The sequence below is a fragment of the Stenotrophomonas sp. 99219_Sma genome (genome assembly GCF_056480785.1).
Genome location: NZ_CM151117.1, coordinates 1,460,956 through 1,685,741 on the forward strand (window position 1 = coordinate 1,460,956; position 224,786 = coordinate 1,685,741).

The 224,786-nt window shown below is 66.3% G+C and carries 207 protein-coding genes, 10 tRNA genes, 4 pseudogenes and 1 riboswitch (2 of these 222 only partly in view); of the genes and pseudogenes, 132 read left to right on the forward strand and 89 right to left on the reverse strand.

Annotated features, from left to right (window positions below; all coding sequences use genetic code 11):
- The 3 genes from rnr to rlmB form a co-directional block, all read left to right on the forward strand.
- Positions 1-1,692: the 3' portion of a ribonuclease R gene (gene rnr, locus ACZK13_RS06640; RefSeq protein WP_032127913.1), read on the forward strand. The gene continues 774 nt to the left of window position 1, outside the view; only the last 1,692 of its 2,466 coding nucleotides appear in the window; the start codon falls outside the window, past its left edge; it ends in the stop codon at positions 1,690-1,692.
- Positions 1,693-1,834: 142 nt separating this feature from the next.
- Positions 1,835-2,317 carry a GFA family protein gene (locus ACZK13_RS06645; protein WP_253143319.1) on the forward strand — a complete coding sequence of 161 codons (483 nt, stop codon included), beginning with the start codon at positions 1,835-1,837 and terminating at the stop codon, positions 2,315-2,317.
- A 156-nt stretch (positions 2,318-2,473) separates the two neighbouring features.
- Positions 2,474-3,217: a 23S rRNA (guanosine(2251)-2'-O)-methyltransferase RlmB gene (gene rlmB, locus ACZK13_RS06650; RefSeq protein WP_005408775.1), complete on the forward strand. Its 744-nt coding sequence runs from the start codon at positions 2,474-2,476 to the stop codon at positions 3,215-3,217.
- 159 nt (positions 3,218-3,376) lie between these two features.
- Here the strand turns inward: rlmB and ACZK13_RS06655 are convergent, their stop codons facing one another.
- The 3 genes from ACZK13_RS06655 to ACZK13_RS06665 are packed head-to-tail and all read right to left on the reverse strand — an operon-like array spanning position 3,377 to position 8,009.
- Positions 3,377-4,816, reverse strand: a complete 1,440-nt coding sequence (locus ACZK13_RS06655; protein WP_478482381.1) for an efflux transporter outer membrane subunit — start codon at positions 4,814-4,816, stop codon at positions 3,377-3,379.
- The gene (locus tag ACZK13_RS06660; protein ID WP_032127910.1) at positions 4,813-6,771 is read right to left on the reverse strand and encodes a MacB family efflux pump subunit; all 1,959 of its coding nucleotides are present in this window, start codon (positions 6,769-6,771) and stop codon (positions 4,813-4,815) included. The genes ACZK13_RS06655 and ACZK13_RS06660 overlap by 4 nt, the downstream gene beginning before the upstream one ends.
- On the reverse strand, positions 6,768-8,009 hold the full coding sequence (locus ACZK13_RS06665; protein WP_253143317.1) for an efflux RND transporter periplasmic adaptor subunit: 1,242 nt from the start codon (positions 8,007-8,009) through the stop codon (positions 6,768-6,770). The genes ACZK13_RS06660 and ACZK13_RS06665 overlap by 4 nt, the downstream gene beginning before the upstream one ends.
- A gap of 204 nt (positions 8,010-8,213) precedes the next feature.
- On the opposite strand from ACZK13_RS06665, the gene ACZK13_RS06670 reads away from it, so the two are divergent.
- The 3 genes from ACZK13_RS06670 (at position 8,214) to ACZK13_RS06680 (ending at position 13,562) form a co-directional block, all read left to right on the forward strand.
- Positions 8,214-8,942 carry a response regulator gene (locus ACZK13_RS06670; RefSeq protein ID WP_005408779.1) on the forward strand — a complete coding sequence of 243 codons (729 nt, stop codon included), beginning with the start codon at positions 8,214-8,216 and terminating at the stop codon, positions 8,940-8,942.
- 6 nt (positions 8,943-8,948) lie between these two features.
- A complete protein-coding gene (locus tag ACZK13_RS06675) occupies positions 8,949-10,358 on the forward strand; it encodes an ATP-binding protein (protein WP_032127908.1) in 1,410 nt (469 codons plus the stop codon).
- 177 nt (positions 10,359-10,535) lie between these two features.
- Complete coding sequence (locus ACZK13_RS06680; RefSeq protein WP_253143316.1) at positions 10,536-13,562, forward strand: two-component regulator propeller domain-containing protein; 3,027 nt, start codon at positions 10,536-10,538, stop codon at positions 13,560-13,562.
- Positions 13,563-13,657: 95 nt separating this feature from the next.
- Here the strand turns inward: ACZK13_RS06680 and rnt are convergent, their stop codons facing one another.
- The 11 genes from rnt to pstS (ACZK13_RS06735) all read right to left on the reverse strand — a co-directional run bounded on the left by rnt (position 13,658) and on the right by pstS (ACZK13_RS06735) (position 23,387).
- Entirely contained in the window at positions 13,658-14,308 is a 651-nt protein-coding gene (gene rnt, locus ACZK13_RS06685; RefSeq protein ID WP_014036542.1) for a ribonuclease T, read from the reverse strand.
- A 169-nt stretch (positions 14,309-14,477) separates the two neighbouring features.
- Complete coding sequence (locus ACZK13_RS06690) at positions 14,478-14,999, reverse strand: HvfX family Cu-binding RiPP maturation protein (protein WP_253143315.1); 522 nt, start codon at positions 14,997-14,999, stop codon at positions 14,478-14,480.
- A gap of 27 nt (positions 15,000-15,026) precedes the next feature.
- A complete protein-coding gene (locus ACZK13_RS06695; protein WP_125895760.1) occupies positions 15,027-15,782 on the reverse strand; it encodes an HvfC family RiPP maturation protein in 756 nt (251 codons plus the stop codon).
- On the reverse strand, positions 15,775-16,650 hold the full coding sequence (locus tag ACZK13_RS06700) for an HvfB family MNIO-type RiPP peptide maturase (RefSeq protein ID WP_125895761.1): 876 nt from the start codon (positions 16,648-16,650) through the stop codon (positions 15,775-15,777). Before ACZK13_RS06700 ends, ACZK13_RS06695 begins: the two co-directional genes overlap by 8 nt.
- A complete protein-coding gene (locus ACZK13_RS06705) occupies positions 16,637-16,996 on the reverse strand; it encodes an HvfA family oxazolone/thioamide-modified RiPP metallophore (RefSeq protein WP_125895762.1) in 360 nt (119 codons plus the stop codon). The genes ACZK13_RS06700 and ACZK13_RS06705 overlap by 14 nt, the downstream gene beginning before the upstream one ends.
- 205 nt (positions 16,997-17,201) lie before the next feature.
- A complete protein-coding gene (phoU, locus tag ACZK13_RS06710) occupies positions 17,202-17,909 on the reverse strand; it encodes a phosphate signaling complex protein PhoU (protein ID WP_008265615.1) in 708 nt (235 codons plus the stop codon).
- 97 nt (positions 17,910-18,006) lie between these two features.
- Positions 18,007-18,837: a phosphate ABC transporter ATP-binding protein PstB gene (pstB, locus tag ACZK13_RS06715; RefSeq protein ID WP_005408788.1), complete on the reverse strand. Its 831-nt coding sequence runs from the start codon at positions 18,835-18,837 to the stop codon at positions 18,007-18,009.
- Between the two features lie 19 nt (positions 18,838-18,856).
- On the reverse strand, positions 18,857-19,720 hold the full coding sequence (pstA, locus tag ACZK13_RS06720; protein ID WP_032127902.1) for a phosphate ABC transporter permease PstA: 864 nt from the start codon (positions 19,718-19,720) through the stop codon (positions 18,857-18,859).
- Positions 19,720-20,688 (reverse strand): phosphate ABC transporter permease subunit PstC, encoded by a 969-nt coding sequence (pstC, locus tag ACZK13_RS06725; RefSeq protein WP_049421601.1) that lies wholly within the window; start codon positions 20,686-20,688, stop codon positions 19,720-19,722. Before pstC ends, pstA begins: the two co-directional genes overlap by 1 nt.
- A gap of 82 nt (positions 20,689-20,770) precedes the next feature.
- Positions 20,771-21,859: a phosphate ABC transporter substrate-binding protein PstS gene (gene pstS, locus ACZK13_RS06730; protein WP_049399479.1), complete on the reverse strand. Its 1,089-nt coding sequence runs from the start codon at positions 21,857-21,859 to the stop codon at positions 20,771-20,773.
- A gap of 511 nt (positions 21,860-22,370) precedes the next feature.
- Entirely contained in the window at positions 22,371-23,387 is a 1,017-nt protein-coding gene (pstS, locus tag ACZK13_RS06735) for a phosphate ABC transporter substrate-binding protein PstS (protein ID WP_180838441.1), read from the reverse strand.
- A gap of 552 nt (positions 23,388-23,939) precedes the next feature.
- On the opposite strand from pstS (ACZK13_RS06735), the gene ACZK13_RS06740 reads away from it, so the two are divergent.
- Entirely contained in the window at positions 23,940-25,172 is a 1,233-nt protein-coding gene (locus ACZK13_RS06740) for a porin (protein ID WP_032127900.1), read from the forward strand.
- An 81-nt stretch (positions 25,173-25,253) separates the two neighbouring features.
- Here ACZK13_RS06740 and nth read toward each other — a convergent pair whose 3' ends face one another.
- The 3 genes from nth to ACZK13_RS06755 are packed head-to-tail and all read right to left on the reverse strand — an operon-like array spanning position 25,254 to position 27,086.
- Positions 25,254-25,946 carry an endonuclease III gene (gene nth, locus ACZK13_RS06745; protein WP_049463598.1) on the reverse strand — a complete coding sequence of 231 codons (693 nt, stop codon included), beginning with the start codon at positions 25,944-25,946 and terminating at the stop codon, positions 25,254-25,256.
- Positions 25,946-26,299 (reverse strand): hypothetical protein, encoded by a 354-nt coding sequence (locus tag ACZK13_RS06750; RefSeq protein WP_049399879.1) that lies wholly within the window; start codon positions 26,297-26,299, stop codon positions 25,946-25,948. The genes nth and ACZK13_RS06750 overlap by 1 nt, the downstream gene beginning before the upstream one ends.
- Positions 26,300-26,303: 4 nt before the next feature.
- Positions 26,304-27,086, reverse strand: coding sequence for an enoyl-CoA hydratase/isomerase family protein (locus ACZK13_RS06755; RefSeq protein WP_478482382.1), 783 nt, complete (start codon positions 27,084-27,086; stop codon positions 26,304-26,306).
- Between the two features lie 167 nt (positions 27,087-27,253).
- Here ACZK13_RS06755 and ACZK13_RS06760 point away from each other — a divergent pair, with 167 nt between their 5' ends.
- The 3 genes from ACZK13_RS06760 (at position 27,254) to ACZK13_RS06770 (ending at position 29,794) form a co-directional block, all read left to right on the forward strand.
- The gene (locus tag ACZK13_RS06760; RefSeq protein WP_032127896.1) at positions 27,254-27,955 is read left to right on the forward strand and encodes an FKBP-type peptidyl-prolyl cis-trans isomerase N-terminal domain-containing protein; all 702 of its coding nucleotides are present in this window, start codon (positions 27,254-27,256) and stop codon (positions 27,953-27,955) included.
- A 136-nt stretch (positions 27,956-28,091) separates the two neighbouring features.
- Entirely contained in the window at positions 28,092-28,895 is an 804-nt protein-coding gene (locus tag ACZK13_RS06765; RefSeq protein WP_253143312.1) for a CoA pyrophosphatase, read from the forward strand.
- The gene (locus ACZK13_RS06770; RefSeq protein WP_125893471.1) at positions 28,892-29,794 is read left to right on the forward strand and encodes a sulfurtransferase; all 903 of its coding nucleotides are present in this window, start codon (positions 28,892-28,894) and stop codon (positions 29,792-29,794) included. Before ACZK13_RS06765 ends, ACZK13_RS06770 begins: the two co-directional genes overlap by 4 nt.
- A 433-nt stretch (positions 29,795-30,227) precedes the next feature.
- Here the strand turns inward: ACZK13_RS06770 and ACZK13_RS06775 are convergent, their stop codons facing one another.
- Positions 30,228-30,794: an N-acetylmuramoyl-L-alanine amidase gene (locus ACZK13_RS06775; RefSeq protein WP_125893473.1), complete on the reverse strand. Its 567-nt coding sequence runs from the start codon at positions 30,792-30,794 to the stop codon at positions 30,228-30,230.
- 72 nt (positions 30,795-30,866) lie between these two features.
- On the opposite strand from ACZK13_RS06775, the gene ACZK13_RS06780 reads away from it, so the two are divergent.
- Positions 30,867-31,394, forward strand: coding sequence for an alpha/beta hydrolase (locus ACZK13_RS06780; protein ID WP_014036558.1), 528 nt, complete (start codon positions 30,867-30,869; stop codon positions 31,392-31,394).
- Between the two features lie 145 nt (positions 31,395-31,539).
- On the forward strand, positions 31,540-33,678 hold the full coding sequence (rlmKL, locus tag ACZK13_RS06785) for a bifunctional 23S rRNA (guanine(2069)-N(7))-methyltransferase RlmK/23S rRNA (guanine(2445)-N(2))-methyltransferase RlmL (RefSeq protein ID WP_253143311.1): 2,139 nt from the start codon (positions 31,540-31,542) through the stop codon (positions 33,676-33,678).
- 155 nt (positions 33,679-33,833) lie between these two features.
- Here the strand turns inward: rlmKL and ACZK13_RS06790 are convergent, their stop codons facing one another.
- The 7 genes from ACZK13_RS06790 to aptA form a co-directional block, all read right to left on the reverse strand.
- Positions 33,834-34,163: a DUF3325 domain-containing protein gene (locus ACZK13_RS06790; RefSeq protein WP_032127891.1), complete on the reverse strand. Its 330-nt coding sequence runs from the start codon at positions 34,161-34,163 to the stop codon at positions 33,834-33,836.
- Positions 34,160-35,797, reverse strand: a complete 1,638-nt coding sequence (locus ACZK13_RS06795) for a PepSY-associated TM helix domain-containing protein (RefSeq protein WP_071228416.1) — start codon at positions 35,795-35,797, stop codon at positions 34,160-34,162. Before ACZK13_RS06795 ends, ACZK13_RS06790 begins: the two co-directional genes overlap by 4 nt.
- Positions 35,794-36,108, reverse strand: coding sequence for a DUF3649 domain-containing protein (locus ACZK13_RS06800; RefSeq protein ID WP_125893479.1), 315 nt, complete (start codon positions 36,106-36,108; stop codon positions 35,794-35,796). Before ACZK13_RS06800 ends, ACZK13_RS06795 begins: the two co-directional genes overlap by 4 nt.
- A gap of 107 nt (positions 36,109-36,215) precedes the next feature.
- Positions 36,216-38,441, reverse strand: a complete 2,226-nt coding sequence (locus tag ACZK13_RS06805) for a TonB-dependent siderophore receptor (protein ID WP_125893481.1) — start codon at positions 38,439-38,441, stop codon at positions 36,216-36,218.
- 291 nt (positions 38,442-38,732) lie between these two features.
- Positions 38,733-40,019, reverse strand: a complete 1,287-nt coding sequence (locus tag ACZK13_RS06810) for a DUF445 domain-containing protein (RefSeq protein WP_125893483.1) — start codon at positions 40,017-40,019, stop codon at positions 38,733-38,735.
- 118 nt (positions 40,020-40,137) lie between these two features.
- Positions 40,138-41,016 carry a plasmid replication/partition related protein gene (locus ACZK13_RS06815; RefSeq protein ID WP_032127886.1) on the reverse strand — a complete coding sequence of 293 codons (879 nt, stop codon included), beginning with the start codon at positions 41,014-41,016 and terminating at the stop codon, positions 40,138-40,140.
- Between the two features lie 63 nt (positions 41,017-41,079).
- Positions 41,080-42,432: an omega-aminotransferase AptA gene (gene aptA, locus ACZK13_RS06820; protein ID WP_478482383.1), complete on the reverse strand. Its 1,353-nt coding sequence runs from the start codon at positions 42,430-42,432 to the stop codon at positions 41,080-41,082.
- 104 nt (positions 42,433-42,536) lie between these two features.
- Between aptA and ACZK13_RS06825 the strand changes: the two genes are divergently transcribed.
- Complete coding sequence (locus ACZK13_RS06825) at positions 42,537-44,033, forward strand: aldehyde dehydrogenase (RefSeq protein ID WP_478482384.1); 1,497 nt, start codon at positions 42,537-42,539, stop codon at positions 44,031-44,033.
- Between the two features lie 191 nt (positions 44,034-44,224).
- Here ACZK13_RS06825 and ACZK13_RS06830 read toward each other — a convergent pair whose 3' ends face one another.
- Positions 44,225-44,866, reverse strand: a complete 642-nt coding sequence (locus ACZK13_RS06830) for a hypothetical protein (RefSeq protein ID WP_478482385.1) — start codon at positions 44,864-44,866, stop codon at positions 44,225-44,227.
- Positions 44,867-45,013: 147 nt separating this feature from the next.
- Between ACZK13_RS06830 and ACZK13_RS06835 the strand changes: the two genes are divergently transcribed.
- Positions 45,014-46,315, forward strand: coding sequence for an MFS transporter (locus ACZK13_RS06835; RefSeq protein WP_132809734.1), 1,302 nt, complete (start codon positions 45,014-45,016; stop codon positions 46,313-46,315).
- Here the strand turns inward: ACZK13_RS06835 and ACZK13_RS06840 are convergent.
- From ACZK13_RS06840 to ACZK13_RS06855, 4 genes and pseudogenes are all read right to left on the reverse strand, one after another.
- Positions 46,296-46,757, reverse strand: coding sequence for a bacteriohemerythrin (locus ACZK13_RS06840; protein ID WP_004151683.1), 462 nt, complete (start codon positions 46,755-46,757; stop codon positions 46,296-46,298). The two genes, ACZK13_RS06835 and ACZK13_RS06840, sit on opposite strands and share 20 nt — an antisense overlap.
- Before the next feature lie 85 nt (positions 46,758-46,842).
- Positions 46,843-48,186 carry a diguanylate cyclase gene (locus ACZK13_RS06845; protein ID WP_032127881.1) on the reverse strand — a complete coding sequence of 448 codons (1,344 nt, stop codon included), beginning with the start codon at positions 48,184-48,186 and terminating at the stop codon, positions 46,843-46,845.
- A gap of 95 nt (positions 48,187-48,281) precedes the next feature.
- The gene (locus ACZK13_RS06850) at positions 48,282-49,835 is read right to left on the reverse strand and encodes an MASE1 domain-containing protein (RefSeq protein ID WP_253143305.1); all 1,554 of its coding nucleotides are present in this window, start codon (positions 49,833-49,835) and stop codon (positions 48,282-48,284) included.
- Positions 49,836-49,956: 121 nt separating this feature from the next.
- A pseudogene (locus tag ACZK13_RS06855) lies at positions 49,957-50,100 on the reverse strand (diguanylate cyclase response regulator); the annotation flags it as partial.
- A 253-nt stretch (positions 50,101-50,353) separates the two neighbouring features.
- Between ACZK13_RS06855 and ACZK13_RS06860 the strand changes: the two are divergent.
- Positions 50,354-50,809 (forward strand): hypothetical protein, encoded by a 456-nt coding sequence (locus ACZK13_RS06860; protein ID WP_253143304.1) that lies wholly within the window; start codon positions 50,354-50,356, stop codon positions 50,807-50,809.
- A 159-nt stretch (positions 50,810-50,968) separates the two neighbouring features.
- On the opposite strand, the gene ACZK13_RS06865 is transcribed toward ACZK13_RS06860, so the two are convergent.
- Together ACZK13_RS06865 and ACZK13_RS06870 are read right to left on the reverse strand one after the other, a co-directional pair.
- On the reverse strand, positions 50,969-52,597 hold the full coding sequence (locus ACZK13_RS06865; RefSeq protein ID WP_478482386.1) for an MASE1 domain-containing protein: 1,629 nt from the start codon (positions 52,595-52,597) through the stop codon (positions 50,969-50,971).
- A 188-nt stretch (positions 52,598-52,785) separates the two neighbouring features.
- Complete coding sequence (locus tag ACZK13_RS06870) at positions 52,786-54,063, reverse strand: NAD(P)/FAD-dependent oxidoreductase (protein WP_478482387.1); 1,278 nt, start codon at positions 54,061-54,063, stop codon at positions 52,786-52,788.
- Positions 54,064-54,224: 161 nt separating this feature from the next.
- On the opposite strand from ACZK13_RS06870, the gene ACZK13_RS06875 reads away from it, so the two are divergent.
- The 3 genes from ACZK13_RS06875 to ACZK13_RS06885 all read left to right on the forward strand — a co-directional run bounded on the left by ACZK13_RS06875 (position 54,225) and on the right by ACZK13_RS06885 (position 57,581).
- Positions 54,225-54,986, forward strand: a complete 762-nt coding sequence (locus ACZK13_RS06875; RefSeq protein WP_478482388.1) for a gamma-glutamyl-gamma-aminobutyrate hydrolase family protein — start codon at positions 54,225-54,227, stop codon at positions 54,984-54,986.
- Complete coding sequence (locus ACZK13_RS06880) at positions 54,983-56,380, forward strand: glutamine synthetase family protein (protein ID WP_049423285.1); 1,398 nt, start codon at positions 54,983-54,985, stop codon at positions 56,378-56,380. The genes ACZK13_RS06875 and ACZK13_RS06880 overlap by 4 nt, the downstream gene beginning before the upstream one ends.
- Positions 56,381-56,471: 91 nt before the next feature.
- Entirely contained in the window at positions 56,472-57,581 is a 1,110-nt protein-coding gene (locus ACZK13_RS06885) for a polyamine ABC transporter substrate-binding protein (RefSeq protein ID WP_125893501.1), read from the forward strand.
- 39 nt (positions 57,582-57,620) lie between these two features.
- On the opposite strand, the gene ACZK13_RS06890 is transcribed toward ACZK13_RS06885, so the two are convergent.
- Positions 57,621-59,021: a flavin-containing monooxygenase gene (locus tag ACZK13_RS06890; protein ID WP_125893503.1), complete on the reverse strand. Its 1,401-nt coding sequence runs from the start codon at positions 59,019-59,021 to the stop codon at positions 57,621-57,623.
- 273 nt (positions 59,022-59,294) lie between these two features.
- On the opposite strand from ACZK13_RS06890, the gene ACZK13_RS06895 reads away from it, so the two are divergent.
- The 4 genes from ACZK13_RS06895 (at position 59,295) to ACZK13_RS06910 (ending at position 63,647) form a co-directional block, all read left to right on the forward strand.
- Positions 59,295-60,431 (forward strand): ABC transporter ATP-binding protein, encoded by a 1,137-nt coding sequence (locus ACZK13_RS06895; protein WP_180837461.1) that lies wholly within the window; start codon positions 59,295-59,297, stop codon positions 60,429-60,431.
- A complete protein-coding gene (locus tag ACZK13_RS06900) occupies positions 60,428-61,360 on the forward strand; it encodes an ABC transporter permease subunit (RefSeq protein WP_049399899.1) in 933 nt (310 codons plus the stop codon). The genes ACZK13_RS06895 and ACZK13_RS06900 overlap by 4 nt, the downstream gene beginning before the upstream one ends.
- Positions 61,357-62,199 (forward strand): ABC transporter permease subunit, encoded by an 843-nt coding sequence (locus ACZK13_RS06905; protein ID WP_478482389.1) that lies wholly within the window; start codon positions 61,357-61,359, stop codon positions 62,197-62,199. Before ACZK13_RS06900 ends, ACZK13_RS06905 begins: the two co-directional genes overlap by 4 nt.
- Positions 62,200-62,282: 83 nt before the next feature.
- On the forward strand, positions 62,283-63,647 hold the full coding sequence (locus ACZK13_RS06910) for an NAD-dependent succinate-semialdehyde dehydrogenase (RefSeq protein ID WP_478482390.1): 1,365 nt from the start codon (positions 62,283-62,285) through the stop codon (positions 63,645-63,647).
- Positions 63,648-63,819: 172 nt separating this feature from the next.
- Here the strand turns inward: ACZK13_RS06910 and ACZK13_RS06915 are convergent, their stop codons facing one another.
- The 7 genes from ACZK13_RS06915 to ACZK13_RS06945 all read right to left on the reverse strand — a co-directional run bounded on the left by ACZK13_RS06915 (position 63,820) and on the right by ACZK13_RS06945 (position 69,747).
- A complete protein-coding gene (locus tag ACZK13_RS06915; protein ID WP_012510579.1) occupies positions 63,820-64,842 on the reverse strand; it encodes a magnesium and cobalt transport protein CorA in 1,023 nt (340 codons plus the stop codon).
- A 6-nt stretch (positions 64,843-64,848) separates the two neighbouring features.
- On the reverse strand, positions 64,849-66,099 hold the full coding sequence (locus tag ACZK13_RS06920) for a lipoprotein N-acyltransferase Lnb domain-containing protein (protein ID WP_478482391.1): 1,251 nt from the start codon (positions 66,097-66,099) through the stop codon (positions 64,849-64,851).
- On the reverse strand, positions 66,096-66,977 hold the full coding sequence (locus ACZK13_RS06925) for an HlyC/CorC family transporter (RefSeq protein ID WP_005408827.1): 882 nt from the start codon (positions 66,975-66,977) through the stop codon (positions 66,096-66,098). Before ACZK13_RS06925 ends, ACZK13_RS06920 begins: the two co-directional genes overlap by 4 nt.
- 64 nt (positions 66,978-67,041) lie before the next feature.
- Positions 67,042-67,629: a hypothetical protein gene (locus ACZK13_RS06930; RefSeq protein ID WP_180837464.1), complete on the reverse strand. Its 588-nt coding sequence runs from the start codon at positions 67,627-67,629 to the stop codon at positions 67,042-67,044.
- Positions 67,629-68,237: a hypothetical protein gene (locus tag ACZK13_RS06935; RefSeq protein ID WP_253143294.1), complete on the reverse strand. Its 609-nt coding sequence runs from the start codon at positions 68,235-68,237 to the stop codon at positions 67,629-67,631. Before ACZK13_RS06935 ends, ACZK13_RS06930 begins: the two co-directional genes overlap by 1 nt.
- Positions 68,238-68,278: 41 nt before the next feature.
- Positions 68,279-68,764, reverse strand: coding sequence for an rRNA maturation RNase YbeY (gene ybeY, locus ACZK13_RS06940; RefSeq protein ID WP_049399905.1), 486 nt, complete (start codon positions 68,762-68,764; stop codon positions 68,279-68,281).
- A complete protein-coding gene (locus ACZK13_RS06945) occupies positions 68,761-69,747 on the reverse strand; it encodes a PhoH family protein (RefSeq protein WP_019337148.1) in 987 nt (328 codons plus the stop codon). The genes ybeY and ACZK13_RS06945 overlap by 4 nt, the downstream gene beginning before the upstream one ends.
- A gap of 483 nt (positions 69,748-70,230) precedes the next feature.
- Here ACZK13_RS06945 and ACZK13_RS06950 point away from each other — a divergent pair, with 483 nt between their 5' ends.
- The 3 genes from ACZK13_RS06950 to ACZK13_RS06960 are packed head-to-tail and all read left to right on the forward strand — an operon-like array spanning position 70,231 to position 73,240.
- Positions 70,231-71,187, forward strand: coding sequence for an HlyD family secretion protein (locus tag ACZK13_RS06950; protein WP_478482392.1), 957 nt, complete (start codon positions 70,231-70,233; stop codon positions 71,185-71,187).
- A 20-nt stretch (positions 71,188-71,207) separates the two neighbouring features.
- A complete protein-coding gene (locus ACZK13_RS06955; protein ID WP_478482393.1) occupies positions 71,208-72,131 on the forward strand; it encodes an ABC transporter ATP-binding protein in 924 nt (307 codons plus the stop codon).
- Positions 72,128-73,240 (forward strand): ABC transporter permease, encoded by a 1,113-nt coding sequence (locus tag ACZK13_RS06960; RefSeq protein WP_478482394.1) that lies wholly within the window; start codon positions 72,128-72,130, stop codon positions 73,238-73,240. The genes ACZK13_RS06955 and ACZK13_RS06960 overlap by 4 nt, the downstream gene beginning before the upstream one ends.
- A 79-nt stretch (positions 73,241-73,319) precedes the next feature.
- Here ACZK13_RS06960 and miaB read toward each other — a convergent pair whose 3' ends face one another.
- Together miaB and ACZK13_RS06970 are read right to left on the reverse strand one after the other, a co-directional pair.
- Entirely contained in the window at positions 73,320-74,738 is a 1,419-nt protein-coding gene (miaB, locus tag ACZK13_RS06965; RefSeq protein WP_478482395.1) for a tRNA (N6-isopentenyl adenosine(37)-C2)-methylthiotransferase MiaB, read from the reverse strand.
- 202 nt (positions 74,739-74,940) lie between these two features.
- Positions 74,941-75,561 (reverse strand): glutathione S-transferase family protein, encoded by a 621-nt coding sequence (locus ACZK13_RS06970; protein WP_012510589.1) that lies wholly within the window; start codon positions 75,559-75,561, stop codon positions 74,941-74,943.
- Between the two features lie 80 nt (positions 75,562-75,641).
- On the opposite strand from ACZK13_RS06970, the gene ACZK13_RS06975 reads away from it, so the two are divergent.
- From ACZK13_RS06975 to ACZK13_RS07005, 7 genes are all read left to right on the forward strand, one after another.
- The gene (locus tag ACZK13_RS06975) at positions 75,642-76,610 is read left to right on the forward strand and encodes a helix-turn-helix transcriptional regulator (protein ID WP_478476715.1); all 969 of its coding nucleotides are present in this window, start codon (positions 75,642-75,644) and stop codon (positions 76,608-76,610) included.
- Between the two features lie 46 nt (positions 76,611-76,656).
- Complete coding sequence (locus tag ACZK13_RS06980) at positions 76,657-77,583, forward strand: lytic transglycosylase domain-containing protein (RefSeq protein WP_478482396.1); 927 nt, start codon at positions 76,657-76,659, stop codon at positions 77,581-77,583.
- A 200-nt stretch (positions 77,584-77,783) separates the two neighbouring features.
- On the forward strand, positions 77,784-78,404 hold the full coding sequence (gene petA / locus ACZK13_RS06985; protein ID WP_010486121.1) for a ubiquinol-cytochrome c reductase iron-sulfur subunit: 621 nt from the start codon (positions 77,784-77,786) through the stop codon (positions 78,402-78,404).
- Positions 78,404-79,663: a cytochrome b gene (locus tag ACZK13_RS06990; protein ID WP_032128877.1), complete on the forward strand. Its 1,260-nt coding sequence runs from the start codon at positions 78,404-78,406 to the stop codon at positions 79,661-79,663. The genes petA and ACZK13_RS06990 overlap by 1 nt, the downstream gene beginning before the upstream one ends.
- On the forward strand, positions 79,656-80,405 hold the full coding sequence (locus ACZK13_RS06995; RefSeq protein ID WP_032128878.1) for a cytochrome c1: 750 nt from the start codon (positions 79,656-79,658) through the stop codon (positions 80,403-80,405). Before ACZK13_RS06990 ends, ACZK13_RS06995 begins: the two co-directional genes overlap by 8 nt.
- A gap of 134 nt (positions 80,406-80,539) precedes the next feature.
- A complete protein-coding gene (locus ACZK13_RS07000; RefSeq protein WP_032128879.1) occupies positions 80,540-81,175 on the forward strand; it encodes a glutathione S-transferase N-terminal domain-containing protein in 636 nt (211 codons plus the stop codon).
- Positions 81,176-81,259: 84 nt separating this feature from the next.
- Complete coding sequence (locus tag ACZK13_RS07005; RefSeq protein ID WP_019659028.1) at positions 81,260-81,712, forward strand: ClpXP protease specificity-enhancing factor; 453 nt, start codon at positions 81,260-81,262, stop codon at positions 81,710-81,712.
- A gap of 85 nt (positions 81,713-81,797) precedes the next feature.
- Here the strand turns inward: ACZK13_RS07005 and ACZK13_RS07010 are convergent, their stop codons facing one another.
- The 4 genes from ACZK13_RS07010 to ACZK13_RS07025 all read right to left on the reverse strand — a co-directional run bounded on the left by ACZK13_RS07010 (position 81,798) and on the right by ACZK13_RS07025 (position 84,410).
- Positions 81,798-82,148, reverse strand: coding sequence for a DUF3301 domain-containing protein (locus ACZK13_RS07010; RefSeq protein WP_049423257.1), 351 nt, complete (start codon positions 82,146-82,148; stop codon positions 81,798-81,800).
- Positions 82,149-82,215: 67 nt separating this feature from the next.
- The gene (locus ACZK13_RS07015; RefSeq protein ID WP_164079885.1) at positions 82,216-83,217 is read right to left on the reverse strand and encodes a DUF2272 domain-containing protein; all 1,002 of its coding nucleotides are present in this window, start codon (positions 83,215-83,217) and stop codon (positions 82,216-82,218) included.
- A gap of 75 nt (positions 83,218-83,292) precedes the next feature.
- Positions 83,293-84,144 (reverse strand): carboxylating nicotinate-nucleotide diphosphorylase, encoded by an 852-nt coding sequence (gene nadC / locus ACZK13_RS07020; protein WP_049463565.1) that lies wholly within the window; start codon positions 84,142-84,144, stop codon positions 83,293-83,295.
- Complete coding sequence (locus tag ACZK13_RS07025) at positions 84,141-84,410, reverse strand: Trm112 family protein (protein ID WP_049455526.1); 270 nt, start codon at positions 84,408-84,410, stop codon at positions 84,141-84,143. Before ACZK13_RS07025 ends, nadC begins: the two co-directional genes overlap by 4 nt.
- A gap of 58 nt (positions 84,411-84,468) precedes the next feature.
- Here ACZK13_RS07025 and purE point away from each other — a divergent pair, with 58 nt between their 5' ends.
- From purE to ACZK13_RS07040, 3 genes are all read left to right on the forward strand, one after another.
- The gene (purE, locus tag ACZK13_RS07030) at positions 84,469-84,972 is read left to right on the forward strand and encodes a 5-(carboxyamino)imidazole ribonucleotide mutase (protein WP_005412808.1); all 504 of its coding nucleotides are present in this window, start codon (positions 84,469-84,471) and stop codon (positions 84,970-84,972) included.
- Complete coding sequence (locus ACZK13_RS07035) at positions 84,969-86,117, forward strand: 5-(carboxyamino)imidazole ribonucleotide synthase (RefSeq protein ID WP_478482397.1); 1,149 nt, start codon at positions 84,969-84,971, stop codon at positions 86,115-86,117. The genes purE and ACZK13_RS07035 overlap by 4 nt, the downstream gene beginning before the upstream one ends.
- 112 nt (positions 86,118-86,229) lie before the next feature.
- Entirely contained in the window at positions 86,230-86,571 is a 342-nt protein-coding gene (locus ACZK13_RS07040) for a carboxymuconolactone decarboxylase family protein (protein ID WP_478482398.1), read from the forward strand.
- A 114-nt stretch (positions 86,572-86,685) separates the two neighbouring features.
- Here the strand turns inward: ACZK13_RS07040 and ACZK13_RS07045 are convergent, their stop codons facing one another.
- Complete coding sequence (locus ACZK13_RS07045; RefSeq protein ID WP_049423333.1) at positions 86,686-87,264, reverse strand: superoxide dismutase; 579 nt, start codon at positions 87,262-87,264, stop codon at positions 86,686-86,688.
- A gap of 120 nt (positions 87,265-87,384) precedes the next feature.
- On the opposite strand from ACZK13_RS07045, the gene grxD reads away from it, so the two are divergent.
- The 11 genes from grxD (at position 87,385) to ACZK13_RS07100 (ending at position 101,586) form a co-directional block, all read left to right on the forward strand.
- Positions 87,385-87,705: a Grx4 family monothiol glutaredoxin gene (grxD, locus tag ACZK13_RS07050; RefSeq protein ID WP_005408852.1), complete on the forward strand. Its 321-nt coding sequence runs from the start codon at positions 87,385-87,387 to the stop codon at positions 87,703-87,705.
- Positions 87,702-88,478 carry an SDR family NAD(P)-dependent oxidoreductase gene (locus ACZK13_RS07055; RefSeq protein WP_049399918.1) on the forward strand — a complete coding sequence of 259 codons (777 nt, stop codon included), beginning with the start codon at positions 87,702-87,704 and terminating at the stop codon, positions 88,476-88,478. Before grxD ends, ACZK13_RS07055 begins: the two co-directional genes overlap by 4 nt.
- A 232-nt stretch (positions 88,479-88,710) precedes the next feature.
- Positions 88,711-91,959, forward strand: a complete 3,249-nt coding sequence (locus ACZK13_RS07060; protein WP_478482399.1) for a TonB-dependent receptor — start codon at positions 88,711-88,713, stop codon at positions 91,957-91,959.
- A gap of 252 nt (positions 91,960-92,211) precedes the next feature.
- Positions 92,212-93,600, forward strand: a complete 1,389-nt coding sequence (ppnN, locus tag ACZK13_RS07065) for a nucleotide 5'-monophosphate nucleosidase PpnN (protein ID WP_010486098.1) — start codon at positions 92,212-92,214, stop codon at positions 93,598-93,600.
- Between the two features lie 161 nt (positions 93,601-93,761).
- Positions 93,762-94,280, forward strand: a complete 519-nt coding sequence (locus tag ACZK13_RS07070) for a GspH/FimT family pseudopilin (protein WP_197617145.1) — start codon at positions 93,762-93,764, stop codon at positions 94,278-94,280.
- A complete protein-coding gene (gene pilV, locus ACZK13_RS07075) occupies positions 94,277-94,744 on the forward strand; it encodes a type IV pilus modification protein PilV (protein WP_253143288.1) in 468 nt (155 codons plus the stop codon). Before ACZK13_RS07070 ends, pilV begins: the two co-directional genes overlap by 4 nt.
- A gap of 56 nt (positions 94,745-94,800) precedes the next feature.
- Positions 94,801-95,934 carry a PilW family protein gene (locus tag ACZK13_RS07080; RefSeq protein WP_049412604.1) on the forward strand — a complete coding sequence of 378 codons (1,134 nt, stop codon included), beginning with the start codon at positions 94,801-94,803 and terminating at the stop codon, positions 95,932-95,934.
- Between the two features lie 7 nt (positions 95,935-95,941).
- Positions 95,942-96,433: a pilus assembly PilX family protein gene (locus tag ACZK13_RS07085; protein WP_029380064.1), complete on the forward strand. Its 492-nt coding sequence runs from the start codon at positions 95,942-95,944 to the stop codon at positions 96,431-96,433.
- A 140-nt stretch (positions 96,434-96,573) separates the two neighbouring features.
- Entirely contained in the window at positions 96,574-101,004 is a 4,431-nt protein-coding gene (locus ACZK13_RS07090; RefSeq protein ID WP_478482400.1) for a pilus assembly protein, read from the forward strand.
- A 23-nt stretch (positions 101,005-101,027) separates the two neighbouring features.
- Entirely contained in the window at positions 101,028-101,441 is a 414-nt protein-coding gene (locus tag ACZK13_RS07095; RefSeq protein ID WP_125893533.1) for a type IV pilin protein, read from the forward strand.
- Between the two features lie 68 nt (positions 101,442-101,509).
- Positions 101,510-101,586 (forward strand) — tRNA-Asn (locus ACZK13_RS07100).
- Between the two features lie 60 nt (positions 101,587-101,646).
- Here the strand turns inward: ACZK13_RS07100 and ACZK13_RS07105 are convergent.
- Positions 101,647-102,207 carry a GspH/FimT family pseudopilin gene (locus ACZK13_RS07105; protein ID WP_253143284.1) on the reverse strand — a complete coding sequence of 187 codons (561 nt, stop codon included), beginning with the start codon at positions 102,205-102,207 and terminating at the stop codon, positions 101,647-101,649.
- Positions 102,208-102,299: 92 nt separating this feature from the next.
- Here ACZK13_RS07105 and uvrB point away from each other — a divergent pair, with 92 nt between their 5' ends.
- From uvrB to ACZK13_RS07120, 3 genes are all read left to right on the forward strand, one after another.
- Positions 102,300-104,324 carry an excinuclease ABC subunit UvrB gene (gene uvrB, locus ACZK13_RS07110; protein ID WP_032128896.1) on the forward strand — a complete coding sequence of 675 codons (2,025 nt, stop codon included), beginning with the start codon at positions 102,300-102,302 and terminating at the stop codon, positions 104,322-104,324.
- A 107-nt stretch (positions 104,325-104,431) separates the two neighbouring features.
- A tRNA-Val gene (locus tag ACZK13_RS07115) sits at positions 104,432-104,506 on the forward strand.
- Between the two features lie 98 nt (positions 104,507-104,604).
- A tRNA-Val gene (locus ACZK13_RS07120) sits at positions 104,605-104,679 on the forward strand.
- 98 nt (positions 104,680-104,777) lie between these two features.
- On the opposite strand, the gene ACZK13_RS07125 is transcribed toward ACZK13_RS07120, so the two are convergent.
- Entirely contained in the window at positions 104,778-105,110 is a 333-nt protein-coding gene (locus ACZK13_RS07125; protein ID WP_478482401.1) for a hypothetical protein, read from the reverse strand.
- Between the two features lie 182 nt (positions 105,111-105,292).
- Here ACZK13_RS07125 and ACZK13_RS07130 point away from each other — a divergent pair, with 182 nt between their 5' ends.
- Positions 105,293-105,433 carry a hypothetical protein gene (locus ACZK13_RS07130; protein ID WP_165929929.1) on the forward strand — a complete coding sequence of 47 codons (141 nt, stop codon included), beginning with the start codon at positions 105,293-105,295 and terminating at the stop codon, positions 105,431-105,433.
- Between the two features lie 44 nt (positions 105,434-105,477).
- Here the strand turns inward: ACZK13_RS07130 and ACZK13_RS07135 are convergent, their stop codons facing one another.
- Positions 105,478-105,762, reverse strand: a complete 285-nt coding sequence (locus ACZK13_RS07135) for a hypothetical protein (RefSeq protein WP_032128898.1) — start codon at positions 105,760-105,762, stop codon at positions 105,478-105,480.
- A gap of 30 nt (positions 105,763-105,792) precedes the next feature.
- Positions 105,793-106,560, reverse strand: a complete 768-nt coding sequence (locus tag ACZK13_RS07140) for a MipA/OmpV family protein (protein ID WP_125893535.1) — start codon at positions 106,558-106,560, stop codon at positions 105,793-105,795.
- Positions 106,561-106,705: 145 nt separating this feature from the next.
- Between ACZK13_RS07140 and ACZK13_RS07145 the strand changes: the two genes are divergently transcribed.
- The 15 genes from ACZK13_RS07145 to ACZK13_RS07215 all read left to right on the forward strand — a co-directional run bounded on the left by ACZK13_RS07145 (position 106,706) and on the right by ACZK13_RS07215 (position 122,076).
- On the forward strand, positions 106,706-107,377 hold the full coding sequence (locus tag ACZK13_RS07145) for a response regulator transcription factor (protein WP_032128900.1): 672 nt from the start codon (positions 106,706-106,708) through the stop codon (positions 107,375-107,377).
- A gap of 1 nt (position 107,378) precedes the next feature.
- Positions 107,379-108,731: a sensor histidine kinase gene (locus ACZK13_RS07150; protein ID WP_049399928.1), complete on the forward strand. Its 1,353-nt coding sequence runs from the start codon at positions 107,379-107,381 to the stop codon at positions 108,729-108,731.
- A gap of 59 nt (positions 108,732-108,790) precedes the next feature.
- Positions 108,791-111,190 carry a DNA internalization-related competence protein ComEC/Rec2 gene (locus tag ACZK13_RS07155; protein ID WP_253143283.1) on the forward strand — a complete coding sequence of 800 codons (2,400 nt, stop codon included), beginning with the start codon at positions 108,791-108,793 and terminating at the stop codon, positions 111,188-111,190.
- Between the two features lie 3 nt (positions 111,191-111,193).
- The gene (locus tag ACZK13_RS07160; RefSeq protein ID WP_110711794.1) at positions 111,194-111,856 is read left to right on the forward strand and encodes a MotA/TolQ/ExbB proton channel family protein; all 663 of its coding nucleotides are present in this window, start codon (positions 111,194-111,196) and stop codon (positions 111,854-111,856) included.
- Positions 111,857-111,859: 3 nt separating this feature from the next.
- A complete protein-coding gene (locus ACZK13_RS07165) occupies positions 111,860-112,282 on the forward strand; it encodes an ExbD/TolR family protein (RefSeq protein WP_125893537.1) in 423 nt (140 codons plus the stop codon).
- The gene (msbA, locus tag ACZK13_RS07170) at positions 112,279-114,027 is read left to right on the forward strand and encodes a lipid A export permease/ATP-binding protein MsbA (protein ID WP_032128904.1); all 1,749 of its coding nucleotides are present in this window, start codon (positions 112,279-112,281) and stop codon (positions 114,025-114,027) included. The genes ACZK13_RS07165 and msbA overlap by 4 nt, the downstream gene beginning before the upstream one ends.
- Positions 114,027-115,046: a tetraacyldisaccharide 4'-kinase gene (lpxK, locus tag ACZK13_RS07175; RefSeq protein WP_253143282.1), complete on the forward strand. Its 1,020-nt coding sequence runs from the start codon at positions 114,027-114,029 to the stop codon at positions 115,044-115,046. Before msbA ends, lpxK begins: the two co-directional genes overlap by 1 nt.
- A 74-nt stretch (positions 115,047-115,120) precedes the next feature.
- Positions 115,121-115,894: a 3-deoxy-manno-octulosonate cytidylyltransferase gene (gene kdsB, locus ACZK13_RS07180; RefSeq protein ID WP_121503788.1), complete on the forward strand. Its 774-nt coding sequence runs from the start codon at positions 115,121-115,123 to the stop codon at positions 115,892-115,894.
- The gene (locus tag ACZK13_RS07185; protein WP_032128907.1) at positions 115,891-116,379 is read left to right on the forward strand and encodes a low molecular weight protein-tyrosine-phosphatase; all 489 of its coding nucleotides are present in this window, start codon (positions 115,891-115,893) and stop codon (positions 116,377-116,379) included. Before kdsB ends, ACZK13_RS07185 begins: the two co-directional genes overlap by 4 nt.
- Positions 116,376-117,788 carry a hypothetical protein gene (locus ACZK13_RS07190; RefSeq protein WP_125893539.1) on the forward strand — a complete coding sequence of 471 codons (1,413 nt, stop codon included), beginning with the start codon at positions 116,376-116,378 and terminating at the stop codon, positions 117,786-117,788. Before ACZK13_RS07185 ends, ACZK13_RS07190 begins: the two co-directional genes overlap by 4 nt.
- Positions 117,785-119,629 carry an excinuclease ABC subunit UvrC gene (gene uvrC / locus ACZK13_RS07195; protein WP_180837475.1) on the forward strand — a complete coding sequence of 615 codons (1,845 nt, stop codon included), beginning with the start codon at positions 117,785-117,787 and terminating at the stop codon, positions 119,627-119,629. The genes ACZK13_RS07190 and uvrC overlap by 4 nt, the downstream gene beginning before the upstream one ends.
- Before the next feature lie 18 nt (positions 119,630-119,647).
- Positions 119,648-120,274: a CDP-diacylglycerol--glycerol-3-phosphate 3-phosphatidyltransferase gene (gene pgsA / locus ACZK13_RS07200; RefSeq protein WP_012510614.1), complete on the forward strand. Its 627-nt coding sequence runs from the start codon at positions 119,648-119,650 to the stop codon at positions 120,272-120,274.
- Between the two features lie 291 nt (positions 120,275-120,565).
- Positions 120,566-120,641: transfer RNA gene (locus ACZK13_RS07205), tRNA-Gly, on the forward strand.
- Positions 120,642-120,778: 137 nt separating this feature from the next.
- Positions 120,779-121,885 (forward strand): NAD(P)/FAD-dependent oxidoreductase, encoded by a 1,107-nt coding sequence (locus tag ACZK13_RS07210; protein ID WP_478482402.1) that lies wholly within the window; start codon positions 120,779-120,781, stop codon positions 121,883-121,885.
- A 115-nt stretch (positions 121,886-122,000) separates the two neighbouring features.
- Positions 122,001-122,076, forward strand: a tRNA-Gly gene (locus ACZK13_RS07215).
- A gap of 67 nt (positions 122,077-122,143) precedes the next feature.
- On the opposite strand, the gene ACZK13_RS07220 is transcribed toward ACZK13_RS07215, so the two are convergent.
- Positions 122,144-122,491, reverse strand: a complete 348-nt coding sequence (locus ACZK13_RS07220) for a hypothetical protein (protein WP_253143281.1) — start codon at positions 122,489-122,491, stop codon at positions 122,144-122,146.
- 190 nt (positions 122,492-122,681) lie between these two features.
- Here ACZK13_RS07220 and ACZK13_RS07225 point away from each other — a divergent pair, with 190 nt between their 5' ends.
- The 4 genes from ACZK13_RS07225 to ACZK13_RS07240 are packed head-to-tail and all read left to right on the forward strand — an operon-like array spanning position 122,682 to position 126,931.
- Positions 122,682-124,145: an efflux transporter outer membrane subunit gene (locus ACZK13_RS07225; protein WP_253143280.1), complete on the forward strand. Its 1,464-nt coding sequence runs from the start codon at positions 122,682-122,684 to the stop codon at positions 124,143-124,145.
- Positions 124,142-125,281, forward strand: a complete 1,140-nt coding sequence (locus tag ACZK13_RS07230) for an ABC transporter permease (RefSeq protein ID WP_253143279.1) — start codon at positions 124,142-124,144, stop codon at positions 125,279-125,281. Before ACZK13_RS07225 ends, ACZK13_RS07230 begins: the two co-directional genes overlap by 4 nt.
- A gap of 10 nt (positions 125,282-125,291) precedes the next feature.
- Complete coding sequence (locus tag ACZK13_RS07235) at positions 125,292-126,020, forward strand: ABC transporter ATP-binding protein (protein WP_065722325.1); 729 nt, start codon at positions 125,292-125,294, stop codon at positions 126,018-126,020.
- Positions 126,017-126,931, forward strand: a complete 915-nt coding sequence (locus ACZK13_RS07240; protein WP_478482403.1) for an HlyD family secretion protein — start codon at positions 126,017-126,019, stop codon at positions 126,929-126,931. Before ACZK13_RS07235 ends, ACZK13_RS07240 begins: the two co-directional genes overlap by 4 nt.
- Before the next feature lie 9 nt (positions 126,932-126,940).
- On the opposite strand, the gene ACZK13_RS07245 is transcribed toward ACZK13_RS07240, so the two are convergent.
- The 3 genes from ACZK13_RS07245 to ACZK13_RS07255 form a co-directional block, all read right to left on the reverse strand.
- Positions 126,941-127,381 (reverse strand): hypothetical protein, encoded by a 441-nt coding sequence (locus ACZK13_RS07245; protein WP_253143278.1) that lies wholly within the window; start codon positions 127,379-127,381, stop codon positions 126,941-126,943.
- 107 nt (positions 127,382-127,488) lie between these two features.
- Complete coding sequence (locus ACZK13_RS07250; protein WP_253143277.1) at positions 127,489-127,932, reverse strand: hypothetical protein; 444 nt, start codon at positions 127,930-127,932, stop codon at positions 127,489-127,491.
- Positions 127,925-128,326 (reverse strand): hypothetical protein, encoded by a 402-nt coding sequence (locus tag ACZK13_RS07255; RefSeq protein ID WP_180837480.1) that lies wholly within the window; start codon positions 128,324-128,326, stop codon positions 127,925-127,927. Before ACZK13_RS07255 ends, ACZK13_RS07250 begins: the two co-directional genes overlap by 8 nt.
- A 130-nt stretch (positions 128,327-128,456) precedes the next feature.
- On the opposite strand from ACZK13_RS07255, the gene ACZK13_RS07260 reads away from it, so the two are divergent.
- The 3 genes from ACZK13_RS07260 (at position 128,457) to ACZK13_RS07270 (ending at position 128,890) form a co-directional block, all read left to right on the forward strand.
- Positions 128,457-128,532 (forward strand) — tRNA-Gly (locus tag ACZK13_RS07260).
- A 142-nt stretch (positions 128,533-128,674) separates the two neighbouring features.
- A tRNA-Gly gene (locus ACZK13_RS07265) sits at positions 128,675-128,750 on the forward strand.
- A 66-nt stretch (positions 128,751-128,816) separates the two neighbouring features.
- A tRNA-Cys gene (locus ACZK13_RS07270) sits at positions 128,817-128,890 on the forward strand.
- 77 nt (positions 128,891-128,967) lie between these two features.
- Here ACZK13_RS07270 and ACZK13_RS07275 read toward each other — a convergent pair.
- Positions 128,968-129,372: an NUDIX hydrolase gene (locus ACZK13_RS07275; protein ID WP_107432306.1), complete on the reverse strand. Its 405-nt coding sequence runs from the start codon at positions 129,370-129,372 to the stop codon at positions 128,968-128,970.
- A gap of 107 nt (positions 129,373-129,479) precedes the next feature.
- Between ACZK13_RS07275 and ACZK13_RS07280 the strand changes: the two genes are divergently transcribed.
- Entirely contained in the window at positions 129,480-130,001 is a 522-nt protein-coding gene (locus tag ACZK13_RS07280) for a GNAT family N-acetyltransferase (protein ID WP_253143275.1), read from the forward strand.
- 10 nt (positions 130,002-130,011) lie between these two features.
- On the opposite strand, the gene ACZK13_RS07285 is transcribed toward ACZK13_RS07280, so the two are convergent.
- Positions 130,012-130,653, reverse strand: a complete 642-nt coding sequence (locus tag ACZK13_RS07285) for a flavin reductase family protein (RefSeq protein ID WP_107432308.1) — start codon at positions 130,651-130,653, stop codon at positions 130,012-130,014.
- Positions 130,654-130,758: 105 nt separating this feature from the next.
- Here ACZK13_RS07285 and ACZK13_RS07290 point away from each other — a divergent pair, with 105 nt between their 5' ends.
- Positions 130,759-131,463, forward strand: coding sequence for an ArsR/SmtB family transcription factor (locus ACZK13_RS07290; protein WP_049399948.1), 705 nt, complete (start codon positions 130,759-130,761; stop codon positions 131,461-131,463).
- A 123-nt stretch (positions 131,464-131,586) separates the two neighbouring features.
- Entirely contained in the window at positions 131,587-131,856 is a 270-nt protein-coding gene (locus tag ACZK13_RS07295) for a hypothetical protein (RefSeq protein ID WP_032128923.1), read from the forward strand.
- A gap of 15 nt (positions 131,857-131,871) precedes the next feature.
- Here the strand turns inward: ACZK13_RS07295 and ACZK13_RS07300 are convergent, their stop codons facing one another.
- From ACZK13_RS07300 to ACZK13_RS07310, 3 genes are all read right to left on the reverse strand, one after another.
- Entirely contained in the window at positions 131,872-132,636 is a 765-nt protein-coding gene (locus ACZK13_RS07300) for a thioesterase family protein (protein ID WP_180837486.1), read from the reverse strand.
- A 118-nt stretch (positions 132,637-132,754) separates the two neighbouring features.
- Positions 132,755-132,955: a hypothetical protein gene (locus tag ACZK13_RS07305; RefSeq protein ID WP_032128925.1), complete on the reverse strand. Its 201-nt coding sequence runs from the start codon at positions 132,953-132,955 to the stop codon at positions 132,755-132,757.
- An 88-nt stretch (positions 132,956-133,043) separates the two neighbouring features.
- Positions 133,044-134,126: an alpha/beta hydrolase family protein gene (locus tag ACZK13_RS07310; protein WP_293792563.1), complete on the reverse strand. Its 1,083-nt coding sequence runs from the start codon at positions 134,124-134,126 to the stop codon at positions 133,044-133,046.
- 261 nt (positions 134,127-134,387) lie between these two features.
- On the opposite strand from ACZK13_RS07310, the gene ACZK13_RS07315 reads away from it, so the two are divergent.
- The gene (locus tag ACZK13_RS07315) at positions 134,388-134,900 is read left to right on the forward strand and encodes a P-loop nucleotide/nucleoside kinase family protein (protein WP_107432313.1); all 513 of its coding nucleotides are present in this window, start codon (positions 134,388-134,390) and stop codon (positions 134,898-134,900) included.
- Between the two features lie 96 nt (positions 134,901-134,996).
- Complete coding sequence (locus ACZK13_RS07320; protein ID WP_032128928.1) at positions 134,997-135,830, forward strand: AraC family transcriptional regulator; 834 nt, start codon at positions 134,997-134,999, stop codon at positions 135,828-135,830.
- A 3-nt stretch (positions 135,831-135,833) separates the two neighbouring features.
- On the opposite strand, the gene crcB is transcribed toward ACZK13_RS07320, so the two are convergent.
- A complete protein-coding gene (crcB, locus tag ACZK13_RS07325; protein WP_032128929.1) occupies positions 135,834-136,226 on the reverse strand; it encodes a fluoride efflux transporter CrcB in 393 nt (130 codons plus the stop codon).
- 82 nt (positions 136,227-136,308) lie between these two features.
- Positions 136,309-136,372: riboswitch (Fluoride riboswitch) on the reverse strand.
- 22 nt (positions 136,373-136,394) lie between these two features.
- Positions 136,395-136,796 (reverse strand): transcriptional regulator, encoded by a 402-nt coding sequence (locus ACZK13_RS07330; protein ID WP_010486043.1) that lies wholly within the window; start codon positions 136,794-136,796, stop codon positions 136,395-136,397.
- A gap of 111 nt (positions 136,797-136,907) precedes the next feature.
- On the opposite strand from ACZK13_RS07330, the gene ACZK13_RS07335 reads away from it, so the two are divergent.
- Together ACZK13_RS07335 and ACZK13_RS07340 are read left to right on the forward strand one after the other, a co-directional pair.
- Positions 136,908-137,117, forward strand: coding sequence for a helix-turn-helix domain-containing protein (locus tag ACZK13_RS07335; RefSeq protein ID WP_032128930.1), 210 nt, complete (start codon positions 136,908-136,910; stop codon positions 137,115-137,117).
- Positions 137,118-137,470: 353 nt separating this feature from the next.
- Entirely contained in the window at positions 137,471-137,707 is a 237-nt protein-coding gene (locus ACZK13_RS07340) for a hypothetical protein (protein ID WP_032128931.1), read from the forward strand.
- Between the two features lies 1 nt (position 137,708).
- On the opposite strand, the gene ACZK13_RS07345 is transcribed toward ACZK13_RS07340, so the two are convergent.
- Together ACZK13_RS07345 and ACZK13_RS07350 are read right to left on the reverse strand one after the other, a co-directional pair.
- Positions 137,709-138,758 carry a 4Fe-4S dicluster domain-containing protein gene (locus tag ACZK13_RS07345; RefSeq protein ID WP_164080509.1) on the reverse strand — a complete coding sequence of 350 codons (1,050 nt, stop codon included), beginning with the start codon at positions 138,756-138,758 and terminating at the stop codon, positions 137,709-137,711.
- Positions 138,755-139,042: a hypothetical protein gene (locus tag ACZK13_RS07350; RefSeq protein ID WP_253143273.1), complete on the reverse strand. Its 288-nt coding sequence runs from the start codon at positions 139,040-139,042 to the stop codon at positions 138,755-138,757. Before ACZK13_RS07350 ends, ACZK13_RS07345 begins: the two co-directional genes overlap by 4 nt.
- Positions 139,043-139,221: 179 nt before the next feature.
- Here ACZK13_RS07350 and ACZK13_RS07355 point away from each other — a divergent pair, with 179 nt between their 5' ends.
- Positions 139,222-139,662 carry a group III truncated hemoglobin gene (locus tag ACZK13_RS07355; RefSeq protein ID WP_032128934.1) on the forward strand — a complete coding sequence of 147 codons (441 nt, stop codon included), beginning with the start codon at positions 139,222-139,224 and terminating at the stop codon, positions 139,660-139,662.
- 44 nt (positions 139,663-139,706) lie between these two features.
- Positions 139,707-141,116 (forward strand): oxygen-independent coproporphyrinogen III oxidase, encoded by a 1,410-nt coding sequence (gene hemN, locus ACZK13_RS07360; RefSeq protein WP_125894748.1) that lies wholly within the window; start codon positions 139,707-139,709, stop codon positions 141,114-141,116.
- A 23-nt stretch (positions 141,117-141,139) separates the two neighbouring features.
- Here the strand turns inward: hemN and ACZK13_RS07365 are convergent.
- Positions 141,140-141,226, reverse strand: a tRNA-Leu gene (locus tag ACZK13_RS07365).
- Positions 141,227-141,358: 132 nt separating this feature from the next.
- On the opposite strand from ACZK13_RS07365, the gene ACZK13_RS07370 reads away from it, so the two are divergent.
- The 4 genes from ACZK13_RS07370 (at position 141,359) to ACZK13_RS07385 (ending at position 145,437) form a co-directional block, all read left to right on the forward strand.
- A complete protein-coding gene (locus ACZK13_RS07370) occupies positions 141,359-141,793 on the forward strand; it encodes a BLUF domain-containing protein (protein ID WP_032128935.1) in 435 nt (144 codons plus the stop codon).
- 142 nt (positions 141,794-141,935) lie between these two features.
- Positions 141,936-143,222, forward strand: a complete 1,287-nt coding sequence (locus tag ACZK13_RS07375) for a nucleotide sugar dehydrogenase (RefSeq protein ID WP_253143272.1) — start codon at positions 141,936-141,938, stop codon at positions 143,220-143,222.
- Positions 143,223-143,277: 55 nt separating this feature from the next.
- Positions 143,278-144,900, forward strand: coding sequence for an FMN-binding glutamate synthase family protein (locus ACZK13_RS07380; RefSeq protein WP_253143271.1), 1,623 nt, complete (start codon positions 143,278-143,280; stop codon positions 144,898-144,900).
- Between the two features lie 75 nt (positions 144,901-144,975).
- Positions 144,976-145,437, forward strand: coding sequence for a GNAT family N-acetyltransferase (locus ACZK13_RS07385; protein ID WP_132809775.1), 462 nt, complete (start codon positions 144,976-144,978; stop codon positions 145,435-145,437).
- 108 nt (positions 145,438-145,545) lie between these two features.
- Here the strand turns inward: ACZK13_RS07385 and ACZK13_RS07390 are convergent, their stop codons facing one another.
- Positions 145,546-146,793, reverse strand: coding sequence for a TIGR03862 family flavoprotein (locus ACZK13_RS07390; RefSeq protein WP_253143270.1), 1,248 nt, complete (start codon positions 146,791-146,793; stop codon positions 145,546-145,548).
- Positions 146,780-147,214 (reverse strand): FKBP-type peptidyl-prolyl cis-trans isomerase, encoded by a 435-nt coding sequence (locus ACZK13_RS07395; RefSeq protein ID WP_005408986.1) that lies wholly within the window; start codon positions 147,212-147,214, stop codon positions 146,780-146,782. Before ACZK13_RS07395 ends, ACZK13_RS07390 begins: the two co-directional genes overlap by 14 nt.
- Before the next feature lie 70 nt (positions 147,215-147,284).
- Between ACZK13_RS07395 and ACZK13_RS07400 the strand changes: the two genes are divergently transcribed.
- The 4 genes from ACZK13_RS07400 (at position 147,285) to ACZK13_RS07415 (ending at position 150,531) form a co-directional block, all read left to right on the forward strand.
- The gene (locus tag ACZK13_RS07400; protein WP_005408987.1) at positions 147,285-147,650 is read left to right on the forward strand and encodes a DUF6164 family protein; all 366 of its coding nucleotides are present in this window, start codon (positions 147,285-147,287) and stop codon (positions 147,648-147,650) included.
- Between the two features lie 329 nt (positions 147,651-147,979).
- Positions 147,980-148,747, forward strand: coding sequence for a sulfurtransferase (locus ACZK13_RS07405; protein ID WP_049400369.1), 768 nt, complete (start codon positions 147,980-147,982; stop codon positions 148,745-148,747).
- 222 nt (positions 148,748-148,969) lie between these two features.
- Positions 148,970-149,965: an LLM class flavin-dependent oxidoreductase gene (locus tag ACZK13_RS07410; protein WP_049400370.1), complete on the forward strand. Its 996-nt coding sequence runs from the start codon at positions 148,970-148,972 to the stop codon at positions 149,963-149,965.
- A 68-nt stretch (positions 149,966-150,033) separates the two neighbouring features.
- On the forward strand, positions 150,034-150,531 hold the full coding sequence (locus ACZK13_RS07415) for a pyridoxamine 5'-phosphate oxidase family protein (protein WP_478482404.1): 498 nt from the start codon (positions 150,034-150,036) through the stop codon (positions 150,529-150,531).
- 92 nt (positions 150,532-150,623) lie between these two features.
- Here ACZK13_RS07415 and ACZK13_RS07420 read toward each other — a convergent pair whose 3' ends face one another.
- Together ACZK13_RS07420 and ACZK13_RS07425 are read right to left on the reverse strand one after the other, a co-directional pair.
- Positions 150,624-151,283, reverse strand: a complete 660-nt coding sequence (locus ACZK13_RS07420) for an exopolysaccharide biosynthesis protein (protein ID WP_032128944.1) — start codon at positions 151,281-151,283, stop codon at positions 150,624-150,626.
- A pseudogene (locus tag ACZK13_RS07425) lies at positions 151,267-152,572 on the reverse strand (hemolysin family protein). Before ACZK13_RS07425 ends, ACZK13_RS07420 begins: the two are co-directional and overlap by 17 nt.
- 292 nt (positions 152,573-152,864) lie before the next feature.
- Between ACZK13_RS07425 and ACZK13_RS07430 the strand changes: the two are divergent.
- Entirely contained in the window at positions 152,865-153,491 is a 627-nt protein-coding gene (locus ACZK13_RS07430; RefSeq protein ID WP_004152833.1) for a DUF47 domain-containing protein, read from the forward strand.
- 13 nt (positions 153,492-153,504) lie between these two features.
- The gene (locus ACZK13_RS07435; protein ID WP_032128946.1) at positions 153,505-154,626 is read left to right on the forward strand and encodes an inorganic phosphate transporter; all 1,122 of its coding nucleotides are present in this window, start codon (positions 153,505-153,507) and stop codon (positions 154,624-154,626) included.
- A 372-nt stretch (positions 154,627-154,998) separates the two neighbouring features.
- On the opposite strand, the gene ACZK13_RS07440 is transcribed toward ACZK13_RS07435, so the two are convergent.
- From ACZK13_RS07440 to parE, 3 genes and pseudogenes are all read right to left on the reverse strand, one after another.
- A complete protein-coding gene (locus tag ACZK13_RS07440; RefSeq protein ID WP_197614996.1) occupies positions 154,999-156,495 on the reverse strand; it encodes a S10 family peptidase in 1,497 nt (498 codons plus the stop codon).
- Positions 156,496-156,604: 109 nt separating this feature from the next.
- Positions 156,605-157,183 carry a GNAT family N-acetyltransferase gene (locus ACZK13_RS07445; protein WP_049421510.1) on the reverse strand — a complete coding sequence of 193 codons (579 nt, stop codon included), beginning with the start codon at positions 157,181-157,183 and terminating at the stop codon, positions 156,605-156,607.
- A gap of 147 nt (positions 157,184-157,330) precedes the next feature.
- Positions 157,331-159,221, reverse strand: a pseudogene (gene parE / locus ACZK13_RS07450) (DNA topoisomerase IV subunit B).
- Positions 159,222-159,393: 172 nt separating this feature from the next.
- Here parE and ACZK13_RS07455 point away from each other — a divergent pair.
- The 10 genes from ACZK13_RS07455 (at position 159,394) to truD (ending at position 167,287) form a co-directional block, all read left to right on the forward strand.
- Complete coding sequence (locus tag ACZK13_RS07455) at positions 159,394-159,627, forward strand: hypothetical protein (protein WP_005416022.1); 234 nt, start codon at positions 159,394-159,396, stop codon at positions 159,625-159,627.
- A gap of 400 nt (positions 159,628-160,027) precedes the next feature.
- Complete coding sequence (locus ACZK13_RS07460; RefSeq protein WP_032130113.1) at positions 160,028-161,692, forward strand: CTP synthase; 1,665 nt, start codon at positions 160,028-160,030, stop codon at positions 161,690-161,692.
- Between the two features lie 89 nt (positions 161,693-161,781).
- The gene (kdsA, locus tag ACZK13_RS07465; RefSeq protein ID WP_014036736.1) at positions 161,782-162,612 is read left to right on the forward strand and encodes a 3-deoxy-8-phosphooctulonate synthase; all 831 of its coding nucleotides are present in this window, start codon (positions 161,782-161,784) and stop codon (positions 162,610-162,612) included.
- Positions 162,609-162,956, forward strand: coding sequence for a hypothetical protein (locus tag ACZK13_RS07470; protein WP_253144640.1), 348 nt, complete (start codon positions 162,609-162,611; stop codon positions 162,954-162,956). The genes kdsA and ACZK13_RS07470 overlap by 4 nt, the downstream gene beginning before the upstream one ends.
- On the forward strand, positions 162,956-163,285 hold the full coding sequence (locus ACZK13_RS07475) for a hypothetical protein (protein WP_049400376.1): 330 nt from the start codon (positions 162,956-162,958) through the stop codon (positions 163,283-163,285). The genes ACZK13_RS07470 and ACZK13_RS07475 overlap by 1 nt, the downstream gene beginning before the upstream one ends.
- A gap of 96 nt (positions 163,286-163,381) precedes the next feature.
- Positions 163,382-164,674, forward strand: coding sequence for a phosphopyruvate hydratase (gene eno / locus ACZK13_RS07480; RefSeq protein WP_032130116.1), 1,293 nt, complete (start codon positions 163,382-163,384; stop codon positions 164,672-164,674).
- 4 nt (positions 164,675-164,678) lie between these two features.
- Positions 164,679-165,032: a cell division protein FtsB gene (ftsB, locus tag ACZK13_RS07485; protein WP_032130117.1), complete on the forward strand. Its 354-nt coding sequence runs from the start codon at positions 164,679-164,681 to the stop codon at positions 165,030-165,032.
- A complete protein-coding gene (ispD, locus tag ACZK13_RS07490) occupies positions 165,029-165,727 on the forward strand; it encodes a 2-C-methyl-D-erythritol 4-phosphate cytidylyltransferase (protein WP_253144639.1) in 699 nt (232 codons plus the stop codon). Before ftsB ends, ispD begins: the two co-directional genes overlap by 4 nt.
- 34 nt (positions 165,728-165,761) lie before the next feature.
- On the forward strand, positions 165,762-166,259 hold the full coding sequence (gene ispF / locus ACZK13_RS07495) for a 2-C-methyl-D-erythritol 2,4-cyclodiphosphate synthase (RefSeq protein ID WP_253144637.1): 498 nt from the start codon (positions 165,762-165,764) through the stop codon (positions 166,257-166,259).
- Complete coding sequence (truD, locus tag ACZK13_RS07500) at positions 166,256-167,287, forward strand: tRNA pseudouridine(13) synthase TruD (protein WP_253144635.1); 1,032 nt, start codon at positions 166,256-166,258, stop codon at positions 167,285-167,287. The genes ispF and truD overlap by 4 nt, the downstream gene beginning before the upstream one ends.
- A 69-nt stretch (positions 167,288-167,356) precedes the next feature.
- Here the strand turns inward: truD and ACZK13_RS07505 are convergent, their stop codons facing one another.
- The gene (locus ACZK13_RS07505) at positions 167,357-167,896 is read right to left on the reverse strand and encodes a Smr/MutS family protein (RefSeq protein WP_253144632.1); all 540 of its coding nucleotides are present in this window, start codon (positions 167,894-167,896) and stop codon (positions 167,357-167,359) included.
- Between the two features lie 209 nt (positions 167,897-168,105).
- Here ACZK13_RS07505 and surE point away from each other — a divergent pair, with 209 nt between their 5' ends.
- From surE to ACZK13_RS07530, 5 genes are all read left to right on the forward strand, one after another.
- Positions 168,106-168,885 carry a 5'/3'-nucleotidase SurE gene (gene surE / locus ACZK13_RS07510; RefSeq protein ID WP_180837497.1) on the forward strand — a complete coding sequence of 260 codons (780 nt, stop codon included), beginning with the start codon at positions 168,106-168,108 and terminating at the stop codon, positions 168,883-168,885.
- The gene (locus tag ACZK13_RS07515; protein WP_010485977.1) at positions 168,882-169,559 is read left to right on the forward strand and encodes a protein-L-isoaspartate(D-aspartate) O-methyltransferase; all 678 of its coding nucleotides are present in this window, start codon (positions 168,882-168,884) and stop codon (positions 169,557-169,559) included. The genes surE and ACZK13_RS07515 overlap by 4 nt, the downstream gene beginning before the upstream one ends.
- An 18-nt stretch (positions 169,560-169,577) precedes the next feature.
- Positions 169,578-170,192, forward strand: coding sequence for a YqaA family protein (locus ACZK13_RS07520; protein WP_014036746.1), 615 nt, complete (start codon positions 169,578-169,580; stop codon positions 170,190-170,192).
- Entirely contained in the window at positions 170,189-170,974 is a 786-nt protein-coding gene (locus tag ACZK13_RS07525; protein ID WP_253144629.1) for a peptidoglycan DD-metalloendopeptidase family protein, read from the forward strand. Before ACZK13_RS07520 ends, ACZK13_RS07525 begins: the two co-directional genes overlap by 4 nt.
- A gap of 174 nt (positions 170,975-171,148) precedes the next feature.
- A complete protein-coding gene (locus tag ACZK13_RS07530; RefSeq protein ID WP_253144626.1) occupies positions 171,149-171,637 on the forward strand; it encodes a hypothetical protein in 489 nt (162 codons plus the stop codon).
- A gap of 26 nt (positions 171,638-171,663) precedes the next feature.
- Here the strand turns inward: ACZK13_RS07530 and ACZK13_RS07535 are convergent, their stop codons facing one another.
- Both ACZK13_RS07535 and yhbY read right to left on the reverse strand, forming a co-directional pair.
- Complete coding sequence (locus tag ACZK13_RS07535; protein WP_012510659.1) at positions 171,664-172,038, reverse strand: Mth938-like domain-containing protein; 375 nt, start codon at positions 172,036-172,038, stop codon at positions 171,664-171,666.
- A 13-nt stretch (positions 172,039-172,051) separates the two neighbouring features.
- Entirely contained in the window at positions 172,052-172,357 is a 306-nt protein-coding gene (gene yhbY / locus ACZK13_RS07540) for a ribosome assembly RNA-binding protein YhbY (protein ID WP_004152868.1), read from the reverse strand.
- 65 nt (positions 172,358-172,422) lie between these two features.
- Here yhbY and rlmE point away from each other — a divergent pair, with 65 nt between their 5' ends.
- From rlmE to ACZK13_RS07615, 15 genes are all read left to right on the forward strand, one after another.
- Complete coding sequence (gene rlmE / locus ACZK13_RS07545; protein WP_005409014.1) at positions 172,423-173,055, forward strand: 23S rRNA (uridine(2552)-2'-O)-methyltransferase RlmE; 633 nt, start codon at positions 172,423-172,425, stop codon at positions 173,053-173,055.
- A gap of 69 nt (positions 173,056-173,124) precedes the next feature.
- Entirely contained in the window at positions 173,125-175,059 is a 1,935-nt protein-coding gene (gene ftsH, locus ACZK13_RS07550) for an ATP-dependent zinc metalloprotease FtsH (protein ID WP_010485966.1), read from the forward strand.
- 102 nt (positions 175,060-175,161) lie between these two features.
- Positions 175,162-175,347, forward strand: coding sequence for a hypothetical protein (locus tag ACZK13_RS07555; RefSeq protein WP_121503759.1), 186 nt, complete (start codon positions 175,162-175,164; stop codon positions 175,345-175,347).
- 522 nt (positions 175,348-175,869) lie between these two features.
- Positions 175,870-176,766 carry a dihydropteroate synthase gene (gene folP, locus ACZK13_RS07560; RefSeq protein WP_253144623.1) on the forward strand — a complete coding sequence of 299 codons (897 nt, stop codon included), beginning with the start codon at positions 175,870-175,872 and terminating at the stop codon, positions 176,764-176,766.
- Positions 176,766-177,719: a tRNA (adenosine(37)-N6)-dimethylallyltransferase MiaA gene (miaA, locus tag ACZK13_RS07565; RefSeq protein ID WP_180838532.1), complete on the forward strand. Its 954-nt coding sequence runs from the start codon at positions 176,766-176,768 to the stop codon at positions 177,717-177,719. The genes folP and miaA overlap by 1 nt, the downstream gene beginning before the upstream one ends.
- Before the next feature lie 96 nt (positions 177,720-177,815).
- Positions 177,816-178,091 (forward strand): RNA chaperone Hfq, encoded by a 276-nt coding sequence (gene hfq, locus ACZK13_RS07570; protein WP_004152891.1) that lies wholly within the window; start codon positions 177,816-177,818, stop codon positions 178,089-178,091.
- 14 nt (positions 178,092-178,105) lie between these two features.
- Positions 178,106-179,416 (forward strand): ribosome rescue GTPase HflX, encoded by a 1,311-nt coding sequence (gene hflX, locus ACZK13_RS07575; RefSeq protein ID WP_032128411.1) that lies wholly within the window; start codon positions 178,106-178,108, stop codon positions 179,414-179,416.
- A gap of 122 nt (positions 179,417-179,538) precedes the next feature.
- Positions 179,539-180,033 carry a CinA family protein gene (locus ACZK13_RS07580; RefSeq protein WP_005409020.1) on the forward strand — a complete coding sequence of 165 codons (495 nt, stop codon included), beginning with the start codon at positions 179,539-179,541 and terminating at the stop codon, positions 180,031-180,033.
- A 34-nt stretch (positions 180,034-180,067) separates the two neighbouring features.
- On the forward strand, positions 180,068-181,750 hold the full coding sequence (gene ubiB / locus ACZK13_RS07585) for a 2-polyprenylphenol 6-hydroxylase (protein ID WP_253144643.1): 1,683 nt from the start codon (positions 180,068-180,070) through the stop codon (positions 181,748-181,750).
- 213 nt (positions 181,751-181,963) lie between these two features.
- Entirely contained in the window at positions 181,964-182,599 is a 636-nt protein-coding gene (gene lexA, locus ACZK13_RS07590; protein WP_253144621.1) for a transcriptional repressor LexA, read from the forward strand.
- A gap of 204 nt (positions 182,600-182,803) precedes the next feature.
- On the forward strand, positions 182,804-183,841 hold the full coding sequence (recA, locus tag ACZK13_RS07595; protein ID WP_049449560.1) for a recombinase RecA: 1,038 nt from the start codon (positions 182,804-182,806) through the stop codon (positions 183,839-183,841).
- Positions 183,842-183,951: 110 nt separating this feature from the next.
- Positions 183,952-184,443: a recombination regulator RecX gene (gene recX / locus ACZK13_RS07600; RefSeq protein ID WP_014036760.1), complete on the forward strand. Its 492-nt coding sequence runs from the start codon at positions 183,952-183,954 to the stop codon at positions 184,441-184,443.
- A 109-nt stretch (positions 184,444-184,552) separates the two neighbouring features.
- Positions 184,553-187,201, forward strand: a complete 2,649-nt coding sequence (gene alaS, locus ACZK13_RS07605) for an alanine--tRNA ligase (protein ID WP_336686254.1) — start codon at positions 184,553-184,555, stop codon at positions 187,199-187,201.
- 147 nt (positions 187,202-187,348) lie between these two features.
- A complete protein-coding gene (gene csrA / locus ACZK13_RS07610; protein ID WP_004152909.1) occupies positions 187,349-187,552 on the forward strand; it encodes a carbon storage regulator CsrA in 204 nt (67 codons plus the stop codon).
- A gap of 78 nt (positions 187,553-187,630) precedes the next feature.
- Positions 187,631-187,723, forward strand: a tRNA-Ser gene (locus ACZK13_RS07615).
- A gap of 84 nt (positions 187,724-187,807) precedes the next feature.
- On the opposite strand, the gene ACZK13_RS07620 is transcribed toward ACZK13_RS07615, so the two are convergent.
- Both ACZK13_RS07620 and ACZK13_RS07625 read right to left on the reverse strand, forming a co-directional pair.
- Positions 187,808-188,263: a DUF4189 domain-containing protein gene (locus ACZK13_RS07620; protein ID WP_125895288.1), complete on the reverse strand. Its 456-nt coding sequence runs from the start codon at positions 188,261-188,263 to the stop codon at positions 187,808-187,810.
- 120 nt (positions 188,264-188,383) lie between these two features.
- On the reverse strand, positions 188,384-190,714 hold the full coding sequence (locus ACZK13_RS07625; protein WP_478482405.1) for a TonB-dependent receptor: 2,331 nt from the start codon (positions 190,712-190,714) through the stop codon (positions 188,384-188,386).
- 139 nt (positions 190,715-190,853) lie between these two features.
- Between ACZK13_RS07625 and ACZK13_RS07630 the strand changes: the two genes are divergently transcribed.
- Positions 190,854-191,792: a helix-turn-helix transcriptional regulator gene (locus ACZK13_RS07630; RefSeq protein ID WP_049422688.1), complete on the forward strand. Its 939-nt coding sequence runs from the start codon at positions 190,854-190,856 to the stop codon at positions 191,790-191,792.
- A gap of 111 nt (positions 191,793-191,903) precedes the next feature.
- Complete coding sequence (gene fauA / locus ACZK13_RS07635) at positions 191,904-194,075, forward strand: TonB-dependent alcaligin siderophore receptor FauA (protein WP_478482406.1); 2,172 nt, start codon at positions 191,904-191,906, stop codon at positions 194,073-194,075.
- A gap of 17 nt (positions 194,076-194,092) precedes the next feature.
- On the opposite strand, the gene ACZK13_RS07640 is transcribed toward fauA, so the two are convergent.
- The 4 genes from ACZK13_RS07640 to ACZK13_RS07655 all read right to left on the reverse strand — a co-directional run bounded on the left by ACZK13_RS07640 (position 194,093) and on the right by ACZK13_RS07655 (position 200,164).
- The gene (locus tag ACZK13_RS07640) at positions 194,093-195,199 is read right to left on the reverse strand and encodes a YdcF family protein (protein WP_478482407.1); all 1,107 of its coding nucleotides are present in this window, start codon (positions 195,197-195,199) and stop codon (positions 194,093-194,095) included.
- A complete protein-coding gene (locus ACZK13_RS07645) occupies positions 195,199-197,694 on the reverse strand; it encodes a TonB-dependent receptor (protein WP_478482408.1) in 2,496 nt (831 codons plus the stop codon). Before ACZK13_RS07645 ends, ACZK13_RS07640 begins: the two co-directional genes overlap by 1 nt.
- An 86-nt stretch (positions 197,695-197,780) precedes the next feature.
- Positions 197,781-198,938: an ROK family protein gene (locus ACZK13_RS07650; protein WP_125895295.1), complete on the reverse strand. Its 1,158-nt coding sequence runs from the start codon at positions 198,936-198,938 to the stop codon at positions 197,781-197,783.
- Entirely contained in the window at positions 198,935-200,164 is a 1,230-nt protein-coding gene (locus ACZK13_RS07655) for an MFS transporter (RefSeq protein ID WP_478482409.1), read from the reverse strand. The genes ACZK13_RS07650 and ACZK13_RS07655 overlap by 4 nt, the downstream gene beginning before the upstream one ends.
- A gap of 189 nt (positions 200,165-200,353) precedes the next feature.
- Between ACZK13_RS07655 and ACZK13_RS07660 the strand changes: the two genes are divergently transcribed.
- Positions 200,354-200,836 carry a LuxR family transcriptional regulator gene (locus tag ACZK13_RS07660; protein ID WP_125895297.1) on the forward strand — a complete coding sequence of 161 codons (483 nt, stop codon included), beginning with the start codon at positions 200,354-200,356 and terminating at the stop codon, positions 200,834-200,836.
- 51 nt (positions 200,837-200,887) lie between these two features.
- On the opposite strand, the gene aceE is transcribed toward ACZK13_RS07660, so the two are convergent.
- Both aceE and ACZK13_RS07670 read right to left on the reverse strand, forming a co-directional pair.
- On the reverse strand, positions 200,888-203,560 hold the full coding sequence (gene aceE, locus ACZK13_RS07665; protein WP_253144567.1) for a pyruvate dehydrogenase (acetyl-transferring), homodimeric type: 2,673 nt from the start codon (positions 203,558-203,560) through the stop codon (positions 200,888-200,890).
- Positions 203,561-203,805: 245 nt separating this feature from the next.
- On the reverse strand, positions 203,806-204,105 hold the full coding sequence (locus tag ACZK13_RS07670; protein WP_032128423.1) for a hypothetical protein: 300 nt from the start codon (positions 204,103-204,105) through the stop codon (positions 203,806-203,808).
- 138 nt (positions 204,106-204,243) lie between these two features.
- Here ACZK13_RS07670 and ACZK13_RS07675 point away from each other — a divergent pair, with 138 nt between their 5' ends.
- The 4 genes from ACZK13_RS07675 (at position 204,244) to ACZK13_RS07690 (ending at position 210,459) form a co-directional block, all read left to right on the forward strand.
- Complete coding sequence (locus ACZK13_RS07675; RefSeq protein WP_253144565.1) at positions 204,244-204,759, forward strand: RNA polymerase sigma factor; 516 nt, start codon at positions 204,244-204,246, stop codon at positions 204,757-204,759.
- A complete protein-coding gene (locus ACZK13_RS07680) occupies positions 204,756-205,778 on the forward strand; it encodes a FecR family protein (protein WP_253144563.1) in 1,023 nt (340 codons plus the stop codon). The genes ACZK13_RS07675 and ACZK13_RS07680 overlap by 4 nt, the downstream gene beginning before the upstream one ends.
- Positions 205,779-205,919: 141 nt before the next feature.
- On the forward strand, positions 205,920-208,853 hold the full coding sequence (locus ACZK13_RS07685; protein WP_253144562.1) for a TonB-dependent receptor: 2,934 nt from the start codon (positions 205,920-205,922) through the stop codon (positions 208,851-208,853).
- A 10-nt stretch (positions 208,854-208,863) separates the two neighbouring features.
- On the forward strand, positions 208,864-210,459 hold the full coding sequence (locus ACZK13_RS07690; RefSeq protein ID WP_253144559.1) for an alkaline phosphatase D family protein: 1,596 nt from the start codon (positions 208,864-208,866) through the stop codon (positions 210,457-210,459).
- Positions 210,460-210,546: 87 nt separating this feature from the next.
- Here the strand turns inward: ACZK13_RS07690 and ACZK13_RS07695 are convergent, their stop codons facing one another.
- The 3 genes from ACZK13_RS07695 to ACZK13_RS07705 all read right to left on the reverse strand — a co-directional run bounded on the left by ACZK13_RS07695 (position 210,547) and on the right by ACZK13_RS07705 (position 216,318).
- Positions 210,547-211,509, reverse strand: coding sequence for an IS110 family transposase (locus ACZK13_RS07695; RefSeq protein WP_132808894.1), 963 nt, complete (start codon positions 211,507-211,509; stop codon positions 210,547-210,549).
- A gap of 313 nt (positions 211,510-211,822) precedes the next feature.
- Entirely contained in the window at positions 211,823-213,931 is a 2,109-nt protein-coding gene (locus ACZK13_RS07700) for a phosphocholine-specific phospholipase C (protein WP_253146039.1), read from the reverse strand.
- An 8-nt stretch (positions 213,932-213,939) separates the two neighbouring features.
- Positions 213,940-216,318 (reverse strand): TonB-dependent receptor, encoded by a 2,379-nt coding sequence (locus tag ACZK13_RS07705; RefSeq protein WP_253146038.1) that lies wholly within the window; start codon positions 216,316-216,318, stop codon positions 213,940-213,942.
- Positions 216,319-216,468: 150 nt separating this feature from the next.
- Here ACZK13_RS07705 and ACZK13_RS07710 point away from each other — a divergent pair, with 150 nt between their 5' ends.
- Entirely contained in the window at positions 216,469-217,998 is a 1,530-nt protein-coding gene (locus tag ACZK13_RS07710; protein WP_253146037.1) for an OmpA family protein, read from the forward strand.
- Between the two features lie 12 nt (positions 217,999-218,010).
- Here ACZK13_RS07710 and ACZK13_RS07715 read toward each other — a convergent pair whose 3' ends face one another.
- Together ACZK13_RS07715 and ACZK13_RS07720 are read right to left on the reverse strand one after the other, a co-directional pair.
- Positions 218,011-218,937, reverse strand: a complete 927-nt coding sequence (locus ACZK13_RS07715) for a c-type cytochrome (protein ID WP_032128430.1) — start codon at positions 218,935-218,937, stop codon at positions 218,011-218,013.
- Positions 218,934-220,280 carry a c-type cytochrome gene (locus ACZK13_RS07720; RefSeq protein WP_125895304.1) on the reverse strand — a complete coding sequence of 449 codons (1,347 nt, stop codon included), beginning with the start codon at positions 220,278-220,280 and terminating at the stop codon, positions 218,934-218,936. Before ACZK13_RS07720 ends, ACZK13_RS07715 begins: the two co-directional genes overlap by 4 nt.
- Before the next feature lie 183 nt (positions 220,281-220,463).
- Between ACZK13_RS07720 and ACZK13_RS07725 the strand changes: the two genes are divergently transcribed.
- Positions 220,464-221,582, forward strand: a complete 1,119-nt coding sequence (locus ACZK13_RS07725; protein WP_032128432.1) for an alpha/beta fold hydrolase — start codon at positions 220,464-220,466, stop codon at positions 221,580-221,582.
- Positions 221,583-221,664: 82 nt separating this feature from the next.
- Here the strand turns inward: ACZK13_RS07725 and ACZK13_RS07730 are convergent, their stop codons facing one another.
- Positions 221,665-222,804 (reverse strand): MFS transporter, encoded by a 1,140-nt coding sequence (locus ACZK13_RS07730; RefSeq protein WP_253146036.1) that lies wholly within the window; start codon positions 222,802-222,804, stop codon positions 221,665-221,667.
- Positions 222,805-222,988: 184 nt separating this feature from the next.
- On the opposite strand from ACZK13_RS07730, the gene ACZK13_RS07735 reads away from it, so the two are divergent.
- Positions 222,989-223,684, forward strand: coding sequence for an alpha/beta hydrolase (locus ACZK13_RS07735; protein ID WP_253146035.1), 696 nt, complete (start codon positions 222,989-222,991; stop codon positions 223,682-223,684).
- A gap of 147 nt (positions 223,685-223,831) precedes the next feature.
- A pseudogene (locus ACZK13_RS07740) lies at positions 223,832-224,786 on the forward strand (TonB-dependent siderophore receptor) (it continues 1,249 nt past the right edge of the window).

Below are 224,786 nucleotides of genomic sequence, written 5' to 3' on the forward strand. Positions count from 1 at the left end.
ACCGGTGGTGCGCGCGATGGCCAGCTGGTGGTCTGTGAACTGACCCAGGCGCCGGACAGCCGCCGCCCGCCGATCGGCCGCATCATCGCCGTGCTCGGCGACAAGCTGACCGCCTCGCTGGTGGTGGAAACCGCCATCCACGGTCATGAGCTGCCGTTCGAGTTCCCGCAGGAAGTGTTGGACGAAGCCGCCTCGGTACCGCTGGTGGTCGAACCGGCGATGATCGGCGACCGCGTCGACCTGCGCAGCACGCCGCTGGTCACCATCGATGGCGAGGATGCCAAGGACTTCGACGACGCGGTGTACTGCGAACCGAATGCCGAGGGTTTCCGCCTGGTGGTGGCGATTGCCGATGTCTCGAACTACGTGCGCCCCGGCACGCCGCTGGATGAGGAGGCGCAGAAGCGCGCCACCTCGGTGTACTTCCCGGGCTTCGTGGTGCCGATGCTGCCGGAGACGCTGTCCAACGGTATCTGCTCGCTGATGCCGAAGGTCGACCGCATGTGCTTTGTCTGCGACATGCAGATCGACCGCGACGGCCTGGTCACGCATTCGCGCTTCTACGAAGCGGTGATGAACTCGCACGCGCGCCTGACCTACACCCAGGTGTGGAAGGCGGTGGGCGAGGACGATGCCGATACCAAGGCCTGGATGGGCGACCTGCTGCCGCAGGTGCAGCGCCTGCACCAGCTGTACAAGGTGCTGTCCAAGGCACGTGCCAAGCGCGGCGCCATCGAGTTCGAAAGCAGCGAAGTGCGCTTCGTGCTGGACAACCGCGGTGAAGTCACCCAGGCCGGCATGCTGGTGCGCAACGACGCACACAAGCTGATCGAGGAATGCATGATCGCGGCCAACGTCGAGGCGGCCAGGTACCTGCTGTCGCGCCATGTGCCGGCCCCGTACCGCATCCACGAGAAGCCGCCGGAAACCAAGTACGCCGACCTGCTGGAATTCCTCAAGGAGTTCAAGCTGAGCCTGCCGCCGTGGTCCAAGGTGCGTCCGGGCGATTACACCAAGCTGCTGAAGAAGATCCGGGATCGCCCCGATGCCACGCTGCTGGAATCGGTGCTGCTGCGCAGCCAGAGTCTGGCGATCTACAGCCCGGAGAATCACGGTCACTTCGGCCTGGCGCTGGAGGCGTACGCGCACTTCACCTCGCCGATCCGTCGCTACCCTGACCTGCTGGTGCACCGCGCGATCAAGCACGCGTTGTCCGGCAAGCCGCTGGACAAGTTCACCTACAACGCACGCGAAATGGCTGCGCTGGCGCTGCAGTGCTCCGAGCGTGAGCGCCGTGCCGATGAGGCCGAGCGCGAGGTCGACGAGCGCTACCGCGCCGCGTGGATGGAAAAGCACGTAGGCGGGCAGTTCGACGGTGTGATCAGTGGCGTGACCAGCTTCGGCCTGTTCGTGGAGCTGGACGAGTCGAAGGTGCAGGGCCTGGTCCATGTGACCCAGCTGCCGCAGGACTATTACAAGTTCGACGCGACCCGCAAGACGCTGACCGGCGAGCGCCGTGGCAGCAGCTACCGGCTGGGCGACCGCGTGCGCATCCTGGTGCTGAAGGCCAGCATGGAAGAGCGCAAGATCGACTTCCGCCTGGTCGAGCACAAGGGCGAAGACGAGGGCGATGGCCTGCCGCCGCTGCCCGAGCGTGGCAAGCCGGCCAAGCGCACCAAGAAGCAGTATTGAAAGGTGTGCCGACCAATGGTCGGCACCCACCTCACCCGGTCGGCACCCACCTCACCCGGTCGGCACCCACCTCACCCGGTCGGCACCCACCTCACCCGGTAGGTGCCAACCTTGGTTGGCACGACGTTACGGAGGACCGCAGATGCAGGGTCAACCCGAATACAGCGGCGGCTGCCAGTGCGGCGCGATCCGCTTCCAGGCGCGAGGCACGCTGACCGACAGCTCGATCTGCCATTGCCGGATGTGCCAGAAGGCCTTCGGTGCCTATTTCGCGCCGCTGGTGTCGGTGCGCGGCGTGCAGTTCAGCTGGACCCGCGGCCAGCCACGCTATTTCCAGTCGTCCAACGTGGTGCGGCGTGGCTTCTGCGCCGACTGCGGAACGCCCCTGACCTACGAAGCCCCGGATGGCGTGGCCGTGGCCGCCGGTGCCTTTGACCAACCCGAACGCCTGCCACCGACCATTCAGTACGGAGTCGAACGCAAGCTGCCCTTCGTCGACAGCCTGGCCAGCCTGCCGGCGCGGCGTACCGAGGAGGACATCGCGGCGCTGGAGTTCCTGGCCACCATCGTGTCCCACCAGCACCCCGACCACGACACCCCGCACTGGCCGCCGCGCAGCCGATAAGCCACCTGTAGCGCCGAGCCTACGCTCGGCTGCTCTGGGTTCAGGCTTCATCGGCCGCCGCCCGCCGAGCATGGGCTCGGCGCTACAGAAGGCCGGCCGCAGCGCCCGGCCCGCCGATGCTCTACCATAGCCACCCCCTTTCCGGTCCCCGCCCGCATGAGCAAGAACAGCCAGTGGATTGTCGGCGTCAACGCCGTCGCCTCCTCCATCGAGAACGACGCCGAGAACGTCCGCGAAGTGCTGGTCGAGGCCGGTGCGAAGAACCCGCGCCTGACCGAGATCGAGGAAAACGCCCGCCGCAAGGGCATCGACGTGCGCAAGGTGAACAGCCAGGCGCTGGACGGTGTCGGCGGTTCGGTACGCCACCAGGGCGTGGCCGCGCGCTATGCCGCCGCCCGCACCTACAGCGAGAACGAGCTGGAAGGCCTGGTCACTGCAGCCGAGGGCAAGGCCCTGCTGCTGGTGCTGGACGAGGTGCAGGACCCGCACAACCTGGGCGCCTGCCTGCGCTCGGCGGCTGCCGCCGGCGCCACTGCAGTGATCATCCCCAAGGACAAGTCGGCCACGGTCAATGCCACCGTGCGCAAGACTTCGGCCGGTGCCGCCGATCTGATCCCGGTGGTGGCGGTGACCAACCTGTCGCGCTGCCTGAAGGACCTGCAGAAGCAGGGCGTGTGGATCTACGGCCTCGCCGGCGAAGCCACCGCCTCGCTGTACCAGCTGGACCTGAAGGGCAACATCGCGCTGGTGCTGGGCGGTGAAGCCGATGGCCTGCGCCGCCTGACCCGCGAGAACTGCGATGGCCTGGTCAAGATCCCGATGCCGGGCGAGATCGAGAGCCTGAACGTCTCCGTCGCTGCCGGCGTCAGCCTGTTCGAGGCCGTGCGCCAGCGCGGTTGATCGGCTTTCCGGTAGCGCCGGGCCATGCCCGGCGGATTGCTTCGCCGGGCATGGCCCGGCGCTACCGGCGATCCGATTCACGCATGGCGTGGATCGGCCGTGTCGACCAAGGTCGACACCTACCGGTAGTCGCCAACCTTGGTTGGCGCTCTTGCCGCCTCACCCCGCGCTGCCGCCCAGTGCCTTGAACAAGGTGACGTCGTTGTTCAGCTGGCCCTGGCGCACGCGCGCCAGCGACAGCTCGGCATCGCGCCGGGTCTGCTGCGCTTCCAGCCAGGTGCGCAGGTCGGTGGCACCCACGCGGTAGCGCACTTCCTGCGCCCGTTCCACTTCCACCGCTTCGTCGTACGAAGCCTGCGAGGCCGCCACCTGGCGCGCCAGCTGCTCGCGTGCCGACAGCGCGTTGTCCACTTCCGAGAGCGCGGTATACAGCGTCTTGCGGAAATTGGTCGCGGCGATCTGGTAGGCGGTGCCGGCGATATCGGTATCCAGCTGCGCGCGCTGCAGGTTGAGGAACGGAAGCGACAGGCCGGCGCCCAACGTGGCCACCGGGTTGCGCAGCACGTCACCCAGCGACGTTGCACTGGAGCCGAGGCTGCCGGTCAGGCTCAGCGCCGGGTAGTACTGGGTAGCGGTCACCTTGATGGTCTTCAGGCTGTTGCGCAGGCGCAGTTCGGCCGCGCGCAGGTCGGGACGGCGACCGAGCAGGTCGGTCGGCAGGCCCTCCGCGATGCTGGGGCTGCGTGCGCCGAGCAGGTCCTGCGGTTCGTCCTGCTGCGGCCAGGGCGTGCCGTCCAGCAGCACGGTCAGTGCATTGCGGGCCTCCACCCGCTGCTGTTCCAGCGCACTCTGCGAGGAACGCTGCGACTGCAGGTTCTGCAGTGCCTGGCGTACTTCCAGGCGCGATACTGCACCGGCGTCGAAGCGGGCCTGGACCAGTTCGCGGGTACGTTCCAGCCGCTCCAGGTTGGCCTGGCCGGTGGCAATCGACTGGTTGAGGTAAGCCAGCGTCCAGTACTGGGTGATGGTGTCGCTGATCACCAGCAGCGCGGTGTTCTGCCGGTCTTCCTCGCTGGCCTCGGCTTCCCAGCGGGCGATGTCGCGCTGGGTGCGCAGGCGGCCCCACAGGTCCACTTCCCAGCCCAGCGAGACGCCGGTGGAGTAGCTGCGGCGCCAGTCGTCGGCCTGGTCGGTGGCGCGGCTGGCGCTACCACTCACACCTGAAGACGAAGGCTGCGGCCACAACGCGTTGCTGGCCAGGCCGGCCTGCAGGCGCGAACGCTGCACGGCCAGGCCAGCGGCGGCAAGATCGCTGTTGGCGGCCAGCGCCTGCGCCACCAGACGGTCGAGACGTTCATCGCCGAAACCGGTCCACCAGGTGTCCTGGCGGATGTCGCGGCCCGGAGTATCCAGGCTGCTGCGCGGATCGTCGGCGGGCGCATTGAGGGTGGCGTCGCCACGACCGTAAGTCGCCGCCACGTCGGGGGCCTGCACCGGATAGCGGCCCATCGATGCGCAGCCGGACAGGGCGAGCAGTACAGCGCCCGCCAGCAGCAGGCGGGAGGGGGCAGGGAAGGGCAGTCGGGTCATCATCTTCATTCGCGGGCCAGGGCCTCCACCGGGTCGAGCTGCGCGGCGTTGCGCGCGGGCAGGAAGCCGAATGCCACGCCGATCAGGGTCGAGCAGGCAAAGGCGGCGACGATCGAGGCGGTGGAGAACAGCACCTGGAAGTCGCTGGCGAAGCGGCCGATCATCGAGCCCAGCAGCAGGGCCAGGCCGATGCCGAGCACGCCGCCGAGCAGGCACACCAGCACTGCTTCGATCAGGAACTGCTGGCGGATATCACTCTGCCGTGCACCGACGGCCATGCGCACGCCGATCTCGCGGGTACGCTCGGTCACCGACACCAGCATGATGTTCATCACGCCGATACCACCGACCAGCAGTGCGATGGCGGCGATGGCGCCGATCAGCAGGGTCATCGTGCGCGTGGTCTGCTCGATGGTCTGGCGGATCTCGGCGCTGTTGCTGAGGAAGAAGTCCTCGGTGCCATGGCGCATCGTCAACAGTCGGGTGATCGCTTCCTGTGCGGCGTCCATCGGCGTGGCGTCGTCCACGCGCACGGTAATGCTGGACACGTGGCTCTGGCCGAGCATGCGAGACATCACCGTGGTGTACGGCAGCCACACGCTCAGGCTGGTGCTGCCGCCGAACCCGAAGCTCTGGCGCTTGGCCACGCCGACCACGCGCGCCGGCACGTTGCCCAGCAGGATCACCTGGCCGATCGGATCGACATCGGGGAAGAACTGGGTCTGGGTGTTCTCGTCGATCACCGCCACCTGGCCGAGGCCCTTCACCGCATCGGCATCGAAGAAGCTGCCGCTGAGCAGGGTCACGCCCTTGACCCGGAAGAACTGCTCGCCGACGCCGCTGACCTGGGCGGTGGAGGACTGGTTGCGGTAACGCGCGGTGACCGAGGTCGACACGCTGGGCGTGGAGCTGTCGACGTAGCTCTGCCGGGCCAGCGCATCGGCATCACTGGCTTTGAGCGTCTGCACACGGGCCGAGCGCATGTCGCCGAAACCACGGCCGGGGTAGACATCGATGGTGTTGGTGCCGAGCGCGCTGATGTTCTGCAGGATCTGCTGCTGCGAGCCGTTGCCCAGCGCCACCACCGAGACCACCGAGGCGATACCGATGATGATGCCGAGCATGGTCAGGAAGGTGCGCAGCCGATGTGCATTCATCGCCAGCAACGCCATGCGGAATGCTTCGGTGAAGCGGTCGCGCGCGGCCCGCCAGCTGTTGCCGCGGGCGACGCCGGTGCTGGCCTCGCGCTGCGCGCGGTAGGTCGGTGCATTGGGGTTGGCGCGGTCGGCGATGATCTCGCCGTCGCGGATCTCGATGATGCGCTGCGCGTGTTCGGCCACGCTCATGTCGTGGGTGACGATGATGATGGTGTGGCCTTCGGCGTGCAGCTCGCCGAGGATCGCCATCACTTCCTCGCCGGATTTCGTGTCGAGCGCGCCGGTCGGTTCGTCGGCCAGGATCACCTCGCCGCCGTTCATCAGGGCACGTGCGATCGACACGCGCTGCTGCTGGCCGCCGGACAGCTGGCCCGGCTTGTGGTGCATGCGGTCGCTCAGGCCCAGCCGCTGCAGCAGCTGTTCGGCACGCGCGTTGCGCACCGGGCCGGGGCTGCCGGCGTACACCGCCGGCACTTCCACGTTGCCGCGCGCATCGAGGTCGCCCAACAGGTGGTAGCGCTGGAAGATGAAGCCGAAATGCTCGCGGCGCAGTTCGGCCAGCTCGTCCGGCTCCATCTTCCCGGTTTCGCGGCCGGCCACCTGGTAGCTGCCACGGGTGGGACGATCGAGGCAGCCGAGGATGTTCATCAGCGTCGACTTGCCTGAGCCGGACTGGCCGACGATGGCCACCATCTCACCGGCGTGGATGTCGAGGTTGACGTCACGCAGCACGGCGATCACATCGTCGCCGGCCGGGAATTCGCGTCGCAGGTCACGCAGGCGCAGCAGCGGCGCCGTCGTGCTCATCGGCGCCCCATGCCCGGGCCGCCGACCCGCATCTGCATGCCGCCGCGGTTGCCGCCGCCGGCGCTGGCACCGGCCGCACCGGCTTCGCCGACCACTACGCGCTCGCCTTCCTTCAGTCCCGACAGGATCTCGGCCGAGGCGCCGTTGTTGATGCCCACGGTAACCTTGCGCGGCTGCGGCTGGCCCTTGTCGTCCAGCACCCGCACCATGCGCTCGTCGCCACGGCGCTTCGGCCCCAGTGCCACCGCCGGCACCATCAGCACGCCCTTGGCCTGCTTCAGCAGTACCGAGACCTGCGCGGTCATGTCGATGCGCAGGGTGCCATCCGGATTCTCCACGTCGAACAACGCGTTGTAGTAGACCGCGCTGCTGGAACTGGAACTGGACGAACTGCTGGAACTGGACGAACTCTCGTTGGCGATCGAGGCCGGCGCCGGATTGATCTGGCGCAGCGTGGCGTGGTACTTGCGATCCGGGTCGCCCAGCGTGGTGAAGTACACCGGCATGCCGGCCTTGATCTTGACCACGTCGGCTTCGGAGATCTCGGCATTGACCGTGACCACGTCCAGCCGTGCCAGCATGACGATGGTCGGTGCGGTCTGGTTGGCGTTCACGGTGCGACCTTCCTCGGCCACCACCGCCACCACGGTGCCGTCCATCGGCGCGGTAATGCGGGTGTAGGCCAGGTTGGCGCGGGCGGTGCCCAGCTCGGTTTCGCGGCCCTTGATCTGCGCCTCGTAGGACTGCAGCTGGGCACGGGCGGTCTTCAGCTGCGCTTCGGCGGCATCGTATTCCTGGCGTGAGGTGGCCTCGGCGGCCAGCATCTGCTGCTGGCGCGCGAATTCCAGTTCGGCCTGGCGCAGGGTGGCCTGCTGCACGGCGCGCTGGGCGGTGACCTGGTCCAGCGAGGCCTGCGCATTGAGCACCTGGTTCTGCTGGGTGGTGGCGTCGATCTCGGCGATCAGGTCGCCTTCCTTCACGGTGTCGCCCAGCTGCACCTTCAGCGACTTGATCTGGCCCGAAGCCTGGGCACCGACGCTGACCAGCTTGTAGGCGTCGATCACGCCGGTGGCGTCCACCGTCTGCTCGATGTCACCACGGCTGGCGGGCGTGGTCGCCACCGCCGGGGCGGCGGGCTTGCGCAGCAGCCACCAGGCGGCTGCGGCAACGGCAAGGGCGAGCAAGGCGATCAGTATCAGGCGACCCCGGCGGGTCGCGGGCAGCAGGCGGAACGTCACGTCGTGGCTTCACTCTCGGGGCCGCGGTGGCGGCGTTGGTGGGCATTGTGAAGACCGGGCGATGGGCGGCTCAATCCTCGGGGTATGTCTCTATGTAACACTGTCGGTGAATACGCGTAACCACAGGTATCCCGCCCATGGCTGGATACACTGGTACGCATTGCCCCGGATGCGGTTCAGCTGCCGACACGGGATGATCGCGACATGGAGACTGAAAACACGATGCATCGACTGCTGATCGTCGACGACGACAACGACATCCGCACCCTGCTGGCCGAACAGCTCGGCCGGGCGGGCTACCAGGTGAGCACGGCCGCCGATGGCACCGCCATGCGCCAGCTGCTGGACCGTGAGCATGTGGATCTGATCGTGCTCGACCTCAACCTGCCCCGCGAGGATGGCCTGACCCTGTGCCGCGACCTGCGCGCGCGCTCGAACACGCCGGTGATCATGCTGACCGCGCGTGCCGAGCCGATCGACCGCGTGCTGGGCCTGGAAATGGGCGCCGACGACTACCTGGCCAAGCCGTTCGAACCGCGCGAGCTGCTGGCACGCATCCGCAACGTGCTGCGCCGGACCGAGGCGCTGCCGGCGAACCTGGAGCCGCTGGCGGTGCGCCGTGCGCGCTTCTCGCGCTGGGTGTTCGATCTGGAGCATCGCCACCTGGTCGATCCGGACGATCGCGTGGTGGTGCTGTCCGGCGCCGAGTTCCGCCTGCTGCGGGTGTTCATCGCCCACGCCAACAAGGTGCTGTCGCGCGAGCAGCTGGTCGCGCTCAGCAGCGGCCGCAACTACGAGGCACAGGACCGCGCCATTGATCTGCAGGTCAGCCGGCTGCGCAACAAGCTGGGCGACGACGGTGGCCCGGACGGACTGATCAAGACCGTGCGCAACGAAGGCTATGTACTGGCCTCCTCGGTGAACCTGGAATAAGCCGCGATGAAGCGCCTGCGCCATTTCCTGTCCTCGATGGTCGGGCGGTTGTTCGTGATCCTGCTGCTGGGCATGAGCGTGGCCGCGATCGGCGCGACCATGCTGGCCACCTCCAAGCGCCAGCAGGAGTTCGAGCGGCAGAACCTGAACCGCATCGCCGACCGCCTCCAGGGCTACGTCAACCTGCTCGACGGCAACCCCGAACTGCGCGAGCGCCTGCTCGAAATCGGTGGGCCGAGCGTGCGTGCGCTGCAACCCGGCGCACGCCTGGGACGGGCCGATACCGCGTTGATGGAAGTGCTCGATGACCGGCCCGGCCCGGTCGCACGCGCGCATGTGCACTTCGCTTCGTTCCGCTCCTGCATTCCCAAGCTGCAGGACCTGCTGCCCCCGCCGCCACCGGGGCATCGCAAGCATCCGCGCGAACGTGATCCGGCGTTCATCCCGCCCAAGTGCCGTGCGGTCGACGTGACCCTCAACGACGGCACGCTGCTGAAGCTGGCGCTGGATTCGCCGGCGGTGGCACACAACGGCATCCTCGCCGTGGACCCGTGGTTCCTGACCCTGCTGGTGCTGGCGATCGCGGTGCTGGCCTATATCGTCGCGCGCATGGCCAGCGCGCCGCTGCAGGAACTGGCCGCAGCCGCCGAAGACCTGGGCGACGACCTGCAGCGCGATCCACTGCCGCTGCGCGGCCCGCGCGAAGTGCAGCGCGCCGCCGAAGCCTTCAACGCCATGCAGCATCGCCTGCAGCGGCACCTGGCCGAGCGCACGCAGATGCTGGCGGCGATCACCCATGACCTGCAGACCCCGCTGACCCGGCTGCGCCTGCGCCTGGAGAATGTCAGCGACGAGGTGCTGCGCGAGCGCCTGATCGGCGATCTGGCCGCGATGCAGGCGTTGGTGCGCGAAGGCCTGGAGCTGGCGCGCAGCGCTGAGAGCGCCGAGCAGCGCGCCGCACTGGACCTGGATTCGCTGCTGGAGAGCATCGTTGAAGACACGGCCGAGGGCGGCGGAGATGTCGTCTTCGAAGGTGGCAGCGGAGCGGTGTTGATGTTGCGTCCGCTGGCCATGCATCGCCTGTTTTCCAACCTGGTGGACAACGCGGTGATGTATGCCTACCGGGTGCGGGTACGGGTCGAGCGTAGTGGTGGCGCGATCACCGTGGTGGTGGCCGATGACGGCCCGGGCCTGGCCGAGGATCAGCTGGAAGCCGTGTTCGACCCGTTCGTGCGGGTGGAAACCTCGCGTTCGCGCGAAACCGGCGGCGCCGGTCTGGGCCTGACCATCGCCCGCGCCCTGGCAGAGAAAGACGGGGCGCGGCTGTGGCTGCGCAACCGCGTTGAAGGCGGGCTGGAGGCGGTAGTGCAGTGGCCGGCCAGTGCACAGGTGACGCCGCCGGGCCGCGCGGGCTGAGCCTTCGCGGCTGGCGATGGTGACGCCCTGGGCCGGGTTTGGCCTATCATCTGCGCATCTTCCCAGTTCCCCCCCGATGAGCCAGCCCGTTCCCGCCGGCATGCCGTCCCGCGCTGCCCGGCAGTTCCCGCATGCTGCCAGGCCCGGCAGCCCTGCCTGGCCGCCGCCGCTGCACTGATGGCCGGACAGGGGGACATCGGGCGCTGGGTGGAGCGCTGCGGATCAGATATCGGTCGATGGCTGCGACAGGGCCTGCTGTGGCTGCTGCTGGCCCTTGCACTGCCGGTGGCAGCGCAGGAGGGGGCTCCGCCACTGCGCGACTACGCCATTGATGTATGGACGTCGCGCAACGGCCTGCCGCACAACTCGCTGCGCGACATCGCGCAGACCCCCGAAGGCCACCTCTGGTTCGCCACCTGGGAAGGCCTGGTGCGTTACAACGGGCTGGATTTCACCGTGTTCGACCGCAGTACCCGCCCGGGCCTGCGCGACAACGGCATCGGCGCGCTGTTCGTCGACCGCCAGGGTGGGCTGTGGATCAGTGATTCGCGGGGCAATGTCAGCCATCGCGGCAACGATGGCCAGTGGCGTGTCTGGGAGCACCAGGCCGATACCCCGCAGGTCCTGATCCAGTCCATGCAGATGGACAGCCAGGGCCGCCTGTGGCTGCTGTATGAAGGCAAGGGCATCGGCTATCTGACGCCGGACACCGGTATCGTCTACCAGGCTCCGGCCGCCGACCTGCCGATGGCGATGAGCTTCACCAAGCTGGTGGTCGATGCGCAGGACCGGGTCTGGGTCGGCACGTTGGATGGACTGGTGCTGCGCGACAACGATGGCGTGCTCAAGCGCGCGCCAGCGACTTGGGGGCTGGGCGCCGGCAGTGGCCTGTCGTGGCCGTACCGCGCTCCGGATGGCGCGCTGTGGATCGTCGCCGGCGAGCGCCTGTACCGGGTGGAGGATGATCAGCTGGTGCTGATGCACCGCCTGCCGGGGCAGCTGCACCTGACCTCGATGCTGCAGGATCGCCATGGCGACCTGTGGCTGGGCACCGAGAACCAGGGCCTGCTGCGGATCTCAGCGCATGGCCTGGAGCGCCTGCCGGCGGGCCTGAACCTGCCGGGTGGGCGCGTGGTCAGCCTGCGCGAGGATGCCGAGGGCAGCATCTGGGTGGGTGCCAACGGTGGCCTGTACCGCCTGCGCGAAACACTGTTCAGCAGCTACACCGAGCGCGATGGCCTCAGTGGCGACTATGTGCGCACCGTGTTCGAGGACCGCGATCGCCAGCTGTGGGTCGGCAGTGCCAGCGGCCTCGACCTGCAGACTGCTGATGGCCGCTTCCGCGCGATGCCGCTGCACAACCGCGGCGGCAAGGCACCTTCGGTGCTCAGCCTGGCGCAGGGCCCGGACGGTGACCTGTGGGTCGGAACGTTCGGTGATGGCGTCTACCGTCTTGGCCCCGATGGCCGGCTGCGGCACAACTATGCCGCCGCCGATGGCATGCCGGGCGGCAACATCCGCGCGATCAGCGTGGACCCGCAGGGTGTGGTCTGGGCCGGCACCCAGAAGGGCGTGGTCCGCATCGACGGCGACCGCGTGCAGGTATCAAGCGTTGCGGGTATGCCCAGCGGCCTGATCACCGCGCTTGAGCACGATCACCAGGGCGACCTGTGGATCGGCACCATCGAGGGCATCCGCGTACTGCGCGGCGATCACGTGCAGTCGATCGACCTCGCGCCGATGGGCGGTGGCCGCAGCGTGTTCGGCTTCCATCAGCTGGGTGACGCGATGTGGATCAGCAGCGACCGTGGCCTGTACCGCTGGCGCAACGGCACGCTGGCACGGGTGGGGCTGGAGCAGGGCATGCCGGTGGATGCGGTGTTCCAACTGGTGCCGGATCGCCTTGGCAACGTGTGGATCAGCAGCAACCGCGGCGTGCTGCGCACCGACATGGCCACCCTCAACGCCGTGGCCGATGGCCGCGCACCCCGGGTGGTGGTGGAGCGCTACAACGAGATTGACGGCATGGCCAACGCGCAGGCCAACGGCAGCTCCAGCCCCTCGGCGATCCTGCGCCAGGACGGCACGTTCTGGGTGGTCACCGCCGGAGGCCTGAGCACCGTCGATCCGCAACGCCTGCAGCGTTTCCGCGAGCGTCTTTCACCGCCGGCAGCGATTGAAAGCGTGCAGGTGGATGGCGCACCGGTGCATTGGGAAGGCCCGGACCGCAACTACATTCCCGGCGGTCGCCGCTTGGCGGTGAGTTATGTCGGCCTGAGCTACCTGATGTCTGACCGGATCCGCTACCGCACGCGGTTGGACGGCCTGGATACGGGGTGGGTCGAACGCGGCCCGCAGCGCAGCGTGGAGTTCGTCGGCCTGCCGCCGGGCGACTACACCCTGCACGTGGCCGCTGCCCATCCGAGTGGCAGCTGGGGCCAGCAGGAAGCGGTATGGAGCTTCACCGTGGAGCCGTTCTGGTGGCAGCGACGCAGCGTGCAGGTGCTGGGTGGCCTGTTGCTGCTGGCCGGGCTGGTGGCGCTGTACCGGCTGCTGCTGCAGCAGCTGAAGGCCAGCAACCTGCGCCTGGCACGGCGCGTGGACGAGGCGACCTTCGACCTGCAGGCCAAGACCGTGCACCTGCAGGCGCTGAACCAGGAAAAGACCGAACTGGCCGAGCGCCTCGCACGCCAGGCCGAGGCATTCGAACGGCAGGCCCGCGAGGATGCACTGACTGGCCTGGCCAACCGCCGTGCCTTCGATGAAACGCTGGCGCGTGACTTCGCGCGTTCGCAGCGCAGCGGTCATCCGCTGTGCCTGGTGGTGCTGGATATCGACCACTTCAAGGACGTCAACGACCGCCACAGCCACAGCATCGGTGATGCGGTGCTGGTGCAGGTGGCGCGGTTGATCGCCGCCGCCAGCCGCGATTCGGACCTGCCGGCGCGGACTGGCGGCGAAGAGTTTGCGCTGCTGCTCAACGACACCCGCCTGGAGGAAGCCGCACAGCTGTGCGCGCGCCTGCGCGGCCTGTTCCATGACCACCCCGACTGGGCCGGCGTGGACGGACTGCGCGTGACCTTCAGCGCAGGGCTGGTGGAGCTGGATGCCGACGACCGCACCCCGGCACTGCTGTACCAGCGCGCAGATCGCGCGTTGTACCGCGCCAAGAGCGACGGCCGCGATCGTACGAGTATTGGTTGATCGCATCCACGCATGGCGTGGATCTACCGTCCGGTGAGTGGTGGGTGCGGACCGTTGGTCCGCACTGCGTGGATGCGGTTGCGCCGTTGGCTGGCTTACCGCGGCCAGGCGTTGGCGATGGTGCAGAACAAGCGCGCGGTCTGTTCGGTGTCATACACCGCGCTGTGCGCTTCATTCGCATCCCACCCCAGCCCGGCGGCGGTGGCCGCACGCGCCAGCACGGTCTGCCCGTAGGCGATACCGGCCAGCGTCACCGTGTCGAACACACTGAACGGATGGAACGGATTGCGCTTGTGGCCGGTGCGCGCCACGGCGGCATTGACGAAGCCGAGGTCGAAATGCGCGTTGTGGCCGACCAGGATCGCGCGCTGGCAGCCGTACTTCTTCATGGCCGCGCGTACCGGGGTGAAGATGTGGTCCAGTGCCGCCTTCTCTTCCTTGGCCAGCCGGAACGGGTGGTCGAGGATGATGCCGGTCACTTCCAGCGACTTCGGGTCGATCTCCAGGCCCTCGGCCGGCACCACGTGGGCACTGGCTGTCTGGCCGGGGTAGAGCAGGCCGTTCTCGTCCATCTCGATCGGCACCGCGGCGATCTCCAGCAGCGCGTTGCGCTGGCTGTCGAAGCCGCCGGTTTCCACGTCCACCACCACCGGCAGGAAGCCGCGGAAGCGTTGTGACATCGCGCGCTGCGCCTGGGGGACTGCGGAATCGGGAGCGGCGGCAGGTGCGGGGGTGGGGTCAGTCATGCGTGAATTCTAGCAGAGCGACCCTGAGCGCCCGGCCAGCCTTCGGTGCATGCGTTCCCTGCGCGGGTGTGTGTCGACCAAGGTCGACACCTACCGGGACACCGCGCGCTCAGGATTCCGGTAGGTGCCAACCCTGGTTGGCACACGGTGCGCCGACCAGGTTTGGCGATTACCGGACTGCTGGCCGTGCAGGCGTGGCCGAGGGAGACCACCGCGCCAACCACGCATCCACGCTCAGCCTGCCGGCGCCGGTGAAGATCAGCGGCAGCAGCATGGCCATGAACAGCACCGGCAGCTTGAAGTTGCCGAAGCCCTGGTCAGTGATCGCGTAGCCCATGGCGAGGTCGGCCAGCGAGTTCCACTCCATCGGCCAATGCACCGCATAGGTGGCCACAATGGTCAGCACCAGCAGGCTGGCCGCGGCAAACCGGGTGCCAAAGCCAACCAGCAGGCAGATCGCGCCGATCAGTTCGAACCACGTGGCGAGCTGCCAGTTCAGGGTGGCCGGCAGCTGGTCGAACGGGAACGGGAACGCGTCCTGCAGGTCGGCGAACCAGTTCTGGCCGTGCAGTTTCTCGCGGCCGGATTCGAAGTATTCCCAAGCCAGCAGCAGGCGCAGGCCAAGCGGCGCCAACCAGGGGGCGAGACGGTCCAGCTGGCCGCGCGCGGCGGCCAGGGTCGGAAGGTTCATCGGTGGTTCTCCGTGGGGGAAAGGGCGTCAGCCAGGGACTGTGAGCGGGCCGATCACGCCGGCCTGCAGGAACTGCTGCAGCAGCGCGGCACCGGGCCCGGCCAGCGCCTCCTCAGCCAGGCCGTTCGCAGCGGCCAATTGCCGCAGATAGGCATGTCCATCGAGGCCGGGTCGTTCGCCGACGCTGGACAGCAGGTATACCGCCAGCGGGCTGAGCACGGCGAAGCGCACTTCGCCATCGGCCTCGCGGCGGACCAGCAGGCCGGTCGGTTCCGCCGGCGGCTGCATTGGCGCATCCTCGGCACCGAGTCGATGCACCGGCCACTGATACAGCAGCGGCCACGCCAGGGGTGAGCGCTGCAGCGGTACCTGCAGCGGATCGATGTCGCCGGGTGCCGGCAGCGGCTCGGCCTGCAACTGGTACAGCGCGGTCTCCACCCACTCGTAATGAGCGAGTTCGGCCAACGCCGGGTGCGGCAGCTGCGGCTGTGCCTGCAGCCACTGCACGAATTCGGCGGCCAGTTCGGTGAACAGCGGTGTCTGGCAGCGATGGGTGGCGAAGTAGTGGCGCACCAGGTCGCTCCAGGCGGGCTCGCCGAGCAGGCGCACGCAGACCGGGAAGCCGTTGCTCAACAGGCCGAGCAGATTGTTGAACAGCAGCCGTTGGTACACCGTGACCCGGCGTGCCTCCAGCCCAGCCGGCGGTGGCACGCCCTGCGGATCGCGCAGATGGGCAGTGAACGCGTGCTGCTGCGCGCGCAGGGTGCCGCGAGCGTCAGTCATGTGCAGTCCCCCCGTGCGTCGCCTGCAGGCGGCGGATGGTCTGCAGTTCGCCCTGCAGCTCGGCGTACGGGGGGAAGTTGAAATCGCGTTCGAGCAGGGTGGGGCGTGGGCCGATGCGCGCGTAGGTACGCGCCAGCAGCTCCCAGACCGGGTCGATCACCGCGCTGCCATGGGTATCGATCTTCAGGTCCGGCGCCTCGTCCAAGTGCCCGGCCACGTGCAGGCAGACGACGCGCTCTGCGGGCAGCCCGGCGATGAAGGTGTCGGCATCGTAGCCGTGGTTGCAGGCGTTGACGTAGACGTTGTTGACGTCCAGCAGCAGATCGCAGTCGGCTTCGGCAAGCACCGCATTGGTGAAGGCCAGTTCGTCCATCGCCGGTTCTGGTGCCAGGTAATAGGACACGTTCTCCACTGCAATGCGGCGGCCCAGCAGATCCTGCACGTGAGCGATGCGTGCCGCAGTGTGGCGCACGGCTTCGTCGGTGAACGGAATCGGCAGCAGGTCGTACAGGTGACCGTCGTCGCTGCAGTAGCTCAGGTGCTCGCTGTACAGCGGCACGCGGTGCTTTTCCAGGAACTGGCCGACCTGTTCCAGCAGCTGCGTATCCAGCGGCGCGCTGCCGCCAAGCGACAACGACAGGCCGTGGCAGCTCAACGGATGGCGCTGCGCCAGTTCGGCCAGTGCATCCCCGGCGGGACCACCCACATGGATCCAGTTCTCCGGCGCGCATTCGAGGAAGTCGAAGTCACCGGCCGGTGCATCGCGCAGATCCTGCAGCAGCGCCCGGCGCAGCCCCAACCCGGCGGCCGCCGCACGAAGCGGCGACCGCAGGTGGACGGCGCTGGCGCGGACGTCAGTGCTTGGCACCGCACTTGCCTTCGCCGCACTTGCCTTCAGCCGACTTCTTGTCGCCTGTCTTGGCAGCGGCTGCACCAGCAGCCTTGCCCTTGTCGGCACCGCACTTGCCTTCGCCACACTTGCCTTCGGCAGCCTTGCCCTTGTCACCGCCGCACTTGCCTTCAGCGGTCTTGCCGTCGGCGCCGCACTTGCCTTCGGCGTGCTTGGTATCGGCAGCCTTTGCCGCCTGGCCAGCCACCAGGTAGCCCTGGGCCAGGTCGCTCATGCTCAGGGCCGAGGCACTGGCGGTCATGCCCAGGCCGGCGGCCAGGGCCGTAGCGGTCAGCAGGGACAGGGTCTTGTTGGAACTGCTCATCGGTCTTACTCCTAGGTGGTGGGCAGGCGCCCGGGGTGAATCGATGGTGCAGCGATCCTACTCAACGAATCCTCGCCAAGAACTCAAATTTTCGTGAGATTTGTTACAGAGCGGGAGACCGGTGGCCAGAACGCCCAAAACAAAAGGGCCGCTGTCACCAGGACAGCGGCCACCTTGGAGTCAACTCCGGTGTTGCAGTGCAGCGTCAGGGCTGTCCGGTGCTGGAGGTTTCGTCGCGTTTTTCACGCGGCGGCAGCGGCTGCTCGCCATGCACCAGGAACCACACGTTCTCGGCGATGTTGGTGGCGTGGTCGCCCACGCGCTCCAGGTTCTTGGCCATGAACAGCAGGTGGGTGCACGGGGTGATGTTGCGCGGGTCTTCCATCATGTAGGTCAGCAGCTCGCGGAACAGCGCGGTGTACTGCGCGTCCAGGCGGGCGTCGTCCTCGCGCAGCGCCAGCGCAGCGTCGGCATCGTTGTCGCGGTAGGCGGCAATGGCGCGGCGCACCTGCTGCGCGGCCAGGCGGCCGAGCGCCCGCAGGCCCTGGATCTGTGGCAGCGGCGGCACTTTGCCCAGCGCGATCGAACGCTTGGCAACGTTGGCCGCATAGTCGCCGATGCGCTCGATGTCGGCCGGGATGCGCAGGCCGGCCAGGATCTCGCGCAGGTCGCGCGCCATCGGCCCACGCAGCGCCAGGCGCATCACGTCATGGCTGATCTGCTGCTCCAGCGCATCGATCGCTTCGTCGTTGGCGATGATGCGATGGGCGGCGTTCTCGTCGCGCTTCTCGATCACGTCCATCGCCGCTTCGAGCTGAGCGACGGCCATCTCGCCCATGCGCACGATTTCGGCCACCAGCCGCTGCTGTTCTTCGTCGTAGCTCTTGACGATGTGGTCGTTGGGAAGATTCATGGTCTGCAATCCGGGTAGAGCCAGGCCATGCCTGGCTGGCGTGATTTGTAGAGTCGAGCCATGCTCGACTGACATTGTCTGTCTGTCGACTGACGTTTCAGCCGAAGCGACCGGTGATGTAATCCTCGGTCTGCCGCTGCGACGGCTGCGAGAAGATCACTTCGGTGCGGTCGTGCTCGATCAGGTCGCCCAGGTACATGAAGGCGGTGTAGTCGGACACGCGCGCGGCCTGCTGCATGTTGTGGGTGACGATGACGATGGTGTACTCGTGCTTGAGCTCTTCCACCAGCTGCTCGATGCGGCTGGTCGAGATCGGATCCAGCGCCGAGGTCGGCTCGTCCAGCAGCAGCACCGACGGGCGCAGGGCCACGGCACGGGCGATGCACAGGCGCTGCTGCTGGCCACCGGACAGGCCCAGTGCGCTCTGCCCCAGCTTGTCCTTCACTTCGTCCCACAGCGCGCCCTGGCGCAGTGCCTGCTCGACGCGGTCGGCCATGTCGGCCTTGCTCAGCTTCTCGTGGTGGCGGATGCCGTAGGCCACGTTCTCGAAGATGGTCATCGGGAACGGCACCGGCTTCTGGAACACCATGCCGACCTTGCTGCGCAGGCGGTTCATCGGGTACTTCGGCGACAGGATGTTTTCGCCGTCCAGCAGCACTTCACCACGCGCCTCCAGCTTCGGGTACAGCGCGTAGATGCGGTTGAAGATGCGCAGCAGGGTCGACTTGCCGCAGCCGGAGGGACCGATCAGCGCGGTCACGCGCTTTTCCGGGATCTCCAGGTTGATGCCCTTCAGGGCATGGAACTTGTCGTAGTAGAAGTCCAGTCCACGCGCAGCCAGCTTCACCGGCGACGGCGTGTGCAGGCTCTCGTGCGAGGACGGCACGGCGATGCGCTGCATCGGCACGGCGTTGGAAAGGTCGTTCATGGCGTTATCCACGGAAAGGTCAGTCATGGGAGATACGGTTGCGCAGCAGGATGCCGCGGGCGGCAAGGCTGACCAGCAACACGAAGACGGTGAGCACCAGGGCACCGGCCCAGGCCAGCACCTGCCAGGATTCATACGGGCTGCCGGCGAACTGGTTCATCACCACCGGCACCGAGGCCATCGGCTGGAAGATGTTGTTGTTCCAGTACTGGTTGCCGAAGGCAGTGAACAGCAGCGGTGCGGTCTCGCCGGAGATGCGGGCCAGCGCCAGCAGGATGCCGGTGATGATGCCGGCCGAGGCACTGCGGTACAGCACCTGCACGATCACCTTCCACTGCGGGATACCCAGCGACAGGGCTGCCTCACGCATCTGCGAGGGCACCAGGCGCAGCATCTCGTCGGTGGTGCGCACCACCACCGGCAGCACGATGAAGGCCAGCGACAGTGCACCGGCGAACGCCGAGAAGTTGCCGCCGGTCTGCATCACGTACAGCGTGTAGACGAACAGGCCAAGCACGATGGATGGGGCCGACAGCAGGATGTCGTTGACGAAGCGGACCACGGTGCCGGCCTTGCGGGCGTTGCCGTACTCGGCCAGCCAGGTGCCGGCCAGCACGCCCAGCGGGGTGCCGATGCCGATCGCCAGCGCACACATCACCGCACTGCCGAAGAAGGCGTTGGCGAGACCGCCTTCCTGCATCGGCGGCGGCGTCATCTTGGTGAACAGATCCCAGTTGATGCCGGCCAGGCCCTTGGAGGCCAGGGTGAACAGGATCCAGCCCAGGAAGAACAGGCCGAACAGGGCGGTGGCGCAGGAGGCGGTGATCGCAACGACGTTGCCGATGCGACGGCGCAGGTACAGCGAATCAGCGGTGGTGGACATCAGTTGCCCTCCTTGCGGGACAGGCGCATCAGCATCAGGCGGGCGATGGCCAGCACCACGAAGGTGACGATGAAGAGGACGAAGCCGAGCAGCAGCAGGGCCGAGCGGTAGGTTTCAGTGGCTTCGCCGAAATCGTTGGCGATCAGCGCGGCGATGGTGGTGCCCGGTTCCAGCAGCGACGGCGACAGGCGCACGCTGTTGCCGATCACGAAGGCCACCGCCATCGTCTCGCCAAGGGCGCGGCCGAGGCCGAGGAAGATGCCGCCGATCACTGCCGAGCGGGTGTAGGGCAGCACGATGTCCCAGCTCACTTCCCACTTGGTGGAGCCCAGCGCGTAGGCCGATTCCTTCAGGCGGGTCGGCACGGTCAGGAACACTTCGCGCATCACCGAGGAGATGAACGGAATGACCATGATGGCCAGCACGAAACCGGCGGTGAGCATGCCGATGCCCAGCGGCGGGCCCTGGAACAGCGGGCCGATGATCGGCATCTCGCCCAGCGTCTCGTTGAGGAACGGGGTGACGTACTCGGTCATCACCGGCACCAGCACGAACAGGCCCCACATGCCGTAGATGATCGAGGGAATGCCGGCCAGCAGTTCGATGGCGGTACCGACCGGGCCACGCAGCCAGCGCGGCGCGACTTCGGTGAGGAAGAAGGCGATGCCGAAGCTGACCGGCACGGCGATGACCATCGCGATGAGCGCGGTGACCAGGGTGCCGTAGATCGGAGCGAGAGCGCCGAACTTGTTTTCGACCGGATTCCAGTCGGCGGAGAAGAAGAAGCTCAGGCCCTGCATCTGCAGGGCATGGCGGCCACCCCACAGCATGGAAAGCGCGGCGCAGGCCAGGGCGATCAGGACGAAGATGACGGTGCCGACCAGCACCCATCGGAACAGTTTGTCGTTGCGGGCATCACGCGCATCACGCGTGGACGGGGCGGCTACAGGCTGGGCGATGGCATTCATGGGGACGGCAGGGCCAGGAAGGGGCGGGGCGGCACGGCGTGGAAGAAGCGGTGCCCGCGCGGGGCGGGCACCGTCGTGTCCATCACTTCAGGTCGGTCGCCCAGTAGGCCTCGATCTGCTTGACCAGTTCGGCCGGCAGCGGCACGTAGTGCAGCTCGTTGGCCTGGGCCTGGCCGTTTTCGAAGGCCCACTTGAAGAAGGCCAGGGTGTCCTGGTTGCGCTTGGCGTCCTTCGGCTGCTTCTGCATCAGCATGAAGTTGGTGGCGGTGATCGGCCACGCCTGCTCGCCCGGGGCGTTGGTGATGACCAGATTGAAGTCCTTGGCGCTGGCCCAGTCGGCGCTGGCAGCCGCAGCGGCGAAGGTTTCCGCGCTCGGCTCGACCCAGTTGCCGGCCGCGTTCTGCATGGCGGTGTACGGCATGCCGTTCTGCAGCGCGTAGGCCAGTTCGACGTAGCCGATCGAGCCCTTGATCTGCTTCACGTAGGAAGCGACGCCTTCATTGCCCTTGCCACCGACGCCGTCCGGCCACTGCACCGAGGTGCCTTCGCCGACCTTGCTCTTCCACTCCGGGCTGACCTTGGACAGGTAGTTGGAGAAGTTGAAGGTGGTGCCCGAACCGTCCGAACGGTGGACCAGGGTGATCTTGCCGTCCGGCAGCTTCACGCCCGGGTTGGCGGCGACGATGGCCGGGTCGTTCCAGGTCTTGACCTTGCCCAGGAAGATGTCGGCCAGCAGGGCGCCGCTCAGGCGCAGCTTGCCGGTTTCCAGGCCTTCGATGTTGACCACCGGCACCACGCCGCCGATGGCGGACGGGAACTGGGCCAGGCCGGCCTGGGCCAGCTCTTCGCTGCTCAGCGGCTTGTCGGAGGAACCGAAGTCGACGGTGCCGGCCTTGATCTGGGCGATACCGCCACCGGAGCCGATCGACTGGTAGTTGATCTTGGCACCGGTGCTGGCGTTGTAGTCAGCCGACCACTTGGAGACCAGCGGGAAGATGAAGGACGCGCCCGCGCCGGACACTTCGGCGGTCACCTTGGCACCGGCAGCGGCCGGGGCGGCGGCACCGTCGGCAGCCGGCTGCTGCGCGGCCTGCTTGTCGCCACCGCAGGCCGACAGGCCCAGGGCGATGGCCAGGGAAAGGGCGGCAAGGCCGGCCGAGTGCAGTTTCATGGTCACTCCATAGCGGGGAAGAGCCGACGTCGTCGGCGGATGCGGCTATGAAATGATGTTTTTGTTACAGCCGTATTACGACCATGACAGGGGTGTCCTGGATCACGTTCTGACAAGGGTTTCACGGAGTTGGCCACGGTCCGGGAGACCCCCGGAGACCCCGGATCTGCGCACCGATATGACGGCCGGGGCTCTACAAACGCTCTTGCCTTTGCTCCTGCCTTTCATGACCCCACCGCGCCCCCGATGAACTGTCCAGAGTCGGCGCAGGGCCCAGCCCGGGACCGTTCGCGCCATGGATGGCGCGATCGAGCCCCCATGGACGGGTTTACGGCGTGTCCCGGGCTGGGCCCTGCGTCGGCTCCGGCCAGTAGATTGGAAGCGCAGCGCTCTTCACGTCCAACCCCCAAAAACAAGAAGAGCGCGAGATCTCGAGGATCTCGCGCCCGGGGTGGGATCGGCGGGGGAGAGAGGACCCGCCGATCCCGTTCCTGCGGGGGAACGCGCTTGCTTACTTCAGGTTCTGCGACCAGTAGGTCTCGATCTGGCGGACCAGGCTGTCCGGCAGCGGCACGTAATCCAGCTGGCGGGCCTGGGCGTCGCCGCTCTTGTAGACCCAGCGGAAGAACTCCTGGGTGGCCTTGCCGTTGGCAGGGTTCTTCGGCTTCTTGTGCACCAGGATGAAGTTGGTGGCGGTGATCGGCCAGGACTCGGCGCCCGGGGCATTGGTCATCACCAGGTAGAAGTCCTTGGCGCTGGCCCAGTCGGCGCTGGCAGCAGCGGCGGCGAACGAGGCGTCGCTCGGCTGCACGAAGCGGCCGGCGGCATTCTTCATCGCGGTGTACGACAGCTTGTTCTGCAGCGCGTAGGACAGTTCGACGTAGCCGATGCCGCCCTTGATCTGCTTCACGTAAGCGGCAACGCCTTCGTTGCCCTTGCCACCGATGCCGGCCGGCCACTGGACCGAGGTGCCTTCACCGACCGAGCTCTTCCACTCCGGGCTGACCTTGGACAGGTAGTTGACGAAGTTGAAGGTGGTGCCCGAACCATCCGAGCGGTGCACGACGGTGATCTTGGCGCTCGGCAGGGTCACGCCCGGGTTCAGTGCGGCGATGGCCGGGTCGTTCCAGGTCTTGATCTTGCCCAGGAAGATGTTGGCCAGCACGGTGCCGTCCAGCTTCAGTGCGCCCGGGGCGATGCCGGCCACGTTGACGACCGGCACCACGCCGCCGATCACCGACGGGAACTGCGCCAGGCCCGAAGCGGCCAGTTCTTCCGGCTTCAGCGGAGCATCGGAGGAGCCGAAATCAACGGTCTTGGCCTTGATCTGGGCGATACCACCGCCGGAACCGATCGACTGGTAGTTGACCTTGTTGCTGGTGGCGGCGTTGTAGTCGGCCGACCACTTCGACATCACCGGGTAGATGAACGAGGCGCCCGCGCCGGTGATTTCAGCGGCGTTGGCGGCGAACACGGACGACGCTGCGAAGACGGCAACGGCAACGCGCGACTTGAAGGCGTGGATCACGGGGTGGCTCCTGGGTTGATTGGGATGCGGGGTTACCCGCCCGGCGCACATTCCATAACGGTTCGATGACAGCGCAGGGACCGTTGTATGACGCAACCGTTACAGCGCTGCCCGGCGCCCGCACAGCCAGGGGCGTGAAGGTTCTGAGTGCTGCGGGCAACGTGATGACCATGCGCCGGAGACGGACGTGGCCCGGTTGCGATCACGTTCTATATGTCGCTGATGGACTGCCCGGTGTGGTCGTCAATGCCATCCCGGCCTGGCATTCCGCAGTGATGCCGCGTCATCCACACGAAACCATCGCTGCTGGTGAGGTCTGCGCGGCGGTCGGCCCGGGCCGGGACGCTGATACGTGACGCCATATGCCGCAAGGGATCGACAAGCATGTGGCGGCAAATGAGTCGTACGCATGACCGCACGAAGAAATCTGTGGTTGGTGCTCAGGTTGTCATTCGGCTGTCATGGTTTTAACGGAATGTTCGCAAAACGCTTGACCGGCCAGCCGGCGTGGCGTTCTGCCCAAGCCATTCCAACCCTCTGGAGAAATCCAAAATGCGTTCCCATTTGCTCGCCGCCGCGGTCGTTGCAAGCCTCGGTCTGGTTTCCGCCGACGCCTTCGCAGCTCCCGCCAGCACGGGCGTATCCCAGGCACAGCTGCAGCAGCTGCAGGCGCAGATCGCTGCCCTGCAGGCCCAGGTCCAGCAGTTGCAGAACGATTCGCAGGCGCTGCAGGCACAATCTGACGCACAGTCCGAAGTGAACATCACCCAGGCCCAGGCCCTGGAAGGTGCACAGAAGACCCAGACCAGCGTCGACAAGCTGGCCAAGCTGGTCAATGACAACAAGATCGGCGGTCGCATGTTCTTCGACCTGACCAACATCGACAAGACCAGCAACGGCAAGGACACCGCCGCCAGCGGCACCGGTCTGGACGTCAAGCGCTTCTACCTGACCGTCGACCACAAGTTCAACGACATCTGGTCGGCCAACCTGACCACCGACTTCCAGTACAGCTCGGCCATCGGCAACACCGAACTGTTCGTCAAGAAGGCCTACGTGCAGGGTAGCTTCGACCCGGCCTTCAACCTGCGCGTCGGTGCCGCCGACATGCCGTGGATTCCGTATGTCGAGAAGTTCTACGGCATGCGTTATGTCGAGAACACCCTGACCGACCGCCTGAAGTACGGCAACTCGTCCGACTGGGGCCTGCATGGCTTCGGCAACCTGGGCAACAACTTCAACTACGCTGTCTCGGTTGTGTCCGGCGCCGGTTACAAGAACCCGACCCGCAGCAAGGGCATGGACGTGGAAGGCCGCGCGGCCTATACCCCGAACGAGAACTTCGTGGTTGCCGTCGGTGGCTACAGTGGCAAGCTGGGCAAGGAAACCGACATCCAGAGCGCCGAGAACACCTACACCCGCGCCAATGCGATGGTGGCCTACGCCAGCAGCGACTTCCGCGTCGGTGGCGAGTACTTCCAGGCCAAGAACCTCAACAACGTGATGACCGTTGCCACCGACAAGACCAGCGGCTGGTCGGTGTGGGGCAGCGTGCGCGTCACCGACGGCGGCATCAACGTGTTTGGTCGTTACGATGACACCGACGTCAGCAAGACGCTGGACCCGACCCTGAGCGACAAGTACTGGAACGTCGGCGTCGAGTTCCCGGTCATGAAGAACCTCAAGCTGTCGACCGTGTACAAGTACACGCACCTGGCCAACGCCAGCGACAAGAAGAACGACAAGACCAAGGAGTTCGGCGTCTGGGGCGACCTGTCGTTCTGATGTCCTGAAGCACTCTTGTCTACAAGCAAAGACGGCGGGCCCTGTGCCCGCCGTCCTTGTTTTGTCACACCACGAACGCGTTCACGCCTCGGCCGTGGTCTTTTCCTTGAACCGGCACAGGTCGGCGATCACGCAGCCCGGGCAATCCGGCTTGCGCGCCTTGCACACATAACGTCCGTGCAGGATCAGCCAGTGATGCGCGTCGAGCAGGAACTCGGCCGGAATCACCTTCACCAGTTTGTCTTCCACTTCGCGCACGTTCTTGCCCGGGGCCAGGCCGGTACGGTTGGAGACGCGGAAGATATGCGTGTCCACCGCCATCACCGGCTCACCGAACGCAGTGTTGAGCACCACGTTGGCGGTCTTGCGGCCCACGCCCGGCAGCGCTTCCAGTTCATCGCGATCGCGCGGCACTTCACCGCCGTGCTTCTCCAGCAGGATCGCGCAGGTGGCGATCACGTTCTTCGCCTTGGCGTTGAACAGACCGATGGTGGCGATGTACTGCTTCAGCCCGTCCTCGCCAAGCGCGAGGATCTTTGCCGGGGTATTGGCCACCGGGAACAGGCGGCGCGTGGCCTTGTTGACGCCCACGTCGGTGGCCTGCGCCGACAGCGCGACCGCCACCAGCAGTTCGAACGGTGAGCTGTACTCCAGTTCGGTCTTCGGGTGCGGATTGAGTTCGCGCAGGCGGGTGAACATCTCCACCACGTCGGCGCGCGGCATGCTGCCACCGCGTCGCGCCGGCGCGCGCGGGGTCTTCTTCGCAGCGGCCATTACTGCTCCTTGCCGGTGGCGCGGGCCTTGGCCCGGGCGAGAATCGCGGCGGCGGCCGGGGGCAGGGCGGGCTTCACGTCCGGCGCCGGGGCTGGCGTTCGTCGCGCATCGCGTTCGGCCTCGCGGCGCGCCAGGCGCACGGCACGGGCACGGTAGCGTTCGCGTGCGGCCCAGGCCGCGTGCAGCTGCTGCTGGGCCTGCTGCAGGCGTCGTGGAAGGTCCGGGTGGCCGGGCAGCAGCTGTTCGTCGCCGGCACGGGCAACGTAGTCCATGAGACCGGCCTGCAGGGCGCCATCGAGATCGTCTGCCTGGACCCGGGCGAACAGCTGCGCGGGGTTGGGTCGGGATGCCATGGCGTCAGCGGTTCTGGAAGGCCGGCGGGCGGCGCTGCAGGAAGGCGCTGGTGCCTTCGCGCATGTCTTCGGTGGCGAACAGCAGGCCGAACTGCGCGCTTTCGTACTCCAGCCCAGCCTCCAGGCTGCATTCGCCACCCACGTGTACCGCGTCGAGCAGGCCACGCAGGGCCAGCGGGGCCGAGCGTGCCAGCTGGCGCGCGATGTCCTGTACACGGTTGTCCAGCGCATCGGCGGGCACCACCTCGTTGACGATGCCCAGTTCCAGCGCACGCGCGGCGTTGATCGGTGCACCCAGCAGGCACAGCTCCAGGGTGGCGGCGCGGCCGCACAGGCGCAGCAGGCGCTGGCTGCCGCCGAAGCCGGGAATCAGGCCGAGATTGATCTCCGGCTGCCCGACCTTGGCCGTATCGGCAGCGATGCGCAGGTGGCAGGCCATGGCCAGCTCCAGCCCGCCGCCCAGGGCGAAGCCGTTCACGCGTGCGATCACCGGCTTGGGCATGCGCTCGATCTGGCGCATCAGGGCCTGGCCGAGCAGGGAGAAATCACGTCCCTGAACCGCACTGAGTGTGTTCATCTCGGCGATGTCGGCCCCGGCCACGAAAGCCTTCGGACCGGCACCGGTCAGCACCACCACGCGCACGTCCGGGTCGGCGGCGGCGGCGCAGAACGCCTCGGTCAGCGCCTGCAGGGTCGCGGCATTCAAGGCGTTGAGCTTGTCCGGGCGCTGGACGGTCACGGTGCGGATGGCGCCGTCGTCGGCGACAGCGATCAGGGCATCGGCCACGGGGAAACTCCTGAAACGTTAAAAAAAAGTGAGATTGAACTCCGCCAACGCAGACGGGTCTTAGCCTGCATCGTGAGTAGCGGTTACACGTTGTGCCCGTTATCCTAACCCGTCGCCTCAGGGCGGCGCAGAACGTCCCTGAGTTACCACCCCTGGAGAACTGTTTGATGAAGTTGCGTTCTATCGCGGTCGCCGTCGCGGCCCTGGCCCTGACGGGCAATGCCTTCGCCCAGGACGTCTCGTCCGAAAAGGGCAAGCTGAGCTACTACTTCGGTTACGACTACGGCAACAACCTGGCGGAGCTGACCGGTCGTGGTGAGCAGCTGGACATCAACTCGGTGGTGAAGGGTCTGCAGGACGCCTACGCCAAGAAGCAGCCGGCGATCACCGCCGACCAGCTGAAGCCGGCCGTTGAAGCGTTCCAGAAGCGCGAGCAGGGCCGTGCCCAGGCTGCCAAGGCCGAGTACGAAAAGGCTGCTGCCGAAAACAAGACCAAGAGCGATCAGTTCATCGCGGCGAACAAGGCCAAGGCCGGCGTGCAGTCCCTGCCGAGCGGCGTCCAGTACCGCGTGATCGAAGCCGGCAAGGGCGCGAAGCCGACCCAGGCCAGCACCGTGCAGCTGGAAGTGGCCGGTCCGTTCCCGTACGGCCAGCGCCCGACCGAAGCCCGCCCGGCCCAGCAGATTCCGTCGATCAAGGTCAGCGAAGTCGAAATGAAGGCCATGCGCGAGACCCTGCTGCAGATGCCGGCTGGCTCGAAGTGGGAAGTCACCCTGCCGCCGGACCAGGCCTACGGTGCCGACCCGCGCACCCCGTTCCCGCCGAACGTGGCTGTGCAGTTCGAGATCAAGCTGGTCAGCGTCAAGTAAATCGAAGCGGTAAACGAAACGCGCCGGTGATCCCACCGGCGCGTTTTTGTTTGCGCGGAGCGCGACGCTGCCGTGCACTGCATATTGACCCCGCGCAAATTCAGCCCGATCGCGCTACTGTTGCCGGGTGCAAACAATGGAAAAAACGGCGCGTGTTGTCGCAAGTCCCTGCATCGGAGTGTGCACGCTGGATCCGCACCGGCAATGCACCGGCTGCGGGCGGCATATCGATGAGATCGCGCGGTGGTCGTCGATGAGCAACGAGGAACGCAGCCGCATCCTGCATCGCGTGCAACCTCTGCGTGAACAGCTGCAGCAATCACTGCGCGGCTCGCTGGCTGATCACGAGCGCCTGATGCGCGCGCTGCATCCACTGGCCGAGCCGCCGGCCGGCGACGGCTGGAACCGCAGTGAACTGATCGATCTGCTGCCGCCCGGGCCCCCGGTGGAAGCCGCCGTACTGGCCGGCATCGTGCCACGCGCCAACGGCGCACAGGTCATCCTCACCCGTCGCACCGAAACCCTGCGCCAGCATGGTGGCCAGGTCGGTTTCCCCGGTGGCCGCACCGAACCCGATGACCGCGATGCGTTGGCCGCTGCACTGCGCGAGAGCCAAGAGGAAATCGCATTGGCGCCCGGCCAGGTGCAGGCGCTGGGCTATCTCGATCCCTTCGTGACGATCACCGGCTACCGGGTCACGCCGGTGGTGGCCGTGGTCGATCCGGATTTCGTGCCGGTGCCACAGCCCAGTGAAGTGGCCGAAGTGTTTGAAGTGCCGCTCGATTACCTGATGGCAGCCGACAACCTGCACCAGGTCGAAATCAATCACCGCGGCCGCATCCGCCACGTCCTCGAGTACGGCTGGCCCGGCCAGCGTATATGGGGCGCAACCGCCGCCATTCTCTACAACCTGCGTCGCCGACTGGAGCAAGTGCAATGAAGCCGATCGATCCGCCGTGGACCACCCTGGTCGATGTCACCACCCTGGCCGCAGTGTTGGGCGAAGGTGTGCGTGTGGTCGACGCACGTGCCACCGCCAGTACCGCCGTACGCGTGGTCGATGCACGTTCCTCGCTGGCCGATCCGCAGGCGGGTAACGGCCAGTATCTGGCGGGGCATGTTCCGGGCGCGGTGTATGCCGACCTCAATCGGGACCTGTCGGATCTGACCCGCAGCGGCCACGGCCGTCACCCGCTGCCGGACAGCGATGCCTTCGCCGCGAAGCTCGGCCAGTGGGGCATCGGTCCCGACACCCAGGTGGTGGTCTACGACGGCAGCGATGGCAGCATGGCCGCCTCGCGCCTGTGGTGGCTGCTGCGCCTGATCGGGCACAGCAAGGTGGCCGTGCTTGATGGTGGTATCGCCGCATGGCAGGGCGCAGGGCATCCCTTGGCGACGGGGCAGGATGAGGTGACCGCGCTGCCGGCTTACCCAGGCCGTTTCGACACCACTCAGATCGCCAATGCCGAGGAAATCAGCGCACGCCTGAAGCACGCGCCGGGCTGGTTGGTCGACGCACGCGCAGGCGAGCGCTTCCGCGGCGAAGTGGAGCCGCTGGACCCGGTCGCCGGCCACGTGCCGGGCGCGGTCAACCGTCCGTTTGCGTTGAACGTCGCCGACGGCCGCCTGCGTGATGCACAGGAACTGCGCGCCGAACTGCAGGGCGTGATCGGCAACCGTGATCCGCAGCAAGTGGTGCTGATGTGCGGCTCCGGCGTGACCGCCTGCCACCTGTTGCTGGCGATGGAAGCGGCCGGTCTGTCCGGCGCACGCATCTACGCCGATTCCTGGAGCGGCTGGGTCAGCGACAGCAGCCGCCCGGTGGCGACCGGCGCCTGAGGCGCGCGGGGGCGGATCCGTTTTCCAACGGAAAACGGCTCTGACCCCCCTCGTGCCCGATTCGCACGCAAAGAGCAGTCGAGCGTGGCTCGACTCTACAAAGGCACCCTCCGATCGATTCGATCCCGTGCCGACCAACGGTCGGCACCCACCAACAGCAGCGGGAATCTGTCGAAGGCGGGGTGGGTCCGGTTGCGGGGGCGTGAGCGCCATGGATGGCGCGACCGAGCTTACATGGGTGAGGGCGCTCTGCTTGCGAAGCACTGCTTCGCAAGCGCCCGAACGCCCAGCCGCCAGCGGCTGGGCCGGGCCCCGGAGGGGGACTTGCAGCGCCCCCCGCAACCGGACCTACCTCGCCTCCCCTCAGGAAGTCAGCTTCTGCTGTTGCTCTGGCTTAGGCTTCTGCAGGTGCAGGGCGCAGCCCTGCAAACCCTCACCCAACCGGCTGCAACGGCACCTTCGCCAGGATCCGCGCCCACGGGAACAACGGCCCCGGATCACGCTTGCGTGCCACCGTCAGCGTCGCATCGTCGCTGGCCGGCACCTGGTCCAGGTCCAGCTGGTCATGCCCGGCAATCCGCCGCAGCGACGGATAGTGCGCCACCAGCGCCTGCAGCAGGCCTTCCAGCGCCTGCAGCTGTGCCTCGGTGTAGGGCTCGTCCATCGCCTGTTGGCGGCTGTCGAACCAGTGCGGGTAGCGCCCGGTGTTGACCAGCTCGATGCCCAGCGTATGCGCGTTCATGCCGCGCACGTGATGCGCCACGCGCTCCGGCGCCACGTACTGCACCACGCTGCCATCGCGGTCGATGTAGAAGTGGCCGCTGTTGCCGGCACCGCTGTCGTACAGCACACGCTCACCGTACTCGCGGGCCATCGCCAGGTCGGGCAGCTCGGTGCAGTGGATCACCACCATCTCCAGCGTGGCCGGGTCGCGCAGTGGCAGACGGTCTTCGTAGGGCAGGGGCTGCAGTTGCAGGCCGGGCAGGAGCGGGTTGGGCATCCGGCGATGCTAGCATTGCGGCATGAACCTGCCTTCCCTTTCCTCGTTGGCCCGCGCCCACGGAGCACGCGCATGAGCCGCGGCCACTGCATCCTGTCCCATGGCTTCGAGAGCGGCCCGGAGGCGACCAAGGTCACCGCGCTGGCCGACGTGGCGCAGCGCCTGGGCTGGACTCATGAGCGCCCGGACTATACAGACCTGGACGCGATGAGCGAGGTCAGCCGCGTAGGTGACGTGCCGACCCGCCTGCGCCGCCTGGTTGAACGCACCGCCATCGCCGCCCGGCAGGGTCCGGTGGTGCTGGCCGGTTCCAGCCTGGGCGCCTACATCTCCGCCATCGCCTCGTTGCAGGTCCCGGTCGCCGGCCTGTTCCTGATGGTGCCGCCGACCACGATGGGCCCGATGCCGGCGCTGGACGCCGCCGCCGTGCCGACCACCGTGGTCCAGGCCTGGCATGACGACGTGGTGCCGGCCGCTGGAGTGATCGCCTGGGCCCAGGCGCGTTCGGCGCAGCTGCTGCTGGTCGACGACGGCCACCGCCTGGAGCACCACGTGGAGGCCTCCGCGCAGGCCTTCGAGCGCCTGCTGCGGCAACTGTGAAGCCCGGGCGCACGGCGCGCCCGCCCGCATTGACTACAATGGCAGCCCCGCCGCCCCCGGCGCGGGCTTGCCGGCCGTGCCTACGGCCCTCCTTTCCGACTGGCCCGGCCCCAGTGCCGCGCCCGACCACCTGCGAACCGATCCTGTGAAATTCTTCGTCTCCTGCGCCAAGGGCCTGGAATACCTGCTTGCCGATGAACTGTCGGCCCTGGGCCTTGGCAAGGCCACTGCCACCATTGCCGGCGTCAACGCCGAGGGCGAACTGGAGCAGGCGCTGCGGATCGTGATGTGGTCACGCCTGGCCAGTCGCGTGCTGTGGCCGATCGACGAATTCGAGTGCCCGGACGAGCAGGCCCTGTATGACGGCGTGCGTGCGCTGCCGTGGCACGAGCACCTCAAGCCGGAGATGACCCTGGCGGTGGACGCGCACGTGTCGGGCGACAAGATCACCCATGCCCGCTTTGCCGCGCAGCGGATCAAGGACGCCATCGTCGACCGCATGCGTGATGAAGGCGTGGAGCGCCCGTCGGTCAACACCGACCTGCCGGATGTGCGGGTCAACCTGTCACTGCGCAAAGGCCGTGCCTCGCTGTCGATCGACCTCGGCGGCGGCCCGTTGCATCGCCGTGGCTGGCGCGGCGCCGCTCACGAGGCACCGCTGAAGGAAAATCTGGCCGCCGCGCTGCTGCTGCGCGCGCAGTGGCCGCGGCTGCACGCCGCCGGTGGCGGCCTGCTGGACCCGATGTGCGGCAGCGGCACGCTGCTGATTGAAGGCGCGCTGATGGCCGCCGACGTCGCGCCCGGCCTGATGCGCCACGGCAGCCTGCCGCCGAGCCGCTGGCTGGGCTTCGACAAGGCGGCCTGGAAGACCATCCAGAGCGAAGCACGCGATCGCGAAGCGGCTGGCCTGGCCGCGCTGAAGCCGGTCATCCACGGCAGCGACATCGACCCGACCGCGATCCAGGCGGCACGCGAGAATGCCGAGGTGGCCGGTGTCGCCCACGCGATCCGCTTCACCCGCGCCGACGTCGCCGACCTGGCCGCACCGGAGCAGGAGATCGGTGCGGTGGTCTGCAACCCGCCGTATGACGAACGCCTGGCCGCCGACCCGGCGCTGTACCGCGCACTCGGCAATGCCCTGCAGAAGGCGGTGCCGCAGTGGCGCGCCAGCCTGCTGTGCGGCAACGACGAACTGGCCTTTGCCACCGGCCTGCGTGCGGGCAAGAAGTACCAGATGTTCAACGGTGCGCTGGAATGCGCGCTGATCGTCTGCGACCCGATCGCCGTGCCGGGCCGTGACCCGGCGCAGCCGCGCGAGCTGAGCGAAGGTGCGCAGATGGTGGCCAACCGCCTGCGCAAGAACCTGAAGAAGTTCAAGAGCTGGCGTGCCCGCGAGGATATCACCTGCTTCCGCGCCTACGATGCCGATCTGCCGGAGTACGCGGCGGCCATCGATGTCTACGAGGAAGACGGTGGCAAGCGCCGTACCTTCCTGCATGTGCAGGAGTACGCGGCACCGGCGGCGATTCCGGAGAACGACGTGCGCCGTCGCCGCAACGAACTGCTGGCCGCTGCACGGGAAGTATTCGGCGTGCCGCCGGAACAGGTGTCGATGAAGTCGCGCGAGCGCGGCAAGGGCGGCAGCAAGTACGGCCGTTTCGAGCAGCGTGACGAGTTCATCGTGGTGCGCGAGAACAACGCGCTGCTGCAGGTGAATCTGTTCGACTACCTGGACACCGGCCTGTTCCTCGACCACCGCCCGCTGCGCCGGATGATGGCCGAGCAGGCGCGTGGCAAGCGTTTCCTCAACCTGTTCTGCTACACCGGCGTGGCCAGCGTGCAGGCCGCCGTGGCCGGTGCGGCCAGCACCACCAGCGTCGATCTTTCGGCGACTTACCTGCAGTGGTGCTACGACAACCTGGCGTTGAACGGGCAGGGCGGCAACCAGCACCTGCTGGTGCAGGCCGATGCGATGGCGTGGTTGGAAGGCGACCGTGGCCAGTACGACGTGATCTTCTGCGATCCGCCGACGTTCTCCAACTCCGCACGCGCCGATGACTTCGACGTGCAGCGCGAGCAGTTGAAGCTGCTGCGCGCGGCGGTTGCGCGGCTGGCACCGGGCGGCGTGCTGTACTTCTCCAACAACTTCCGCCGCTTCAAGCTGGAAGAGAACGCCATCGCCGAATTTGCCCAGTGCCGCGAGATCACCGCACGCACCATCGGCCCGGATTTCGAGCGCAACGCGCGCATCCACCGCGCGTGGGAACTGAAGCGGTTGGGGTAAGTCCGGTAATGCCGGCCGCTGGCCGGCAACGGTGTCAGATCCGCAGAGGGTTCATGGGATGCCGGCCAGCGGCCGGCACTCCCCATATCTGGCCGGTACATCCACGCCATGCGTGGAGGGCTGTTCAGTAGATCCACGCCATGCGTGGATGGCGGTTACAGCAACGCCACCAGCAGCCCGGCCACGGGCAGCGCGATCGCCAGCGGCGCGATCCATTTCGGCCGGTACGGGTACAACCCGAACGACAGCACCACGCCGCCCACGGTCATCACGCCCAGCCACAGCACCGGGCCCATCGCCCAGCCGTGGTCGACCACGCACAGTGCGAACGCTATCGTCAGCAGGGCCCAACCCAGCACCCGCCACTGGGTGCGCCGTGCCGGGGTGGCTGCAGCCTTGCCGTGCAGGTCGTGCTGGTGCTTCTCCATCGCCAGCGACAGCGCGGTGAACGCAGAGAACGACAGGGTCAACGCGAGCAGCATCATGCGCTGGCCTCCGCTTCGGCGGTTTCTGCAGCGTCCACCGGGGCCTTGGGCGCCGCCGCCGCCGCTGCACGCTTCTTCTTCTCGGCCGCGCTCAGCGGTGGTGTCCAGCGCTGCATGCGCCAGCCGCACAGCGCCAGCATCGCGCCGAACGCGATCATCGACAGATCAAAGCCAGCCAGCACCCAGTCCCCGTTGCGCAGGGTGTTGCCCAGATGCGCATGCGTGGTCAGCGCATTGACCACCGGCACCAGCGCGAACGCGGCTGCGCCCAGGTACAGCTGCCAGGCCCACATCATCCGCTTCGGCCAGATGAAGGCGGCCAGCAGTGCCGCGCCCCAGGCGTAGAAGAACACGTTGGCCTCGGCGCTGGAGCGTTCGGCGATGTCCAGCGGCAGCAGGCGGTTGCCCCAGAAGTACGCTGCAAAGGCGATCGGCAGGCCGGCCACGGTACCGATGTTCAACGCATCGACCAGGCGCAAGCCGAAGCCTGTGCGGCCACTCTTGGCGTGCTTGGGCCGTTCCTTCACCGCCCACAGCACCACGCCGCTGGCCACCATCAGGCAGCCGACCAGGCCGGACAGGAAGAACAGTGCGCGCAGGCCCCAGTCGGCGAAGCGCGCCAGGTGCAGGCCGTACAGCACGCCGCGGGTGGCGGTGGCGCCACCGGAAGGCGGTGTTTCTTCCAGCAGCGTGCCGTTGACCATGTCGTAGCGCACGGCCGGGGTGTCGGTGGACAGGCGCTTGCCGTCGCGCTGGCGGATGTCGATCACCGCATTGGCCGCGCCCGGGTTGGACACGGTGAAGCCGGCCACTTCCACGCCGTGCCAGTGTGCACGCGCGCTGTCCAGCAGCTGCGCGATCGGCAGCGGGGTGGCGCGGCCTTCGGCAGGTGCAGTCACCTCCGGCATGCCACCGAAGGCCTCGCTGTAGAAGGCATCCTCGTCCTGCGGGTAGGCCACCTTCACGCCCCACGGCAGGTACATGATCATCAGGGTGACGATGCCGGTGTAGGTGATCATCGCGTGGTAGGGCAGGGCCATCACCGCGCTGACGTTGTGGAAATCGAGCCAGGACCGCAGGCCCTTGTCCTTGCGGAAGGTGAAGAAGTCCTTGAAGATTTTCTTGTGGGTGATGACGCCGGTGATGATTGCCACCAGCATGAACATCGCACAGAAGCCGACCAGATAGCGCGCCCACAGCACCGGGATGTAGTGCAGGTCGAAATGCAGGCGGTAGAAGAAATCACCGCCGCGAGTCTCGCGGGCCTTCAGTGCCTGCCCGGTGTTCGGGTCCAGTGTTGCGTCGCCGAAGCCCCCTCGACGGCCACGGCTGGGGTCGGCCAGCTCCGGCGGCAGCCGCCAGAACATCTGCATGGCGGGGTTGCGCGGTTGTGGCAGGGTGACGAACCAGTTCTCGGCCTGCGCGGCGTTGGCCTGCAGGTAGTCCACGGCACGCTGCGCGGCCACATCGATGCTGACGTTGCTGGAGGGCAGTTCCGGGCGCATCCAGCGGCTGATTTCCTCGCGGTAGTAGCTGGCCGTGCCGGCCATGAAAATCAGCAACAGCAGCCAGCCGACCAGCAGGCCGGTCCAGGTGTGCAGCCAGGCCATCGACTGGCGGAATCCGTTCTTCATGCCCAGGCCCCCAGCATGCGCGCGATGACTGCCATCAGCAGGGTGGGGGCGAGGATGCCGACCCACGCACGCAGCGCACTGCGGGTGGCGAACGCCCACAGCGCCGCGCAGGCGGCCACCAGAATGGCCAGCAGCATGCCGGTCAGCACGGTCTGGCCACGTGCGCCGGGCAGCGCCACCGCGCAGAATACGCTGGTCACAGAAGCCAGCGTGTAGCCGCCGAAGATCGCCGCCAGCGAGCGTGACAGCACGCCCCAGCGCGGGTTGGAGAAGAAGGTGCGGGGGCTGGCGGTTGCGGGCGAGCGGTCCACGGCGTTCCTGCAGGTTTCAGTGAAAAGGAACCGGCGCACCGCAGCGCGCCGGGGTTGGCCATCCGTGGCCGGGCACCGGTCGCAGAACCGGTGCCATCCATCGAGGGTCAGAGCTTCCAGCGCAGTGTCATCGTCACATTGCGCGGTTCGCCCCAGAACACGCCGTCATAGAAACCGACGCGGTTGTAATACTTCTTGTCCAGCAGGTTGTTCACGTTTACCTGCGCGGTGAAGTTCTCGTTGAAGCGATAGCCCGCCGACAGGTTGAGCAGGTAGATGTCGCCCTGTTCGATTGCCACGCGGTCGCGCTTGCCGCTGGTCAGGAAATCCGCACGCGGCTTGTTGCTCAGGCTCCAGATTCCGCTCTGCCAGGTGGCGCCACCGCCCAGCCAGAAGCGGCCTTCAGCACCGCCCGGTCGCCAGCTGGCGTTGAGGCGGAACAGATCGACCGGGACGACGGTGTTCTGGCGCACGCCCTGCGCATTGCGGCTGACGGTGTGGGTGAAGCCGGCCGCCAGGTTCCAGTTCTCACCAAGGCTGCCTTGTGCTTCGATCTCCCAGCCCTTGACCTTGTTGCCCTTGCCGGTGGAGCGGTAGGCACTGACCCCACCCGGCAGCGAGTTTTCCGGCACCGAGTCATCAAGCTCGGCAACGTTGTCCTTCTGGCCCTTGAACACGGCCGCGGAAGCATTCAGCAGACCGTCGAAGAACTCGGCCTTGACGCCGGCCTCCCACATGTCACCGACCACCGGTTCGAGGTAGTTGTTGTCCCGGTCACGGTAGTTCTGCGGCTGGAAGATGTCGGTGTAGCTGACGTAGCCGCTGAAGTAGCGGTTGAAGTCGTAGATGAAGCCGGCATACGGAGTGAGCGAGTCGTCCGGCTTGTAGCCGCCGCGACGCGTATCGGTCAGGCGACCGGCGGCGTCATGGGTGTAGTTCCAGGTACGCGTTTCCCAGCTGCCGTAGCGCGCGCCAAGCACCGCGGTCAACGGATCGGCCAGCTGCAGGCGCGTCGCCAGATAGGCCGCGCGCTGGCGCAGTTCGTCTTCAGAAGCCAGATAGCCCAGGCGGGTAACCTGCAGCGGCGCGACGTCTCCGTTCCAGCGGTGCCAATCGGGTACACGGGTGTAGCTGTCCGGGTAGGCAGCGGTGTCGGTGGCAGGCACGTCACCCTTGCGCACGGATTGGCCGAAACCGAGCACCAGCTCGTGTTCCCGGCCGAACAGCCGGAACGGACCGCCAACGTTGAAGTCGAACACCTGCATGTCGCCGTTCTCGCCGAAGCTGCCGACGAAGGCGCTGATGCCGCTGCCATCGGCATTCGGGTAGCCGGAGGCCCCATACCACACCGCACCGTCGGTTTCGCGCTTGGAGCGGGTATAGGCGGCCTTCGCGGTCCAGCCGTTGCCCAACTGCTGCTCAAGGCGTGCGAATGCGCTCTTTTCGATGATCGGCCAACTGCTCCAGCGGGCGGACAGGTTGGTCGAGCGCGGCAGGTTGGCGGGCTGGCCATCGGACCCCCAGTACGGCACCACGCCCCAGGTCACGCCCGTGGTGCGCGGCGACTGGTATTCGTAGCCGGCCTCGAGCAGGGTCGTGTCGGTGATGTCGGCCTGGACGATGCCGTAGAACACGTCCTTGTCCAGTTTGTAGACATCGCGGAACGAGTCACTCTGTTGTTTGGCCGCCACCACGCGCGCGCGGATGCGGCCGTCGAGCGCAACCGGGCCACCGAGGTCGGCCTCCAGGCGCTGGTTGCCCCAACGCCCGAGGGTCAGGTTGGCGCTCATCTGGAAGCTGTCGGTAGGACGCTTGCGCACGAAGTTGATGGTGCCCGAGGGATCGCCGGCACCGGTGGTCAGGCCGGTTGCGCCGCGCACCACTTCGATGCGGTCATAGATCACGCTGTCGGTGTTGGTCTTGATGTACCCACCGAAGGTGTTGAGCATCCCATCGACCTGGAAATTGGTGATGTTGTAGCCGCGCGAGACGTAGTTGATGCGCTCACTGTCGGTAACCGATACCGCCACGCCGGTGACCTGGCCCATCACATCGGACAGCGAGAACAGGCCCATGTCGTCCAGGCGCTGGCGGGTGACCACGGTCATCGACTGCGGTGTCTGGCGCAGCGACAGGCCGAGCTTGGTGGCCGTGCTGGCACGCTTGACCGTATAGCTGTCGACGATATCGCCGTCAGCGGTGACCTGGACCGTATCCAGCGTGCGCGCGGAAGGATCGGCAGTGCCGTCGGCATGGGCCAGCGGGGCGATCATCAGTGCGGTCACGGCCAGGGCCAGCAGAGTGGGATGAGGGTGGTTCAACGGCATTGCCATCGGTGCGATTCCATGCAGGACGAAACAGGCGATGGAATGCGCAGACACAGCAGCCATGCGCTTCGCGCACGTCGCCCAGCGAGTCCCATCGACGGTGCGCCACCCGCTTGGTGCGGGCGACCCGTTAGTCGGGGGATGTACACGGGCGAAGGGGCGGGTAGGTGCGTGCTTCCGTGCCCCGCTTGGCTAAGCGTACAACCGATCGGCAAATGATAGGCATTCGCATTTCGTTAATCAAGCGTGACGAATTCCGTCTCCACGCAGAGCGTGGATCGACTGCCGGATGGGGTCCTAGAACCTGAACACCAACGTCGCGGCGTGCAGCAGCAGGCCGATCAGGCCGCCCACCAGGGTGCCGTTGAAGCGGATGAACTGCAGGTCGCGGCCCACGCTCAGTTCCAGCTGTTCGACCAGATGCCGTTCGTCCCAGCTCTTCACGGTCTGCGCGATATGCATGGTCACGCCTTCGCGCAGGCGGCCGGTGAGGCGCTGGGCGCCCTCCAGAAGATGCTGGTTCAGCGCGTCGCGCAGGGCCGGGTCGGCCTGCAGGCTGCTGCCCAGTGACGCGAGGCTGCGCTGCAGGTGCCCGACCAGCGCCGAATCCTCACGCTGCAGGTCGGCACGCAGGCTGGCATGGATGCGCGCCCACAGCCCCTGCACGTACTCCTGCAGGGCGGGGTGATCGATCATTTCCTGTTTGAGCTGTTCGATGCGCTCGGCCAGGGCCGGGTCCTCGCGCAGGCGCTGCACGTAGTTCTGCAGCCAGCTCTCGTAGTCCTGGCGCAGCGGATGCTGCGGCTCGGCCAGCACCTGCTGCAGTTCTTCCAGCACCGCCCGCGCCAGTCGCTCGGCCAGGCTGTCGCCGATCTCGTCGATCGGCTTGACCCAGTTCACCGTGCTCGACAGCGTCGGCCACTCGCGCTGGATGTAACGCACGATCAGCTGCGAGGCGCGCTCCTTCACTTCCGGCTGCTCCAGCCAGCGTCCCAAGCGCTGCAGGCCCTCGTCCAGCACGCGCTGGTGGCGCCCATCGGCGGTCAGCAGGGCCAGCAGCTCACCGGCGGTGGCGGCGGCATTCCACTGCCGCAGCTGCTGCACCACGAAGGCGTGCAGCTGCCGACGCACCGCGGTTTCGTCGAAGAAGTCCAGTGCCTGCAGGGCCCAGCCGCGGGCCATGTCGGCCAGCATCCGCGAACGTGCAGGGTCGGCCAGCCAACTGCCGAGACGGCTGGCCGGGTCGAATACCTGCAGCTTTGCCAAGAGGACCTGTGGTTCAAGGAACTGGTCGCGCACGAACAGGGCCAGGCTGTCGCCGATGCGTTCCTTGCTGCGTGGGATGATTGCCGTATGCGGGATCGGCAGGCCCATCGGCCGCCGGAACAGCGCGACGACCGCGAACCAGTCGGCCAGTGCGCCTACGGCCGCTGCTTCGCAGAAGGCCGAGACCCAGGCCCAGATGCCGCGCTCGCCCTGCCAGTGGCTGACCGCGAAACCGGCGAGCATCAACAGCAGCAGGCCCAGCGCGAGGGCTTTCAGGCGCCGCAGCTGTGCGCGGCGCGGATCGTTGGCAGACGTCATGCCGGAAGTCTAACCGGCAGGGCATGAGCATCTGGTAGTGCCGGCCGCTGGCCGGCATGCGCAACGCACCCGGAACGTTCATGGGGTTGCCGGCCCGCGGCCGGCACTACCCGTTGGTTCAGAGCGCTTCGAGCTGCTTGCGCAACGCAGCCAGCTGCGCGCGCAGGGTGTCGTTCTCGCGGGTCAGCGCGACCACGCGGCGGCGCAGCGCCGGGGCATCCTCGCCCAGCTGCTCCAGTGCCGACAGCACCTCGGCGTCGCGGCTGGCGATCTGCTCTTCGTCCGCTTCCTCGAAGTCCATCTCGGCTGCTTCCGGCTTCGGTGCACGCGGCTTGCGCTTGGACTCGCGCACGCGCTTGGCGGCCTGCTTCAGCTCATCCTTGCCACCGGCGGCAGCGGCGCGCTGCTCGTCTTCCGGCAGGTCGGCCACGGCAGCAGCAGCGCTGATCGAGATCACGCCGGCCTTCACCGCTTCCACCACCTCGGCCGCGGCCTGGGCGTGGATGCGTTCGATCATGCCGACCTGGCTGGTGCTCAGCTTGGCCTCGCGGGCCAGCTCGGCGCGGCTGATCTTCGGTGCCGGTTCCCACGGCGGGCTGTCCTCACCCGCGTCCTCGATGGCTTCGGCGGTGCCGTCGCTCTCTCGCTGCAGCTGCGCCTGCTCGATCTGCTTGCGGGCGGCCAGGATGTCGCGCTTGCGCAGCGCCAGCACGCCGCGCTGGAAGTCGGACACGCTGCGGCGGCCCAGGTGCTGCTCGATCATCCACAGGTGCACGTCTTCCATGCTCTGGAAGCGGGTGTTCTGCACGGTATTGAAGGGCAGGCCATGCTTCTGGCAGATGCCGAAACGGTTGTGGCCATCGACCAGCACATCACCCCACAGCACCAGCGCATCGCGGCAGCCTTCGGCCAGGATGCTGCGCTCCAGCGCGTCATGTTCGTCCGCGGTCAGCGGGTCGATGTAGGCCTTGAGTTCTTCTTTGACGACGATATCCATGGGCACGGCAGCGAGCAGGAGCGGAACCGCCCATTGTACCCGCTCGCCACCGCCGGCCCGGGCTCAGGCGGTGGCCCGGATCATCTCGCCCAGGGTGCCGGTGATCTGGTCGATCTGTGCCTTGTCCACGATCAGCGGCGGCGACAGCGCGATGATGTCGCCGGTACAGCGCACCAGCAGCCGGCCGTCCTGGAAGCAGCGCCGGAACACCTCGTAGCCACGGCTGCCGGGGGCATCGCGGCGCGGCGCCAGCTCGACCGCGCCGACCAGCCCGAAGTTGCGGATGTCGATCACGTTGGGCAGGCCCTGCAGCGCATGCAGCCGTTCCTGCCAGTATTCGCCCAGCTCGATGGCACGCTCGAACAGGCGCTCCTCGGCATAGACCTCCAGCGTGGCCAGCGCTGCGGCGCAGGCCAGCGGATGGCCGGAATGGGTATAGCCATGGAACAGCTCGATGGCCTGCGGCGGTGCCTGCATCAGGGTCGCATGCACGGCGTCGCTGGCCAGCACGCCACCCAGCGGCACCGCGCCGTTGCTGACCGCCTTGGCGAAGGTCAGCAGGTCCGGAGTGACTCCGAAGCGCTGCGCGGCGAAGGGCATGCCGACCCGGCCGAAGCCGGTGATGACTTCGTCGAACACCAGCAGGATGCCGTGGTGGTCGCACAGCTCGCGCAGGCGCTGGAGGTAGCCGGGCGCGGGCAGGATCACCCCGGCCGAACCGGCAATGGACTCGACGAACACCGCCGCGATGGTCGAGGCATCGTGCAGCGCGATCAGCCGTTCCAGGTCGTCGGCCAGCTCCGCGCCCTGGCGTGGCAGGCCCTTGCTGAAAGCATTGCGCGGCAGGTCCAGGGTATGCCGCAGGTAGTCCACGCCGCCCAGCTGCAGGCCGAACGCCCTGCGGTTGTTGGGCAGCCCACCCAGCGCCATGCCGCCGAAACCGACCCCGTGGTAAGCCTTCTCGCGGCTGATGAAGCGGGTGCGCTGGCCCTCGCCACGCTGGCGGTGATAGGCCAGCGCGATCTTCATCGCGGTATCCACCGCCTCGGAGCCGGAGCTGGTGAAGAACACATGGTTGAGCGGGGCAGGCGCCAGTGCGGCCAGCCGCTGCGCCAGTGCGAAGGCCGGCGGCGAGCCCATCTGGAAGGCCGGCGAATAGTCGAGCGTGCGTGCCTGCTCGACGATGGCCTCGACGATGCGCGGGCGGGCGTGGCCGGCGTTGCAGCACCACAGGCCGGCGGTGCCGTCGAGGATCTGGCGGCCGTCGACGTCCTCGTAGTGCATGCCTTCGGCGCGTACCAGCATGCGCGGCGCGGCCTTGTACTGGCGGTTGGCGGTGAACGGCATCCAGTACGCGTCCAGTGACTCGGGGCGCTGGGTGGCCAGGTCGTGCAGGTCGCTTTCGGGACGCTTCATGCCAGCTCCATCGGGTCCGATGCGACGAATGTAGCGCAGCCGCGTCACGGTGGAGTCGCGGCGGTCCCGGTATAACCAAAGCTCGTTGACCGCTGGAGCTTCCCATGGCCGATTTCCCCGACCGCAGCCACTGGCAGGCGCTGTCCCTTCAGCTCTCGATGCCGGGCCAGGCCTTCATCGATGGCCGTTATGTCGATGCCGCCAGCAGCGCCCGCTTCGACTGCATCAGCCCGATCGATGGTCGCGTGCTGGGCGCGGTTGCCGACTGCGACGCGCAGGATGTCGAACGCGCGGTACTGGCCGCGCGGCGCAGCTTCGAGGCGGGTCACTGGTCGCAGACGAGCCCGGCGCATCGCAAGCGCGTGTTGCTGGCGCTGGCCGCGCTGGTGGAGAAGCACGCCGATGAGCTGGCGCTGCTGGAAACCCTGGACATGGGCAAGCCGGTACGTGACGCGCGCCGTATCGACCTGCCCGGTGTGGTGCGGTGCCTGACCTGGACCGCCGAAGCAGTGGACAAACTGTATGGCGAGATCGCGCCGACTGGCCCGCACGAACTCGGACTGGTCACCCGCGAGGCCGCGGGCGTGGTGGCGGCCATCGTGCCGTGGAATTTCCCGTTGCTGATGGCCAGCTGGAAGATCGCGCCAGCACTGGCGATGGGCAATTCGGTGGTGCTCAAGCCTTCCGAGCGGTCGCCGCTGAGTGCGCTGCGGCTGGCGGCGCTGGCCGCCGAGGCGGGCCTGCCGGAGGGCGTGCTGAACGTGCTGCCGGGCCATGGCGCGCGCGTCGGCGAACCGCTGGCCCTGCACATGGACGTGGATGTGTTGGCGTTCACCGGTTCCACTGCCACCGGCGCGAAGTTGCTGGAGTATTCCGGGCGATCCAACCTCAAGCGGGTCTGGCTGGAATGCGGCGGCAAGAGCCCGCACGTGGTGTTCGCCGACGCTCCCGATCTGGACGCGGCGGCCAAGGCCGTGGCGCAGGGCATCTTCTTCAACCAGGGCGAAGTCTGTACCGCCGGATCGCGCTTGCTGGTGCAGCGCTCGATCCGTGAGGATTTCGTGCACCAGGTGGTTGCTTATGGCCAGCACATGCAGCCGCAGCATCCGCTGGACGCCGACGCGCCGATGGGCGCGCTGGTGGACGCCGCGCATCTGAACAAGGTGATGGACGACATCGCACGCGCTGAAGGTGAGGGTGCGCGGCTGCTGCTGGGTGGGCGACGGGCCGAGGTGGAGGCCGGCGGCAGCTATGTGCAGCCGACGGTGTTCGACCAAGTGCGCCCGGAGCAGGCCTTGGCACGCGAGGAAGTGTTCGGGCCGGTGCTGGCGGTGCTTGGCTTCGACGACGAGGCCGAAGCGGTGCGCCTAGCCAACGACAGCCGATACGGACTGGCCGCCGGTCTCTGGACACGCGATCTGGGCCGCGCGCATCGGGTTGCGCGCCAGCTGCGCGCCGGCAGCGTCTGGGTGAACGGCTGGGATGGCGGCGACATGACCGCACCGTTTGGTGGTTACAAGCAGTCCGGCAACGGCCGGGACAAATCGCTGCACGCCTTCGACAAGTACAGCGAAATCAAGGCCACCTGGATCCAGTTGTAACGACGCGGCTGCTTGACCGCTGTTCGCTCTTTGTAGAGTCGAGCCATGCTCGACTGCTTTTCGTTCTTCGGTAGAGCCGAGCCATGCTCGGCTGCTTTTCGTTCTTCGGTAGAGCCGAGCCATGCTCGGCTGCCTCTCGCGAAGAGCAGTCGAGCATGGCTCGACTCTACAGAAGGCAGACAGCTGTCGAGCTACCGGCAGCGGGTACTCACCTGCAGCACCGCTGCACGCAGCAGATCCCGGTCGGCTTCTTCGACGGCATTCTGGAAGTAATCCATGTCCTGCTTGCCCAGCTCGCACGGGTCGACGATGTACCCCGGTGGCCACAAACCCAGCAGTTGCGCTACGCCATGCACGATCTGCTCCGGCGTCATCTGCCGGCGGATCCGGAAGTAATTGCGGCGCGGCGCGAATGCCGGGTGTATCTCGCGGCGACCAATAAGGCGCGGAGCGACACCCGCAGTGCTGATGCCGTCGCCACCGTCGATGCTGCCCGCCGGGAGGCCCAGGATCAGCGGCGCCGCAACGGCCGTTTCCTCTGCGGCTGGTAGGGTGGAATCTGTCTGGGCAGCCGGGGCAGGACGTGGCATCGCCGAAGCGGCCGGACGCGTCACCTGTGCGGAGCGCAGGGTAGGCTGTTGAGGCGCCAGCGTCGACGGTTCGGGCGGCAGCCAGCGCAGCGAGATCCTTGCGTCGTCGTTACTGCGCAGCATGATCCTGCCACTGCCCAGCAGCCACACTGCCATCAACCCATGCACCAGCAGCACCATCAGCCATGCCGCCATGCGCGGCAGCTTCGGCGAATCGGACCACGACAGCGCGACTGCAGTCATCGGCAAAGCATCCATGCAGGGACCGGTGGTGCAGCCTAGCGGGTGGCCCGAAAAATTCCGTTGGCATCGGTGTCGGCTGAAACCATCGCCCCGTGCGGCCACCGGCCCGTGGCAGAATCGGGCGATCCGCCGTTACCCGTGTTGCCGATGTCGACGATCACCGCTGCCGCGCCGCCCGTGAATTCCCCCCGCCGTGTCCTGCTGGCCAGCCTGATCGGCACCACCATCGAGTTCTTCGATTTCTACATCTACGCCACGGCCGCGGTGCTGGTGTTCCCGCACCTGTTCTTCCCGGACAGCAGCGAACAGGCTGCGCTGCTGCAGTCACTGGCAACGTTCGCGGTCGCGTTCATCGCGCGTCCGGTGGGCTCGGCGGTGTTCGGCCACTTCGGTGACCGTATCGGCCGCAAGGCCACGCTGGTGGCCGCGCTGCTGACCATGGGCCTGTCCACGGTGCTGATCGGCCTGTTGCCCACCCATGCACAGATTGGCTTGTGGGCCCCCGCGTTGCTGGCGCTGTGCCGCTTCGGCCAGGGCCTGGGGCTGGGCGGCGAGTGGGGTGGGGCAGTGCTGCTGGCCACCGAGAACGCACCGCCGGGCAAACGTGCCTGGTACGGCATGTTCCCGCAGCTGGGTGCGCCGCTCGGCTTCCTGCTGTCGGCCGGCATTTTCCTGGTGCTCGGCCGCTGCCTGAGCCAGGATGACTTCCTGCAGTGGGGCTGGCGTATCCCGTTCGTGGCCAGCGCTCTGCTGGTCGGCCTTGGCCTGTGGGTGCGCCTGAACATCCACGAGACGCCCGATTTCAAGAAAGCGCTGGAGCGCAAGGCGCCGGTGCGGCTGCCGATGTGGACGGTACTGCGTGACCATCCGGTACCGATGCTGCTGGGTACCCTGGGCGCGTTCGCCACCTTTGTGCTGTTCTACCTGATGACGGTGTTCAGTCTCGGCCATGGCACCGCGGTGCTGGGCTACAGCCGCGAGCAGTTCCTGCTGATGCAGATGGCCGGCATGCTGTTCTTCGCGCTGGGTATCCCGCTGTCGGCGCGCTATGGCGACCGTTGGGGCACGCGACGCACGATGATCGTCGCCAGCGTACTGATCGTCGGTTTCGGTGTGCTGTTCGCGCCGCTGTTCCAGCCGCATAGCCCGTGGCTGGTCACTGGCTTCCTGTGCCTGGGCCTGTTCCTGATGGGCCTGACCTACGGCCCCTGCGGCACCTTCCTGGCCGAGATCTACCCGGTGGAGGTGCGCTATACCGGCGCGTCGCTGTCTTTCAACCTGGCCGGCATCCTTGGCGCGGCACCGGCGCCGTACCTGGCCACCTGGCTGGCCGAACGCTTCGGCCTGGTCGCGGTGGGTTACTACCTGTGCCTGACTGCGGTGGCGACCCTGTGCGCGCTGGTGGCACTGCACCGGCGCGCCCTGAGGCTCAACCAAAGAAGCGCTTGAGCGTACGCCCCAGCCAACCGCCCCCTTGGTGCTCGCGGGCGAACTGGTTCAGGTGCGCCTTGACCTGTTCGGCATAGGCCTGGTCATCACCGCGTATGTGATTGAACAGCCAGCGTGAGAGCATGGTGCGCAGTTCGTCGCTGATGTCTTCGCCGGCCTGGAAGCGCATGCGGTATTCCGATACCCGCTTGATGAAGACCTCATGCACGCGCTTGTGCGCGGCACAGAACGGGTAGCCCGCTTCTTCCATCAACTCTTCTTCAAATGCGAAGTGCGACATGGTGTAGTCCACGACCTCGTCGATCACTTCACCCACCGCCGCACGCTGCATGCTGGCCTGGGCCACGTGCAGGTGGTTGAGCATCTCGATGATGCGGCGGTGTTGTTGGTCGATCACATCGATGCCGATGTTCAGATCGTCCTGCCAGACCAGTAGTGCCATCCCCGGCTCCCCTTCATGCGTATGTCGGGGCCGACTGTAGAGCCGCCGCGCGGGTGCGGCGTTGATCTGGATCAAAGCGGCCCGGTCAGGGCAGGGCGGGCTCGCGCGGGCGCAGCGGGCTGGCCACCGTGGTGCAGCTGACCCGGTTGCGGCCACCGGCCTTGGCCAGGTACAGCTGGCGGTCGGCCTCGGAGATCAGCCGGTGCAGCGCATCACGCTGCGGGCGCAGGCAGCACAGGCCGATGCTGACCGTCATGCGAAGCGTCGCGGTGCCAATGTCCACTTCCAGCGCGGCGATGCGCTGGCGCAGCTCCTCGAAGTACTGCAGTGCCTCGTCCTGTTCCATGTCCGGCACCAGCAGGCAGAACTCCTCGCCACCGAAGCGTGCGATCAGGTCCTGGCTGCGTGCATGCGCGGCCACCGCACCGGCCACCGCGCGCAGCGCATCATCGCCGGCCTCGTGGCCGTGAGTGTCGTTGATGTGCTTGAAGTGATCGATGTCGATCATCGCCACCGCCACGCACTGGCCATGCAGCTGCAGCTGCGGCAACTGGCGCTGGCTCTGTTCCAGGAAGCAGCGGCGGTTGGGCAGGCCGGTGAGGAAGTCGCGGGTGGCCAGGTCCTGCAGGGTGCCGATCAGTTCCAGCTGGTCCACGTTCTGCGAGACACGGCAGAAGAATTCCTCGCGCGAGAATGGCTTGCGCAGGAAGTCATTGGCACCGTTCTTCAGGAAGCGCGGGATCAGCGATGCGTCGGTGTTGCCGGAGATGCCGATCACCGCCACCTTGTCGCGTGAGCGCAGGGTGCGCAGGCGGCGGGTGAATTCCACGCCCTGCATGCCGGGCATTTCCTGGTCGACCACCGCCAGGCGGATCGCCGGATGCGCCTCGATCGCGGCCAGGCCCTCGTTGCCATCGGCCGCTTCGTGCACCTCATGGCCATACATGCGCAGCAGGGCGGCGGCATAGCCGCGCGCGGACGGGGAATCGTCCACCACCAGCGCCGCGATGCGGCGGTTGCGTTCCAGCCGCTGCACCAGCCACACCAGGTAGTCGATGCTGCCGGGGGTATTCTTCAGTACGTAGTCGATGATCTGCTGCTGCAGCACGCGCTTGCGCAGGTCCTCGTCGTACACGCCGCTGACCACCACGGTCGGCAGGTCGCGCTTGAGGAAGAACTCGACCACCGCATCGCGGTCGCCGTCGGCCAGCACCAACCCGGTCAGCACCAGGAACCAGCCGCCACCCTCGCTCAGCAGGCGATCGGCCTCGGCCAGGGTGGAGGCGATCACCACCGGCAGTTCCAGGCGCTGCTCGATGGCTTCGCGCAGCATGCCGGTAAAGGCACGGGAATTTTCGACCAGCAGGATCCGCTGTGGCAGCGGATCGGCCAGGTCGCCATCGACGGCGGCCTGCGGCAGGACGGGCATGATGCGGTGGCTCACGAAGGAGGGCTCGGCACGGATAGCGGCGGTTTCGGGTGTAACTTTAGCGGCGAACGTTGCGCGCCGGGCCAGATCCCGTGTCAGGCCGCCGCTGGCGAGGCGTGGGTGATCGATTCATGCAGGACCAGTCGCAGGCGATTGCCCCGGCAGTGGACCGTTCCGCCGTAGGCAAGCATCCGTCCGGCCAGACGCTCGACGGCCTGGTCGGTGGTGCGTGCCGATAGCGTGCAACCACGGTCGAGCAGGCTCACGATAGCAACGATGCCGCGACGTCCGCCCGCCTGGCCACTTCGGGCACGCACGCAGACCTGCCCAGTCTCCAGCTCCAGCAGCAGTGACACCGCCTCGATCAAGGAGCGGTAGATGGCCAGTTGCAGATCCACAGTCAGCAGGCAGGGGTTACCCGCCAGCCTGGGCGGAATGACGCGATGCGTGTTGTTCCAGATCTCGCATGCGCCGCCTGCTTGCAGCGCGATGTACAACCCGACCTGTTCCAATCCAGTGGGGTACACCATGCTGGCCTGCTCGCGGAACAGACGTGAGTGCACGGATGAAGCGTGTTGCAGGCTGTTCGCCACTGCATGATGGCCCTGAGCCTTCAGCCAGCTGACCATTTCAACGAGCGAGCTGTCCATGCCGTCGCTCAGATGCTTCAGATGGACGGCCCGTTCACGCAGCTCCCGCTCGCTGGTCTGGTGGGAACTGCGTGCCAGGCGCAGCGTCGTTTCTTCGGCCAGGCCGCGGGACCGGGCGCGCTGATGGTGGTAGCTGATGCTGGACCCGAGCGCGAGCAGCGCGACACTCATCACCGCCATGTTCTGCTGGGTGGCGAACGTACCGAGGTCGAAAGAGGAGGGCAGGCCGGTACTGGGCGTAGCGCCGTGAAGTGGGAGATTCAACAGCGGAATCGCGATGGCAGCGCCGCGCCAGCCATGCATGAAGGTCAGGGCGATGGCAGGTAGAGCCGCCAGCAGGACAAGGTGTGTGCGGGTGGTATGTGCGCTACTGTCTGTCAGCTGCATGCCCAATCCCAGTATCAGCGTCGCCAGGATCGCCGCAGCTGTAGGCGCAACAAAGCGGGTGCTCCACCTGGGATCCGCGTGCCGCTGCGCCCAAAGGAAGGCCAGCGGGAGCAGGGTAATGATGGCCGCGAAGTGACCAAAGAGCGTTCGGTCGACTGCGTCCAGCAGGTTGCTCGGCGGAGGGTTCGACCAGAGGACATATGAAATGCTCAGGTTGAGACCCGGGACGAACAGTGCCGTGCAGATCGACAACGACAGCAGCCAGAGACCGGTGGCGGCCTCGGACGGTATTCTCCTGAGGTGAAGGTGGACCACCAGCATCGCCATCGGCATCAACAGTGTTGACGCCAGGATGACCCACGCCAAGCCGTAGGCATCAATCATGGGGATGCGCAGCGTCGCGAAGTAGATGTATTCGCCCAGCAACAGGTAGGGCCACAAGCGGGGCGGGACGATCAGCAGTGCCGCTGCCCGGATGCCTGCGGGCAGGAAGAACTGATCGAGCGAGAACTGACGCGATATGAGGCAGCTGGCCGCATAGACGGCGGCCAGCACGAGACCGACCGGACGGATCCGGAAACTCAGTTCAATTGCCTTATTGAATCGGTCCAAGTCCGAACCTCTCGTCTCCCAGCCAATAATGGCTGGCTACTTCCGCAGACACTATCGGCAGTTGGAGATAGGTGCAATCGAGGTGTCTGCCCCCCTCTGAGCTGCCATCGGCCGCTTCTCATACATCGTGACCGTAAACGCGCAGTAGCGTGGCGGCTTGGCCACGTGCGGACGGTGAATCATCCACAACCAGTGTGGCGACGCTCTGATCGCGTTTCAGTCGCTGTACCAACCATGCTTGGCGATTGATGTTGTTCGGCGTGCTATCGCCGCGAGCAGCATGCCTGCGAACGCACCCGGATGTTCACCGACACGGGGGGCACCGTGGTCGCCATCGATAGCGACCTACAGCACGGCAAGCTTGGGCGCTAGCTCGATTGCAAATGTTTTGGGACAGGTATCGGCGGCTTCGGACGCAACTGGGGCATGGGTTTGCATGGCCCCAGCGGATTATGTCCGACAGACGCTAAGGAGTGCGCCCCGGTATATGCTGATGGAATTGGGTAGCATCCTTCATGATGCAAATTGCATCCAACCTGGAGGTCAGTGTGAGAAATTCACGAATTCATGCATTTGCTGGTGCGTTGATGTTGGTGCCGTTGTCCGTTTTTGCTTTAGCCCCGGGTGATGACCATGGAGTCAAGATGGCTGCCAGAGGGCTCGGTCAGTCGATTCCGCTGGCGGAAAACCTGAGCGTGGATCCCGGTTGGCTGGTCTACGGGTTCGAGCGCGATGGCATGGACTATTTCCAGGTGAATGATCTCGCGGGGCGCGTGCACATTGTGATCGGCAATGCTGCCGGAACGTTCTGGGTACTGCCCGCAGGTGATCCATCCGCAAAGGTATCGTTGCCGGAACAGCGCCTGCCTGTTCCCAGTAAGGGCACCAGAACGGTTATCTATCGGGCTGCTGCATTCACGCTCGTCAGATATGCGAGCGGAGCTGATACGTTGTGGGCGGTAGAGGCACCTTGATAGGGCTTGTTGCCGGGATATCGGCGAGCCTCAGCATCGGATTGCATGGGCGCCCGGTGCTCGCCGGGTGCCCGTGACATCCTGGAACAGGGTGGTGTGGGACATCCTGATGCCATTTCACTGTTTTGGCTCGATCCGGTCGCTTGACTGTGAAATGCACTACTGCAGCGCAGAAGGTGCCGGACAGTTGTACGGCGATGGATTGCTGGGCGTGGCCTCAAGATTGGTTCTGCGGTCGAGGAACAGAATCCTGACCCGGTTGCGATAGCAGTCAACGGTCCCGTCATAGGCGAGGGTTCGCCCGGTCAGTCGCTCGAACGCGGTCATGGTTGTCTGCTGGGAAAGGCGCCCATGCGGATCCAGTAGTGACACGACCATGAGGATTCCGCGCCTTGAGCCCATTCTGCCGCATCTCGCACGAATGCGAATTTGACCACCTTCATGCTTGAGAAGAATGGAGACCGCATCAATGAGTGTCCGGTAGGCAGCCAACTGCAGTTCCACGCTCAGGTTACAGGGGTCACCTTTCAGATCCGGGCGAAGAACGCGCTCCGTCAGCTTCCATGACTCACGGATGCCACCAGCCTGCAAGGCCACGTACAGCCCAAGGTGCTCCAAGCCCGAGGGATAGACCATGCTTGTCTGTTCGCGAAACAGCCGCGAATGGGCATTTGAGGTATGCAAAAGGCTGCTGGCCACTGCGTGATGTCCCTGGGCCATGAGCCAGTTGGCCAGTTCAACCAGCGAAGTATCGATGCCGTCGCCGAGCTTGCGAAGATGCAGGGCGCGTTCACGCAACTCCATCTCGCTGGCTAATTGCGAGCTCCTGGCAAGATGGATAGCGTCCCTTTCTCCCATCTCGCGCAGTCTGTAGCGGTGGTAGAAGTGGGTAATGCGTGACCCGAGCAGTAGCAATGCGATGCCGCTGATCGCCATGATCTGCTGAGTGATGAAGGCCGCTGGATCGAATGCGGTTGGATGGGTGTTGGGCGTGGTCAGACCGATAACCATGTTGATTGCCGGAACTGCAAGGGCAGCGCCCTTCCAGCCGTACAGGCAGGTAAGCGTGGTCGCTGGGAGTGCCAACAGCAGCAGGAACGTTGCCTTCAATGCAATCCACTCTGTGGGCAGTTGAGTCGCAGCTATCCCGATCAGCAGCATCAATGAAAGTGATGCCAGCATCGGGACTTTTCTTAGCCCGCTCCACTGCTGCTCCACGTCCTGTCGCGCCCACAGCATGGCGATGGGGGCCACCGTCAGAATGCCGATGAAGTCACCCACACTGTAGCGAGCCGCATTGGTCAGGAAGGGCGTGGATGGGGGCGTTGGCCAAAGCAGATGGGAAAAGCTCAGGTTGAGCAGAGTGATAACGACACTGGAAGCGGCGGCAACCAGCAAAAGGCCGATCGTCTGCGACTCTGCCATCAGCCGCCGTTGCAGCTTCACAATCAGCATCACCGCTGGCATGAGGAACGCGGAGGCAACGATGACCCACGTCAGGCCGTACTTCTCGATCATCGGCACACGGGATTGTGCAAAGTACGCATATTCGCCCAACAGCAGATAGGGCCAAAGGCGCGGCGGGCACAGCAGCACGGCTGCCACCCGGATGCCGGCTGGTAAATAGAACTGATCAAGCGACAACTGTCGGGTTGCCCAATAAGCAACTGCATAGATCAAGGCCAGCATCAGGCCAGCCGGACGAATGCGCACCTTCAGCAACAATCCTTCTTTCCACCAGTCCAATCGCGCGTCCCCTTCTCCTACGTGTCCCCTGTCAGCATCCATTCGCCGCGGGGCCCGGTTTTCAGGACGGTATCGGTCTGCGAACGATTATGCAATTGCGCAGCTACGCATTTAGGAAACTGAGGAACCGTCCATCACAGATGTTGCGTGAAAATCTGTGACGCGTGCTGCACGATGAGCGCTTCGATGTGTTCTTCAGAACGTTCCATACACGCGTAAATGCCGGATGTTCACCACAACGCATCCCGCAGCTTGTACCACGACATCGCCGCCACCAGCAGCGGCGTGCGCAGCAGCCGGCCACCGGGGAAGGGCGCATGCCGCAGGCGCTGGAACACGTCCAGGCGCTCGCTCTGGCCGGCAATGGCAGCGGCGATCACCTCGCCGGCCAGCCCGGCGGCGGCCACGCCATGCCCCGAGAACCCTTGCGCGAAGTACAGATTGCCGTCCAGCCGGCCCCAATGCGGGGCGCGGTTGCGGGTAATGTCCACATAACCACCCCAGACCTGGTCCAGTGCCACGTCGGCCAGCTGTGGGAACACCTGGTGCATGCGCCGTTGCATCACCCCGCGCAGGCCCGGTGGGGGCAGGGCCGAGTAGCTGGCGCGGCCGCCGAACAGCAGGCGGTGGTCGTGGCTGAGGCGGAAGTAGTCCAGAGCCCATGCGGTGTCGGCCACGGCCATGTTGTTGCCGATCAGCGCCCGGGCGCGTTCAGCACCCAGCGGTTCGCTGGCGCCGATATAGGTGCCGACCGGCATGATCCGCCGCTCCAGCACGGGCAGCAGGCCCTGCAGCCAGGCGTTGCCGGCCACCACCAGATGCGCAGCGCGCACGCTGCCCTGAGCGGTATGCAGGGAAGGCTGTGGTCCCCGCTGCACGCGGGTCACCGCGGAGTTCTCGTGGATCACCACGCCGGCGGCGCGCGCCGCGTCGGCCAACCCGCGTGCATACGCCAGCGGTTGCAGGTGCGCGCTGAGCGGGTCGAACATCGCGGCGCGGTAGCGTGGGCTGTCCAGCTGCGCGCGCAGGGCATCACGGTTCCACCATTGCATCGGGTAGTCGTAGTGGCGCTGCAGGTGCTCGCAGTTGGCCAGTAGTTCACGCTCATGCCGTTCGCGGATGGCGACGCTGGCATGGCCTTCCACCCAATGGCAGTCGATGCCGTGGCGATCGATGCGGGTGCGCATCGCCTGCACCGCGTCACGCGACCAGTCGAACAGGTGGCGTGCATCGTCGCGGCCGAGCTGGCGCTCCAGCTCGTCCACCTCGCAGCCATAGCCCACCAGCGCCTGGCCACCGTTGCGACCGGACGCGCCCCAACCGATCCGCTGCGCGTCCAGCACCACCACGCGCTGGCCACGCGTAGCCAGTTCCAGTGCTGCGGTCAGGCCGGTGTAGCCCGCGCCAAGCACTGCGACATCGGCCTGCACATTCCCCTGCAGCGAGGGAAGTGCGGGCGGCTCGGGCAAGCTGGCGGCGTACCAGCTGGGCGGGAAGGCGGCGCTCATCGCAGGCCTTGCGGGCGCAGTACGGACGGGCGGAGCGGGGGAGGGCGATCAGCGTTCACGCGCTTAGTTTCGCCGATGCGTGACGGCCATGGTGTGACGGCGACGACTTGCCGCGTTCGCCGGGCGACGGGTAACGTGTCGGCACGCCAAGGAGTTTTCCCATGCGCCGCCTGCCCTGGGTGGGCCTGCCCACCGACAGCACCGTGCTCGGCCATCACCGCTTCGCGGTGGCCGGCGAGAAGTACGTGCGCGCGCTGGCCGAGGCGGCCGAGGTGACCCCGGTTGTGTTGCCGAGCCTGCAGCCTCCTTTGCCGGCTGGCGAATGGCTGCAGGGGCTCGATGGCCTGCTGTTGACCGGCGCGGTCAGCAACATCGAACCGCAGCACTACGAGGGCGGCCGCAGCTGGCCAGGCAATCCGCACGACCCGGCCCGCGATGCCAATGCCTTCGGGCTGCTGCGCGAAGCGCTGGCGTTGGACCTGCCGGTGCTGGCGATCTGCCGCGGCTTCCAGGAGCTGAACGTCGCGCTGGGTGGCAACCTGCATCCGCAGGTGCACGCGGTGCCTGGTCTGGCCGACCATCGCGAAGACCCGCAGGCGCCGGTGGAGGTGCAGTACGGGCCGGCCCACACGGTCACCCTGGCCGCTGATGGCTGGTTGGCGCGGTGGAGCGGCAGTGACCGGACGCAGGTCAATTCGGTACACGGGCAGGGTATCGCCCGCCTGGCGCAGGGGCTCCAGGTCGAAGCCGTGGCCGATGATGGCCTGGTCGAGGCGGCACGCAGCCTGCACCATGGTTTCGTGCTCGGCGTACAGTGGCACCCGGAGTGGCGTGTCATGGATTCGCCGTTCTATCACGCTATTTTCCGTGCGTTCGGCCAAGCTTGCCGGCAGCACCAACAGAACCGACTGGATTCCCGATGAGTTCCCGAACGCGCCCGCGCAAGACGGCTACGCCCCCCGCACCGCAGGAAAGCAGTCTGCTGCGTTGGCTGAAGGAGCGGCGCATCACCGAGGTCGAGTGCCTGGTGCCGGACATCACCGGCAACGCGCGCGGCAAGATCATTCCGGCTGACAAGTTCTCGCACGACTACGGCACGCGGCTGCCCGAAGGCATCTTCGCCACCACCGTCACCGGCGAGTTCCCTGACGATTACTACGACCTGACCTCGCCGTCGGACTCGGACATGATGCTGCGCCCCGATCCGGACACGGTGCGCATGGTGCCGTGGGCGGCCGATGCCACCGCGCAGGTCATCCACGATTGCTACACCAAGAGCGGTGAGCCGCACGAGCTGGCACCGCGCAACGTGCTGCGCCGCGTGCTGGCGGCCTACGCCGAGCTGGGCCTGCGCCCGGTGGTGGCGCCGGAGCTGGAGTTCTTCCTGGTGCAGAAGAACACCGACCCGGACTTCCCGCTGCTGCCACCGGCCGGCCGCTCCGGGCGTCCGGAAACCGCGCGGCAGTCGTACTCGATCGATGCGGTCAACGAATTCGACCCGATTCTCGACCTGATGTACGACTACGCTGATGCGATGAAGCTGGACGTGGACACGCTGATCCACGAATCCGGCGCGGCACAGCTGGAGGTCAACTTCACCCATGCCGATGCGATGGACCTGGCCGACCAGGTATTCCTGTTCAAGCGCACCATGCGCGAAGCGGCGATGCGCCACGGGGTGTATGCCACGTTCCTGGCCAAGCCGATGGAAAACGAGCCGGGCAGCGCCATGCACATCCACCAGAGCCTGGTGCGGGTGAGCGATGGCAGCAATGTGTTCGCCGGTGAGACCCATGCCGAGGGCGAGTTCAGCCCGGTGTTCGGCCACTACCTGGGCGGCCTGCAGAAGTACGTGCCGCAGGCGATGGCCTTCTTTGCGCCGAACGTGAATTCCTATCGCCGGCTGGTGTTCGGCGAGGTCTCGCCGAGCAACGTGCACTGGGGCTATGACAACCGCACCTGCGGGCTGCGTGTGCCGCTGGACACGCCGGAGAACATGCGCGTGGAAAGCCGTTTCGCCGGGTCCGATGCCAACCCGTACCTGGCGATGGCGGCGACCCTGGCCTGCGGCCTGCTGGGCATCCGCGAGCGGCTGGCACCGGATGCGCCGGTGACCGGCAGCGCCAAGGAACTGGGCTACAACCTGCCGCGCTCGCTGGGCGAAGCGCTGGACGGGCTGGAGCAGTGCAGCGAGCTGCAGGCCCTGCTGGGCGAGCGCTTCTGCCGTGCCTACATCTCGGTCAAGCGCAAGGAATACGAGACCTTTTTCCGTGTCATCAGTTCGTGGGAGCGCGAGTTCCTGCTGCTGAACGTCTGAGCATCTGGAATAGAAAAATCCGCCGCCGGGGGGTAGGCTGGCACCCGTTGCCGGCCCCGCCGGCCCCCCTTCCCGCATTCTGGAGCACCCGATGAAGCTGCGTATCCTCACGCTCGGCCTGGCCTCCGCCATGCTCGCCGCCTGCAGCGGTGGCAACGGCGGCGCGCAGGACAGCCAGGTCCTGAACGTCTACAACTACAGCGATTACATCGCCGAGGACACCATCCCGACCTTCGAGAAGGAGAGCGGCATCAAGGTGACCTACGATGTGTTCGACAGTGATGAGATGGTCGAGACCAAGCTGCTGGCCGGCAACAGCGGCTACGACGTGGTGGTGCCGACCCTGAACTTCTTCGGTCGCCAGATCCAGGCCGGCGTGTTCCTGCCGCTGGACAAGAGCAAGATCCCGAACCTGGCCAACCTCGATCCGGCGGTGATGAAGCGCATCGCCACCCAGGACCCGGGCAACCAGTACGGCGTGCCGTACATGATCGGCACCACCGGCATCGGCTACAACGTGGAGATGCTGAAGCAGCGCTTCGGCGGCAGCACCGACATCGCCAACAGCTGGGACCTGGTGTTCAAGCCGGAGAACATCAGCAAGATGAAGGACTGCGGCGTGACCATCCTGGACACGCCGGCGGACATGATTCCGATCGCGCTGCATTACCTGGGCCTGGACCCGCACAGCGGCGACCCGGCCGAGCTGCAGAAGGCGGCCGACCTGCTGAAGTCGATCCGCCCTTACGTGCAGAATTTCCACTCCTCGCAGTACGTGGGTTCGCTGGCCAATGGCGGCACCTGCCTGGTGGTGGGCTGGTCGGGTGACATCATCCAGGCCCGCGACCGCGCCGAGGAAGCCAGCAATGGCGTGCACGTGGCCTACTCGATCCCGAAGGAAGGCGCCCCGCAGTGGTTCGACATGCTGGCGATCCCGAAGGACGCCAAGCATCCGGAAGCCGCGTACGCCTTCATCAATTACCTGCTGCAGCCGAAGGTTGCCGCGGCCAACACCAACTTCATCCACTACGCCAACCCGGTGCCGACCGCGACCCCGCTGGTGGATGAGGCGATCCGTACCGACCCGACCATCTACCCGCCGGCCGACGTGGCCGCGAAGATGTTCACGTACTCGATCAACACGCCGGAAACCGACAAGCTCTACACCCGGCTGTGGACCGAGGTGAAGACCGGCCGTTAAGCCGGTCTGGCGCCGCCGGGCCATGCCCGGCGGATTGCTTCATCCTTGGCCGGGCGCGGTACCGCCGCCCTGGTCAAGGTGCCGCAGGATCGCCGGCAACAGGTCACGTGCATCGCGACCGCCGTTGCACAGGAACGACGAACTCATCCGCTGCAGGTTGTGCATGCCGATGAAGAACAGCCCCGGATGCGGTGAAACGCCGAACTCGCCGAGCGGATAGCCATGTGCGTCCAGCACGCCCTGCACGTCGAGCCACGGCCATTCGGCGACGAAGCCGGTGGCCAGCACCACCGAACGGATGCCTTCCGTCCGCAGATCCAGTTCACGCGGGGCGGCGTCCGGCTCCCAATGCAGATAGACCTCGTCGGGAATGTAGCGGGCATCGTCGGTGCGCGGTTCGGGCCGCGTGGCGTAGTACGCGCTGGCCAGCGAATCGAGATAGGCATATTCGGTCCGTGTCGCCTCGATCGCGGTGCGCAGCTGCGGGCGCACATCGGCGAAGCGGGCGACGTTTCCATCGAAGCCCTGCAACCGACCCAGCAGCCTGATGCCTGCGCGGTGCATCGCCAGCAGGCTGATCGAGCTGCCCAGGCCGGCACGCCCCTTGCCGGAAATCAGCGGGAATTCGGCGGTACGGGCCTTGCGCAGCGCATCCGGTTCTCCGGCCAGGACGGCGGCCGCTTCACTCACATGCTGGTGGATACGCCCGGCCATGTCCCACCAGGTCATCGAGTCCTTGCCGCGCAGCCGGCGGGTATGCGAATGCCGCTGGGCCAGTGACCAGTGCACGCTGCGACCGCTGTCGCGCAGGTCCTGGGCGATCTGCGCGCCGGACTGGCCGCCACCGATGACCAGCACGCCGCCGTCGGGCAGCTGGCGGGGGCTGCGGTAGTCGCCGGAGTGCAGCACCGTCAGACCCCGCGCGGGCGCGAACGGGACCCGGGGCATCCGCGCGCGCCGGTACTCGCCGGTGGCGACCACAACCGCCCCAGCGCGGATCAATCCGTGGCTGGTTTCGATGGCATAGCCGCCCGATTCGGGCGTGACCCGCTGAACCGCACAACCTTCGCTGATCGGCAACGAACGTTCGTCGGCATAGTCGCGCAGCCGCCGGATCACCTCGGGGGCCCCCATGAAACCTTCCGGGTCGTCACCCGCATAGGCATGGCCGTGCAGGGCCATCGTCGCGTTGGCGGTGTTGGTCTGGAACGAATCCCAGCGCCGCTGCCAGCTGGCGCCCACGGTTTCGGCCTCCAGCACGCGATGCTCGACGCCGGCTTCCTGCAGGAGCGCGCTGAGGGACAGCCCGGCCTGGCCGGCGCCGATGATGACCAGCGGCAGCGTTGCAGGCAGGGAGCCCGGCATGCGGGGCGGGAAAGGGGAGGGGCGGTCCGGGGAAGTCACCAGGATGGGTCCATGCAGGGGCTTGATCCGGGCCATTGCGCGGGGAATGCCCCGGGCCTTCAACAGATCCGGTTCTGAAAAACGTTGCAGATCGAGGCGTCGCCTGTGGTGTCTGGCCGGGACGACCGCAGGGGCGTCCAGGGGAGCCCGGGCCTTTGCGCGGACAGGCCACCATGGCGGGGGAAAACCGACACTCCCAGGGCCCCCGGGGCTGGCCAGCGGCCGCTTCCGCCTGCCGCCGTCATATCCCCTGGGCCCCCCGGCCGTTAGAATGGCGGCCGCTGTCCACCGCCCGCTCCCGGAGCCCCCATGCCCGTTGAAGCCCAGCCGGTAGCCACCGTCGTCGACACGACCGGTGCGCCCGGCTATCTCTCCATTCGTGACCTGCGCAAGGAATTCGACGGTTTCGTCGCCGTCGACGACGTCAACCTGGACGTGCGCAAGGGCGAGATCTTTGCCCTGCTCGGTGGCTCCGGCAGTGGCAAATCGACCCTGCTGCGCTGCCTCGGCGGCTTTGAGACGCCTACCAAGGGCAGCATCACCCTCGATGGCCAGCGCCTGGACGCGCTGCCGCCGTACCAGCGGCCGGTCAACATGATGTTCCAGTCCTACGCCCTGTTCCCGCACATGACGGTCGAGCAGAACATCGCCTTCGGCCTGAAGCAGGATGGCCTGGGTAAGGACGCGATCAACAAGCGCGTCGGCGAGATGCTGGACCTGGTGCAGATGGGGCACCTGGGCAAGCGCAAGCCGCATCAGCTGTCCGGCGGCCAGCAGCAGCGCGTGGCACTGGCGCGGTCGCTGGCCAAAGGGCCGAAGCTGCTGTTGCTGGACGAGCCGATGGGCGCGCTGGACAAGAAACTGCGCTCGCAGATGCAGCTGGAACTGGTCAGCATCATCGAATCGTCGGGTGTGACCTGCGTGATGGTCACCCACGATCAGGAAGAAGCGATGACCATGGCCACCCGCATCGCGGTGATGGATGCCGGCTGGATCCAGCAGGTCGGCAAGCCGGACGAGGTCTACGAGCAGCCGGCCAACCGCTTCGTCGCCGAGTTCATCGGTTCGGTCAACCTGTTCGACGGGGTGATCGACGAGGACCTTCCCGAGTACGTGACCGTGCGCTCGCCGCTGTTCCCGGCGCCGATCTACATCGCCCATGGCATCACCGGCTATGAAGGGCAGCCGGTCGCGTTCGCGCTTCGCCCGGAAAAGGTGATGATCGGCAAGGACGAGCCGGAAGGGCACACCAACAAGGCACAGGGCGTGATCGAGGACATTGCCTATTTCGGCAGCCACTCGGTGTACCACGTGCGCCTGCCCAGCGGTGCCAAGGTGCTGGCCAACTTCGCCAACTCGCAGCGCTGGGCCAGTGATGGCCTCACCTGGGGCGACGAGGTGTGGGTGCACTGGCGCGACAACGACGGCGTGGTGCTGACCTCATGAGCGTCGCCGGCCTGAAGCGCTGGTTGCCGGGGCTGCGTGCCACGGTGATCGGCATTCCGTATCTGTGGCTGCTGCTGTTCTTCGCAGTGCCGTTCCTGATCGTGCTGATGATCAGCTTCTCGCTCAGCCGGGTCGGCTCGCCGCCGTACACCTGGCTGCTGCAGTACGCCGATGGCGGCTTCTCGCTGAAGCTGAACCTGGAAAACTACCTGGCGCTGTTCCGCGATTCGATCTATGCGCAGGCGTTCCTGAGCTCGATCAAGATCGCGGCGATCTCGACCTTCCTGACCCTGCTGATCGGCTACCCGATGGCCTATGCCATCGCCCGCCTGTCGCCCGCCGCACGCAACGTGGCAATGATGCTGGTGGTGCTGCCGTCGTGGACCTCGTTCCTGATCCGCGTGTATGCATGGAAGGCGATCCTGGACCGCAACGGCCTGCTCGACCAGTTCCTGCAGTTCACCGGCCTGCAGACGCTGATGACGTCGATGGGCCTGCCGAAACTGCAGCTGATCGACACCCCGACCGCCGCCTATATCGGCATCGTCTACTGCTATCTGCCGTTCATGGTGCTGCCGCTGTACGCCAATCTGGTCAAGCATGACCACCGCCTGCTGGAAGCCGCCTACGACCTTGGTGCCAAGCCGTGGCAGGCGTTCCTGCGCATCACCCTGCCGTTGTCCAAGGCGGGCATCATCGCCGGCTGCATGCTGGTGATGATTCCGGCCATTGGTGAATTCGTGATCCCGGAAATGCTGGGTGGCTCGGAGACGCTGATGGTGGGCCGCCAGCTGTGGAACGAGTTCTTCAACAACCGCAACTGGCCGGGCGCCTCGGCGATGGCGGTGGCGATGATCCTGTTGCTGCTGGTGCCGATCCTGCTGTTCAACCGTTCCCAGCAGCGCCTGCTGGAAGGGAAGCAGGCATGAGTCCGCGTAGCGCAAAGGGCCTGGGGCTGGGCGTGCTGCTGCTCGGCTTCGCCTTCCTGTACCTGCCGATCCTGCTGTTGATGTTCTATTCGTTCAACAGCTCGCGGCTGGCGATGGTCTGGGCCGGGTTCTCCACCCGTGCCTACAGCGACCTGTTCGCCGACCGCGCGCTGATGGATGCGATGTGGACCAGCCTGGTGGTGGCGTTCTGGGCCGCTTGTACCGCCACCGTGCTGGGCACGCTGGCGGCGATGGTGATGACGCGCTTCAAGCGCTTCCGTGGCAAGCCGCTGTTCGGCGCGCTGGTCACCGCGCCGCTGGTGATGCCGGATGTGATCCTGGGCTTCTCGTTGATGGCGCTGCTGGCCTCGATGGGCGCGATTCCCGGCTTCCCGGCGCGCGGCCTGACCACCATCTGGATCGCCCATGTCACCTTCACCCTGTGCTTCGTCACCGTGGTGGTGTCCTCGCGGCTGCAGGAAATGGACCTGTCGCTGGAAGAGGCGGCGATGGACCTGGGCGCCAGCCGGTTGACTGTGTTCGGCCGCATCACCCTGCCGATCATCGCACCGGCGCTGGTGGCGGGCTGGCTGCTGGCGTTCACTCTGTCGCTGGATGACGTGGTGGTGGCCAGCTTCGTCGCCACGCCGGGCTCGACCACGCTGCCGATGAAGGTGTTCGCCTCGGTGCGCATGGGCATCAGCCCGAAGATCAACGCACTGGCCACCCTGCTGGTGTCGGCGGTGTCGATCGCCGCGGTGATCGGCTGGTACATCAACGCCCGCGCCGAGAAACGGCGCCAGCGCGACCTGCAGCTGGCGCGGCAGGAAAACGGCTGAGCACACGGTTTGTCGACAGCGTCGGCAACATCCGGCTCACGGCCGGCGGCGCACAATGGGGGTCTTCCAGATGGAGATCCCCCATGACCGTCGAGATTGTCGACCCGGCCACCGGCCAGGTGACCTACCGCCATGAACTGATGGGTGCTGCCGACATCGAGCAGCGCCTGCAGGCTGCTGCCGATGCCTTCCCCGGCTGGGCCGAGCGCTCGCTGCAGGAGCGGGGGGCGATCCTCAAGCAGATCGCTGGCCAACTGCGTGCGCGCCGCGATGATCTGCAGCAGGCGATGACCCACGAGATGGGCAAGCTCAAGGCGGAGGCGCTGGCCGAGGTCGACAAGTGCGCGGCGACCTGCGAGTTCTACGCCGACCACGCCGCTGATTACCTCAAGCCGCAGCTGATCGACACCGAAGCACAGCGCAGCTATGTGCGCTACGAGCCGATCGGCTGCGTGTTCGCGGTGATGCCATGGAATTTCCCGATCTGGCAGGTGTTCCGTTTCCTCGCGCCAGCCTTCATGGCTGGCAACGTGGCCCTGCTCAAGCACGCCAGCAACGTGCCGCAGTGCGCCGACCTGATCCTGGCGGTGTGCCGTGACGGCGGCCTGCCTGATGGCGTGTTCGACGTGCTGCACATCGACAACGACCAGGCGGCCGAGGTGCTGCGCGACGCACGGGTGAAGGCGGTGACGCTGACCGGCAGCGAGCGGGCAGGGCGCTCGATCGCATCCAACGCGGGCAGCCAGCTGAAGAAGTCGGTGATGGAGCTGGGTGGCAGCGATGCCTTCGTGGTGCTCGACGATGCCGACCTCGACAAGACCGTGGCGGCGGCGGTGAAGTCGCGCTTCGACAACAGCGGGCAGACCTGCATCGCGGCCAAGCGCTTCATCGTGGTCGAGGCGGTGGCCGATGAGTTCACCCGGCGCTTCGTGGAAGCCGCGGGCGAGCGCCAGTACGGTGATCCGGACGAGCGCGGTACCACGCTGGCGCCGATGGCCCGTGCCGATCTGCGTGACGAACTGCACAAGCAGGTGCAGGCCAGCGTGGCCAAGGGCGCGCGGGTACTGCTGGGTGGTGAGCCGATTGCGGGTACACATGCCGGCTATCCGGCCACCGTGCTCGATCAGGTCGGCCCGGGCATGCCGGCCTATGACGAGGAGCTGTTCGGGCCGGTGGCTGCGGTGATCCGTGTCGCTGACGAGGCCGAGGCACTGCGCGTGGCCAACGACACCCGCTTCGGCCTGGGCGGCAGCGTGTGGACGCGCGATCCGGTGCGCGGCGAACGTTTCGCGCAGCGCATGGAATGCGGTGCCGCGTTCGTCAACGCCATCGTCAAGAGCGACGCGCGGCTTCCGTTCGGCGGCAGCAAACAGTCCGGTTTCGGCCGGGAGCTGGCCGACCACGGCATCCATGAGTTCATGAACATCAAGACCGTCTACGTGGCTTGATGCCGCTGCTTCTGTAGAGTCGAGCCATGCTCGACTGCGCTTCGCTCGATTCTACGGAATGCGTCGTATAGCAAGTCGAGCATGGCTCGACTCTACAGAAGGCGGGTCATGCGCCACGGCCAACGGTCGTGGCCTACCTGCGCGGTGGGTATCGACCGTTGGTCGATACGCCCTACAACCACTTCGCGCGCTTGAACAACCGGTACAGCCCCACGCACACACCGCCCACGCCCACGATCATCAGCGGGTACGACCACGGCTCGCTCAACTCCGGCATGTGGCTGAAGTTCATGCCGTACCAGCTGGTGATCAGCGTCGGCGCAGCCAGCAGCGCGGCCCATGCACCCAGCCGCTTGACCGTCTCGCCCTGCGCCAGCGTCACCAGCGACAGGTTCACGCTCAGCGCGGTGCCGAGCATCTCACGCAGGGTGTCGATCACATCGCTGATGCGTACTGCGTGGTCGTGGACGTCGCGGATGTACAGCTTCACTTCGTCGGGGATCAGCTCGCCCTGGTAGCGGCGCAGCTGCGCCAGCACATCCTGCAGCGGCGCCACCGCCATCCGCATCTTGTTCAGCTCGCGCTTGAGCTCGTACAGCCGCACCACCGTGCTGCGCTTGTAGGTGTCGGCGAAGATGTCCTTCTCCAGCAGCTCCAGGGTGTCGCGGAAGCGGTGCACGATCGGCAGGTAGTTGTCGACCACGAAGTCGGTCACCGCGTACAGGCAGTACGACGGGCCCATCTTCAGCAGCTGCGGCTCGCGTTCCACCCGCGCACGCACCGGGGCATAGGACAGCGACGCGCCATGGCGTACCGTCACCAGGAAGCGCGGGCCGAGGAAGGCATGGGTTTCGCCGTACTGGATGCGCTCGTCGACCATCTGCGCGGTGGTCACCACCACGAACATCGAATTGCCGTAGGTCTCGACCTTGGGCCGCTGGTGCGCGTTGCGCGCATCCTCGATGGCCAGGTCGTGCAGGCAGAACTCTTCCTGCAGTTTCAACAGCACATCGTCGTTGGGGTCGTACAGGCCGACCCAGACGAAGCCGTTGCCACTGGCAATGACATCGCTGATGGCATCCAGGGTGATGTCGTGGCGTTTGCCCTCGTCATCGTAGTGGACGCAGTTGATGACGCAGGCGGGGTTGGCCGAGGCGGGCGCGGCAGCAGAGGCGGGCAATGACATGCCCGCCATCGTGCGTCAGGGCTGTGTTTTGGACAAGTGAGGAGTACGCCCCAGCACCCATGCCAGCGCGACGTGGACGGGCAGCAGCAGCACGATCCACTGCACGTTGTACTGTGCCTGCAGGCTCAGCCAGTGCAGTACCAGCGCGGCCACCGCCTGTACCGCCAGCAGCCACAGCACGATCCTGAACATGCGGCCCGGCACGCGACGACGCAGCAGGGCGATTGCACCCGGCAACAGCAGCACGGCCAGCGGCGAAAGCAGCAGCAGGTTGCGATTGGCCCACGCGGCGTAGTGGATGCTGAAGCCCCACAGGAACACCAGCACGCCACCAAACAGGGCGCACAGCAGCCAGAACGGCAGGGCCAGCCCGGCCAGCAGGCGCGGGCGGTTGCGCAGTGCCAGCACGCCAGCGGCGATCACCAGGCCGCACAGCAGCCACGGCCACCAGCGGCGTGCGAACTCCTTCGGCTCCGGATCGATGCGGTGCGGCAACAGTTCCTGTTCGGACTGCACCAGCGGCCGGCCATCGCTGTTGCGTGCCTGGCGCAGGGCATCGGCCAGGCGCATCGGGACGAACGCTTCCTGCCAGCGCGACAGCGGCTGGTCGGCGAACGGCCCAAGGCCGACATCGAAGCCCAGCCACATCCACGGTGCCGGCGACGCCAGGCGGACCGATTCACTGCGGTAGGTGTTGCCGCGCGAGCGCCCCGACAGCTGCGACTGCAGGCCGCCACCCAATGCCTTGTCCACCGTGTCGCGCACCATCGTGGCGCAGTTGGCGGTGTAGTAATCGTAGTGGTAGCGCGCGTTTTCCGGCTTGGCCCGCTCGGCCAGGTCGGCGGCCAGCGCACGCGCCTGGTCCGGGCGCAGGTCCAGCCACTGCACGCTGGCGCCACGGCCGGTCTCGTCGTAGTAGGACAGGTCCTGCTGCAACGGCAGCGCCACCAGGTAATACATCATGTCGCCGCGTGCGAAGCGGCTGATGAAATCGTCCTCGGACGGATCGAAGTAGCCGAAGTTGTACGAGGTTGCCTCGCCGCTGACCGGATCGACCACGACGATGGCGTCGTGGCCGAAGCGTTCGAAGAACACGGTGCCCGGCTGCATGGTCACCACGCCGATGCGCGGGGCAGGGGCTTCAGCGTTGGTCGCGGGTACGGCAGGTGTGGCTGCGACCGGCTGCGCGAAGGCGGCCAGCGGCAGGGCCATGGCCAGCACGCACAGTGCCAGCCACACCATGAGGATCAGGCCGCGGCGCTTCAAGCGTCGTCCTGCGCGTCCGGCGGCAGCACGGTCACGTGGAAGGCCTGTACCCGGCGCGCATCGGCGCGGGCCACGCGGAACATGAAGCGATCCAGCGCCAGCTCGTCACCGACTTCCGGCAGATGGCCCACGGCCTCGGTGACCAGGCCGCCGATGGTGTCGTAGTCCTCGTCGGAGAACGTCGCGCCGAAGCGCTCGTTGAAGTCGCCGATCGGGGTCAGCGCGTCGACCACGTACTGGCCGTCGGACTGGATGGCGATCTGCGCCGAGGGATCTTCAGCCTCGTCATGCTCATCGTCGATCTCGCCGACGATCTGTTCCAGCACGTCCTCGATGGTGACCAGGCCGGCGACACCGCCGTACTCGTCCACCACGATGGCCATGTGGTTGCGCGACAGGCGGAATTCCTTCAGCAGCACGTTGAGCTTCTTCGCTTCCGGGATCAGCACCGCCGGGCGCAGCAGCTCGCGCACGTTGGCCGGGCCGTTGTCGGCAACCACGCCGCGCAGCAGGTCCTTTGCCAACAGGATGCCAAGGATGTCGTCCTTGTTCTCGCCGTGTACCGGGAAGCGCGAATGGCCGGATTCGACCACCTGCTTCATCAGTTCCAGGAAGGGCGCTTCAACCGGCAGCGAGACCATCTGCGAGCGCGAAATCATCACGTCGCCCACGGTCAGCTCGGCCACCGAAATGGCGCCTTCCATCATCTTCAGGGTATCGGCGGCGATCAGACCCTCTTCCTGCGCGGTGTGCAGGACAGCGACCAGCTCGTCGCGGGTATGGGGTTCGCCGGAGAAGGCGGAGGTCAGGCGTTCAAGCCAGCCGCGCTTCTTTTCACTGTGCTCCGCAGGGGAGCTACTACTGTCGTCTTCTGACATCTCTGGAAAAAAGGCACCCGGCAGGCCGGGCGTTGACCCAAGTCTAGCAGGATGTGACGGCCTGTCAGTGACTGCCGGTGGCCGGGGTTGGGGCGGCCGGGGCCGGCTCCTCCTCGGGCAGGTCCAGGCTGTAGGTGCAGCCGGCCAGGGTCTTGCCGGGGTGGGAGGCCACGGTGGAGACGCTGAGGATGATCGACTCGATCTGGGCCTCGCCGGTCTTCGGGTCGGTCACGTCGCGGCTGACCAGTTCGCGACCGGCCATGAACTTGCCGTCCTGGTCGTAACCGGTCTCCAATTCCAGCCGTTTGGCCAGCGGGCGTGGGTCGGCCTGGTCGAGCACCGCCATGATGCTGGCGCCGGCCACCGCCACCCGCTCGGTCTGTTGGCCGAAGACGGTGATCGGGCTGGCCAGCCGGAACTCGCTCATGAACTGGTTGCCCTGCGGCAGCGGCTGCAGGCCCTGGGCCACGGCCTTCAGCGGATCGGCCAGCAGCGGCGCCAGCGCGGCCTGCTCGGCCACGCCCTGGCGGCATTCGATCAGGGCCGGCAGGTCCAGGCTGGTGGCGAAGGCGGCGGGAGCGGCGAGGGCACAGAGCAGGGGCAGGCAGCAGCGCAGTGACACGGTCGGTTTCCGCAGGCGAAGGGCCGCCATCATAGCCCCGGCGAGCGCCTGAACAGCCCGGTGAGAAGGCGCAGGAAACCAGTCATCGCACGCCGCACGACCATCAGTGAGAGGGTCAGCACGACCGCAAGCATGGCGACCTGCATCGATTGCCCCGCGATGCGCGCCACCGCCGGCCATAGGCCCGGGCTGGTCAGCCAGGGCATCAGTTCCGCTGCGGCGGTCCTGCCCACTTTCATGTAGATCACAGCCAGCAAGAACAGCACCAGCAGCGAGGTACGGCTGGCGTGGAAGAACGGGAGTGCGTTCACGGAGCGGCCCAGGCGGCGGTGCACGATCATCCGCCACAGGAGCGGAAGGGTCAGTGCACCCACCAGCGTCAGCACCATCGACGTTTCAAGCAGACCGGGGAGATGGGCCGGTTCCAACCGTCCGCTGAGGTGCGGGCCGATCATGCCGATCGCCAGCCCGGCCAGCAGGCACACGGGCGAGAGCAGGGCCAGGCTGCGCAGCAGCCAGTGCCTGCCGCTGGGTTCGTGGGCGCTGATGCGGCGCACGGCATACGCGCCCAGCACCAGCAGCATGGCGAACAAAGTGGCGCCGATCACAAACATCATTGAGCTGTTTCCCGAGGTCATCCTTGTTCCTCTCGTGTTCCTGGCGACGGGCGGTGGCCCGCTCAGCGCTCGCCCGCGTATGGATCGTCGATGCCCAGCTCGGCCAGGATTTCCCGCTCCAGCTGCTCCATCGCCTCGGCTTCCTTGTCGTCCTCGTGGTCCCAGCCGAGCAGGTGCAGCACGCCGTGCACGGTCAGATGCGCGTAATGGGCATTGAGCGCCTTGCTCTGTTCGTCGGCCTCCCGTGCCACGACCGGAGCACAGATCACCAGGTCACCCAGCAGCGGGAATTTGACGCCCTTGGGCAGGCCTTCGGGCACTTCGGCCGGGAAGCTGAGCACGTTGGTGGCGTAGTCCTTGCCGCGGTAATGGCGGTTCAACGACTGTCCTTCCTTGGCATCGACCACGCGGATGGCCAGATCGGCCTCGCGGATGCGGCCCTTCAACGCGGCGGCCACCCACTTGCGGAAGCTCACTGCCGCCGGCAGGCCGGCGCGCGGCAGGGCATAGCTGACGGCGACGTCCAATCGCACGGGACCACGGGTCATGGAGTTGCTCCAGGTTGGATCTGATGCAGGTCGCGGCGGTCGTACGCGCTCACGATGCGCGCGACCAGCGGGTGGCGGACCACATCACGGGATTCGAAGAAGGTGAAGCTGACGCCCTCGACCTCACGCAGCACGTCGATGGCGTCGCGCAGGCCGGACTTCACGTGCTTGGGCAGGTCGGTCTGGGTCAGGTCACCGGTGACCACCGCAGTGGAACCGTAGCCCAGGCGGGTCAGGAACATCTTCATCTGCTCGATGGTGGTGTTCTGTGCTTCGTCCAGGATCACGAACGCATCGTTGAGCGTGCGGCCGCGCATGTAGGCCAGCGGCGCGATCTCGATGACGTTCTTCTCCAGCAGCTTGACCACCTTTTCCACGCCCATCATCTCGTACAGGGCGTCGTACAGCGGTCGCAGGTAGGGATCGACCTTCTGGCTCAGGTCGCCGGGCAGGAAGCCAAGCTTCTCGCCGGCCTCCACCGCCGGGCGCACCAGGATCAGGCGCTGCACCCGCGATTCATTCAGGGCTTCGACCGCGCTGGCCACGGCCAGGAAAGTCTTGCCGGTGCCGGCCGGGCCGATGCCGAAGTTGATGTCGTGGGTGGCGATCTGGTGCAGGTAACGGCCCTGGTTGGCGCCGCGGCCGCGCACTGTGCCGCGCTTGACCTTGATCGCAACCTCCTGCGCTTCGTAGGAGCGCTCGGCGATCTGCTCGACATTGGCCTGCGCCAGGCGCAGGTGGATGGCGTGGTTGTCGAAGGTCGTTTCGCCGGCTTCGGCGTACAGCGCTTCAACCAGCTTCTGCGCCTCGACGATGGCTTCGTTGGGGCCGCTGATGCGGAACACGAAGCCACGATTTGCGATCTCCACGCCGAGCTTCAGCTCGATCTGGCGCAGGTGCCCGTCGAAGGGGCCGCACAGGTTGGCCAGTCGCTCGTTGTCTTCCGGCGACAGGGTGAAGTCTCGATGATCGATGCTTTTCATTGCTTGGGGTGGGGCGGACGCCTTCCACCGCAGTGTATTCAGGGAGGACAAGGGTAGCGCGCGTGCGGGGCACACGGCCAGCAGACGGTCGATACAGCGTTTTCCACACCCGGTGTGGACGGGGCACGCGGAAACCTGTGGATAGACCTTCGCAATGCTTGTGCCACAAGGCCCATGAGGTCCTGGTGAAAAAAGCGTCATGGTCGCCGGTCGCTACGGCAGCACTGCCACGGGGCGCCTGCACGGGGGGCATTCATCGTGATGGCAGTGCAGGTTTCGTTGCCGGGCGAGCAACAGCGCCGGGTCCTGCCGGATTTCCACAACGGTTGTGGAATGATGCCGAATCAACCTGTGGATAGGTGGTGCGGAGCCTTGCAGCAAAAGGCTTGCCCACGCGTGGTGAAAAAACCGTCAGGGCTGATTGGAATCATTGAGGGTGCACGGGGCACATGGCACCGTGTCGCCGTCGCAGGAGGGGATGGCATGGGCATCGGCAACGGGATGCGTGGAATCGGACTGGCGGGCATCGGCCTGCTGGTGGGGTGTGGGCAGTCAACGCCGACTGCGCTGGGCACGCTGGAGTGGGACCGGATCACGGTGCCGGCACCGGCGGCCGAAGTGATCGCCACGGTGGAGGTGCGCGAGGGCCAGCAGGTCAAGGCCGGGACCGTGCTGATGCAGCTGGACCCGGCGCGGGGAGACGCGCAGTTCGCCGCAGCGCAGGCTGATACGGCGCGTGCGCAGGCGCAGCTGGAAGAACTGCAGATCGGCCCACGCCAGGAGCAGATCGCTCAGGCCCAGGCACAACTGGCCGCGTTGCGCGCACAGGCTGCCGAAGCAAGTGCCTATTACCGACGGGTCCAGCCGTTGGCACAGCAGCGCTTGATTGCCGCCGCTGAACTGGATCGAGCACGCGCCGCCGCCGGCAATGCCGAAGCCAGCGTGCGTGCTGCCGAGCAGGCCTGGCTGGAGCGGGTGCACGGCAGCCGTGTGCAGGATATCGCCCAGGGCCAGGCGGCCGCCGATGCCGCACGGGCACAGCAGGTGGTACAGAGCGTGAACCTGCAGAAGCTGCAGTTGCGTGCACCGCGCGACGGGGTAGTCGATGCATTGCCCTACCGGCAGGGTGACCAGGCACCGATCGGTGCGCCGCTGGCAGTGATGCTGGTCGGCGAGCGCCCCTATGCGCGCGTCTACCTGCCGCAACCGCTGCGTCTGCAGGTCAAGGTCGGGCAGGCCGCGCAGATACAGCTGGAAGGCGGCAACACCGTGCTGAAGGGGCATGTACGTGCGGTCCGTAGCGAACCATCGTTCACGCCGTACTACGCACTGACCGGCGATGACGTCGAACGGCTGAGCTATCTGGCCGAGATTGAAGTGGACGGGAACAGCGACATGCAGAAACTGCCAGCGGGTCTTCCGGTACAGGTGCGCTTCTGAACACCGGTGCGGACATCGCGGTGCATGCGCAGGGCCTGACCCGCCGCTTCGGCGAGCTGCTGGCCGTGGACAACGTCGACCTGACCGTACCGCGCGGACAGGTATACGGTTTTCTGGGCCCGAACGGGTCTGGCAAGTCGACCACCATCCGCATGCTGTGCGGCCTGCTGGAACCCAGCGCAGGGCAGATCGAGGTGCTGGGGTTGGCGGTTCCCGAGCAGGCCGAAGCGCTGCGCCGACGCATCGGCTACATGACCCAGCGTTTCTCGTTGTATGAAGACCTTTCGGTGCGCGAGAACCTGGAATTCCTCGCCGCCATCCAGGACCTGCCGCGTACGCAGGCCCGGCAGCGGGTCGACGAACTGCTGCAGCAGTACCGTCTCCTGGACCGGCAGCCGCAGCTGGCCGGCACCCTCAGTGGTGGCCAGAAGCAGCGCCTGGCGCTGGCCGGCGCCGTCGTGCACGCGCCCGAGCTGTTGTTCCTGGACGAGCCGACCAGCGCGGTCGACCCGGAGTCACGCCGCGATTTCTGGGAGGCCCTGTTTGAACTTGCCGACGCCGGTACCACCGTGCTGGTATCGACCCACTACATGGACGAAGCCGAGCGCTGCCACCGGCTGGCGATCCTCGATCGAGGCGCGCTGGTCGCCGATGGCACGCCGGCCGAACTGTGTGCACAGCTGGACGGCCGCACGTTGCAGGTCACGTCGGCGCAGCCGCGGCAGGCCAGCCGCGCGTTGTCTGAGCTGCCCGGCGTGCTGAGCGTGGCACAGATCGGCACGCAGCTGCGCGTGCTGTGCAGCGAGGCGGCCGCCGATACGCCAGCGTTGCGGCGCGCGCTGGCCAGCGCCGATCCGCAGGCCCGCATTGAGGCGGTGGCGCCGAACCTGGAAGACGTCTTCGTCGCCGCCACCCGCGGCCGTGGCCGGGAGCCAGCGGCATGAACCTGCGCCGGCTGTGGGCGATCATGCTCAAGGAATTGCGCCAGCTGCGCCGCGACCGCATCACGCTGGCGATGATCGTCGGCATTCCGGTGATGCAGCTGCTGCTGTTCGGCTACGCGATCAATCTCAACCTGCGCCACCTCGACGCCGGTGTCGCCGACCAGGCCAACAGTGCGGCGTCACGCGCGCTGGTGCAGGACATGGTCGCCACCGGCGTGATCACGCCGCGCAGCGAAGCCTATACGCCCGACCAGTTGATGCAGGCGCTGCGGCGTGGCGAGATCAGTGTCGGCATCGTGGTGCCGGCCGACTTCGAGCGCCGTCGCTTCGATGGACGCGAGGCGGTGCAGGTGCTGGTTGATGGCAGCGACACCGTGGTGCAGAGCGCGGCGATCCAGCTGGCGCAGGTGCCGCTGGAGATGCGACCGACCAGCAACACGCGGCCGCTGCGCGAAGGCAGCATCGCCAGTGGTCCAATCAGCGTGACCAGCTTCTACAACCCGCAGCGGCGTTCGGCGGTGAACATCGTGCCAGGCCTGATCGGGGTGATCCTGACCATGACCCTGGTGATGTTCACGGCGGTGGCGGTGGTGCGTGAACGCGAGCGCGGCAACATGGAGCTGCTGATCGCCACGCCGGTGTCGCGCAGCGAACTGATGGTCGGCAAGGTGCTGCCCTATGCGGCTATCGGTCTGCTGCAGACCACGCTGGTATTGGTGCTGGGCACCTGGCTGTTCCAGGTGCCGATCCGCGGCAGCCTGCTGGACATCTATCTGGCCGCGGTGCTGCTGGTGCTGGCCAACCTGGCGCTGGGCCTGCTGATCTCCACGCGCGCGCGCTCGCAGTTCCAGGCGATGCAGATGACGCTGTTCCTGTTCCTGCCGTCGATCCTGCTGTCGGGCTTCATGTTCCCGTTCGCCGGCATGCCACGGCCGGTGCAGTGGCTGGCCGAAGTGCTGCCGCTGACCCACTTCCTGCGCCTGGTGCGCGGCATCATGCTGCGCGGCGCCTCGCTGTGGGAGCTGTGGCACGATGCACTGGCGCTGCTGGCCTTCATCGTGGTGATGATGACCCTGGCGATCCTGCGCTTCCGCAAACGGTTGGATTAGGGCATGCCATCCGGTAGTGCCGGCCGCTGGCCGGCATCAACTCCGGCGGGTGCCGACCGTTGGTCGGCACACCCTAACCTTATTCCGCCACCACGCGCGCGCGCAGCGAATTGGTCAGCGCTTCGGTGATCACCACGTCCACGAACTGGCCGATCAATCGTGCCGGCGCCGGGAAGTTCACCGAACGCATGTTCTCGGTCTTGCCGGTCAGCTCGTTCGGGTTCTTGCGCGAAGGGCCTTCCACCAGCACGGTCTGCACGGTACCGACCATCTTCTCGGAGATGCCGGCGGCATGCGCATTGATGCGTTCCTGCAGGCGCGACAGGCGCGCGTGCTTCTCGGCATCGCTGATCGTGTCCTCCAGATCCGCAGCCGGTGTACCCGGGCGACGCGAATAGATGAAGGAGAAGCTGTGGTCGAAGCCGATGTCCTCGATCAGCTTCATGGTCTTCTCGAAATCGGCATCGGTCTCGCCGGGGAAGCCGACGATGAAGTCCGAGCTGATCGAGATGTCCGGGCGCACCGCGCGCAGCTTGCGGATCTTCGACTTGAATTCCAGTGCGGTGTAGCCGCGCTTCATCGCCGACAGTACGCGGTCGCTGCCGGCCTGCACCGGCAGGTGCAGGAAGTTGGCCAGCTGCGGCACGTCGCGGAACGCGTCGATCAGCGAATCGCTGAACTCCAGCGGGTGCGAGGTGGTGAAGCGGATGCGGCCGACGCCGCCGATCTCGGCGATGGTGCGGATCAGCAGGCCGAGGTCGGCGAACTCGCCGTCGCCATACGGGCCGCGGTAGGCATTGACGTTCTGGCCGAGCAGGTTGATCTCACGCACGCCCTGTGCAGCCAGCTGCGCCACCTCCACCACCACGTCCTCGAACGGGCGGCTGACTTCGGTACCGCGGGTGTAGGGCACCACGCAGAACGAGCAGTACTTGGAACAGCCTTCCATGATCGAGACGAAGGCCGAAGCGCCTTCGGCGCGCGGTTCCGGCAGGCGGTCGAACTTCTCGATCTCGGGGAAGCTGATGTCCACCTGCGGGCGCTTCTGCTCGCGCCGTGCACGGATCAGTTCCGGCAGGCGGTGCAGGGTCTGCGGGCCGAACACCAGGTCGACGAACGGCGCGCGCTTGATGATTGCCTCGCCTTCCTGCGAAGCGACGCAGCCACCCACGCCGATGATGACCTCGCGGCCCTTGTTCTTCAGGCCCTTCCACACGCCCAGCTGGCTGAACACCTTCTCCTGCGCCTTCTCGCGGATGGAGCAGGTATTGACCAGGATGACGTCGGCGTCGTCCGGGCTGTCGGTCAGTTCCAGGCCATCGCTGGCGGCAAGCACGTCGGCCATCTTGGCCGAGTCGTACTCGTTCATCTGGCAACCGTGGGTCTTGATGTACAGCTTGCCTTTCACCTGGTCGGGCTTGCGCGGACCGGCGGGCAGGGCAACGAGCGGGGTACCGCCCGGCGTGGCGGGCGGAAAGACGTCTGGCGTCCCGGTCATGGCGCTTAATCCATTCGGGTGGCGGGAAAGCGGGCAATTCTACCCGCATCCCAGCGCGTGCGCCGGCCCAGTAGAGCCAGGCCATGCCAGGCTGCTTTCCGTCCCGCAGGCACGGCGGGCGGGTCATCCACGCATGGCGTGGATCTACTGGAATTCCGGGGCCGTCCCCCCGGTAGCGCCCGGCCGCGCCCGTCGGCACGCCTCAGGCCGCTGCCAGCTCCGCATCGATCTGCCGCGAACGGTCAAAGGCGGTCATCGCACTCATTCGCGCGATGTAGTCAGCCGTGGCCGGCGCTGGCTGCACCAGGCCGAAGGCGGTGGTCCAGGCCAGCGCATTGCCCCACAGCACGTCGGCGGCGCTCATCGTCTCGCCGAGCAGGTACGGCCCCTGTGCCAGCTGGGCTTCGATCACCTGCAGCACCGTCTCCGCGTCGTTGTAGGGCGACATCAGGCGCGGCGGCGGCTCGCGGTGCATTGCCTTGTCGATCATCGCCGGTTCGAAACAGGCGCCGTAGAAGGCCATCCAGCGCAGGTAGGGGCCGCGCAGGGCGTCGCCGATCGGCGGGGCCAGCCCGGCTTCCGGGTACAGGTCGGCCAGGTACAGGTAGATCGCCACCTGTTCGGTCACCAGTGCGCCGTTGTGGACGATGGCCGGCACCTTGCCCATCGGGTTGATGGCCAGGTAGGCCGGGGCCAGGTTGGCGCCGGCCTTCAGGTCCAGCACCTGCATGCGGTAGTCGGCACCCAGCGCTTCGAGCAGGGCCACGGCGCCGCTCGAGCGTGAACGGGCGGCGTGGTACAGGGTGATCTGGCGGGATGTCATGGCATTGCTCCTTGCGGTGGGTGGTGAACTGGAGCTCATCCTGGGGCACTATTGCGGACGACTTCTGTCCTCGATCCTCCATGCGCCATACCGCCCATCGACTGTTGCGCCTGATCGCCCTGCTGCAGGCCCGTCGCCAGTGGTCCGGGGCCGAGTTGGCCGAGCGCATGGGCGTGGACCGGCGCAGTATCCGCCGTGACATCGAGCGCCTGCGCGAACTGGGCTATCCGGTGCAGGCCTCATCCGGGGTTGGCGGCGGCTACCAGCTGGGGGCAGGGGCACCCGTACTTCCCATGCTGTTGGATGAGGAAGAGGCGACCACCCTGGCCATCGCCCTGCGCGCGGCCTCGGCCACCGTCGCCGGCATTGACGACACCGCGCGCGGCCTGCTGTCCAAGCTCGACCCGCTGGTGCCGACCCGTCGTCGCCAGCAGGCCGGCGAGGTGCATGCAGCGACGGCCACCCTGTCTGATCTTCCGTCCACCGATGCGCGCGTGCTCGGGCGGCTGGCTCAGTACTGCCGGCAGGCGTCACGGCTGGCCTTCGAATACCGCAGCGCACAGGAGGCCGTCACCCAGCGCGAGGTCGAGGCCCAGCACCTGGTCAACTACGGGCGGCGCTGGTACCTGCTGGCCTGGGATCTGGGCCGGCAGGACTGGCGCACCCTGCGCGTGGACCGGATGGGCGCGGTGCGTGAGTGCTCCGAGCCGGGCATGCACCGGCGCACCCCGGCGCCGCCGGATGTGATGGTGCGGCAGGCGGTCAGCCAGGCCCCGTTCGCGCTGCAGGCCATCGTCCGTCTGGCTGGCAGTCGCGCCGAGCTGGAAGGTCGCATTCCGCCCTGGTGCGGGGTGCTGGAGGCGGACGGCGCCGAGCACTGCCTGCTGCGCATGGGCGCTGAGAGCCGGGGCATGATGCTGGCGCAGATCCTGAGCCTGGACCGCGTGCCGGTGGCGCTGTGGACCACGCCGCCGGGCCTGCGCGACGAACTGGCCCAGCGCTTGGCCGGGCTGGGCCGGGTGCTGGCTGTGCCGCCGGTCACAGGCTGAGCCACATCGCTTGGCAAGCCCCGGCGAAGCTGGGACACTCGCCGCCATGAAGGGGATACTGGGGACAACGGCGATCATCATCGGTGCGCTGACCGCTGCGCCGGCCAGCGCCGGAACCCTGTACAAGTGCCAGGGCCCTGACGGCGTCACCAGTTATGTGAGCAAGCGGGTGGCCGGTGCGCGCTGCAGCACCATCAGCTACAGCCGCGACACCCGTCCGGCGCCGCGCCCGGTGGTGGCCGCGCCAAGGCCGACGCCGACCGCGGTGGCCAGCATTGAACGCAATCCGGTGGCCGTTGCCGCGAGCGCCGCAACGCCGGCAGCGGCCGCGCCGACACCTGCATCCGCGCCCGCAGCTGCTCCAGCACAGCCGGTCGCCCCGCGCGCCGGACGCATGGTCAGCGGCCAGGTCTATTCCTTCATGAAGGACGGCGTGCGCCACTACACCAGTGCGCGCCCGACCCAGGTGGCCAACCTCGGCCCGGTGCGGACCATCCGCTACAGCTTCATGGAGCGCTGCTACGCGTGCGGGGTCAATCCACGCGTGGACTTCGGCACCGTGCGCCTGAACACCTCGGCCTTCCAGGCCGAGATCACCTCGGCCGCGCGCGAGTTCGGCGTGGAAGAGGCTGTGGTGCGCGCGATCATCCACGCCGAGTCGGCCTACAACCCGACCGCGCTCAGCCGCGCGGGTGCGCAGGGCCTGATGCAGCTGATGCCGCCAACCGCCGCGCGCTTCGGTGTCAGTGATTCCTACGATGCCGGGCAGAACATCCGTGGCGGCGTGCAGTATCTTGCGTGGTTGTTGAAGCGCTTCAATGGCGATCTGACCCTTGCCGCAGCTGGCTACAACGCTGGCGAAGGCGCGGTCGACCGCCACGGTGGCGTACCGCCCTACAGCGAAACCCAGTACTACGTGCGCCGGGTCGGGCAGCTGGCCGAGCGTTACCGCACCGCATTGACGCACCAGTAGTGCCGGCCGCTGGCCGGCAACCCCTGGGCAATGGCCGGTACCGACCGGCCGCTGGCCGGCAACCCCGCAATCAATGTTGTTGCAATGCGTTGTGTGGCGCGCGACGGTTCCGCTACACTCGACCGTGATTCAATGCGGCTCTGGCCCCCACCGGATCCGCTGGCAGCCTTAAAGCTACCTAATCAATATCGGAGTGCCGGATGGCCAACGATGGGGTACATGATCCAGTCAACACCGGACGTCGGCGTTTTCTTTCTGCCACCACAGCCGTGGTGGGCGCCGTCGGCGTCGGATTCACCGCAGTTCCTTTCATCAAATCCTGGAACCCCAGTGCCCGCGCCAAGCTTGCCGGCGCACCGGTGGTGGCCGACATCAGTGCCCTGCAGGAAGGCCAACGCCTGATCGTGGAATGGCGTGGCCAGCCGATCTGGATCGTCAAACGGTCCAAGGCGATCCTCGATGCGCTGCACGGGCTGGATGGCCGTCTCAAGGACCCCGAGTCCGGCGAGAAGGACCAGCAGCCGGAGTACGTGCTGAAGCAGAACCCCGAGCTGCGCTCGATCAAGCCGGACATCTCCGTGCTGGTCGGCCTGTGCACGCACCTGGGCTGCTCGCCGGAAATGGTCGCCGAGATCCGGCCTGAACCCTACGACCCGCAGTGGAAGGGCGGCTACTTCTGCCCCTGCCACAAGTCGCGCTTCGATATGTCCGGCCGCGTCTTCAAGGACGTGCCGGCGCCGATCAACCTGAAGGTGCCCGCGCACCACTACCAGGACGACAACACCATCATCATCGGTGTCGATCCGCAGGGGGCTGCCTGATGGCCAATATCCTCAGCCGTACCGCCAGCGGCGTGGCCGACTGGGTCAATGCCCGGGCACCGGGCCTGATGCCGGTGTACCGCAAGCACGTCAGCGAGTACTACGCGCCGAAGAACTTCAACATCTGGTACTACTTCGGTTCGCTGGCGCTGCTGGTGCTGGTCAACCAGATCGTCACCGGCATCTTCCTGACGATGCACTACAAGACCAACGCCGCCGAGGCGTTCGGTTCCATCGAATACATCATGCGTGATGTGGAGTGGGGCTGGCTGATCCGCTACATGCACTCCACCGGGGCCTCGCTGTTCTTCATCGTGGTCTACCTGCACATGTTCCGCGGCCTGCTGTACGGCAGTTACCAGAAGCCGCGCGAGCTGGTGTGGATCCTGGGCATGCTGATCTACCTGGTACTGATGGCCGAAGCGTTCATGGGCTACGTGCTGCCGTGGGGCCAGATGTCGTTCTGGGGCGCCAAGGTGATCATCTCGCTGTTCGGCGCCATACCGGTGATCGGCAACGGCCTGACCGAGTGGATCATGGGCGACTACCTGCCCAGTGACGCCACGCTCAACCGCTTCTTCGCGCTGCATGTCATCGCATTGCCGCTGGTGCTGTTGCTGCTGGTGGTGCTGCATCTGGGCGCGCTGCACGAAGTGGGTTCGAACAATCCCGATGGCGTGGAGATCAAGAAGGGGCCGAAGGGCAACCGCTGGTCGCCGAACGCGCCGGCCGACGGCATCCCGTTCCACCCGTACTACACGCTCAAGGACGGTGTCGGCGCCGGCTTCCTGCTGATCATCGCCGCCTTCATCATCTTCTTCGCGCCCGGTTTCGGCGGCCTGTTCCTGGAGCACGACAACTTCACCGAGGCCAACCGCCTGGTGACCCCGGAGCACATCAAGCCGGTCTGGTACTACACGCCGTACTACGCAATGTTGCGCGTGGTGCCGAACAAGCTGGGCGGCGTGCTCGTGATGTTCTCGGCCATCGCGATCCTGTTCCTGGTGCCGTGGCTGGACAAGGCGAAGGTGAAATCGGTGCGCTACCGCGGCTGGATCTCGAAGGTGATGCTGGGCGTACTGGCGGTGTGCTTCGTCTGGCTGGGCGTGATCGGTTCCGGCCCAGGCACCGACGTGCACGAGACCTACATCGGGCGGGTGCTGACCTTCCTGTACTTCGCGTTCTTCATCACCATGCCGCTATGGACAAGGTTGGACAGGACCAAGCCGGTACCGGAGAGGGTGACCACCCATGACTGAACGCTGGATGGTCCGGCTGGCCCTGACGGCCGCCTTGATGCTGGGCAGTTTCCTGGCCTCCGCCGCCGAGGGCGGCACCAAGCTGCTGCAGGCCGGCAACGATCTCGGTGACCGCGCCTCGCTGCAGCGCGGCGCGCAGCTGTACATGAACTACTGCTCCGGCTGCCATGCGCTGAAGTACCTGCGCTATTCGCGGATGGCGCAGGATCTGGGCCTGACCGAGGAAGAGGTGATGAACAACCTCAACTTCACCGGCTCGGCGATCGGTGACCCGATTCCGGTGGCGATGCCCAAGGAGAATGCCGAGAAGTGGTTCGGCAAGATGCCGCCGGACCTCAGCCTGATCGCGCGCGTGCGCGGTAGTGACTGGGTCTACACCTACCTCAAGTCGTTCTACCTGGACAGCAGCCGGCCGCTGGGCTGGAACAACGCGCTGTTCGCCAACGCGTCCATGCCCAACCCGCTGTGGGAAATGCAGGGCCTGCAGCATGCCGTGCATGGCAAGCCGGAGGCGCCGGGCATGGACCCGCCGGTGACCGGCCTGCGCCTGGAAACGCCAGGCAACGTCGATGCCGGACAGTACGACCAGGCCGTGCGTGACATCACCAACTTCCTCGAATACGCCGGCGAACCGGCCGCGCTCAAGCGCCAGCAGCTGGGCGTGTGGGTGATCCTGTTCCTGGCCCTGCTGACCTTCCTGCTGTACCTGCTGAAGAAGGAATACTGGAAGGACGTTCACTGAATCTGCCGCCGACCATCACACGGGCCTATTGGCTTTTGTGATGGTCGGTTGCACACTCGGGGAGGAGTCGATCGCTGGCACGGTGCCGGCGGCGCCGATGCGGCAGGCGGTCTCCTGTCGTGGGAGAGCCTTTGATGGCGGCGAGCGTACGCATGCGCAATACACTGACGCTGTTTTCCTCGAACGACGACGTACTGTGCCACCGTGTACGCCTGGTGCTGGCGGCCAAGGGTGTGACCTTCGACTTCGTTCCGGTCGATCCACAGAACCCGCCTGAAGACCTGATCGACCTCAATCCGTACCACTCGGTGCCGACCCTGGTCGAACGCGAACTGGTGCTTTACGCCGCGTCGGTGGTCAGCGAATACCTCGATGAGCGCTATCCGCATCCGCCGCTGATGCCGGTCGATCCGCTGTCGCGTGCCCGCATCCGGTTGGCCATGCTGCGCATCGAGCACGACTGGGTGCCGCAGGTGCAGGCCATCCAGCTGGGCAACAAGACCCAGGCCGAGGCCGGTCGCAAGCGCCTGAAAGAACTGCTGACGGCCTCGCTGCCGCTGTTCAAGGCCAGCAAGTTCTTCCTCAACCCGGAAATGAGCCTGGCCGACTGCGCGATGGCGCCGATCATCTGGCGCCTGCAGTCGCTGGATGTGCCGCTGCCGAAGGACGGCAAGGCGATTGAAGACTACGGCAACCGCATCTTCCGCCATCCGGGTTTTGTCCGCAGCCTGACCGACCAGGAAAAGAAGCTGCGCGATCTGCCGGGCTGATCCCGTCTTGCTTTACCCGTCTGCACGCCGACCGGCGTGCAGACGATCTGCCCCGGCGGGGCGCCGGGCGCGTACACTTCACGCATGACCGAAGACTTCTTCCACATGACCAGCCACCGCCCGTACCTGCTGCGGGCGCTGGTGGAATGGATCAACGACAACCAGCTGACTCCGCACATCCTGGTCGACGCCGGCGTCCCCGGCGTGCAGGTCCCGCCTTCGGCGGTCAAGGATGGCCGGGTTGTGCTCAACATCGCCGAACGCGCTGTCGTGCGGCTGATGATCGACAACGAGATGGTGAGCTTCTCGGCGCGCTTCTCCGGCACCAGCTACCCGGTGCAGGTGCCGATCAGTGCCGTGCTGGCCGTCTATGCCCGCGAGACCGGGCAGGGCATGGCACTGCCGGATGACATTCCGGGCAGCGAAACTGCGCCGACCAGCGACGAACTGCTGCACGAGGAAGGCACGCCGCCGGACGATACCCCGCCGGCGAGTCCGCCGCCCAAGGGTCGCCCGAACCTGCGCGTGGTCAAGTAATCCCTCTGACGCCGCCCCGATGGGCGGCGTTTTCCTTTACAGGATTTACCGGTGGGTGCCGACCGTTGGTCGGCACTCAAAGCCCTTAGACATCCTCGGCATCCTCCGCATCCGGCCGGATCTGGCTGATCCGCGCCGCGCCCGGGCCAGTGAACGAGATCAACTGGTCGCCGCGCAGCACCATGCGGCCCACGTGGCGATCGATGCCATCGTAGGAATACTCGAACTTGAACGTGCGCTCGAAACCGAGCCGGCCATCCTCGCCGCGCGACAGGCGCAGGCCGGTGGCATGCACCGCCTGGTCCAGCCATTGCACGTCGGCTGCGCGGCAGGCATTGCGTCCCAGCTCGACCGCGCGCTCGGCGGCCGAACGCGCAGCGTTCCAGAAGAAGTAGATGATTCCGCCGGCAATCAGCAACAGCAGCAGGGTGGGCATGGCGTCAGCCGTCAGAGGTCGATTCCGCAAAGATGGCGGCGAACGAGCGCTGGATCAAGCGCTGGATTCACCGCCGCGGCTGCGGTTCGCTGGATACCGGTTGCGCGGGCACGATGACCGGTTGCGGTGTCGGGGCGGGCTGCATCGGCGTCGCAGTGGGCGAGGGCATCACCAGCGGTGATGTGGCGGTCAACTGCAGCAGTGCTGCCCAGTCCTGCCGGTTGAAGCTGCATTCGTCCTCGCGGCCCGGCGTGCAGCTGGGGTCGATGCCGGTGCTGTTGCGTTCGCGCGCGGGCGGCAGCTTGATCAGCCCGGTGCGGTCCAGCGGCAGCAGCCGCATCGCCACGGTGTTCATCACGTTGCCACCGACCAGGTACAGGGTCTGGTCGCCGCCAAGATTGGCCGCTACCACCACTTCGCAATGTGATTTCCAGTGGCCCACCGAGCCATTGCCCAGTGCCTGCACCAGCCCGCTGTAGCTGAGCGTGGTGCTGCGGTCGCGCAGGAAGCACAGCAGGTCGCCCGGTGCGGGTTTTGCGGACGCGGGATCGACCAACCGGTACGGCACGCCCGAGGGGCCGCCCTGGTACGCGGCACGGATGTAGTCGATGTGGCGTGGCGAGGTGTTGAAGCCAGGAACGCCGGACTGCACCATCACCCAGGAAATGAACGCGGCTGACCACGGGTTGTCGACCAGGAAGGCGCGGCAGTCGCTGTCGGTGTAGCGCGTACCCAGCGGTGCCAGGCAGCTGCTGGCGCCGGCGATGCTGCCCATTGCGTTGAGCGTGCCGCTGTTGCGCCAGTAGCCGGCCACGCGCTGCCAAGCGATCAGGCCGTTGTCGGCCAGGTGATCGCTTTCGGCCTCGGTGACACTGAGGCTGGCGGCGCGGCCATCGCGATCAATGAAGGGCCGGAACCACAGCCGGTGCTCGTTGCAGGCGGTATTGCGGATGGCCACCGCCAACGGGCTCAGGCCGAAGCGGGGCGGCACATCGCAGGCTTCGGCGGCCGCTGCGGACAAGGGGGCTGCGGCCAGCAGCAGGCAGGCAGGCAAGAGCATCCGGCGCATGCGCGGCTCCTGTGGGGGATGACCGCAGCGTCGCAGCGCTGTCGTGAACGCCGGGTGTGAGAACCGGGTCAGGCCTCAGCCCGGCGGCGGGCCCAGCTTCAGCGACAGATCAATCGCCTGCACGTGCTTGGTCAGGCCGCCAATGGAGATGCAGTCGACGCCGTCCTCGGCGATCGAACGCAGGCCACCCAGGCCCACGCTGCCGGACACTTCCAGCGGAATGCGGCCCGCCGTGATGCGCACCGCCTCGCGGCGCAGGTCGGGGCTGAAGTCATCCAGCAGGATGCGTTCGCAACCAGCTTCCAGCGCCTGGCGCAGCTGCGCAAGATCCTCGACCTCGACCACCAGCGGCAACCCAGGCCATTGCCGGCGTGCGGCAGCCACGGCTGCGGCCAGTGAACCGGCAGCGCGGATGTGGTTTTCCTTCAGCATCACCGTGTCGTACAGGCCGAAACGATGGTTCTCTCCACCGCCGCAGCGCACCGCGTACTTCTGCGCCAGGCGCAGGCCGGGCAGGGTCTTGCGGGTGTCGAGGATGCGCGTGCCGGTGCCGGCCACGGCCGCCACGTAGCGCGCGGTGGTCGTGGCGGTGCCGGACAGCGTCTGCAGGAAGTTCAGCGAAGTGCGCTCGGCGCTCACCAGGCTGCGGCTGCGCCCGTGCAGCAGCGCCAGTACGGTGCCGGCGGTGACCGTGTCGCCCTCGGAGACATGCCATTCGATGCGCACGTCCGGGTCGAGCGCGCGATGGGTGGCGTCGAACCAGGGGCGGCCGGCGATCACCCCGTCCTGCTTGCACAGCAGGTAGGCGCTGTCGGCCTGGTCGGGCAGCAGGGCGGCGGTGACGTCGCCGCTGCCCAGGTCCTCGGCCAGCGCACGCGCGACATCGGCGGCGACAACGGCCGCATCCGGCGTCGGCAGCGCGCTCATGCGGCCGGGAAGTCGGCGATCTGGGCGGTCGAGATGGCTTCCTCGGCCAGCAGCACCGGGATGCCGTCGTCAACGCGGAACACCTGCTTGCGGTCGCGGGTGACCAGCGCTTCGCGCAGCGGCTGCGCCAGCGGGTTGCCATCGGCCTTGTTCACCGCGCCGGCGGAAATGGCCTTGTTGAGGGCTTCCAGGCCCTTGCCATCCAGCAGGGACAGGGGCTGGCGGGTGTCCGGTGACACCAGCAGGTCGAGCAGCTTGCGATCCATGGTTCTTCGTCTTGCGTGGAAGATGGCTAGAATACGTCTTTAAGGCAGGTGACGGCCAATGACCCCCAACCCGATCGCGCCGCTTGTCGGCATCGTCATGGGTTCCCGTTCCGACTGGGAAACCATGCAGCACGCCGCCCAGAAGCTTGAAGCTCTGGGTGTTCCGTTCGAAGTGAAGGTAGTGTCCGCGCATCGGACGCCGGATGTGTTGTTCAGTTACGCCGAGCAGGCGGGCCCGCGTGGCCTGCGCGCGATCATCGCCGGTGCCGGCGGGGCCGCGCACCTGCCGGGCATGATCGCCGCCAAGACCGCCGTGCCGGTGCTGGGCGTGCCGGTGCAGTCCAAGGCCCTCAACGGCATGGATTCGCTGCTGTCGATCGTGCAGATGCCAGCCGGCATCCCGGTCGCCACCTTCGCCATCGGCAATGCCGGCGCCTCCAACGCCGCGCTGTTCGCCGCCGCAATGCTGGCCAGTGACCAGCCGGCGATCGGCCAGGCGCTCGACGCGTTCCGCGCACGCCAGACCGAAGACGTGATGGCCCACGACGATCCACGCCAATGAGCCTGACCGTAGGCATCCTGGGTGGCGGCCAGCTCGCCCGCATGATGGTACTGGCCGGTGCGCCGCTGGGATTGCGCTTCGAACTGTACGACCCCGCAGCCGACGCCTGCAGCGGCCCGCTGGCGCCGCTCACCGTCGGTGCCTTCGATGACCGTCAGGCGCTGGCGGATTTCGCGGCCAAGGTCGACGTGGTCACGTTCGATTTCGAGAACGTGCCGGCCGACAGCGCGCAGTTCCTGGCCGACCGCGTGCCGGTCTACCCGCCGCCGGCCGCACTGGCCGTGGCCCAGGACCGGTTGAGCGAGAAGACCTTGTTCCAGCAGCTGGGCATTCCGCTGCCGGCCTTCGCTGACATCCGCAGCCGTGACGAGTTGGCGGCGAAGGCTGCCGAGTTCGGTCTGCCGTGCATCCTCAAGACCCGCCGCCTCGGTTACGACGGCAAGGGTCAGTTCCGCCTGCGCAGCGAGGCCGACATCGATGCCGCATGGGATGCGCTGGGTGCGCAGGTCGAGCGTACTGGTCTGATCCTGGAGGGCTTCGTGGCCTTCCAGCGGGAGGTCAGCGTGGTTGCCGTGCGTGGCCGCGATGGCAGCTTCGAGGCCTGGCCGGTCACCGGCAACTGGCACGTCGACGGCGTGCTGTCGGCCAGCGTGGCGCCGGCCGTGTTGTCGGCCGCCGAGCACGAGGCCGCGATCGGCTATGCCCGTCGCGTCGCCGAGCACCTGCAGTATGTCGGCGTGTTCGCGCTGGAGCTGTTCTGCCGCGATGGCGAGCTGTTGGCCAACGAGATGGCGCCGCGCGTGCACAACTCCGGCCACTGGACCATCGAAGGCAGCGAGACCTCGCAGTTCGAGAATCACCTGCGCGCCGTGCTGGGCCTGCCGCTGGGCAGCACCCGCATGCTAGGCCATGCCTGCATGCTGAACTGGCTGGGCGCGATGCCGGACCCGGCGCCGGTGCTGGCCCAGGCCAGCGGCCACTGGCACGACTACGGCAAGGAGTCGCGTGAGGGCCGCAAGGTCGGTCATGCCACGCTGCGCGATGATGCTGCTGATGCACTGGCCGATGCACTGGACCAGGTGGGTCTGGAGCTGGGTCGCCAGGCCCAGGTGGCGCCGGCGGTACACGCGCTGCGCAACCGCTGAACCCGGTAGTGCCGGCCGCTGGCCGGCAATGCAACGATGTGGCGCGCCGGTGCAGGCATCGGCGCAACATTCCCGGTGGTAGCGTGGAGCTCCTTTCACAGGAGTCACGACCATGCTCGACTGGAATGCCTACCGCAAGGAACTGAAGGGCCGCATCGGCGAGATCGGCAAGCTCTCGCCGGATACGGTCACGGGCTATGCCACCCTCGCCAATGCCGGCGCGCAGACCAACCACCTGGATGCCAAGACCCGCGAGCTGATCGCGCTGGCCGTGGCAGTGACCACCCGCTGCGACGGCTGCATCACCGTGCATGTGGATGCAGCGCTGAAGCACGGCGCCAGCCGCGAGGAAATCGCCGAGGCGCTGGGCGTGGCAGTGTCGCTCAATGCAGGCGCCGCGCTGGTGTACTCGGCACGGGTGATGGACGCGGTGGCCGCGCACGAGAGCGCGTGAAGCTCCGTACTGTTTCCCGGTAGTGCCGGCCGCTGGCGGGCAGATCGGGTATGTCCGTGCGCGTATGGGGATGCCGGCCAGCGGCCGGCACTACCCCGTGGCGGAGCCGCTGCCTCAGCGCAGCTGGCTTTCGGCGAATTCCCAGTTGACCATCTGCCAGAACGCGTCCAGGTAGCGCGCGCGATCATTCTGGTAGTCCGTGTAGTAGGCGTGCTCCCAGACGTCGCAGCACAGCAGTGGGGTGCTTTCGCCGGTCAATGGCGTGCCGGCGTTTCGGGTGGCCTGCAGGCCCAGCTGCCCGCCCGGATGCTGCACCAGCCACACCCAGCCCGAGCCGAACAGGCCCAGTGCGGTGCGGTTGAATTCCTCGCGCAGGCGCTGCACGTCGCCGAACTGGCGCTTGACCAGCTCGCCCAGCCGCCCCTGCGGCTCACCGCCGCCGCGCGGGCGCAGGCACTGCCAGTAGAAGCCATGGTTCCAGGCCTGTGCGGCGGCATCGAACAGCGTGCCCTGGGCGTGGCGGACGATCTCTTCCAGTGACGCTTCCTCCCACTCGGTGCCGAGGATGCCGGCGTTGACGGCATCCACGTAGGCGCGATGGTGGCGGCCGTGATGCAGTTCCACGGTCTGTGCGGACAGGTGCGGCTGCAGGGAGCCGGGAAGGTAGGGCAGGGCAGGCAATTCGACAGGCATGGACAGGTTCGTGGCCAGGGGGCGGCGGCAGCCGGTTCCATCCGCTTACAATGGCGGCTACCGTGGGCAGTCTAGCCGACCATCACGGTCGGTTTGTCCGGCGAAGCAAGGAGTGTGGTTGTGGCGGTAATGCAGCAAATCCAGGCCGAGGTCGATCGTTACCCGCTCGTGCTGTTCATGAAGGGCACCCCGCAATACCCGATGTGCGGCTTCTCCAGCCGCGCCGTACAGGCATTGATGGCGGCCGGCGCGGTCACCCTGCGCACCGTCAACGTGCTGGAAGAGCCCGAGATCCGCGCCAACCTGCCGCGCTTTTCCAACCTGCCGACCTTCCCGCAGCTGTTCATCAACGGTGAATTGATCGGCGGCTGTGACATCGTGCTGGAGCTGTTCGAAGCCGGCGAGCTCAAGCGCATCGTCGAAGAGGCGACCCAGGGATGAGTGCCTGGCCATCGACGTCACCGACCGACGGGGCGCTCGATGGCCGCCCGTTGCAGGATCGCGTGGTACTGGTCGCCGGTGCCGGTGGTGGGCTGGGCAGTGCTGCGGCAGTGGCTGCTGCAGCCGCTGGGGCCACCGTGGTCCTGCTGGGCCGCAAGCCGCGGCGCCTGGACCGTGTCTACGCCCAGGTCCAGGCGGTCGGCCCGGAACCCCTGCTGTACCCGTTGGACCTGGAAGGCGCAGGCCCCGACGACTATGCCGAGCTGGCCCAGGCCCTGCAGCGCGAGCTGGGGCGGCTGGACGGCCTGCTGGTCTGTGCCGCCCACTTCCCGGGCCTGACCCCGTTCGAGCTGGCTGACCCAGCCAGTTTCGCCCGCGCGGTGCACGTTACCTTGACCGCGCCGGCCTGGCTGGCCCAGGCCTGCCTGCCACTGCTGCGGCAGCGCGAAGATGCGGCGCTGGTGTTTGCGGTCGATGCCCCCGACCGGGTCGGGCAGGCTTACTGGGGCGGTTACGGTGTGGCCCAGCATGGCCTGCGTGGCCTGATCGCCAGCCTGCACGACGAACTCGGCCGCAGCCCGGTACGGGTCAGTGGCCTGTACCCCGGCCCGCTGCGCACAGCCCTGCGGGCCCGGGCGTATTCCGTCGACCAGGACCCGGCCGCCCAAGGCCCGGAGGCCGCCGCCGCTGCGGCCGTGACCCTGTTGTCCGGTGCTGGCGCCACCTGGCGCGGCCGGATTCTCGATGCCAGCGGGGCGTCCCCGGCCGAGTGAGTGCTAGGGAAAGGCGGAGTGAAGAACCCGTCACGATTGCGTTGCGATCGGGTGCCGTTTGTCGCACAACCGTCACATTGATGGCGTAGCGTGTTAATCTAGTGTTAACCGTTGTGGCTTCCTTCAGCCAAGCGGTAGGGAACCCCAGATAAATGTCCGACCAGCCACCCGCAGGGCTGTTTGGATGCGCTTTTTTTCCGCCATCGCCAACTCGCATCGAGGCTACCGAAAAATGACCCACCCACTCCGGATGTCCAAGCTCACCCTTGGTCTCGTGGCTGCGCTCGCCGCCGCTCCCGCCTTCGCCCAGAGCACCTCTGCCGGTGTCGGCGGCCAGGTGATGTCCGCCGCAGGCCAGCCTGTGGTCGGCGCTGAAGTCACCATCACCCACACCGAGTCGGGCACCGTTTCGCGTGCCACCACTGATGCGTCGGGTCGCTACAACGCGCGCGGCCTGCGCGTGGGTGGCCCGTACACCATCACCATCACCAAGTCCGGTGAAGGCACCAAGACCGAAGAGGGTGTCTTCCTGAACCTGAACCAGGTCAACACGGTCAACGCCAATCTGGGCGGTGACCTGGCCGCGACCAACCTGGACGCCGTGAACGTTGTCGCCACCGCCGGCGGCCTGGACCTGTTCAGCGCCACCAAGATGGGCAGCGGCACCAACGTGACGCGCGAAACGATGGACGCGCTGCCGTCGGCCAACCGCAACATCCAGGACTACATCCGCCTGGATCCGCGCATCTCGCAGGTCAGCAAGGCTGACGGTGCGATCTCGGCCGGCGGCCAGAACACCCGTTACAACGCCATCCGCATCGACGGCATCAGCGCCTCCGATCCGTTCGGCCTGGGCTCCAACAACCTGCCGACCGAGCGTCAGCCGGTGTCGATGGACGCCATCCAGGAAATCAACATTGACCTGGCCAACTACGACACCACCATCGCTGGTGGTACCGGTGCGGTGATCAACGCCGTGACCAAGTCGGGTACCAATGAGTTCCACGGCACCGTGTACGGTTCGTACCGCGACAAGGACATGGTCCGTTCGCGCCTGGAAGGTGATCGTACGGACTTCAACGGCTTCAAGGACGAGAAGACCTACGGCATGACCTTCGGCGGCCCGATCGTCAAGGACAAGCTGTTCTTCTTCACCAACTACGAGAAGTATGAGCGCAGCGGCGGCGGTGTCAGCCTGAGCGAAAGCCCGTACAACAAGGATCCGGCGAAGGGGGGCATCAGCGATGCCGACATCTCGGTCGTGCAGAAGCGCATGGCGGAACTGGGTCATCCGGTGGGTAGCGTCAGCGACCTGAACAACAAGACCGAGATCGAAGAGTACGCGGTCAAGCTGGACTGGAACATCAACGAGAACCACCGTGCGGCCCTGCGCTACAACAAGATGAAGCAGGACGTCGTCCGCTTCCCGCAGGTCAGCAGCAGCGCACTCTCGCTGAGCGATTTCTGGTACACCCAACCGACCCAGTACGAAACCTGGATGGGTGAGTTGTTCAGCGACTGGTCCGAGAACTTCTCGACCGAGTTCAAGATCTCGCACAAGGACTACTCGTCCAACCGCGTCGCTGCCTCGCACCTGCCGCAGATGCGCGTCCGTTTCGGCAACAACTCGCTGTACCTGGGTACCGAGCAGAACACCCACACCAACCTGGTCGAGTCGAAGGAACTGAGCGCCTTCGGTGCCGGTACCTGGTACGTCGGTGACCACACCATCAAGTTCGGTTTCGATTACACCGACAACGACCTGATGAACTTCTACGGCCGCAACCTGTACGGCGCGTATGACTTCCGTGACCTGGCCTCGTTCCTGAAGGGCACCGCGAACGGCTACCAGCTGCGCGTTCCGCGTCCGGGCGGCAGCCTGGATGACATTCCGGCCAAGTTCCATCTGAAGAACACCGGTCTGTTCATCCAGGATACCTGGGCGGTCAACTACAACCTGAGCCTGATGTTCGGCGTCCGCGTGGACATCCCGGACTTCACCAGCCAGACCAAGTACAACGCCGACATCCAGACGCTGTATGGTTACAACAACACCAAGCTGGTGGACAAGAGCCTGATCCAGCCGCGTGTCGGCTTCAACTACACCTTCGACAGCGATCGCCCGACCCAGCTGCGAGGCGGCGTGGGCCTGTTCGGCGGCGCTGCCCCGAACGTGTGGCTGGCAGGTGCTTACCAGAACACCGGCCTGAACTACGTCGAGTACAACGTTCCGGGTAATCCGGGTGGCTTCAGCGTCGATGCCGACAATCCGTTCATTCCGGACCCGTCGCGTATCGTTGCGCGCCAGAACGTCGACATCATCAACCCGGGCACCCGCCTGCCGTCGGTATGGAAGGCCAACCTGGCCTTCGATCACGAACTGCCGTGGTACGGCATCGTGGCGTCGGCCGAACTGCTGTTCACCAAGGTCAAGGATGGCCTGTACTTCGAGCGCCTGGACCTGACCAATGGCAAGGGCAATGGCCCGACCTACGTGTCGGCACAGGATGGTCGTGAGATCTACTGGAACGACAAGGGTCTGAACCAGGCCAACAGCAAGATCGACAGCCGCAGCGGCGACAACCTGGGCATGGAGAACGGCACCAATGGCGTGCTGAACCGCAACTACCGCCCGAACAACATCGGCGACGTGCTGCTCCTGCGCAATACCGACAAGGGCCGTGGCAGCCAGGCGACCTTCTCGCTGGCCAAGCCGCTGACCGAGAACTGGGGCTGGTCGCTGGGTTACACCTACACCCAGTCGAAGGAAGTGAGCCCGCTGACCAGCTCGCAGAACACCTCGAACTGGAACAACACCCAGATCCTGAACGCCAACGAGAACATCGCGTACAACTCGCGCTATGCGATCAAGGATCGTGTCACCGGTACCCTGGAGTGGAAGCACAACTTCTTCGGTGACAACGCCACCCGCGTCGGTCTGTTCTATGAAGGCCGTTCGGGCCGTCCGTACAGCTACGTGTTCTACAACGATGCCAACGGCGACAGCGCAATCGGCAACGACCTGTTCTACGTGCCGAAGGGCCCGGGCGACGTGATCTTCGTGGGTGGTGCAACCATGGAGCAGAAGTTCTTCGACTGGCTGGCGCAGAATCCGGAACTCGATGCTTACCGTGGCAGCACGGTGCCGGCCAACCAGCACCGCGCCAAGTGGGTCAACAGCTTCGATGTCCGCATCAGCCAGGAGTTCCCGGGCTTCGCGAAGACCCACAAGGGTGAGATCGCGCTGGACATCATGAATGTCGGCAACCTGCTCAACAAGAAGTGGGGCCTGATCGACGACTACGGCTTCTACGCCACCCGTCGCGTGGGCAACTTCGCAGGTATCGATCCGGCCACCGGCAAGTACGTGTACTCGTTCACCGGTGCGGATGATTCCTCGGTGCAGGAAAACAACAACGACAAGGGCAACACCGCCGTGTCGCGCTGGTCGATGCAGCTGACCGTGAAGTACAAGTTCTGATCCATCAGAGCCTGAAGCAGTAAGTGAAAACGGCCGGGGAAACCCGGCCGTTTTCCGTTCATGCGAAAGTCCTTGCAGGTCACCTGGCATCGGCGTAGCATCCAGAAATGTGCGCGGTGCCAACGCCGCCGATGCGGTCCCGGAAAGGCGAACGCGGGAAGCACACATCCAACGGTCGGGCTTCCCGGCCGTTTTGCTTTTTAAGGGGGCGGCAGTACAGTCGGAAACCTTGAAGGAAGCGAAAAATTGGACATGACCACGAACGAAAAATCAGCCCGTGCACTGCCGGTGCAGGATGCGCGGATCTACCCGCGCGGTGGGCTGGATGTGCTGTCGCGGGCCGAAGTGGCCCGCCTGCGCGATGCGTCTGCCGGCGGTATGCACGAGCTACTGCGCCGCTGCGCGCTGGCCGTGCTGACCAGCGGAAGCGCCTCTGACGATCCGCGCGCGGCGCGCGATCTGTATCCCGATTTCGACATCCAGGTGGCGCAGCAGGATCGCGGCGTGCGCATCGACCTGGTCAATGCACCGGCGATGGCCTTCGTCGATGGCGAGATCATCCGCGGCGTCGCCGAACTGCTGTTCGCCGTGGTGCGTGACCTGGCCTACATGGCCATCGAGATGGGCCCGGCCTACGCGGCCGAGCTGGAGTCGTCCGAGGGCATCACCAACGCGGTGTTCGGCCTGCTGCGCAACGCACGCATCCTCAACCCGGGCGACCCGAACCTGGTGGTGTGCTGGGGCGGCCACTCGATCTCGCGCGACGAATACCTGTACACCAAGCAGGTGGGTTACGAGCTGGGCCTGCGCGGCCTGGACATCTGCACCGGCTGCGGCCCGGGCGCGATGAAGGGCCCGATGAAGGGCGCCACCATTGCCCACGCCAAGCAGCGCCGCACCGTGACGCGCTACATCGGCCTGACCGAGCCGGGCATCATCGCGGCCGAGTCGCCGAACCCGATCGTCAACCACCTGGTGATCATGCCGGACATCGAGAAGCGCCTTGAGGCCTTCGTCCGCATCGGCCACGGCATCATCGTGTTCGCCGGTGGCGTCGGCACCGCCGAGGAAATCCTGTACCTGCTCGGCATCCTGCTGCGTGAGGAAAACAAGGACCTGCCGTTCCCGCTGATCCTGACCGGCCCGACGGTGGCAGCGCCGTACTTCGAGCAGATCGATCGCTTCATCCGCCTGACCCTGGGCGATGCAGCCGCCGAGCGCTACGAGATCGTCATCGGCGACCCGGTGGCGGTGGCAAAGAAGATGGCCAACGGCATCAAGCGCGTGCGTGAGCACCGCCTGGCACAGAAGGACTCGTTCTTCTTCAACTGGTCGATCGAGATTCCGTGGGAGTACCAGCAGCCGTTCGTGCCGACCCACGAGGCAATGGCCGCGCTGGACCTGCACCACGGACGTGCCCCGCACGCGCTGGCGGCCGACCTGCGCCGGGCGTTCTCGGGCATCGTTGCCGGCAACGTGAAGGAAGACGGCATGCGCCGCATCGAGCAGTTCGGGCCGTTCCAGATCCACGGTGACCCGGACATGATGCAGGCCCTGGACGCGCTGCTGCGCGCCTTCGTCGAACAGCGCCGGATGAAGATCTCCGGCGAATACCAGCCCTGCTACCAGGTGCTGGCCTGAGCCTGCGCCGGCGCGATGGGGATCGCGCCGGGACAGGCAGGGGAGGGCGGGCCGTCAAGGCGTTGACGCCCGTCGCCCCGGAATGACCGTTCATCCTGCCGCCGCTTGCCGGTGGCAGGGCGATGGCCCATCGTGGCCATCAACACGCTGGGGAGCGTCCAATGTCTTTGCGCCGGCAAAACGGCTTTACGCTGGTTGAGTTGATGGTCACGATCATGGTCCTGGCCGTGCTCGCCACGATCGCTTTTCCCAGTTTCCAGAGCACGCTGCGATCCAATCGCATCGCTACCGCGAGCAACGAGCTGATCGCTTCACTGGCCTTGGCACGTAGCGAGGCGGTAAAGAACCGTCGCGGTGCGGGTGTCTGTGCGTCGTCTGCGGGCAGTACATGTGATGGCAAAAGCTGGGCTGACGGCTGGCTGGTCTGGGCGGACACCAATGGGGATGGTGCGCTGAGCGCTGGGGAGACCGTGCTCCGCTACAGCGCCGGCCGACCTGGACTGACTACGATCGGGACGCCGGATCTGTCCGTGGGTTTTGACCCGCGTGGCCGCAACCGCGCCAATGCGTCGCTGGACCTGACCCTGCGCCCGGACACCTGCGGCAAGCAACCGCTGCAACGAACGTTACGCATTTCGCCGACCGGACAGGTCCGGCTGTTGAAGGAGGATTGCAAGTGAGTGCGTCCCGATCCCGTTCCCCGCGCGGCGTGCAAGGGGGCTTCAGCCTGATCGAAGTGCTGATCGCCATTCTCGTGCTTGGCGTTGGCCTGCTCGGTTTCGCGCTGATGCAGACCATGAACGTACGCTTCGTCCAGAGTGCCAACTACCGCACCCAGGCGACCAATCTGACCTACGAGATGCTGGACCAGCTGCGGGTGAATCGGAAGATGGCGCCGGTCTATGTCGGCGACTATACCGCCACCACGTCCAGCAAGAACTGCTTACCTCCCACCGGCAAGGACATCAGCAAAGACGCCTTCACCCTGGATTGGAGGTGCCGCCTGGGCAAGGCGCTGGGCGACGGCGCTACGGGGAAAGTAACCCGGAACGGTGATCAGTACTCGGTCAGCGTGAGCTGGGGGGATGAGCGCTGGAATGCCGATGCCGGTGACACCACGTTCACTGCCAGGAGCGGCTTGTGATGCGCGCCTCATGCTCTTCATCCCGACACATGTCGGGTCTTTCCATGGTTGAGCTGATGATCGCACTGGCCATTGGTGTGATCGTCATGCTCGGCGTGGTGCAGGTGTTTGCAGCATCGAGGGCGGCCTACCAGCTGTCCGATGGCCTGGCGCGGGTGCAGGAAAACAGTCGCTTCGCGATGGATGCCCTGCAACGCGAACTTCGCATGGCCGGGCATTTCGGCTGTGTCAATGACCAGGGGCGAAATACACCGGACAATGCCTCGCTGTTCAGTACCTTCGCAACGGCTCCGCATCCGGCGCTGGACTTCCAGACGTCGATCCAGGGCTTTGAAGCTACCGGAACCGCGCCGGGAGCGGCGGTTACCCTGACAGCCACACCCGCAACCGGCGGAACCGACTACAAGCCCGCGCTGCCTGCCGAGTTTGCTGCGGCCATGCCCAACCGAGTCAATGGCAGCGACATCGTGGTGCTGCGTTACCTGATGCCGGATGGTGTGCCGATCACCGCCATTGGCGGCGTTCCAGGCAAGCCGATTTTCAGTTTTGACAAAGCGCGCCTTGCGGTACTGCAGAGTGGTGTCTCCAACCCGGGGCTGTATGGTGCGGCCGACTGCGCCAGCGTCACGATCTTCCAGGCGCGCGCGGTGGACAAGGGCGCCGGCACCGTCACCTTTGGGGATGCGCCGAACAATGCAGGGAACTTCACCCGTCCGGTCACCACCGGTCAGGCGATGCTGCACCGTGCAGAAAGCGCGCTGTACTACATCGGCTATGACGCCGCCATTGCCCGTTCTTCGTTGTATCGCGTGCGCTTCACCGCCATCCCCAATGGCGCGCTGGTGGCCAATGCGCCGGAGGCACTGGTGGAGGGCGTAGAAAACATGCAGTTGTTGTATGGCCAGGACCGCGGGCTTACCGACGTTTATCCAACCGGTTTCATTGATCGCCAGGGCACTGCCGAAACGGTGCAGGGGTCTACCAATCCGGCCGCGAATGGTTGGCGTCGTGTCGGCGCCGTGCAGCTGGGGATGGTGATGTCCAGTCCGGATCCATCGGCGGCGCCGCAGGCCGACCAGAACGCTGCGCTCACTTCGCTGGGCGTGACGTTCACGGCGCCGGCAGACGGTCGCATGCGCGCTGTCTATCAAACCACCATCGCCCTTCGCAACCGCCTCTTTGGCAACTGAGGCTCGCATGTACACACGCCCGCGTCTTCCTTCCTTCACAGCACGCCGGCAGCAGCGAGGCGCTGTGCTGTATGTCGCCCTGATCATGTTGATCCTGCTGGCTCTTATCGGCATCGCCGGCATGCAGGTTACCGGTATGCAGGAGCGCATGGCGGCCAACTACCTGCGTTCCAATCAGGCCTTCCAGAACGCCGAAGCCGACGTGCGTACCCAGGAGGCGGCCATCAAGACAGCCATCGAAAGCGGCGGCGTTTTCGAGGCCAACCAGGAAGAATGCAGTCCGGTATTCGACCCGGCAACCTGGGCCGATGGCAAGACTGCGGCTGCGGCAATCCATACCCGGCGCCTTGATAAGTGCGTGATGGGCGGCGGAGGGACCGGCCTCGGGGGCCGGAAGAACGAAGAGACCGAAAACATCTACCAGATCACCGTCCTGGCCAGTGACGATCCGGCCAATCCATCTTCCAGCGCTGTCATCGATACGATCTTCATTCCATGAACACTTCGCGCCGCTTCTCCCGCATCGTCTCGACTCCCTGGCTGCGCGCGGGCGCTGCCGTTGCCGTGCTGGCTGGGGTGGGGGCGTTGGTCTACCCGCTGTTCGCTGCGCTTGGCGACTACGACATCGCGCAGGAGCCGTTGTACAGCAAGAAGACCCAGCCGCCGCTGATGATGATGGTGATGTCGCGCGACGAGCAGCTGTTCAACAAGGCCTACAGCGATTACAGCGACCTGGATGAGGATGGCACCCTCGACACCACATACCAGGACAAGTTCGATTACTCCGGTTACTTCGATTCCAACCTCTGCTATTCCTACGCCAGCGGCCAGTTCAAGGCCAGTGCACAGGCCGGCGGCACCTGGAAGCACAGCTGCGGTGGAAGCTGGTCCGGCAATTTCCTGAACTGGGCAACGATGAGTCGCCTGGACGTGATGCGCTACGTGCTGTACGGCGGCCATCGCATCACCGACAGCGCCGCCAGCACCGTGCTGGAGCGCGCGCAGATCCCCAACGATCTGCACGCGTGGGTAAAGGTATACAGCGGCAGTGATATCAACAGTTTCACCCCGTACAAGACCACCATGTCCTTCTGCAACGCCACCATCGAATCCGGTGGTGCACCGCTGATGCGCGCTGCGTCGGGCAACTGGGGCGAGTGGGCGGCCACCGCCAGCCGCCAGTGCATCACCGGCCGAAGCGATGAAGGCAAGGCTGATTCACCTGGCTCTGCCACCAACTTCAACGTCCGGGTTGAGGTCTGCGCCAGTGGCAGCGGAGCTTTCCCGGAGGCGTTCTGCCGCAAGTACAACGATGGCACAAGGGACTATCTGAAACCGGCTGGGCTGCTGCAGTCGTATGGCGAAAGCGGCCGTCTTCGCTTCGGTCTGGTCACGGGTACCTATGTCAATCCGCGCGATGGTGGCGTGGTGCGGCGGAACATCGGAAAGATCGCAGGTAACGGCACCGGATTCTGTGCGGCCGGCGACGAAATCAACCTGTCCAACGGTCAGTTCTGTAACAGCTTGTCCGGTGGTGCGGAAGGCATCATCAATACCATCTCCAACTTCCGTATCGACCAGTGGAACTGGAGCAATAACTGGAATGACTGCAACGACTACAGCATCCTCAACCGACAGGGCTTCGGTGACAGAGGTAATCTGACCGATCCGGGCAATGCCTCGAAGAAGTGCAGTGCCTGGGGCAATCCCCTGGCCGAGATGTATGCCGAAGCTGTGCGCTACATCAAGGGTGAAACCAAGGGCATCTACAGTGCGTCCGGGGACCTGAGCGGGCTGCCCAATGCGGTTGCCTGGAAGGATCCCTACCGCTCCCCGAACGATGGCGGCAACTCCTACTGCGCCACCTGCAACATCCTGGTGATGTCCTCAGGCCTGCCGTCGTTCGATAGCGACAACATCGGGTCGATCAATGGCCTGGCACCTGCGGCGTCGGCAACGGATGCGATCGGCAATCTTGAAGGCATTACTGGTGGCAGTTACATGGCTGGCCGCGTCGGCCTGACCGAGCGCTATGCCTCGATCAATACCCATGAGGACATCTGTCGCGCGGCCAAGGTTACTGGCCTGTCGCTGGTGCGTGGCATCTGCCCGGATGTGCCTTCCACGGAAGGCAGCTACCTGATGGCGGGCTTGTCAAAGGCCGCGGCCGAGACCGACCTTCGTCCGGGCGTGCAGAACAAGCCGGATACCTACAAGCTCACTGCGACCACCTATACCGTGGCCATGGCTGAGAGCCTGCCCAAGTTCGAGATTCCGGTGGGCAACGGCAAGATCACCCTGGCCCCACTGTGCCAGGCCAACAATACCGGTACGGCAAAAATCACCAGCAATGGCTGGCGCAGTTGCTTCCTCGGTTCTGTTGGTATCGGCACCAAACAGTCTACGGTCTCGCCGAATTTCGTCTATGGACGAACTTATCGCGCAGACGGCAAGGCTGGCAGTTTCTCGCTGGTATGGGAAGACTCGTTGTGGGGCAATGACCACGACAACGACGTGGTCTCCATGCTCAGCTACTGCGTGGGCGCTACCTGCAACGACGGCGACAATACGAATTTCCGCAACATCTGCTGGCGCTCCAGCAGTGCGGAGTGCAGCAACAATGCTGTACGCAATACCGTGGGCAGCGATGAGGTGCTGGTCCGCATTGAGAATCTTTCTGCCTATGCCGGCAACGCGATGCTCACCGGCTACACGATCGTGGGTTCGAACGCGGCCGACAACGTGCAGCGACTGGTACTGCGGCCCGGCGACAAGAACGGTTCGGTGCTGACGACCACCTCGGCTCCTCCGGCAGAATGGACAGGTGCCATTGTCCTGCGCTACCGCCTGGGAAGCGGCCAGGCCAATCAGTTGGAGAGCCCGCTGTGGTACGCCGCCAAGTATGGCGTGCCGGCTGGCAAGAAATGGGACAGCAAGGTGCCTGGCGTGCCGGACAACTATTTCCTGGCGCGCAATCCGGCCAAGCTGAAGTCTGCGCTGGAGTCGATCTTCGACAGTGCTGCCGCGGGCGAGGCGCCGGTGGGGGGCAGCGCGACTGGCGCCCGGGTCAACGCAGGTTCCTTCACCGTCTCGGCGCACTACACGGTACCGTCGGGATCCAATGACTGGACTGGCGATCTCATCGCCCGTCAGACCCTCTCCAATGGCGAAGTCGGCCCTGAGCTGTGGCGGGCGTCGACCAGGATGAGCGCTTCGGGCCGCAATATCGTGGTGTCGACTGCGCCGACTTTTGTGAACAAGTCCAATCAGTTGATTCCTGTAGCAGCGGCAGATTTCACTGCGGACAACATTCCCGGCCGCGACCGCGCCGAGAAACTGGGCAACCTTGGGCTCAATACCGTTCCCAACTGGTTCGGTTCGCATACGGTTGCCGATCTCGTCAGCTATCTGCGTGGTTCACCGGTCAGCGGGTTCCGTCCGCGCAGTGTACTGCTCGGCGACATCGTCAATTCCAGCGTCGAGATTGTTTCCACCCGGGATGACTACGGCTATACATCCTGGAAGGAGCAGGGCGGGATAGGCTGGAAGACCACACTCGGTACCCGCTACAAGGCCTATCTGACATCGAAGACTGCGTCTGGCGGCCCGCCCTCAATGGTCTATGTCGGGGCCAACGACGGCATGCTGCACGGATTCAATGCCGGCACCGGAACCGCGGCCGGCACTGAACAGTTCGCCTACATTCCCTCCACGTCGCTGCAGCACATGGCCGAACTGGCCAACCCTGCCTATGGCCATCGCTACTACGTTGACGGCGGACTGACGGCATCCGACGTCCACTACGGCGAGGCGTGGCATACGGTACTGGTAGGGACCACCGGCGGTGGCGGTGCCACGCGCGGCCCGTCCGCCACGGCAGTCGGTAACGGCTCGGTGTTTGCGCTGGATATCAGCAATCCAACGGCGTTCAACAGCGGCAACGTGCTGTGGGAGATTTCCGGCAAGACCGAATCGGACATGGGCTTCGCGTTCGGCAAGCCGGTGGTGGTGCCTGTCGCTGGCACTGATCCGAACGGCGCGCCGCGATTTGTTGCACTGTTCGGTAACGGCGTCAATTCGAGTACGGGCCGTCCTGTGTTGTATGTGGTCGACATCCAGAGCGGTGAGGTACTCAAGCGCCTGTATCCGAGCGGGGGCAAGTACGCGATCGCCAATGGCCTCAACCACGTCACAGCGGTGGCACTGCACAACAGCAGCAGCCTGGCCGATACCGTGTACGGTGGTGACATGCAGGGCAACATTTGGCGCTTCGATCTGCGGGGGGGCGACCCCACGGCATGGAATGTGTCGCTCAGCGGTACACCACTGTTCACCGCCATGCGCAGCGCGGTGGCGCAACCGATCACAGGAGCGATCCAGACGTCTGCGGGGCCGGGTGGGGGCGTCAGCCTGTTCTTCGGTACCGGTCGTTATTTCACCGCCGATGACAACGCCGTTACCCGCAATTCACCTGTGCAGACGCTGTACGGAATATGGGACAACCTCAGCGACGCGATCTCCAGCCGCGACGTGCTGGTGGGGCAGTCGATCAGTGCCAATGGTGCAGCATTCCGCGACATATCCAGCAACGCGGTGGACTATTCAACAAAGCGTGGCTGGTACGTTGATCTGATCGTGGATACCACGGTGGAGGGTGAGCGCTTCTTTGGATATCCGACGTTGCAGGGTGGCACCGTGATGTTCACCACGTATGTGCCTGGACAGTCCGTCTGCGGTACAGGTGGTGGCGTCAACTGGCGCTATCGGCTGAACATGGCCACCGGCCAGCCCGCGATGGGCGGCCTCACCGACGAAGTGGGGGGGGATCCGCTGTGTGGCGCGAATTGTGGCGCCGGGGCGTTGACTCGCGGCGGCGACGTCGCGACGGGGGCTCCTGTGCTGGATACACAAGTCAGTACATCGATGCGCAAGGGCTGCGACCCCAGCGATCCGAAGTGCTCGGTCGATGGTTCGATTGACCGGTGCATCGTGACGCTGAACACTCCGGGCGCGGATACTGCATACGGCCAGCGTGCCTGCGGTCGCCAGTCCTGGCGCCAGATCCGCTGATGACCATGAACATGAGAGCGCCGATGCACACATCCTCAACCCGCCGCTTTGCAGCCGGTTTCACCCTGATCGAGCTGATGATCACCGTAGCCGTGATCGCCGTCCTGGCGGCCGTGGCCCTGCCGTCCTATCAGCGGCATGTGCTGAAGACCAACCGGGCCCTGGCCAAGGCCGATCTGGTCGAGATCGCACAGCTGCTCGAGCGCTACCATACGGTGCAGAACAGCTATGACGGTTTCTCACTGCCGTTCAACCAGTCGCCGCGACAGGGCAACAAGCGCTACACGCTGTCCCTGAACGGTAAGGCCACGGCCAGCACCTACACGCTGCAGGCGGTGCCGGAAACCGGCCAGGACAAGGATGTGTGCGGCACGCTGACGCTGGATCAGGCCGGACGCAAGACGCCGGACAAGAAGACCAATGCGGAGTGCTGGTAACGGTTGGGCATCGCACCTGCAAAAAGGGCTTGCGCTGGCCGCCAAACGCTGGCTAAAATGCGCACCCCGCCCGAATAGCTCAGCCGGTTAGAGCACTTGACTGTTAATCAGGGGGTCGTTGGTTCGAGTCCAACTTCGGGCGCCAGATTCGAAAAAGCCGCGAGAAATCGCGGCTTTTTTCGTTTCCACGATGGCATTGCAGGTTTCAGCAGGGGGTGGACCTGCGCGGGCGCTGGCTCCTGACCCGTCCGGGGACGCTGATGATGACGCGGCTGTGCTCCTGTCCATCCACGCACAACACGATGGACTGGTTGGTACCGGCATTGCGGCCGTCGGGCCGGAACCGCACGTCGGGCCGATGATCGCTGGTGCGCAGGTCGACATGACGCTGGCGTGTCCTGTGCACGCGCAGTTCCCTTGCGGCGGCGGTCGCGCTGTTGGCCGGTTCGACCTGCACCCGCCAGCCCTGGCTCCATGCCTGGTCACACATCATGCCGTCCGACGATCCGCAGACCGTCACGCGGCGGCGTTCGGTGATGGCGGCGCTGCGCGCCATCGACAGGCTGGCGACCAGTTCGGCGCGCAGCGCTTCCGCCTGGAAGTGCCGCAGCGTGCGTTGCCAGGGGCCCCAGGCCAACGCCAGCAGGACCGACAGCACCATGACGGCGACCAGCAGCTCGATCAGATGGAGCCCGCGGTGGAGCCGGACAGGGCGAAGACGATGAGGCATGCCTCCAGCCTCGACGTACGCCGGGGCATTCACCATCAGCCAACGCCGCGCTCACCTGCCCGGAAACCCCTCAGCGGGCCGTCACTCCATGCCCCGTATACTCATCACTCCCGGGAACTGGCACCACCATGAGCGACCGTTTTGAACTCGTCTCGCCGTATTCGCCGGCGGGCGACCAGCCTGATGCCATCGCGAAGCTGACCAGCAACTTCGAAGCGGGCATCGCCAAGCAGACCCTGCTGGGCGTCACCGGCTCGGGCAAGACCTACACCATCGCCAACGTCATCCAGAACGTGCAGAAGCCGACGCTGATCATGGCGCCGAACAAGACGCTGGCGGCGCAGCTGTATGGTGAGTTCAAGGCGTTCTTCCCGCACAACGCGGTGGAGTACTTCGTCAGCTACTACGACTACTACCAACCGGAAGCCTACGTGCCATCGTCGGACACCTTCATCGAGAAGGACAGTTCGATCAACGAGCACATCGAGCAGATGCGGCTGGCGGCGACCAAGACCCTGCTGTCGCGCCCGGACGCGATCGTGGTGGCGACGGTGTCCGCGATCTATGGCCTGGGCGCGCCGGAAGACTACCTGTCGCTGCGCCTGATCCTGTCCAAGGGCGAGCGCATCGACCAGCGCGACCTGATCAACCACCTCACCCAGCTGCAGTACACGCGCAACGAATACGAGCTGCAGCGCGGTACCTTCCGCGTGCGTGGCGAAGTCATCGACGTGTTCCCGGCCGAGTCGGACAGCGAGGCGCTGCGCCTGGAGCTGTTTGATGGCGAGGTCGAGAAGATCACGTTGTTCGATCCGCTCACCGGCGAGACGCTGCGCAACATGCAGCGCTTCACGGTCTACCCGAAGACCCATTACGCCACCACGCGCGAGCGTGTGCTGGCGGCGATCGAGACGATCAAGGTCGAGCTGAAGGAGCGCCTGGAGCAGCTGTACGCGCAGAACAAGCTGGTGGAGGCGCAGCGCCTGGCGCAGCGCACCCAGTTCGATCTGGAAATGATGGCCGAGGTCGGCTACTGCAACGGCATCGAGAACTACTCCCGGCACCTGACCGGCAAGAACGCCGGCGAACCGCCGCCGACATTGTTCGACTACCTGCCGGCCGACGCGCTGCTGGTGATCGACGAATCGCACGTGACCATTCCGCAGATCGGTGCCATGTTCAAGGGCGACCGTTCGCGCAAGGAGACGCTGGTCGAGTTCGGGTTCCGGCTGCCCTCGGCGCTGGACAACCGGCCGCTGCGCTTCGAGGAGTGGGAAGAGCGCTGCCCGCGCAGCATCTATGTGTCGGCCACGCCAGGCCCCTATGAGTACCGCGAAGCCGGTGACGAGATCACTGAACTGGTCGTACGCCCCACCGGCCTGATCGACCCGGTGGTGGAGATCCGCCCGGTGGGCACCCAGGTTGACGACCTGATGAGCGAGGCCAACGCGCGCATCAAGGCCGGTGACCGTGTGCTGGTCACGACGCTGACCAAGCGCATGGCCGAAAATCTCACCGAATACCTGACCGAGCACGGCATCCGCGTGCGCTACCTGCACTCGGACGTGGACACGGTCGAGCGCGTGGAGATCATCCGCGACCTGCGCCTGGGCAAGTTCGATGTGCTGGTGGGCATCAACCTGCTGCGCGAGGGCCTGGACATGCCCGAGGTGTCCCTGGTGGCGATCCTGGATGCCGACAAGGAGGGCTTCCTGCGCTCGACCGGCTCGCTGATCCAGACCATCGGCCGTGCCGCCCGCAACGTGCGTGGCAAGGCGATCCTGTATGCGGACAAGATCACCCGCTCGATGCAGGCAGCGATCGACGAGACCGACCGCCGTCGCGCCAAGCAGGTCGAGTACAACGAGCAGCACGGCATCGTGCCGCGCTCGGTGGCGCGTCCGATCACCGACGTGCTGGAAGGTGCGCGCTCCGATGCGGCCGAGAAGGAAGCAAAGAAGGGCAAGGGCAAGGGCAGGCCCGGCGTTGCCGAGGAGGGGAGTGACTATCGATCGCTCAGCCCGGCCCAGCTGGCGTCCCGTCTCAAGGCGCTGGAGCAGCAGATGTACCAGCACGCCAAGGACCTGGAATTCGAGGATGCCGCCCGCGTGCGTGACCAGATCCGGCAGCTGAAGGAAGCGAGTCTGGGCTGAACGCGGCAGTGCAGCATCTTCTTCACAAAAGTGTTGCGCTTCACGGCCGGCATCCGTAATATACGCGGCCTGCACCGACGCAATCGCGGACGTTCAGAAGCAAAATCGGGCGGTTAGCTCAGCGGTAGAGCACTACCTTGACATGGTAGGGGTCACAGGTTCGAACCCTGTACCGCCCACCACGAAGTCCCTGGAAGGGGGCTGTCGTGAACTGCAAAGCCCGGCCCTGGCGCCGGGTTTTTACGTAGCAAGGCCAGCTTTCGGGCGGCAAGAACAAGATGGGCGGTTAGCTCAGCGGTAGAGCACTACCTTGACATGGTAGGGGTCACAGGTTCGAACCCTGTACCGCCCACCACCTGGCTCCCGGCATTGCCGGTGCAGCGGTGGATCACGACGGAAGCCGGCCTTGTGCCGGTTTTTCTCGTTTCAGGCATCGATCACGGTTCCACATGGTCAGCGTTGCACGACCAGGTCTTCGACGCTGATCATCCGCTGCAGCTTCCAGTGACCGTCCACGCGCTCCCAGAGCTGGGCGACGCGAACCGTCGCACCACGCGTGGGCTGGGCAACGCCGGGTTCGTGTTGCAGGGGCTGGTTGGCCAGCCTCAGGACCCGGTCCTGGCGCAGCCGGTAAAGCAGCAGGGAGGGCGAACCGCAATCCTGTCGTACGACGTCCGGCTGCTGGGTTTTGGCAAGCAGGATCTGGCTGCGAAGGGCCTCTTCAGTGGGCCCGTTGCCAGCGCCGAACAGGCTGGAGAGCAGCAGCATCAGGGCAAGCATCGGCATGGCACGGTGCTCCAGCGGGAAAGTGCACGCAGGCTGGCATGACATGTGGGGTGCTGCAGCCGGCCTGCGACGAAGGCCGGAATTGAACCGCCAAAGACGGCCGGGGGGCGATGAATCCGGGCCGTGCAGGCGTAGACTCCGGTCTACCGCGCAATCGCGCCGTCACTGCAAGGAGCTGCCGCATGAGTGATCACGTTCCGGTTTCCCGGCCCAATCCCATCATCGAACTGCTGTTCGGCGGCAACATGCTGGAGGGTACCTTCAAGGCGGTGATCTGGGTGGCCCTGCTGGCGGCAGTGCTGGCGTGGACCACGTTCCGCTGAGTCTTCCCGCTGCCTGCGGCACCGGCGGCGTCGCTGGCCTGCGCTCAGGCGCTGAAGGCCTGGCGCAGGCTGCGCAGCGTGGCCTGGCGATGTTCCTTTGCGGTCGCTTCGCCCATCTCCAGTTCCTGCAGGCGCAATCCCACCAGCGTCATCGACAACGCGTAGCCGCGTGCCGCATCGGCAGCACGCGAAAGGCCCAGTGCGCGGCGCGTCAGCGCGTTCACGTGTTCCAGGTCGGGCAGCAGCCCCAGGTAGACGCGCTCGGCGCTGTCCAGGTCGGGGGCACGCAGGATCGCGTGCGCTTCAGCAGCAGGGGAGACGGAGGCCATGGGGGGTCCTTGTCCGTTGCGGGCGCTCGATCAGAACGAGCGCATCAGAGAAACGAAGGCCGACGTCTGTGTACCGCGACGGGCCATCGGGCTGTCCTTTACTGCATCGCCGAACCACTGGTTGGCGACGACGCCGGTCGCGCGCCACTTCGTGCCCAAGGGCGTGCTGACTGCGATCTGCAGGCTCGGTGATGTCGCGCTGCCCGGGTTGTAGGCGGCAAGTCCCGAGCGCAGCGCTTCTTCGTCGGTGATGCCGTAGTAGTAGTCGAGCAGGCGCGCACTGGAGTGCACCACGCCGACCTTGGGCACCCAGGTGAAGCGACCGGCCTGGATCGGATAGCTGTAGTGCAGGCGCGACTCCATGCCACCTCCGTGCCCGGTGACCTCGCGCATCACGCCGGCCTCGACGATGCCCCAGTCGGCGCTGTACTCACCGTTGATGCCGGCCATGGCCGACATCTGCCGGCTGTGCAGGCGGCGCAGCTGCGGGTCGTTCACGTCGTCGGTCTTGAAGCGCAGCGTGTAGGGCGTGACTGCCGCCGACAGGCGCAGGCCCTCGCGCTTGTACAGGTACATGCCCAGCGAGCCCGGGCTGGCGAAGAAGCGCTCGCCCTGCCAGGCAATGGACGGTACGACCAGCGGCTTGACGTCGTAGTGGGCGTACGCCCCCGAGGTCGCGCCGGCACTGATACCGGCCTGCACGCCCGGGTTCCGGTCGGCGGCGTGGGTGATCAACGGCAGGCCGATGGCAGCGGAGAACAGCAACGGGCGCAGCAGGGTCGGGGACAGCGACGGCATCGATCAACCACTTTGCGGGGGATGGCTGTGCATGGTGCGGGTACAACATTGTCAGAACATTGCGCCTTCGCAACTGGCACACGAAGACGCCCAAACCTGGCGCCAGGCACTATGATCGGCACCGTTTCCGGTAGCCGAGCCCCTGATGCGCATTCTCCTGGTCGAAGACGATCCCGATCTGTCCCGAGCCCTGCAGTCGGGCCTGGAGCGGCAGGGCGTGGTAGCCGACGTGGTCGGCAGCCTGGCCGAAGCCGCGGTTGCGCTGCGCGAGCCGGTACACCAGCTGATGTTGCTGGACCGCCAGCTGCCCGATGGCGATGGCGTGGCTTTCGTCGCCACCGCACGCGCGCTGCGCCCGAACCTGGCGGTGATCATGCTGACGGCCAAGGGCAGGTTGTCAGACAAGGTCGAGGGCCTGGATGTCGGTGCCGACGACTACCTGGTGAAGCCGGTGGCGATCGAGGAGCTGATGGCGCGGATCCGTGCTGTCTCGCGGCGGCCCTCGGCCATGGTGACACCGAGCCTGCATCTGGGCCGGCTGGAATTCGACTTCGAATCGCTGCAGGCACAGGTGGAGGGCCAACCGCTGGCGCTGCCGCGGCGCCAGGTGCTGGTACTGCAGGCACTGGCGATGCGCCAGGGGCGCACGGTCACCCGCACGGCACTGGAGGCCGCGGTGTACGGCTTCGACGATGAGATCCAGTCCAATGCGCTCGATGCGCACATTTCCAAGCTGCGCAAGGCGCTGCAGCAGGCCGGGGCGGGCGTTGAAATCCATGTGATCCGGGGCGTCGGCTACCTGCTGGCGGAGGCCTGAGATGGCGCGTCCGACACGTCCGATCCGTTCCATCACGCTGGGGTTGGCCTGGCGGTTGTTCCTGGCGCAGGCCTTCACCGTGCTGTTCGCCGTTGTTGCGCTGATCCTGACCTGGGGCGACAAGGACACCTGGGGCATGGACATGTTCATGGCTGAAGCCGTGGCCAAGGCCGTGCACAGTGAAGGCGGGCGGTTGGTGCTGGACCAGGCGCGCTGGAACAAGCTCGACGCCGAGGCCGGGGGCAACCTCTGGTTCGCGGCGGTCGACGACAAGGGTGTCTGGCTGGAACGCGGCACGATTCCGGCGATCCACGCCCCGCTGCTCGCGCGCCTGCCGACGCTGGGTGCCACCGAACTCGGCTCGCTGGTGCCGCCGTACCTGGACGTGGCGCGGGTGATGATCCGCAAGGAAGATGGTCGCCGCATCACGGTGATGGTGGGTGGGGCGCCGAAGGGCGGGTTGCTGGACGGTGCGCTGATGGTGCTGCGCCTGATCGGGCTGTGGTTTTTCCTGCCGCTGATCGTGATCACGCTGCTGGTCATGCCGACCGTGATCCACCGCGCGATGCGCGGCGTGCGCCGCTCCGCACAACAGGCCAAGGAGCTGGATATCGGCCAGCCGGGGGCGCGTCTGGATGCGCAGCTGGTGTCGACCGAGGTCGCACCGCTGGTGGAAGCCTTCAACGACGCGATCGACAAGGTGCAGCAGGGGTATGCCGCGCGTGACAAGTTCCTCGCCGATGCCGCGCACGAACTGCGGGTGCCGATTGCAGTAGTGCAGGCGCGCCTGTCGCAGTTGCCGCAGGGCGAGCTGAAGTCGCAGCTGCTGACCGACGTTGCGCGGCTCGGTAACGTTGCCGAGCACCTGCTTGACCTGCAGCGACTTGATCGTAATGTCGGCGCACTGCAGCGGCTGGATCTGGCGTTGCTGGTGCGCGAAGCGGCCGCCGATCTGGCGCCGCTGGTGGTGGGGGCCGGTTACGGCTTCGAAGTGGATGCACCCGAGATGCCAGTGTGGATCCATGGCGACAGCCTGGCGCTGGGGCGGGTGATCGCCAACCTGGTGCACAACGCCATCGTCCACGGCGGCGGACGCGGCACCATCTGCGTGCGCCTGGATGCACGTGGCCTGCTGGAGGTCAGCGACCAGGGCGCCGGCATTCCGGTGGGCGACCGTGAAGCGATCTTCGAGCCGTTCCATCGTCTGCGCGCAGCGGGTAGCGGCAGTGGCCTGGGCTTGCATCTGGTGAAGGAAATCGTGCAGCACCATGGCGGATCGGTCAGCGTCGGCGAGGCGGCCGGTGGTGGCGCCAGTTTCCGTGTCAACTTCCATCGCGGCACCGTCCGGCGCTGACAGCCACGCGGGGAAATCCCCGATAGGCAACCTGCCACGTCCCTCGGCAGGCTGCTGGAATGGTTCCCGAACGTTCCGCTCCGGCACTGTTCGGCCCCGGCTGCGCCGCCGGCCTGGTGCTGGGCGCGCTGGCCTGCGTGCAGATGCCGGCACTGCTGCCGTTGTGGCTGAGCGCGGCGATGGCCGTTGCCGGCGTCACGGGCTGGCTGCTGCGCTGGCGCGGCCGCGCGTGGGCTGCAGTCCTGCTCGGCCTGGCATGGGCAACAGTGCACGGGCAGTGGGCCCTGCACGGCCAGCTTCCACCCGGTGCGCCGCCGCAGGATGTGCAGGTGCGGGGGCGGGTGGCCGATCTTCCACAGAGAGGGGCCGGCTACACACGTTTCGTGCTGCACGTGGATGACGCCGATGCGCCGCCAGTGCTGCGTGGCAAGCGCCTGCAGGTCACCTGGAACGACCCGTGGCGCGGATCGCCAGCGCACCAGGCGGAGGGCGGGCGCCATGCGGTTCGTGCGGGATCACATTGGCAGTTGTCGTTGCGCGTCCGCGCGCCACGCTCGCGGATCAATCCTGGCGGCTTCGACGGCGAACGCCATGCATTGCTGCGCGGTATTTCCGGCAATGGCACGGTGCGCGACCCCGGCGCTGCGCGTGAGCGCGCGCCTGCACAGGGCCTGCCGGCCTGGCGCGAGCGCAGCAGTGACGCCATCGCAACGCAGGTGGCACATCCTGCCGCGCGGTTCGTGCAGGCCCTGGCACTGGGCGACACGCGCGGCCTGTCCGATGCCGACTGGGAGCACCTGCGCGCGCTGGGCCTGACCCATCTGGTCGCCATTTCCGGTTTCCACGTTGGCGTGGTGGCTGGCTTTGGCGTACTGCTGTGCCGCGTGTCGTGGTGGCTGTGCCCGGTGCTGGGACGGTTCTGGCCTCGGCCGCAGGCGGCGGCATGGGGCGCGGCGCTGGCCGCAGCCGTCTATGCCGTGGCCGCCGGCGGCGCGCTTCCAACAGTGCGTGCGGCGCTGATGATCGGGCTGGTGGCACTGGCCCGTGCCGGGCGTCGCCCGGTGGGTGCGGGGCAGGGACTGGCCCTGGCCGCGATGGTGATGCTGCTGCCGGCGCCGCTGTCGGTGCTGTCGGCCGGCTTCTGGCTCAGTTTCGGGGGCGTGCTGTGGCTGCTGTGGTGCCTTCCACGAACCGGGCCGGACGGCGTCGGTGGGGGCCTGCGCGGCTTTCTGGCCGCCCAGGGCGTGGCCAGCCTCGGCCTGTTGCCGCTGTGCGTGACCCTGTTCGGCGGCACCGCGCGCTTGGGGCCGCTGGTCAATCTGCCGATCATTCCGTGGTGGACCCTGCTGGTGGTGCCGTTGTCGCTGCTGGGTACCGGCCTGCACGCGTTGCATGATGGCGCCGGGCGCTGGGCATGGCGCGCCGCCGCCTGGCTGTTCGAGCTCAGCTGGCAGGCCCTGCAGCCGTTGGCGCTGCACCCGCAGGCGATGTGGTGGTTGGCCGAGGCGCCGCGCTGGGCGCTGCCGGCGGCAGTGGCGGGGGTGTTCTGGTGGCTGCTGCCACGCGGCGCTGGCGGTACCTTGGCAGGCCTGCTGCTGTGCCTGCCGCTGCTGTGGCCCGCCCGGCATGCACCGCCTGAAGGCGAACTGGAGCTGCTGGTGCACGACGTAGGGCAGGGCACCGCGGTGCTGGTGCGTACGGCGAGGCACGCGCTCTGGTACGACGTGGGGCCGCCGACCGGCGGCGACGGCAACGAACGCATTCTGGTCCCGTCCCTGCGCGCGCTCGGACAGGGGCCGCCCCAGCAGGCGATGCTCAGCCATGACCACCTGGACCACACGGGCAGCCTGCCGAGCCTGAGAAGGCAGCTGCCCGGGCTGCAGCTGCTGGCGCCACCGGGCAGCACCATCGCCGGCGCTGCGCCTTGCCAGCAAGGGATGCAGTGGCAGTGGGACGGCGTTGAATTCCAGGTCCTGCACCCGGCACCGGGCAGCCGCCAGGCCGAGAACGAGGACAGTTGCGTGCTGCGCGTCGCCAGCCGTCACGGCGTGGTCCTGCTGCCTGGTGATATCGGCCGCCCGGCCGAGCAGGCGCTGCTGCAGGCGTCTCCGGCAGCGCTGAAGGCGGATGTGGTGCTGGTGCCGCACCATGGCAGTGGCGGCAGCTCCAGCGCGCCGTGGGTGGCCGCCGTGGCGCCACGGCTGGCGGTGGTCTCGGCCGGGCACCGCAACCGCTTCGGCCATCCACGCCAGGACGTGGTCCAGCGCTGGCAGGCGCAAGGGGCGGAAGTGCTGGCCACGGCTGATTCCGGGGCGATCCGCATATGGCTTGGCGCACAAGGGCTGCAGCTGCGTGAACAGCGTATCCACGCATCCCGGTGGTGGGATGCCGCTGGGCGGGCGCGGTCGGCTGCTATCCTATCGCCGATCGAACAAGCGGCCGTTGGGCCGGAGGGTTGAAACGTGTGGGAACTGGTCAAGGCCGGTGGCTGGCCGATGGTGCCGCTGCTGCTGTTGGGCGTACTGGCTTTGGCGATCATCCTGGAGCGTTTCTGGTCCCTGCGGCGGACTGAAGTGCTGCCGCCCGGCCTCGGCCAGGAAGTGCGCAACTGGGCCGCACGCGGCAAGCTCGACCCCGCCCACCTGCAGACCCTGCGGGCGAACTCGCCACTGGGCGCGCTGCTGGCCGCCGCGCTGGAAGCGCGCAATCGCCCGCGCGACCAGATCCGCGAGCGCATCGAAGACACCGGCCGTCACCTGGTGCACCGCATGGAGCGTTTCCTCAACGCGCTGGGCACCATCGCCTCGGCCGGCCCGCTGCTGGGCCTGCTGGGTACCGTGATCGGCATGATCCAGATGTTCCTGGGCATCCTCGACCATGGCGTGGGCGATGTGAACCAGCTGGCCGGCGGCATCGGCAAGGCGCTGGTGTGCACCGCCACCGGCATGATCGTGGCGATCCCGGCGCTGATGTTCCATCGCTACTTCAAGGGCCGCATCCATGGCTACGTGGTGGAGATGGAGCAGGAAGCCAGCGCCCTGCTGGATACGCTCGATGGCCGCCCCGGTGTGATGAACCCGACGCCGTCCGCGCGTTCGGCCAGCGCCGCTACGGCGAAGGCCTGATCGATGCGTATCGGCAACGACCGATCCCAGGATGAGCCGCATATCGACCTGGTGCCACTGATCGATGTCATCCTGGTGCTGATCATCTTCTTCGTGGTCACCACCACCTTCGATGCGCGCTCGACGCTGCAGGTGCAGCTGCCGACCGCCAGCCAGCAGCAGACCAATGAGCCGCCGCGCTCGTTGAGCGTGCTGATCAACGCCGAAGGCCGCTACTTCATCAATGACCAGGAAGTGCTGCGCAGCGACGTCGAGTCGGTCAAGCAGACCATCGCGGCCGTTGCCGGCAGCGACCGTACCCAGCCGGTGCTGTTGCGTGCCGATGCCCGCACGCCCTATCAGGCCGTGGTGACCGCGCAGGATGCGCTTGGTCAGCTCGGCTTCCGCCGTATTGCCATTGCAACAGCACCCGAGGTGCGTCCATGAGTTCCAAACACGCGCCGGTGTGGCCGATCTACAAACGTCTGCTGGGATACACCCGTGCCTACTGGGGCATGATGGTCGCCGCCGTCATCGCCATGGCGGTGGAGTCGGTAGCCGGCTACCACTTCACCAAGCTGATGGAGCCGCTGGTCAACCGTGGCTTCGTCAATCCCGAACCGAAAATGGCGGTGATCCTGCCGCTGACCATCCTTGGCCTGTTCCTGATGCGCAGCGCCGCCACCTGGGTGAGCGACTACGCGCTGGCCAAGACCGGTCGCAGCGTGGTGCGCGACCTGCGTGAACAGGTGCTGGCCAAGTACCTGCACCTGCCGTCCTCGCATTTCGATACCGAATCGACGCCGGTGATGGTCAGTCGCCTCAACTTCGATACCGAGCAGGTCACCCAGGCCAGCGCCGATGCGCTCAAGACCGTGGTTGCCGACACCCTGACCATCATCGCCATGCTGGCGGTGATGCTGCAGATGAGCGTCAAGGTGACCGTGGCCATGCTGGTGGTGGTGCCGATGATCGGCGTGATCGTGTCTTACGTGGGCAAGCGCTACCGGCGCATCAGCCGCGGTATCCAGGACGGCATGGGCACGATGGCGCAGACCGCCGAGCAGTCACTGGCGGCCCAGCAGGAAGTGAAGGTGCACGGCACCCAGCAGCATGAGATGTCGCGCTACTCGCGCCTGGCCAACCGCATGCTGGCGCTGAACATGAAGGTGGAAATCACCCGTGCCGGTGCCTCCAGCGTGGTCCAGTTCCTGGCCGCGCTGGCGCTGGCGGTGATCGTCTGGGTGTCGACCCGTGAAGCACTGGCAGGGCGCCTCAATGCCGGCCAGTTCATGGGCCTGATGATCTCGATGACGGCGATCATCCCGTCGCTGCGCCGCCTGACCAGCGTGCAGTCCTCGATCTCCCGCGGTGTGTCCGCCGCCGAGCGCCTGTTCGACATCCTCGACATGCCGGTCGAGCGCGACGAAGGCCGCAACACGGTGCAGCGCGTGCGTGGGGAACTGGCATTCGAGCACGTCATGCTGCGTTACCGCGAAGACAGTGGCATCGCCCTGGACGACATCAGCTTCGTGGCCAAGCCGGGTACGGTCACCGCCATCGTTGGTCGATCCGGCAGCGGCAAGACCAGCCTGATCCGGCTCGTGCCGCGCTTCTACGAACCCAGCGGCGGGCGTATCACCCTCGACGGGGTGGCACTGGACGACTATCCGCTGGCCGACCTGCGTCGCCAGGTGGCGATGGTCGGGCAGAAGGTCATGTTGTTCGACGACACCATCGGCGCCAACATCGCCTATGGCATGGACGCGACGGATGAACAGATCCGAGCGGCAGCTGAAGCCGCGAATGCCTGGGAGTTCATCGCACGCATGCCGCAGCAGCTGCAGACCCCGGTGGGCGAGAACGGCGCGCTGCTGTCTGGTGGCCAGCGCCAGCGCTTGGCGATCGCCCGTGCGATCCTGCGCGACGCGCCGATCCTGATCCTCGATGAAGCCACCGCAGCGCTGGACAACGAGTCGGAGCGCCTGGTGCAGGACGCGCTGCAGCGATTGATGCCCGAGCGCACCACGCTGGTCATCGCGCATCGCCTGTCGACCATCGAGCATGCAGACCAGGTGCTGGTGATGGACCACGGTCGCATCGTCGAGCGCGGTACCCACAAGGAGCTGCTCACCATGGGTGGCCTGTACCAGCATCTGCACAGCATGCAGTTCCGCGAAAGGCAGGACTGATGGCCGGCAAGGGTACCCAGACCCCGCCGTACTGGTACGACGGCACCCCGGTTCCGTGGGCGATGCGCCTGCTGGCGCCGCTGTATGCCGGCGTCACCGCGCTGCGCCGGCGCGCCTATCGGCGTGGCTGGCGCAAGCGCTACACGCTGCCGGTGCCGGTCATCGTGGTTGGCAACATCACCGCCGGTGGGACTGGCAAGACGCCGCTGACCATTGCGCTGGTGGAGCGCCTGCGTGCCGCCGGTTGGAAGCCGGGCGTGGCCAGCCGTGGCTACGGCCGCGAAGACGCCGACAAACCGCTGTGGGTACAGGCCGATACGCCGACCGCCAAGGGTGGCGACGAGCCGGTGCTGATTGCCTGGAAGACCGGCGTGCCGGTGCGCGTGGACAGTGATCGTGTTGCAGCCGGCAAGGCGCTGATCGAGGCCGGCTGCGATGTGATCGTCTGCGACGACGGCCTGCAGCACTACCGGCTGGCACGCGACATCGAGATCGAGGTGGTCGATGCGCAGCGCCGCTACGGTAATGGCCGGATGATTCCGGCCGGGCCGCTGCGTGAGCCGGTCAGCCGCGCCAGCGAGTGCGATTTCCGCGTGGTCAACCTCGGCCAGGCCGATGAGGAGACTGCAGCACAGGCCTGCGGCTTCGGCCAGTGGCCGATGGCCCTGCACATCGACAGCGCACAACCGCTGGCCGGTGGCCGTGCCCGTCCGCTGTCGTACTTCAAGGGCCAGCGCGTGCACGCCGTGGCCGGCATCGCCCACCCGCAGCGCTTCTTCGACATGCTGCGCGCGCGTGGCATCGGTGTCGTGCCGCACGCCTTCGCTGACCATCAGGCCTATCAGCCGCAGGACCTGTCCTTTGGCAGCCAGCTGCCGGTGCTGATGACCGAGAAGGACGCGGTGAAATGCCGCGCGTTCGGCAATGACTGGCACTACGCGGTCCCGCTGCGCGCCGAGCTGCCTGCCGCATTCTGGGTGGCGCTGACCGACCGCCTGGACAAGCTGCGACCGAACTGAGTGGCGCGGCGGCGCTTGCATTCATGCGCCGCCGGCCGCATTCCCGTTGTAACGAGCCTGCCGAGTACCGCCCCATGACCGAATTCGTCGTCGCCATCCCGGCCCGCTATGCCGCCTCGCGGCTGCCGGGCAAGCCGCTGCGCCCGCTGGGCGGTGAGCCGCTGGTGCTGCACGTGGCGCGTCGCGCGCTGCAGGCCGGTGCCGGCGAGGTCTGGGTCGCTACCGACGATCAACGCATTGCCGACGCACTGTCCGGTCTGGCCGAAGTGAAGGTGGCGATGACCGCCACCTCGCATGCCTCCGGTACCGACCGCCTGGCCGAGTGCGCGCGCATCGCCGGCTGGGCCGATGACACCGTCGTGGTCAACCTGCAGGGCGACGAGCCGTTCGCGCCGGCGGCGGGTATCCGCGCGGTGGCCCAGGCACTGGTTGAAGGCAATGCGCCGATGTCGACCCTCGCCACGACCGTAGAAGACGCGCATACCCTGTTCGACCCGAACGTGGTGAAGCTGGTGCGCAACGTGCGCAACGAGGCGATGTACTTCAGCCGCGCCCCGATCGCCTGGCACCGCGATGGCTTTGCCCGCAGCCGTGACACGCTGCCGGCCGGTCACAACTGGCTGCGCCACATCGGCATCTACGGCTATCGCGCCGGTTTCCTGCAGCAGTTCGCGGCGATGCCGCCGGGCCAGCTGGAGCAGGTCGAATCGCTGGAACAGCTGCGCGTGCTGGAAGCGGGTTTCCCGATCAGCGTGGCGATCTCGCCCGAACCGTTCCCGCCGGGCATCGACACGCCCGAGGACCTGGAACGCGCCGAAGCATTGCTGCAGACGCTGGCTGCCCGATGAAGCTGCTGGTCGTCTGCCTCGGCAACATCTGCCGTTCGCCGATGGCCGAAGGTGCGCTGCGCGCGCGCCTGGACGCTTCGCCGCTGGCTGGTCGGGTGCAGGTCGATTCGGCCGGCACCGGCGACTGGCATGTGGGCGAGCCACCGGACCGGCGAGCGATCGCCTGCGCGGCCGGGCATGGCGTGGACATCGGCGGCCTGCGCGCGCGCCAGCTGCAGGTCGCGGATTTCGACCGCTTCGACTGGATCCTGTGCGCCGATGAGGCCAACCTGCGCGATGCGGGTCGCTTGGCCACACCCGCCCAGCGCGAACGCCTGGCGCTGTACCTGCCGTGGTCCGGCGGGCAGGGCAGGGGTGCGATCCCGGACCCGTATACCGGCGGCAGTGAGCATTTCGAACAGGTCTGGACATTGGTCGACGATGCTGCAAAACGTGCCGTGGCACGACTGTTGCATGACGCCGACTCCGGCATAATCGGGCCATGAACGTCCAGCCCGTCCCGGACCTGCCCGAGTTCGCCACCTGGCTCAACGCCACCCCCTGCACCCTGACCGAACTGCGCGGTCGGCCGGTGGCGCTGTTGTTTGTCAACGCCGCCTCCGCCTGGAGCGCGCAACGCCTGGCCGAGTTCGGCCAATGGCTGTCGCGCCACCCCGGCAAGCTGCAGCCGCTGGTGCTGCAGGTGCCGCGCTTCGATTTCGAACGCGAGGCCGGCGCCGCACTGAAGCTGCTGCGTCGCCAGGGCCTGACGATGCCGGTCCTGCTCGATGCCGACTGGGATGGCTGGCGCCGCTTCGGCATCACCGCCTGGCCGACCCTGGTGCTGCTGGATGCGCAGGGCCGCGAACAGCAACGGCTGGTCGGGCAGGGCGCACCCGGCGAACTGGAGCGTGCCTTGAACGCGCTGTGCGAGGGCGCGCCGTCGGCGCCGCCGCGCGGTGGCAGCGAACTGCATCCGGAGCCGCGCCACGCGCTGCGCTTCCCGCTCGGCCTGGCGGTCAGCACCGAACGCCTGTACATCGCCGACAGCGGCCATCATCGCATCCTCGAATGCAGCCACGGTGGCCGCATCCTGCGCCAGTTCGGGCTGGGCACCGCCGATTTCATGGACGGCAACCTCGCCGAAGCCGCGTTCCACCGCCCGCAGGCGCTGGTGCTGGAGCGCGATTCGCTGTACGTCGCCGACACCGGCAACCACGCGGTGCGTCGTATCAACCTGCTGACCGGGATCGTCGATACCCTGTGCGGCAACGGCCGTCCCGGTGCACCGATGGAAGGCCCGGTCGCGCAGGCGCGGCAGGTTGCGCTGGACCATCCTGTCGGCCTGGCCATTGCCGACAATCAGCTGCAGATCGCCATGGCCGGCGACAACCGCATCTGGAGCTACCACCTGGGCCAGCGCAGCCTGCAATGGCGCGCGGGCAGTGGTTCCATCGACGAGCGCGATGGCAGCGGGCATCTGGCCGCCTTCGCCCAACCCACCGCGTTGGCCGTGGTGCAGCAGGTGCTGTACGTGGCCGATGCGCTGGGTTCCTCGATCCGCGCGCTGCAGTTGCGCGGCGATCTTGTGCAGACCCTGGTCGGGCAGGGGCCGTGGCGCTTCGGTAGCGAAGACGGTCCGCGTTCGGACGCCAGCCTGCAGTTCCCACAGGCGATCGCGCTCAGCCCGGATGCGCCGCTGTTGTGGATTGCCGATACCGGCAACGGCCGCCTGCGCACGCTGCGCCTGGGCGGTGGCGAACTGACCACCCAGCCGTTGCCACGACGCCTGCATGGCCCCGCCGGCCTGGCGGTGGGGGCCGGTGCGGTATGGATCGCCGAGACCGACGCCCATGCCGTGCTGCGATTCGACCCGGATAGCGGCGTGCTCAGCGAAGTCCCGATCAGCGAATGACAGACGTTCCCGCCCCGGCCTTCGACGGCAAGGCCTTCGCGGCCCAGCTCAGTACCGCCCCTGGCGTGTACCGCATGTACGCCGCCGACGACACGTTGCTGTACGTGGGCAAGGCGCGCGCGCTGCGCAACCGTGTCGGCAGCTATTTCAACGGCAGCCCGAAGAACGCGCGGATCATGTCGATGATCTCGCAGATCGCGCGCATGGACGTGACCGTGACGCGCTCGGAAGCCGAGGCGCTGCTGCTGGAGAACCAGCTGATCAAGTCGCTGTCGCCGCGCTACAACGTCTCGCTGCGCGACGACAAGACTTATCCGCATGTGCTGCTGACGCGCGAGGACTGGCCGCGCATCGCGCTGCATCGTGGTCCGCGTGCCATTCCCGGTCGCTATTTCGGGCCGTATCCCGGGGTCACCGCGGTGCGTGAAACGCTGAACCTGATGCACAAGCTGTTCAAGCTGCGCAGCTGCGAGGACAGCGTGTTCCGCAACCGCTCGCGGCCGTGCCTGCAGTACCAGATCGGCCGCTGCAGCGCGCCCTGCGTGGAGCTGGTGCCGGCGCCGGACTACGCCGAATCGGTGCGTCGCGCCGCACTGTTCCTGGAAGGCAAGAGCGACGAGTTGACCCGCGAACTGGGCGAGCAGATGCAGGCCGCCAGCGAGGCACTGGAGTTCGAGCAGGCCGCGCGCCTGCGCGACCTGATCTCCTCGCTGCGCAGCATGCAGACCCGCCAGTACGTGGATGGCCGTGCCGCGGATCTGGACGTGCTGGCGGTGGCCATGCAGGGTTCGCAGGCCTGCGTGCTGCTGCTGGCTTTCCGCGATGGCCGCAACCTCGGTACCCGCCCGTTCTTCCCACGCACCAACGGTGAAGAAAGCCCGGAGGAAGTGCTGGCCGCGTTCGTCTCGCAGTACTACATCGAATTCGAGCCGCCGCGCGAGATCCTGCTGGACCGCGAGATTCCCGATGCCGACCTGCTGGTCGCCGCGCTGTCAGCCTCGGCCGAGCGCAAGGTGCAGCTGAAGTGGAACGTGCGTGGCGAACGCGCCGGCTATGTGGAACTGGCCAGCCGCAACGCGCAGCTGACCCTGGCCACCGAGCTCAACAGCCGCAACGCGCAGCATGCGCGCAGCGACGCACTGCGCGAGATGCTGGGCCTGGCCGAGCCGGTCAAGCGGGTCGAGTGTTTCGATATCAGCCACACCCTGGGCGAGGCTACCGTGGCCTCGTGCGTGGTGTTCGACGCTGCCGGTCCGGTGCGCGCGCAGTATCGCCGCTTCAACATCAGCGGCATCGAGCCGGGCGATGACTACGCCGCCATGCGCCAGGCCATCGACCGCCGCTTCCGCCGTGCGGTGGAAGAGCAGGGCGTGCTGCCGGACGTGCTGCTGATCGACGGCGGCGCCGGGCAGCTGGCGCAGGCCCAGGCCGCACTGGCCGACCTGGGCGTGGAAGGCGTGCTGCTGGTGGGTGTGGCCAAGGGCGTGGAGCGCCGCGCCGGCCACGAAGCCCTGGTGATGCCTGATGGCCGCGAGCTGCGCCCGGGCGCGGCCAATCCGGCACTGCAGTTCATCCAGCAGGTGCGCGATGAGGCGCACCGCTTCGCCATCACCGGCCACCGCGGCCGCCGCCAGAAGGCGCGGATGACCAGCAAGCTGGAGGACATCCCTGGTATCGGGCCGCGCCGCCGCGCCAGCCTGCTCAAGCATTTCGGCGGTCTGGTCGGCCTGAAAGCCGCTGGTGAAGCGGAAATCGCCAAGGTGGAAGGCATCAATGACGCCCTCGCGGCACGTATCTACGCTAACCTGCACGGGTTGGCCACGCCTGATCCGGCCGAGTAGAGAGAGAAGCACGCAAGCATGAAGTTGACCCTGCCCACCTGGCTGACCTTGTTGCGGATCGTGATGATCCCGGTGCTGGTGCTGGTGTTCTACCTGCCCTACACCTGGACCAACTTCGCTTCGGCGGCGATCTTCGGCCTGGCCGCGATCACCGACTGGCTCGATGGCTGGATCGCACGCCGTTACCAGCTGGAATCGGCCTTCGGCGCCTTCCTCGACCCGGTCGCGGACAAGCTGATGGTGGCGGTGGCGCTGTTCCTGATCGTGCAGGGTCACCCGACGCCGTGGATGGCGTTCTGGGCGGCAGTCATCGTCGGCCGTGAAATTGCGGTATCGGCGCTGCGCGAATGGATGGCCGAGCTGGGCCAGCGCGCCAAGGTGCGCGTGGCGATGATCGGCAAGGTCAAGACCACCGCGCAGATGGTCGCGCTGCTCTGCCTGCTGTATTCGGTGGCACCGAACGTGCCGGTGGAAGACATCTGGATGGGCTGGCCGGTGTTCCACATCGGTGACTGGACCCTGGCCATTGCTGCCGTGCTGACCCTGTGGTCGGGCCTGCAATACCTGCACGCCGCCTGGCCGAGCCTGCGCGATGACGAGCGCGCGGCGCGCGAGCGTGCGCGGCAGAAGAAGCTGGGCAACTGAGCCCCGGGGTCGGATCCCTTTCCGCAGGAAAGGGCTCTGACCCCATCGGTGCGTTTATCCACGCATGGCGTGGATCTACTCGACACGCTGGACGGATCTACGGTGATGCCCCATCCACGCATGGCGTGGATCAACTGGAAATGCCGCATCCACGGATGATGCGGATCCATCGGTTTGCGGGGATGCCATAGTAGATCCACGCCATGCGTGGATACGCAATGCAAGGTGCCTCGCAGACCCTGAAAAAGCGCTTGACGCCATCCTTGGAATAGGTAAAATTTCGCCTCCCAAGCGGGAATAGCTCAGTTGGTAGAGCGCAACCTTGCCAAGGTTGAGGTCGCGAGTTCGAGTCTCGTTTCCCGCTCCAGATTCAAGAAAAACGCTCCCGAAAGGGGGCGTTTTTCGTTTGCGTCCAACGCGCTTCATTGCCACTTCACCGTCGCCCCATCGCCCCACCACATGAAGGTTGGATGCTGCATCCTTCGTTCCAAGGGTGACGCCGCGATGCCTCATCAATCCTCCGCCTACGATCACGACGTGGTCATCGTCGGTGCCAGTTTCGCCGGTGCCGCCTGCGCGCTGGCCGCTGCCCAATACGGCCTGCGCGTCTGCGTGCTGGAGCGCAAGGCAGATCCCGGCGAACGCCTGCACACCACCGGCATCGTGGTGAAGGAAGCGATGGAGCAGACCTGGCTGGGGCGCATGCCCGAATACCTGGTGCAACGCGTTGCCAATGTGCGGCTGTATGCGCCGAACCTGCGCAGCGTGTTGTTGGCCGCGCCGGGCTATTACTTCCTCACCACCGATACGCCGAACCTGATGCGCTGGCTGGCCAGCGAGCTGCGCGCGAACGGTGTCGACCTTCGCCTGCAGCAGTCCTTCACCGACGCCCATCGCAGTGGTGACGGCTGGCAGGTGGAAGGGGCAGGGCGCTGCGCCTACCTGGTCGGCGCTGATGGCGCACGCTCAGGCGTGGCACAACGCACCGGGCTCGGCCAGGTGCGTGACAACCTCTACGGCGTCGAACGTGAGTTTGCCGGCCTGCGGGTGACGCAGGGCGATGCGCTGCATTGCTTCGTCAGCAAGCACTACGCGCCGGGCTACATCGGCTGGGTCGCGCAGAATCCAACCGGCCTGCAGGTAGGATTGGCGCTGCGTCACGATCCGCAACAGGTACGGCCGCCGGACATCGATGGCTTCCTCGACCACGTGCGCGATGTGGTCGGCATTCCGCCTTCGGCGCGTCCCTCGGCCACCCGCGCAGGGCTGGTGCCCTGCGGCCGGCCGGATGGGCCGTTCACCGGCCAACGCGTGATCCTGACCGGCGACGCGGCGGGCATCGTCTCGCCGCTCTCCGCCGGGGGCATTCACTCCTCGTGGCGGCACGGTTGGGCGGTCGGCGAGGCGATTGCCCGCCATCTACGTGGGCAAGGGCCGGAAGCGGAACGGGTGGCGCGGCAGGTAGCGCCGGCATTCCATGGCAAGCGCCTGCTGCGCTGGGCGATGGATCATCTGCAGGCCGACTGGCCGCTCAACGCACTGCTGCACACGGCGACCACGCGGCGCATCGCCGAGCAGGTCTACTTCCATCGCCGTGGCCTGCGAACCTGAGGTATCGGTCCTGGGGGCCTGAACGCCGCCCCACAATGCACGCGAAAATTCCTGTTGACGCCGTGCAGCAATATCGACACAATAGCGCTCCTTCGACGCAGGTCGAACGGAATCTGCGGGAATAGCTCAGTTGGTAGAGCGCAACCTTGCCAAGGTTGAGGTCGCGAGTTCGAGTCTCGTTTCCCGCTCCAGATTCAAGAAGAACGCTCCCGCTAGGGGGCGTTTTTCGTTTGTCACACCGGTTGCACCACCGCCGCGCTAGCGTGCCTTGCCGGGCAGGGCGCTGCACCAGGTCCGGGCATCCTGCCGGTGGAAACCGGGGCAGCGGTTGTCCTGCGGGATGTAGACGTAGGGAGCGTCATCTTCGTAGGTGAAGTGGTAGTAGTAGGTCCGGTCCTTTCCGTACAGCCAGTAGTTCGACGAGCCCTGGTTGATGGCATATGGCTCGAACGTGAAGATCGAAGATTCACGGGGGATGAAGTTGCTGCGCTCCATCAGTAGCAGCACGGCGTTCGAGACCAGTGGGGTGGTCAGGACGAGCACGATCACACCGACAGTCGCTGTCGTGATCGAGCCAATCAGCAGCCAGCGGCGGGGGTGTTTCACGGTCGGGCAGCATCGAAGCAAGACAATGCCGCAATGTGCAATACGCTGTGAAAGTCGTCCAGTGTTCCGTGTCGAGAATGCATTGAAAGCGTAGTGAAAGACTGGGTCGGCGTTGCCTGAACCGCACGCGTGCTGTGACCTTTTTCGGACGATTTCTCCATGTTCGCTCCACAATCGCACGGTAGCCTTCATGCTCCTTCTACACGTTGGCGGGCTGGTGGTCAGGCGTATCACTTCAGTGGCAGTGCCCAAGGCCGGGCACGGACTCTCCCTGCATGCAGTGCTGCGCCCTGGTGCGTTGTTGGCAAGCCTGGCCCTGGCCGGTTGCATGTCGGTGCCTGTTCCGGACCTGCCTGACCGCACGCCCAGCACCTGGACCCAGGTGCCGCAGGGCCAGGGCGTGGCAGTGGATGCCAGACAGTGGTGGAAAGTGCTGTCCGACCCGGCACTGGATGGCCTGGTCGATCAGGCCATCGCCGGCAACCTCGACCTGCAGCAGGCCACGCTGCGCCTGCAGGCCGTTCGGATCGTCGCCGGCACTTCCGACTCGCGTTTCCTGCCGGAAATCTCGGCCAGCGCCAAGCAGGTGCAGGACGCCGCCGCCGTCGATACCTACTTCCATGCCGGCATCGAAGCGATCTGGGACCTGGGCCTGTTCGGTGCCGCCGAGAGCGCGCAGTTGAGCGCGCAGGCTTCGGCCGGCAATGCCGAGGCGCTGCGCAATGCCGCGCAGGTGGCGGTGATTGCCGACGTGGTGCGCAGCTATCTGGACCTGACCGTTGCACAGGCCCAGCAGGACCTGCTGGCCCGCCAGCAATCGGTGGATGACCGCGGCGAGCACCTGGCCCTGGTCCGCCAGCGCCTGCGCCTGGATGAGCCGGGCGAACTTGATCGCCTGCGTGCACGCCAGGCCGCCACCCACGCCGCCATCGCACAAGCCCGGGAAAACGCCGACAACGCCGCCCGTGCGCTGGCATTGTTGCTGGGCCGTGATGGCCCGGATCCGGCTTGGCGCGCCTATCGCTCGCCGCCGAAGCTGGGCACGTTCTCGCTGCAGCAGGTACCGGCCGATCTGCTGCGCCACCGCCCGCAGATTCTGCTGGCCGAATCTGAAGTGATGCAGGCCGCGGCGAGCAAGGGCTCCGCACGTGCCGCGATGTATCCGCGGGTCAGTCTTGGTGGCTCGATCCTGTACGCCTACAACCTCACCCAGAACGCCCGCTCCAACTCCGATTCCAGTCCGTCGATCGGCCCGTACGTCGATATCCCGCTGTGGGATTGGGGCCAACGCCGTGCACGTTTCCATGCCGACGAAAAGCAGCTGGATGCTGCACTGCTCGGTTACCGCAAGGCGGTACTGGAAGGCGTGAGCGAAGTGGAGGGCGCGCTGGGCAGCCTGGCGCGCCAGGACAGCAGCATCCAGTCGCTGCGTGCGGCCAATGATGCCGCCGGCCAGCAGGTCAAGCGCCAAGCGCGGCAGGTGCAGCTGGGCCTGTCCAGCGAGTTCGATGGACTGGATACGCAGCGTGCCGCGCTCGCCTCGCAGGCTGATCTGATCGGTGCGCAGGGCGCACGCGTGCTCGCGTTTGCTTCGCTGTACCGCGCCCTCGGTGGCGCACCGCTGCCGGTCGAAGCCGAGGACGCGTCGCAATGATTGCGCTGGCCCGAAAGACCCTGGCCTATGAGTGGCGCCGGTTCCTGCCGGTAGTGCTGGCGATGTGCTTCGCTGGCGTGCTGCTGATCGTGCAGGCGGCGCTGGTGCTGGGTATCTTCGGTACCGCCGCGATCTACGTGAAGGCATCTTCGGCTGATATCTGGGCCGGTTTCCCCGGCACCCAGAGCGTGAACTACGGCCATGCAATCAGTGCGGATGTGGAAAGCCACCTGCGCATGGATCCGGATGTCACCCGCGTCGAACCCTACGAGTGGGTCGATGGCGAATGGCGCTCCAGCGCGCAGGGTACCGGTAACGTTTCTGTGTATCTGTCCGGCATCTCCACCCAAGGCGACGCGATGATGTTCGCGCGCATCCTGCCCGCCGACCTGCGCGCGCAGCTGCGCGAACCCGGTGCGGTGATCGTCGATAGCGCCGATCTGGATACGCTGGGCGTGGACCTGCAGAACAACCGTGCGTGGATCAATGGCAAGGCAGTGCGCGTGGTCGCGGCACAACCGGGCCTGCGTGGCCTTGGTGGCGTCAACGTGCTGGCCTCGCTGGATACCGCGCGCGCCATCGCGAGTACCGATCCGCACGAGGGCAGTACCTATTTCGTGGCGGGCCTGCGTTCGCCGGACCTGGCCGACCGTGTGCGCGACCGCCTGGCCACGTCGATGGGGCAGGCCACGCCGGTCGAGTTCTGGACCGCACCGGAGTTCGCCAGCCGCTCGCAGCAATACTGGCTGTTCGATACCGGTGCCGGCATCGCAGTGTTGTTCATGGCCGTCATCGTCTGCTTCGTCGGCGCGGTGATCACCAACCAGTCGTTTGCTTCGGTGGTGGCCGGTTCGGTGCGCGAGTACGCCACGCTCAATGCACTCGGTGCCGGGCGCTATGCGCTGGCGCGGGTGGTGTTCGAGCAGGCGCTGCTGATCGGCGGCGTGGGCATGTTGCTGGCGGCGGCGTTCAGTACCGTCGTGCTGTTGATCGCACAGACCCAGCGCGTGCCGGTGCAGCTGACACCGATGGTGATCATCGGTTGCGTTGCACTGGTCGCGGTGATGGCCATGCTGTCGAGCATCATGGCGGTACGCAGTGTCGTCCGCTCCGATCCATCGTTGCTGTTGCGTTGAGGACCGGCCGATGACTTCCATACGCGCCGTCGCCCCGACCCTGCAGGCCGACGCACTTGAAAAGGGTTTCATGTCCGGCGATGTACAGGTGCCGGTGCTGCGCGGCCTGTCGCTGGACATCTATCCCGGCGAGCTGACGCTGGTGTCGGGCCCGTCCGGCTGCGGCAAGAGCACCCTGCTGTCGTTGCTGTCTGGGTTGTCTGCGCCCGATGGCGGCCGCGTGCACGCACTCGGGCAGGATGTGGGCCACATGACGCGCAGTGAGGTGGAGCGCTTCCGCCTGCACCATGTCGGCTTTGTGTTCCAGGGCTTCAATCTGTTCCCGGCGCTGACTGCACTGGAACAGGTGCAGCTGCCGCTGGGCTATCGCGGCATGAGCAATCGCGAAAGCGAACCGCTGGCGCGCAAGGCATTGGACGAGGTCGGCCTGACCCATCGCAGCCACATGCGTCCGGCGCAGCTGTCCGGCGGTGAGAAGCAGCGTGTGGCCGTCGCCCGCGCCTTCGCCAAGTCGCCGACGCTGATCTTCGCCGACGAACCGACCAGTGCGCTGGATGCCGAGAATGGCCAGCGCGTGATCGACATCCTGCATCGCTACGCACGTGCGCATGGCGCCACCGTGCTGTGCGTGAGCCACGATCCGCGCCTGATCCGGCATGCCGATCGGGTGATCGCCATGGAAGACGGCATGGTCCGTGATGACCGCCGCCAGAACGAAACTGTAGAGTCCGCCCCATGACCAAGACGTCGCACCTGCTTCCCCTCAGCCTGGCCCTGTCCGCGGCATTGCTGCTCGGCGCCTGTTCCAAAGAGGCGCCCGCCCAGGCATCCGCCGGTAAGGCCAGCACTGCTGCCGCCGCCAAGGTTGCGGTCGCGCGCGGCATCATCGACGTCGAGGGCGGTTTGATCGCGCTGGCACCGCCGGTGGATGGCTCGATCACTGCCGCGCCGGTGAAGGAGGGCGCCACGGTGAAGAAGGGACAGCTGCTGCTGTCGCTGGATGGCGCCCTGCTGCAGCAGGAGGTGGCGATGGCCACTGCCGATCTCGCTTTGGCCAATGACCGCCTGAAGGGCAGCCAGGCGCAGCTGCGCGAACTGGAGCGCAATGCGACTCGCCTGTCCACCGGCGCCAGCGAAGGCGTGTCGTCCAACCAGCAGGCCGATGCAGCCAAGCAGCAACTGGCCGGTGTGCGCGCCGATGTCGACGTGGCTGGTGCGCAGGTCGACATGGCCCAGCACAAGCTGGAGCACGCCAGACTGAAACTGCAGCAGATGTCGCTGAGCGCACCGGAGGCCGGCACCGTGGTCGGCCAGGTGCCGGGACTCGGTGCATTCGTGCAGGGTGGCAAGCCATCGATCTCGCTGCTGCCGGCACGCCCGCTGCAGGTGCGTGCCGAACTCAGTGCTGCCTACGCCGATGCCGTGCAGGTGGGCATGAAGGCCACCGTGGTGCCGGACAGCGATGGCGCCGAGAACACCGGCTCACTGCCACCCGCGCGCGTGGTGCGCATCAGTCCGGTGTTCGCGCAGGCACGCTTGCCCGAAGACGCGGGGCGCGGCGTGGCCAAGGTGGTGGAGTGTGTGCTGGAGTTCGACGGCGAGGCCAAGGCGCGCTTCGGCCAGCATGTGCGGGTGGAGTTCCGGAAGTAGGCGCTGGCCTCAGTTCCCGAGCCAGCGTCGCAGGCGAGGCCAGAGTGAGGCCGGCACAACCACGAGCAGTGCCAGCAGCAGGATGGTGCTCATGCCGAGCAGCCAGTTCGAGTGGACGTCGCGCACGGGGGATTGATGCATGGCAGCCAAGCCCCATAGGACGTTCCACCCCAGCCATGGAATGAGGCTGATCAGGATCCGCAGCCACAGGCGGCGGAACCGCCATGGCTGCACAGCCAGGCCCAGCGCTGTCATTTCCACGAGGACGATCAGCGCGAACGTGATCACCGAGCCGATGGGATAGGGCAGTGTCCCGGACTCGGTGTGACGCAGTTGCCAGTAGTCTGGCTTGAAGCCGGCATGGATGAGCGCGGCAACCAGCAGTAGCCAGATGAGTGATGCCAGCAGCCAGAAGGAAGGGGGAGCACGGAATGCGATGGGCAGGGGCACGATGCAGGCGTTCGTCGCTGGCGGATCCTCAACCTTCCTGCATCGGCCTGCCGCAATCCATGCAAGAGATCCGAAAATGAAGCGGTGAAGCCCTCGGGTCCAGCGCCTTAAGGAACCGCAGTCGGGGTATTCTTCCTGCCGGAAATGCGTCCCAGGACACTGACCAGCGACACCACGCACAGCGCCAGCAGCAGTCCCACGTCCAACAGCAGCAACCACAGCAGGTGCATTCCCTGCACCGGTGGTTGGTGCATCGCCGACAGCAGCCATGGTACCGACCACGCCAGCAGCAGCACGAAGGCAATCAACAGGCGCAGCCACAGTCGCTTCAGTTTCCATGGCCGCACGATCAAGGCGGCCATGACCAGTTCAACCGTGCCCAGCAACGCGAACACGATGACAGTGCTGGTCGGGTAGGGCAGCTCGGCGCCTTCCAGGCGGTGCAGCAACCAGTAGTCCGGGGTGAAGCCGGCATTGACCAGCGCGACGATCAGCGCCAGCCAGGTCAGCGCGACCAGCAACCAGAACAGGCGGACGTAGCGTCTAGGCATCGGCGGTGTCCATGGCGGCGGGGAGGCGGTTGCGTGATGCATACCATGCGGAGATGACGATTGCGGCCAGTGCCAGCAGGCCGGGCCCGGCGGTGAAGTACAGCAGGCGCAGCGGATGGTTGTGCATCAGCGTCCAGCTGGCGAACGCCAAAGGAATCGTCAGGACCAGCAGCTTGGCAAACAGTGGCCGCAGCACCGCGATCAGCGGCTGGGCGCCAATGAACATCCAGAACAGATAAAACTGGGCGATGCCCAGGCCGATGTCGCGATGGGAGGTGAAGCCGAAATGGTCGCGATACCAGTTCATTCCCAGCGGAATCAATGCCCAGTACAGCAGCGCTACCAGCAGATGCAGCGCCAGGGCGATCAACAGGGGCTTGCCGCGAAGGAACATAGGCGCACGGGGCTGGGCGGGGCAGCGTACCCCAGTGCGGACGCCCGTGACCGCATGATGTGAAGACTGTTGACGGCGTGAAGGAATTTGGACACAATAGCGCTCCTTCGACGCAGGTCGAACGGAATCTGCGGGAATAGCTCAGTTGGTAGAGCGCAACCTTGCCAAGGTTGAGGTCGCGAGTTCGAGTCTCGTTTCCCGCTCCAGATTCTACAGGGCCCCGGTAGGGGCCTTGTTTTTCTCCCGCCACGGCAAGGCGGGGCACGTTGGGCCACAAGGCTTTACGCGCAGTCAGAAAAGTGAAATCGCTGGTGTGTGTTCCGGATTTCCGGTACCATGGCGGCTTACGCGGGAATAGCTCAGTTGGTAGAGCGCAACCTTGCCAAGGTTGAGGTCGCGAGTTCGAGTCTCGTTTCCCGCTCCATGTTCCGACAGGCCCCATCATGGGGTTTTGTCTTGTCAGGGCTCCGTTCCTGGCGCGCAGTACGTTGGCCTCATGGCAGAGTGGCTATGCACCGGATTGCAAATCCGTTTACAGCGGTTCGATTCCGCTTGAGGCCTCCAATTGAAAAGCCCTGACTCCGGTCAGGGCTTTTTTGTTTGTCTGGATGCCAGCTAACCTGCGTCCGGATCGATATCCGCTACAGCTTGGCCAGCGCCTGCACCGTGGCTTGGGTCAACGGCTGGGGCAGGGCATCCAGCGCGAACCAGCCCAGCCCTGTCTGCACACCCGGCTCCTGGATGGAGGCCTCGGCACCGGCAGGTGCCCGAGCCTCGAAGATCGGCGCGACCCAGTGCTGCGCAAGTGTCGGCTCGAAATGATCGGCCACGCACAGCAGGCGCAGAAGCGTCACTTCCAACGCCGTCTCCTCGCGAGTTTCGCGGACCACGGCAGCCTCCACCGTTTCCATCCAGTCGACTTTGCCGCCGGGCAGGCCCCAGTGCCCGCGCTCCGGATCGCGTCCGCGCTGGATCAGCAGGATGCGGCCGTCGGCATCACGGACGACGGCGCCGCATCCAACGCGGGGAATCTGAAGTTCAGTCATGGCGGAGAGTGAAGAAGGAGCCGTCTTCATTCTTGCATGCACGCCGTATCAGGCGAACCCGCGCTAGGCTGGGCACCTGTGCATCAGCAACCTCACAGGTGTGTCGCATGCTTCTCCGGCAACTCGGCGCTGACGACGCCGATATTCTCTGGCAAGCACGGTTGCAGGCCCTTCGCGAGTCGCCTGCGGCGTTCCTGTCCACGCTGGCCGAGGCGCAGAATGACTCGGCGGACGTGATGCGCGCCCAGCTTGCCGATCCCGGCACGCGCTACTTCGGCACGTTCGTGGACGGCATGCTGGTGGGTTTCCTGCGTTACGTACGCCCGGTGCGGATGGCGCGACGGCATACGGCGGAAGTGCACAGTGTCCATGTGGGTGCTGGCCATCGAGGCCAGGGTATCGCCCGTCAGCTTCTTCTTGCCGCGTTCGCGGCTGCGCGCGCGGAAGGCATCGAATCGCTCACTCTCACGGTGCTGGCGGACAACGCCGCCGCGCGCGCGCTGTATGAATCGCTGGGTTTCACCGAATCCGGCGTCGAGCCGCGCGCGGTAAAGCGCGACGGCCGCTATGTGGACATGGTGTCGTACTGGATTTCAGTGACCAGCCACCCACCATCGCCGGCACCTTGAATCACCCGCTCTACGCCGGATCGTGGACCGGCGTCTGCGCGCGGAAGTTGCGCCCGACTGGTTCACCCACGCTCAGGTAGTGGCGGAACAGATAGATCAACGGTTTCCAGTGGGCGACATCGATGTGCTGGGTGCCAGCCACGGTGATCGCTTCGTGCGCATGCACGCAACGGATCCGTCCTTCGACGATCACGAAGCCCTGACCGTCATCCTCGCCGGGCGGGTGCATCGCCATCACGCTGACTTCCACCTGCAGCGGGCACTCGGCAATCGCCTCTGGCGCGACGTGCGTCGAGGCGACCGCACTGAAGCCCCCCAGCGCGAACTTGTCGCGGACGTGCACGTAGCCCATCGCCTGTTTGGCAGTGGGCACCGGGTCGCAGCCTGTCGCGCGCGCGATGGCCTCGACCTGTGCGGCCTGCGCGGAGGATGGGAAGTTCAGTACGCACTCGTTGCGCAGCTGGAGGTTGCGATAGCCCTGACCCTGCACGCCGAGGCCCAGCACTACCCGGTTGCCCAGGGCCCAGAACGAAGACAACGGACTGATGTTGCTGCTGCCGTCGTCGTTCAGCGTGGTCATCAGCAACACAGGCGTGCCCGGGTACAGGACCGAAGGGGTGATGCGGCGGCGGGGAATCGGAGCGGTTTTCACGGCAGGCCTTGCGCTATCGGGGTGGCCACTGTGCCTTGGCAGCGGGTGCCGACGCTTCGGCCTGCATCGAATTGTCGGCCCGCAACGGCGTGCCACAATGCGGGCATGGTCCACACCTCCGGTTCCCTTGTCAGCGTCGGTGCCCTGGTTGGCGACCAGGCGCGCGCATCCATGCTGCTGCAGTTGATGGATGGGCGTGCGTATACCGCGACGGAGCTGGCACGCGTGGCTGGGGTAACACCGCAGACGGCGAGCACGCATCTGCGCAGGCTGGTCGAGGGCGACCTGCTGGTCGCTGTCGCGCAGGGGCGCCATCGCTATCACCGGCTGGCCTCGCACGAAGTCGCCGACATGCTGGAGGGCATCCTGCGCGTTGCGGACCGCACGCCGTCCTGCACCGCTGAGGCATCACGCAGCATGCCGGCGTTGCGCCAGGCGCGTTCCTGCTACCGGCATCTGGCCGGTGTGCATGCGGTGGCGATCACCGACCGCTTGTTGCAGGCAGGGCACCTGGTCCCGCACCAGGCGCATTGGCAAGTGAGTGTGGAGGGCGCAGCGTTCCTGCAGGAGCTCGGCCAGCCGCTGGCTGAGCTGCTGCGGCTTCCCGTGACGGTCAAGCCTGCGCGCTACTGCCGAGGATGCCTGGACTGCACCGAGCGGCGCCCGCATCTGGCCGGGCTGGTCGGCGAGGCGATGCTGGACAGCTTCGTGAAGAACGATTGGCTTCGGCGGGTTGAGGGTCGACGCGAACTGCGCCTGACGCAGCCGGGGCGCGAAGCGCTGTGGACGCGGTTCGGCCTGGCGACATAAGGGCCCCTCCAGTCTCATTCGCCCACGACATGGCAAGGCGCTATGGTCGAGTTCCAAGTCTTAGGGAGCTGCAATGGCGAGCAAGGACATGAACGATCGCGGCACGCTGGCGGTATGCCGGCAATGAGCAAATCTTCTGTGGAAGTACGTTGGCTGACGTTCCGCCTGATGAACGGCCAGTCGATCGGACCGGATCGACTGAAGGATGGATGGGTGATTGCTTCGGAGACCCGCCACTGTGGCGTGCGGCGTGAAGCCATCGAAGGCGCGGGCGTGGTCTACGCGCTGTATGCACCGGCCAACCTGGCCTCACCGCGGCGCGCGGAGATGCGCATGCGCGAATTCCTGATGAGCTCCGGCTACACCTTCACCATGGGTACGCTGGGCGGCTGACGCCGCCCTTTGGGGTCACGGGCGTACGGTCAGTGCCTGGCCGAGCATGCCGATCGGACCGCGCGCATCGTGCAGCACGGTGCTGGTCAAGCCGAGACCCTGGTGGCCAAACGACACCGACGTGTCGAAGCCCAGCCACTCGCCTTCGGGCATGCCGAACAGGTGCGCGGTCAGATCGAGGTTGGGGAAGGCGACTTCCTTCGGATCGGCGCGCACGGCCATGCCATTGGACAGATCGAACAGGGTGGCGGCACGGGCCAGCGGACTGACCGGCTCGCCGTCCAGCAGCGCGTGCTTCGCGCGCGCCCAGTAGGTGGCACGGCCGGGCCCCTGATCGTGTCGGCGGATCTCCACGCTCTTGATGAAACCGCCTGGCCAGACCGTACCTGGGTCCCACGCGGGCATTGATTCCGGCGGAGCAATGCCGGTGATCGGCGTGCCGGCGATGGCCTGCGTATCGTTCGGGCGCATCAGCCATGCACGCACGCGCAGCGCGGGGCGATCGTCATGGCGCAGCGTGGCTTCGACCAGTTCGATGGTGCGACCACCGCGCAGCACCTGTACGTCGGCCTCCATCGCTTCGATCGGAATGGTGCCGAGGATGTCGTAGGACAGGCGCGCGATCAGAAAACCGTGCCCACGCGCTGCGGCGTCGCGTTCCAGGTGGTGCGCCAGCAGCCCGATCGCAGGTGCGATGTGTTGTTCGCGGATGTTCCAGGCGCCGCTCGTGTGTTCGGTCGGCAGGTAGCGGGTGTCGCTCAGTCGTTCGAAGAAGGCCATCGTATGCGTTGTGTCAGCAGGGAGGGGAGGCGGCAGATGCTGCGCGGGTTCCTGCATCGTAAGCGTTTGGCAGCGTGGCCGGCTGAGCCGGCTCCCGCAGGAGCCGGCCGGATGCCGGTCAGGAGGACTGGCAATCCATTTCGCGGCACATCTTGTACTGGGCCAGGCATTCTGCGGGTGTCTTGGCCAGTGGGCCTGAAGTTGCGCGCAGACAATATTCGTACTGCTGGCTGCAGAATTCACAGGGGCCTGCGGCGAAGGCCAGCCCGGTCACGGCCATGCCAAGGAACATCACGGTCTTCAAGGTCGTCTTGATCATCACGTCAGTCCTTTGTGTGCCCGTCAATGGGCCCGGCCACCATAGCAGTCCTTATGGCGCGCCCCTGATGCGCTGCGACACGTTGAGCTCAACGCTGGATTGCCTTCAAGGCGTCGACAACCTGTGCTTCAGAGAAGCCACAATGCCCTTCGCCCACCGGCGGCAGCACGTGCGGCAATGGTCGCGCGCCGGCCTGTGCGGCCATCTGCGGATACACCGCCTGCATGTGCGGCACGATGGTGGGATCGTTGTTGTTGAACTGGACCACCAGCGGTCGCTTCAACGCGCCGCTCAGTGCCAGCTTCGCGCGGACATCGGCCAGTGCCGCAGGCACGGGAGCGATGCGCTGCACGCCGGCATTGAACGCGGCGTCGTCACCGAATCCGCTGTACACCACACCAAGGTTGCCGGCCGGCATGCCGCCGCTGCGCGTGGCCAGTTCATGCAGGACCAGCGTGTGCAGGCTGATTGTCCCGGCCAGTGCATCCGGAGCGACCTGCAGTCGCTTGGCGAGCACGTCGGCATGCTGGGGATTCCGTTGCAGCGCGTCGGCGATGCCCTGATAGAGCACTCCCTGCGGCAGCACGGCCGCTTCATGCGAAGCCAGTCCGGTGGCCGGCAGGCCTGCAGCGTTGGGGAAGAAGTAATCGAAGGCGACCAGCGTGGTCAGCAGATCTGCGGCGATCTGTTCGCCACTGAGATTGGCACCGCACAGCGAGACGCCACCGGTGTAGTGCTGCGGGAAGCGTTCGAGGCTGGCGAGTGTCACCGCGCCGCCCATCGAGAATCCGAGCAGCCAGGTGTGGCGCACGCGCTTGAGTTCGCCCAGCGCGTGCTGGCGCAGGCGCTCCATGTCGGTGATCGCATCGGCCACTGCCCAGCCCTGGCTGGCGTAGGCACTCTGCGCGACGGCGTAGCCTGCGGACAGCAGCGTTGCGGTGCTGTCATTGGCGGTCATCGGCGTAGTGCGTGGCACGCCCACCGGCTCGTAGCCGTGCGCCAGCATCACCAGGTCGCCGTTCCAGTCAGCCGGCACGTCCAGCCGCCAGGGGGCGCCCTGCAGCTCGCCGCTGAGCATGTGTGGTGCCGTGGGTGGCGCGGCCAGCAGCGATGCCGCAGGCAGCAGAAGGCCGAGGGCGAGGGCGAGGGCGCATCGAAGCAAGGGTCGCATCGTGGTCATTCCATGCGGGAATGGCGCCGAGCATAGATCCCCGCAAAACCTTGCGCGCGCTGCACTGCCGCAGGGGATTGCCCGCCGGCCAGGCTGCGCTCTACGCTGGCGGCATGGTCCTGCACAGCACCGCGTCGATTATCCGCATTCCCCACGGGAAGGCGGGATAGCGCGCGGTCGCCACGGCCATGCAACCCGCCCGGGAAGGCGGGTTGCATGCGGCGCTCTCCCGGGTACTGGAATCCATCAAGGAGAACGCAGATGCATCATCTTTCATCGACCGACAATGCGCCGACCCTGCACCTGGTGTGCGGCAAGATCGGTGCCGGCAAATCCACCCTGTCGCAGCAGCTGGCGGCGCAGCCACGTCATGTGCTGATCAGCGAGGACGCCTGGCTGGCCGCGCTGTATCCCGACCAGATCCACTCCGTTGCCGATTACCTGCAGCGCGCGGCCGCGCTGCGCGGAGCGCTGACGCAGCATGTATGCGCGATCCTGCAGGCCGGCGTTTCGGTCGTGCTCGACGTTCCGTTCAATACGCGGGCCGCCCGTGCATGGGGCCGCGAACTGTTCGAGTCGGCCGGTGTTGCCCACCAGCTGCATTTTCTCGATGTTGCCGACGCCATCTGCAAGGCGCGGCTGCATGCCCGCAACGCGCGCGGCGAGCACCCGTTCCAGCCCAGCGACGAAGCCTTCGAGCAGATCACCCGTCACTTCGTGGCACCTGCACAGGAAGAGGGCTTCGTGGTGATCCGTCATTCACAGGAGGCTTGAGGGCGCAGAGAGGGCGGCGTTCAGTCGACCATTTCGGTGGTGATTCCGATACGATCTGTCGCATTGAGCCCGCCTCGCTTGACCCGGAGTCCCGTCATGGTCGACCGTCTCGCCATACTGCTTGAACGTTTTGCGGTGACCGCTTCGGTATTCCATGCCGGTGCGCTGTGCGGCATCAACACGCTGGAGGGCGAAGACGAGGCGGGTCAGCTGCACCTGGTGCGGCGCGGGCCGGTGCAGGTCAGCCACGGGCAGCAGACCGTGCAGGTCGAAGTGCCGAGCCTGCTGCTGTATCCGCGGCCGATGCCGCATCGCTTCAGCACCGACCCGCAGCAGGGCGCCGACATGGCCTGCGCCAACCTGCATTTCGAGGGCGGTCGGCTCAATCCGATCAGCGCCGCGCTGCCTGATTTCATCTGCCTGCCGCTGGCCGATCTGTATGGCGGCAACGCGGCGCTGGAACTGCTGTTCGAAGAAGCGTTCGAGCAGCGTTGCGGGCGGGCGGCGATGGTCAACCGGCTGTTCGAGGTGGTGATGATCCAGGTGCTGCGTCAGCTGATGGAAGGCGGCGAGATGCGTGGCGGCCTGTTCGCCGGGCTGGGTCATCCGCGGCTGCGGTTGGCGCTGGTGGCGATGCATGAAGCGCCGGCGCAGGCGTGGACGCTGGAAGACCTGGCCGAAGTGGCCGGCATGTCACGCAGCGTGTTCGCCGCCAGCTTCCGCGAGGCGATGGGCACCACGCCGGGCCAGTACCTGCAGGGCTGGCGGGTGGGGCTGGCGCAGCAGGCACTGCGCCAAGGCAGACCGCTGAAGCGGATTGCCGACGATGTGGGGTACGGCAGCGAAGCGGCGCTGTCGCGCGCGTTCAAGGCGCACACCGGGCAGTCGCCGCGGGAATGGCGGGGACAGGCCCGTGCCAGTGCGGCCTGAGCGTCAGCCGAGCACCAGCCGGGCCAGCTTCATCCCACCGAACAGGCCGGCCAGGCCCAGTGCCACCGAGCCGCCGGCATACAGTGCCGCCAGCCCATGCTGGCCACGCTGCAGCAGCAGGCCGATCTCCAGCGCATAGGTGGAAAACGTGGTGTAGCCGCCGAGGATGCCGGTGGCCAGCAGCAGGCGCAGCTGCGGCGAGGCGCCATTGCGCATCGCGAAGACCTCGACCACCACGCCCATCAGCAGGGCGCCGCTGACGTTGATCAGGAAGGTCGACCAGGGCCAGGGACTGCCGACGGCCACCCGCGCGCCGATCAGGTTGCAGGCATGGCGCAGGCAGGCACCGATGCCGCCTCCGACGAAGACCAGGAAATAATTGTTCAGTGTTTGCATGGCGTGCCTCGAATGCGGGTTCGCAGGGTCAATGGCGAACGCCGAGGGCAGGCACGACCTGCCGTCGACGAACACCGGGTTCGTCCTGGCAGGAGCCATCAGCCTTCTCAGGCGGTTATCGGGGGAGCCCCATCCCCATCGCGGTCCATGCTACCAGCGGCGGTGCATTCACGTCATCGAGGTCGTCAGCACGCGGGCGACCTTGCTGCGGCTGAAGCCATCCATCAGCAGTTCGAACGCGAGCAGATCCAACGCTGCATGGCGGCGATGGTCGATCTCCAGCCCGTTCTCGGCCACCAGGTGACTGACCAGCTCGTAGGCGTCCTGCCAGACATCCAGATGGGCCTGGCTGGGGATGTAGGCACTGCCAGGCTCACCGACGCCGAGCCCGCTGACCCCGTACAGCAGCTCGCGTGCGTCCAGCTTGGCCGCATCGGCGATGCGGAACAGCTGTTCGGCTTTCACGTGCGAGGCGCTCACGTGGTCGTTGAGCCAGTTGCTGATGGTTGCTGTCGTTGATTTGGCGGCGCGTGCCAGATCGGCCGGGCGTGGGTGCCCGGCCTTCTTCATGGCTGCCGCGAGTCGTTGGCCGAGAGTATTCATCTATGCAAGCCAGCTTAACGCGTGGATTGCGAAGAAGCCTTGTCGCAAGAATCAGTCTGGTTAACAGAAGGACCGACCGTGACCGAATTCTGGAGCAAGCGGCAGGTGCGCACCCGGCTGGGATTCCAGACCGATGCCGAACTGGCCCGCTTCTTTGGCATCAGCCGTTCCGCAGTGTCGCAATGGCCGAAGGATTTCCCGATTCCGGCCCTGCGGCAGTACATCCTGCATCAGCGCTATCCGAACCTGTTTCCCACGACAGAAGCGTCGGCGGGCGAATCCATCTGACTTGCGCCGCCTTTTGTCGCATTTAGCACGCTAAGCGCAATTTGCTAAGTATGCTTAGCAAAATAGGCAAGATCGATCGATCTGAGGGTCACAATCGGCGCCATCTACTGGAGGCATCGGTCCATGGTTCCCGCGGCCTGTCGGCTTCACCCCATCCGGGGGCCCCGGGGTCCCGTATGTAGTTTCGTGAACGATTAATAATTTCAATCACGAAAGTCGCCGCATGTAATTGACCTGTCGTGAAATCTATGACTAATTGGAGTCAACCAGGCGTGAAGCCTGGGAGTCTTTCAGTAGCACGCAAGTGAGTCGGTAGACCGTCAACGATGCAGAACAAGTCCAACGGAGGTCGTATGGAATACGGCATGCATGGCTTGGCTGAACGGGTACGCCGCGAACTGGAAGCCAGTTACCACAAACACGGATGCGGTCCGGCGTTCTGGGATACCTACCAGCAGGTGCTGGACCGTCTGGTCCCGCAGGGGACCGAGCGTACCGAAGTCACCAACGAAATGGCGCTGATCATCGAACAGCTGGGCATCGTCCGGCGTGCGCAGCTTGTGCCGCCGCACGCCAGCGGGTCGCGTTGATTCAGAGCAGGCGCCAGGCGCCGCAGGCAAGCAGCGCCAGCAGCAAGGACAGCAGCGCCAACGTCCGGGGTCGCCACAGGCGCTTCGGTTGTCCGGCCATTGCCTGCGGACTGCAGTAGCGCACCAGCGCCGGACCGAAACCGGCCCGGTGCTGCTGTTGTGCGCAGGCCTCCAGGCAGGCACCGCAGGCCAGGCAATCGGCGTGCGGTCCCTGGCGGATGTCCAGTTGCATCGGGCAGGCAATGACGCAGGCCGCGCAATCGGTGCAATCACCCAGACGGTCGGCGCTGAAGGTCGGCATCGGTCCGGCCAGCAGCGGATGCGCGGCGCGGAATACGTAGTCCTGCGCAGTGGTCGGGTCGAGCAGGCCGCGGCCACGGCCCAGCACCCCGCCGAGCCCGGATGGACGTGGCCCGCGCGGCTCACCGCGACGGGCGTCGTACAGCATGCGCGGCGTATGCGGATCGGTCAGCAGTGGTTGCATGCGTGCGAACGGGCACAGCGAACGGCAGACCTGCTCGCGCAGGAAACCGGCGTTTCCCCAGGTGGCAGCGGCATAGAACAGTACCCAGAACGTTTCCCAGCCGCTCCAGCCAGCGTTTGGCGCGGCGGCCAGCAAGCCGGTGATCGGGCTGAACAGGCCGACGAAGGTAATGCCGGTCCACACTGACAGCAGTCCCCAGGCAAGCTGGGTGACCGGGCGTACAGCAGGTGCCGGCAGCATGCGGGCCGCGCTGCGGGCGATCCAGTCGAAGGCGCGCCGCCACAGCGTCTGCGGGCAGGCATGGCCGCACCAGATGCGTCCGGCGAGGTGGGTAAGCAGCGCCAGGCCGACGGCCAGCACCGCCAGCAGGCCGATCAGTACGCCGACGTCGCCGGGCCACAGGGTCCAGCCGAACAGGTCGAATCGCCGCGCGTTGATGTCCAGCAGCAGCGCCTGGCGGCCCTCCCAGCGCAGCCACGGCAGTGCGTAGAACAGCGCCAGCAGGGCGGCGCTGAGCGTGCCGCGCCAGTGCCAGGGACGGGGAGTCCGGGTACATGACGTGCTCATCCCAGCGGCAGCTCGTCGTCGTCATCGCTAGGCATGGGCCGCTGCAGGTACCAGGTGACCGCGCTGGACAGTGCCGTCACCGACCAGAACATGAAGAATCCCGCCGTGTAACCCAGTTCGCGGCTGATTACGGTGCCCGGGAAACTGATGGCCTGCAGGCGCAATGGATCGACGAAGGCGAAGAACACCACGCTGGCCACGCCGGCGGCGATGAAGCTGGGCCAGAGGATGGCGCCCCACTGCTGGATCAGCCGCTGGCGGCGGTTGGGAGAAGGTCTGTTCATGCTGTCCCGGATCGAAAAGTGGGCGGCGCGTATACTTCGCCAGGGTCGGCGCCGCATCCGCAGGGCATGCTTCCTGCAAGCGTGCCAGCCTAGGCGCAGCGGACTGCGCCGACATTGATCTGGATCAACGGTGGTGATGGCCGGCTGCGGCACACTGCCGGCACGCTTTGGGTACCCCGATGAACGCAACACCGCCGCCTGTCCTCCCTGTCGCCTCGCCCGAGTTGTGCACCGAGCAGGAAGTGACCCGCCTGGTTCACGACTTCTATGCGCGCGTGCGCGAGGAAGAGCGGCTGGGGCCGGTGTTCGGCGCGCACGTTCACGATTGGCCCGAGCACCTGGCGCAGCTGGTCGACTTCTGGTCGGCGATGCTGCGCGGCACCCGCCGGTTCAAGGGCTCGCCGATGTCCAAGCACATGGCCATCGAGCTGGACAAGGACCTGTTCGACCGCTGGCTGGTGCTGTTCCGGATCACCACCGCCGAATGCAACAACCCGCCGATGCAGGAGCTGGCCAACGACGTGGCCGCGCGCATCGGTGACACCTTCTGGAAGCGCTACCAGATGCTGCGCTGGCCGCAGGTCGGCCTGCCGGTGCTGGGCATCCCTGCCAAGGATTGATCTGGGTCAAGGCGGCGCAGGCCGCCCGGCGCGATGCTGGCGGCATGGACACGTTCTCTCCCGCCGCTGGTGGCCTGGCCTGGACCTTCGACCCCGATCTTCTGCGTCGGCACGACCGGCCGGGCCCGCGCTACACCTCGTACCCGACCGCGCCGCATTTCCATGATGGCTTCGACGCGCCGGCACTGCGCCAGGCGATCGCCGACAGCAACCAGCTGGCCCGTGCGCTGTCGCTGTACGTGCATGTGCCGTTCTGTTCCAGCCCCTGCTTCTACTGCGGCTGCAACCGGGTGATCACCCGTGATCGCGGTCGTGGCCACAGCTACGTCTCACGCGTGCTGGCCGAGGCCGACCTGCTGGCGCCGCAGTTCGATGACGGCCGCGAGGTGATCCAGCTGCACCTGGGTGGTGGTACGCCGAACTTCCTCGATGCCGAAGCGATGACCACGCTGGTGGAAGGATTGCGCCGGCGCTTCGATTTCAGTGATTCGCCGCAGCGCGATTTCTCGATCGAACTCGATCCGCGCTTCATCGACACCCGCGACGTCGCCATGCTGGCGCGGCTGGGCTTCAACCGGGCCAGCCTGGGCGTGCAGGATTTCGATCCGCAGGTGCAGGAATCGATCAACCGCGTGCAGGGCGTGCAGCAGACGCTGGACATCCTGCGCGCCTGCCGCGACAGCGGCATGCGTTCGGTCAACGTCGATCTGATTTATGGGTTGCCGGGACAGAGCCTGGAAGGCTTCGGTCGCACCCTCGAGCTGGTGCTGGCGCTGCGCCCGGACCGCCTGGCGGTCTACGGCTACGCGCACCTGCCGCATCTGTTCCGCGCGCAGAAGCAGATCGACGAAAGCCGCTTGCCGTCACCGGAAGACAAGCTGGCGCTGCTGGGCCTGGCGGTTGAGAAGCTCTCCGCGGCGGGCTACCAGTACATCGGCATGGATCACTTTGCGTTGCCGGAAGAGGATCTGTCGCGCGCACAACGCGCCGGCCAGCTGCATCGCAACTTCATGGGCTATACCACCCATGCCGATACCGATCTGCTCGGCCTGGGCGTGAGTGCGATCAGCCACATCGGTGCCACCTACAGCCAGAATCCGCGCGACCTGCCGTCGTGGGAGGACGCGGTGGACCAGGGCCAGCTGCCGGTCTGGCGCGGCGTGGCGTTGAGTGCCGACGACCAGTTGCGCGCGGAACTGATCCAGCAGCTGATGTGCCAGGGGGAGGTGGATGGCGTGCTGCTGGGGCAGCGTCACGGCTTGGATTTCGAGCAGTACTTTGCCGAGGACCTGCGTTCGGTACAGCGGCTGCAGGAAGACGGCCTGGCCGAATACCGCGATGGCGTGGTGCGTGCCAGTGAACCCGGGCGACCGCTGCTGCGGTTGCTGGCGATGTGCTTTGACCCGTATCTGCGTGCCGCGCACGAGCAGCCACGTTATTCGCGGGCGATCTGAAGGCGGGATGTGCTGCGTGCGTGTGGTGCCCGGAGCCGGAATCGAACCGGCATGGGGTTGCCCCCGGCGGATTTTAAGTCCGATGCGTCTACCAGTTTCGCCATCCGGGCCTGCAGCGCGGCGCCGATTGTAGCCCACCTGCGGTTCCGCAACCGGATTGCATCATGGCCGCGGCGTGCTTAACTGTCGATCGCATTCATGTCATAGTCCCTGCCATCGTTCCCAGGGGGGGGAGCCACCTGATGTCGCTGCACGCGATTGCCTATGCCAGTGAGGCCCGCGCCGATCTGCAGACAACCGATCTTGACCGCCTGCTGGCCGACGCCACGGCATTCAATCGTGTGGCCGGTGTCACCGGTGTGCTGATGTTCGACGGAGCGCGCTTCCTGCAGTATCTCGAGGGCCCGGAGGACGGCATCGATTCGGTGTTCCAGCGCATCCTCAATGCGCGCAGCCACGGGCAGCTGAAAGTGTTGTGCCGTGCCCCCGTGGTGCAGCGCGCATTTCCGCGCTGGTCGATGGGCACGCGGCGGATCGAACCGGAGCTGCTGGCACAGATCGTCGACGCCGCGTGGCCCGGCTTCCTGCTTGGCAGCGGTGGATTCGAGCGCCTGCTGCAGGCCTGGACCGGCGCAGACGGCGAACTGGAACCGGCCGCGGTGGCGTTGGGGTCCTGAGCCCGCCTTGGCGGCAGGGCGCCGGGGCCGGTAGGCTGTAGCCTTTCTGGCGCAGGTTTTCCGGAGTGGTGCAGCAGATGAGTGTGTTGGCCGAGGCCATGGCAGCGTATGTGCGATCGCATCCGTTGCGCGGGATGTGCCGATGAGTGCGCCGGTAGCGGCGGCCAGCGCCCCCCGGTTTGCGGTGATCGGCCTGGGCTACGTCGGCCTGCCGTTGGCGGTGGCGTTTGGCCGGCAGTGGCCGACGTTGGGTTTCGATATCGATGCCGGTCGCATCGCCGAGCTGCGCAACGGCCAGGACCACACGCTGGAAATGGAATCCGACGAGCTGGCAAGTGCGCAGCTGCTGCAGTACGGCAGCGATCCGGCACTGCTCGATGCCTGCAATGTCTACATCGTCACCGTGCCGACCCCGATCGATGCTTACGAGCAGCCCGACCTGGAGCCCCTGCGTTCGGCGACACGGCTGATTGCCAGTCATCTTCGCGCCGGCGACCTGGTGATCTACGAGTCCACGGTCTACCCCGGTACCACCGAGGAAGTGTGCGTGCCGCTGCTGGAGCAGGGTTCGGGCCTGTGCTTCAACGAAGACTTCTATTGCGGCTACAGCCCGGAACGGGTCAGCCCCGGCGACCGCCAGCGGCGCCTGGCCGACATCCGCAAGATCACTTCCGGCTCGACACCGGAAGTTGCTGCGGTGATTGATGGTCTGTACCAGCGCATCATCGTCGCCGGTACCTTCCCGGCACCATCGATGCGGGTGGCCGAAGCGGCCAAGGTGGTCGAGAACATCCAGCGCGACGTCAACATTGCGCTGGTCAACGAGCTGGCCCTGATCTTCGACAGGCTGGGCATCGATACCCAGGACGTACTGGACGCCGCCGGTAGCAAGTGGAATTTCCTGCCGTTCCGGCCGGGGCTGGTCGGCGGCCATTGCATCGGCGTGGACCCGTACTATCTGCTGCACAAGTCCGAGAGCGTGGGCTATCACCCGGACCTGATCCACACCGCACGACAGGTCAACAACCGCGTCGGCGAGCACGTGGCGGCGCGGGTGCTGGCGATGCTGGCCGAGCGTGGCCGTGCGCCGGCGGACGCACGCATCCTGGTGCTGGGCGTGACCTTCAAGGAGGATTGCCCGGACCTGCGCAACAGCCGCGCGCTGGAACTGGCGCAACGCCTGCGCGATGCCGGTGCGCAGGTGGAGGTCAGCGACCCCTGGGTCGGCCCGGCGGCGCTGACCGGCGAGGGCCTGGATTGGCTGGCCGATCCCGGGGCGGGGTGTTATGACGCGGTGGTGCTGGCGGTGGCCCACGCCCGTTTCAAGGCGATGGATGAATCCGCAATCCGGGGCCTGCTGGCGCCGGGAGGCCTGGTCTACGACGTGAAATCGGCCTGGCCGCGCAACGTGGTTGACGATCGCTTGTAAGCCTTGGCAGCGGGTGGCGCGGTAGACTCGGGGGCAGTTGCAACCGAGGAAAGCCATGCACCGGTATATCGTCTACCTGCTCGCCATCCTGATGTTCCCGATATGCCTGTGGCTGGCCACGATCTGGCCGGCCTGGTATTGGGGCGTCGGCCTGACTGCCGCGATGGCGGCGCTGGGGACCTGGGACCTGCTGCAGAAGCGCAGCACGCTGCGCCGCAACTATCCGGTGATGGCGCACTTCCGCTACGGGCTGGAATCGATCGGCCCGGAGATCCGCCAGTACTTCGTGCAGAGCGACCTGGAAGACGTGCCGTTCTCGCGCCAGCAGCGTGCACTGATCTACCAGCGCGCCAAGAACGAGATGGACACGGTGCCGTTCGGCACCCTGCGCAGCACCTATGCGGTGGATTACGAGTGGATCAACCATTCGCTGGCACCGACCGCCATCGCCAAGCATGACTTCCGTGTGTTGATCGGCCCGAACTGTGCCAAGCCTTATTCGGCCAGCGTGTTCAACATCTCGGCGATGAGCTTCGGTTCGCTGTCGGCCAATGCCATCCGCGCGCTGAACGAAGGCGCACGCCGCGGTGGCTTCTATCACGACACCGGCGAAGGTTCGATCTCGCCCTACCACCGCGAGATGGGCGGCGACCTGGTGTGGGAGATCGGCTCGGGCTACTTCGGTTGCCGTGACGAGAAGGGCGGATTCAGCGAGGAACGCTTCGTTGCCAATGCCACCCATGATCAGGTCAAGATGATCGAGATCAAGCTGTCGCAGGGCGCCAAGCCCGGCCACGGTGGCGTGCTGCCGGCGCCAAAGGTGACCGCCGAGATCTCGGTGACGCGTGGCGTGCCGATGGGTGTGGACTGCGTGTCACCGTCGCGTCACTCGGCGTTCTCGACGCCGGTCGAGCTGCTGCAGTTCGTTGCACGCCTGCGCGAGCTGTCCGGTGGCAAGCCGGTCGGTTTCAAGCTGGCCATCGGCCATCCATGGGAGTGGTTCGGCATTGCCAAGGCGATGCAGGAAACCGGGCTGCTGCCGGACTTCATCGTGGTCGACGGCGCCGAGGGTGGCACGGGTGCGGCACCGGCGGAGTTCGTCGACCATGTCGGCGTGCCGATGCACGAAGCGCTGCTGTTGGTGCACAACACCCTGGTCGGCCTGGATCTGCGCGATCGCATCCGCATCGGTGCGGCCGGCAAGATCACCAGCGCGTTCGACATCGCGCGGACCATCGCGCTGGGGGCTGACTGGTGCAATGCCGGCCGAGGCTTCATGTTCGCGCTGGGCTGCATCCAATCACTGAGCTGCCATACCGACAAGTGCCCGACCGGCATCGCGACCCAGGACCCTGCACGCTGGAAGCATCTGGATGCACCGGACAAGGCCACCCGTGTGTACAGCTACCACGAGCACACGCTGCACGCCCTGAAGGAGCTGCTGTGTGCGGCGGGCCTGAACGATCCTGCCGAGCTGGGGCCGGAGCACATCCTGCGCCGCGTCTCACCGGTGGAAATCCGTTCGCTGGCCTCGCTGTACCGCTACCTGGAACCAGGCGAACTGCTGCACAAGGTGCCCGACCATGCGGTGTTCCATGCGTTCTGGGCCGATGCACGCAGCGACTCGTTCCAGCCGCCGCCGAAGATCCAGGCGCTGCGCGCCAGCAAGTCGCGATAACGATTCTGTAGCGTCGAGCCATGCTCGACTGCTTTTCCACGCAGTCGAGCAAGCTCGACCCTACAAGGAGGCGTCATGCAGTTCAGGACCGGCACCATGGATGATGTGGCCAGGCTGTGGGCCCTGCGTACGCGCTGCGTGCGCGAGATCTGCAGCAGCCATTACCCTCCCGAGGTCATCGCGCCCTGGTCTGCCTCGCCGCCACCGTCGCAGTACGCGCGGCTGTTGTCGCAGGGGGGCTGCGTGGTGGCCGAGGACGGGCAGGGTGTCCTGCTCGGGTTCGGCGTGTTTGATACCGATGCCAACGAGGTTGATGCGTTGTTCGTCGATCCGGATCGCGGCGGCAAGGGCATCGGCCAGGCGCTGATGCAGCGCCTGCTGGCGATGGCCGATCGTGATCGTGAGGTAGTGCTGTCGGCCTCGCTCAACGCCGTGCCGTTCTATCAACGGCACGGGTTCATCAGCGTGCGCGAGGAGACCTATCCGCATCCCAGTGGCGTCGCGTTGGCGTCAGTGAGCATGCGCCGGCCGTGGTGATGTAGCGTCGAGCTTGCTCGATGGTTTTTGTAGAGTCGAGCCATGCTCGACTGCTCTATCGCCTGAATCAAAAGCAGTCGAGCATGGCTCGACTCTACAACGCAGGTGTCACCGCGCTGCCAGCCACCCGATCACGCCTTCCGCAGCACGCAGGCCACTGGCGTAGCACGCGGTCAGTAGGTAGCCACCTGTCGGCGCCTCCCAGTCCAGCATCTCGCCGGCACAGAACACGCCGGGCACTGCCCGCAGCATCAGGCCATCATCCAGCGCATCCAGGCGCACGCCACCGGCGGTGCTGATCACCTCGGCCATCGGCCGGGGGCGCAGCAGGCGCAGGGGCAGGCGCTTGAGCGTAACTGCCACGGCAGGCAGGTCGTTGCCCGCTTCCTTGCCCAGCATCTCGAACACCAGTGCGGCTTTCACTGCATCCAGGCCGGCCTGGCGGCGCAGGTGCTCGCCGAAGCTGCGACCCTTGCGCGGGCGTGACAGGTCGGCCAGCAGGCGTGCTTCATCGCGGCCCGGTACCAGGTCCAGCCACAGCATCGCGTGGCCATCGCGGTTGATGGTCTCGCGCAGGTCTGCGGCCAATGCGTAGATCAGGCTGCCTTCGATGCCGTACTCGCTGGCCACGCACTCGCCCTGCAGCGACTGCGGTTGTCCCGCCAGGTCCAGCCAGTGCGCGACCACCGGCTTCAACGGTGCGCCGGCATTGCGCTCGGCGAAGAACGGCGTCCAGTCCACGTCGAAACCGCAGTTGGCCGACTGCAGCGGTGCGATGTCCACGCCACGTGCCTGCAGTGGCGAGACCCAGGCGCCGTCGCTGCCCAGCTGCGGCCAGCTGCCGCCGCCCATGGCCAGCACGGTAGCATCGGCATGCACTTCAACGGCGCCGTCTTCGGTTTCAAATCGCAGGGCGCCGTCGTCGCTCCATCCGATCCAGCGGTGGTTGGCGTGCAGGCGCACACCCTGTTCTTTCAGGCGGCGCACCCAGCCGCGCAGCAGTGGGGCTGCCTTGCGGTCGACCGGGAACACGCGGCCGGAGCTGCCCACATAGGTCTCCACGCCAAAGCCGGCAGCCCAGTCGCGTAGCGCCTGCGCGTCGAAGCCGTCCAGCCAGCGTCCCACGGCAGAGGCCTGCTCGCGGTAGCGGCTGTCGAACAGCGGCCGCGGATCGGAATGGGTGAGGTTGAGCCCACCCTTGCCGGCGATCAGGAACTTGCGGCCGGGCGAACCCTTGGCCTCGTACAGGTCCACGTCCATCCCAGCGGCGCGCAGGCGCTCGGCGGCAAACAGGCCGGCCGGGCCGCCGCCGATGACGGCGACCCGTGGAGGCGTTGCGGTATTACGGTTTGACATCGAGCAGCTCGACATCGAACACCAGCGACGAGCCGGCCGGGATCGGGCCAACCCGGCGGTCGCCGTAGCCGTAGTCCGGCGGGATCATCAGCGTGCGCTTGCCGCCGACCTTCATGCCGGCCACGCCCTCATCCCAGCCGCGGATGACCTGGCCGGCGCCGAGCGCGAAGGTGAACGGTTCGCCGTGCTTGAAGGAGCTGTCGAAGGTCTTGCCGTGCTTGGTTTCGGTGCGGTTGTCGTAGATCCAGCCGGTGTAGTGCACGGTGACCTTGCTGCCGGCAACGGCTTCGGTGCCGGTGCCGGGCACGGTATCGATGCGCTCGAAGGTGGTCAGGGTGCCGCCGGGCGGTGGGCCGGACGGTTCGGTTGTGCAGCCAGCGGCGGCGAGGGACAGCAGCAGGGGAAGCAGCAGGCGGCGCATCGGGCGTCTCCGGAAGGGCGCAGGGCGAGGGCGGCAAGGGTAGCGCATCGGCGCCGGGTATCATGGGGGCATGGCAAAACTCCTGCTCAATCTGCGCAATGTCGGCGACGACGAATATGCCGATGTCTGCACGCTGCTCGACCAGCACGGCATCGCCTGGTATCGCACCGAACCCAGCCCCTGGGGCATCTCCAATGGTGGCCTGTGGCTGCGCGAGGACGCCGATCATCCACGTGCGAAGGCGCTGATGGCGGAATACCAGGCCGAACGCGGGCCGCGCATCCGTGCCGAGCGTGAGCAGGCATTGCGTGATGGCACGGCGGAGACCTTCGGCAGCCTGTTCCGGCGGCGGCCGGTCTACGTGGTGCTGGTGCTGCTGGGGATGGCCGGTGCGGCGGCGCTGGTATTGCTGCCGTTCGTGCTGTTGCGGGGGTAAGGGGGGCTTCTGGCCGGGTTGCACCCGGCACCCGCCGATGCCAGGGCAACTACAACAGCAACTACAACAGCAACTACAACAGCAACTACAACAGCAACAGCAACAGCAGGCAATCCGTGGTGGGCAGGGCGGTGTGGGCAGGCGGGACACGCCGTAAACCCGTCCATGGGGGCTCGATGGCGCCATCCATGGCGCCAACGGTCCCGCCTGCCCACACCGCCCTGCCTCTGACAGGTTCCGGGTGCCTGCCGGGGTCGGATCCCTCTGCCGTGCAGAGGGATCCGACCCCTGAATCTGTCCGTGCGGGCGGGAGGCGCTAAAATGGCGGGATGATCGCCAATACCGCTGCCTACCATTTCGCCGTCATCGACGCTCCCCAGGTCTTGTGTGACCAGCTGCTGGCGCGCGCCGAGGCGGCGCAGCTGCGCGGCACGATCCTGGTGGCGGGCGAGGGGCTGAACCTGTTCCTGGCCGGTGCGCCGGAGGCGGTCGAGGGCTTCTATGCCGCGCTGCATGCCGATGCGCGTTTTGCCGATATGCGGGTCAAGACCAGCCTGAGCGAGCATCAGCCGTTCGCGCGGCTGAAGGCCAAGGTGAAGGACGAGATCATCAGCTTCCGCCGTGATGACGGCCAGCCGCTGGAGTATCCGCGTGCACCGGCGATCGATCCGGCTACGGTGCAGCGTTGGCTGCGGCAGGGGCATGACGACGCTGGCAAGCCAGTGGTGATGCTTGATACGCGCAACCAGCAGGAAGTGGAGTACGGCACCTTCAAGGATGCGCTGGTGCTGCCCATCCACAAGTTCACCGACCTGCCCGAGGCATTGGCGCCGCACCGCGAAGCGCTGAAGGACAGCACCGTGGTCAGTTTCTGCACCGGCGGCATCCGCTGCGAGAAGGCGGCGCTGTGGATGGTCAACGACGGCATGGACAACGTGCTGCAGCTCGACGGCGGCATCCTCGGCTATTTCGAGGAGGTGGGGGGCGAGGGCTATGAAGGCCGCTGTTTCGTGTTCGACGAGCGCGTGGCGCTGGATGCCGAGTTGAAGCCGATGGTCGACCAGCCGCTGCCGGAGCCGCGCCCCAGCGCGTTCTGACGCTTCCGCGGTAGAGCCGGCCGCTGGCCGGCTGCGAAGCGATCTACCTGTATGCCGGCCAGCGGCCGGCACTACCAATCGCGCTTGGCGCGGATCAGGGCACCCCGGATCGGTCCGGCGGGCCCTGAACCCGTCCCACGGGAATCAGCATCCCGCCACCGTCACTGGCCGCCGCGCCCGGCCGACCCCATGCATGGGGGATCCTGTGACGGAAAACTGCTGATGATCCCGTTGTCGATCCTTGACCTGGCCCCGGTCTGCGAGGGCAGTGACACCACCGCTGCCTTCGCCAACATGCTGGAACTGGCCCAGCACGCCGATGCGCTGGGGTACCGCCGCTACTGGCTGGCCGAACACCACAACATGCCTGGCATCGCCAGCGCGGCCACCGCCGTGCTGATCGGTCACGTGGCGGGTGGCACAAAGCGCATCCGCGTCGGTGCCGGCGGCATCATGCTGCCCAACCATGCGCCGCTGCAGGTGGCCGAGCAGTTCGGCACGCTCGCCTCGCTTTATCCGGACCGCATCGACCTCGGCCTGGGCCGTGCGCCGGGCACCGATCAGCCGACCGCGCGTGCACTGCGCCGCTATTTCGACAGCGCCGACCAGTTCCCGCAGGACGTGCGCGAGCTGCTGCATTACTTCGAACCGGTACAGCCCGGGCAGGCGGTGCAGGCGGTTCCGGGTGGTGGCCTGCGGGTGCCGACCTGGATCCTCGGTTCCAGCCTGTTCGGTGCGCGCATGGCCGCGTCGATGGGCCTGCCATACGCGTTCGCCTCGCACTTCGCACCGGACGTGATGGACGAAGCGTTGGCGGTATACCGACGCGAGTTCCGCCCCTCGGCCACGCTGAAGCAGCCGCACGCGATGCTGGCCCTGAACGTCGTTGCCAGCGACAGCGAAGCTGAATCGCGGCGCCTGTTCACCAGCCAGCAGCAGAGTTTCGTGAACCTGCGTCGTGGCCGACCGGGCAAGATTCCGGCACCCATCGACGACATCGAGTCCTTCTGGGAGCCGCACGAAAAAGTGGGCGTGGAGCGGGCACTGGCCTGCACCGTGCTGGGGGATCCGCAGCAGGTGGCGGAAGGCATCGCCGCGTTTGTCGAGCGCCACAAGCCGGACGAGCTGATGCTCACCGCTAACCTGTATGACCACCGTGCGCGCCTGCGCTCGTTCGAACTGGCGATGCAGGCCTGGCACGCCCGCCACGCGGGCTGAACAATTGCGTCACGGCCCATTGCGGCCGAACCGCGTCTGATGGGGGCTCATATCGAAGGAGCCCCCACATGGCCGACACCCGCGCCGAACACATTGCCCAACTGGCAGAACTGATCAAGGACGTGGAGGTGGCGATGTTCACCACCACCGGCGTCGACGGCCGCCTCTACAGCCGGCCGCTGGCCACCCAGCAGGTCACCTTCGACGGTGATCTGTGGTTCGTCATCACTGCCGACAGCCCGAAGGTGGCCGAGATTGCGCTCGACCCGCGCGTCAACGTGGCCTATGCCTCGCCATCGAAGAACACCTATGTGTCGGTGGCCGGGCGCGCGCGCGTGGTTGATGATCGCGCGAAGATCGAGGAACTGTGGTCGCCAGCGATGAAGCTGTTCTTCCCGGGCGGCAAGGACGACCCGAACCTGCGCCTGATCCAGGTGCGCGCCGAATCGGCCGAGTACTGGGATGGACCGGGTACGCTGCTGGGCACAGCGCTGAGTTTCGTACTGTCAGCCGTGCAGGACGAACCGGCGGCGTTGGCCGACAACGGATTCATCGACCTTCGATGATGGCCGATGTCCGGTATTGGTAGTGCCGGCTGCTGGCCGGCAAACCTGGAAACGTGGCAGCCGGCCAGCGGCCGGCTCTACCGGATTCCGGCTCAGAACCAGCGCTGGAACAGCTCCACCGTATAGCCCACCAGCTGCCCCGAACTGAAACCGAAGAAGGCGATCGCCGCCAGCGCCGCGATCCAGTTGAACAGCATCAGCGCGCCATCGCGTTCCAGCAGTGCCAGCGAGAACAGCAGCAGCTGGAAGCCGAACAGGAAGTTGGTGAAGGGAATCGGCAACGACAGCAGCAGGCCCAGCAACACCAGCAGCAGGCCGCTGAAGGCATGCGCCGGCAGCGGTGTCAGCAGCTGCGGCAGGCGCGGTTTCAGCATCTTGTCCAACCGCCGCAGCGGGCGGTCGATGCGGTCCAGGAAGCGGTGCATGGTGCCGCGCTTGGGCCCGCGGCGGGCGATGAAGCCGGGCAGCCACGGCCGGCGCAGGCAGAACAGCATCTGCAGGCCGATCAGGATCACCAGCGGGCCGCTGACCGCGCCGCCCATGCCCGGGATCGGGATGAACGACGGCAGGATCGCCACGAACAGGAACACGCCGAACGCGCTCTGCTGCAGGTTGCACAGGATCTGGCCGAGCGGCATGTGCTCGGCCGGGTCGCCGGAGGCGAACATCTCCAGCAGGGTGCGGATGCCCTCGTTACGGTAGGCCGGGCGCTCAACGCCCGGACCCTGGCCGGCCTCAGGCGGTGAGCTCATCGGCCTGCTCGTCGGACAGCGTGCGCAGCAGCAGCTTGTCCACCCGCGCACCATCCAGGTCGACCACCTCGAAGCGCCAGCCGGCCCAGTCGAAGTACTCGCCCGCGTGCGGGATGCGGCCGAAGTAGTGGATGCACATGCCGGCCAGCGTGTAGTAATCGCCATCCTCGGCATCGGGCAGATCGTTGCTGCCGATCAGCTCGCGCAGGTCCTCGATCGGCAGCGAGCCATCCACCAGCAGCGAACCGTCTTCGCGGGTCACCACCAACGCATCTTCGTCGGCGTTCTCCACCGCCTGCAGGCGGCCGACCACCGCGCCCATCAGGTCGCTGATGGTCACCAGGCCCTGGATTTCGCCGTACTCGTCCACCACCAGCGCCATCGACTGCTGTTCCTCGCGGAAGATCTCCAGCAGCTTCATCGCGTGGGTGGATTCAGAACACGTACAGCGGTTCGCGCAGGGTCTGGAACAGCGCGTTGTCGCCGCGCGCCATGCGTGTGGCCAGCGATTTCAGTTCCAGCACGCCGACCACGTCCATGTCGTTGTCGCGCAGCACCGGGTAGCGCGAGAACTCGTGCTCGGCCATGATTTCCAGGTTGCGCTCCAGCCCAGCCTGGGTATCCAGCCAGGCGATGCGGTTGCGCGGGGTCATCAGGCTGTCGGCGGTGCGGTCGCCCAGGCGCATGACGCGGTTCATCATGTCGCGCTCGTGGGCGTCGATCACACCGGCCTCGTGGCTCTCGGCCACCAGCATGCGGATCTCTTCTTCAGTCACCGAGGCGACTTCATCCTTGCCCAGGCCGAACAGGCGCAGCACCAGCTGGGTGGTCCTGGACAGCAGCCAGACGAAGGGCAGGGCCAGCTTGGCCAGCCAGCTCATCGGCATCGCCACCAGGCCGGCAATGGCCTCCGAGCGGGTCAGTGCCAGGCGCTTGGGCACCAGTTCGCCGAAGATCAGCGTGATGAAGGTGATCAGGCTGACCGCCAGCGTGGTACCGACGTTGCCGGCGTAGGCAAAGCCCGGCATCAGGCCCTGGATCCAGCCGGCGAAGGCTTCACCCAGTGCTTCACCACCGAGGTAGCCGGTCAGCACGCCGATCACGGTGATGCCGATCTGCACAGTGGACAGGAAGCTCTCCGGCTTCTCCGACAGCTCCAGCGCCTTGGCGGCACGCTTGGAGGTGGCGGCCATCTGCTTCAGGCGGCTCTTGCGCGAGGTCATGACCGACATCTCGGACATGGCGAAGAAGCCGTTCAGCAGAACAAGCGCGAAGACAATCAGGATCATTTCAAACACGGGCGTCGTCCCCGGTTGGTGGCAGGGAGGGCGGGTGCTTGCGATGGCGGCTGGCGCTCAGGAACAGGGTCCGGCGCGGCGCAGGGGGGTAAGGGTCGTCGTCCATAAGGTGCGCCCGAAGGCGCGCTGGCATCTTAGCAAAGGGGCGTGGCAGGGTGGCAACCGCCTGTTCAGGTTGGGGCTTCCAGAGCCCCGGAAGGGGGCAGGGATACCCGTGATGGTCATCTAGCCGTCATAATTCCGTCTGGTGCCGTCCTTCCCGCGACGGCTGACAGGTTTCTCAATGTTCTCTCTGCAGACCATTTTCGGTTCCGGCAAACAGTTCTACACCCTGCTCGATGAGGCTGCCGTCGCGGCTTCCGACGCCGCCAAGGCGCTGCATTCCATGCTGCGCGAGGCCGACCGCCAGCCCGCGCTGGACGCGTTCAAGCTGGCCCGCCTGCGCGAACGCGCGGCCTCGGACAAGATCAGCCAAGCGCTGGTGGACAGCTTCATGACCCCGATCGAGCGCGAAGACATCGAAGCGCTGGGCTCGGCGCTGTACAAGATTCCGAAGCAGATCGAGAAGTTCGCCGATCGCTATTCGCTGGCCACGACCCACCTGGAGCACATCGACTTCGCGCCGCGCGCGGCGATGCTGGAACAGGCTGCCGGCGTGGTGGTGGAGATGGTGGCCGACCTGCGCCACATGAACCTGGACCGGATGACCGCTCTCAACGAGAAGCTGCGTTCGCTGGAGAACGAGGCCGACCGCCTGATGCTCGAGCTGTACCGCGACATCTACTCGGGCCGCCTGGACAACCTGCAGATGTTCCTGCTGAAGGAATTCTTCGAGATCCTGGAAAAGGCCATCGACCGCTGCCGCGAGGCCGGCGTGGTGGCGTACCAGATCGTGTTGAAGAACAGCTGACGGACGCCGCCGCATGTTGACCCTTGTCCTGGTGGTGATCCTGGCCGCGCTCGTCTTCGAGTTCATCAACGGCTTCCACGACACCGCCAACTCCATTGCCACCGTGGTGGCGACCAAGGTGCTCTCGCCCGGCTGGGCGGTGATGCTGGCCGCCTTCATGAACCTCATCGGTGCACTGACCGGTACCGCGGTGGCGCTGACCATTGCTTCGGGCCTGCTCAACACCAACGTGGTCGACGTCACCCCGCAGGTGATCCTGTGCGCCCTGCTGGGCGGCATCATCTGGAACCTGATCACCTGGTGGAAGGGCCTGCCGTCCTCGTCCTCGCACGCCCTGATCGGTGGCCTCTGCGGCGCCGGCCTGGCCGCTGCCCACAACAACTGGGACGCGCTGATCTGGTCCGAGCGCCTGGGCAGTTGGGCGCAGAACAAGGGCCTGCTGTGGAAGGTGTTCGTGCCGATGATCACCTCGCCGATCGCCGGCTTCCTGCTCGGCATCGTGGTGATGGTGCTGCTGTGGGGCCTGATTGCCGGCCTGGCCAAGATCGGTGGTGCCATCGGTCGTCTGGCCCGCCCGCGCATCGTCAACGCCTTCTTCGGCAAGGCGCAGATCGCCTCGGCGGCCTACATGGGCTTCGCCCACGGCCACAACGACGCGCAGAAGACCATGGGCATCATCGCCATGACACTGATCGGTGCCGAGGCCACCGGTGCGCTGGATGACCTGCCGTCGTGGCTGGCCTTCATGCACCCGGACGCCAGCGCCGGTGACGGCATCGCGATGTGGATCGTGCTGACCTGTGCGGTGGTGATGGCGGCCGGTACTGCCTCGGGCGGCTGGAAGATCATCAAGACCCTGGGTCACAAGATGGTCAAGCTGCACCCGATCCACGGCTTCGCCGCGGAGACCAGCTCGGCCACCATTCTGACCCTGGCCGCCCACTTCGGCATGCCGGTCTCGACCACGCACAGCATCTCCACCGCGATCATGGGCGTCGGCTTCGCCAAGAACCCGCGCTCGCTGAAGTTCGGCGTCATCGAACGCATCGTCTGGGCCTGGATCCTGACCATCCCGGCCGCAGGTGGTTGTGCGTACCTGATCCTGAAGCTGTTCGAACTGTTCGGCTGGACCTGATTGCCGCGCCAAGGTGCACACGAAAAAGCCCGCCGGATACCGGCGGGCTTTTTTCATGGGCAGAGAATTCTTCCGGACACATCGTGTCGACCAAGGTCGACACCTACCAGAGCAGAAACAGGGATCCGCCCTCGTGCCGACCAACGGTCGGCACCCACCAACAGCGCACGGAAACTGTCGAAGGCGGGGTGGGATGGGCAGGCGGGGGCGCAGAGCGCCATGGATGGCGCTCTACGAGGCGCGCAGGAGCAGTTTTTGCCGTCCCCCGCCTGCCCATCCCACCCCGCCAACCCACGGAATGCCAGCTCTTGCTGTTGCAGTGGCAGTTGATCCCCAGCGGGTGCCGGGCCGCAGGCCCGGCCACCACCACCCTCAGTTACGCTGGAACAACGCCTGCACATCCCTGCGGAACGCCGCCTGGCTGTCCGCCCGGCTGTAGAACATGTGCCCGCCCGGATAACTGCGTACCTGCACCCGGTCAGGATTGCTGCCCATCGCCGGCATCTGGTCCACCGTCAGGATCGACCCCATGAACGGGCACGACAGATCATTCCAGCCATGCACGATCAGCACCTGCAGATGCGGATCGATCGCCACCGCCTGGCGCAGCTGGGTCACCGCGCCCTGGCGCAGCTCGCCGTTGCGGTCCCACAGCCGGTTCACGTCGTAGTTCAGCGCCTGGTAGCGTGCATCCACCTTCCAGCCGACCACGCGCGTCACGAAGTCGACCATCGCGGTGGTGGTCGGCGCGATGATGCTGTCCAGCAGCGGATCGTTGGCGCGCTGTTCCGGATCATTCGGGAACGGATCGAACGCGGTCACGTTGGAGTCGTAGCGGCTGCCCAGCGTGCCCTTGTCGCGGAACACCTCACGCAGATAGGCCTGCGTCTCCAGTCGGCCACCGGCGCGGCGCACGAACTGCGCATCCAGCCCGGTCAGCTCGGTCACCCGGCGCAGCATCGCCTCGGTCGCCTGCGGATCGCTGCGACCCTTCATCAGCGCGGTGGCGTAGTCGCCGCGGGTGTACTCGACCACGTCACGCATCGCCGCGTCGGTCAGCTTGCCCTGGCGCTCCAGGTGCGCGGCGGCGATGGAGGGCAGCGTCTGCATCCACGCCATCGGCGAGACATCGGCGTTGTCTTCCAGGGTCGGGCTCAGGTAGGGCGACACCAGCACCAGGCCGTTCATCGCCACGCCCAGGCGGGTCTGCAGGAAGTGGGTGATGCGCGGGCCGCGGTAGCCGCCGTAGCTCTCGCCGGTCAGGTACTTGCGTGCACCCATGCGCTGGTTGCGCAGCAGCCAGTCGTAGATCGAGCGCGACAGGTATTCGATGTCGGCGCTGGGGTTGTACAGCTGCTTCTTCGCCTCGTCATCGCCGATGCGTGCACGGCTGAAGCCAGTGCCGACCGGGTCGATGAACACCAGGTCGGTGAAGTCCAGCCAGGTGCCGGGGTTGTCGTGCAGGGTGGCCGGCGCCGATGCGCTGTCCCCCTCCGAACCAAAGGTGACCACCTTGGGCCCGATCGCGCCCATGTTGAGGTAGACCGACGATGCACCCGGGCCGCCATTGAGCGCGAAGGTCACCGGCCGGTCCTTGCCCGGCATCGTGTAGGCGGTGAACACCACGTCGGCGATCACCTTGCCCTTGGCATCGCGTACCGGCAGGGTGCCGACGGTGGCGGTGTAGTCCAGGGTGCGGCCGGCCAGGCGCATGCTCTGGCGGGCCGACGCATCGGCGGGCAGCGCGGGCGCTTCGGTCTTGTCGTCTTTCGGGTCGGGCGTGGCCTCGGCGTCAGGCGCGGCCAGCACGCTGGCAGGGGCGATGAGCAGGCCGACGCAGAGCGCGGCAGTATGCAGCAGGGACTTCATGGCACCGGATTGGCAGCGGAAGGGGGTTCCGATGCTAGGCCGGTGGAGGGCATGTCGTATGTGTCCAAAGGCATGGCCGCGCGTCGAGGCCGCCACTGGCCAGATTGGGTCAAGCGGGCAGGGGTGTGCGCACGTCGTCGTCAGCCAGCAGGCCGTATACCGCCGAATCGGACAGTTCGCCCTGGATGCGCCAGCGCTGCCGCAGCACGCCCTCCAGGTGGAAGCCCAGCCGTTCAAGCACGTGTGCCGAGGGCCGGTTGCGCGGGTCGACTTCGGCTTCCACGCGATGCAGGCGCAGAGTCTGGAACAGGTAGTCCAGCAGATGCTGCAGCGCTTCGTGCATGTAGCCCTGGCCTTGCCTGTCGGGGGCCAGAAGGTAGCCGATCTCGGCACGAGCGGCATCGCGATCCAGGGCGAACACCACGCAGATGCCCAGCAACGGGCCGTCCAGCGTTTCGCGCACGGCCAGCTTGAGCTGGGTGCCGGTGGCCTGTGCCGCCAGGTCATCGTCGATCTGCGCGCGCGCTTCGGCCGGTCGTGTCCACGCCGGGTGGTTCCAGAACCGCATCACGTCCGGATCGGACTGGATCGCGAACAGGGCGGCCGCATCGTCGCGGCGGATCGGGCTCAGGACCAGGCGCGCGCTGTGCAGCGGCAGGCCCGGGAACAGCAGCGAGTGGCTGGCCAATACGATGGTCCACACAGATGGACGCGCATTATGGCGCCGCCGGGTTTGCCGATGGGGGCGTAATGCCAAGGGCACATGAACCGGCATTACCGGGCGATGGGGCCAGAGCCGTTTCCCTGTAGGAAACGGATCCGGCCCCGCGTCGGGTCAGACTTCCAGCGAAGCCAGATCGCCCTTGCTCTCCAGCCAGCCCTTGCGGTCGGAGGCGCGCTTCTTGGCCAGCAGCATGTCCATCAGCGAACGGGTCTGCTCGCCGTCGTCCACGGTCAGCTGCACCAGGCGACGGGTGTCGGGGTGGATGGTGGATTCACGCAGCTGTGGCGGATTCATCTCGCCCAGGCCCTTGAAGCGGGTGACGTTGATCGCGCCCTTGATCTTCTCGCGTTCGATCTTGTCCAGCATCGAGCGCTTCTCTTCTTCGTCCAGGGCATAGAACACCTGCTTGCCCACATCGATGCGGAACAGCGGCGGCATCGCCACGAACACGTGGCCGGCATCGACCAGCGCCGGGAAGTGCTTGAGGAACAGCGCGGTGAGCAGGGTGGCAATGTGCAGGCCGTCCGAGTCCGCGTCGGCCAGGATGATGACCTTGCCGTAGCGCAGGCCAGCAATGTCGTCCTTGCCGGGGTCGCAGCCGATGGCCACGGCCAGGTTGTGCACTTCTTCCGACGCCAGCACGCTGTTGGAGGACACTTCCCAGGTGTTGAGGATCTTGCCGCGCAGCGGCAGGATCGCCTGGAAGTCCTTGTCACGCGCCTGCTTGGCGCTGCCGCCTGCCGAGTCACCCTCCACCAGGAACAGCTCGGTGCGCGACAGGTCCTGGCTGATGCAGTCGGCCAGCTTGCCGGGCAGGGCCGGGCCCTGGGTGACTTTCTTGCGGACGACCAGCTTTTCGGTCTTCAGGCGCGCGCTGGCGCGCTCGATGGCGATCTGTGCGATCTTCTCGCCCAGCTCCACGTTCTGGTTCAGCAGCAGGCTGAACGCATCGTGGGCGGCGCCTTCGATGAAGCCGGCGGCCTGGCGCGAGGACAGGCGTTCCTTGGTCTGGCCGCTGAACTGCGGGTCGGTCATCTTCAGCGACAGCACGAACGACACGCGGTCCCACACGTCTTCCGGGGCCAGCTTGACGCCACGCGGCAGCAGGTTGCGGAAGTCGCAGAACTCGCGCAGCGCCTCGGTCAGGCCGGTGCGCAGGCCGTTGACGTGGGTGCCGTGCTGGGCAGTGGGGATCAGGTTGACGTAGCTTTCCTGCACCAGCTCGCCTTCCGGCAGCCAGGCCACGGCCCAGTCCACGATCTCGGTGTCTTTCTTCAGGTTGCCGACGAACAGCTCGGCCGGCAGCATCTCGCGATCGCCCAGCTCCAGCTTCAGGTAATCGCGCAGGCCGTCTTCGTAGTACCAGGTATCGACTTCACCGGTGGCCTCGTCGGTCAGCTTCACGGTCAGGCCCGGGCACAGCACGGCCTTGGCGCGCAGCAGGTGCTTGAGCGCGCGCACCGCGAACTTGGGCGTGTCGAAGTACTTCCGGGTCCGGCCAGAAGCGCACGCGGGTACCGGTGTTCTTCTTGCCGACGCTGCCGACCACTTCCAGCGGGGTGGCGCGGTCGCCGTTGCGGAAGGTGATGCGGTGTTCGGCGCCTTCGCGCTTGATGTGCACTTCCACCAGGGTCGACAGCGCATTGACCACGCTGACGCCGACGCCGTGCAGGCCGCCGGAGAAGGTGTAGTTGTTGTTGCTGAACTTGCCGCCGGCATGCAGGCGGGTGAGGATCAGCTCGACGCCCGGGATCTTCTCTTCCGGATGGATGTCCACCGGCATGCCGCGGCCGTCATCGCTGACCTCCACGCTGCCGTCCTTGTACAGGGTGATCTCGATCGAGCGGGCGTGGCCGGCAAGGGCCTCGTCCACCGAGTTGTCGATCACTTCCTGCGCCAGGTGGTTCGGGCGCGCGGTGTCGGTATACATGCCGGGACGGCGCTTGACCGGGTCAAGGCCGGACAGGACTTCAATATCGGCGGCGTTATAACGGGCGTTCATCTGTCTTCGAAAGCTTGGAGCGACGGGCAAGTGTGGGGTCTGGCACGGGATTTTGCACGCCTGCGGTTCAGTCTCGGCGACGCAGAGGGGGTAAAATGGCAGCTGCTGGAATCTGAACACCGGCGACCCCCGTTGGGTCGAAACATCCAAGCCATACCGCGAGGAGGACCTCATGAAGAAGTTGCTGACCATTGCGATCCTGGCCGCTGCCGCCGTTGCAGTGCCGCTGGTGGTGGCGCAGAACGCCGGCCAGCCGGCCCCGCAGCAGGGTGACCAGGCCGACAAGGCGCAGGCCGAGGCCGATGCCAAGGCCAAGCGTCGGGCCCAGGCCAATGCCGAAATGAAGGCGCAGGGCCAGCCGGCCCCGCAGCAGGAAGAGGAAGAGGAAGCGCGCAAGAAGCGCTGATCCCGCCCCCTGCCAGGCGCCCTTGCGACAAGGGTTGCGCTCCGGAACGCCCCGCTTTGCGGGGCGTTTCTTTTTAGTGGCGTGCCATCTGCCTCTTGGGTTGGCGGCCATCAATCTGTAAACTATGGCTTTCCGGGAGTAAGTGCGTGTCCACCATTTGCGAATGGGCTGGAGCGGCCAAGCGTGGCTTCCAGCATGGCGGGTCGCAGGTGACGGTCGATTTGACCGGCACGGTCGCCCCGACCTCGCACGGTGGTCCCCGTCCGGCGCCTGCCGTCGCACGGATCCGCACCTCCCTCGCTGCCACAGCGAACCGGAAAACCCCCTCTGAGCACCATGCCTGCCCTCCGGGCGCGCGTGGTGCTGCCGTTTTCCATTTCCAGACAGGATGCTTGCAGCCATGACTCCCTTGATTTTCGTAACCGGCGGCGTGGTGTCCTCGCTCGGCAAAGGCATTGCCGCCGCGTCGCTGGCCGCCATTCTCGAAGCCCGTGGCCTGAAGGTCACGATGATGAAGCTCGACCCGTACATCAACGTCGACCCGGGCACCATGAGCCCGTTCCAGCACGGTGAGGTCTACGTCACCGACGACGGCGCCGAGACCGACCTCGACCTGGGCCACTACGAGCGCTTCGTGCGCACCCGCCTGAGCCGCAAGAACTCGGTCACCACCGGTCGTATCTACGAGAACGTGATCCGCAAGGAACGCCGCGGCGACTACCTGGGTGCGACCGTGCAGGTCATTCCGCACATCACCGACGAGATCCGCCGCTGCATCGACGAAGCCACCGAAGGCTACGACGTGGCGCTGGTGGAGATCGGCGGTACTGTCGGCGACATCGAGTCGCTGCCGTTCCTGGAGGCGATCCGCCAGGTGCGCACCGAGCGTGGCCCGGAGAAGGCACTGTTCATGCACCTCACCCTGGTGCCGTACATCGGCGCCGCCGGTGAGCTGAAGACCAAGCCGACCCAGCACTCGGTGAAGGAACTGCGCTCGATCGGCATCCAGCCGGACGTGCTGCTGTGCCGTTCGGAACAGGCCGTGCCGGATTCGGAGCGCCGCAAGATCGCCCAGTTCACCAACGTTTCCGAGCGCGCGGTGATCAGCGTGCCGGACGTGGACGTCCTGTACCGCATTCCGTCAGGCCTGCATGCGCAGGGCCTGGACGAGATCGTCGTCAACCAGCTGAAGCTGGCCGACAAGGTCGGTCCGGTCGATCTGTCGATGTGGGAAGACGCGGTCGATGCGACCCTGCATCCGCTGGACGAAGTGACCATCGCCGTGGTCGGCAAGTACGTCGATCACCAGGATGCCTACAAGTCGGTCGGCGAAGCGCTCAAGCACGGCGGCCTGCGCCAGCGCACCAAGGTCAACCTGAAGTGGCTGGAAGCACAGGACCTGGAAGGCACCGACATGGCCGCACTGGCCGATGTCGACGGCATCCTGGTGCCGGGCGGCTTCGGTGACCGTGGTTTCGAAGGCAAGGTGCTGACCTCGAAGTTCGCCCGCGAGCAGCACGTGCCGTACTTCGGCATCTGCTACGGCATGCAGGCGGCCGTCGTCGATTACGCCCGCAACGTGGTCGGCCTGGAAGGTGCCAACAGCACCGAGAACGACCGCCAGTCGCCGAACCCGGTGATCGGCCTGATCACCGAATGGCGTACGGCAACCGGCGACGTCGAAAAGCGTGATGACAAGAGCGACCTCGGTGGCACCATGCGCCTGGGCCTGCAGGAACAGCGCCTGAAGCCGGGCACGCTGGCCCGTGAGCTGTACGGCAAGGACGTGGTTGCCGAGCGCCACCGCCACCGCTACGAGTTCAACAACCGCTACCGCACCCAGCTGGAGGATGCGGGCCTGGTGATCGCCGGCAAGTCGATGGACGACACCCTGGTGGAAGTGGTGGAGCTGCCGCGCGATGCGCACCCGTGGTTCCTGGCCTGCCAGGCGCACCCGGAATTCCTGTCCACGCCGCGTGACGGCCACCCGCTGTTCATCGGTTTCATCCGTGCCGCACGCGAGCGCAAGGCCGGCGGCAAGCTGCTGCAGGAAGCCCGCGCCTGACTTGTGATGGGGGCCGCCGGCCCCCATCTTGCACGCTTCAACCCCCAGCGCACCGGCCCGGCCGGTGCCGCGGACAACAAGGAAACGCCATGAAACTGTGTGGATTCGAGGTCGGGCTGGACCAGCCCCTGTTCCTGATCGCCGGCCCCTGCGTGATCGAGTCGATGCAGCTGCAGCTCGATACCGCCGGCAAGTTGAAGGAAGTCACCGACAAGCTCGGCGTCAACTTCATCTTCAAGTCCAGCTTCGACAAGGCCAACCGCACTTCGGGCACCGCATTCCGCGGCCCGGGCATGGAAGAGGGCCTGAAGGTCCTGGCCGAGGTCAAGAAGCAGATCGGCGTGCCGGTGCTGACCGACGTCCACGAATACACCCCGATGGACGAAGTGGCCTCGGTGGTGGACGTGCTGCAGACCCCGGCGTTCCTGGTCCGCCAGACCGACTTCATCCGCAAGGTGTGCTCGGCCGGCAAGCCGGTCAACATCAAGAAGGGCCAGTTCCTGGCGCCGTGGGACATGAAGCCGGTCGTGGAAAAGGCCAAGGCCACCGGCAACGAGCAGATCATGGTCTGCGAGCGCGGTGCCAGCTTCGGCTACAACAACCTGGTCAGCGACATGCGTTCGCTGGCGGTGATGCGCGATACCGGTTGCCCGGTGGTGTTTGACGCCACCCATTCGGTGCAGCTGCCGGGTGGGCAGGGCACCAGTTCCGGTGGCCAGCGTGAGCACGTGCCGGTGCTGGCCCGTGCCGCCGTGGCGGTGGGCATCTCCGGCCTGTTCGCCGAGACCCATCCGGACCCGTCCAAGGCGCTGTCCGATGGCCCCAATGCATGGCCGCTGGACCAGATGGAAGCGCTGCTCGAGACCCTGATGGAACTCGATGCGGTGACCAAGAAGCACGGCTTTTCGCGCTTCGCGTGAGTCGTGACCCGTGGCTGGCGCTGGAAACCCAGCGTCACCGCCGGCACTGGAAACAGTGGCCCTGGGGCGTGATCGCACTGGGTCTGGCCGTGCTGTTCACCGTGGGCATGTTCGGGCTGGTACTGATCGGCGCTGCGTCGGTGCGGCCCCCCGGTGATGGCAGCAGTGCGCTCGATCTGCGGGCGTACTTCATTGCGCTGCTGATGGCGGAGCTGCTCGGTGCGGTGGGATGCGTCGCTGCCGCTGTGCTGGCCTGGCGGCTGAATCGCGGCAAGGTCACGGCTGGCCTGGGGATCATCCTGCTCTCGCTGTGGCTGGGCGCCCTGTTCTACGGATTGCTTTGATGAATACGACCACATCGGCGCGTGGCTGGCCCTGGGGCCTGATCGCCCTGGGGCTGTCCGTGTTGACCTGGATCGCCCTGGTGGTGGGCGTGCTGGCCTTCACGTCCGGTTTCCGGCCGCCGGGGGATGGAAACAACGGCGTGCAGGCCACGCAGTGGTGGCTGCTGGGCGCGCTGGTCACGATGGTGCTGTCCTTCCTGGGCAGTCCGGTGGCGATGGTGCTGGCCTGGCGACGGCGGCGTGGCCCCATCCTGGCAGCGATTGCCGGTGCATTGCTGGTGATGCTGGTGTCGATGATCCTGATCGTGATCGGGTCCAGTTGGGGCTGAAGCCGCCCACGCCATTTGGCAAGTGGCGGGCAGCCGGGGATAATCACGCGGCATTCGTTTTGTCGCCCCCTCTCCATACAGGTAACCGGCCCGACCATGAGTACGATCCGCAGCATCCACGCCCGTGAAATCCTCGACAGCCGTGGCAACCCCACGCTGGAAGCCGAAGTCATCCTGGAGGACGGTTCGTTCGGTCGTGCCGCGGTTCCCTCCGGCGCCTCGACCGGCACCAAGGAAGCGGTCGAGCTGCGTGACGGCGACAAGACCCGTTACCTGGGCAAGGGTGTGCGCAAGGCTGTCGACAACGTCAACACCACCATCGCCAATGCGCTGAAGGGCTTCGAAGCCACCGACCAGGCCGGCCTCGACCGTCGCCTGATCGACCTCGACGGCACCGAGAACAAAGGCCGCCTGGGCGCCAACGCGCTGCTGGGTGTTTCGATGGCCGCCGCGCACGCCGCCGCCGCATCGAACAAGCAGGCGCTGTGGCAGTACCTTGCCGCCAAGACCGGCGTGACCCCGTCGCTGCCGGTGCCGATGATGAACATCATCAACGGCGGCGCGCACGCCGACAACAACGTCGACTTCCAGGAGTTCATGGTGCTGCCGGTCGGCTTCACCTCGTTCTCCGAAGCGCTGCGCGCTGGCACCGAAATCTTCCATTCGCTGAAGTCGGTGCTGAAGGGCCACGGCCTGAGCACGGCGGTCGGCGACGAAGGCGGCTTCGCACCGGACTTCCGCAGCAACGTCGAAGCACTCGACACCATCCTCGAAGCGATCGGCAAGGCTGGCTACACCGCCGGTGAAGACGTGCTGCTGGGCCTGGACGTGGCCTCCAGCGAATTCTTCGAAAACGGCAAGTACAACCTGGTCGGCGAGAACAAGCGCCTGACCTCCGAGCAGTTCGTCGACTTCCTCGCCGACTGGGCCGCGCAGTACCCGATCATCACGATTGAAGATGGCCTGGCCGAGAACGACTGGGCCGGCTGGAAGCTGCTGACCGACCGCATCGGCAAGAAGGTGCAGCTGGTTGGCGACGACCTGTTCGTGACCAACCCGAAGATCTTCCAGGAAGGCATCGACTCGGGCACCGCCAACGCGATCCTGATCAAGGTCAACCAGATCGGCACGCTCAGCGAAACCCTGGAAGCGATCGCGATGGCCGACCGCGCCGGCTATGCCGCCGTCGTCTCGCACCGTTCGGGCGAAACGGAAGACACCACCATTGCCGATATCTCGGTGGCCACCACCGCCACCCAGATCAAGACCGGCTCGCTGTGCCGCAGCGATCGCGTGGCCAAGTACAACCAGCTGCTGCGCATCGAGGAAGCCCTCGGCGCCGGCGCGCGTTACGCCGGTCGTGACGCGTTCGTTTCGCTGAAGCGCTGAGCCGATGCGCGACTGGCGCTGGATGCTGCTGGTGCTGGCCCTGCTGCTGGGCTGGCTGCAGTACCGCTTCTGGTTCGGTCCGGGCAACTCGGGTGAAGTGATGATGCTCGAAGCCCAGGTCGCCAACCAGGAGCGGGACAATGAGGGTCTGCAGCAGCGCAACGACGCGCTCGCTGCCGAAGTGAAGGACCTCAAGGAAGGCCAGTCCGCCATCGAGGAACGCGCGCGCAGCGAGCTGGGCATGATCAAGCCTGGCGAGAAGTTCTACCGTGTGGTCGAGGATGCGCCGGTCCACCCGGCGCAGCCTGCTGCCGGCGTCACTGCCCAGGCGGGCGAACACCCGGCAGACGTGCCATGAGCGCGGCGATCTGGGTCGTTGTTCCGGCCGCCGGCCGTGGCACCCGCTTCGGTGCGCCGCTGCCCAAGCAGTACCTGCAGGCGGGCGGGCAGATCCTGCTCGCCCACACGCTGGACGCGCTGCTGGCGCACCCCGCCGTGGCCGGCGCGATGGTGGTGATCGGCCAGGACGACACCGACTGGCCGGGCTGGAATGAGTGGTCGGGCAAGCCGGTGCTGACCTGCATCGGCGGCGCGACCCGTGCCGCCTCGGTGCTGGCCGGGTTGCAGGCGCTGCCGGACACCGTGCGTGCCGATGAATTCGTGCTGGTTCACGATGCTGCACGGCCGAACCTGTCGCTGGCCGATCTCGGTCGTCTGCTTGAAGTCGGTCGTGCCGACCCGGTCGGGGCGATCCTGGCTGCGCCGGTGCGCGACACCCTCAAGCGCGCTGGCGACGACGGCGGCATCGATGGCACCGAGCCACGCGAGCGCCTGTGGCGCGCACTGACGCCGCAGCTGTTCCGCCGCCACCAGCTCAGCCGCGCGCTGGCCGACGCAGCGGCCGCCGGTGTTGACGTCACCGACGAGGCCATGGCCATGGAACGCCAGGGCCAGCGCCCGCTGCTGGTGGAAGGCAGCGAGGACAACTTCAAGGTCACCACCCCGGCCGATCTGGACCGGTTCGAATTCGTACTTTCCCGCCGCGCCGGCTGACCGTCCGCGTGGCCCTGTTGCAAGGGTTGCATCCATGAGCACCGCACCGTTCCCGCCCGTCCGCATCGGCCAGGGCTACGACGTCCATGCCTTCGGTGAAGGCGATCACATCATGCTCGGCGGCGTGAACGTGCCGCACAGCTGCGGCGTGCTCGCGCACAGCGATGGCGACGTGATCCTGCACGCCCTGTGCGATGCGATGCTCGGCGCGCTGGCGCTGGGCGATATCGGCCAGCATTTCCCGCCGAGCGACGACCGCTGGAAGGGCGCCGACAGCAGTGATTTCGTTCGCCATTGCGACAGCCTGCTGCGCGAGCGTGGCTGGCGCGTCGGCAACACCGACATCACCGTGATCTGCGAGCGTCCGAAGGTCGGCCCGCATTCGCTGGCGATGCGTGAGCGCATCGGTGGGTTGCTGCAGTTGCCGCTGGATGCAGTCAGCGTCAAGGCCACCACGTCTGAGAAGCTGGGCTTCACCGGTCGTGGCGAAGGCATCGCCGCACAGGCGGTGGTACTGCTGGTGGCGGCATGATCCCGCTGCCGTTGGCGTTTGGTGCACCGTTGCTGACGGCGCGCATCCGCACCACGCCGGATGATTTCCAGGTTGACGAACTGCCGGCCTTCGAGGCGACCGGTGAAGGCGAACACCTGCTGCTGCACATCCGCAAGCGTGGTGCCAACACTGTGCATGTGGCCAAGGTGCTGGCCAAGTGGGCAGGCCTGCCGGAAATGGCGGTGAGCTACGCCGGCATGAAGGATCGCCACGCGGTCACCACCCAGCGTTTCAGCGTGCACCTGCCCAAGCGCATCGCGCCGGACCTGGCCGAGCTGGCCAGTGACGAGATCGAAGTGCTCGAAGCCACCTGGCACAACCGCAAGCTGCAGCGCGGTGCACTGGCCGGCAACCGCTTCAAGCTGGTACTGCGCGAGGTGCAGGGTGATGCCACGGCGATCAGCGAGCGCCTGCAGCAGATTGCCGAGCGCGGCCTGCCGAACTGGTTCGGCGAACAGCGCTTTGGCCGCGACGGCGGCAATGTGCCGGCGGCACTGGCGATGTTCGGTGGCCGCCGCATGCGCAAGGACCAGCGTTCACTGCTGTTGTCAGCCGCCCGTTCGGCGCTGTTCAACCGCGTGCTGGCCGCGCGCGTGGAGCAGGGCAACTGGGATCAGCCGCTCGATGGCGAAGTGTGGATGCTCGATGGCAGCCGCAGCGTGTTCGGACCCGAGCCGTACACCGAGGTGCTGGCCGAGCGACTGGCGCGTTTCGACATCCATCCCAGCGCACCGCTGTGGGGCGAAGGCGAGCTGCGCAGCGCCGACGCGGCACGTGAGCTGGAGCTGGCCGCGCTGGACGACGACGAGTCGAAGGCGCTGCGGGCCGGCCTGGAAGACGCGCGCCTGAAGCAGGAGCGCCGCGCGCTGCGCCTGCGCCCTGCGCTGCTGCAGCACCAGTGGCTGGCCGACGACGTGCTGGAGCTGTCATTCGCGCTGCCGCCAGGCTGCTACGCCACCGCCGTGCTGCACGAACTCGGCCCGGTCGAAGACGCCTCGCAGGCCTGACAGAAAAAGGGGACGGAGGGAATTAAGTCGTTTGTGCCACAAACGACTTAATTCCCTCCGTCCCCTTTTTCATCTACGGGCCAGCAGCACCAGCATCGCGCCGGTGCCGCCTTGTCCGGTCGGCGCCGAATGGAACGCCAGTACGTCGTTGCGCAGCCGCAGCAGGCGATCGACCAGATTCTTCAGCACCGGTGCACCGCCATCGGACTGCAGGCCCTTGCCGTGGATGATGCGCACGCAGCCATAGTCGTGTGCATGCGCTTCCAGCAGGAACTGGCGCAGCAGCGCCTCCGCCTGCGACGCAGTGGCGCCGTGCAGGTCCAGCTCGTCCTGCACCGAGTACTGGCCACGCTTGAGGCGCTGGAACAAGCGTGGTGGCAGGTTGTCGCGGCGATAGCTGGCCACGTCGCCGGCTTCCAGCGGCGTGCTGTCGCGCAGCAGCCGGGCGAATTCGCCGGCGGCTTCGGCCTCGTCACGTCCGGCCATGCGCGCGCGCGGCTTCGGCCGGGGCGCGGCAGGCGCCGGCTCGGCATCCTTGCGCAGCGGCGTCACTTCGCCGATGGCCGCACGGAACAATGCGGCCGGATCTTCGTCTTCAGGGTGCGACATGCGCACAGGGTAAACCGCCGGCGCAGCTCTGCCTATGACGGTTCGATGTCGGTCATGACCGCCGACAGGGTAGGACCGGCGGCTCGCATGCGGCACAATAGACGATGCCCTTGCAGGGTCGACGGCTTCCGCAGGGGAGTACGACGGTCCCGCCCACACTGCACGGTGACGGAATCGAATTCTTGGAAAATCAAGCGGTTAAATCGAAGATGCGAATCCTGGTCAGTAACGACGATGGCGTCGACGCCGCAGGCATCCGGATGCTTGCTTCGGTGCTGCGCGAGGCCGGACACGAAGTCACGGTGGTCGCGCCCGACCGTGATCGCTCCGGCGCCAGCAATTCGCTGACCCTGGACCTGCCGATCCGCCTCAAGCGCATCGACCATTACACCGTCTCGGTGGCCGGCACTCCGACCGACTGCGTGCACCTGGCGCTGACCGGGCTGCTCGAGTTCGAACCGGACATTGTCGTGTCCGGCATCAACAATGCCGCCAACCTCGGCGATGACGTGATCTACTCCGGCACCGTCTCGGCGGCGATGGAAGGTCGCTTCCTCGGGCTGCCGGCGGTGGCGGTCTCGCTGGTTACCCGCAACCACGATCCGAAACACTTCGAGACCGCCGCGCGCGCTGCCGTGGAGATCGTTGCCCGGCTCAAGGCCGATCCGTTGCCGGCTGACACCATCCTCAACGTCAACGTGCCTGATCTGCCGTGGAGCGAGGTCGAGGGCTTCGAGGTCACCCGCCTCGGCAACCGCCACCGCGCCGAAGGCTGCATCGCGCAGAAAGACCCGCGCGGCAACGAGGTGTACTGGATCGGCCCGGCCGGCCGTGAGCAGGACTCCGGCCCCGGTACCGACTTCCATGCGGTGCGCACCGGGCATATCTCGATCACCCCGATCCAGGTCGACCTGACCCGCTACCAGGCACTGGAGAAAGTGGCCAGCTGGGTCGGCGGCCTCAGTGCCGCGCTGGACCGGCCGGCATGAGTCCACGCCTGCGCCTGCAACCGGAAGCCGTCGGTATCGGCATGACCTCGCAGCGTGTGCGTGACCGCCTGGTCGACCGCCTGCGCGAAGCCGGCATCGTTGACGAGCCGACCTTGAATGCGATCCGGGTGGTGCCGCGCCATCTGTTCATTGATGAGGCGCTGGCGTCACGGGCTTACGAAGACACTGCGCTGCCGATCGGCCACGGCCAGACCATCTCGCAGCCCTGGGTGGTCGCGCGGATGACCGAGGCGGTCCTCCAGGTCGCGCCGAAGCGGGTGCTGGAAGTCGGCACCGGTTCCGGTTACCAGGCCGCCATCCTCGGTGCGCTGGGCCTGGAGGTCTACACCGTGGAGCGAATCGGTGATCTGCTGCGGCAGGCCCGCAAGCGCTTCCGTGCGCTGGGCATGAACATCCGCACCAAGCATGACGACGGTCGCGTCGGCTGGGCCGAGCACGGTCCGTTCGATGCCATCGTGGTTACTGCGGCGGCGCCGGCACTGGTCGACGCCCTGATCGAGCAACTGGCCGAGGGCGGCCGCCTGGTGGCGCCGGTCGGTGGCCCCGGGGCGCAGTCGCTGGTACAGCTGGACCGCAAGGCCGACGGCAGCATCGAACAACACGTGCTGGCGCCGGTCACGTTCGTGCCGCTGCTGTCTGGCATGCTCGACTAATCCACGGAGCAGGGTTGCATGAAGATTTTCGGGCCGCTGTACGAGCGGGCGATGAAGTGGGCGGCGCACGAACGCGCGCCGACCTACCTGACGGTGTTGAGCTTCTTCGAGGCGATCATCTTCCCGGTGATGCCGGAGGTGATGCTGGCGCCGATGTGCGTGGCCCAGCCCAAGCGCGGTTGGTGGTTCGCCACCCTGAGCCTGGCCGGCTCGATGGTCGGCGCACTGGTTGGCTACGCGCTGGGTCATTACGCCTTCGAGGCGATCAAGCCGCTGTTCGAGGCGCTGGGCATGCTGCCGGCCATCGAGCAGGGCATCACCACCGTGCAGGCGAAGATGGCCGAGTCGCCGTGGGCAGTGTTCACCTTCCTGGTGCTGGGCGGATTCATGCCCATCCCGATGAAGGTCTTCACGTGGGCATCGGGTATCGTCGGTGTACCGATGCCGCAGTACCTGTTGAGCATGCTGATCGGTCGTGGCAAGCGCGTGTTCGTGCTGGCTGCGGTCATCCGTATCGGTGGTGCGCGTGCTGAAGCGGCACTGCGTCGCTGGATTGAACCGCTGGGCTGGATCGCCACCGCGCTGGTGGTGGTGCTGATCGCCTGGCTTGTATGGAGGTCGAAGTTCGCATGAGTCCTGATCGTCTGAGCAAGGGAGTGCGCATCGGCGCGCTGGCGTTGCTGGTTTCCACCCTGTCCGCCTGCGGCACCGCCACCGTGGTTCGTCCTGGTGGTGGCAGCACCGGTGGCGGTGTGACCACGCCGAAGACCTCGGTACCCAAGCCGGGGCAGACCGTGGTGGTGCGCAAGGGCGACACCATCTATGCGCTGGCCCGCATCCATGACATCACCCCGGCCGACCTGATTGCCTGGAACAGCCTGGACAACCCCTCGACGATCTATCCGGGGCAGGTGATCCGGCTGTATCCGGCCGGTGCCAGCGGCGGCCGCGCGCCCACCACGGTGGTCACCCCGCCGCGTTCCGGTGGCAGCAGTGGCGGCAGCACCACGCCGGCCCCGGCGCCGGTCGGTCCGGTGAAGAGCAACATCGCCTGGCGCTGGCCGGCTGATGGCGCCATCGTTGGCCGTTACGTGGCTGGTGATGCGACCAAGCAGGGCGTCGACATCGCCGGCACCAGCGGCCAGGCGGTCAAGGCCACCGCCAATGGCGTGGTGGTGTATTCCGGCGCCGGCCTGGTCGGCTACGGCGAGCTGATCATCATCAAGCACAGCGACCAGTGGCTGTCGGCCTATGGCCACAACCGCAAGCGCCTGGTGAATGAAGGCCAGAGCGTGAAGGCCGGTGAGCAGATCGCCGAAATGGGCCGTACCGGTGCGAACCGCGACATGGTCCACTTCGAGATTCGCTACAACGGCAAGCCGGTCGACCCGCAGCAGTACCTGCCGGCACGCTGATCGTCAGATGCGATAGCGCCGGGCCATGCCCGGCGTTCCTGACCTGTAGAGGCGAGCCATGCTCGACCCGGGTACTGCAGAGTGGTCATTTGCGACCTTGTGTGTCGCAGGCTCACCTTCACGGCGGACGGGATACCCGGCATTCTTGAGCGGTCCCAGTCGATCCGGTGCCCCATGCTCCGTCTTGCTTCCACTCTCGCGTTGCTCATCGTCGCGCCGCTGGCCTCCGCAGCCAGCGATCCGCGCGACGTGGTCACCCGTCTTTACGCGGCCGTCCAGGCGCCGGCTTCGGACGAAGCGACCATTCCGCCGTTGCTGGGCGATGCGCTGCGCTCAGCCATCGATGCGCAGCGCGCTTACGAGCGGACCTGTGCGGTGCTGGCCGCGCATGACGAGAAGCCGCACATGCTGGACCAGAGCCCGTATCTCATGGCGCCGGATCGGCCGGAAACGGTAAAGGTGGGGCTGCCCGCGACGAGCGGCGATGGCAGTTGGGTGCTCGTCGAAATGGCGATAGGCGACTATCGCTGGACCGACCGTGTCCTGCTGCAAAGGCAGGGCCAGGACTGGAAGGTCATGGACATCCGCTGGGGCCAGAGCGGCAACCTGATCGGGCGGCTGAAGCAGTTCTCGGCCTTCCGCTGCACCGCTTCTGGCGGCTAGCGCCGGGGCGCGCCCGACGCCTCGACTCAGCCTTCCAGAATGAAAGCGGCCGCGACCTTGCGGCCTTCGCCCGCCAGGATGTTGAAGGTGCGCGCGGCGGCCGGATTGTTCATCACTTCCAGGCCGATGCCGCGTGACAGGCAGGCAGCCATCACCACTGCCGGCGGGAATACCTGGCGGTCACCCGTGCCGAGCACGATCAGCGCCGGGTTCAGCGCCAGGATCGGCTCCAGGTCAGCCAGCTGCAGCGCGGTGGCGCTCACTACCGGCCATTGCGTGACCAGCTGGTCCGGGGTCAGGAAGAAACTGCTGCCCAGCACCTGGTCATTCACCTTGGCCGAGCGGCCATCGGCGGCGCGCAGGCTGTAGGCGTAATCGGGCGGTTCGTGGTTCAGCTGCATGGCAGTAAGGCGATCAGCCGCGCGGCAGCACGATCTGGCGCTGTTCCTTGCTCGGGCGGTACAGCACGGCGACGTGGCCGATGCGCTGTACCAACGCGCTCTCGGTGGCTTCGACGATCTCGCCGATCATCACGTCACGGGCGTCGCGGTCTTCGGCAGCGACCTTCACCTTGACCAGCTCGTGGCGCTCCAGCACTTCGTTCAGCTCAGCGATGAAGGCCGGGGTCACGCCCTTGCCGCCGGTCTGCAGCAGGGCCTTCAGGTCGTGGGCTTGGCCGCGCAGGAAACGGGTCTGGGAAGCGGTCAGGGCGATGGACATGCAGGAAAACACGGTTGAATGGGGCGATCAGGGTATCATGAGGACCCCATCAGCCCCTATTTTCAATGGCTACCCGCAGCAAAAGCAGCCAGCGCTGGCTCAAGGAACACTTCTCCGACCCCTTCGTGAAGAAGGCCCAGGCCGAAGGCATGCGCTCGCGCGCGGCCTACAAGCTCGAAGAGCTGCTGGAACGTGACCGGTTGCTGAAGCCGCACATGGTGGTGGTCGACCTCGGCGCGGCGCCGGGCGGCTGGTCTCAGCAGGTTAGGAGACAGATCGGCGATACCGGCCGCGTGCTGGCACTGGATATCCTGGACATGCCGCCGCTGGCCGGCGTGGAGTTCCTTCATGGTGACTTCAGGGAAGAAGCCGTTCTATCGCAGTTTGAAGCCATGCTCGGGGATCAGCCGGTAGACCTTGTGCTGTCGGACATGGCCCCCAATAAGAGTGGTGTAGGCGCGGTCGACCAGCCGCGGATGATGCACCTGGCGGAGCTGGCTCTGGATTTTGCCGACAACCACCTGAAGACCGGTGGGGCATTCCTGATCAAGCTGTTCCAGGGCGAGGGCTTTGACGACTACGTGCGCGACATGCGCCGCCGGTACGACAAGGTCTCCATCCGCAAGCCGGAAGCCTCGCGCAAGCGCTCTCCCGAGGTGTATGCCTTGGGTCAGGGAAAACGCGCCCACATGAAGTAAGCTCGCAATGTACGCAAGTTCGACCCCAACGCAACGCCAGCACTGAGAGGAACACCGGAGCCAATGAGGATGAACGACTTGACCAAGAACCTCCTGCTATGGGTGGTCGTCGCCGTCGTGCTGATGGTGGTCTTCCAGAGCTTCTCGCCGAAGTCCTCCGGGGCCGGCGCGCAGGGCGCGTCGTACTCGCAGTTCCTGGACCAGGTGGACAGTGGCAACGTGCAGAAGGTCGCCTTTGGCGGCGACATGCGCGGCGGCACCAGCCAGCTGACCTACACCACCCGCGGTGGGCAGTCGTCCACCATCACCGCACCGTTCGATCGTGACCTGATCAACGTGCTGCGTACCAAGAACGTGGAGATCGTGCAGGAGGAGCCGTCCAGCGGCATTTCCCTCGGCGCGATCCTGATGAATTTCCTGCCGGTCATCCTGATCATCGGCTTCTGGTTGTTCATCATGCGCCAGATGCAGGGCGGTGGTGGCGGTGCCAAGGGCGCGATGTCCTTCGGCAAGTCGCGCGCCAAGTTGCAGGGCGAAGACCAGATCAAGGTCACCTTCGCCGATGTCGCTGGCTGCGACGAGGCCAAGGAAGAAGTGGGCGAGCTGGTCGACTTCCTGCGCGACCCGTCCAAGTTCACCAAGCTGGGCGGCAAGATTCCGCGCGGCGTGCTGATGGTGGGCCCGCCGGGTACCGGCAAGACGCTGCTGGCCAAGGCCATCGCTGGCGAAGCCAAGGTGCCGTTCTTCTCGATCTCCGGTTCGGACTTCGTGGAAATGTTCGTCGGCGTCGGCGCCAGCCGCGTGCGCGACATGTTCGAGCAGGCCAAGAAGCACGCCCCCTGCATCATCTTCATCGACGAAATCGACGCCGTCGGTCGTCACCGTGGCGCCGGCCTGGGGGGCGGTCATGACGAGCGCGAGCAGACCCTGAACCAGCTGCTGGTCGAGATGGACGGTTTTGAAGGTGGCGAAGGCGTGATCGTGATCGCTGCGACCAACCGTCCCGACGTGCTGGATCCGGCGCTGCTGCGCCCGGGCCGTTTCGATCGCCAGGTCGTGGTCGGTCTGCCGGACGTGAAGGGTCGCGAGCACATCCTGAAGGTGCACATGCGCAAGCTGCCGCTGGCCGACGACGTCGAGCCGATGGTGATCGCGCGTGGTACCCCGGGCTTCTCCGGCGCCGACCTGGCCAACCTCTGCAACGAGGCTGCCCTGTTCGCCGCGCGTGGCAACGAGAAGGAGGTCCGCATGGACCACTTCGACCGTGCCCGCGACAAGATCCTGATGGGTGCCGAGCGCCGCTCGATGGCCATGAGCGAGGAGGAGAAGACCCTCACCGCCTACCACGAAGCCGGCCACGCCATCGTCGGCCGTCTGGTACCCGAGCATGACCCGGTCTACAAGGTCACCATCATTCCGCGCGGCCGTGCGCTGGGTGTGACCATGTACCTGCCGGAAGGCGACAAGTACTCGATGAACCGCGTGGCGATCAAGTCGCAGCTGTGCTCGCTGTACGGTGGCCGCGTGGCCGAGGAGCTGATCTTCGGTGCCGACAAGGTCACCACCGGCGCCTCCAACGACATCGAGCGCGCCACCAAGATGGCCCGCAACATGGTCACCAAGTGGGGCCTGTCCGACCAGCTCGGCCCGATCGCCTATGGCGAAGAGGACGACGAGGTGTTCCTGGGCCGTTCGGTCACCCAGCACAAGAGCGTGTCCAACGACACCGCGCGCCGCATCGACGAGGAAGTGCGCAACATCCTCGACGAGGCTTACGCACGCACCACCGAGCTGATGACGGCCAACCTGGACAAGCTGCACGCGATGTCCCAGCTGCTGCTGCAGTACGAGACCATCGACGCGCCGCAGATCGACGCCATCATGGAAGGCCGCGATCCGCCGCCGCCGGCCGGTTGGAACAAGTCGAACAAGGATGGTGGCAACGACAAGGGCGGCGACGCCCGTCCGCTGCCGCCGATCGCAGGCCCGGCCGAATCGCACTGACGGCCCGCTGCACGTGACACCAGACGAGGCCGGGGCAACCCGGCTTCGTCGTTTCCGGGCCACTGGCCCATCCCGAAGAACTGATCTGACGCTGGAGCCCGCATGTCCGCCCCGAAGCCCGAACCGATTTCCCACACCGCCGAAATGGTCATCGCCACCGTGGTCGGCGTGGGTGTGGGCCTGGGGGCCGACAATCTGCTGCTGGGCTGCGTGGTGGGTATCGGTGTCGGCATCGTGCTGAGCATCGTCAGGACCCTGTACGTGGACCGAAAGCGCCGCCGCCGTTAAGGGTGTTGGCAGGGCTGCGCCCTGCACCCGCGGTAGTGCCGGTCGCTGGCCGGCAACCTCAACAGCAACAGCAACATCCGTGGTTTGGCGGGGCGGTGTCGGAGTGCGGGGACGCTGCAAGTACGTCCCTGTAAGCTTGGCAGCCGCATTCATGCGGCTGACACCCCGCCCTCCGACACCGCCCCACCTCTGACAGATCTCCGCGGCTGTTGGTAGGTGTCGACCTTGGTCGACACATCTGTCAGATATCGAATGAGTCATCCACGCATGGCGTGGATCTACTGCAGATCGCAGAAAACTGTCGAAGGCGGGGTGGGTCCGGTTGCGGGGGCGTGAGCGCCATGGATGGCGCGACCGAGCCTCCATGGACGGATTCACGGCGTCCCCCGCAACCGGACCCACCCCGCCATCCCTCAGTAAACCCGCTGTTGCTCCGGCTGTTGCTGTCGCTCTGGCCTCTGCGGGTGCAGGGCGCCGCCCTGCCGAACTAAACTACCCGCCGTTGTCCCTGCAGGATTGCCCATGTTCGATACCTCGCCCCAGCTCGATTGCGCCGGCCGCATCCTGCGCCTCGACCGCGCCCGGGTCATGGGCATCGTCAACGTCACCCCGGACTCGTTCTCCGATGGCGGCGCGCACGACACCACCGAGGCCGCGGTCGCACATGGCCTGAAGCTGGTCGAGGAGGGCGCGGACCTGCTCGATATCGGCGGCGAATCCACCCGCCCGGGCGCCGCGCCGGTATCGGTCGAGGGAGAGCTGCGCCGGGTGCTTCCGGTGATCGAGCAGCTGGCCGCCCGTACGCAGGTTCCGATTAGTATCGATACCTTCAAGCCGGAGGTGATGCGTGCGGCCGTGGCCGCCGGCGCGGGCATGATCAATGACATCTTCGGCCTGCGCCAGGACGGGGCGCTGGACGCCGCCGCTGCAACCGGCGTGCCGGTGGTGCTGATGCACATGCAGGGCGAGCCGGGCCACATGCAGGCTGACCCACACTACGATGACGTGGTCGCCGAGGTGCACGGTTTCCTGGTGCAGCGCCTGTTCGCTGCAGAAATGGCCGGCATCGCGAAGAAGAACTTGCTGGTCGACCTCGGTTTCGGCTTCGGCAAGACCACGGCCCACAACATGACCCTGCTGGCGCGCTCGGAACGCTTCCTGGAACTGGGCGTGCCGATGCTGGCTGGCTTGTCGCGCAAGCGCAGCCTGGGGGAACTGACCGGCCGCGACACGCCGTCCGAACGCGTGGCTGCGTCGGTGGCCGCGCACCTGATTGCGGTGCAGCGTGGTGCGCGCATCGTGCGCGTGCATGACGTGGCGGCCACCGTCGATGCGCTGAAGATCTGGCAAGCGGTCGAGGCGGTGCCGACGCCGCGCGCCGACGCCACGCCGACGATCCGCTGGCCGGACGAAGACTGATGGGCATCGACCGGCGGCCGCTGGCGATCGCCGTGATGGGGCCGACCGCCAGTGGCAAGACCGCCACCGCGATCGCTCTGGCACAGCAGCTGGATGGCGAAATCGTCAGCGTCGATTCGGCGCTGGTGTACCGCCACCTGGATATCGGTTCGGCCAAGCCCGATGCGGCAGAGCGTGCGCAGGCGCCGCACCATCTGCTGGACCTGCGCGATCCCTGGCAGACCTACTCGGCAGCCGAATTCGCCGCCGATGCCGGCCGGGTCGTGGCCGACATCGTGGCACGCGGCAAGATGCCGATCCTGGCCGGTGGCACTGGCCTGTACTTCCGCGCCCTGTTGCAGGGCCTGTCGCCGATGCCCGAGGCCGATCCGGCGACGCGCGAAGCGCTCAGCGCCGAGGCGGCCGAGCGTGGCTGGGCGGCGCTGCACGCAGAGTTGGCCAAGGTCGATCCAGCAGCAGCGGCACGCATCCATGCCACCGACCCGCAGCGCATCCAGCGGGCGCTGGAGGTCTATCGCCTGACCGGCACCCCCATCACTGAATGGCAGCGCCGGCCGGGCGTGGCGCCGTTGCCGGTGCGCACCCTCAAGCTGATCCTGGCGCCGCGTGACCGCGCGGTGCTGCACCAGCGCATCGAGGCGCGCTTCGACGCCATGCTGGCGCAGGGCTTCCTCGACGAGGTGCGGGCGTTGCGCGCGATGCCGGAAATGGCTGCCGTGGAGGCGCCGCTGGACCTGCCGGCAGTGCGCGCGGTCGGCTATCGGCAGGCCTGGGAATACCTGGAGGGGGAGGGCGATGCCGCCCGCTTCCGTGACAAGGCGATCTTCGCCACCCGCCAGCTGGCCAAGCGCCAGCTGACCTGGCTGCGCGGCGAGCTTGATGCGCGCTGGTTCGACCCCCATATCGACCACGAGCGCCTGGCCGGCGCGGTGTCGACCTTCGTCGCACGCTGAACCCCCGCCAGCCGTGTAACATCATCGGTCGGCGGGCGGCTCGGGGGCCGTGGCAACCGTCGGCAACCCAATAAGAACAATAATCAGGAGTGTGCAATGTCCAAGGGGCAATCGCTGCAGGATCCTTTCTTGAATGCACTGCGGCGCGAACGCGTGCCGGTTTCGGTGTACCTGGTGAACGGCATCAAGCTGCAGGGCACGATCGAGTCGTTCGACCAGTTCGTGGTCCTGCTGCGCAACACGGTCAGTCAGATGGTCTACAAGCACGCCATTTCCACGGTCGTTCCGGCACGCAACGTGAAGGTCGGTCCGGGCGGTGGTTACGTGCAGTCGGGTGAAGGTGGTCAGGCAGGTGATGAAGCAGACGAGTAATACCGGAGCGGTGAATGTTTGACCGCTCGAAGAAGGGCGAACACGCCCTGTTGATCCAGCCCCATTTCGGCAAGCTGGAAGACGATGTGCTTGAAGAGTTCGGTGATCTGGCCCGCTCGGCTGGGGCCAGCATCGCCGCGACGATCACCGCACGCCTGGATCGTCCGAATCCGTCGACCCTGATCGGCAGCGGCAAGCTGGACGAGATCAAGGCCGCGGCCGATGCCAGCGGTGCCGACCTGATCCTGGTCAACCATGCGTTGAGCCCGGGCCAGGAGCGCAACCTGGAACGCTTCCTCGAGCGCCGGGTGATCGACCGTACCGGCCTGATCCTGGACATCTTCGCCCAGCGTGCGCACAGCCACGAAGGCAAGCTGCAGGTCGAGCTGGCGCAGCTGCGTCACCTGGCCACGCGGCTGGTGCGCGGCTGGACCCACCTGGAGCGCCAGCGCGGTGGTTCGATCGGCCTGCGTGGCCCGGGTGAAACCCAGCTGGAAACCGACCGTCGCCTGCTGCAGAAGCGGGTCGAGCAGCTGCAGAAGCGCCTGGAAAAGGTCGAGGTGCAGCGCACCCAGATGCGCCGTGCGCGCGTGCGCAGCGAGCTGCCGCGCGTGGCCCTGGTGGGCTACACCAACGCCGGCAAGTCGACCCTGTTCAATGCCATGACCGGCGCCGAGGCGTACGCCGCCGACCAGTTGTTTGCAACGCTGGATCCGACCGTGCGCCGCATCGCGGTGCCGGGCGGCAACGTGGTGCTGGCCGACACCGTCGGCTTCGTTCGCGACCTGCCGCATGATCTGGTCGCCGCGTTCCGCTCGACCCTGTCCGAGGCGCGCGAGGCCGATTTCCTGCTCCACGTGGTCGACGCTGCCGATCCGCACCGCGAGGAGCGCATCGCGCAGGTGGATGAGGTGCTGACTGCGGTCGGTGCCGGTGACCTGCCGCAGTTGCTGGTGTTCAACAAGATCGACCGCATCGAAGGTGCCGACGTCCGCCACGATGGCCAGGACGGTATCCCGGATGAGTCGCGCCGGGAGCGGGTGTGGATTTCCGCGCGTGACGGGCAGGGCCTGGAGCTGCTGCAGGCGGTGCTGGGCAAGCGCCTGGGCCTGCAGCATGTCACCGGCGAACTGCGCCTGCCGCCGGATGCCGGCCGCCTGCGTGCGCGCCTGCACCAGCTGGAAGTGATCCGCAGCGAGCAGGCCGACGAAGACGGCTGGCTGCTGCAGGTCGACCTGCCGATTGCCGAAGCCGAAAAACTGGCTGCCAGTGCCGACGGCGCGCCGATCCGGGCGCTGCTGCCGGAGAAACTGCCGGAGTGGTGAGGTAGCGGCCCATGCCCGGTAGTGCCGGCCGCTGGCCGGCAGCGCAACCGTGCCGGAGGGGCGCGACATCAACCTGTCATCTGCGGTACAACGTGCAGGTTCTTCACCCCACCGTCATGCCGATGTCCATCCCCACCGACGCCGATCTCAACGCCCAGTCCGCCGCGCTCGGGCAGCGCCTGCAACAGGCCTCGCTGCAGCTGGTAACCGCCGAAAGCTGCAGTGGCGGCTGGATCGCCAAGTGCATGACCGACATCGCCGGTTCCTCGGCGTTCTTCGACTGCGGCATGGTGGTCTACAGCTACGAGGCCAAGCAGCGCTTGCTGGGCGTACGTGCGCAGACCCTGGAGCAGTTCGGTGCGGTCAGCCGCGAAACCGTGCTGGAGATGGTGTCCGGTGCACTGGTCAATTCCGGTGCCGGCATCGCCGTGGCGGTCACCGGTATCGCTGGCCCCGGCGGTGGCAGTCCGGACAAGCCGGTCGGCAGTGTCTGGATCGGCTGGAAGCGCCGTGGCGGCTACGCCCGTGCCGAACTCTTCCAGTTCGACGGCGACCGCGAAGCCATCCGCCGGCAAACCGTGGCGGCGGCATTGCGCGGTATCGACGCCCAGCTGTGACATGCTGCTCCGGTAATCGTCCGGAGCACGCATGATGTGGGAAACGCTGGGCACGGTCCGTGACCTGGGCCGACTGCAGGAAATCGCCGTCGTCCTGATCCGCTATGGCTTCGGCGACGTGGTGCGGCGCATCGGCCTGGCCAGCACGCTGGAACGGGCAGGGCGCCTGCTGCACTGGAACGAGGAGCGGCAGGAGCTGCTGCGGATGACCGCGCCGGTGCGCGTGCGCAGCGCGATGCAGGATCTCGGCCCGACGTTCGTCAAGCTTGGCCAGGTGTTGGCGACGCGCGTTGACCTGCTGCCGCCGGAATGGATCGCCGAGCTCTCTGAACTGCAGAACGCGGTGCCGGCGCTGCCGTATGCGGATATCCGCGAGCAGCTCGAAGCCGACCTTGGCGCATCGCCTGCAGAGGTGTTCGCGTTCCTCGATGAAACCCCGATGGCCGCCGCTTCGCTGGCGCAGGCCCACCGCGCGCGCCTGCATGACGGTCGCGAGGTGGTGCTGAAGGTGCGTCGCCCCGGCATCCGCGATGTGGTCGAGGCCGACCTGCGGCTGCTGGCCCGCTTGGCGGAGATCGTCGAGGCGCGCCTGCCGGACCTGCGCCGCTATCGCCCGGCCGAGGTGGTGCAGCAGTTCACCGTGTCGCTGCGTCGCGAGCTGGATTTTGCCGCCGAATGCCGCAATGCCGAGCGCATCGCGCGCAACTTCAAAGGCCGAGACGATATCCTGATTCCCCGCGTGCACTGGCAGTGGACCTGCGAAAGCCTGAACGTGCAGGACTTCGTCGACGGCATTCCAGGGCGTGATCTGGCTGGCGTTGATGCCGCAGGACTGGACCGGCGCGAACTGGCGCGACGCGGTGCGGACATCGTGCTGAAGATGGTGCTGGAGGACGGCAGCTTCCACGCTGATCCGCACCCGGGCAACATCATCTACCTGCGTGACGGCCGCATCGGTGTGATCGATTTCGGCATGGTCGGTGCGCTGTCCGAAGTGCGTCGTTTTCAGGTCGCGCAGCTGCTGCACGGGCTGGTCGAGCAGGACCCGCAGGGTGTGGCCGACGTGCTGCTGGACTGGGCCGGCGGCGTGGAAGTGGACGAGAACCGGCTGCAGCACGACATCAGCCAGTTCGTCGACCAGTACCGTGGCGTGCCGCTGAAGGACCTGCGCATCGGTCTGATGCTGGGCGACATCACCCAGCTGCTGCGCAGCTACAGCCTGACCCTGCCGGCCGACCTGGCGCTGATGATCAAGGCGTTCCTGACCCTGGAAGGCATGGGGCGGCAGCTGGACCCTGATTTCGACATGGCCAGTGCCGCGCGCCCGTTCCTGGAACGGGTGGTGCTGCAGCGCTATGCGCCCAGGGCCCTGCTCAAGCGTGGCCGCCGCAGCTTGCTGGGCCTGGTCGACTTCGCCGGTGAACTGCCCCGCGACCTGCGCAAGCTGGTCCAGGCCGCCCGCCGTGGGCGCCTGCAGCTGAAGGTGGAAACCACGGCGCTGCAGGGCTTCGGCGAGCAGGTCAACCGTGCGGCGAACCGGCTGGTGATGGGCATCGTCACTGCTGCCCTGATCATCGGCTCATCCATCGTGATGCACAGTGTAGGTGGCGTCTCCAGCCGCTGGCTGCTGGCGCTGGGCGTATGCGGCTTCATCGGCGCCGGCTTCTGCGGCGTCTGGATCCTGTTTTCGATCTGGAGAAGCGGCAAGCACACATAGTGTGCTTGCCGCAGCGGTTCCCAACGGGAGCCGCGGAATCGCTGCGCGATTCCTGTAGAGCCGACCGCTGGTCGGCTGCTTCTGCTCTCGCCTTTGTCTCTGCCAGCCAGGCCAAGCCCGGCGACGATTACCGAGCACAGCTCGGCACCACGGATGCCGCCGTGTCGCCCCCGGCACTTGCAGTTCCATTCGTTAGTAGTAATACTACTAACCATGGACCTGACCGACACCCAGCAGGCGATCCTGCAGTTGATCGCCGAGCGTATCGAGAGCGAAGGCGCGCCGCCGTCGCAGACTGAAATCGCACGTGCGTTCGGCTTCAAGGGCGTGCGCGCGGCCCAGTACCACCTGGAGGCCCTGGAGCAGGCCGGTGCGATCCGTCGCATCCCGGGCCAGGCCCGCGGCATCCGCCTGGTACAGGCGCCACCTGTCGAGAAGCTGGCCGAGCCGGGCCTGCCCGACAGCGTCCTGCGCCTGCCGGTGCTGGGCCGTGTCGCAGCCGGTCTGCCGATCGGTGCCGATATCGGCTCGGACGACTTCGTGGTGCTGGACCGGGTGTTCTTCTCGCCGGCACCGGATTACCTGTTGAAGGTGCAGGGCGATTCGATGATCGACGAGGGCATCTTCGACGGTGACCTGATCGGTGTGCACCGCACCCGCGATGCTCATTCCGGACAGATCGTGGTGGCCCGCATCGATGACGAGATCACCGTCAAGCTGCTGAAGATCGCCAGGGATCGTATCCGCCTGCTGCCGCGCAATCCCGACTACAAGCCGATCGAGGTGCTGCCGGACCAGGACTTCTCGATCGAGGGCCTCTATTGCGGCCTGCTGCGGCCCAACCGTTGACCCGTTCCATAGCGCATTACCCCGCGGTCTTTTGTGGCGATTCTCTGGTTCCACTGAGGTTGGTACGGATGTCCGATAATTCTTTTCAGAGCGCCGGGCAGAATCTCAGCCTGTGCGATACGTCCGACTTAAAGTGAACCCATGGCAAAGAAGACCCCCAAAGACAGCACCTCCAACGACACGACCTCTGCAAGGACCAATCCGATGGACGAGAACAAGAAGCGCGCCCTCGCTGCAGCTCTGGGCCAGATCGAAAAGCAGTTCGGCAAGGGCTCGGTGATGCGCATGGGCGACCGCGTGGTCGAGCCCGTCGAAGCCATCCCGACCGGTTCGCTGATGCTCGACATCGCGCTGGGCATTGGCGGTCTGCCGAAGGGCCGTGTCGTTGAAATCTACGGGCCGGAATCCTCGGGCAAGACCACGCTGACCCTGCAGGCCATCGCCGAATGCCAGAAGATGGGCGGCACCGCGGCCTTCATCGACGCCGAGCACGCGCTGGACCCGATCTACGCCGCCAAGCTGGGCGTGAACGTGGACGACCTGCTGCTGTCGCAGCCGGATACCGGCGAGCAGGCGCTGGAAATCGCCGACATGCTGGTCCGTTCGGGTTCGGTGGACATCCTGGTGATCGACTCGGTCGCCGCGCTGACCCCGAAGGCCGAAATCGAAGGCGAGATGGGCGACCAGCTGCCGGGCCTGCAGGCCCGCCTGATGAGCCAGGCGCTGCGCAAGCTGACCGGCAACATCAAGCGCTCCAACACCCTGGTGGTCTTCATCAACCAGCTGCGCATGAAGATCGGCGTGATGATGCCGGGCCAGAGTCCGGAAACCACCACCGGCGGCAACGCGCTGAAGTTCTACGCTTCGGTGCGCCTGGACATCCGCCGTATCGGCGCAATCAAGAAGGGCGACGAGATCATTGGCAACCAGACCAAGATCAAGGTCGTCAAGAACAAGCTGGCGCCTCCGTTCAAGCAGGTCATCACCGAGATCCTGTACGGCGAAGGCATCAGCCGCGAGGGCGAGCTGATCGACATGGGTGTGGATGCCAAGCTGGTCGAGAAGGCCGGCGCTTGGTACAGCTACGGTGAAGAGCGTATCGGCCAGGGCAAGGACAACGCCCGTGGCTACCTGCGCGACAACCCGACGGTCGCTGCCAAGCTTGAAGCCGAGCTGCGCGAGAAGTTCCAGCCGACCGAAGCCACCCGTGAGGAAGGCGACGACGAAGGTGACGACGAATAAGGCTTGCTGTGGGGCAGGGCGGCGCCGTCAGTGACGTCGCCCTGTCCCGCAGGTTCGAATCGCCCAGGGATGGGCTGGGCGCCACGGATGGCGCCACCCTTGGAGCACCGATGTCCGACGCCGACGACATTCCCACCGGCCGCAAACGCCGGCCGCGCGAGCAGACGCCCGTGCAACGAGCGCTGGGCCTGCTGGTCCGCCGCGAGCACTCGCGCAAGGAGCTCACCCGCAAGCTGACCGCACGCGGCATCGAAGACGAAGCCGCGCAGGCGGCTGTGGCCAAGTTGACAGAGGCCGGCTGGCAGGACGACACCCGTTTCGCCGAGAACCTGGTGCGGATGCGCGCCAACACCGGTTATGGGCCGATCCATGTCCGCGCCGAGCTGGGCACTCACGGCCTGGACAGTGCCGCGATTGCCGCGGCGATGGACAGCTACGAAGGCGACTGGCAGGAAAATGCCCGTGATCTGGTCCGCCGACGCTTTGGTGAGGCCGGTCCGCAGGACCTGACGCAGCGGCGCAAGGCCGCCGATCTGCTGGCCCGACGGGGCTTCGACGGCGACAGCATCCGCCGTGCGACCCGCTACGACCCGGATGACTGAGACTGGCGGCGCCGGGCCTGATACCCTTTAGGTTTTCGGCGGTCCCTCGCGACCCTGGCCAACGCGGCCGGTGGTCCGGGCCCGCCGGCCCGCAGACTGCCAGCCCCCAATGAACGCATCCGCCAAATTCACGACTTCCCAGATCCGCAGCGACTTCCTTGAATTCTTCAAGGGCAAAGGCCACACCATCGTGCCGTCGGCGCCGCTGGTGCCGGGCAATGATCCGACCCTGCTGTTCACCAACTCCGGCATGGTGCAGTTCAAGGACGTGTTCCTTGGCGCGGAGAAGCGCAGCTACGTGCGCGCGGCCGACGTGCAGCGCTGCCTGCGTGCGGGCGGCAAACACAACGACCTCGACCAGGTCGGCTACACCGCACGCCACCACACCTTCTTCGAAATGCTGGGCAACTGGTCGTTCGGCGACTACTTCAAGAAGGATGCGATCGCCTGGGCCTGGGAGCTGCTGACCCAGGTCTGGAAGCTGCCGGCCGAGCGCCTGCTGGTCACCGTCTACCAGACCGACGACGAGGCCTACGCGCTGTGGCGCGACATGGTTGGCGTGCCGGAAGAGCGCATCGTGCGCATCGGCGACAACAAGGGCGCACCGTTCGCCTCGGACAACTTCTGGCAGATGGCCGACACCGGTCCGTGCGGCCCTTGCACCGAGATTTTCTACGACCACGGTGACCATATCGCCGGCGGCCCCCCGGGCTCCCCGGATGAGGACGGCGACCGCTTCATCGAAATCTGGAACCTGGTGTTCATGCAGTTCGACCGCCAGCCGGATGGCACCCTGGTGCCGCTGCCGGCGCCGTGCGTGGATACCGGCATGGGTCTGGAGCGCCTGGCGGCGATCCTGCAGCACGTGCACACCAACTATGAGATCGACCTGTTCCAGGCGCTGATCCGCAAGGCGTCCGAGCTGACCGGCACCGCCGACCTGGAAAACAAGTCACTGCGCGTGATCGCGGACCACATCCGTGCCTGTTCGTTCCTGATCGTCGACGGCGTGCTGCCGTCCAACGAAGGCCGCGGCTACGTGCTGCGCCGTATCATCCGCCGCGCCCTGCGCCACGGCTGGATGCTGGGCGTGCGCCAGCCGTTCTTCAGCAAGCTGGTGCCGACCCTGGTCGAGCAGATGGGCGAGGCCTACCCGGAACTGCCGGCGGCGGTGGACACCGTCACCCGTGCGCTGCAGGCCGAGGAAGAGCGTTTCGCCGAAACCCTCGATGCCGGCATGAAGATCTTCGAGGACGTGGCCGGCAAGGCCAGCAATGGTGTGATCCCGGGTGTTGACGCGTTCCGCCTGTACGACACCTATGGCTTCCCGCTCGACCTGACCCAGGACATCGCCCGCGAGCGCGACCTGACCGTCGACATTGCCGGCTTCGACGCCGCGATGGAGCAGCAGCGCGAGACCGCGCGCGCGGCCGGCAAGTTCGGTGGTGGCGTGACCCTGCCGGCCGAGCTGGTGGCGACCCTCAGCCCAACCGTGTTCCTGGGGTATGACCGCCTGCAGGCCGACGGCCTGACCGTGCTGGCGCTGCTCAAGGACGGTCGTCCGGTGCAGTCGGCCGATGCCGGTGATGCGGTCATCGTGATCACCAACCAGACCCCGTTCTACGCCGAGTCCGGCGGCCAGGTCGGCGACACCGGCGTGCTCACCGGCAACGGCGTGCGCCTGGTGGTGGAAGACACCCAGAAGTTCGCCGGCCAGTTCCATGGCCACGTCGGCACCCTGTCCGAAGGCGGCCTGAAGGTCGGTGATGTGCTGTCCGGCCAGGTCGATGGCGAGCGCCGTGGCGCCACCATCCTCAACCACTCTGCCACCCACCTGCTGCATGCCGCCCTGCGCGAAGTGCTCGGCACCCACGTGCAGCAGAAGGGCTCGCTGGTCGCGCCGGACCGCCTGCGTTTCGACTTCTCGCACTTCCAGCCGATCAGCGCGGAAGAGCTGGCCGTGATCGAGCGCAAGGTCAACCAGCAGGTGCGTGCCAACAACGCTGCCGAAGTGCACAACATGGGCATGCAGGAAGCGCTGGACTTCGGCGCGATGGCCCTGTTCGGCGAGAAGTACGGCGAACACGTGCGCGTGCTGAAGATGGGTGACTACTCCACCGAGCTGTGCGGCGGTACCCACGTCAACCGCACCGGCGACATCGGCCTGTTCAAGATCACCTCCGAGGGTGGTGTCTCCGCTGGCGTGCGCCGTATCGAAGCGGTCACCGGCCAGGGCGCCCTGGACTACGTGGACGCCGAAGAGGCTCGCCTGGCCGAAGCCGCCGACCTGCTCGGTGGCAGCGCTGCCGACGTGGTCGAGAAGATCCGTGCCCTCGGCCAGCGCCAGAAGCAGCTGGAGCGCGAACTGGACGCCGTGAAGGCCAAGGTTGCCGCCGGTGCTACCGCCGACCTGTCCGGCCAGGCGGTCGAGGTTGCCGGTGTGAAGGTGCTGGCCGCCCGTCTGGAGGGCTTCGATGCCAAGGCCCTGCGTGACGCCATGGACCGCCTGAAGCAGCAGCTGGGCGATGCGGTGATCGTGCTGGCCGGCGCCCAGGACGGCAAGGCTGCCCTGGTCGCAGGTGTGAACGGCAGCGCAATGGGCAAGGTCAAGGCCGGGGAACTGTTGTCCCATATCGCCGGTCAGATCGGGGGCAAGGGCGGCGGACGCCCGGACCTCGCCCAGGGTGGTGGCGAGGACGGGCCCGCCCTTGCCACTGCGCTGGCTGCAGTCGTCGAATGGGTCAGCCCCCGCCTGTGATGAACCTGGCCGTCCCCCTCCTTGTAGGAGCGGGACGGCTGACGGTACCATTGCGAATCTTTTCCCTTTGTCGTGGTAGCGCTTCTTGACGGAGCGTCAAGCCGGTGGGGGATACCCTTCCACACGGTTCCATGGAGACTTACAAAAATGTTGATCCTGACTCGCCGCGTCGGCGAAACCCTGATGATCGGAGACTCGGTGAGCGTCACCGTGCTTGGCGTCAAGGGTAACCAGGTGCGTATCGGCATCACCGCGCCGAAGGACGTCGCTGTGCATCGCGAAGAGATCTATCAGCGCATCCAGCGCGGTGACGAAGCCGGTGGCACCGGTAGCGAAAATTCTGCCGAATAACGCTTTACCTTCGCACTCGATTAACGTTATGATTCACGCCCCGCTGAGGTGCAACGCACCAGACGCGGAGAAAACCCCGGAGTGATGCCCGAGTGGCCGAAGGGGCTCCCCTGCTAAGGGAGTATAGGGTCAAAAGCTCTATCGAGGGTTCGAATCCCTCTCACTCCGCCAGATACAAAGAAGCGCCTGCAGATCCTCGATCTGCAGGCGTTTTTCTTTATCCGACACTCGAAAGTACAGCCGGCGTGGAGCTGGCTATCCTGGCTGATCCGTACGGGTGGCAGGCACTGGCGCGGGCGTCGCCGCTGGTGCCGGAGCGGGCGCACCGGGCAGCTGTGGCGGTTCAAGATAGCGAGTTGAGGTTTCCCGCCACAGCAAGGCAAGCGTGCAGTCGTTGGCACGTTCCCTGCACATTCTTTCGGCCTTCCGCTGCGCGGCGTCCGCGGTCTTCTCACCCAGTGCAAAGCTCAACGCAATCGTGCCGGTCGCTATGGCCGAATAGCCTTCGCTGCTGGTGCTGGCGGACTGACCGCAATTGCGCGATCGCGCTGCGCAGTAGTGCAGCGACTGCTGCATCGCAGTGGTGAGGGAAGATTGGTTCATCGAATAGCCGTAGCGGCCATCCTTGTCGTAGGTGATCGCAGACGCAGCACTTGCGCCTGATGAAACGGACAACAACAGCGCCAGTGAAACCGCATGCTTCCAGTTCATCACGCTCTCCTTTTCTGCCGATGGTGAATCAACCGGGGAGCGTGGCGCAACCACGCAGGGGGGCGATGGACGACGCCTGCAGGCCGTCTGCCTGCAGGCGTGTACCGATGCATCCGGTTGTCAGAGCTTCACCGTCACACCCACCTGGAAGCCCCGCCCGGGCAACGGTGCGATGTACTTCAACGGCGAATTGTGCGGCCGTGCTTCTTCATTGAGCAGGTTGCTGCCGTTGACGAACACCTCCACGCCGGCGATGTAGCTGTTGCGCACCGGCAGTTCGCGGCTGACCTGCAGGTCGACCATGTTGAACGCATCCAGTGGCACTTCCTCGCTGACATTGCGGCCGAGGTAATTCTGGGTGTCGTAGTAGGTGCTGGACAGCTGCGCCTTCCAGCCCTCGCGCTGCCATTGCAGGTTGGCACCGTAGCGGTTGGTCGGCATGTTCGGCAGGTACTCGCCGTCATTGTGGGCACGCAGCGAATCGGGGCGGTCGGCCTTGTTCTTCACCAGGTCGGCGAAGGCGGACACATTCAACGTGCCGAAGCGGCCCAGGTCCAATGCCTGCGAAGCATCGATCTCGAAGCCCTTCACCGTGGTGTCGGTCTGCTTCCAGTACTTCAGCGGCAGGCGGTTGGCGGTCTGCAGGCCGGAGTAGCCGAGGTAGAGATAATTCTCGTACTTCATCCGGTACGCGGTGGCCGACAGTTCGAAACCACCGAGGTGGAACAGGCCGGTCAGCTCCAGGTTCTTCGCGCGTTCCGGTTCCAGGTTCTGGTTGCCTTCTTCCTGGGTCATCACCGAGTAGTGCGCGTTGCTGGCATACAGCTCGTTGATCTCCGGGGCACGTTGCGAAGACGAGTAGCGAACCTTGGCCGCGAACATCGGCCCCAGCTCGACATACGAACCCAGGCTGTAGCTGTTGAGCCGGTAGTCGCGGTCCTGCAGTTTGGTGTTGGCGGCATTGCGCGCGGTCTTGAAGCGGCTGGGCTGCAATTCGTGATCCACACGCTCGTGGCGCATGCCTGCGTCGAAGGTGGCCCAGCCGAAATCCAGCGTTTCCTTCAGGAACACCGCATTGCTGCGGGTGTCCACGTCCGGCAGGTAGCGCTGCGAGCCGCTGCCGGTGACATCACGCGACTGATGGCTGAAACCGAGCAGGCCGCTGAGCGGGCCGATGCGTTGATGGCTGAGCAGCAGCTCGGCCTGGGTGCTCTCGAAATCGTAGTCGTTGGCCTTGGTGGCGCCCAGCCGCTCGCCTGAGGTGTTGTCCAGCTTGGAAACACGGAGTTCCGCGCGCTCGAACCACGGCAGTGGATCACGCAGCAGGGCTTCCAGCGCGTAGCGCTGTTGCTTGATCACCACGCCCACCGGCAGGCCATCGGCATAGTTGGAACCGAACGACAGGTTCTGCATCGAGAAGCCTGGAACGCCGTACTCGCTGTCCTTGGCATCAATGCTGACACCCACGTAGCCACGGTCGAAGAACAGGGTCGAGCCGAAGGCCACCTGACTGTTGCGCGCATAGCTGTTGCCCAGCCGGTGATGGTAGTCGGGCGTCACATCGTTGTTGATCTGCTTCTGCACATACGACGGCGTGCCGGGCACGTAGGCCGGGTTGACCGGATTGATGTAGGTGCGGCGCTGCCAGACCGACGTCGGATTGTTGGTGTAGAAGGAGAAATCACCATCGGCCCAGTCCGGGTTCTCGGTCATGAACTGGTCGATGTACGGCTGCGAGGCCTTGTTGTAGATCTGCTGGACGCGCGCCTCTTTCTGGCAGGCGTCGGCCAGTGCCGAATTGACGCCCCCGCCGGCCGGGAACAACCCGGTGTTGCAGACGCTGGCCTTGCTGTTGCCGGGGATGTCGTAGTGCGAGATGCGTTGCCGCGACACCTGCAGATTGGTGGAGATGTTGCGCTGGTTGTTGAAGTTCATGCGGAAGCCCTGCGCGTCGGCCGCGTTGAAGCCCTTGCGCAGGACCAGTTCCATCGACTGATCCTTGTCTTCCATGCTGCGGGAGATCAGGCCCGAGTCGATCTCCACGCTGCCGCCGATCGCATTGCCCCCATAGCGCACGGTGTCGGAGGACTTGTTGACGGTGACGCTGCGTACGAACAGCGGATCGAACGGGATGTTGATGTCACCGCTGATCGCGTTCATGCCCAGAATCGATTGGCCGTCCTGCAGGATCTGCACGCGGTTGCCGCTGAGGCTGCGGATGACCGGAGCGCCCGCGTTTGGCCCGAAGGCGCTGCTCTGCACACCGGAGACGTGTTCGAGCAGGCCGCCGAGGGTGCGGTTCTGCGCCTGCGGATTGTCGACGGTGACCCGGCTGTCGATGCGCGAGGGTTGGGAGGCCTGGACCTGGAGGGTGGGGAGGGTGGGTTCGTCCGCGGCCTGGGCGGTGTGGACGACGAACAGAATGGCTGCAGCAAGGAGATGGCGGCGCATGACACGATCCGTGAAGTTGATGTGAAATGTTATAACGTAACTATTTGTATCGACAAGGGCGGATTGGGCCTTGCCACCAGAGCTGGATATGAGAACGGTTCTCATATGAGAATGGCGGGTGATTTTTCACGGGCGCACCATGCACAGCCTCACCCTCGCCGACCTGGACCGCTTGGGCCGCAGCAGTGGTTTCCGCTATCGGCTGCCAGCACTCGCGTCCGCCGCCGATTCGGGCGCGCTGTGCGTGGTCGAGGGCAGGGTGGAACAGCGCTGCTTGCGCCCTGGCATCAGCCTGGCGCTGTCGGACGTGGTCGCGCATCAGCCGTTCGAGGCGACTTCGGAGGCACCCCCGCCGTTCGCTGCGATCGTGATGCTGGAAGGTCGTGCCGGAGCACGCCTGGAAGGGCAGGCTGTGATCGGCATGAACCGCGGCGCCGGCGCGATGGTGTTGGCCGATGCCACGCCGATGACTGCGATTCATCCGGCCGGTCAACGGATGCGCAGTCTGAATGTCTCGCTGGATGCACCGGCCGAGATGGATGATCCGGTGATCAGCGAACTGCTGTTGCAGGCGCATCGCCATGGTCGCCGGCGGCTGCACAGCTGGCAGGTACCCGCGCATCTTGAACATGCCGCCGAACAGTTGCTGTCGGGGACCTGGCAGGGCGCAATGCATGCGCTGCTGTGCGAGGGTGTGGGCCTGCAGATGCTGGCGATGGCGTTGGGTGCGCCTGCCCAGGAGGCATCGCCGGACCAGCGTGTTTCAGCACGTGATCGCCGCATGCTGCAACGGGTGATCGACTGCCTGCAGGCATCACCTGCGGCTGACCACAGCCTGGAGGATCTGGCGCGCCTGGCCTGCATGAGCCCGAGCAGCCTGCGGCTGAAGTTCCAGCAGGTGCACCGGTGTTCGGTGTTCGCCTGGCTGCGCGAGCGGCGCCTGCAGCTGGCCTGCGAGCAGCTGCGGCAGGGCTGCAGCGTGCAGCAGGCCGCACATTTCGTCGGCTACCGGCACGCCACCAATTTCGCGACCGCATTCCGCGCGCGCTACGGCATCGCGCCCAGCGAGCTTCGCTGAGTCCGGACCACCGTCGGCAGTGCGCATACGCCTGCTGCGTCCGCGCATACGTACGCTCACGCTCAAATGACAATAATTCTCATCCAGCCTTTCCTTCCCGCTGGATCTCCCATGCCTGCCTGTTTCCGCCCGTGTGCCCTGGCTAGCGCCATCGGCACGACCCTGGCGCTGTTCAACGCTGCCCACGCCGCCGAACGCACTCCGTCCGTAACGCCTTCCCAGCTTCCAACCGTGCAGGTCACGGCCGACCTCGATGGCAGCACGGAAACGTCGCGTTCCTACACCACCGACTCGATGGGCACGGCGACCGGACTGTCGCTGACCTCGCGGCAGACCCCGCAATCCGTCAGCGTGGTCACCCGCCAGCAGATCGAGGACCGTGGCCTGCTCAGCACCGCCGATGCCTTGGCGACCGCACCTGGCATCTCGGTCACGCGCAGCGACGCCAACCGCTACTCGTTCTCCGCACGCGGCTTCGACATCGACAACTACCAGTTCGATGGCGTGGTGATGCCGGTGCTGTCGCCGTGGAATTTCGGCGAGAACAACCTGGACATGGTGGTGTATGACCGCATCGAGATCGTGCGCGGCGCCAACGGCCTGATGACCGGCGCCGGCAATCCTTCGGCGGCAGTGAACTACGTGCGCAAGCGCCCGCTGCGCGAGTTCGCTGCCAGTGGTGGCATCAGCCTCGGCAGCTGGGACGCACGGCGCGCGTGGGCGGATGTGTCCAGCCCGCTGAGCCGGGAAGGGCGTGTGCGTGGTCGCCTGGTGGCCGCGCAGGCAGAGGGCGACAGCTACACCGCTGGCCTGGACAGTACGGCGAAGACGCTCTACGGCGTGGTCAGCGTGGACTTGGGCGAGGACACCGGGTTGATCGCCGGCATCTCCTACCAAGGCAACGACAACCGTGGCTTCGGCAGCGGCTTCGCGCTGTTCAACGCCGATGGCACGCGCACCCGTTTCGACCGCTCGGTATCAGCCACCGCGCCGTGGGCACGGATGACCACCGACACCCGCAATGGCTTCTTCGACTTCAACCATCGTTTCGGCAACGACTGGCAGGCGCGCGTGTCCTACAGCCGCTCGCATACCGACATGGAAATGAAGCATCTCTATCGCGGTGGCTACCCCGATCCGGTTACCGGCGCCATGCCCAATGGCAACAGCTTCACCCGCTACGACGGTCCGGTGCGCCGCGAAGCGATCAGTGCCAGCCTGTCCGGTCCGTTCCAGCTGTTCGGCCGCCAGCACACTGCGTCCATCGGCTGGTCGCGCTCACGCGATGAAATCGCGCTGGGGCAGTACCGCGCGCTGGCGCCGCTGCCGCCGCTGGCCAGCTATCTGGACTGGCACGGGCCGGGCACGCCGGAGCCGACGTGGGCCAGCAGCAAGACCCAGGCCGACGATCTGGACAACCATCAGAGCGGTGCCTACGCGGTGGCGCGGTTGTCACTGGCCGATCCGCTGCACGTGATCGTCGGTGGCCGCATGAGCAACTGGGAGACCGACCAGGTCTACTTTGGCACCAAGCGGAAGTACCGCTACCGCAACGAGTTCGTACCGTATGCCGGCGTGGTCTGGGACCTCAACAGCTACAGCAGCGTGTACGCCAGCTACACCGGCATCTTCAAGCCGCAGAACAACCGCAATGAATCCGGGCAGATCCTCGATCCGGTCAGCGGCCGCAGTTACGAGCTGGGTCTCAAGGGCAGCTGGCTGCAGGAGCGTTTGAATGCTTCGGCCGCGCTGTTCCGCACCCAGCAGGACAACCTGGCCGAAGCCACCGGCGGGCTGGTCGAAGGCAGCACACAAGCGGCCTATCGTGCGGTGAAGGGCGCAACCGTGGACGGCCTGGAACTGGAACTGGCCGGCGAGCCGCTGCCGGGCTGGAGCCTGGGCACCAGCTTCACCACCTTCATCGCGCAGGACGCGCAGGGCCGGGCGATCAATACCGCCAAGCCGCGCAGCCTGTTCAAGCTGTTCACCACCTGGCGCCTGCCAGGTGCCTGGGACCAGCTGACGATCGGCGGTGGCGTGGACTGGCAGAACCGCATGTACCAGACCGCCACCGCGCCCGGAAATCGCCGGGTGCCCGTGGAGCAGCCCAGCTACGCACTGGTCAACCTGATGGCGCGCTACCAGTTCAGTTCCAACGTGTCGGCGGCGGTCAACATCAACAATCTGTTCGACCGCCACTATTACTCGCAGATCGGCTTCTACAACCAGGGCTGGTACGGTGCACCGCGAAACGTGATGTTCACGCTGAAGGTCGGCTACTGAGGATGACGTCGCGCCTTTCAGGGGTCCAATGGATCCATCGGGTCGATGCGAAGTGATTCGGGCGCTGGCACGAACGTGATCGCGTACGGCGAAATGCGTGAACCGACCTTGCCGGGAACGTAGCCCAGCTCACGACGGTTGCGCTCATTGAACCCGTTGCTGGCGACCGAATCGATATGCGATGGACTGCTGACCACCAGTGCCGGTTGCTGCGGCGGTGCCTGCAGCGCGGTCAGCAGCCGCGCCGCGTTGCGCAGGTTGGTGGTGGTGTGGCGGGCATACGGTTCGATGATGATCGCATCTGCGGGAATGCCGAAGCGCGCGATCAGCGCTTCGCGCATCTGCACCGCTTCGACGCTTCGGGTGCCGCGTGGATGCACGGCGCCACCGGAGACGATGATGAAAGGTGCATCGCCCGCCGCATAGCGCTGCGCAGCGGCTTTCAGGCGCAGCTTGCTGCCAGCGCTGAGTGGGGTGGTCAGCTCGTCCGGTCCCTGGCCCAGCACGATGATCGCTGTGTACGGATGCGCATTCCAATCGAACTGCCGCGCGCGCGCGAATGGCGCGGCGTTCATTCCCGCGTTGAGGGGCTCGAAGCGGATCGCATCGAGGCGGTCATTGGCATCAAGCAGGCCCACCGCCACGGCGATGCTGCGATCGAATGCGGTGTAGGCCGCGCCGGCGTCCACTTCGCTCATCTGCATGGCAATGGCAACATCTCCGGCCAGTCGCGTGCTGCCTGCCGCGCCGACGGGGCCGTCGATGGCGTCGTAGCGGGGCGGCTGGCCCTGGCCATAGACGGAGAGAATGTTGTTGAGGCCCGCCAGCTCTCTTTCGATGGCATCGGCGCGCGCCGGAACCGTGGTGGCCAGCAGATCGGCCTGCGCCGGCGTCCAGCGCGCGGCCTCGAGTGTGCAGGCCGCCGTCCGGCAGCCAGTCATGCGCTGCGTGCGTTCGACCATGAGGGCGCGCGCAGGGGCGGGCAGTGCGTCGTGCTTCAGCTGCACCAGGGTTGGAAACAAGCGCCCGGCCAGTGCCGCGCTGTCACGGTCGTCAGCGGCCGCTGCAAGCGGTAGCACAGCCGTGGCCACCAGGGCGAGGGACAAGCTCAATCGTCGGTGCATCACCAGCTCCTGCTGACCATCAGGCGGACGTTGCGGCCGAACAGCGGCCGTCCATAGATTGCCTCGGCCGAACCCTGTCCGGCCAGGGCGTCGGTGCGGGTGTTGCCCTCGGTGAGCCCCTTTTCATTGGTCAGGTTGTCGCCCACCAGCTGTGCGCCCCAGTTGCCGCGCTTCCATGAAACGCCCAGGCCCAGGGTCTGGTAGGCAGGCAGCGCTGTCTGGTTGAACAGATCGACGTAGGACTTGCCGACTACGTCATAGCGCAGCCAGGTCTCGAACTGGTCCTGGCCGTGCTGGAAACTGAAAGTCGGTCGCAGGTTGCCGTAGAGCTTGGGTTCGCGAACGATCTGCTTGCCATTGACCGCCGCCGGATCGGCACCGGAATCGTTCTGCAGGCTGTCGTACTGCGGATCGCTGACCGTGATCGAACCGGCGATGCTGAACCAGTCCAGCGGCCGGAACAGGCCATCCAGTTCGATGCCCTTGGAGACGGCGGTACCGATGAAGGGCACCGACTGGTCATTGCGGCCGGTCGTCGGATTGAAGGCAACGAAGGACGCGTTGAGTGGATCGAACTTCGTGTAGAACGCGGTCAGGTACAGGTAGGACCGGCCAAAAGCCGCCTTCAGGCCCAGCTCGTACTGGTCCAGCTGGGTCTGCACGATGGTCGGATCGATCGAGCGCGCCACCGACGAGTTGGGAACGATCTCCATGTGCGACACGCGGGCGTAGGCGCCCACTGCAGGGGTGAAGTCGAAGTTCGCACCGACCGTCCAGTTGGTGGCGGACGGATTCAGGCGATGGTTCTGGACGACGCCGGTGAACCGGCGTGTGGTGTTGTCGGCCAGTGTGCTGCGATCGCCGAGGTCGACCTGGGCGGTCTGCTCCGCATAGCCTTCGTAGCGGTAGCGTTCATGGCGGATGCCGGCATCAAGCTTGAAGCGATCCGTCAGTGTCCACGTGTCATTGGCGTAGACCGCGAACATGCGGGCATCGACCTTGCCGCGATTGAGGGTGGTGGTATAGCGCAGCGTGCCCTTGTCGGTGACATATCCCAGCGGCGCGCCATCGTTGCCGTAGGCCACCAGATCCAGCAGGCGTGGCTTGCCGCGCATCTCCATCAGCATGTCCTGGTACAGGCTGAAGGACGTGGTGCCGAAGAAGGCGGTGTACGCACCGATGTTCAGATCGTGGCTGCCCCAGGCCGTTTCAAACAGCCGAGTCGCGCTGAAGTCGGCTTGGCCGGAGTAGAAGTCCGAATCTGCGGCACGGTACTGCGCCGAGATCACCAGGCCAGAGTCGGCGTAGGGATCGTAGGCGCTGGCGCCGTTGCTGCCGGCCAGCGCGTAGCCCATCCGCGCGACGCCGGCACCGAAGGCGCTGCGGGCCGCACCCAGATAGCCGTTGGCGAAAGTGCGTGCGTCGACCGGGTTGGTGGTCGAGTACAGCGCGTCGAACGTATTGCGGCCCTTGGTGTAGCCGGTTTTCAGCGAGATCGTCCAATCGCTGGCGGTGTTCTCGTACTGGAAGCCGATGTTGCCGAAGCGCATGTGGCGGCCATCGGCCAGGTCGCGGTTCATGCCCTGCAGGACACCGCCGCCATCGAGGTACTTCAGGTTGACGCTGCGCAGTGACGGCGAGTTCAGCGTACCGTCGAAGTAGTCGATGTAGGGATCCAGCGACACGCTGGGATTGCGAGGGTCGGCGACCGGGATCGGCAGGTAGAACGTATTGTGGTCGTCAACGAAGGTGCCGCTGACCTTGAACCAACTGGTGTCGTCGAAGTAGTGCTTGATGTTGCCACGGATCTGCCCGCCCTTGTCGTTCGGGAAGCCGTTGTCGCGGTACCCATCGTTCTGGCGCAGGAAGCCACCGACGGCGTAGAAGGTGTCCTTGCCCAGCGCGCCGGACTGGTACATCTCGCCGCGGTACAGCCCGGTATCGCCGATGGTCAGCTGCGCCTTGCCGAGGGTCTCTTCCGAGCCCTCGGCCAGGATGTTGTTGACGATGGCGCCGCCGCTGCTGGCATAGATCGGCGCCGGCCCGCCGCGCACGATCTCCACCCGCTGGTTCATCACGTCGAACCGGTTCATGCCGTCGCCGGAATTGAAGAAGTGGCCATCCAGCTCCTGGTAGAGCGGCAGGCCGTCCTGCTGGAAGGCGATGAAGCCACGATCGGTGGGAATGCCGCGCAGCCGGGTGATGTTCTGCACCTCGCCGCCGGTGGCCTCGACATGGATGCCGGGAACCGAGCCGAGCAGGTCGGCGTAGCTTTTCGGTGCGAGCTTCTGCACGTCTTCGCGGCTGAGTGAATTGACGGCGAAGGACGCATCGAAGCGACGCTGGGTGCGTGCCGCGCCGGTGACCACCACCGCATCAAGTGTTGCGGCATCGGCGCTGTCCTTGTTCTGGACGGGGGCGTCCTGCGCAGACGCGCTGCCGTGCAGGGAGATCAGGGCCAGGGAGATGCCCAGGACCAGGGGGCTGATGTTCATCGGAGGGCGGCCATGCAGGGAAGGGGGACCGCTGCACGGTAGGTCCGGGCGATGACGGAATTGTTTACTTCGGCGGAAATAAACAATTAAGCGATGGCGTCGGCGCCCAGCTGATGGATCGGCAGCAGCGCCGCGCCCACCGATACCGCGGATCCTCCCAGCCGTGACACATGCACCTGTGGCAGGCGCAGGCTGTCCAGCGCACTGCTCCAGCGTGCCGGTTGCTGCAGGTGTTGCCCCAACACTTCCAGCACCTGCCTCGGCAGTGAGCCGGACAGGATCACGGCGCCAGGATCGAGCCATGCCACACCGGTATTGGCCGCCACGCCCAGCTGGTTGCCCGCACGTTCTGCCCAGGCATTGATGATGCCGGCATGGGTTTCCAGGCAGGACTCCAGTTCGAACAGTGAAGGAATGCCGGCGCCGGCGTCGCGCAGCGTGGCCAGCAGGTCGATGCCCGAGGGGCGCGGCGCGTCCATGCGGAACAGGCGACCGATATCCCCGGCATTGCCGAACTCACCGCGCATCACATCACGTCGATGGATCACGCCACCGCCCACGCCGTGGCCGACATACAGCAACAGCGCCGACGCGCAGTCGCGGATCAGTCCGCTGTCGTAGTACTCCGCCAGCGCCGCCAGGGTCGCATCGTTCTCCACCCAGACCGGGAAACCGAAGTAGTCTTCGAAGAACTGGTCGTTGTCGATATCGCGCCAACCGTGCAGCCAGTCCACCGCGTGCCTGCGTGCCGGCCCGGTTTCGACCACGGGCCCGGGAACCGCCACGCCGAGGCCCAGGAAGCGCGCGCGCATGAGCCCAGTGCGGCTGGTAAGGCTGCGCAGGCGCTGGTCCACTGCGTGCACGAAGTCGTAGGGATCTGCGCTGTCGAATGCGGTTGCATCGCGGGCGATGACCTGGCCGGCAAAATCCACCAGCGCGATCTCCAGCCAACCGGGATGTACCGTGGCACCGGCGGCATAGCCGCCCCGCCCGGACAGCGCCAGTGGCACCGAGGGTCGGCCGCGCTGGCCATCGGACAGTTGCCCCTGTTCCTCGATCACCTCCAGCATCAGCAGTTCACGCGCCAGGCGGGTCAACGCGCCGTTGTGCATGCCCAGCTGGTGGGCAATGGTGATGCGGGGAACGGCGCCCATCGTGCGCAACAGCCAGATGATGCGCTTGTGGTCGGCATCCAGCGCGATCAGCGGTTTGCGGCGCAACCGCGATGTGGGAGCCAGGTTCATGGGTGCAGGCCCTCGGTACGTGGCAGCGCGACCGGCCAGGCCAATGCGGCCAGCGACAGCAGGCTGCCGACGGCAACCAGCGAGACCAGTGCGGCAGAGGTGACCGGATCACCGGCCTGTATGCCGGGCAGCAGCTGGCCCAGCAGCAACGAGGAGGCGGCAATGGACAGTTTCATGGTTCCAGTGAGCAGGGCAAAACAGCTCAGGTCATCCTCACGTCCGCTGCGGGCGGCATGGCGACGGGCGATCAGCGCGGTGCGCCGCCACAGCACCAGGCCGACACTGGCCACCGCCGCCCCATGGACAGCGGCACACGCAATCGCGACAGGCAGGGAGGGCTTGGCCTGGTAAACGCAGACGGCAGCGATGGCCAGCACCGACATCAGCGCGATCAGGCCTGTCTCGCTGCACAGTGGGGGGCGCAGGCGCAGATGGAGCCAAGGCGCGACCACCATGCCCGCGACCATGGCGAAGGTCAGCGCTGCACCCTGGTCGGCAAAGGGAAACAAGCGCCCGGCCAGGCCCACCAGCGCCGTTTCTGCCGCTGCAGCCAGCAGAACCGGCAGTAGTGCCGGCAGCGGCAGGGCGCCGGCAACGGGCCTGATGGCTGTGGCCGGCTGTGCGGGCGTGGCGACGCAGGCCAGGGGAAGCGCGGCGGCCACGATCAGGATGCCGATGATCATGCAGATCAGCAGCGCGCTGCCACTGCCTGCGGATGCAGGTGAACCGACCACGCCGAACAGTGCTGCAGCGATGCACAGCTTGGAGATCGGTACCACCACAGCGCGGGCGGAAACGTAGCGCATGGCCTCGTTCTCGTCGCGGGGCAACAGCGAAGTCAGTGCATTCTGGGCTACGTCGTAAACCGCGTAGCAGGTACGGAACAACAGCGAGGCGGCCAGCAGCGGCAGGAAGGCGGGCTCGGTCGCGCTGCTCGGGCTGAACAGCAGGCAGGCGCTGGCGGCGGTGCCGAGCCCGCCGATGAGCTGCAGGCGCAGGGCGAGGCGCTGCTGGTTGCGAAGGCGGGTGAATACGGCGGCCAGCAGCAGGTCGAGAACGCTGCCGTAGGTCAGGGAGATCGCCAGCAGCTGGCCGGTGTGGGCAGCCGACAGTCCCAGCCGGACGTGCAGGTAGTAGCCCAGCGCCAGGTCCACGAACGACCAGGACAGAGTGCGGGCGAAGTGGCCGGCGGCATAGAGCTGCCGCAGCGATGGCTGCGCGTTCAACGCTGTTTTTGGGGGAGGAGGCCGGAGATCCGGGATCGTTCTACTACCCCTGTGTGACAGCGGTCTGACATGGTGCGAGGTCGGCCATTCAGCGAGTGGCTTGCAGCACACGCCGTGGGCGAGCAGCATTGACCGTGCTGCGCCCCACAACGCCTCACGCAGAGCCTTCTTCGCCGAATGGAGCAACGTATGAAGCTGTTGTCCGCTGTGTTGTTGTCTGCGCTTTCATTCCCCGCCGTTCCGGCGCTGGCAGTGGAGGCGTCTCCTTCACCGCTGTTGGGGCGCTGGTCGCTGGATATCGCTACGTCTGCGTTGCCCGAGGCGCAGCGCCCGAAGCAGGTGGTGCTGGAGTTCAAGGACGCCGGTGCGGGGCGTTGGAGTTCACATGTGGACATCGTCCTGCACGATGGCAAGACCATGAAATCCGACGGCACGCTGGCGCTGGATGGTACGCCGGGCGCCCTGTCCGGCACCTATGGCGCGGACAAGGCCAACCTGAAACTGCCGGCGCCGAACACCCTGGTGATGCAGCTGGTGGACCACGGCACGCCGGCCTCCACCCGTATCTATACCGTGGCGGCTGACCGCTCGACGATGACCGAGACCAAGGCGTTCTACAGCCACGATGGTACGCCGATCCTGCAGACCAATCTGTTCAAGCGGATGCCCTAGCGTTGCCACCGGCACCACGCCCGCAGAACGGGCGTGGTGAATGCTGCAGCCTTACACCGCGGCCGGGTCGCGCTTGCCGGTGTCGATGCCGTACTTGTCGATGGCGTCCTGCATCCGCGCGCGCTCGATGCGGCCTTCGTCGGCCAGCGACTTCAGGGCGGCCAGCACGATGAAGTGGCGATCCACTTCGAAGAACGTGCGCAGCGACTCACGCGTGTCGGAGCGGCCGAAGCCATCGGTACCGAGTGCGGTGAAGCGGCGGTCGTTGATGAAGGGACGGATCTGGTCGCCGACGATCTTCATGTAGTCGGTGGCCACCACCACCGGGCCTTCATGGCCCTGCAGGCACTGCTGCAGGTAGGGCACGCGGGGCTCCTCGGCCGGATGCAGCAGGTTCCAGCGCTCGGCGGCCAGGCCATCGCGGCGCAGTTCGGTCAGGCTGGTCGCGCTCCACACATCGCTGGCGATGCCGAAGTCCTGCTGCAGCAGTTCTGCCGCGGCTTCCACTTCGCGCAGGATCGAACCGCTGCCCATCAGCTGCACGCGTGGCTGCGAGTCGCTGTCGGCGGCCGCCGGGTGCAGCAGGTACAGGCCCTTCAGGATGCCGGCCTCGGCGCCCTCGGGCAGCGCCGGCTGCGGATAGTTCTCGTTGAGTACGGTGATGTAGTAGTAGATGTCTTCCTGCTCGACGTACATGCGGCGCAGGCCGTCGTGGATGATCACCGCCAGCTCGTAGTTGTAGGTCGGGTCGTAGGATACGCAGCTCGGGATGACCGACGACAGCACGTGGCTGTGGCCGTCGTCATGCTGCAGGCCTTCGCCCATCAGCGTGGTGCGGCCGGAGGTGGCACCCAGCAGGAATCCACGGGTGCGCGCATCGGCGGCGGCCCAGGCCAGGTCACCGACGCGCTGCAGGCCGAACATCGAGTAGAAGATGTAGAACGGGATCGTCGCCAGGCCGTGGTTGCTGTAGGCGGTGCCGGCGGCGATCCACGAGCAGATCGCGCCGGATTCGTTGATGCCTTCCTGCAGGATCTGGCCGTCCTTGGCTTCCTTGTAATAGCTCAGCTGGCCGGCATCCTGCGGGGTATACAGCTGGCCCAGGTAGGAGTGGATGCCGATCTGGCGGAACAGGCCTTCCATGCCGAAGGTGCGCGATTCATCGGGCACGATCGGAATCACCAGCTTGCCCAGTTCCGGGTCCTTCAGCAGGCTGGTGAGAATGCGCACGAAGCCCATGGTGGTGGACTGTCCGCGATCGCCGCTGCCCTGCAGCTGGGTGTTGAAGATCGACAGCGGCGGCAGCGGCAGCGGATCGACCTTGGCCAGGCGCGCGGGTAGTTGCCCGCCCTGGATGCGGCGGCGCTCGGCGAAGTAGATGGCTTCGGCGCTGCCCGGTTCCGGGCGCAGATAGGGCATCTCTTCCAGCTGTTCGTCGCTGACCGGCAGGTTGAAGCGGTCACGGAAGGCGCGCACCGCGTCGGCGCTCATTTTCTTCAGCTGGTGGTTGATGTTCTGGCCTTCACCGGCTTCACCCATGCCGAAACCCTTGACCGTCTTGGCCAGGATCACCGTCGGCCGGCCGCTGGTGTTCACCGCCTGCTGGTAGGCGGCGAACACCTTCTGCGGATCATGGCCACCACGTGCCAGCGCCCAGATGTCGTCGTCGCTCATGTGCGCGACCAGCTCCAGCAGTTCGGGGTAACGACCGAAGAAGTGCTCGCGCACGTAGGCACCGTTCTGCGACTTGAAGGTCTGGTAGTCGCCGTCCACGCATTCCATCATGCGCTGGCGCAGCAGGCCGCTGTGGTCGCGGGCCAGCAGGTCGTCCCAGCCGCTGCCCCAGATCAGCTTGATCACGTTCCAGCCAGCGGCGCGGAAGGTGCCTTCCAGTTCCTGGATGACCTTGGCGTTGCCACGCACCGGACCGTCCAGGCGCTGTAGGTTGCAGTTCACCACGAACACGATGTTGTCCAGCCGCTCGCGCCCGGCCAGCGAGATCGCCGCCAGCGATTCGGGCTGGTCCATCTCGCCGTCGCCGAGGAAGGCCCAGACCTTGCGGCCCTGGTGTTCTTTCAGGCCGCGGTATTCCAGGTAACGCATGTAGCGCGCCTGGTAGGCGGCGGTCAGCGGGCCCAGCCCCATCGACACGGTGGGGAACTGCCAGAACTCCGGCATCAATCGCGGGTGTGGATACGAGGACAGGCCTTCGCGCCCGGCTTCACGGCGGAAGTTGTCCATGCGCGCCGGATCGATGCGGCCTTCCACGTACGCGCGGCCATAGATGCCCGGCGCGGAGTGGCCCTGGATGTAGATCATGTCGCCGTCGAAGGTCTCGGTACGGCCACGGAAGAAATGATCGAAGCCCACGTCGTACAGTACTGCCGCCGACTGGTAGGTGGCGATGTGGCCACCGACGTTGGAATGCTTGCCGGCACGCAGCACCATCACCATCGCGTTCCAGCGGATCATCGCGTTCAGGCGGCGCTCGATGGCCAGGTCACCCGGGTAGGCCGGTTGGCGCTCGGGCGGGATGGTGTTGACGTAGGCGGTCCAGGCACGGGTATGCAGGTCGCCATGCTGCTGGGCGTCTAGCTCGCTGAGCTGGTCGATCAGGTAGTGCGCGCGCGGCCGGCCACCGGCCTGCATCACCGCTTCCAGTGATTCACGCCACTCGCGGGTTTCCAGTGGATCGGTATCGAAGGGAATGAGCGCTTGGTTCATGACTGTCTCCAGAGGGCGCCGGTCGGACTTCTGCCTGGGCGACAACACCGGCAGGGCGCACAGCACTGGAGCGGGGTCGCAACGGCGGGGCCGTGACGCGAAGGGCGACCGTCGCGGCCGCCGAGAAGACAAGCGTAGGCCCGCCCCCCCCGGCTTCGATAGGCGGGCAGGGCTTGGGTCTCTGGCAAGCAAGGGTTGGCACGGGGCGCCGTATCATGGCCGGGCGCGCCGGGTGCGGCCGCTGATCAGGCCGGGGACAGGCCCGGGAAGAACATCGGGATGACCGCCACACCAACGCCCAGCAGGCACCAGGCCACGATCGGCAGCCAGCCTGAGAGCTGCTGGCAGCGTTCCGGCAAGCGGCGTCCTCCGATCCACAGCAGCAGGGTGAGCAGGCCCAGCGCGTAGGCGAGGGCGACGACCACCGGATGCACGTGGACGACACGGCTGGGCGGCCACATCTGCTGCTGGTAGGCGGTGGTGTGGGCGACCAGCAGCAGGAACAGCAGGCTGCTGAGGGTGTTGATGGCGGTGCGGGCGTTCATTGCGGGGCACTCCTTGTGCCGGCTGCCGGAAACTGCAGAGGCGGCATTCTAGCGGCTGCCTGCCGGCAGTTGAAACGCCACTGTCATCGATGGCCGTCACTCTGCGGGGCTTTCCAGCCTTGGGGTGGTTGGCCGGCCGTGAACAGCGTGAGGATCTGGGAGAAGAGCTATGCGCTGCGGCGGCGGCTGCTGCGCGGCTTCTTCCTGCGCCGGGGTTCTGCCAGCGAAGATGCCGAGGATCTGGCGCAGGAGGTTTACCTGCGGCTGCTGCACAGCACCGGTGAGCATGCCGACGCGGTCGAGAACCCGGAAGCCTACCTGTTCACCGTGGCCGCCAATCTTGCACGGGAGCACGCGCGCGCGCGTTCGTCGCTGCCGCCGCTGGAGGACGTCGACCTCCTGGCCGAAGTGTTGAAGAGCGAAGAAGACATCGAAGGCGAATTCGAGCGCGCGCAGCGATGGAGCGATATCCGCACCACCATCGCACGGCTGCCGGCGACCACGCGGCGGGTGATGGAGCTGCATTATCGCGACGGGCTGGACTGCCCGGCAATCAGCCAGCAGTTGCAGGTGTCGGTGCACATGGTGCGCAAGCATATCGGCAAGGGTCTGGAAGCCTGCAGGAAGGCGCTGGGCGCCAGGGAGCTCACATGAAACGGAATCCATCGGGTGCGGCCGACGACGCGATCGCCAGCGAGGCCATGGACTGGTTCCAGCGCAATCGCGAGGGCGTGCTGGGCGAAGCCGAGCGGGTTGCGTTGCTGGACTGGATGAAGCGCTCGCCGGAGCATGTGCGCGCCTATATGCACGCGCTCGCACTGCACCGGCAGGTTGGTGAGGCGCTGCAATCGGCATTGGCTGAAGAGGCCTCGGTGCCGCCACAGCAGGCCGCTGCCAAGGTCGTGCCGCTGTTCGGACACGCACAGGCCCCGCTGCGCAGTGCGCCGCACAGCCGTCGCACGCGTTGGTGGGTGGCGGCTGCCGCAGCCTGTATCGCCCTGCTCGGCGTGGGCCTGGTACCGCAGCTGATGCCTACCGAGCTGCTTTACAGCGCCGGACATGGAGAAATTCGCGACCTGGTGCTGCCCGACCAGACCCAGGTGCGGCTCAACGCGGACAGCCGCCTGCGGGTGCGCATGGGCGGGTTCAGCCGCAGGGTGGAGCTGCTGCAGGGCGAGGCCACGTTCGACATCGCCCAGGACCGACGGCCGTTCGAGGTGCAGGTGAACGGATTGCAGATCCGCGATATCGGCACGGTGTTCGACGTGTCGCGACGGCTGCAGGGCACCCGCATCGGTGTGGTATCCGGCGAGGTGGAAGTGTGGAGCCACGGTGCGGATGCGCGGCGTCTTGCACAACTGGGTAAAGGTCAGGTGGTGCAGGTCGACGCGCGCAGCCATGCGGTCGAGTCGTTGGATGTGCCGTTGTCGATGCTGCTGGACTGGCAGCAACGCAAGGTCTCTTTCCTGGACGAGCGGCTGGATGAGGTGGCCGCCGCCTTCAACCGCCACAACCAGGTGCAGGTTCGGGTGCTGGATGAAGGTGCGGCGTCGGCGCGGTTGTCCGGCAGCCTGGACGCGCATCGCATCGGTGCGCTGCAGGCCTTCCTCGAGCGCGATCCGCGCTTCGTGGTGCGGCGCGAAGGCGACACCGTGCGGGTTGGCAGTCGCTGAGGTCGACATGGCCGTGGGTTGTCAGAAAAAATTCATCAAATCCGCGTTCTCCACTTCGGTGGATGCGGGCTCTTACTTGGGAGAAGCCGCTGCCGAGTCACGCAGCGGCACCTGCTGCCTTCTCTCTTCCAAGGACCCGTGATGCGCAACACGCTCTACCTGTCGATCATCCTCGCCCTGTCTCCCTGCAGCGTGCCGCTGGCGGCTGCGGCCACTGCCGATGGCCTCGAGGCCCGCGTTTCGGCGCCGATCGCGGCGCAGCCGCTGGCGCGCGCGCTGGAGCAGTTGTCGCGCAGTTCCGGCGTGCAGTTCCTGTATTCGGGCAGTGGTGAAGTGCACATGGCCGGTGCGGTGCCGCGCGGTGCCACCGTCAAGCAGGCGCTGGACGCGCTGCTGGCAGGGACCGGCCTGGGCTACACCGTGGTGGATGGCAACGTCATCGCTATTGATCCTGCGCCGGCACACAACGAACCGAAGCCGGCCGCGCCGAAGCCGCGCGAGGCCGAAGCGGTGGTGGCGCCGACCCTGGGCACGGTGAAGGTGATTGCTGCGCATGAGGTGATCGACCAGAAGAAGACCTCGCCGGTGATCAAGGATTCGGTGGTCTACGACGAGATGGACAGCTACGGCGACGAGACACTGGCCGAGAGCCTGATGGCCGCGCCGGGCCTGAGTGCCGTGGAGGATGCCGGTGAGCCCCGTTACGTGACAGTGCGTGGCGTGCAGGCCAACCTCAACTACACCACCATCGACGGCATCGCGATTGCCAGCGTGGGTGGCAGTGGCTCGGGTGAGCGCATGAACAACCTGCAGCTGATTCCCAGCGACATCGGCACCCGCACCGACATCTACAAGAGCTTCAGCGCAGAGCAGGCGCCGGATGCGATCGGCGGCGTGATCGACATCATCAGCCGCAGTGCCTTCGACCGGTCCGGCAAGTACGTGTTCGCCGATGTGGCTGGTATCTACTCCACGGCCGAGACCAATGTCGAGCGCAGTGCCGGTGGCAACCACGAGACCCTGGGGCATTTCGGCAAGAGCGCCAAGATGGTGTTCTCCAACCAGTTCGGTGCCGACCAGGAATTCGGCCTTGTTGCGGTAGCGCGCTATGAGCAGCGTTCGCGCAACAGCGTCAAGCGCTGGGTGGAGTCGAACTACTACTACAACGACGCCGGCAAGTACCTCACCGACGGCACCACCGGGCCGGACGAGGCCAAGGGCTGGAACGGACTGCGTGCGCCGGGCAACTTCAGCACCGGCACCTACACCAACTTCATCACCAACTTCGGTGGCTCGGCCAAGCTGGAATGGAAGCCATCGGACGATCCTTTCTACGCATCGTTGCTGCTGTACTCGTACCGGTTCTACGAGAACTCGACGATGAACAAGACCGATCTGTACGGCAACGCCAAGTTTCCGATCCGCAACCAGACCGAAGACAGTGGCACCACCCAGATCAACAGCATCTACATCAAGAACCGCCACGACCGCTGGGACCGCAGCAACCGTGGCGCCATCGCCAGCTTCAACTGGGATATCGGTGATCGCTCGCGGCTGACCCTGCGTGGCGGCCATACCGAAGAGACCTTCCACAACAACCAGGTCTACTGGGGTGTGCGCGCCTACCCAAGCAATCTGTTCGTCGACTACGAGAACGACAGCCACGGTTTCCCGAACGCAGTGACGGTTTCCGATTCCAGCCTGCTGACCAGCTCGGCGTTCAAGCTGAACCCGGCGCAGGCCTATGTCTCGCCGCGCGACGCCAAGGAGAGCATCGACAACCTGCGTGCCGACTTCAGCTACAACATCGACGCCGATGCGCGTGGCTTCGGCCTGGCCGCCGGCGCCGAATACCGCCATCTGAAGATCTGGCAGGACATCGACTTCGACTACTTCAAGAGCAGTGCCACGCTCAACGATTACCTGTATCCGGGTTCGACGCTGCTGGGCAGCGTGCCGGGCTTCCCGCTGATCGACAACCGCAAGTGGAACGAGGAACTGCTGCCGAAACTGGGCAATAACAATGCGGCGTATCCAAATGCCAACTTCACCAGCGACTACAAGTACGTGGAGGACATCACCAATGCCTACGTGTCCGCACACTACGCCTGGGACCGACTGCTGCTGATCGGCGGCCTGCGCTACGACCACACCCGCTTCGATGCCTACAGCCCATTCAGCGATGATGGCGGCACTACGTATACCTCTGCCTTCCGCAATACGAGCGGTGGCTACAACAACCTGCTGCCTTCATTGAATGCGACGTTCAAGTTGAGCGAGGACCAGCGCCTGCGCTTCTCCGCCAGCCGCACGCTGGGCCGGCCGACACCCAGCAACATCGCCCAGGCCACCAGCACCAGCTGTGGTGATGACGAGGAGGGCAGGGGCTTCTGCACCATCAAGCAGGGCAACGCCAACCTGCAGCCGCGCCGTTCCACCAACATCGACCTGGCGTGGGACCTGTACTTCAACGGCAACAACGGCCTGGTCTCGGTGGCACTGTTCGACAAAGTGATCAAGGACGACATCTACACCCTGACCACCTTCGAGAATGTGGGTGATACCCGCTACCGGGTCACCCAGCCGATGAACACCGACGAGTCCAGGCTGCGCGGTGTCGAGTTCGCGGTGGCCAACCGCAACCTGCAGTGGGGCCGCCAGCGCTTCGACATGTACTTCAACGCCACGCGGCTGGAAGGCCAGACCAACTACCGCATCAGTGATGGCACCGAACGCCGCCTGGACCGCCTGCTGTACCAGCCGGACTGGTCGCTCAATGGGTCGGTGATCTGGCGCATGCCGTGGAAGAGCGCACAGCTGCGCCTGTCCGGTACCTACCGCAGCCGGATGCTGGTCGACTTCGGCGATACCCAGTGGCTGGATTCGTACTACGACCCGTACATGACCTTCAACATGGGCTTCAGCCACAAGGTCAGCAAGCACGTGACGCTGAAGTACGAGGCCAAGAACCTGTTCAACACCCAGCCGACCTACAGCACCGGCCCGAACGGGCGCTTCCGTACCGAGATCGACGACTACGGCCGCTTCTTCTATTTCCACATCATCTACAACTGAGGGCGCAGCCGTGGATACGATCAATCGCAGGCGATTCCTGGCCCTGGCCGGCCTGTCTGCTGCCGGCGCCTGGATGGGCACGGCGCACGCGCTGGCCGCACAGACCGATGCCGCCGCGCTGAACCCGCGCAACCTGCTGGCGTCGCCGCGGTTCGCCAGCACGCCGTTCACCCTGGGCGTGGCCTCGGGTGATTCTTCGGCCGATGGCATGGTGCTGTGGACACGGCTGGCGACCGAGCCGCTGGTGTTCGGCGGTGGCATGCCGACCCGGCCGATGGTGGTCGAATGGCAGCTGGCGGCGGACGAGGGCATGCGCAAGGTGGTACGCCAGGGTTCGGCGATGGCGCATCCCGAACTCGGCCACGCTGTGCACGTGGAGCTGGGTGGGTTGGCGCCCGCACGGCCTTACTGGTACCGCTTCACCGTAGGCGGCCACGCCAGTGCGGTCGGTTGCACCCGCACGCTGCCCGCAGCCACGGCCGCAGTGGATCGCGTGCGCTTTGCGGTGGCCGGTTGCCAGCACTACGAAGAAGGCCACTACACCGCGTGGCGGCGCATTGCCGAGGAATCGCTGGATTTCGTTTTCCACTACGGTGATTACATCTACGAAGGCGAAAGCCAGCCGGGCCTGCGGAGAATGAACGGCCAGCCGTTCACCAACCTGCGCAATCATGTCGGGCCGCAGACCTACACGCTGGACGACTACCGTCGCCGCTACGCCCAGTACAAGAGCGATGCCGACCTGCAGGCCGCGCATGCGTCGGCGCCGTGGTTCGTCACCTTCGATGACCATGAAGTGGACAACAACTGGGCCGGCGCCGAAGACCAGGACGATACGCCCAGCGAAGTGTTCCTGCTGCGCCGCGCACAGGCGTTCCAGGCCTACTACGAGAACATGCCACTGCGCCGTTCGGCATTCCCGCGCGATGGTCACATGCAGATGTACCGGCGCGCACGCTATGGCACGCTGATGGACCTGCACCTGCTCGACACGCGCCAGTACCGCAGCAAGCAGGTGAACATGGCGCTGCGCGAGGAGGTGGAATCGCCGGAGCGCAGCATTGTGGGTGCGACGCAGGAGCGCTGGCTGTTCGACGGCCTGGCCGATGCCGCGCCGCGCTGGCACACCATTGCCCACCAGGTGGCACTGGGCAACTACATGCGCGAGAAGGACGGGATGGTGCAGTCCTCCGACGACCAGTGGTCGGGCTATCTGGACAGCCGCCGGCGCCTGCTTGACCACATCCAGAAGGTTGGCTTCGGCAACGTGGTGACGGCGTGTGGCGACGCGCACCGGCATTACGCCAGCGACCTGGTGCAGGACCATCGTGATTCGGGCGTGGTCTCCAGTGAGTTCCTCGCCACTTCGATCACGTCCGGCTCCGACGGCCAGGGCGTGGATGCGTACGCAAGGAATCAGCTCGCGCACAGCCCTTATCTGAAGGCGACCACCGACAAGCGTGGCTATGTGCTGTGCGATGTCACCCGTGATGCATGGATCGGCGACATGAAGACGCTGGATACCGTGATGCAGCCGAATGGCGCGCTGCAGAGCTGGAAGCGCTACGCGGTCGAGCACGGCCGGCCGGGGTTGCAGGAGGCCTGATCAGCCAGCACCACTGTAGAGTCGAGCCATGCTCGACTGCTTTTTCCGGTAAATGATCGAAAAGCAGTCGAGATCCTATGTTCGTGGTCAAGCCTGCTGGAAGCAGGCTTGACCCACCTTCAGCATGGCCGGATCGAAGTCCCGGCCGCTTTTGAAGACACCCCAGGCGATCCTGGCCAGCTTTCTGGCCAGGATGTTGAAGACGGCGGTGCTGGGGTGACCGCGTTTTGACAGCTCGTCGTAGAGCGGTTGCCCCCGACGACACCGCTTGAGCCCCATGGCGGCCATGTAGAGCATCTGGCGCAGCACTGGCGCGCCCTGTTTGGACAGCCTACGCCGTCCCGTTCTGCCGCCAGACTCGTTAGGCCGGGGATCCAGGCCGGTGCAGGCGATCCACGCGTTGGCGTTGGCCAACGGCCAGCGCGTCATGTAGTAAATCAGGTGAGCGGCGACGGCGGGGCCGATACCAGGGATGGTCAACAGGCGCTTGTAGAGCGTGCCATGCTCTCCATCGCGACCCAAGCGCTGCAGTTCGCTTTCCAGCTCGGACAGCGTCCCAGCCAGAGCGCAGAACAGATCTGACAGCTCCCCGGGGGCACTTTTGCTTACCCCGAAGGATTGCTCCAGGCGCGCGCGTGTCTTTACCAGCGTCTGCCGCTTGCGCAGCAAATCGTGCATCTGCTGCTGCTCATCGGTACGCGGTACGTATTCACGCAGGCGATCGTTCTCCTTCTTCACGTACCGGGCGATCGCTTCGGCGTCCATGGCGTCCGTCTTGCCACGCGAGCCCGTCGCCCGGCCGTAGTGCTTGATCAGACGTGGATTGATCACATAGACAACGTGGCCTGCCTGGCCAGCCATCCGAGCCAACAACTCGTAGTACCGCCCCGTCGCCTCCATGCCAATCCGGCATCGCTGGGGCAAGGTGTTGAGCCACTGGGCTATGCCGGCCCGGGTGTTGGCGATCCTGTCGCCGGCCTTGCGGTCGGCCACTGCCGGTACGAACTCCTTGGAGTCCACGTCCACGCCAATATCGAGAGAATCAGACATTTGTACGGCTCCCAGCTATCTTTAAGGGGCTGGGGTGGTACCGCACCGACGTTAGCTTGCCTACATCGACGATCCCCTTTGGGGGCCGTACGATCCTTTATCGACGTTCGTGTGCGGGATGGGGATCGCTCGACTCGTCTGTCGGCTAGTATCCGCAGATGCATGCTTGACGGTCCCTCCACCCTGGCTCCTACATACCGCGTAGGAGCCGGGAGGAACATACAAGCCATGCTCGACTGCTTTTCGATCGTTCTTCGATCATTGACCGGAAAAAGCAGTCGAGCATGGCTCGACTCTACAAGGGCGGAGCGGTTCAATCGTGCTCGAACCGCAATGGTTCGCTGCCCATCGCGGGGTCGCTGGTGCCAGGGCGACCATCCTCGGCACGCCCGGCCAGACGCAGCATGCTCTCACCCGCGCCGACCTGCAGGTCGTACCAGCCCGCGATAGGCGCTGCATCCCACGCCAATGCGGTCTCCGCATGCGCCGGCAGCGCCAGCGTCTGTTCCGGCATGTGCCCGGCATAGGCGCCGGCATGCACGCGCAGCTGCTGTGCGGCATCGCTGAGATTGCGCAGGTGCAGCCGCAGCTGGCCGTCGGCGCGCTCGACCGACGCCTGCACGATGGGTCCTTTGGCAGCGCCCTGGAAGTGACGGTGGAAGCCGTTCGGGCCCAGCAGCCAAAGGTCGTAGCGACCGTGCACATCCAGCGGCCAGCGCTCCCGCAGTGGCGTGCCCGGTACCAGTGTATAGCGGCGTGGCACTGCACCCAGCCGCAGCCGATCGTAGACATGCAGGACCGCTGCCGCACCTTCGCAGGACAGCACCAGTTCCACGCCCGATGTGTCGATCGCGGCAATCGATGCCTGCGGCCGATAGGGCAGGGCACGCGCCGGACGTACGCCACGCTCCTGTTGCGCCGGTTCCAGCCCCTCCGGCAACGCTGGCACGGTGCGTCCTGGCAGGGCGGCGGCACGTGCGGCCGCCGCGCTCACGTCGGGCAGGCCGCGTACGAACGGACGGGTATCGCGCTGGGCGAAGTCGAAGGCGTTGCTCAGGTCTCCGCAGACCGCACGGCGCCAGGGCGAGATGTCGGGCGCGGCCACGCCGAAGCGGCGTTCGATCAGCCGTATGACCGAAGTGTGGTCGTACACCTGCGAATCGACCCAGCCACCGCGGCTCCAGGGTGAAATCACGTACAGCGGCACGCGCGGACCCAGTCCATACGGGCGGCCGCGCAGCTCGGCGGCGTCGTACTTCTCGTCGCCCGGTGCCGGATGGCGGTGGTACTCGCCTTCGGTACTGACCGAAGACATACCCGCCCAGCCACCGTTTATCGGTGAAGGCGGTGCCGGTGGCGGCATGTGGTCGAAGAAGCCGTCGTTCTCGTCGAACATCAGCAGCAGGGCGGTGCGGCTCCACACCTCCGGATCGGCGGTCAGTGCATCCAGCACGCGTGCGGTATAGGCCGCGCCCTGGGCCGGGCTGGAGGGGCCGGGATGCTCGCTGCCGGCCGCGTCGGCGATGATGAAGCTGACCTGCGGCAGGCGCCCATCGACCACGTCCTGGCGCAGCTGCGCCAGGCCACGCGTGCTGACCCCACGCGCGCGCAGCTGCGGGTCATGCCCTGGCGCAGCACGGTAGGCCTGGCGGAACGCCTCGAAGCCGGCCAGCGGGTTGTCGGTGAAGTTGTCGGCCATGTCCTGGTAGATCTGCCAGGAGACGCCCGCCTTCTGCAGGCGTTCGACATAGCTGGTCCAGCGATACGACGCCGGATGCCCGCCGTGCTCGGGGAAGTTGTCGTGCGAGTTGGCGATCACCGGGCCGCCAGCACGCGCGTGTGCATCATTGTGACCGGTCCACAGGAACACCCGGTTCGGGTTGGTTCCGGCCTGCATCGCGCAGTGGTAGGCGTCGCAGATGGTGAAGGCATCGGCCAGTGCGAACTGGAAGGGCAGGTCGCTGCGCTGGAAGTAGCCCATCGAGTGGTTCTGCTTGGCCTTCGGCCATTGCCCCATGCGGCCGTGGTCCCAGGCGCGCTGTGCGTCCGGCCAGGTGTGTGGTGTGCCCTCCACCCGCATGTAGCCGAAGTGCGCGGCGGTATCCAGCGGGAACGGTGCGATCGCGCGCGTGCCGCTGGCATCGGGTTGCAGCCACAGGCTGCGCGTGCGGCCGCCGGTCTGCAGTGCCGGCGCGGGAGCCACGAAGCGATCGCCGAAACCCCGTACGCCCGGCAGCGTGCCGAAGTAGTGGTCGAACGAGCGGTTCTCCTGCATGAACACCACGATGTGCTGCAGGTCTTCGAGGCTGCGCGTCTGCGCGGCGGGGGCGATCGCTGCAGCCCGGGCGATGCTGGGCAGCAGCGGGGAAAGGCCGGCGGCAACGCCGGCCTGCAACAACCGGCGTCGGCCGATATCAGTCACGGGCTCACTCACAGGTCCACACGGAAGGAGATGCCGACAGTGCGCGGGGCGCCGATGAAGGCATTGTCGCGGCCGTCCACCCCTGCAAGATACCGCTTGTCGGTGAGGTTGCTCACCACCAGGTTGGCACCCATGCCCTTCAGGCGCGGCGACAGGCCCTGCAGGTCGAAGCCGATATTGGCGTTGAACACGGTGGCCGAGGGCAGCTTGTTGACGTTGGCGGCGTCGAGGTAGCGGGTGCCCAGGTAGCGACCGGACAGGCCGAAGTTCCAGTTTTCGCCCTGCCAGTCGGCCGACAGCACCAGGGTCTGCTCGGGCTGTCCGATCACCTTGGCGCCGTCGACGATGCCCAGCTGGGTATCACGTGCGGCATCGCCACTGCCCAGGTACTTGGAGCGGTTGTAGGTATAGGCGGCGTTGAGGCGCCAGCCGTTGTCCCAGCCATAGCCGAACGCCGCCTCCAGGCCGTTGCTTTCCACGCCACCGAAGTTCTCGTAGACACCGTCGGTCTCGCCCAGGTAGTCGATGCCGCTGACGAAACCGGCCGGCAGATAGACGATGCGGTTGTCGAACTTGATGTTGTACAGGGTGACCGACGCGGTCAGCGGCCAGCGGCTGATGCGCATGCCGACTTCGATGTTGTCGGCGGTCTCCGGCTCGACGTTGCGGAAGCGCTGCGGGTCGGTCTCGCCGAGCACGCCGGAGGGAATGGCGGCGAAGTTCTGCGAGAAGCCAGCGAACAGCTCCATGCCTTCCACACCGGGCGCCCAGGTGAAGCCGGTGGACAGCAGCGGATCGGACTTGGAATCGGATTTGACGTGCTCGCTGGCACCGATCACGCGGCGGCGCGACTGGTCGACGAAGAACTGCTTCACGCCCAGGCGTGCGCTGAACGGCCCGAAGCGGGCCACGTCCTCGACGTAGTACATCTGCTCGTCAACCTTGTACTTGTCCTCGAACTGCACCCAGTACGGCTGATGGTCGAAGGCGATGTCCTGGTCTACGTTGAGCAGGCGATGCCAGTCGCGGCGCGCCGAGCGGTCCAGCTTTTCCACCCACAGGCCGCCGCGGATCGTGTTGTCGACGGCACCGAAGGTCTGCCGCCATTCGACGTCGGCGGTCACGCCCATGCGGTCGTTGTCGTAGTGGGTGTGGCGGTAGGACTGCGCGCCCAGCACGTTGCCGGCGTAGCAGTTCGGATCGTACTCGGCGGTGAAGCCCAGCCGTGGGGTGCAGCTGGCCAGACGCTGCGCGGCGCTGCCATCGGGATTGACGAAGAAAATCTGGCCGCGGTTACTGCCGCCGTACACGGTCTTTCCACCGATGTACTCCGACTCCGGGCGACCGGCACCATCATCGCTGACCTGCGCCAGGTAGGGGGGCAGCCAGTCGCCACGACCTTCCATGCGGTGCCCGTAAGCCGCCACCGAGGCCTTGAAGCCGTTGCCGCCGTCGAAGGCCGCGCGCAGGTAGCCGAAGGTGTTCTCGCGCAGCGCACGCGAGCCGGAACGGTAGTTCTGGTCCAGGTACGGAATGCCGGTGAGGGTGCCGACCAGGTTGTCGCGGTCCGGATTGGTGGCGAAGCCCTTCGGCGAGACGCTGGTGTACTCCGGCTCGTCGGCATCGTTGTAGGACAGGTAGCCGGTCAGCGTCCAGCGATCCAGCTCGGTGATGAACTTGCCGGCGATGTGGTCATTGCTGGTCTTGCCGCTGCCGTCGATCCAGTCGTGCACGCGTGCCGATGAGGCGCTGACCCAGGCGCGGGTATGGCCGCCGAGCAGGCCGGTGTCGTAGCGCACGTAATACTTGCGCGCTTCGTTGTCACCGGCACCGACCACGAAACGCAGGCGGCTGTCCTGCAGCGGATCGCTGGTGAGGAAGTTCAGGGTGCCGCCGAGGGCTTCGTTCGAGCGCGAGGAGATATCGGCGGTGCCCTGGCTGACTTCCACTGTTTCCAGGTCCAGGGTATCGATGTAGCGGTTGGCCAGCGAACCGCCACCGTAGCCCGAGCCGCCATTGGGCAGGCCGTCGATGGTGGTGCCGATCTGCTGGGTGTCACGGTTGGTGACGAAGCCGCGCATGCTGATCTGCGTGCCCCACACCGACGAACCGGTGGCATCGGCCTCGCTGACCACCACGCCGGGCACTTCGTTGAGCGCGTCGTTGACGCTGCTCATCACCGTCTGCCGGTTCAGTGTTTCCGCGCGCACCGAAGTCTTCGCGTAGCTGGTGGCCTGACCAATCACCTGTACCTGGTCGAGGGTACGCGCATCGCTGCTGCGCGCTTCGCCCGTATCGCCCTGCGGTGCTTCTGCGAGGGCGTCCAGGGCGGGGGCGATCAGCAGGGCCAGCAGCGAGACACGGGGAAAACGCGCAATCGTTCGCATCGAAACCGGACCTTCAGAGGGAGGAAACCCCGGAGTGTCGGCAGCGCCAATGACATCGGGATGACGTGGCAGCGCAGGAACGATGGCACTGTGGGGGCGGTCACGGCCTTCGGGTATGCTCGGCGCTTCAATGGACCTGAGGTGGTGGCGATGCAGAAGCGATCGAAGATCTGGCTGGGAGGTGCAGCCCTGGTGCTGCTGGCAGGGTGCAACCGGACGCCCTCGGATGGAGAGGTGGCACCGCCTGCGCCAGCCACGGCGGACGGGGCCGCAGCACCGGCCGCCGCCCCAGCGGGTTCAACGGCAGCCGCCGATGGCACCGCACTCACCGACCGCGATGGCAAGCCGGTGCCTCTGGTGCCGTTCGACACCGGTAGCGTGCCGCTGAGCGACACCACGCTGGGTGAGCTGCCGTTCTTCAGCCTGCCGCAGGGCTACGCGCCGCAGAACGCCCCGCACCCGCGCGCCTGGGCGCGCTTCCCGTTCCGGATGGGCGAGGGTGTGCATTGGGTGGAAGGTCCGAGCTGGTCGGCACGCATCGTGACCGACAGTGAGGCGGCCCCCGACAAGGCGTTCTCTGCGCTGGAAGTGCAGCGCAACTTCGACGGTGTGATCACCGCCGCTGGCGGCCGCAAGGTCTTTGAAGGCACGCTGCTGCGCGACATCTACTACGGCCCGCAACTGGAAGGCGAGATCGGGGGTGGCTTCATCGATGCGGTGAACGGTGAACAGGACGCACCCACCACCGTCTACGTGCTGCGCCAGGCCAACCGCACCGTGTGGGTGCAGCTGGCGGTGGACAGCAACGGCGCCGGTCTGGTGGTCGTGGATGACGTTCCGTTCAAGGCCACCGCGCAGTGGTCGGACCGTTTCCCGCACCTGTCCCTGCCGGCCGGCTATCGTGAGCGCAACACGCCCGAGCAGCGTGATTTCGATGCCTTCCCGTTCTGGACCGGAGATCACTTCGAACCGGTCGAGGGCCGCACCTTCGCTGCCGATTTCGACAAGGGCGAGCGCGAATACTCGATGCATGAAGTACGCCGCAACCTTGAGGCGATGATGGCCCAGGTCAACGGCACCAAGGTGTTCGAGGGGCGCATCCCGCACGAGGCGGCCGAGGGCGTGTCGAAGCAGGTGCAGTCGTCCTACGGCAACGCGGCCAGCTACAGCTGGGACAACTACGACACCGTGGTCTATCGCGTCGATCTGGCTGACGGCCGCCAGGTGTGGGTGCATGCTCGCCTCGAATACCTCAGCGCAGGCTGGGTCGTGGTCGAGCGCAAGGGTTTCACCCAGACCGCGGCGCTGCTGCCGGCCGATGCGTTGAAGAAGAAGCTGGACAGCGACGGCCGCGTGGCGATCCAGGTCAACTTCGCCACCGACAAGGCGCAGATCCTGCCGACGTCCGAACCGCAACTGGCGCAGGTGCTGGACCTGCTGCGTGCCGACCCGTCGCTGAAACTGTCGATTGAAGGCCACACCGACAACAGTGGCGCGGCCGCGCACAACCGCAGCTTGTCCGAGGATCGTGCGCGGTCGGTGGTGGCGGCGTTGACCGCCAAGGGCATCGCCGCCGACCGCCTGCAGGCGGCCGGCTTCGGTGCCGACAGGCCGGTAGCCGACAATGGCAGCGAGCAAGGCAAAGCGCGCAATCGCCGGGTCGAGCTGGTCAAGCGCTGAACCACGCCCTCCTCAGTACCGCGCGTCCTTGGGTTTCGGGTCGCGCGGCCAGTCCTTGGCCTTGTTGGCGAAGTCCGGCCGCGGTTGGTTGATGAAGTAGCTGGCGATGTCCACCGCATCCTGGTCGGGCATCACCTGCTGCCCCAGTGGCGGCTCGCGGGTCACCGCCGGCGGCATGTTGTGCTTGACGAAACCGGCCGCCTTGTACAGGCGCGCCATGCCGGCGCCGATGTTGAAGCTGTGGTCGCCCCACAGCGGCGGGAAGGCGATATCACCGCTGGCGTCGCGCCTGCCTTCGCCGTTGTCGCCATGGCAGGCGGCACACTGCACGGCGTACAGCGCCTGGCCACGGATCGGGTCCGGGGTCAGCGTGCTGTCGATGGGGCCCTCGCTGGGGGCGGCCACCTTTGCACCGTCTGGCACGGGACTGCTCAGCCACGCCATGTAGTCGAGCATGGCGCGCATCTGCGGTGAGTCCTTCGGTAGCGGCTTGCCGTTCATTGAGCGCTGCAGGCAGCCATTGATGCGCTCGGTCAGCCCGATCACCTTGCCCGGGCGCGGCATGTAACGCGGATAGGCGCCGCCGCCCGTATTGAAGTAGTGGTTGCCGAACGGTCGCTTGCCCTCGGCCATGTGGCACGAATTGCAGTTCAGATCGTTGCCGACGTTGTCCGGCAGCAGGCGCGCGGTCTCGTTGAGGAGGCGGCGGCCAAGCATCACCGATTCGGCATTGCCGAGCCCGGCGATCTCCTCGGCGCTGGGTGCGTGGTAGTGCCCGACCACCTTGCCCTGCGCATCGAGGATATCGATCGTGCTGGCTACGGCAGCATCCAGGTCCGGGTACAGATGGCGATAGGCGAGGGTGCCGGCGCCGGCCAGCAGCACGAGGGTGACCACGCTGCCGACCAGCAGGCGGGAGCGTTTGCGCGAACGTTTCATCGTGCGGCCTCCTGCGGAACGTAGTGCACCGGCTTGTCACGCACCACCCGGCGCATGCGCGCCACGTCGACCTCGCTCACCGCGCTGGCCTGGTTGCCCCAGCTGCTGCGGATGAAGGTCAGGATCTGTGCCAGCTGTGCATTCGGCAGCTGCTCGAAACCGGGCATGGTGAAGGCCATGCGGTCGTGCGGGGTATGCGGCGTGCGGCCGCCGATCAGGGTTACCTGTACCAGCGAGCTGGGATCATCGGCGAACACGATCGAGTTGCCGGCCAGCGCCGGGTAGACCCGTGGCATGCCGCGGCCGTCGGCGCGATGGCAGGCCTGGCAATGCTCGGCATAGGCCAGCGAGCCGGCCACGCGATAGTCGCCACTGCGTAGTGCGGCGGTGGAGGTGTCGGTACCCGGTGACCACTGTGCACTGCGGCCCTCACGTGCCGGCAGCTGTTTCAGGTAGCGGGCCATCGCCAGCAGGTCGGCGTCGGACAGGTACTGGGTGCTGTGCTCGACCACGTCGGCCATGCCGCCGAAGGCCGCGGAGCGATCGGTGCGTCCGGTGCGCAGGAAGTCGACGATCTCGCCCTCGTTCCAGCTGGCCAGACCGGTTGATTCATTGCGCAGGTTCTTCGCATACCAGCCTTCCAGCACCGAGCCGGACAGGAACTCGCGGCTGCCATCATCGGCCATCGCCTTTTCCTGGAACGCGAGGCCACGTGGCGTGTGGCAGGCGCCGCAGTGGGCCAGGCCTTCCACCAGTTCGGCGCCGCGCTGCTGGCTGGCATCCAGCGACGGATCCGGGTTGAACGTACGCGGGCGTGCGAACAGCAGCTGCCACCAGGCCAGTGGCCAGCGCATGTTGGCCGGCCACGGAATCGTGCTGTCGGCGTTGCCCTGCTTCACCGGCTGCACCGAGCCCATGAAGTAGGCGTACAGCGCCTTGATCTCGGCATCGCTGGCGATCACGTATGAGGCATACGGCATTGCCGGATACAACGGCTGCCCATCGTGACGGATGCCGCGACGGACCGCGCGCTCGAAGTCGGCGTAGTCGTAGGCGCCAATGCCGGTGTCCGGATCGGGCGTGATGTTGGTCGAGTAGATCGTGCCCATCGGCGTCTGCATACCGAGGCCACCGGCGAACGGCTTGCCGCCCGGCGCAGTGTGGCAGGCGGCGCAGTCGGCGGCGCGCGACAGGTACTGTCCCTGCGCGATCAGCGTCGGATCGTGGATGTCGACCTGCGCCGTCTGTCGCGGTGCGAACCAGTAGGGCGTGGTGCGGGCGATGCCGTAGGCGGCGGCAAACGTGGCGGCCAGGGCAATGGCGAGCTTGAGCGAGGTGCGCATGGCGGCACTGTGGGCAATCCCGCGCGCGCGTTCATTGATCCGGATCAATGACTGAACGGATACAGCTTGTACACCAAGCTGAATCGTTCCTGCGTTGTCATCAAGCCGTCATCCGCGCGCGATAGATGGCCCACGTCCGCGTCGCTAACCTGCCACGCTGTCGCACCTTTTCCCCGATTGCCCATGAAGCGCCTGCTGCTGTTGTTGCTGGCGTGCGCCGGCCTGTGGCTGGCTGCATGCTCCTCCTCGATCAATGCCTCGTCCACCTCGCTCGCCGACAGGCTGATCGCGCCAGGTGGCGTATCGACCCTGCTCGATCGCCCGCGTATTGCCGCGGCCATCGCCGAACTGCCCAACCGCCATGGCTTCGCGCCGGGCCGCGATGGCGTGCCGATCTTCTGGCGTGTGTTCGATCCCGGCGACTACGGCGCGCGTTATCACTACCTGCCGCAGCGCCACGAGAACGGCCTGCCGCTGGATACCGGCCTGAGCCTGGCAGTACCGCAACCGTTCCGCGCGCAGGCCCCGCGCGGCACCGTAGTGCTGCTGCACGGCTGGATGATGAACGGTGATTCGATGCTGCCGTGGTCGTTGCAGCTGGCCGAATCCGGCTACCGCGTGATCACGCTCGACCTGCGCAACCATGGACAGTCCGGTGCAGGTCCGTCCGGATACGGCACCTACGAATCCGATGACGTGGTTGATGTGATCGGTGAGCTGCGTGCACGCGGCGAAGTGACCGGTCCGTTGTACCTGTTCGGTGTGTCCTACGGCGCGGCCACGGCGGTGTTCACCGCCGACAAGCTCGGTGACCAGGTTGAAGGCGTGGTGGCGATGGAATCGTTCGCCAATGCCGGTGTGGCGATCCGCACGATGATTCCGCACCTGATGGGACTGCAGCCGGAAGGCCTGAAGGCGCAGGCGGTGGCGTCGTACGCGCGCTGGCGCTACGGCGGCCAGGACATCAACCAGGTGATCGCCGCCGCCAGCCGCCGCATCGACGTCGATCTGGACCGCGTGGATGTAGCGCGCGCGCTGGCCGATACCCGCGCCTGCGTACTGCTGCTGCACGGCCAGGGCGACCAGCACATTCCGGTCAGCCAGGGCCGCGAACTGGCGCAGGCCAATCCGCGCGCGCACTACATCGAGATGCGCGGCGAGGACCACATCACCCTGCCGCTGCGACTGGACCTGCTGGCGGGCGTGGTCGATGACTGGATGGCGCGCGACCAGCACCATCCGCAGAGTGCCTGCCCGGCGCCCCAGCTGCCGGCCCAGGCCGAGTGGCTGACACGCAGCTGAGAAAAGGGGACGGAGGGGATTAAGTCGTTTCCCGCACAGCTGGGCCAGAAACGACTTAATCCCCTCCGTCCCTTTTTTTCTGTCAGGCCACCCGTCTTGCCAGCGAGCGCGCAGACGCCGCGACGCCCAGCAGCAGCGCGGCCACGCACAGGAAGGCGAAGCCGAGGCTGGTAGCGTGTGCGAGTGCGCCGATCGCTGCCGGTCCGGCGAGGATGCCGGCGTAGCCCAGCGTGGTGACCGCGGTGATGGCGATGCTCTCCGGCATCACCCGCTGTTGGCCGGCCATCGAGAACAGCGCCGGCACGATGTTGGCGCAGCCCAGCCCGACCAGTATGTAACCGGCCAGCGCCACCGGAAACGATGGCACCAGCGTCGCCAGGGTGAAACCCGCAGCAGCGGTGATGCCGCCGAAGACCAGGGTGCGGGTCCGGCCGAGGCGCTCGACGATGCCGTCGCCGAACAGGCGCATCGCGGTCATCGCCAGGGTGAACAGTGCAAAGCCGGCACCGGCCTGGTCACGTGGCACCTGCCGCACTTCGGCGAGGAACACCGCGCTCCAGTCCAGCATCGAGCCCTCGGCGAGGAACACCACGAAGGCCAGCACGCCGATGAACAGCACCACGCCATGCGGCAGTGCCAGCAGGGGGCCTTCATGCAGGATCCGTTGCGGGCGCCAGTGCGGTGCCGACAGCACTGCCACCAGCAGCAGTGCGGCCACCGAAACCAACGCGGCCAGCCACAGCGGCGTACCCAGGATCAGCATGCCGGTCATGCAGCCGGCGCCGACGAAGCCGCCGATGCTGTAGAAGGCATGGAATCCGGACATCATCGCGCGCCCGGCGTCGCGCTCGACCGCGACCGCCTGCATGTTCATCGCACAATCCAGTGCACCGACGCCGGCGCCGAACACGAACAGGGCGGCGCCCAGCGCTACCGGAGAGGGCGCCAGCACCAGCAAGGGCAGGGCGCACAGCATCATCGCGCAGGTGATCACCATCACCCGGCGGCATCCCAGCCGCCCGGTCAGCGCACCTGCCAGTGGCATCGCCAGCAGTGAGCCGAGCCCGAGGCACAGCAGCACTGCGCCGAGGCTGGCGTCGGACAGCCCGGCCTTGGCCTTGGCGTAGGGCACCATCGGTGCCCAGGCGGCGGTGGCGAATCCGGGAATGAAGAAGGCAGCGCGGGTGGCGTGCTGCTGGGCACGTGGGGATGAAGGCGTCATGCGCGATACGAAGCTCCAAGGATCATCCATGAAAACGTTTTCAAGCGGGATCGGCAAGTGCCATGCATGACATCCAGCGACGCATACGATTGCAGTGACCCGAATGCGTCACCGCTGATTAACGCCAAAGACGGACAGTGGCGACACGGTCGGCATTCCGCCGCCCGCTGCCGGAGACCTGTACATGAGCACGACACCGACCATCCTCCTCGTCCATGGATTCTGGGGCGGGGCCGCACACTGGGCCAAAGTGATCCTGGAGCTGCATCGCAACGGCCATGACCGCGTGCAGGCGGTGGAACTGCCACTCACCTCGCTGGCCGACGATGCCGGCCGCACCCAGAAAATGATCCGGCAGATCGACGGGCCGGTGCTGCTGGTCGGCCACTCCTACGGTGGTGCGGTGATCAGCCAGGCCGGCAACGAGGCCAACGTGAAGGGCCTGGTCTATATCGCAGCGTTCGCCCCGGATGCCGGCGAGAGCCCCGGTGGCATCACCCAGCAGCATCTGCCGGAAGCGGCACCGAACCTGGCGCCGGACAGTGATGGTTACCTGTGGCTGCGCGCCGACAAGTTCCATGAAAGCTTCTGCCAGGACCTGAGCGACGATGAGGGCCGGGTGATGGCGGTGACCCAGAAGGCGCCGCTGGCCAGCACTTTCGGTGATGCGGTGAGCGACCCGGCGTGGAAGCACAAGCCGAGCTGGTACCAGCTGTCCCGCCATGATCGGATGATCGCGCCGGAAAACCAGAGGGCCATGGCCACGCGCATGCAGCCCAAGCGACTGCTGGAGCTGGATGCCAGCCATGCCTCGCTGGCCTCGCAGCCGAAGGACGTGACCGCACTGATCCTGGAGGCCTGCGCCGCCATCGGCGGCTGAGCCTGCGGCAGCGCGCCGCACCACAGCACACCGCACGACAGCCGGGGCGCAGGGGAGTACACTCCTGCGCCTGCGGCCATCCGGCCGCGTCCCCGTCTTCCCTCCAGCCGCCGCCAGAGGATCCCACCCGATCGTGGAGGTCCCGCCGTGCTGTCTGTGCCTGATGCCCGTATTCCGTCCCCCTTGCCGCGTCGCCGTGCGTTGCCGCAGGCGCTTGCCCAGGGCCTGCTGATCACCGCACTGGCCAGCAGCGGCATCGCAGCCGCGCAGTCCGCCGCCGAGCCGGACAAGGCCGCCGAGGCCCCGGCGTCGCAGACCCTGCAGACCGTGCAGGTCACCGCCAACCTGCTCGGCACCATCACCGAGGGCAGCGGCGCGTACACGCCCGGCACCATCGCCACCGCCACCCGCCTGGTGCTGACCCCGCGGCAGACCCCACAGACCATCAGCGTCATTACCCGCGCTCAGATGGACGACTTTGGCCTGAACGACATCGATGACGTGATGCGGGTGACCCCCGGCATCAGCATCGTGACCTACGACAGCGAGCGCACCGAGTACTACGCGCGCGGCTTCGCCGTGCAGAACTTCCAGTACGACGGCATCCCGATGTCGCGTGACTCGGCCTATTCGGCGGGCAACACGCTCAGCGATACCGCGATCTATGACCGCATCGAAGTGCTCAAGGGCGCGACCGGCCTGCTCACCGGCATGGGCGATCCGGGCGCGACCATCAACCTGGTGCGCAAGAAGCCGGGCAAGGAGTTCGCCGGCAGTGCGACGCTGGGTGTGGGCCGCTGGGATGACTATCGTGCCGAGATCGATGTTGGTGGCCCGTTGACCGCCGATGGACGCGTGCGCGGTCGTGCGGTGGGCGCCTGGCAGGACAAGCATTCCAATCTCGACTTCTACCAGCGCACCAGCAAGGTGGGCTACGCAGTGCTGGAAGCCGATCTGGGCGAGCGCACGCTGCTGACCGTGGGTGGCGATACGATGGACAGCGACCCGAAGGGCTCGACCTGGGGTGGCATCCCTCTTCTGGACAGTGCCGGCAACTTCAATCACATGCCGCGTTCGTTCAACAACGGCACGCGCTGGAGTG

Excerpts from the sequence above, each read along its gene's own strand:
- ACZK13_RS06645 (WP_253143319.1), top strand. The coding sequence starts at position 1,835 with ATGCAGGGTCAACCCGAATACAGCGGCGGCTGCCAGTGCGGCGCGATC.
- rlmB (WP_005408775.1), top strand. The coding sequence starts at position 2,474 with ATGAGCAAGAACAGCCAGTGGATTGTCGGCGTCAACGCCGTCGCCTCC.
- ACZK13_RS06655 (WP_478482381.1), bottom strand. The coding sequence starts at position 4,816 with ATGAAGATGATGACCCGACTGCCCTTCCCTGCCCCCTCCCGCCTGCTG.
- ACZK13_RS06660 (WP_032127910.1), bottom strand. The coding sequence starts at position 6,771 with ATGAGCACGACGGCGCCGCTGCTGCGCCTGCGTGACCTGCGACGCGAA.
- ACZK13_RS06670 (WP_005408779.1), top strand. The coding sequence starts at position 8,214 with ATGGAGACTGAAAACACGATGCATCGACTGCTGATCGTCGACGACGAC.
- ACZK13_RS06675 (WP_032127908.1), top strand. The coding sequence starts at position 8,949 with ATGAAGCGCCTGCGCCATTTCCTGTCCTCGATGGTCGGGCGGTTGTTC.
- ACZK13_RS06680 (WP_253143316.1), top strand. The coding sequence starts at position 10,536 with ATGGCCGGACAGGGGGACATCGGGCGCTGGGTGGAGCGCTGCGGATCA.
- rnt (WP_014036542.1), bottom strand. The coding sequence starts at position 14,308 with ATGACTGACCCCACCCCCGCACCTGCCGCCGCTCCCGATTCCGCAGTC.
- ACZK13_RS06690 (WP_253143315.1), bottom strand. The coding sequence starts at position 14,999 with ATGAACCTTCCGACCCTGGCCGCCGCGCGCGGCCAGCTGGACCGTCTC.
- ACZK13_RS06695 (WP_125895760.1), bottom strand. The coding sequence starts at position 15,782 with ATGACTGACGCTCGCGGCACCCTGCGCGCGCAGCAGCACGCGTTCACT.
- ACZK13_RS06705 (WP_125895762.1), bottom strand. The coding sequence starts at position 16,996 with ATGAGCAGTTCCAACAAGACCCTGTCCCTGCTGACCGCTACGGCCCTG.
- phoU (WP_008265615.1), bottom strand. The coding sequence starts at position 17,909 with ATGAATCTTCCCAACGACCACATCGTCAAGAGCTACGACGAAGAACAG.
- pstB (WP_005408788.1), bottom strand. The coding sequence starts at position 18,837 with ATGAACGACCTTTCCAACGCCGTGCCGATGCAGCGCATCGCCGTGCCG.
- pstA (WP_032127902.1), bottom strand. The coding sequence starts at position 19,720 with ATGTCCACCACCGCTGATTCGCTGTACCTGCGCCGTCGCATCGGCAAC.
- pstC (WP_049421601.1), bottom strand. The coding sequence starts at position 20,688 with ATGAATGCCATCGCCCAGCCTGTAGCCGCCCCGTCCACGCGTGATGCG.
- pstS (WP_049399479.1), bottom strand. The coding sequence starts at position 21,859 with ATGAAACTGCACTCGGCCGGCCTTGCCGCCCTTTCCCTGGCCATCGCC.
- ACZK13_RS06740 (WP_032127900.1), top strand. The coding sequence starts at position 23,940 with ATGCGTTCCCATTTGCTCGCCGCCGCGGTCGTTGCAAGCCTCGGTCTG.
- nth (WP_049463598.1), bottom strand. The coding sequence starts at position 25,946 with ATGGCCGCTGCGAAGAAGACCCCGCGCGCGCCGGCGCGACGCGGTGGC.
- ACZK13_RS06750 (WP_049399879.1), bottom strand. The coding sequence starts at position 26,299 with ATGGCATCCCGACCCAACCCCGCGCAGCTGTTCGCCCGGGTCCAGGCA.
- ACZK13_RS06760 (WP_032127896.1), top strand. The coding sequence starts at position 27,254 with ATGAAGTTGCGTTCTATCGCGGTCGCCGTCGCGGCCCTGGCCCTGACG.
- ACZK13_RS06765 (WP_253143312.1), top strand. The coding sequence starts at position 28,092 with ATGGAAAAAACGGCGCGTGTTGTCGCAAGTCCCTGCATCGGAGTGTGC.
- ACZK13_RS06770 (WP_125893471.1), top strand. The coding sequence starts at position 28,892 with ATGAAGCCGATCGATCCGCCGTGGACCACCCTGGTCGATGTCACCACC.
- ACZK13_RS06775 (WP_125893473.1), bottom strand. The coding sequence starts at position 30,794 with ATGCCCAACCCGCTCCTGCCCGGCCTGCAACTGCAGCCCCTGCCCTAC.
- ACZK13_RS06780 (WP_014036558.1), top strand. The coding sequence starts at position 30,867 with ATGAGCCGCGGCCACTGCATCCTGTCCCATGGCTTCGAGAGCGGCCCG.
- ACZK13_RS06790 (WP_032127891.1), bottom strand. The coding sequence starts at position 34,163 with ATGATGCTGCTCGCGTTGACCCTGTCGTTCTCTGCGTTCACCGCGCTG.
- ACZK13_RS06795 (WP_071228416.1), bottom strand. The coding sequence starts at position 35,797 with ATGAAGAACGGATTCCGCCAGTCGATGGCCTGGCTGCACACCTGGACC.
- ACZK13_RS06805 (WP_125893481.1), bottom strand. The coding sequence starts at position 38,441 with ATGGCAATGCCGTTGAACCACCCTCATCCCACTCTGCTGGCCCTGGCC.
- ACZK13_RS06810 (WP_125893483.1), bottom strand. The coding sequence starts at position 40,019 with ATGACGTCTGCCAACGATCCGCGCCGCGCACAGCTGCGGCGCCTGAAA.
- ACZK13_RS06815 (WP_032127886.1), bottom strand. The coding sequence starts at position 41,016 with ATGGATATCGTCGTCAAAGAAGAACTCAAGGCCTACATCGACCCGCTG.
- aptA (WP_478482383.1), bottom strand. The coding sequence starts at position 42,432 with ATGAAGCGTCCCGAAAGCGACCTGCACGACCTGGCCACCCAGCGCCCC.
- ACZK13_RS06825 (WP_478482384.1), top strand. The coding sequence starts at position 42,537 with ATGGCCGATTTCCCCGACCGCAGCCACTGGCAGGCGCTGTCCCTTCAG.
- ACZK13_RS06830 (WP_478482385.1), bottom strand. The coding sequence starts at position 44,866 with ATGACTGCAGTCGCGCTGTCGTGGTCCGATTCGCCGAAGCTGCCGCGC.
- ACZK13_RS06835 (WP_132809734.1), top strand. The coding sequence starts at position 45,014 with ATGTCGACGATCACCGCTGCCGCGCCGCCCGTGAATTCCCCCCGCCGT.
- ACZK13_RS06840 (WP_004151683.1), bottom strand. The coding sequence starts at position 46,757 with ATGGCACTACTGGTCTGGCAGGACGATCTGAACATCGGCATCGATGTG.
- ACZK13_RS06845 (WP_032127881.1), bottom strand. The coding sequence starts at position 48,186 with ATGCCCGTCCTGCCGCAGGCCGCCGTCGATGGCGACCTGGCCGATCCG.
- ACZK13_RS06860 (WP_253143304.1), top strand. The coding sequence starts at position 50,354 with ATGCAAATTGCATCCAACCTGGAGGTCAGTGTGAGAAATTCACGAATT.
- ACZK13_RS06865 (WP_478482386.1), bottom strand. The coding sequence starts at position 52,597 with ATGGATGCTGACAGGGGACACGTAGGAGAAGGGGACGCGCGATTGGAC.
- ACZK13_RS06870 (WP_478482387.1), bottom strand. The coding sequence starts at position 54,063 with ATGAGCGCCGCCTTCCCGCCCAGCTGGTACGCCGCCAGCTTGCCCGAG.
- ACZK13_RS06875 (WP_478482388.1), top strand. The coding sequence starts at position 54,225 with ATGCGCCGCCTGCCCTGGGTGGGCCTGCCCACCGACAGCACCGTGCTC.
- ACZK13_RS06880 (WP_049423285.1), top strand. The coding sequence starts at position 54,983 with ATGAGTTCCCGAACGCGCCCGCGCAAGACGGCTACGCCCCCCGCACCG.
- ACZK13_RS06885 (WP_125893501.1), top strand. The coding sequence starts at position 56,472 with ATGAAGCTGCGTATCCTCACGCTCGGCCTGGCCTCCGCCATGCTCGCC.
- ACZK13_RS06890 (WP_125893503.1), bottom strand. The coding sequence starts at position 59,021 with ATGGCCCGGATCAAGCCCCTGCATGGACCCATCCTGGTGACTTCCCCG.
- ACZK13_RS06895 (WP_180837461.1), top strand. The coding sequence starts at position 59,295 with ATGCCCGTTGAAGCCCAGCCGGTAGCCACCGTCGTCGACACGACCGGT.
- ACZK13_RS06900 (WP_049399899.1), top strand. The coding sequence starts at position 60,428 with ATGAGCGTCGCCGGCCTGAAGCGCTGGTTGCCGGGGCTGCGTGCCACG.
- ACZK13_RS06905 (WP_478482389.1), top strand. The coding sequence starts at position 61,357 with ATGAGTCCGCGTAGCGCAAAGGGCCTGGGGCTGGGCGTGCTGCTGCTC.
- ACZK13_RS06910 (WP_478482390.1), top strand. The coding sequence starts at position 62,283 with ATGACCGTCGAGATTGTCGACCCGGCCACCGGCCAGGTGACCTACCGC.
- ACZK13_RS06915 (WP_012510579.1), bottom strand. The coding sequence starts at position 64,842 with ATGGCGGGCATGTCATTGCCCGCCTCTGCTGCCGCGCCCGCCTCGGCC.
- ACZK13_RS06925 (WP_005408827.1), bottom strand. The coding sequence starts at position 66,977 with ATGTCAGAAGACGACAGTAGTAGCTCCCCTGCGGAGCACAGTGAAAAG.
- ACZK13_RS06930 (WP_180837464.1), bottom strand. The coding sequence starts at position 67,629 with ATGGCGGCCCTTCGCCTGCGGAAACCGACCGTGTCACTGCGCTGCTGC.
- ACZK13_RS06935 (WP_253143294.1), bottom strand. The coding sequence starts at position 68,237 with ATGACCTCGGGAAACAGCTCAATGATGTTTGTGATCGGCGCCACTTTG.
- ybeY (WP_049399905.1), bottom strand. The coding sequence starts at position 68,764 with ATGACCCGTGGTCCCGTGCGATTGGACGTCGCCGTCAGCTATGCCCTG.
- ACZK13_RS06945 (WP_019337148.1), bottom strand. The coding sequence starts at position 69,747 with ATGAAAAGCATCGATCATCGAGACTTCACCCTGTCGCCGGAAGACAAC.
- ACZK13_RS06950 (WP_478482392.1), top strand. The coding sequence starts at position 70,231 with ATGGGCATCGGCAACGGGATGCGTGGAATCGGACTGGCGGGCATCGGC.
- ACZK13_RS06960 (WP_478482394.1), top strand. The coding sequence starts at position 72,128 with ATGAACCTGCGCCGGCTGTGGGCGATCATGCTCAAGGAATTGCGCCAG.
- miaB (WP_478482395.1), bottom strand. The coding sequence starts at position 74,738 with ATGACCGGGACGCCAGACGTCTTTCCGCCCGCCACGCCGGGCGGTACC.
- ACZK13_RS06970 (WP_012510589.1), bottom strand. The coding sequence starts at position 75,561 with ATGACATCCCGCCAGATCACCCTGTACCACGCCGCCCGTTCACGCTCG.
- ACZK13_RS06975 (WP_478476715.1), top strand. The coding sequence starts at position 75,642 with ATGCGCCATACCGCCCATCGACTGTTGCGCCTGATCGCCCTGCTGCAG.
- ACZK13_RS06980 (WP_478482396.1), top strand. The coding sequence starts at position 76,657 with ATGAAGGGGATACTGGGGACAACGGCGATCATCATCGGTGCGCTGACC.
- petA (WP_010486121.1), top strand. The coding sequence starts at position 77,784 with ATGGCCAACGATGGGGTACATGATCCAGTCAACACCGGACGTCGGCGT.
- ACZK13_RS06990 (WP_032128877.1), top strand. The coding sequence starts at position 78,404 with ATGGCCAATATCCTCAGCCGTACCGCCAGCGGCGTGGCCGACTGGGTC.
- ACZK13_RS06995 (WP_032128878.1), top strand. The coding sequence starts at position 79,656 with ATGACTGAACGCTGGATGGTCCGGCTGGCCCTGACGGCCGCCTTGATG.
- ACZK13_RS07000 (WP_032128879.1), top strand. The coding sequence starts at position 80,540 with ATGGCGGCGAGCGTACGCATGCGCAATACACTGACGCTGTTTTCCTCG.
- ACZK13_RS07005 (WP_019659028.1), top strand. The coding sequence starts at position 81,260 with ATGACCGAAGACTTCTTCCACATGACCAGCCACCGCCCGTACCTGCTG.
- ACZK13_RS07010 (WP_049423257.1), bottom strand. The coding sequence starts at position 82,148 with ATGCCCACCCTGCTGCTGTTGCTGATTGCCGGCGGAATCATCTACTTC.
- ACZK13_RS07015 (WP_164079885.1), bottom strand. The coding sequence starts at position 83,217 with ATGCGCCGGATGCTCTTGCCTGCCTGCCTGCTGCTGGCCGCAGCCCCC.
- nadC (WP_049463565.1), bottom strand. The coding sequence starts at position 84,144 with ATGAGCGCGCTGCCGACGCCGGATGCGGCCGTTGTCGCCGCCGATGTC.
- ACZK13_RS07025 (WP_049455526.1), bottom strand. The coding sequence starts at position 84,410 with ATGGATCGCAAGCTGCTCGACCTGCTGGTGTCACCGGACACCCGCCAG.
- purE (WP_005412808.1), top strand. The coding sequence starts at position 84,469 with ATGACCCCCAACCCGATCGCGCCGCTTGTCGGCATCGTCATGGGTTCC.
- ACZK13_RS07035 (WP_478482397.1), top strand. The coding sequence starts at position 84,969 with ATGAGCCTGACCGTAGGCATCCTGGGTGGCGGCCAGCTCGCCCGCATG.
- ACZK13_RS07040 (WP_478482398.1), top strand. The coding sequence starts at position 86,230 with ATGCTCGACTGGAATGCCTACCGCAAGGAACTGAAGGGCCGCATCGGC.
- ACZK13_RS07045 (WP_049423333.1), bottom strand. The coding sequence starts at position 87,264 with ATGCCTGTCGAATTGCCTGCCCTGCCCTACCTTCCCGGCTCCCTGCAG.
- ACZK13_RS07055 (WP_049399918.1), top strand. The coding sequence starts at position 87,702 with ATGAGTGCCTGGCCATCGACGTCACCGACCGACGGGGCGCTCGATGGC.
- ACZK13_RS07060 (WP_478482399.1), top strand. The coding sequence starts at position 88,711 with ATGACCCACCCACTCCGGATGTCCAAGCTCACCCTTGGTCTCGTGGCT.
- ppnN (WP_010486098.1), top strand. The coding sequence starts at position 92,212 with ATGACCACGAACGAAAAATCAGCCCGTGCACTGCCGGTGCAGGATGCG.
- ACZK13_RS07070 (WP_197617145.1), top strand. The coding sequence starts at position 93,762 with ATGTCTTTGCGCCGGCAAAACGGCTTTACGCTGGTTGAGTTGATGGTC.
- ACZK13_RS07080 (WP_049412604.1), top strand. The coding sequence starts at position 94,801 with ATGATCGCACTGGCCATTGGTGTGATCGTCATGCTCGGCGTGGTGCAG.
- ACZK13_RS07085 (WP_029380064.1), top strand. The coding sequence starts at position 95,942 with ATGTACACACGCCCGCGTCTTCCTTCCTTCACAGCACGCCGGCAGCAG.
- ACZK13_RS07095 (WP_125893533.1), top strand. The coding sequence starts at position 101,028 with ATGCACACATCCTCAACCCGCCGCTTTGCAGCCGGTTTCACCCTGATC.
- ACZK13_RS07105 (WP_253143284.1), bottom strand. The coding sequence starts at position 102,207 with ATGGTGAATGCCCCGGCGTACGTCGAGGCTGGAGGCATGCCTCATCGT.
- uvrB (WP_032128896.1), top strand. The coding sequence starts at position 102,300 with ATGAGCGACCGTTTTGAACTCGTCTCGCCGTATTCGCCGGCGGGCGAC.
- ACZK13_RS07125 (WP_478482401.1), bottom strand. The coding sequence starts at position 105,110 with ATGCCGATGCTTGCCCTGATGCTGCTGCTCTCCAGCCTGTTCGGCGCT.
- ACZK13_RS07130 (WP_165929929.1), top strand. The coding sequence starts at position 105,293 with ATGAGTGATCACGTTCCGGTTTCCCGGCCCAATCCCATCATCGAACTG.
- ACZK13_RS07135 (WP_032128898.1), bottom strand. The coding sequence starts at position 105,762 with ATGGCCTCCGTCTCCCCTGCTGCTGAAGCGCACGCGATCCTGCGTGCC.
- ACZK13_RS07140 (WP_125893535.1), bottom strand. The coding sequence starts at position 106,560 with ATGCCGTCGCTGTCCCCGACCCTGCTGCGCCCGTTGCTGTTCTCCGCT.
- ACZK13_RS07145 (WP_032128900.1), top strand. The coding sequence starts at position 106,706 with ATGCGCATTCTCCTGGTCGAAGACGATCCCGATCTGTCCCGAGCCCTG.
- ACZK13_RS07150 (WP_049399928.1), top strand. The coding sequence starts at position 107,379 with ATGGCGCGTCCGACACGTCCGATCCGTTCCATCACGCTGGGGTTGGCC.
- ACZK13_RS07155 (WP_253143283.1), top strand. The coding sequence starts at position 108,791 with ATGGTTCCCGAACGTTCCGCTCCGGCACTGTTCGGCCCCGGCTGCGCC.
- ACZK13_RS07165 (WP_125893537.1), top strand. The coding sequence starts at position 111,860 with ATGCGTATCGGCAACGACCGATCCCAGGATGAGCCGCATATCGACCTG.
- msbA (WP_032128904.1), top strand. The coding sequence starts at position 112,279 with ATGAGTTCCAAACACGCGCCGGTGTGGCCGATCTACAAACGTCTGCTG.
- lpxK (WP_253143282.1), top strand. The coding sequence starts at position 114,027 with ATGGCCGGCAAGGGTACCCAGACCCCGCCGTACTGGTACGACGGCACC.
- kdsB (WP_121503788.1), top strand. The coding sequence starts at position 115,121 with ATGACCGAATTCGTCGTCGCCATCCCGGCCCGCTATGCCGCCTCGCGG.
- ACZK13_RS07185 (WP_032128907.1), top strand. The coding sequence starts at position 115,891 with ATGAAGCTGCTGGTCGTCTGCCTCGGCAACATCTGCCGTTCGCCGATG.
- ACZK13_RS07190 (WP_125893539.1), top strand. The coding sequence starts at position 116,376 with ATGAACGTCCAGCCCGTCCCGGACCTGCCCGAGTTCGCCACCTGGCTC.
- uvrC (WP_180837475.1), top strand. The coding sequence starts at position 117,785 with ATGACAGACGTTCCCGCCCCGGCCTTCGACGGCAAGGCCTTCGCGGCC.
- pgsA (WP_012510614.1), top strand. The coding sequence starts at position 119,648 with ATGAAGTTGACCCTGCCCACCTGGCTGACCTTGTTGCGGATCGTGATG.
- ACZK13_RS07210 (WP_478482402.1), top strand. The coding sequence starts at position 120,779 with ATGCCTCATCAATCCTCCGCCTACGATCACGACGTGGTCATCGTCGGT.
- ACZK13_RS07225 (WP_253143280.1), top strand. The coding sequence starts at position 122,682 with ATGCTCCTTCTACACGTTGGCGGGCTGGTGGTCAGGCGTATCACTTCA.
- ACZK13_RS07230 (WP_253143279.1), top strand. The coding sequence starts at position 124,142 with ATGATTGCGCTGGCCCGAAAGACCCTGGCCTATGAGTGGCGCCGGTTC.
- ACZK13_RS07235 (WP_065722325.1), top strand. The coding sequence starts at position 125,292 with ATGACTTCCATACGCGCCGTCGCCCCGACCCTGCAGGCCGACGCACTT.
- ACZK13_RS07240 (WP_478482403.1), top strand. The coding sequence starts at position 126,017 with ATGACCAAGACGTCGCACCTGCTTCCCCTCAGCCTGGCCCTGTCCGCG.
- ACZK13_RS07250 (WP_253143277.1), bottom strand. The coding sequence starts at position 127,932 with ATGCCTAGACGCTACGTCCGCCTGTTCTGGTTGCTGGTCGCGCTGACC.
- ACZK13_RS07255 (WP_180837480.1), bottom strand. The coding sequence starts at position 128,326 with ATGTTCCTTCGCGGCAAGCCCCTGTTGATCGCCCTGGCGCTGCATCTG.
- ACZK13_RS07275 (WP_107432306.1), bottom strand. The coding sequence starts at position 129,372 with ATGACTGAACTTCAGATTCCCCGCGTTGGATGCGGCGCCGTCGTCCGT.
- ACZK13_RS07280 (WP_253143275.1), top strand. The coding sequence starts at position 129,480 with ATGCTTCTCCGGCAACTCGGCGCTGACGACGCCGATATTCTCTGGCAA.
- ACZK13_RS07290 (WP_049399948.1), top strand. The coding sequence starts at position 130,759 with ATGGTCCACACCTCCGGTTCCCTTGTCAGCGTCGGTGCCCTGGTTGGC.
- ACZK13_RS07295 (WP_032128923.1), top strand. The coding sequence starts at position 131,587 with ATGAGCAAATCTTCTGTGGAAGTACGTTGGCTGACGTTCCGCCTGATG.
- ACZK13_RS07300 (WP_180837486.1), bottom strand. The coding sequence starts at position 132,636 with ATGGCCTTCTTCGAACGACTGAGCGACACCCGCTACCTGCCGACCGAA.
- ACZK13_RS07305 (WP_032128925.1), bottom strand. The coding sequence starts at position 132,955 with ATGATCAAGACGACCTTGAAGACCGTGATGTTCCTTGGCATGGCCGTG.
- ACZK13_RS07310 (WP_293792563.1), bottom strand. The coding sequence starts at position 134,126 with ATGCGACCCTTGCTTCGATGCGCCCTCGCCCTCGCCCTCGGCCTTCTG.
- ACZK13_RS07315 (WP_107432313.1), top strand. The coding sequence starts at position 134,388 with ATGCATCATCTTTCATCGACCGACAATGCGCCGACCCTGCACCTGGTG.
- ACZK13_RS07320 (WP_032128928.1), top strand. The coding sequence starts at position 134,997 with ATGGTCGACCGTCTCGCCATACTGCTTGAACGTTTTGCGGTGACCGCT.
- crcB (WP_032128929.1), bottom strand. The coding sequence starts at position 136,226 with ATGCAAACACTGAACAATTATTTCCTGGTCTTCGTCGGAGGCGGCATC.
- ACZK13_RS07330 (WP_010486043.1), bottom strand. The coding sequence starts at position 136,796 with ATGAAGAAGGCCGGGCACCCACGCCCGGCCGATCTGGCACGCGCCGCC.
- ACZK13_RS07340 (WP_032128931.1), top strand. The coding sequence starts at position 137,471 with ATGGAATACGGCATGCATGGCTTGGCTGAACGGGTACGCCGCGAACTG.
- ACZK13_RS07345 (WP_164080509.1), bottom strand. The coding sequence starts at position 138,758 with ATGAGCACGTCATGTACCCGGACTCCCCGTCCCTGGCACTGGCGCGGC.
- ACZK13_RS07350 (WP_253143273.1), bottom strand. The coding sequence starts at position 139,042 with ATGAACAGACCTTCTCCCAACCGCCGCCAGCGGCTGATCCAGCAGTGG.
- ACZK13_RS07355 (WP_032128934.1), top strand. The coding sequence starts at position 139,222 with ATGAACGCAACACCGCCGCCTGTCCTCCCTGTCGCCTCGCCCGAGTTG.
- hemN (WP_125894748.1), top strand. The coding sequence starts at position 139,707 with ATGGACACGTTCTCTCCCGCCGCTGGTGGCCTGGCCTGGACCTTCGAC.
- ACZK13_RS07370 (WP_032128935.1), top strand. The coding sequence starts at position 141,359 with ATGTCGCTGCACGCGATTGCCTATGCCAGTGAGGCCCGCGCCGATCTG.
- ACZK13_RS07375 (WP_253143272.1), top strand. The coding sequence starts at position 141,936 with ATGAGTGCGCCGGTAGCGGCGGCCAGCGCCCCCCGGTTTGCGGTGATC.
- ACZK13_RS07380 (WP_253143271.1), top strand. The coding sequence starts at position 143,278 with ATGCACCGGTATATCGTCTACCTGCTCGCCATCCTGATGTTCCCGATA.
- ACZK13_RS07385 (WP_132809775.1), top strand. The coding sequence starts at position 144,976 with ATGCAGTTCAGGACCGGCACCATGGATGATGTGGCCAGGCTGTGGGCC.
- ACZK13_RS07390 (WP_253143270.1), bottom strand. The coding sequence starts at position 146,793 with ATGTCAAACCGTAATACCGCAACGCCTCCACGGGTCGCCGTCATCGGC.
- ACZK13_RS07395 (WP_005408986.1), bottom strand. The coding sequence starts at position 147,214 with ATGCGCCGCCTGCTGCTTCCCCTGCTGCTGTCCCTCGCCGCCGCTGGC.
- ACZK13_RS07400 (WP_005408987.1), top strand. The coding sequence starts at position 147,285 with ATGGCAAAACTCCTGCTCAATCTGCGCAATGTCGGCGACGACGAATAT.
- ACZK13_RS07405 (WP_049400369.1), top strand. The coding sequence starts at position 147,980 with ATGATCGCCAATACCGCTGCCTACCATTTCGCCGTCATCGACGCTCCC.
- ACZK13_RS07410 (WP_049400370.1), top strand. The coding sequence starts at position 148,970 with ATGATCCCGTTGTCGATCCTTGACCTGGCCCCGGTCTGCGAGGGCAGT.
- ACZK13_RS07415 (WP_478482404.1), top strand. The coding sequence starts at position 150,034 with ATGGCCGACACCCGCGCCGAACACATTGCCCAACTGGCAGAACTGATC.
- ACZK13_RS07420 (WP_032128944.1), bottom strand. The coding sequence starts at position 151,283 with ATGAGCTCACCGCCTGAGGCCGGCCAGGGTCCGGGCGTTGAGCGCCCG.
- ACZK13_RS07430 (WP_004152833.1), top strand. The coding sequence starts at position 152,865 with ATGTTCTCTCTGCAGACCATTTTCGGTTCCGGCAAACAGTTCTACACC.
- ACZK13_RS07435 (WP_032128946.1), top strand. The coding sequence starts at position 153,505 with ATGTTGACCCTTGTCCTGGTGGTGATCCTGGCCGCGCTCGTCTTCGAG.
- ACZK13_RS07440 (WP_197614996.1), bottom strand. The coding sequence starts at position 156,495 with ATGAAGTCCCTGCTGCATACTGCCGCGCTCTGCGTCGGCCTGCTCATC.
- ACZK13_RS07455 (WP_005416022.1), top strand. The coding sequence starts at position 159,394 with ATGAAGAAGTTGCTGACCATTGCGATCCTGGCCGCTGCCGCCGTTGCA.
- ACZK13_RS07460 (WP_032130113.1), top strand. The coding sequence starts at position 160,028 with ATGACTCCCTTGATTTTCGTAACCGGCGGCGTGGTGTCCTCGCTCGGC.
- kdsA (WP_014036736.1), top strand. The coding sequence starts at position 161,782 with ATGAAACTGTGTGGATTCGAGGTCGGGCTGGACCAGCCCCTGTTCCTG.
- ACZK13_RS07475 (WP_049400376.1), top strand. The coding sequence starts at position 162,956 with ATGAATACGACCACATCGGCGCGTGGCTGGCCCTGGGGCCTGATCGCC.
- eno (WP_032130116.1), top strand. The coding sequence starts at position 163,382 with ATGAGTACGATCCGCAGCATCCACGCCCGTGAAATCCTCGACAGCCGT.
- ftsB (WP_032130117.1), top strand. The coding sequence starts at position 164,679 with ATGCGCGACTGGCGCTGGATGCTGCTGGTGCTGGCCCTGCTGCTGGGC.
- ispD (WP_253144639.1), top strand. The coding sequence starts at position 165,029 with ATGAGCGCGGCGATCTGGGTCGTTGTTCCGGCCGCCGGCCGTGGCACC.
- ispF (WP_253144637.1), top strand. The coding sequence starts at position 165,762 with ATGAGCACCGCACCGTTCCCGCCCGTCCGCATCGGCCAGGGCTACGAC.
- truD (WP_253144635.1), top strand. The coding sequence starts at position 166,256 with ATGATCCCGCTGCCGTTGGCGTTTGGTGCACCGTTGCTGACGGCGCGC.
- ACZK13_RS07505 (WP_253144632.1), bottom strand. The coding sequence starts at position 167,896 with ATGTCGCACCCTGAAGACGAAGATCCGGCCGCATTGTTCCGTGCGGCC.
- surE (WP_180837497.1), top strand. The coding sequence starts at position 168,106 with ATGCGAATCCTGGTCAGTAACGACGATGGCGTCGACGCCGCAGGCATC.
- ACZK13_RS07515 (WP_010485977.1), top strand. The coding sequence starts at position 168,882 with ATGAGTCCACGCCTGCGCCTGCAACCGGAAGCCGTCGGTATCGGCATG.
- ACZK13_RS07520 (WP_014036746.1), top strand. The coding sequence starts at position 169,578 with ATGAAGATTTTCGGGCCGCTGTACGAGCGGGCGATGAAGTGGGCGGCG.
- ACZK13_RS07525 (WP_253144629.1), top strand. The coding sequence starts at position 170,189 with ATGAGTCCTGATCGTCTGAGCAAGGGAGTGCGCATCGGCGCGCTGGCG.
- ACZK13_RS07530 (WP_253144626.1), top strand. The coding sequence starts at position 171,149 with ATGCTCCGTCTTGCTTCCACTCTCGCGTTGCTCATCGTCGCGCCGCTG.
- ACZK13_RS07535 (WP_012510659.1), bottom strand. The coding sequence starts at position 172,038 with ATGCAGCTGAACCACGAACCGCCCGATTACGCCTACAGCCTGCGCGCC.
- yhbY (WP_004152868.1), bottom strand. The coding sequence starts at position 172,357 with ATGTCCATCGCCCTGACCGCTTCCCAGACCCGTTTCCTGCGCGGCCAA.
- rlmE (WP_005409014.1), top strand. The coding sequence starts at position 172,423 with ATGGCTACCCGCAGCAAAAGCAGCCAGCGCTGGCTCAAGGAACACTTC.
- ftsH (WP_010485966.1), top strand. The coding sequence starts at position 173,125 with ATGAACGACTTGACCAAGAACCTCCTGCTATGGGTGGTCGTCGCCGTC.
- ACZK13_RS07555 (WP_121503759.1), top strand. The coding sequence starts at position 175,162 with ATGTCCGCCCCGAAGCCCGAACCGATTTCCCACACCGCCGAAATGGTC.
- folP (WP_253144623.1), top strand. The coding sequence starts at position 175,870 with ATGTTCGATACCTCGCCCCAGCTCGATTGCGCCGGCCGCATCCTGCGC.
- miaA (WP_180838532.1), top strand. The coding sequence starts at position 176,766 with ATGGGCATCGACCGGCGGCCGCTGGCGATCGCCGTGATGGGGCCGACC.
- hfq (WP_004152891.1), top strand. The coding sequence starts at position 177,816 with ATGTCCAAGGGGCAATCGCTGCAGGATCCTTTCTTGAATGCACTGCGG.
- hflX (WP_032128411.1), top strand. The coding sequence starts at position 178,106 with ATGTTTGACCGCTCGAAGAAGGGCGAACACGCCCTGTTGATCCAGCCC.
- ACZK13_RS07580 (WP_005409020.1), top strand. The coding sequence starts at position 179,539 with ATGTCCATCCCCACCGACGCCGATCTCAACGCCCAGTCCGCCGCGCTC.
- ubiB (WP_253144643.1), top strand. The coding sequence starts at position 180,068 with ATGTGGGAAACGCTGGGCACGGTCCGTGACCTGGGCCGACTGCAGGAA.
- lexA (WP_253144621.1), top strand. The coding sequence starts at position 181,964 with ATGGACCTGACCGACACCCAGCAGGCGATCCTGCAGTTGATCGCCGAG.
- recA (WP_049449560.1), top strand. The coding sequence starts at position 182,804 with ATGGACGAGAACAAGAAGCGCGCCCTCGCTGCAGCTCTGGGCCAGATC.
- recX (WP_014036760.1), top strand. The coding sequence starts at position 183,952 with ATGTCCGACGCCGACGACATTCCCACCGGCCGCAAACGCCGGCCGCGC.
- alaS (WP_336686254.1), top strand. The coding sequence starts at position 184,553 with ATGAACGCATCCGCCAAATTCACGACTTCCCAGATCCGCAGCGACTTC.
- csrA (WP_004152909.1), top strand. The coding sequence starts at position 187,349 with ATGTTGATCCTGACTCGCCGCGTCGGCGAAACCCTGATGATCGGAGAC.
- ACZK13_RS07620 (WP_125895288.1), bottom strand. The coding sequence starts at position 188,263 with ATGAACTGGAAGCATGCGGTTTCACTGGCGCTGTTGTTGTCCGTTTCA.
- ACZK13_RS07625 (WP_478482405.1), bottom strand. The coding sequence starts at position 190,714 with ATGCGCCGCCATCTCCTTGCTGCAGCCATTCTGTTCGTCGTCCACACC.
- ACZK13_RS07630 (WP_049422688.1), top strand. The coding sequence starts at position 190,854 with ATGCACAGCCTCACCCTCGCCGACCTGGACCGCTTGGGCCGCAGCAGT.
- fauA (WP_478482406.1), top strand. The coding sequence starts at position 191,904 with ATGCCTGCCTGTTTCCGCCCGTGTGCCCTGGCTAGCGCCATCGGCACG.
- ACZK13_RS07640 (WP_478482407.1), bottom strand. The coding sequence starts at position 195,199 with ATGCACCGACGATTGAGCTTGTCCCTCGCCCTGGTGGCCACGGCTGTG.
- ACZK13_RS07645 (WP_478482408.1), bottom strand. The coding sequence starts at position 197,694 with ATGAACATCAGCCCCCTGGTCCTGGGCATCTCCCTGGCCCTGATCTCC.
- ACZK13_RS07650 (WP_125895295.1), bottom strand. The coding sequence starts at position 198,938 with ATGAACCTGGCTCCCACATCGCGGTTGCGCCGCAAACCGCTGATCGCG.
- ACZK13_RS07660 (WP_125895297.1), top strand. The coding sequence starts at position 200,354 with ATGAAGCTGTTGTCCGCTGTGTTGTTGTCTGCGCTTTCATTCCCCGCC.
- aceE (WP_253144567.1), bottom strand. The coding sequence starts at position 203,560 with ATGAACCAAGCGCTCATTCCCTTCGATACCGATCCACTGGAAACCCGC.
- ACZK13_RS07670 (WP_032128423.1), bottom strand. The coding sequence starts at position 204,105 with ATGAACGCCCGCACCGCCATCAACACCCTCAGCAGCCTGCTGTTCCTG.
- ACZK13_RS07680 (WP_253144563.1), top strand. The coding sequence starts at position 204,756 with ATGAAACGGAATCCATCGGGTGCGGCCGACGACGCGATCGCCAGCGAG.
- ACZK13_RS07685 (WP_253144562.1), top strand. The coding sequence starts at position 205,920 with ATGCGCAACACGCTCTACCTGTCGATCATCCTCGCCCTGTCTCCCTGC.
- ACZK13_RS07695 (WP_132808894.1), bottom strand. The coding sequence starts at position 211,509 with ATGTCTGATTCTCTCGATATTGGCGTGGACGTGGACTCCAAGGAGTTC.
- ACZK13_RS07705 (WP_253146038.1), bottom strand. The coding sequence starts at position 216,318 with ATGCGAACGATTGCGCGTTTTCCCCGTGTCTCGCTGCTGGCCCTGCTG.
- ACZK13_RS07710 (WP_253146037.1), top strand. The coding sequence starts at position 216,469 with ATGCAGAAGCGATCGAAGATCTGGCTGGGAGGTGCAGCCCTGGTGCTG.
- ACZK13_RS07715 (WP_032128430.1), bottom strand. The coding sequence starts at position 218,937 with ATGAAACGTTCGCGCAAACGCTCCCGCCTGCTGGTCGGCAGCGTGGTC.
- ACZK13_RS07720 (WP_125895304.1), bottom strand. The coding sequence starts at position 220,280 with ATGCGCACCTCGCTCAAGCTCGCCATTGCCCTGGCCGCCACGTTTGCC.
- ACZK13_RS07725 (WP_032128432.1), top strand. The coding sequence starts at position 220,464 with ATGAAGCGCCTGCTGCTGTTGTTGCTGGCGTGCGCCGGCCTGTGGCTG.
- ACZK13_RS07730 (WP_253146036.1), bottom strand. The coding sequence starts at position 222,804 with ATGACGCCTTCATCCCCACGTGCCCAGCAGCACGCCACCCGCGCTGCC.
- ACZK13_RS07735 (WP_253146035.1), top strand. The coding sequence starts at position 222,989 with ATGAGCACGACACCGACCATCCTCCTCGTCCATGGATTCTGGGGCGGG.